This window comes from Ectothiorhodospiraceae bacterium BW-2 (genome assembly GCA_008375315.1).
In the GTDB taxonomy this organism is placed as follows: domain Bacteria; phylum Pseudomonadota; class Gammaproteobacteria; order Thiohalomonadales; family Thiohalomonadaceae; genus BW-2.
In genome coordinates, this window is record CP032507.1 from 807,402 (window position 1) to 1,038,087 (window position 230,686).

The 230,686-nt window shown below is 52.9% G+C and carries 226 protein-coding genes, 2 tRNA genes and 10 pseudogenes (2 of these 238 only partly in view); 65 read left to right on the forward strand and 173 right to left on the reverse strand.

The window, feature by feature from the left end; translation table 11 throughout:
* The 4 genes in view from D5085_03710 to gatC are tightly spaced (at most 23 nt apart) and all read right to left on the reverse strand, a layout consistent with a single transcriptional unit that may run on beyond the window.
* Nucleotides 1–291: the 5' portion of a hypothetical protein gene (locus D5085_03710; protein ID QEP42319.1), read on the reverse strand. Its footprint begins 9 nt before the window's first position; 291 of the gene's 300 nt are visible here — the first part of the coding sequence; it begins with the start codon at nucleotides 289–291; its stop codon lies beyond the left edge, outside the window.
* A 4-nt stretch (nucleotides 292–295) separates the two neighbouring features.
* Nucleotides 296–1,750: an Asp-tRNA(Asn)/Glu-tRNA(Gln) amidotransferase subunit GatB gene (gatB, locus tag D5085_03715; protein ID QEP42320.1), complete on the reverse strand. Its 1,455-nt coding sequence runs from the start codon at nucleotides 1,748–1,750 to the stop codon at nucleotides 296–298.
* Nucleotides 1,750–3,201: an Asp-tRNA(Asn)/Glu-tRNA(Gln) amidotransferase subunit GatA gene (gatA, locus tag D5085_03720; protein ID QEP45042.1), complete on the reverse strand. Its 1,452-nt coding sequence runs from the start codon at nucleotides 3,199–3,201 to the stop codon at nucleotides 1,750–1,752. Before gatA ends, gatB begins: the two co-directional genes overlap by 1 nt.
* A 23-nt stretch (nucleotides 3,202–3,224) precedes the next feature.
* Complete coding sequence (gene gatC / locus D5085_03725) at nucleotides 3,225–3,512, reverse strand: Asp-tRNA(Asn)/Glu-tRNA(Gln) amidotransferase subunit GatC (protein ID QEP42321.1); 288 nt, start codon at nucleotides 3,510–3,512, stop codon at nucleotides 3,225–3,227.
* Nucleotides 3,513–3,751: 239 nt separating this feature from the next.
* Here gatC and D5085_03730 point away from each other — a divergent pair, with 239 nt between their 5' ends.
* From D5085_03730 to D5085_03755, 6 genes are read left to right on the forward strand one after another with little or no spacing between them, the layout of a single operon-like run.
* Nucleotides 3,752–4,630, forward strand: coding sequence for a 4-hydroxy-tetrahydrodipicolinate synthase (locus D5085_03730; GenBank protein QEP42322.1), 879 nt, complete (start codon nucleotides 3,752–3,754; stop codon nucleotides 4,628–4,630).
* Nucleotides 4,627–5,580 (forward strand): outer membrane protein assembly factor BamC, encoded by a 954-nt coding sequence (gene bamC / locus D5085_03735; GenBank protein QEP42323.1) that lies wholly within the window; start codon nucleotides 4,627–4,629, stop codon nucleotides 5,578–5,580. The genes D5085_03730 and bamC overlap by 4 nt, the downstream gene beginning before the upstream one ends.
* Nucleotides 5,570–6,346: an MBL fold metallo-hydrolase gene (locus D5085_03740; protein ID QEP42324.1), complete on the forward strand. Its 777-nt coding sequence runs from the start codon at nucleotides 5,570–5,572 to the stop codon at nucleotides 6,344–6,346. Before bamC ends, D5085_03740 begins: the two co-directional genes overlap by 11 nt.
* Nucleotides 6,347–6,372: 26 nt before the next feature.
* Entirely contained in the window at nucleotides 6,373–7,086 is a 714-nt protein-coding gene (locus tag D5085_03745) for a phosphoribosylaminoimidazolesuccinocarboxamide synthase (GenBank protein ID QEP42325.1), read from the forward strand.
* 18 nt (nucleotides 7,087–7,104) lie between these two features.
* Nucleotides 7,105–8,532 (forward strand): membrane-bound lytic murein transglycosylase MltF, encoded by a 1,428-nt coding sequence (gene mltF / locus D5085_03750; protein ID QEP42326.1) that lies wholly within the window; start codon nucleotides 7,105–7,107, stop codon nucleotides 8,530–8,532.
* A gap of 13 nt (nucleotides 8,533–8,545) precedes the next feature.
* A complete protein-coding gene (locus D5085_03755; GenBank protein ID QEP45043.1) occupies nucleotides 8,546–9,439 on the forward strand; it encodes a tRNA glutamyl-Q(34) synthetase GluQRS in 894 nt (297 codons plus the stop codon).
* A gap of 5 nt (nucleotides 9,440–9,444) precedes the next feature.
* On the opposite strand, the gene D5085_03760 is transcribed toward D5085_03755, so the two are convergent.
* From D5085_03760 to D5085_03775, 4 genes are read right to left on the reverse strand one after another with little or no spacing between them, the layout of a single operon-like run.
* Nucleotides 9,445–10,230: a succinate dehydrogenase/fumarate reductase iron-sulfur subunit gene (locus D5085_03760; GenBank protein QEP42327.1), complete on the reverse strand. Its 786-nt coding sequence runs from the start codon at nucleotides 10,228–10,230 to the stop codon at nucleotides 9,445–9,447.
* 42 nt (nucleotides 10,231–10,272) lie between these two features.
* On the reverse strand, nucleotides 10,273–11,865 hold the full coding sequence (locus D5085_03765; GenBank protein QEP42328.1) for a glutamate--cysteine ligase: 1,593 nt from the start codon (nucleotides 11,863–11,865) through the stop codon (nucleotides 10,273–10,275).
* Nucleotides 11,866–12,639, reverse strand: coding sequence for a hypothetical protein (locus tag D5085_03770; GenBank protein QEP42329.1), 774 nt, complete (start codon nucleotides 12,637–12,639; stop codon nucleotides 11,866–11,868). It abuts the gene before it with no gap.
* A 50-nt stretch (nucleotides 12,640–12,689) separates the two neighbouring features.
* Complete coding sequence (locus D5085_03775) at nucleotides 12,690–13,256, reverse strand: nucleoside deaminase (GenBank protein QEP42330.1); 567 nt, start codon at nucleotides 13,254–13,256, stop codon at nucleotides 12,690–12,692.
* A gap of 393 nt (nucleotides 13,257–13,649) precedes the next feature.
* Here D5085_03775 and D5085_03780 point away from each other — a divergent pair, with 393 nt between their 5' ends.
* The 9 genes from D5085_03780 to D5085_03820 all read left to right on the forward strand — a co-directional run bounded on the left by D5085_03780 (nucleotide 13,650) and on the right by D5085_03820 (nucleotide 23,419).
* Nucleotides 13,650–15,074, forward strand: a complete 1,425-nt coding sequence (locus tag D5085_03780) for a mannose-1-phosphate guanylyltransferase/mannose-6-phosphate isomerase (protein ID QEP42331.1) — start codon at nucleotides 13,650–13,652, stop codon at nucleotides 15,072–15,074.
* Nucleotides 15,071–16,522 (forward strand): phosphomannomutase, encoded by a 1,452-nt coding sequence (locus D5085_03785; protein ID QEP42332.1) that lies wholly within the window; start codon nucleotides 15,071–15,073, stop codon nucleotides 16,520–16,522. The genes D5085_03780 and D5085_03785 overlap by 4 nt, the downstream gene beginning before the upstream one ends.
* 1 nt (nucleotide 16,523) lies before the next feature.
* The gene (locus tag D5085_03790; protein ID QEP42333.1) at nucleotides 16,524–17,015 is read left to right on the forward strand and encodes a Uma2 family endonuclease; all 492 of its coding nucleotides are present in this window, start codon (nucleotides 16,524–16,526) and stop codon (nucleotides 17,013–17,015) included.
* A 165-nt stretch (nucleotides 17,016–17,180) separates the two neighbouring features.
* Nucleotides 17,181–17,402, forward strand: a complete 222-nt coding sequence (locus tag D5085_03795) for a hypothetical protein (protein ID QEP42334.1) — start codon at nucleotides 17,181–17,183, stop codon at nucleotides 17,400–17,402.
* The gene (locus tag D5085_03800; GenBank protein QEP42335.1) at nucleotides 17,399–18,460 is read left to right on the forward strand and encodes a DUF354 domain-containing protein; all 1,062 of its coding nucleotides are present in this window, start codon (nucleotides 17,399–17,401) and stop codon (nucleotides 18,458–18,460) included. Before D5085_03795 ends, D5085_03800 begins: the two co-directional genes overlap by 4 nt.
* 2 nt (nucleotides 18,461–18,462) lie before the next feature.
* The gene (asnB, locus tag D5085_03805; GenBank protein ID QEP42336.1) at nucleotides 18,463–20,346 is read left to right on the forward strand and encodes an asparagine synthase (glutamine-hydrolyzing); all 1,884 of its coding nucleotides are present in this window, start codon (nucleotides 18,463–18,465) and stop codon (nucleotides 20,344–20,346) included.
* The gene (locus D5085_03810; GenBank protein QEP42337.1) at nucleotides 20,330–21,511 is read left to right on the forward strand and encodes a hypothetical protein; all 1,182 of its coding nucleotides are present in this window, start codon (nucleotides 20,330–20,332) and stop codon (nucleotides 21,509–21,511) included. Before asnB ends, D5085_03810 begins: the two co-directional genes overlap by 17 nt.
* On the forward strand, nucleotides 21,457–22,314 hold the full coding sequence (locus D5085_03815) for a class I SAM-dependent methyltransferase (protein ID QEP42338.1): 858 nt from the start codon (nucleotides 21,457–21,459) through the stop codon (nucleotides 22,312–22,314). Before D5085_03810 ends, D5085_03815 begins: the two co-directional genes overlap by 55 nt.
* Nucleotides 22,315–22,324: 10 nt before the next feature.
* Nucleotides 22,325–23,419 (forward strand): radical SAM protein, encoded by a 1,095-nt coding sequence (locus tag D5085_03820; GenBank protein QEP42339.1) that lies wholly within the window; start codon nucleotides 22,325–22,327, stop codon nucleotides 23,417–23,419.
* An 18-nt stretch (nucleotides 23,420–23,437) separates the two neighbouring features.
* Here the strand turns inward: D5085_03820 and D5085_03825 are convergent, their stop codons facing one another.
* From D5085_03825 to D5085_03915, 19 genes are all read right to left on the reverse strand, one after another.
* Nucleotides 23,438–23,971, reverse strand: a complete 534-nt coding sequence (locus D5085_03825) for a hypothetical protein (GenBank protein ID QEP42340.1) — start codon at nucleotides 23,969–23,971, stop codon at nucleotides 23,438–23,440.
* 12 nt (nucleotides 23,972–23,983) lie between these two features.
* Entirely contained in the window at nucleotides 23,984–24,676 is a 693-nt protein-coding gene (locus D5085_03830; protein QEP42341.1) for a class I SAM-dependent methyltransferase, read from the reverse strand.
* A gap of 1 nt (nucleotide 24,677) precedes the next feature.
* Nucleotides 24,678–25,670 carry a UPF0104 family protein gene (locus D5085_03835; protein ID QEP42342.1) on the reverse strand — a complete coding sequence of 331 codons (993 nt, stop codon included), beginning with the start codon at nucleotides 25,668–25,670 and terminating at the stop codon, nucleotides 24,678–24,680.
* Nucleotides 25,667–26,494 (reverse strand): class I SAM-dependent methyltransferase, encoded by an 828-nt coding sequence (locus D5085_03840; protein ID QEP42343.1) that lies wholly within the window; start codon nucleotides 26,492–26,494, stop codon nucleotides 25,667–25,669. The genes D5085_03835 and D5085_03840 overlap by 4 nt, the downstream gene beginning before the upstream one ends.
* Before the next feature lie 847 nt (nucleotides 26,495–27,341).
* Entirely contained in the window at nucleotides 27,342–27,779 is a 438-nt protein-coding gene (locus D5085_03845; protein ID QEP45044.1) for a DUF29 domain-containing protein, read from the reverse strand.
* A 28-nt stretch (nucleotides 27,780–27,807) separates the two neighbouring features.
* Nucleotides 27,808–28,284: a DUF29 domain-containing protein gene (locus D5085_03850; protein QEP42344.1), complete on the reverse strand. Its 477-nt coding sequence runs from the start codon at nucleotides 28,282–28,284 to the stop codon at nucleotides 27,808–27,810.
* Between the two features lie 56 nt (nucleotides 28,285–28,340).
* Complete coding sequence (locus D5085_03855) at nucleotides 28,341–28,628, reverse strand: hypothetical protein (protein QEP42345.1); 288 nt, start codon at nucleotides 28,626–28,628, stop codon at nucleotides 28,341–28,343.
* Nucleotides 28,629–28,743: 115 nt separating this feature from the next.
* Nucleotides 28,744–29,286, reverse strand: a complete 543-nt coding sequence (locus D5085_03860; GenBank protein QEP42346.1) for a hypothetical protein — start codon at nucleotides 29,284–29,286, stop codon at nucleotides 28,744–28,746.
* A gap of 131 nt (nucleotides 29,287–29,417) precedes the next feature.
* A complete protein-coding gene (locus tag D5085_03865; GenBank protein QEP42347.1) occupies nucleotides 29,418–29,726 on the reverse strand; it encodes a nucleotidyltransferase domain-containing protein in 309 nt (102 codons plus the stop codon).
* Nucleotides 29,719–30,147 carry a nucleotidyltransferase gene (locus tag D5085_03870; protein QEP45045.1) on the reverse strand — a complete coding sequence of 143 codons (429 nt, stop codon included), beginning with the start codon at nucleotides 30,145–30,147 and terminating at the stop codon, nucleotides 29,719–29,721. The genes D5085_03865 and D5085_03870 overlap by 8 nt, the downstream gene beginning before the upstream one ends.
* Nucleotide 30,148: 1 nt before the next feature.
* Nucleotides 30,149–30,907, reverse strand: a complete 759-nt coding sequence (locus tag D5085_03875; GenBank protein QEP42348.1) for a glycosyltransferase family 2 protein — start codon at nucleotides 30,905–30,907, stop codon at nucleotides 30,149–30,151.
* A 183-nt stretch (nucleotides 30,908–31,090) separates the two neighbouring features.
* Complete coding sequence (locus D5085_03880; protein ID QEP42349.1) at nucleotides 31,091–31,345, reverse strand: hypothetical protein; 255 nt, start codon at nucleotides 31,343–31,345, stop codon at nucleotides 31,091–31,093.
* A gap of 517 nt (nucleotides 31,346–31,862) precedes the next feature.
* Nucleotides 31,863–32,045: a hypothetical protein gene (locus D5085_03885; GenBank protein ID QEP42350.1), complete on the reverse strand. Its 183-nt coding sequence runs from the start codon at nucleotides 32,043–32,045 to the stop codon at nucleotides 31,863–31,865.
* A gap of 29 nt (nucleotides 32,046–32,074) precedes the next feature.
* A complete protein-coding gene (locus D5085_03890; protein QEP45046.1) occupies nucleotides 32,075–32,962 on the reverse strand; it encodes a glycosyltransferase family 2 protein in 888 nt (295 codons plus the stop codon).
* A gap of 18 nt (nucleotides 32,963–32,980) precedes the next feature.
* Entirely contained in the window at nucleotides 32,981–33,385 is a 405-nt protein-coding gene (locus tag D5085_03895) for a YjbQ family protein (GenBank protein QEP42351.1), read from the reverse strand.
* A gap of 29 nt (nucleotides 33,386–33,414) precedes the next feature.
* Nucleotides 33,415–36,372: a response regulator gene (locus D5085_03900; GenBank protein QEP42352.1), complete on the reverse strand. Its 2,958-nt coding sequence runs from the start codon at nucleotides 36,370–36,372 to the stop codon at nucleotides 33,415–33,417.
* A 43-nt stretch (nucleotides 36,373–36,415) separates the two neighbouring features.
* Entirely contained in the window at nucleotides 36,416–37,498 is a 1,083-nt protein-coding gene (locus D5085_03905; protein ID QEP45047.1) for a response regulator, read from the reverse strand.
* Nucleotides 37,499–37,503: 5 nt separating this feature from the next.
* Nucleotides 37,504–37,935, reverse strand: coding sequence for a hypothetical protein (locus D5085_03910; protein QEP42353.1), 432 nt, complete (start codon nucleotides 37,933–37,935; stop codon nucleotides 37,504–37,506).
* Nucleotides 37,936–37,955: 20 nt separating this feature from the next.
* Nucleotides 37,956–39,260: a hypothetical protein gene (locus tag D5085_03915; GenBank protein QEP42354.1), complete on the reverse strand. Its 1,305-nt coding sequence runs from the start codon at nucleotides 39,258–39,260 to the stop codon at nucleotides 37,956–37,958.
* 160 nt (nucleotides 39,261–39,420) lie between these two features.
* On the opposite strand from D5085_03915, the gene D5085_03920 reads away from it, so the two are divergent.
* Nucleotides 39,421–41,337 carry a hypothetical protein gene (locus D5085_03920; GenBank protein ID QEP42355.1) on the forward strand — a complete coding sequence of 639 codons (1,917 nt, stop codon included), beginning with the start codon at nucleotides 39,421–39,423 and terminating at the stop codon, nucleotides 41,335–41,337.
* On the opposite strand, the gene D5085_03925 is transcribed toward D5085_03920, so the two are convergent.
* From D5085_03925 to D5085_03990, 14 genes are all read right to left on the reverse strand, one after another.
* Nucleotides 41,334–42,866, reverse strand: a complete 1,533-nt coding sequence (locus D5085_03925) for an ATP-dependent protease (protein QEP42356.1) — start codon at nucleotides 42,864–42,866, stop codon at nucleotides 41,334–41,336. The two genes, D5085_03920 and D5085_03925, sit on opposite strands and share 4 nt — an antisense overlap.
* A 2-nt stretch (nucleotides 42,867–42,868) precedes the next feature.
* Nucleotides 42,869–43,105: an accessory factor UbiK family protein gene (locus D5085_03930; protein ID QEP42357.1), complete on the reverse strand. Its 237-nt coding sequence runs from the start codon at nucleotides 43,103–43,105 to the stop codon at nucleotides 42,869–42,871.
* A gap of 44 nt (nucleotides 43,106–43,149) precedes the next feature.
* On the reverse strand, nucleotides 43,150–43,680 hold the full coding sequence (gene ruvC / locus D5085_03935) for a crossover junction endodeoxyribonuclease RuvC (GenBank protein ID QEP42358.1): 531 nt from the start codon (nucleotides 43,678–43,680) through the stop codon (nucleotides 43,150–43,152).
* On the reverse strand, nucleotides 43,677–44,018 hold the full coding sequence (locus D5085_03940) for an Hpt domain-containing protein (protein ID QEP42359.1): 342 nt from the start codon (nucleotides 44,016–44,018) through the stop codon (nucleotides 43,677–43,679). Before D5085_03940 ends, ruvC begins: the two co-directional genes overlap by 4 nt.
* A gap of 82 nt (nucleotides 44,019–44,100) precedes the next feature.
* Nucleotides 44,101–44,451, reverse strand: a complete 351-nt coding sequence (folB, locus tag D5085_03945) for a dihydroneopterin aldolase (GenBank protein ID QEP42360.1) — start codon at nucleotides 44,449–44,451, stop codon at nucleotides 44,101–44,103.
* Nucleotides 44,452–44,496: 45 nt separating this feature from the next.
* Entirely contained in the window at nucleotides 44,497–45,762 is a 1,266-nt protein-coding gene (locus D5085_03950) for a hypothetical protein (protein QEP42361.1), read from the reverse strand.
* Entirely contained in the window at nucleotides 45,734–46,600 is an 867-nt protein-coding gene (locus tag D5085_03955) for a lipid A biosynthesis acyltransferase (GenBank protein ID QEP42362.1), read from the reverse strand. Before D5085_03955 ends, D5085_03950 begins: the two co-directional genes overlap by 29 nt.
* Nucleotides 46,597–46,896 carry a DNA cytosine methyltransferase gene (locus D5085_03960; GenBank protein ID QEP42363.1) on the reverse strand — a complete coding sequence of 100 codons (300 nt, stop codon included), beginning with the start codon at nucleotides 46,894–46,896 and terminating at the stop codon, nucleotides 46,597–46,599. The genes D5085_03955 and D5085_03960 overlap by 4 nt, the downstream gene beginning before the upstream one ends.
* Nucleotides 46,893–47,165 (reverse strand): hypothetical protein, encoded by a 273-nt coding sequence (locus tag D5085_03965; GenBank protein QEP42364.1) that lies wholly within the window; start codon nucleotides 47,163–47,165, stop codon nucleotides 46,893–46,895. The genes D5085_03960 and D5085_03965 overlap by 4 nt, the downstream gene beginning before the upstream one ends.
* 9 nt (nucleotides 47,166–47,174) lie before the next feature.
* A complete protein-coding gene (locus D5085_03970) occupies nucleotides 47,175–47,330 on the reverse strand; it encodes a type II toxin-antitoxin system HicA family toxin (protein ID QEP42365.1) in 156 nt (51 codons plus the stop codon).
* Nucleotides 47,331–47,430: 100 nt separating this feature from the next.
* A complete protein-coding gene (locus tag D5085_03975) occupies nucleotides 47,431–48,039 on the reverse strand; it encodes a Uma2 family endonuclease (GenBank protein ID QEP42366.1) in 609 nt (202 codons plus the stop codon).
* Nucleotides 48,033–48,221, reverse strand: coding sequence for a hypothetical protein (locus D5085_03980; protein ID QEP42367.1), 189 nt, complete (start codon nucleotides 48,219–48,221; stop codon nucleotides 48,033–48,035). Before D5085_03980 ends, D5085_03975 begins: the two co-directional genes overlap by 7 nt.
* Before the next feature lie 390 nt (nucleotides 48,222–48,611).
* Nucleotides 48,612–49,361, reverse strand: a complete 750-nt coding sequence (locus D5085_03985) for a hypothetical protein (protein QEP42368.1) — start codon at nucleotides 49,359–49,361, stop codon at nucleotides 48,612–48,614.
* 1,308 nt (nucleotides 49,362–50,669) lie between these two features.
* On the reverse strand, nucleotides 50,670–51,569 hold the full coding sequence (locus tag D5085_03990; protein QEP42369.1) for a formylglycine-generating enzyme family protein: 900 nt from the start codon (nucleotides 51,567–51,569) through the stop codon (nucleotides 50,670–50,672).
* Nucleotides 51,570–51,636: 67 nt separating this feature from the next.
* On the opposite strand from D5085_03990, the gene D5085_03995 reads away from it, so the two are divergent.
* Nucleotides 51,637–53,907 (forward strand): hypothetical protein, encoded by a 2,271-nt coding sequence (locus tag D5085_03995; GenBank protein ID QEP42370.1) that lies wholly within the window; start codon nucleotides 51,637–51,639, stop codon nucleotides 53,905–53,907.
* 16 nt (nucleotides 53,908–53,923) lie between these two features.
* Nucleotides 53,924–54,985, forward strand: coding sequence for a hypothetical protein (locus D5085_04000; GenBank protein ID QEP42371.1), 1,062 nt, complete (start codon nucleotides 53,924–53,926; stop codon nucleotides 54,983–54,985).
* A 147-nt stretch (nucleotides 54,986–55,132) separates the two neighbouring features.
* On the opposite strand, the gene D5085_04005 is transcribed toward D5085_04000, so the two are convergent.
* Nucleotides 55,133–55,645 (reverse strand): tetratricopeptide repeat protein, encoded by a 513-nt coding sequence (locus D5085_04005; GenBank protein ID QEP42372.1) that lies wholly within the window; start codon nucleotides 55,643–55,645, stop codon nucleotides 55,133–55,135.
* 122 nt (nucleotides 55,646–55,767) lie between these two features.
* Entirely contained in the window at nucleotides 55,768–55,971 is a 204-nt protein-coding gene (locus D5085_04010) for a hypothetical protein (GenBank protein QEP42373.1), read from the reverse strand.
* 106 nt (nucleotides 55,972–56,077) lie between these two features.
* On the opposite strand from D5085_04010, the gene D5085_04015 reads away from it, so the two are divergent.
* The 4 genes from D5085_04015 to D5085_04030 are packed head-to-tail and all read left to right on the forward strand — an operon-like array spanning nucleotide 56,078 to nucleotide 60,049.
* On the forward strand, nucleotides 56,078–58,378 hold the full coding sequence (locus D5085_04015) for a hypothetical protein (protein QEP42374.1): 2,301 nt from the start codon (nucleotides 56,078–56,080) through the stop codon (nucleotides 58,376–58,378).
* A 15-nt stretch (nucleotides 58,379–58,393) separates the two neighbouring features.
* On the forward strand, nucleotides 58,394–59,473 hold the full coding sequence (locus tag D5085_04020; GenBank protein QEP42375.1) for a hypothetical protein: 1,080 nt from the start codon (nucleotides 58,394–58,396) through the stop codon (nucleotides 59,471–59,473).
* Nucleotides 59,221–59,799 (forward strand): formylglycine-generating enzyme family protein, encoded by a 579-nt coding sequence (locus D5085_04025; protein QEP42376.1) that lies wholly within the window; start codon nucleotides 59,221–59,223, stop codon nucleotides 59,797–59,799. Before D5085_04020 ends, D5085_04025 begins: the two co-directional genes overlap by 253 nt.
* 10 nt (nucleotides 59,800–59,809) lie before the next feature.
* The gene (locus D5085_04030) at nucleotides 59,810–60,049 is read left to right on the forward strand and encodes a hypothetical protein (protein ID QEP42377.1); all 240 of its coding nucleotides are present in this window, start codon (nucleotides 59,810–59,812) and stop codon (nucleotides 60,047–60,049) included.
* Nucleotides 60,050–60,068: 19 nt separating this feature from the next.
* Here D5085_04030 and D5085_04035 read toward each other — a convergent pair whose 3' ends face one another.
* From D5085_04035 to D5085_04075, 9 genes are all read right to left on the reverse strand, one after another.
* Nucleotides 60,069–60,419: a hypothetical protein gene (locus D5085_04035; GenBank protein ID QEP42378.1), complete on the reverse strand. Its 351-nt coding sequence runs from the start codon at nucleotides 60,417–60,419 to the stop codon at nucleotides 60,069–60,071.
* Nucleotides 60,214–61,227 carry an RNA-dependent DNA polymerase gene (locus tag D5085_04040; protein ID QEP42379.1) on the reverse strand — a complete coding sequence of 338 codons (1,014 nt, stop codon included), beginning with the start codon at nucleotides 61,225–61,227 and terminating at the stop codon, nucleotides 60,214–60,216. The genes D5085_04035 and D5085_04040 overlap by 206 nt, the downstream gene beginning before the upstream one ends.
* Nucleotides 61,228–61,240: 13 nt before the next feature.
* A complete protein-coding gene (avd, locus tag D5085_04045; GenBank protein QEP42380.1) occupies nucleotides 61,241–61,603 on the reverse strand; it encodes a diversity-generating retroelement protein Avd in 363 nt (120 codons plus the stop codon).
* Nucleotides 61,604–61,722: 119 nt separating this feature from the next.
* Nucleotides 61,723–62,973 carry a hypothetical protein gene (locus tag D5085_04050; GenBank protein ID QEP42381.1) on the reverse strand — a complete coding sequence of 417 codons (1,251 nt, stop codon included), beginning with the start codon at nucleotides 62,971–62,973 and terminating at the stop codon, nucleotides 61,723–61,725.
* Nucleotides 62,974–62,984: 11 nt separating this feature from the next.
* The gene (locus tag D5085_04055; protein ID QEP42382.1) at nucleotides 62,985–63,884 is read right to left on the reverse strand and encodes a caspase family protein; all 900 of its coding nucleotides are present in this window, start codon (nucleotides 63,882–63,884) and stop codon (nucleotides 62,985–62,987) included.
* Between the two features lie 46 nt (nucleotides 63,885–63,930).
* Nucleotides 63,931–64,371 carry a hypothetical protein gene (locus tag D5085_04060; GenBank protein ID QEP42383.1) on the reverse strand — a complete coding sequence of 147 codons (441 nt, stop codon included), beginning with the start codon at nucleotides 64,369–64,371 and terminating at the stop codon, nucleotides 63,931–63,933.
* A gap of 32 nt (nucleotides 64,372–64,403) precedes the next feature.
* On the reverse strand, nucleotides 64,404–65,375 hold the full coding sequence (locus tag D5085_04065; protein ID QEP42384.1) for a hypothetical protein: 972 nt from the start codon (nucleotides 65,373–65,375) through the stop codon (nucleotides 64,404–64,406).
* A gap of 69 nt (nucleotides 65,376–65,444) precedes the next feature.
* Complete coding sequence (locus D5085_04070; protein QEP42385.1) at nucleotides 65,445–67,232, reverse strand: hypothetical protein; 1,788 nt, start codon at nucleotides 67,230–67,232, stop codon at nucleotides 65,445–65,447.
* Between the two features lie 42 nt (nucleotides 67,233–67,274).
* Nucleotides 67,275–68,060, reverse strand: a complete 786-nt coding sequence (locus tag D5085_04075; protein ID QEP42386.1) for a DUF1566 domain-containing protein — start codon at nucleotides 68,058–68,060, stop codon at nucleotides 67,275–67,277.
* 234 nt (nucleotides 68,061–68,294) lie between these two features.
* Between D5085_04075 and D5085_04080 the strand changes: the two genes are divergently transcribed.
* Nucleotides 68,295–69,539 carry a hypothetical protein gene (locus D5085_04080; GenBank protein ID QEP42387.1) on the forward strand — a complete coding sequence of 415 codons (1,245 nt, stop codon included), beginning with the start codon at nucleotides 68,295–68,297 and terminating at the stop codon, nucleotides 69,537–69,539.
* A gap of 153 nt (nucleotides 69,540–69,692) precedes the next feature.
* On the opposite strand, the gene D5085_04085 is transcribed toward D5085_04080, so the two are convergent.
* The 6 genes from D5085_04085 to D5085_04110 all read right to left on the reverse strand — a co-directional run bounded on the left by D5085_04085 (nucleotide 69,693) and on the right by D5085_04110 (nucleotide 75,790).
* A complete protein-coding gene (locus D5085_04085; GenBank protein ID QEP42388.1) occupies nucleotides 69,693–70,874 on the reverse strand; it encodes a PEGA domain-containing protein in 1,182 nt (393 codons plus the stop codon).
* Nucleotides 70,875–70,898: 24 nt separating this feature from the next.
* Entirely contained in the window at nucleotides 70,899–71,237 is a 339-nt protein-coding gene (locus D5085_04090; protein ID QEP42389.1) for a type II toxin-antitoxin system RelE/ParE family toxin, read from the reverse strand.
* Nucleotides 71,224–71,487 (reverse strand): type II toxin-antitoxin system Phd/YefM family antitoxin, encoded by a 264-nt coding sequence (locus D5085_04095; protein QEP42390.1) that lies wholly within the window; start codon nucleotides 71,485–71,487, stop codon nucleotides 71,224–71,226. The genes D5085_04090 and D5085_04095 overlap by 14 nt, the downstream gene beginning before the upstream one ends.
* 27 nt (nucleotides 71,488–71,514) lie before the next feature.
* Nucleotides 71,515–72,624, reverse strand: coding sequence for a DUF1566 domain-containing protein (locus tag D5085_04100; protein QEP42391.1), 1,110 nt, complete (start codon nucleotides 72,622–72,624; stop codon nucleotides 71,515–71,517).
* A 269-nt stretch (nucleotides 72,625–72,893) separates the two neighbouring features.
* On the reverse strand, nucleotides 72,894–74,645 hold the full coding sequence (locus D5085_04105; protein ID QEP42392.1) for a hypothetical protein: 1,752 nt from the start codon (nucleotides 74,643–74,645) through the stop codon (nucleotides 72,894–72,896).
* Between the two features lie 245 nt (nucleotides 74,646–74,890).
* Entirely contained in the window at nucleotides 74,891–75,790 is a 900-nt protein-coding gene (locus tag D5085_04110) for a formylglycine-generating enzyme family protein (protein ID QEP42393.1), read from the reverse strand.
* A gap of 67 nt (nucleotides 75,791–75,857) precedes the next feature.
* Here D5085_04110 and D5085_04115 point away from each other — a divergent pair, with 67 nt between their 5' ends.
* Complete coding sequence (locus D5085_04115) at nucleotides 75,858–78,077, forward strand: hypothetical protein (GenBank protein ID QEP42394.1); 2,220 nt, start codon at nucleotides 75,858–75,860, stop codon at nucleotides 78,075–78,077.
* A 20-nt stretch (nucleotides 78,078–78,097) separates the two neighbouring features.
* Nucleotides 78,098–79,216: a hypothetical protein gene (locus D5085_04120; GenBank protein QEP42395.1), complete on the forward strand. Its 1,119-nt coding sequence runs from the start codon at nucleotides 78,098–78,100 to the stop codon at nucleotides 79,214–79,216.
* A 147-nt stretch (nucleotides 79,217–79,363) separates the two neighbouring features.
* Here D5085_04120 and D5085_04125 read toward each other — a convergent pair whose 3' ends face one another.
* The 11 genes from D5085_04125 to D5085_04175 form a co-directional block, all read right to left on the reverse strand.
* The gene (locus D5085_04125) at nucleotides 79,364–79,876 is read right to left on the reverse strand and encodes a tetratricopeptide repeat protein (protein QEP42396.1); all 513 of its coding nucleotides are present in this window, start codon (nucleotides 79,874–79,876) and stop codon (nucleotides 79,364–79,366) included.
* Nucleotides 79,877–79,999: 123 nt separating this feature from the next.
* Nucleotides 80,000–80,191 (reverse strand): hypothetical protein, encoded by a 192-nt coding sequence (locus tag D5085_04130; GenBank protein ID QEP42397.1) that lies wholly within the window; start codon nucleotides 80,189–80,191, stop codon nucleotides 80,000–80,002.
* Between the two features lie 176 nt (nucleotides 80,192–80,367).
* The gene (locus D5085_04135) at nucleotides 80,368–80,871 is read right to left on the reverse strand and encodes a hypothetical protein (protein ID QEP42398.1); all 504 of its coding nucleotides are present in this window, start codon (nucleotides 80,869–80,871) and stop codon (nucleotides 80,368–80,370) included.
* 196 nt (nucleotides 80,872–81,067) lie between these two features.
* Nucleotides 81,068–81,169, reverse strand: a complete 102-nt coding sequence (locus tag D5085_04140) for a hypothetical protein (protein ID QEP45048.1) — start codon at nucleotides 81,167–81,169, stop codon at nucleotides 81,068–81,070.
* A gap of 584 nt (nucleotides 81,170–81,753) precedes the next feature.
* Nucleotides 81,754–83,355, reverse strand: coding sequence for an ATP-binding protein (locus tag D5085_04145; protein ID QEP42399.1), 1,602 nt, complete (start codon nucleotides 83,353–83,355; stop codon nucleotides 81,754–81,756).
* A 30-nt stretch (nucleotides 83,356–83,385) separates the two neighbouring features.
* Nucleotides 83,386–83,610: a hypothetical protein gene (locus tag D5085_04150; protein ID QEP42400.1), complete on the reverse strand. Its 225-nt coding sequence runs from the start codon at nucleotides 83,608–83,610 to the stop codon at nucleotides 83,386–83,388.
* Between the two features lie 73 nt (nucleotides 83,611–83,683).
* A complete protein-coding gene (locus D5085_04155; protein ID QEP42401.1) occupies nucleotides 83,684–85,279 on the reverse strand; it encodes an ATP-binding protein in 1,596 nt (531 codons plus the stop codon).
* Between the two features lie 309 nt (nucleotides 85,280–85,588).
* A complete protein-coding gene (locus D5085_04160) occupies nucleotides 85,589–86,710 on the reverse strand; it encodes a formylglycine-generating enzyme family protein (protein ID QEP42402.1) in 1,122 nt (373 codons plus the stop codon).
* The gene (locus tag D5085_04165; GenBank protein ID QEP45049.1) at nucleotides 86,695–86,928 is read right to left on the reverse strand and encodes a hypothetical protein; all 234 of its coding nucleotides are present in this window, start codon (nucleotides 86,926–86,928) and stop codon (nucleotides 86,695–86,697) included. Before D5085_04165 ends, D5085_04160 begins: the two co-directional genes overlap by 16 nt.
* Nucleotides 86,929–87,291: 363 nt before the next feature.
* Nucleotides 87,292–88,887, reverse strand: a complete 1,596-nt coding sequence (locus tag D5085_04170; protein ID QEP42403.1) for an ATP-binding protein — start codon at nucleotides 88,885–88,887, stop codon at nucleotides 87,292–87,294.
* Nucleotides 88,888–89,186: 299 nt separating this feature from the next.
* Nucleotides 89,187–89,438: a hypothetical protein gene (locus D5085_04175; GenBank protein QEP42404.1), complete on the reverse strand. Its 252-nt coding sequence runs from the start codon at nucleotides 89,436–89,438 to the stop codon at nucleotides 89,187–89,189.
* 459 nt (nucleotides 89,439–89,897) lie between these two features.
* Here D5085_04175 and D5085_04180 point away from each other — a divergent pair, with 459 nt between their 5' ends.
* The 4 genes from D5085_04180 to D5085_04195 all read left to right on the forward strand — a co-directional run bounded on the left by D5085_04180 (nucleotide 89,898) and on the right by D5085_04195 (nucleotide 92,794).
* Entirely contained in the window at nucleotides 89,898–90,224 is a 327-nt protein-coding gene (locus tag D5085_04180; protein QEP42405.1) for a peptidase, read from the forward strand.
* Nucleotides 90,225–90,896 (forward strand): DNA-binding response regulator, encoded by a 672-nt coding sequence (locus tag D5085_04185; protein QEP42406.1) that lies wholly within the window; start codon nucleotides 90,225–90,227, stop codon nucleotides 90,894–90,896.
* A 4-nt stretch (nucleotides 90,897–90,900) separates the two neighbouring features.
* The gene (locus D5085_04190; GenBank protein ID QEP42407.1) at nucleotides 90,901–92,238 is read left to right on the forward strand and encodes a sensor histidine kinase; all 1,338 of its coding nucleotides are present in this window, start codon (nucleotides 90,901–90,903) and stop codon (nucleotides 92,236–92,238) included.
* A 349-nt stretch (nucleotides 92,239–92,587) separates the two neighbouring features.
* Complete coding sequence (locus tag D5085_04195) at nucleotides 92,588–92,794, forward strand: methyltransferase domain-containing protein (GenBank protein QEP42408.1); 207 nt, start codon at nucleotides 92,588–92,590, stop codon at nucleotides 92,792–92,794.
* Between the two features lie 205 nt (nucleotides 92,795–92,999).
* Here D5085_04195 and D5085_04200 read toward each other — a convergent pair whose 3' ends face one another.
* The 14 genes from D5085_04200 to D5085_04265 form a co-directional block, all read right to left on the reverse strand.
* Complete coding sequence (locus tag D5085_04200) at nucleotides 93,000–93,878, reverse strand: transposase (protein ID QEP42409.1); 879 nt, start codon at nucleotides 93,876–93,878, stop codon at nucleotides 93,000–93,002.
* 15 nt (nucleotides 93,879–93,893) lie between these two features.
* Nucleotides 93,894–94,286, reverse strand: coding sequence for a DUF4351 domain-containing protein (locus D5085_04205; GenBank protein ID QEP42410.1), 393 nt, complete (start codon nucleotides 94,284–94,286; stop codon nucleotides 93,894–93,896).
* Nucleotides 94,287–94,469: 183 nt separating this feature from the next.
* Nucleotides 94,470–95,888, reverse strand: a complete 1,419-nt coding sequence (brxL, locus tag D5085_04210) for a BREX system Lon protease-like protein BrxL (GenBank protein ID QEP42411.1) — start codon at nucleotides 95,886–95,888, stop codon at nucleotides 94,470–94,472.
* A gap of 8 nt (nucleotides 95,889–95,896) precedes the next feature.
* Nucleotides 95,897–98,230 (reverse strand): PglZ domain-containing protein, encoded by a 2,334-nt coding sequence (locus D5085_04215; protein ID QEP42412.1) that lies wholly within the window; start codon nucleotides 98,228–98,230, stop codon nucleotides 95,897–95,899.
* Nucleotides 98,227–102,165, reverse strand: coding sequence for a hypothetical protein (locus tag D5085_04220; GenBank protein ID QEP42413.1), 3,939 nt, complete (start codon nucleotides 102,163–102,165; stop codon nucleotides 98,227–98,229). Before D5085_04220 ends, D5085_04215 begins: the two co-directional genes overlap by 4 nt.
* Before the next feature lie 64 nt (nucleotides 102,166–102,229).
* Nucleotides 102,230–102,676 carry a hypothetical protein gene (locus D5085_04225; protein QEP42414.1) on the reverse strand — a complete coding sequence of 149 codons (447 nt, stop codon included), beginning with the start codon at nucleotides 102,674–102,676 and terminating at the stop codon, nucleotides 102,230–102,232.
* A complete protein-coding gene (locus D5085_04230; protein ID QEP42415.1) occupies nucleotides 102,667–104,049 on the reverse strand; it encodes a DUF4007 family protein in 1,383 nt (460 codons plus the stop codon). Before D5085_04230 ends, D5085_04225 begins: the two co-directional genes overlap by 10 nt.
* A 264-nt stretch (nucleotides 104,050–104,313) precedes the next feature.
* The gene (locus D5085_04235) at nucleotides 104,314–105,096 is read right to left on the reverse strand and encodes a phosphoadenosine phosphosulfate reductase (GenBank protein QEP42416.1); all 783 of its coding nucleotides are present in this window, start codon (nucleotides 105,094–105,096) and stop codon (nucleotides 104,314–104,316) included.
* On the reverse strand, nucleotides 105,086–105,589 hold the full coding sequence (locus tag D5085_04240) for a hypothetical protein (protein ID QEP42417.1): 504 nt from the start codon (nucleotides 105,587–105,589) through the stop codon (nucleotides 105,086–105,088). Before D5085_04240 ends, D5085_04235 begins: the two co-directional genes overlap by 11 nt.
* Nucleotides 105,586–105,876 (reverse strand): nucleotidyltransferase domain-containing protein, encoded by a 291-nt coding sequence (locus D5085_04245; GenBank protein ID QEP42418.1) that lies wholly within the window; start codon nucleotides 105,874–105,876, stop codon nucleotides 105,586–105,588. The genes D5085_04240 and D5085_04245 overlap by 4 nt, the downstream gene beginning before the upstream one ends.
* A 26-nt stretch (nucleotides 105,877–105,902) precedes the next feature.
* Complete coding sequence (locus D5085_04250) at nucleotides 105,903–109,256, reverse strand: hypothetical protein (GenBank protein ID QEP42419.1); 3,354 nt, start codon at nucleotides 109,254–109,256, stop codon at nucleotides 105,903–105,905.
* The gene (locus D5085_04255; GenBank protein QEP42420.1) at nucleotides 109,256–110,167 is read right to left on the reverse strand and encodes a DUF4007 family protein; all 912 of its coding nucleotides are present in this window, start codon (nucleotides 110,165–110,167) and stop codon (nucleotides 109,256–109,258) included. The genes D5085_04250 and D5085_04255 overlap by 1 nt, the downstream gene beginning before the upstream one ends.
* Nucleotides 110,157–111,332 (reverse strand): cysteine desulfurase, encoded by a 1,176-nt coding sequence (locus tag D5085_04260; protein QEP42421.1) that lies wholly within the window; start codon nucleotides 111,330–111,332, stop codon nucleotides 110,157–110,159. The genes D5085_04255 and D5085_04260 overlap by 11 nt, the downstream gene beginning before the upstream one ends.
* A gap of 101 nt (nucleotides 111,333–111,433) precedes the next feature.
* A complete protein-coding gene (locus D5085_04265) occupies nucleotides 111,434–113,998 on the reverse strand; it encodes a DNA phosphorothioation-associated putative methyltransferase (GenBank protein ID QEP42422.1) in 2,565 nt (854 codons plus the stop codon).
* A gap of 152 nt (nucleotides 113,999–114,150) precedes the next feature.
* Between D5085_04265 and D5085_04270 the strand changes: the two genes are divergently transcribed.
* The gene (locus D5085_04270; GenBank protein QEP42423.1) at nucleotides 114,151–114,417 is read left to right on the forward strand and encodes a hypothetical protein; all 267 of its coding nucleotides are present in this window, start codon (nucleotides 114,151–114,153) and stop codon (nucleotides 114,415–114,417) included.
* Nucleotides 114,418–114,437: 20 nt separating this feature from the next.
* A complete protein-coding gene (locus D5085_04275) occupies nucleotides 114,438–114,866 on the forward strand; it encodes a hypothetical protein (protein QEP42424.1) in 429 nt (142 codons plus the stop codon).
* On the opposite strand, the gene D5085_04280 is transcribed toward D5085_04275, so the two are convergent.
* From D5085_04280 to D5085_04360, 17 genes and pseudogenes are all read right to left on the reverse strand, one after another.
* Nucleotides 114,846–115,637: an alpha/beta fold hydrolase gene (locus tag D5085_04280; protein QEP42425.1), complete on the reverse strand. Its 792-nt coding sequence runs from the start codon at nucleotides 115,635–115,637 to the stop codon at nucleotides 114,846–114,848. The genes D5085_04275 and D5085_04280 overlap by 21 nt on opposite strands.
* 11 nt (nucleotides 115,638–115,648) lie before the next feature.
* Nucleotides 115,649–115,882, reverse strand: a complete 234-nt coding sequence (locus D5085_04285) for a hypothetical protein (protein QEP45050.1) — start codon at nucleotides 115,880–115,882, stop codon at nucleotides 115,649–115,651.
* A 167-nt stretch (nucleotides 115,883–116,049) separates the two neighbouring features.
* Nucleotides 116,050–116,484, reverse strand: coding sequence for a sulfur globule protein CV1 (locus D5085_04290; protein QEP42426.1), 435 nt, complete (start codon nucleotides 116,482–116,484; stop codon nucleotides 116,050–116,052).
* Between the two features lie 175 nt (nucleotides 116,485–116,659).
* Complete coding sequence (lipA, locus tag D5085_04295; GenBank protein QEP42427.1) at nucleotides 116,660–117,613, reverse strand: lipoyl synthase; 954 nt, start codon at nucleotides 117,611–117,613, stop codon at nucleotides 116,660–116,662.
* Nucleotides 117,586–118,572: pseudogene (gene lipB, locus D5085_04300) on the reverse strand (lipoyl(octanoyl) transferase LipB). The gene lipA and the pseudogene lipB overlap by 28 nt, the downstream one beginning before the upstream one ends.
* Nucleotides 118,569–119,417 carry a D-amino acid aminotransferase gene (locus D5085_04305; protein ID QEP42428.1) on the reverse strand — a complete coding sequence of 283 codons (849 nt, stop codon included), beginning with the start codon at nucleotides 119,415–119,417 and terminating at the stop codon, nucleotides 118,569–118,571. The pseudogene lipB and the gene D5085_04305 overlap by 4 nt, the downstream one beginning before the upstream one ends.
* Nucleotides 119,418–119,421: 4 nt before the next feature.
* Nucleotides 119,422–120,555 (reverse strand): D-alanyl-D-alanine carboxypeptidase, encoded by a 1,134-nt coding sequence (locus D5085_04310; GenBank protein QEP42429.1) that lies wholly within the window; start codon nucleotides 120,553–120,555, stop codon nucleotides 119,422–119,424.
* 60 nt (nucleotides 120,556–120,615) lie between these two features.
* Nucleotides 120,616–121,521, reverse strand: coding sequence for a septal ring lytic transglycosylase RlpA family protein (locus tag D5085_04315; GenBank protein QEP42430.1), 906 nt, complete (start codon nucleotides 121,519–121,521; stop codon nucleotides 120,616–120,618).
* A gap of 23 nt (nucleotides 121,522–121,544) precedes the next feature.
* Nucleotides 121,545–122,516: a lytic murein transglycosylase B gene (gene mltB / locus D5085_04320; protein ID QEP42431.1), complete on the reverse strand. Its 972-nt coding sequence runs from the start codon at nucleotides 122,514–122,516 to the stop codon at nucleotides 121,545–121,547.
* On the reverse strand, nucleotides 122,513–123,610 hold the full coding sequence (gene rodA, locus D5085_04325; GenBank protein ID QEP42432.1) for a rod shape-determining protein RodA: 1,098 nt from the start codon (nucleotides 123,608–123,610) through the stop codon (nucleotides 122,513–122,515). The genes mltB and rodA overlap by 4 nt, the downstream gene beginning before the upstream one ends.
* A 6-nt stretch (nucleotides 123,611–123,616) precedes the next feature.
* The gene (mrdA, locus tag D5085_04330) at nucleotides 123,617–125,377 is read right to left on the reverse strand and encodes a penicillin-binding protein 2 (GenBank protein QEP45051.1); all 1,761 of its coding nucleotides are present in this window, start codon (nucleotides 125,375–125,377) and stop codon (nucleotides 123,617–123,619) included.
* A 90-nt stretch (nucleotides 125,378–125,467) separates the two neighbouring features.
* Nucleotides 125,468–125,962, reverse strand: coding sequence for a rod shape-determining protein MreD (mreD, locus tag D5085_04335; GenBank protein ID QEP42433.1), 495 nt, complete (start codon nucleotides 125,960–125,962; stop codon nucleotides 125,468–125,470).
* Nucleotides 125,949–126,800, reverse strand: a complete 852-nt coding sequence (mreC, locus tag D5085_04340; GenBank protein QEP42434.1) for a rod shape-determining protein MreC — start codon at nucleotides 126,798–126,800, stop codon at nucleotides 125,949–125,951. Before mreC ends, mreD begins: the two co-directional genes overlap by 14 nt.
* A gap of 39 nt (nucleotides 126,801–126,839) precedes the next feature.
* Nucleotides 126,840–127,889, reverse strand: coding sequence for a rod shape-determining protein (locus D5085_04345; protein QEP42435.1), 1,050 nt, complete (start codon nucleotides 127,887–127,889; stop codon nucleotides 126,840–126,842).
* Between the two features lie 73 nt (nucleotides 127,890–127,962).
* Nucleotides 127,963–130,491, reverse strand: a complete 2,529-nt coding sequence (locus D5085_04350; protein ID QEP42436.1) for a transporter — start codon at nucleotides 130,489–130,491, stop codon at nucleotides 127,963–127,965.
* Nucleotides 130,492–130,495: 4 nt separating this feature from the next.
* Entirely contained in the window at nucleotides 130,496–131,368 is an 873-nt protein-coding gene (locus D5085_04355; GenBank protein QEP42437.1) for an NAD(+) kinase, read from the reverse strand.
* Between the two features lie 60 nt (nucleotides 131,369–131,428).
* Nucleotides 131,429–131,502: transfer RNA gene (locus D5085_04360), tRNA-Gly, on the reverse strand.
* Between the two features lie 226 nt (nucleotides 131,503–131,728).
* On the opposite strand from D5085_04360, the gene D5085_04365 reads away from it, so the two are divergent.
* Nucleotides 131,729–132,088 carry a hypothetical protein gene (locus tag D5085_04365; protein ID QEP42438.1) on the forward strand — a complete coding sequence of 120 codons (360 nt, stop codon included), beginning with the start codon at nucleotides 131,729–131,731 and terminating at the stop codon, nucleotides 132,086–132,088.
* Nucleotides 132,089–132,131: 43 nt separating this feature from the next.
* Here the strand turns inward: D5085_04365 and D5085_04370 are convergent, their stop codons facing one another.
* Nucleotides 132,132–132,524, reverse strand: coding sequence for a 30S ribosomal protein S9 (locus D5085_04370; protein ID QEP42439.1), 393 nt, complete (start codon nucleotides 132,522–132,524; stop codon nucleotides 132,132–132,134).
* Nucleotides 132,525–132,549: 25 nt separating this feature from the next.
* Nucleotides 132,550–132,987 carry a 50S ribosomal protein L13 gene (locus tag D5085_04375; protein ID QEP42440.1) on the reverse strand — a complete coding sequence of 146 codons (438 nt, stop codon included), beginning with the start codon at nucleotides 132,985–132,987 and terminating at the stop codon, nucleotides 132,550–132,552.
* Between the two features lie 27 nt (nucleotides 132,988–133,014).
* Here D5085_04375 and D5085_04380 point away from each other — a divergent pair, with 27 nt between their 5' ends.
* Nucleotides 133,015–133,935 carry a sulfite exporter TauE/SafE family protein gene (locus D5085_04380; protein QEP42441.1) on the forward strand — a complete coding sequence of 307 codons (921 nt, stop codon included), beginning with the start codon at nucleotides 133,015–133,017 and terminating at the stop codon, nucleotides 133,933–133,935.
* Between the two features lie 93 nt (nucleotides 133,936–134,028).
* A complete protein-coding gene (locus D5085_04385; GenBank protein QEP42442.1) occupies nucleotides 134,029–135,966 on the forward strand; it encodes a hypothetical protein in 1,938 nt (645 codons plus the stop codon).
* Here the strand turns inward: D5085_04385 and D5085_04390 are convergent.
* The 3 genes from D5085_04390 to D5085_04400 all read right to left on the reverse strand — a co-directional run bounded on the left by D5085_04390 (nucleotide 135,951) and on the right by D5085_04400 (nucleotide 139,006).
* Nucleotides 135,951–136,613: a sulfite exporter TauE/SafE family protein gene (locus tag D5085_04390; GenBank protein QEP45052.1), complete on the reverse strand. Its 663-nt coding sequence runs from the start codon at nucleotides 136,611–136,613 to the stop codon at nucleotides 135,951–135,953. The genes D5085_04385 and D5085_04390 overlap by 16 nt on opposite strands.
* A 22-nt stretch (nucleotides 136,614–136,635) precedes the next feature.
* Nucleotides 136,636–137,844, reverse strand: coding sequence for an MFS transporter (locus D5085_04395; protein ID QEP42443.1), 1,209 nt, complete (start codon nucleotides 137,842–137,844; stop codon nucleotides 136,636–136,638).
* 166 nt (nucleotides 137,845–138,010) lie between these two features.
* Nucleotides 138,011–139,006 (reverse strand): cytochrome-c peroxidase, encoded by a 996-nt coding sequence (locus D5085_04400; GenBank protein ID QEP42444.1) that lies wholly within the window; start codon nucleotides 139,004–139,006, stop codon nucleotides 138,011–138,013.
* Nucleotides 139,007–139,222: 216 nt separating this feature from the next.
* Here D5085_04400 and trxB point away from each other — a divergent pair, with 216 nt between their 5' ends.
* Entirely contained in the window at nucleotides 139,223–140,179 is a 957-nt protein-coding gene (trxB, locus tag D5085_04405; protein ID QEP42445.1) for a thioredoxin-disulfide reductase, read from the forward strand.
* A 31-nt stretch (nucleotides 140,180–140,210) separates the two neighbouring features.
* Here the strand turns inward: trxB and D5085_04410 are convergent, their stop codons facing one another.
* On the reverse strand, nucleotides 140,211–141,413 hold the full coding sequence (locus D5085_04410; GenBank protein ID QEP42446.1) for an EAL domain-containing protein: 1,203 nt from the start codon (nucleotides 141,411–141,413) through the stop codon (nucleotides 140,211–140,213).
* A 186-nt stretch (nucleotides 141,414–141,599) separates the two neighbouring features.
* On the opposite strand from D5085_04410, the gene D5085_04415 reads away from it, so the two are divergent.
* The gene (locus D5085_04415; GenBank protein ID QEP42447.1) at nucleotides 141,600–143,474 is read left to right on the forward strand and encodes a diguanylate cyclase; all 1,875 of its coding nucleotides are present in this window, start codon (nucleotides 141,600–141,602) and stop codon (nucleotides 143,472–143,474) included.
* On the opposite strand, the gene tilS is transcribed toward D5085_04415, so the two are convergent.
* The 8 genes from tilS to D5085_04455 all read right to left on the reverse strand — a co-directional run bounded on the left by tilS (nucleotide 143,440) and on the right by D5085_04455 (nucleotide 151,766).
* Complete coding sequence (gene tilS, locus D5085_04420) at nucleotides 143,440–144,798, reverse strand: tRNA lysidine(34) synthetase TilS (GenBank protein QEP42448.1); 1,359 nt, start codon at nucleotides 144,796–144,798, stop codon at nucleotides 143,440–143,442. The two genes, D5085_04415 and tilS, sit on opposite strands and share 35 nt — an antisense overlap.
* A 43-nt stretch (nucleotides 144,799–144,841) precedes the next feature.
* Nucleotides 144,842–145,801 carry an acetyl-CoA carboxylase carboxyltransferase subunit alpha gene (locus D5085_04425; GenBank protein ID QEP42449.1) on the reverse strand — a complete coding sequence of 320 codons (960 nt, stop codon included), beginning with the start codon at nucleotides 145,799–145,801 and terminating at the stop codon, nucleotides 144,842–144,844.
* Between the two features lie 66 nt (nucleotides 145,802–145,867).
* Nucleotides 145,868–146,905, reverse strand: a complete 1,038-nt coding sequence (locus D5085_04430; GenBank protein QEP42450.1) for an ABC transporter permease — start codon at nucleotides 146,903–146,905, stop codon at nucleotides 145,868–145,870.
* 2 nt (nucleotides 146,906–146,907) lie between these two features.
* On the reverse strand, nucleotides 146,908–148,593 hold the full coding sequence (locus D5085_04435; protein ID QEP42451.1) for a glutamate synthase: 1,686 nt from the start codon (nucleotides 148,591–148,593) through the stop codon (nucleotides 146,908–146,910).
* An 11-nt stretch (nucleotides 148,594–148,604) separates the two neighbouring features.
* Entirely contained in the window at nucleotides 148,605–149,609 is a 1,005-nt protein-coding gene (locus tag D5085_04440) for a pyruvate ferredoxin oxidoreductase (GenBank protein ID QEP42452.1), read from the reverse strand.
* Between the two features lie 9 nt (nucleotides 149,610–149,618).
* A complete protein-coding gene (gene porA, locus D5085_04445) occupies nucleotides 149,619–150,791 on the reverse strand; it encodes a pyruvate ferredoxin oxidoreductase (GenBank protein ID QEP42453.1) in 1,173 nt (390 codons plus the stop codon).
* Nucleotides 150,788–151,363, reverse strand: coding sequence for a pyruvate oxidoreductase subunit gamma (locus tag D5085_04450; protein QEP42454.1), 576 nt, complete (start codon nucleotides 151,361–151,363; stop codon nucleotides 150,788–150,790). The genes porA and D5085_04450 overlap by 4 nt, the downstream gene beginning before the upstream one ends.
* A 169-nt stretch (nucleotides 151,364–151,532) precedes the next feature.
* The gene (locus D5085_04455) at nucleotides 151,533–151,766 is read right to left on the reverse strand and encodes a DUF2835 family protein (protein QEP42455.1); all 234 of its coding nucleotides are present in this window, start codon (nucleotides 151,764–151,766) and stop codon (nucleotides 151,533–151,535) included.
* Here D5085_04455 and D5085_04460 point away from each other — a divergent pair.
* The 7 genes from D5085_04460 to D5085_04490 all read left to right on the forward strand — a co-directional run bounded on the left by D5085_04460 (nucleotide 151,765) and on the right by D5085_04490 (nucleotide 158,447).
* Nucleotides 151,765–152,313: a hypothetical protein gene (locus D5085_04460; protein QEP42456.1), complete on the forward strand. Its 549-nt coding sequence runs from the start codon at nucleotides 151,765–151,767 to the stop codon at nucleotides 152,311–152,313. The two genes, D5085_04455 and D5085_04460, sit on opposite strands and share 2 nt — an antisense overlap.
* Nucleotides 152,314–152,402: 89 nt before the next feature.
* Nucleotides 152,403–152,494 (forward strand) — tRNA-Ser (locus tag D5085_04465).
* 474 nt (nucleotides 152,495–152,968) lie between these two features.
* On the forward strand, nucleotides 152,969–155,761 hold the full coding sequence (locus D5085_04470) for a hypothetical protein (protein QEP42457.1): 2,793 nt from the start codon (nucleotides 152,969–152,971) through the stop codon (nucleotides 155,759–155,761).
* A gap of 116 nt (nucleotides 155,762–155,877) precedes the next feature.
* On the forward strand, nucleotides 155,878–156,075 hold the full coding sequence (locus tag D5085_04475; protein ID QEP42458.1) for a hypothetical protein: 198 nt from the start codon (nucleotides 155,878–155,880) through the stop codon (nucleotides 156,073–156,075).
* Between the two features lie 36 nt (nucleotides 156,076–156,111).
* On the forward strand, nucleotides 156,112–156,894 hold the full coding sequence (locus D5085_04480; GenBank protein QEP42459.1) for an SDR family oxidoreductase: 783 nt from the start codon (nucleotides 156,112–156,114) through the stop codon (nucleotides 156,892–156,894).
* Between the two features lie 235 nt (nucleotides 156,895–157,129).
* Entirely contained in the window at nucleotides 157,130–157,483 is a 354-nt protein-coding gene (locus tag D5085_04485; protein ID QEP42460.1) for a hypothetical protein, read from the forward strand.
* Entirely contained in the window at nucleotides 157,314–158,447 is a 1,134-nt protein-coding gene (locus D5085_04490; GenBank protein QEP42461.1) for a hypothetical protein, read from the forward strand. The genes D5085_04485 and D5085_04490 overlap by 170 nt, the downstream gene beginning before the upstream one ends.
* 180 nt (nucleotides 158,448–158,627) lie before the next feature.
* Here the strand turns inward: D5085_04490 and D5085_04495 are convergent, their stop codons facing one another.
* The 3 genes and pseudogenes from D5085_04495 to D5085_04505 all read right to left on the reverse strand — a co-directional run bounded on the left by D5085_04495 (nucleotide 158,628) and on the right by D5085_04505 (nucleotide 160,888).
* Nucleotides 158,628–158,882: a hypothetical protein gene (locus D5085_04495; GenBank protein ID QEP42462.1), complete on the reverse strand. Its 255-nt coding sequence runs from the start codon at nucleotides 158,880–158,882 to the stop codon at nucleotides 158,628–158,630.
* 68 nt (nucleotides 158,883–158,950) lie between these two features.
* Complete coding sequence (locus D5085_04500; GenBank protein QEP42463.1) at nucleotides 158,951–160,366, reverse strand: hypothetical protein; 1,416 nt, start codon at nucleotides 160,364–160,366, stop codon at nucleotides 158,951–158,953.
* A gap of 98 nt (nucleotides 160,367–160,464) precedes the next feature.
* Nucleotides 160,465–160,888: pseudogene (locus D5085_04505) on the reverse strand (PIN domain-containing protein).
* A 106-nt stretch (nucleotides 160,889–160,994) separates the two neighbouring features.
* Between D5085_04505 and D5085_04510 the strand changes: the two are divergent.
* Nucleotides 160,995–161,548, forward strand: a pseudogene (locus D5085_04510) (transposase).
* Nucleotides 161,549–161,644: 96 nt separating this feature from the next.
* Here D5085_04510 and D5085_04515 read toward each other — a convergent pair.
* The 5 genes and pseudogenes from D5085_04515 to D5085_04535 form a co-directional block, all read right to left on the reverse strand.
* Nucleotides 161,645–162,847, reverse strand: coding sequence for a hypothetical protein (locus D5085_04515; GenBank protein ID QEP42464.1), 1,203 nt, complete (start codon nucleotides 162,845–162,847; stop codon nucleotides 161,645–161,647).
* Nucleotides 162,848–163,002: 155 nt separating this feature from the next.
* Nucleotides 163,003–163,203, reverse strand: coding sequence for a hypothetical protein (locus tag D5085_04520; protein ID QEP42465.1), 201 nt, complete (start codon nucleotides 163,201–163,203; stop codon nucleotides 163,003–163,005).
* Complete coding sequence (locus D5085_04525) at nucleotides 163,190–163,681, reverse strand: PIN domain-containing protein (GenBank protein QEP42466.1); 492 nt, start codon at nucleotides 163,679–163,681, stop codon at nucleotides 163,190–163,192. The genes D5085_04520 and D5085_04525 overlap by 14 nt, the downstream gene beginning before the upstream one ends.
* A gap of 5 nt (nucleotides 163,682–163,686) precedes the next feature.
* Nucleotides 163,687–166,998, reverse strand: a complete 3,312-nt coding sequence (locus D5085_04530; protein ID QEP42467.1) for a site-specific DNA-methyltransferase — start codon at nucleotides 166,996–166,998, stop codon at nucleotides 163,687–163,689.
* 103 nt (nucleotides 166,999–167,101) lie between these two features.
* Nucleotides 167,102–167,395, reverse strand: a pseudogene (locus D5085_04535) (IS982 family transposase).
* 492 nt (nucleotides 167,396–167,887) lie between these two features.
* Between D5085_04535 and D5085_04540 the strand changes: the two are divergent.
* Together D5085_04540 and D5085_04545 are read left to right on the forward strand one after the other, a co-directional pair.
* The gene (locus D5085_04540; protein ID QEP42468.1) at nucleotides 167,888–169,477 is read left to right on the forward strand and encodes an AAA family ATPase; all 1,590 of its coding nucleotides are present in this window, start codon (nucleotides 167,888–167,890) and stop codon (nucleotides 169,475–169,477) included.
* Between the two features lie 64 nt (nucleotides 169,478–169,541).
* Nucleotides 169,542–169,700 (forward strand): annotated as a pseudogene (locus D5085_04545) (transposase).
* 27 nt (nucleotides 169,701–169,727) lie between these two features.
* Here D5085_04545 and D5085_04550 read toward each other — a convergent pair.
* The 4 genes and pseudogenes from D5085_04550 to D5085_04565 form a co-directional block, all read right to left on the reverse strand.
* The gene (locus D5085_04550) at nucleotides 169,728–170,141 is read right to left on the reverse strand and encodes a Uma2 family endonuclease (GenBank protein ID QEP45053.1); all 414 of its coding nucleotides are present in this window, start codon (nucleotides 170,139–170,141) and stop codon (nucleotides 169,728–169,730) included.
* A 140-nt stretch (nucleotides 170,142–170,281) separates the two neighbouring features.
* Nucleotides 170,282–170,485: a hypothetical protein gene (locus D5085_04555; GenBank protein ID QEP42469.1), complete on the reverse strand. Its 204-nt coding sequence runs from the start codon at nucleotides 170,483–170,485 to the stop codon at nucleotides 170,282–170,284.
* Nucleotides 170,475–170,941, reverse strand: a pseudogene (locus D5085_04560) (PIN domain protein). The gene D5085_04555 and the pseudogene D5085_04560 overlap by 11 nt, the downstream one beginning before the upstream one ends.
* Before the next feature lie 44 nt (nucleotides 170,942–170,985).
* Nucleotides 170,986–171,183, reverse strand: a complete 198-nt coding sequence (locus D5085_04565) for a hypothetical protein (protein QEP42470.1) — start codon at nucleotides 171,181–171,183, stop codon at nucleotides 170,986–170,988.
* A 202-nt stretch (nucleotides 171,184–171,385) separates the two neighbouring features.
* Here D5085_04565 and D5085_04570 point away from each other — a divergent pair.
* From D5085_04570 to D5085_04585, 4 genes and pseudogenes are all read left to right on the forward strand, one after another.
* Nucleotides 171,386–171,541: pseudogene (locus tag D5085_04570) on the forward strand (transposase).
* A gap of 44 nt (nucleotides 171,542–171,585) precedes the next feature.
* Nucleotides 171,586–172,029 (forward strand): hypothetical protein, encoded by a 444-nt coding sequence (locus D5085_04575; protein QEP42471.1) that lies wholly within the window; start codon nucleotides 171,586–171,588, stop codon nucleotides 172,027–172,029.
* A gap of 181 nt (nucleotides 172,030–172,210) precedes the next feature.
* Nucleotides 172,211–173,074, forward strand: a complete 864-nt coding sequence (locus D5085_04580; GenBank protein ID QEP42472.1) for an IS3 family transposase — start codon at nucleotides 172,211–172,213, stop codon at nucleotides 173,072–173,074.
* Nucleotides 173,075–173,436: 362 nt separating this feature from the next.
* Nucleotides 173,437–173,838, forward strand: a pseudogene (locus D5085_04585) (transposase).
* Between the two features lie 41 nt (nucleotides 173,839–173,879).
* Here D5085_04585 and dcm read toward each other — a convergent pair.
* The 5 genes from dcm to D5085_04610 form a co-directional block, all read right to left on the reverse strand.
* A complete protein-coding gene (gene dcm, locus D5085_04590) occupies nucleotides 173,880–175,085 on the reverse strand; it encodes a DNA (cytosine-5-)-methyltransferase (GenBank protein ID QEP42473.1) in 1,206 nt (401 codons plus the stop codon).
* Complete coding sequence (locus D5085_04595; GenBank protein QEP42474.1) at nucleotides 175,066–175,746, reverse strand: hypothetical protein; 681 nt, start codon at nucleotides 175,744–175,746, stop codon at nucleotides 175,066–175,068. Before D5085_04595 ends, dcm begins: the two co-directional genes overlap by 20 nt.
* 111 nt (nucleotides 175,747–175,857) lie before the next feature.
* Nucleotides 175,858–176,265 (reverse strand): hypothetical protein, encoded by a 408-nt coding sequence (locus D5085_04600; protein QEP42475.1) that lies wholly within the window; start codon nucleotides 176,263–176,265, stop codon nucleotides 175,858–175,860.
* Between the two features lie 29 nt (nucleotides 176,266–176,294).
* Nucleotides 176,295–176,465, reverse strand: coding sequence for a hypothetical protein (locus D5085_04605; protein QEP42476.1), 171 nt, complete (start codon nucleotides 176,463–176,465; stop codon nucleotides 176,295–176,297).
* A complete protein-coding gene (locus D5085_04610) occupies nucleotides 176,462–176,716 on the reverse strand; it encodes a hypothetical protein (GenBank protein QEP42477.1) in 255 nt (84 codons plus the stop codon). Before D5085_04610 ends, D5085_04605 begins: the two co-directional genes overlap by 4 nt.
* A 597-nt stretch (nucleotides 176,717–177,313) precedes the next feature.
* On the opposite strand from D5085_04610, the gene D5085_04615 reads away from it, so the two are divergent.
* Entirely contained in the window at nucleotides 177,314–177,991 is a 678-nt protein-coding gene (locus tag D5085_04615; GenBank protein ID QEP42478.1) for a transposase, read from the forward strand.
* 62 nt (nucleotides 177,992–178,053) lie between these two features.
* Here D5085_04615 and D5085_04620 read toward each other — a convergent pair whose 3' ends face one another.
* The 15 genes from D5085_04620 to D5085_04690 all read right to left on the reverse strand — a co-directional run bounded on the left by D5085_04620 (nucleotide 178,054) and on the right by D5085_04690 (nucleotide 193,180).
* Nucleotides 178,054–179,859, reverse strand: a complete 1,806-nt coding sequence (locus D5085_04620; GenBank protein QEP42479.1) for an AAA family ATPase — start codon at nucleotides 179,857–179,859, stop codon at nucleotides 178,054–178,056.
* 626 nt (nucleotides 179,860–180,485) lie between these two features.
* Nucleotides 180,486–182,498 (reverse strand): PEGA domain-containing protein, encoded by a 2,013-nt coding sequence (locus D5085_04625; protein ID QEP42480.1) that lies wholly within the window; start codon nucleotides 182,496–182,498, stop codon nucleotides 180,486–180,488.
* Nucleotides 182,499–182,530: 32 nt separating this feature from the next.
* Entirely contained in the window at nucleotides 182,531–182,731 is a 201-nt protein-coding gene (locus tag D5085_04630) for a DUF2283 domain-containing protein (GenBank protein ID QEP42481.1), read from the reverse strand.
* Nucleotides 182,732–182,733: 2 nt separating this feature from the next.
* Nucleotides 182,734–183,000, reverse strand: coding sequence for a DUF4258 domain-containing protein (locus D5085_04635; protein ID QEP42482.1), 267 nt, complete (start codon nucleotides 182,998–183,000; stop codon nucleotides 182,734–182,736).
* Nucleotides 182,997–183,572 carry an OmpA family protein gene (locus D5085_04640; GenBank protein QEP42483.1) on the reverse strand — a complete coding sequence of 192 codons (576 nt, stop codon included), beginning with the start codon at nucleotides 183,570–183,572 and terminating at the stop codon, nucleotides 182,997–182,999. Before D5085_04640 ends, D5085_04635 begins: the two co-directional genes overlap by 4 nt.
* Nucleotides 183,562–183,768, reverse strand: coding sequence for a hypothetical protein (locus tag D5085_04645; protein ID QEP42484.1), 207 nt, complete (start codon nucleotides 183,766–183,768; stop codon nucleotides 183,562–183,564). Before D5085_04645 ends, D5085_04640 begins: the two co-directional genes overlap by 11 nt.
* An 88-nt stretch (nucleotides 183,769–183,856) precedes the next feature.
* Entirely contained in the window at nucleotides 183,857–185,641 is a 1,785-nt protein-coding gene (locus tag D5085_04650) for an AAA family ATPase (protein ID QEP45054.1), read from the reverse strand.
* Nucleotides 185,637–186,023 carry a hypothetical protein gene (locus tag D5085_04655; protein ID QEP42485.1) on the reverse strand — a complete coding sequence of 129 codons (387 nt, stop codon included), beginning with the start codon at nucleotides 186,021–186,023 and terminating at the stop codon, nucleotides 185,637–185,639. The genes D5085_04650 and D5085_04655 overlap by 5 nt, the downstream gene beginning before the upstream one ends.
* 33 nt (nucleotides 186,024–186,056) lie before the next feature.
* Complete coding sequence (locus tag D5085_04660) at nucleotides 186,057–186,758, reverse strand: caspase family protein (protein QEP42486.1); 702 nt, start codon at nucleotides 186,756–186,758, stop codon at nucleotides 186,057–186,059.
* Nucleotides 186,759–186,848: 90 nt separating this feature from the next.
* Nucleotides 186,849–188,633: an AAA family ATPase gene (locus D5085_04665; GenBank protein ID QEP45055.1), complete on the reverse strand. Its 1,785-nt coding sequence runs from the start codon at nucleotides 188,631–188,633 to the stop codon at nucleotides 186,849–186,851.
* Complete coding sequence (locus D5085_04670; protein ID QEP42487.1) at nucleotides 188,629–189,027, reverse strand: hypothetical protein; 399 nt, start codon at nucleotides 189,025–189,027, stop codon at nucleotides 188,629–188,631. Before D5085_04670 ends, D5085_04665 begins: the two co-directional genes overlap by 5 nt.
* The gene (locus tag D5085_04675) at nucleotides 189,005–190,024 is read right to left on the reverse strand and encodes an RNA-dependent DNA polymerase (GenBank protein ID QEP42488.1); all 1,020 of its coding nucleotides are present in this window, start codon (nucleotides 190,022–190,024) and stop codon (nucleotides 189,005–189,007) included. The genes D5085_04670 and D5085_04675 overlap by 23 nt, the downstream gene beginning before the upstream one ends.
* Nucleotides 190,021–190,365, reverse strand: coding sequence for a diversity-generating retroelement protein Avd (gene avd, locus D5085_04680; protein QEP42489.1), 345 nt, complete (start codon nucleotides 190,363–190,365; stop codon nucleotides 190,021–190,023). Before avd (D5085_04680) ends, D5085_04675 begins: the two co-directional genes overlap by 4 nt.
* Before the next feature lie 145 nt (nucleotides 190,366–190,510).
* Entirely contained in the window at nucleotides 190,511–192,610 is a 2,100-nt protein-coding gene (locus D5085_04685; GenBank protein QEP42490.1) for a PEGA domain-containing protein, read from the reverse strand.
* Between the two features lie 87 nt (nucleotides 192,611–192,697).
* Nucleotides 192,698–193,180 carry a hypothetical protein gene (locus D5085_04690; GenBank protein QEP42491.1) on the reverse strand — a complete coding sequence of 161 codons (483 nt, stop codon included), beginning with the start codon at nucleotides 193,178–193,180 and terminating at the stop codon, nucleotides 192,698–192,700.
* Between the two features lie 206 nt (nucleotides 193,181–193,386).
* Here D5085_04690 and D5085_04695 point away from each other — a divergent pair, with 206 nt between their 5' ends.
* Nucleotides 193,387–193,941 (forward strand): hypothetical protein, encoded by a 555-nt coding sequence (locus tag D5085_04695; protein ID QEP42492.1) that lies wholly within the window; start codon nucleotides 193,387–193,389, stop codon nucleotides 193,939–193,941.
* Nucleotides 193,931–194,131, forward strand: a complete 201-nt coding sequence (locus D5085_04700; GenBank protein QEP42493.1) for a hypothetical protein — start codon at nucleotides 193,931–193,933, stop codon at nucleotides 194,129–194,131. The genes D5085_04695 and D5085_04700 overlap by 11 nt, the downstream gene beginning before the upstream one ends.
* 68 nt (nucleotides 194,132–194,199) lie before the next feature.
* Here the strand turns inward: D5085_04700 and D5085_04705 are convergent, their stop codons facing one another.
* The 19 genes and pseudogenes from D5085_04705 to D5085_04795 all read right to left on the reverse strand — a co-directional run bounded on the left by D5085_04705 (nucleotide 194,200) and on the right by D5085_04795 (nucleotide 206,988).
* On the reverse strand, nucleotides 194,200–194,433 hold the full coding sequence (locus D5085_04705) for a hypothetical protein (GenBank protein ID QEP42494.1): 234 nt from the start codon (nucleotides 194,431–194,433) through the stop codon (nucleotides 194,200–194,202).
* 4 nt (nucleotides 194,434–194,437) lie between these two features.
* Nucleotides 194,438–194,911: a DUF1016 family protein gene (locus tag D5085_04710; protein ID QEP42495.1), complete on the reverse strand. Its 474-nt coding sequence runs from the start codon at nucleotides 194,909–194,911 to the stop codon at nucleotides 194,438–194,440.
* A pseudogene (locus D5085_04715) lies at nucleotides 194,911–195,021 on the reverse strand (class I SAM-dependent DNA methyltransferase). Before D5085_04715 ends, D5085_04710 begins: the two are co-directional and overlap by 1 nt.
* Before the next feature lie 23 nt (nucleotides 195,022–195,044).
* Nucleotides 195,045–195,431 (reverse strand): type II toxin-antitoxin system VapC family toxin, encoded by a 387-nt coding sequence (locus D5085_04720; protein ID QEP42496.1) that lies wholly within the window; start codon nucleotides 195,429–195,431, stop codon nucleotides 195,045–195,047.
* Nucleotides 195,428–195,661 carry a DUF2281 domain-containing protein gene (locus tag D5085_04725; GenBank protein ID QEP42497.1) on the reverse strand — a complete coding sequence of 78 codons (234 nt, stop codon included), beginning with the start codon at nucleotides 195,659–195,661 and terminating at the stop codon, nucleotides 195,428–195,430. Before D5085_04725 ends, D5085_04720 begins: the two co-directional genes overlap by 4 nt.
* Before the next feature lie 299 nt (nucleotides 195,662–195,960).
* Complete coding sequence (locus tag D5085_04730; protein ID QEP42498.1) at nucleotides 195,961–196,209, reverse strand: hypothetical protein; 249 nt, start codon at nucleotides 196,207–196,209, stop codon at nucleotides 195,961–195,963.
* Nucleotides 196,210–196,213: 4 nt separating this feature from the next.
* Nucleotides 196,214–196,732, reverse strand: coding sequence for a hypothetical protein (locus D5085_04735; GenBank protein ID QEP42499.1), 519 nt, complete (start codon nucleotides 196,730–196,732; stop codon nucleotides 196,214–196,216).
* A 101-nt stretch (nucleotides 196,733–196,833) separates the two neighbouring features.
* Nucleotides 196,834–197,679, reverse strand: coding sequence for a Fic family protein (locus D5085_04740; GenBank protein ID QEP42500.1), 846 nt, complete (start codon nucleotides 197,677–197,679; stop codon nucleotides 196,834–196,836).
* 56 nt (nucleotides 197,680–197,735) lie between these two features.
* Nucleotides 197,736–199,136 carry a transposase gene (locus D5085_04745; GenBank protein ID QEP42501.1) on the reverse strand — a complete coding sequence of 467 codons (1,401 nt, stop codon included), beginning with the start codon at nucleotides 199,134–199,136 and terminating at the stop codon, nucleotides 197,736–197,738.
* A complete protein-coding gene (locus D5085_04750) occupies nucleotides 199,133–199,762 on the reverse strand; it encodes an IS607 family transposase (GenBank protein ID QEP42502.1) in 630 nt (209 codons plus the stop codon). The genes D5085_04745 and D5085_04750 overlap by 4 nt, the downstream gene beginning before the upstream one ends.
* A gap of 191 nt (nucleotides 199,763–199,953) precedes the next feature.
* Nucleotides 199,954–200,781, reverse strand: a complete 828-nt coding sequence (locus tag D5085_04755; protein QEP42503.1) for a DUF4435 domain-containing protein — start codon at nucleotides 200,779–200,781, stop codon at nucleotides 199,954–199,956.
* Nucleotides 200,778–201,842: an ABC transporter gene (locus D5085_04760; GenBank protein ID QEP42504.1), complete on the reverse strand. Its 1,065-nt coding sequence runs from the start codon at nucleotides 201,840–201,842 to the stop codon at nucleotides 200,778–200,780. Before D5085_04760 ends, D5085_04755 begins: the two co-directional genes overlap by 4 nt.
* Nucleotide 201,843: 1 nt before the next feature.
* Nucleotides 201,844–202,293 carry a hypothetical protein gene (locus D5085_04765; GenBank protein ID QEP42505.1) on the reverse strand — a complete coding sequence of 150 codons (450 nt, stop codon included), beginning with the start codon at nucleotides 202,291–202,293 and terminating at the stop codon, nucleotides 201,844–201,846.
* Nucleotides 202,294–202,296: 3 nt separating this feature from the next.
* A complete protein-coding gene (locus D5085_04770) occupies nucleotides 202,297–202,848 on the reverse strand; it encodes a hypothetical protein (protein ID QEP42506.1) in 552 nt (183 codons plus the stop codon).
* A complete protein-coding gene (locus D5085_04775; protein ID QEP42507.1) occupies nucleotides 202,848–204,242 on the reverse strand; it encodes a hypothetical protein in 1,395 nt (464 codons plus the stop codon). Before D5085_04775 ends, D5085_04770 begins: the two co-directional genes overlap by 1 nt.
* Before the next feature lie 11 nt (nucleotides 204,243–204,253).
* Nucleotides 204,254–205,105 (reverse strand): annotated as a pseudogene (locus tag D5085_04780) (BREX system P-loop protein BrxC).
* An 11-nt stretch (nucleotides 205,106–205,116) separates the two neighbouring features.
* On the reverse strand, nucleotides 205,117–205,707 hold the full coding sequence (locus D5085_04785) for a DUF1788 domain-containing protein (protein ID QEP45056.1): 591 nt from the start codon (nucleotides 205,705–205,707) through the stop codon (nucleotides 205,117–205,119).
* Between the two features lie 20 nt (nucleotides 205,708–205,727).
* Nucleotides 205,728–206,339, reverse strand: coding sequence for a DUF1819 family protein (locus tag D5085_04790; protein ID QEP42508.1), 612 nt, complete (start codon nucleotides 206,337–206,339; stop codon nucleotides 205,728–205,730).
* Between the two features lie 385 nt (nucleotides 206,340–206,724).
* Entirely contained in the window at nucleotides 206,725–206,988 is a 264-nt protein-coding gene (locus D5085_04795) for a CRISPR-associated endonuclease Cas3'' (GenBank protein QEP42509.1), read from the reverse strand.
* A 509-nt stretch (nucleotides 206,989–207,497) separates the two neighbouring features.
* Between D5085_04795 and D5085_04800 the strand changes: the two genes are divergently transcribed.
* Nucleotides 207,498–208,646: a hypothetical protein gene (locus tag D5085_04800; protein QEP42510.1), complete on the forward strand. Its 1,149-nt coding sequence runs from the start codon at nucleotides 207,498–207,500 to the stop codon at nucleotides 208,644–208,646.
* Nucleotides 208,647–208,660: 14 nt separating this feature from the next.
* Here the strand turns inward: D5085_04800 and D5085_04805 are convergent, their stop codons facing one another.
* Genes D5085_04805 through D5085_04820 form a run of 4 tightly spaced genes read right to left on the reverse strand, consistent with a single transcriptional unit; the run spans nucleotide 208,661 to nucleotide 211,610 of the window.
* Complete coding sequence (locus tag D5085_04805; GenBank protein QEP42511.1) at nucleotides 208,661–209,140, reverse strand: transcriptional repressor; 480 nt, start codon at nucleotides 209,138–209,140, stop codon at nucleotides 208,661–208,663.
* Entirely contained in the window at nucleotides 209,122–209,952 is an 831-nt protein-coding gene (locus D5085_04810) for a metal ABC transporter permease (protein QEP42512.1), read from the reverse strand. Before D5085_04810 ends, D5085_04805 begins: the two co-directional genes overlap by 19 nt.
* A 21-nt stretch (nucleotides 209,953–209,973) precedes the next feature.
* Complete coding sequence (locus D5085_04815) at nucleotides 209,974–210,723, reverse strand: metal ABC transporter ATP-binding protein (GenBank protein QEP42513.1); 750 nt, start codon at nucleotides 210,721–210,723, stop codon at nucleotides 209,974–209,976.
* 2 nt (nucleotides 210,724–210,725) lie between these two features.
* Entirely contained in the window at nucleotides 210,726–211,610 is an 885-nt protein-coding gene (locus D5085_04820; protein ID QEP42514.1) for an ABC transporter substrate-binding protein, read from the reverse strand.
* Nucleotides 211,611–211,710: 100 nt separating this feature from the next.
* Between D5085_04820 and D5085_04825 the strand changes: the two genes are divergently transcribed.
* The 11 genes from D5085_04825 to D5085_04875 all read left to right on the forward strand — a co-directional run bounded on the left by D5085_04825 (nucleotide 211,711) and on the right by D5085_04875 (nucleotide 227,835).
* A complete protein-coding gene (locus tag D5085_04825; protein QEP42515.1) occupies nucleotides 211,711–212,085 on the forward strand; it encodes a DUF3301 domain-containing protein in 375 nt (124 codons plus the stop codon).
* Nucleotides 212,078–212,431, forward strand: a complete 354-nt coding sequence (locus D5085_04830) for an NGG1p interacting factor NIF3 (protein ID QEP42516.1) — start codon at nucleotides 212,078–212,080, stop codon at nucleotides 212,429–212,431. The genes D5085_04825 and D5085_04830 overlap by 8 nt, the downstream gene beginning before the upstream one ends.
* A gap of 12 nt (nucleotides 212,432–212,443) precedes the next feature.
* Nucleotides 212,444–213,307, forward strand: coding sequence for a deoxyribonuclease IV (locus D5085_04835; protein QEP42517.1), 864 nt, complete (start codon nucleotides 212,444–212,446; stop codon nucleotides 213,305–213,307).
* Complete coding sequence (locus D5085_04840; protein ID QEP42518.1) at nucleotides 213,304–214,083, forward strand: DUF3050 domain-containing protein; 780 nt, start codon at nucleotides 213,304–213,306, stop codon at nucleotides 214,081–214,083. Before D5085_04835 ends, D5085_04840 begins: the two co-directional genes overlap by 4 nt.
* An 18-nt stretch (nucleotides 214,084–214,101) precedes the next feature.
* Nucleotides 214,102–218,616 carry an EAL domain-containing protein gene (locus tag D5085_04845; GenBank protein ID QEP42519.1) on the forward strand — a complete coding sequence of 1,505 codons (4,515 nt, stop codon included), beginning with the start codon at nucleotides 214,102–214,104 and terminating at the stop codon, nucleotides 218,614–218,616.
* Nucleotides 218,617–218,631: 15 nt separating this feature from the next.
* A complete protein-coding gene (locus D5085_04850) occupies nucleotides 218,632–222,846 on the forward strand; it encodes a response regulator (protein QEP42520.1) in 4,215 nt (1,404 codons plus the stop codon).
* Nucleotides 222,843–223,376: a hypothetical protein gene (locus tag D5085_04855; GenBank protein QEP42521.1), complete on the forward strand. Its 534-nt coding sequence runs from the start codon at nucleotides 222,843–222,845 to the stop codon at nucleotides 223,374–223,376. Before D5085_04850 ends, D5085_04855 begins: the two co-directional genes overlap by 4 nt.
* A gap of 76 nt (nucleotides 223,377–223,452) precedes the next feature.
* Complete coding sequence (locus tag D5085_04860) at nucleotides 223,453–224,043, forward strand: hypothetical protein (protein QEP42522.1); 591 nt, start codon at nucleotides 223,453–223,455, stop codon at nucleotides 224,041–224,043.
* A gap of 125 nt (nucleotides 224,044–224,168) precedes the next feature.
* Nucleotides 224,169–225,335 carry an ADP-forming succinate--CoA ligase subunit beta gene (locus tag D5085_04865; protein ID QEP42523.1) on the forward strand — a complete coding sequence of 389 codons (1,167 nt, stop codon included), beginning with the start codon at nucleotides 224,169–224,171 and terminating at the stop codon, nucleotides 225,333–225,335.
* 2 nt (nucleotides 225,336–225,337) lie between these two features.
* Nucleotides 225,338–226,207, forward strand: a complete 870-nt coding sequence (gene sucD / locus D5085_04870) for a succinate--CoA ligase subunit alpha (GenBank protein ID QEP42524.1) — start codon at nucleotides 225,338–225,340, stop codon at nucleotides 226,205–226,207.
* Nucleotides 226,204–227,835 carry an NAD+ synthase gene (locus D5085_04875; protein ID QEP42525.1) on the forward strand — a complete coding sequence of 544 codons (1,632 nt, stop codon included), beginning with the start codon at nucleotides 226,204–226,206 and terminating at the stop codon, nucleotides 227,833–227,835. The genes sucD and D5085_04875 overlap by 4 nt, the downstream gene beginning before the upstream one ends.
* Nucleotides 227,836–227,891: 56 nt before the next feature.
* Here D5085_04875 and D5085_04880 read toward each other — a convergent pair whose 3' ends face one another.
* The 4 genes from D5085_04880 to sat all read right to left on the reverse strand — a co-directional run.
* Nucleotides 227,892–228,476, reverse strand: a complete 585-nt coding sequence (locus tag D5085_04880) for a hypothetical protein (GenBank protein QEP42526.1) — start codon at nucleotides 228,474–228,476, stop codon at nucleotides 227,892–227,894.
* Nucleotides 228,477–228,534: 58 nt separating this feature from the next.
* Nucleotides 228,535–229,770, reverse strand: a complete 1,236-nt coding sequence (locus tag D5085_04885) for a DUF3393 domain-containing protein (GenBank protein QEP42527.1) — start codon at nucleotides 229,768–229,770, stop codon at nucleotides 228,535–228,537.
* On the reverse strand, nucleotides 229,771–230,199 hold the full coding sequence (locus tag D5085_04890) for a hypothetical protein (protein ID QEP42528.1): 429 nt from the start codon (nucleotides 230,197–230,199) through the stop codon (nucleotides 229,771–229,773).
* Between the two features lie 123 nt (nucleotides 230,200–230,322).
* Nucleotides 230,323–230,686, reverse strand: the 3' portion of a protein-coding gene (gene sat, locus D5085_04895; GenBank protein QEP42529.1) for a sulfate adenylyltransferase. It continues 824 nt past the right edge of the window; only the last 364 of its 1,188 coding nucleotides appear in the window; its start codon lies off the right edge, out of view — the gene reads right to left on this strand; it ends in the stop codon at nucleotides 230,323–230,325.

Here is a 230,686-nt window from a genome sequence, read left to right on the forward strand (position 1 = left end):
TAACTCTTCGATATAGGTTCGCCCTATCGGGGTCTGGACATAGACCTTTTTACCTCCGTTATCACGCGACCAGAAGTAGTAGTAGCCCTTCTCCGGCTCACTGGTTACTTTGCCCGATCTCACTATCCAACTTTTACTATGTTCGCCATCGGCGTAGGTGACCCGATAGTCCCCCTCTAGCCAAGTGACTGCGGCTCGACCGATACGATTTTGCTGCTCTTCGGAGCAGCCCGAAAGCCACAGCGCTAACAGAGCGGTTACGATTAACAGCCGTTTCGATAACAGATACATAACGCTATCCCTCCAATTTCTGTTTTAACAACTGGTTGACCTGAGCGGGATTGGCTTTCCCCTGAGTCGCCTTCATCACTTGGCCGACAAAGTAGCCGATCATTTTACTCCGTTTGGCCTCTTCGGCCTGACGATAGTTTTCAACCTGCTGCGGGCTATTGGCGATAAGGGTGTCGATAACTCCCGCTAAGGCTCCGCTGTCGGTAATCTGTTTTAACCCCTTGGCCTCAATTATCGCATCGGCCTCTCCTCCCGCTTGCCACATCGCCTCAAACACCTGTTTGGCAAGGTTGCCAGAGATCGTATGATCGGCAACGCGTCGCACTATCCCTGCTAGCTGCGTCGCACTCACCGGGCTTTGATCGATCGTTAACCCCTCTCGGTTGAGCGCCGCCGAGAGCTCACCCATCACCCAGTTACCACACAGTTTCGCCTCAGCTGCCGCCGTGGCCACTAGCTGCTCAAAGTAGTCGGCCATCTCGCGCGATTGGGTTAGAAATTCGGCATCATACTGAGGCAGTTGATAGTGCGCAATAAAGCGTTGCCGTTTAGCGCTTGGTAACTCAGGCAGTTCGCTACGAATCGCCTCAATCGTCGCCTCATCAATCATTACCGGTAGTAGATCGGGGTCGGGGAAGTAGCGGTAATCATTCGCCTCCTCTTTCGAGCGCATTGGGCGAGTCTCGTGCTTATCGGGATCGTAGAGTCGAGTCTCCTGTACCACCCGCCCCCCCGACTCGATGAGGGTAATTTGGCGTTCGACCTCATACTCAATCGCCCGCTCGACAAAGCGAAAGGAGTTGATATTTTTTATCTCCGTCCGCGTTCCAAACTCACGCTGCCCCATCGGGCGTACTGAGACATTCGCATCACAACGAAACGATCCCTCCTGCATATTGCCATCACTAATCTGTAGATAGCGCACCAGCGAGTGAATTTGACGCATATAGGCGGCGGCCTCTTGCGGCGAACGCAGATCAGGTTCAGAGACGATCTCTAGCAGCGGCGTCCCGGCACGATTGAGATCGATACCGGTCATGCCGTGAAAGTCTTCGTGCAACGACTTCCCCGCATCCTCCTCCAGATGGGCACGAGTGATACCAATCCGCTTAGACTCGCCCCCCTCTAGCTCGATATCGATATACCCCGGCCCCACAATCGGCAGCTCAAATTGGCTAATTTGGTACCCTTTAGGTAGATCGGGGTAGAAGTAGTTTTTGCGGGCAAAGACATTACGACGGCCAATCTCGGCCTCAATGGCTAGCCCAAACTTAACGGCCATCTCTACCGCTCTTTTGTTTAAAACGGGCAGTACCCCCGGCAGTCCTAAATCGACCGCGCACGCCTGAGTATTAGGCTCCGCCCCATAGGCGGTGGAGGCCCCAGAGAAGATTTTGGAGGCGGTTGCTAGCTGAACATGAATTTCGCAACCAATGACTATCTCCCATACCGGACTCATCACTCACTCTCCTTCGGCAGCTTACGGTGCCAGTCGGTCAACTGTTGATAGCGATAGGCCGCATTGAGCACTCTGCCCTCTTCAAAATAGTTGCCCATTAGCTGCAATCCGACCGGGAGATGGCCACTAAAACCGGCCGGAATCGAAATCGCCGGAATTCCGGCTAGATTGACCGCGATGGTGTAGATGTCGGCTAGGTACATCGAGACCGGATCGCTCTTTTCGCCCAATTTAAAGGCTACGCTCGGGGTCGTTGGCCCTAAAATCAGATCCACCTGCTCAAAGGCCGCCCTAAAATCGCGACTAATAAGCTGCCGAACCTGCTGCGCTTTGAGATAGTAGGCGTCGTAGTAGCCGGCCGAGAGGGCATAGGTACCGATCATAATCCGCCGCTTCACTTCGGTTCCAAACCCCTCCTCGCGAGAGCGTTTGTAGAGATCGTCTAGATCGTTAGGATTCTCACAACGGTGGCCAAACCGCACCCCATCCATGCGCGATAGATTAGACGAACACTCCGCCGGTGCCACCACATAGTAGGCTGGAATCGCAAGGGCCGTGTTAGGTAGCGAGATATCGACAATCTCCGCCCCTAAGGCCCGAAACTGCTGAATGGCGCTAGTGATCACCCGCGCCACATCGGCTGAGAGGCCGCTATCGAAATACTCCTGCGGCAGACCTATTCGCAGCCCTGACAGATCACCCTCTAGGGCGGCGAGATAGTCAGGCACCTCGCGCTTAACGCTAGTCGAATCACGCTCATCAAACCCCGCCATCGTCTGTAGCAGCAGGGCACAATCTTCGGCCGTCTGCGCCATCGGCCCCCCTTGATCGAGCGAGGAGGCAAAAGCGATCATGCCATAACGGGAGACTCGGCCATAGGTCGGCTTCAGTCCGGTAATACCGCACAGAGCGGCCGGTTGACGAATCGACCCCCCCGTATCGGTGCCGGTAGCCGCCGCACTCAATCTCGCCGCTACCGCAGCGGCAGAGCCACCGGAGGAGCCGCCAGGAACTCGCGCCCTATCCCACGGATTTTTAACCGGGCCATAGAAGCTGGTCTCATTGGAGGAGCCCATCGCAAACTCATCCATATTAGTTTTCCCTAACATGACTGCGCCAGCGCGGTTGAATCGCTCTATCACGGTCGCGTTATAGGGGGCGATAAAGGGATCGAGCATCTTTGAGGCGCAGGAGGTTCGCACCCCCTCGGTACAGAAGATATCTTTGTGCGCTAACGGAATGCCGGTCAGCGCCTCCCCCTCTCCGGCCGCTAGTCGTCTATCGGCCGCCTCAGCCGCCGCGAGCGCAGCCTCAGGAGTGACGGTAATGAAGGCGTTATAGCGGCTATTGAACTGCTCGATACGATCAAGATAGTGGCGAGTCAACTCTCGACTGGAGAACTCGCCACGGTGCAGCGCCTGCGACTGCTCCCGTAGGGTCAGATTGTGCATATCCATCGTCTAAACGCCTCCTCCTACTCGATGACTCTCGGCACTAAAAAGCAGCCCTCTTCAACCCATGGGGCGTGGGCTTGTAACTTATCGCGCTGATTCGACTCGGTGATCTCATCGTCACGCAGTCGTTGGGTCATCTCTAGGGGGTGAGCCATCGGCTCAATTCCGCGAGTATCGACCTCAGCGAGCTGCTCCACCAGAGTCAAGATGGTTGAGAGATCATCGGCGTACCCCTCTACCGCATCGGGTTCAATCGCTAGTCGCGCCAAATGGGCAATGCGTTCAACATCGGCCTGTGCTAGTGCCATACCGCCACTCCCTTGTCCAATTAACTCATGACATTAAATTGCAAAACGGGGCACAAGTTACCATAAACCGACCCTAAAACCCAGTGCCTCGTCACTCTCTTTCTCAAGCATAACCCGAATCCCTGCTCGCAACCGTAGTTAAGCGACCAAATCTGATCCGGCCTATGGATTTTCCCCGCCTAGCGGTATAACATCTCCCCCCTATTTTAGGTATCGACAAGCTGTAGAGAGAGTATTGTATGTTTCAAGGTAGTATGGTTGCACTGGTAACCCCAATGGATGAGCATGGTGAGATCGATTACGGTAGTCTAGCCCAGCTAGTTGAGTTCCATATCGACAACCGCTCTGACGCGATAGTCGCTGTCGGTACCACCGGAGAGTCGGCAACGCTAGATCACAATGAGCACTGTCAGGTCATTCAGGCCATTATTAACCAAGCGGCCGGACGGGTGAAGATTATCGCCGGTACCGGTGCCAACTGCACCGCCGAGGCACTACAACTCACCCGCTGCGCCGCTGACATGGGGGCCGATGCCGCTCTGCTCGTGACACCTTACTATAACAAGCCGACCCAAGAGGGGCTCTTTCGCCACTTTAGGTTACTCGCCGATGCGGTGCCCATCCCGCAAATTCTCTACAATGTCCCTAGCCGTACCGGTTGTGATATGCAGAACAGCACCGTAGAGCAGCTAGCCGATATTGACAATATCGTCGCCATTAAAGATGCCACCGGTGATATGGCACGAGGTGCCGATCTGATTCAGCGCCTCGGTGATCGGATGGCGGTCTTTAGTGGCGATGATGCCACTACCCTAGAGCTGATGCGACTCGGCGCAAAAGGGTGCATCTCAGTCACCGCCAATGTCGCCCCACGACAGATGCACAACCTCTGCCAGGCGGCACTTAAGGGCGACTTTGAGCAGGCCGAACAGATCAATCAACAGCTATTAGCGTGTCATAAAGAGCTCTTTGCCGAATCTAATCCGATCCCTGTCAAGTGGGCACTGCACCGCATGGGGCTGATTTCTACCGGTATCCGGCTACCACTGACTCAACTCAGTCACCGTTTTCATGCCCAGCTAACCGACGCACTACAGCAAGCCGGAGTGCTAACATGAGAGTCGTGCTGTGGCGGCTACTCCCGCTCCTATGGGTATCGGCACTGTCCAGCGGCTGCGCCACCGATCGAGAGTCCATTCAGTTTGAACAGCCGCAAGATTTGGCAATTCCCCCCGATCTGACCCGCCCTGCCCGTAGCGGCTTTTTAGCCCTGCCGAGTGAACAGCCGCCCAGTACTCGGCGTCAAACACTCCTACCGCCCTTAGAACGGGTCAGCCGCCTCGCCCATAATCAGCAGCAGTGGTTACAGATCGACAATAGCCAAGAGCGACTCTGGCCACTGTTAGAGCAGTTCTGGCAGCAGAACAATATCGCACTACAGTTTAACCAGATCGAATTAGGGGTCATGGAGACCCTCTGGTTTAATGGCCGTGAACAGCGTTTTGCCGAAGAGACCCGCGATAAATTTCGGCTAAGAGTTATCGAAACCGCCCCGGCACAGTACGATCTCTACCTAACCCACTACGGAGTCCGCAAGGTCGATAGTAAGTGGCAGTTTCGCCCCCGCGACTACGATTTAGAGCACGAAATATTGGGACGCCTCGCCCTCTCCATCGCCGAACAGCAGCAGCAGCAGCAGCGACAGTTAGCGCGTGAGGCCGATTTCACTCTAGCAGCGGGGGAGTTGAGCCTACAGCTCGACTACGCCCGCGCTTGGCGTGAAACTGGACTGGCGCTCGATCGATTAGCGCTCACTATTAGCGATAAGGATCGCAGTAACGGCCTCTACTTTATCAACCTCTATCGCGATAACTTCAGTGACGACGGTTTCCGGCTGATCCCCCCCGATGAGCAGAGCGATAAGAGCGATCTGAAGGCGCGGGTTCGTCTTGAAGGCAATCGCCAGCAGAGCCGACTCACCATTGAGAATCTCAACGCCTCCGAGCAGCAGCAGCTACTACAGGCGATACGGCAGGAGTTAATCCGTCAGGAGATGAATGCGCTTTAATCTGTTAGGCAGTGGCAGTCGCGGCAACGCTACCTTAGTTGAGTTCAACCAGACCCGAATTCTAATCGACTGCGGCTTTACTCTAAAAGAGATTGAGTCGCGACTAGCCACAGCCGCCACCGAACCGGCCTCTTTAAGTGCCATCCTAGTCACCCACGAACATGGCGATCACCTCAACGGAGTCGGCCCGCTAGCACGCAAATATCGGCTGCCGGTCTATCTCACCGCCGGTAGCTACCTGCCGCACCGACTAGGGACGCTACCTCAAGTGACCACCATTCATAGCCATAACGCCCCCTTTGCCATCGGCGAGCTAGAGATTACCCCCTACACTATCCCCCACGATGCGAAAGAGGCGTGCCACTACACCCTCAGCAACGGTAACCGTCGTTTAGGGCTACTCACCGATGCGGGCCATATTACCCCCCACATTGTGGCCCATCTTAATGGCTGCGACGGACTGATATTAGAGTGCAACCACGACCCGCAGCTACTGCGCCAAGGCCCCTACCCCCCCTCACTGCAAGCTCGGGTAGGGGGAGAGCTAGGCCACCTGAGCAATCAGCAGGCAGCATCGCTACTACAGCGGCTAGATCAGCGGCCATTACAGCAGCTAGTACTGGCCCATTTGAGCGCGAAAAATAACCACCCCGATCGCGTTAGAGAGGCTATACTACCGGTAGTGGCGTGCAGTGCCGAGGCGCTCACCATCGCCAGCCAAGATCACCCCTCGGGCTGGCGCGAACTGCGGCAGAACTCGATTTAGAGAGCAATTAACAGGAACCGAACCCCATGCAACCAGACATAGAGCTCTACGCCGGTAAGGCAAAGACGATCTACACCACCGCCGATCCCGAACGGCTGATTATGCGCTTTCGTGACGATACCTCCGCCTTTGATGGCGAGAGGGTTGAACAGTTAGCTCGTAAGGGCAGAGTTAACAACCTCTTTAACGCCTTTATAATGCAAAAATTGCAACAGGCGGGCATTAAGACCCACTTTATTGAGCGCCTCTCCGATACCGATTCGTTGGTGCTTAACCTAAAGATGGTGCCGGTAGAGTGCGTGGTACGCAATATCGCTACCGGTTCACTGGTCAGACGACTTAGAGTTGAGGAGGGACTCGAACTCGACCCACCTATCTTTGAGTTCTTTCTTAAAAACGACGCCCTGCACGATCCGATGGTTAACGACTCCCATATCGTCACCTTCGGCTGGGCGAGCGAGAGCGATATCGCCACCATGAGGCAGCAGACCCTAGCCGTTAATCGAGTACTCAAACGACTATTTGACGATGCCGGCATGATTTTGGTCGATTACAAACTAGAGTTTGGCCACTTTAACGACCAGCTCTACCTAGGCGATGAGTTCTCTCCCGACGGCTGCCGTCTATGGGATAGCCAGACCCGTAACAAACTCGACAAAGATCGATTCCGTCAAGGGCTCGGTGGAGTTGTCGAAGCGTATGAGGAGGTAGCCCAACGCCTCGGCATTGCCTTTGACTAACCGAAGAGCGCCTCTCAAATGAGCCTCCGCTTTAAGCTCCCACTGCTGCTAACCACAGCGCTGCTGCTCTTTGGCTGTAGCCAATCCCCGCCCCAACTAGCACAAATTATTGCCCGGGGCGAATTGAACGCCCTCACACTGAATAACCCCACTAGCTACTATCTAACCCACGACAACCTTGCCGCTGGATTTGAGGTCGATCTGCTGCGGCAGTTTAGTCAACAGCTTGGGGTTAAGTTACACCTCACAGTGGTAGAGAGCCCCGCTGAACTCTATGAAGCGCTACGAGAGTCATCGTTTGATATCGCCGCCGCTGGACTGACGATTGATCGCGGAGCGCTCTGGCTACGCTACTCCCCCCCTTATACCAAAGTTAAACAGCTACTTATCGGTCACCAAAAAGATAAGCTACCTAAATCGCTTGCCGAACTACCCGACTATCCGCACCCATTGACAATTATCAGCGGCACTCGCGCCGATACCCTGCTACAGACGCTACTATTTCAATATCGTGATCTCACCTGGCAGACCCTCTCCCTCACACCCGAAGCGCTATTAGAGGAGATTTGGCAGCAGCGCCAAGGGGTTACCATTGTTGATGATCATACCTTTAACCTCTATCGCCGCTTCTACCCCGAGTTAAAGAGCGCCTTTGAACTCACCGAGAGCGAATCGGTCGCGTGGGCGATGCGCGCCATTGAGGGGGATGAGACACTCTACCAGGCCACAGCCGACTTTATCGAGACCATTAGCCACAACGGCCAGCTCGCTATTTTGGCAGATCGCCACTTCGGCCACTTCGATGAGTATAGTTTTGTCGGTAGTCGTACCTTTCGTAACCATGTAGAGAGCCGTCTATCCCGTTTTAGGGTACTGTTTGAGTATGCCGGCAAGGAGGTCGATCTCGACTGGCGTATTCTGGCCGCCATGGCCTATCAGGAGTCGCATTGGGATCCCGATGCCGTCTCCCCTACCGGCGTGAAGGGGATAATGATGCTCACTTTAGCGGCCTCTAAAGATATCGGTGTCGAAGATAGAACCGATCCGGTACAGAGTATTCGCGGCGGTGCCCTCTATCTGCGCCGCCTAATCGATAGAATTCCGGCAGATATCACCATGCCAGATCGAATCTGGTTTGCGATGGCGGCCTATAATATCGGTTTAGGCCATCTGGAAGATGCCCGAATCTTAACTCAACGACAAGGGGATAACCCCGATCTGTGGCAACATGTCCGCAACCACCTACCCAAATTGCGCCAGAAAAAGTGGCACTCTACCGTTAAACACGGCTACGCTCGGGGGGATGAGGCGGCGAACTATGTCGAACGGATTCGCGGCTACTACGATATCCTCCGCTGGCAGACCGAAAAGGAGGCCAAAGAGCAGCAGCAGCTAGAGTCGCAACCACAACCACTCCATCTGATGAGTGATAACCCCGTACTCTAACACTAGGGGATCGATCCCCTACTGCGGCCGCTTTGCCCCCTCCCCGACCGGCCCGCTCCATTTAGGCTCACTCACCACTGCGGTGGCTAGCTACCTCCAAGCCCATCGCTGTCAGGGTCGATGGCAGCTACGGCTTGAAGATATCGATCCGCCGCGTGAGGCAGCCGGGGCGGCAAAGAGAATTCTTATTACGCTAGAGCAGTTCGGTTTTGAGTGGGACGCCCTAAGCTACCAGAGTCGCCACACTGAGCGCTATCAGGCCGCACTCGCCGAACTCAAGGCTCAAGGGCTGCTCTACTACTGCGACTGCTCACGACAGCGAGTTAAGGCACAAGCGGCGGCGCAGCAGATCCCCCCCCACCCCTACCCGGGCTTCTGCCGCGAGCGCCACCTCGCCGCAGCCGACCCTGTTGCGATCCGCTTGCGAATGCCGAATCAAGCGGTCACCTTTGATGACCGCCACTGCGGCCCCCAATACCAACGACCGGCAGAGACGAGCGGCGATCTCATCTTACGCCGCCGCGATGGACTGTTTGCCTATGCGCTCGCCGTGGTCGTCGATGATGGTGCCGAGGGGGTCACCGAGATAGTTCGCGGTCGCGATCTGTTAGCCCAAACCGGTGCCCATATTGTGCTACAGCAGGCGTTAGGGCTGCCGCAACCCGACTATTGCCACCTGCCGTTAGTCACCGCACAAGGAGAGAAGTTAAGTAAACAGAACCACGCCCCCGCCCTCAATCCAAGCAGAGCGGCGGCTGAGTTGGTTCAGGCACTAACGCTACTCGGACAGAGGCCGCCACCGCCGCTCCACTCTGCCCCCTTGCAGGAGGTGTGGCAGTGGGCGCACCACCACTGGTGCCCAGCACAGATCCCCACCTCCCCTGCGCTAGCGCTTGTTAATCGTTAAACGCGCTACTCTTGATGCTCCCAGTGGCGCGGCTGATAGCCAAATTCGCGCCCGAAGATGGCCGCCTGCAGAAACTCCCGATTGAGCCGCGCAATGAGCGACACCGGAATCGACTTAGGGCACGCTTTCGCACACTCATAGTGGTTAGAGCAGTTCCCAAACCCCTCGCTATCCATCGCCTCAACCATGCTCACCACCCGGCGACTCCGCTCCGGCTGCCCCTGCGGCAGTAGCGCTAAGTGGGTAACTTTGGCGGCGACAAACAGCATCGCCGAGGCATTGGGGCAGGCGGCAACGCACGCCCCACAGCCGATACAGGTCGCGGCGGCAAAGGCGTGATCGGCGACATCTTTGGGGATGGGGAGGGTATTCGCATCGGCCGCCTCACCGGTATTGACCGAAATGTAGCCTCCTGCCTGCATCACTCTATCTAACGCAGAGCGATCAACGACCAAATCTTTAATCACCTGAAACGGCCCCGCCCGCCACGGCTCAACGGTAATGGTCGCACCATCCTCAAAGTGGCGCATATAGAGCTGGCAGGTCGTGGTAGCGCCCATTAGACCATGCGGCTTACCATCGATCACCATCGAACAGGCACCGCAAATCCCCTCGCGACAATCCATATCGAAAGCCACCGGCTCTATGTCCTGCAGCAGTAACTGCTCATTGAGGTGATCTAGCATCTCCAGAAATGACATATCGGGGCTAATCGATTCAACCCGATAGCTGGCCATCTCACCCGCCACCGTGGCACTTTTCTGGCGCCAGATTTTAAGCGTATAGTTCACAATAGAGGTACGGGGGTTGCGGTTATCAAACTGCCCAAAAGATTACTCCATCTCCGCCACAAAGCCATCGAGCGGCTGGGCGAAGTAGTCGCTCAAATAGTCATCAAACGATCGATTATCCTGCGCCTCTATCTCCGCTCTAGCTCGATCAGAGCGGACAATCTCTGCTGCCATCTGCTGCTGCCATGCTGGAGAGAGTGCCCCTTGACGCAGCTGCTGCTGATGTTGCTGCGACAAGCGCCGCATTAACTGCCAGTAGCCCTCGTTACTACAGTGCATCTGCCGTAACAGCTTCGCCGATAGGGTTTTATCGCTATCATCCACCAAAGTCACCGCCTGTTGCAGCGCGTCGCTATAGGGAGTACTCGCATCAGTCTCATCGAGTAGTTGACAGACCGGCACCATCGCCGCGCAAATTTGGTGGCTCCAGTCGCGCAGAGTAATCTCACTACCATTACGAATGAGCTTTAAGCCCGGTTTACGACCATATTGAGCCACAGTCATCTCGTTCTTATCGATCTCTGCCCGCTCCCACGGCAAGATATTAGGACTCGGTTCTAACAGGCAGTAGAGGTAGAGCGCCTCCAGAAAGTGCAACTGCCACAGTTCGATACCAACGGGCGAAAAGGGGTTAACATCGACCGAGCGCAATTCGACATAACTAACCCCGCGACGAATGAGCCCCAACGCTGGGCTCTCATTGCCGTTAAGTAGCGGTTTAGGGCGTACCGTGCTGTAGTATTCGTTCTCAATTTGGAGAATATTGGCATTAAGCTGACGATACTCCCCATCAACTTTAACGCCGATGCGGGCGTAACCGGGGTACTCGGTATCGATGGCATAGACCAGCGTCTCTAGGTACTCCTCTAAATTGTCATAACACGCTTTTACCCCGATTTCGTTCTCTTTATTGTTCTGGTACCCAATATCACCCATGCGTAGCGAAGTCGCCCAAGGGCCAAACCAAGTAGCGTGATCAAAGCGCTCCAATTTAGTCGGTGTCTGCTCAATAAACGACGCATCGACCGCCGGAGAGGCACCAAATAGATAGGGGATCAGCCAGCCGAGGCGCTGCAGGTTACGCAGCAGCTCAAAGTAGGCCTCCGAGATAAAAGTCTTTAACGACTGCTCATCCTGCTCCAACTTTTGATAACTACGCCAAAACGGTAACGAAAAGGAGTAGTTAAAGTGGATACCGGCGATTACCTGCATAATACGGCCATAACGATAGCCTAGGCCACGCCGATAGATAGTCTTCATCATCGCCGCATTAGAGCTACCATACTCTGCTAGACGAATACTCATCTCTCCCTGTAGTCGGCACGGCATACTGCCACTCCAGAGCAGCTCCTCTCCTAACTGCTGCTGCACAAAGGTGTGTAGCTGAAACAGGAAGTCGTGGACTTCCGTTAACCGATGCCGAGGCGGAGTGATTAGCTCCAAAAGCGCCTCAGAGTAGTCGGTGGTCAACCAGGAGTGGGTCAGGGGAGAGCCGAACGCAGCAGGGTGATCAGTACGGGCGATATGTCCGGCGCGATCGGCCCGTAGCGCCTCCCGCTCAAGGCCGATCAACCCCTGCTGTAGTAGCTCCACGCCGTTCTGTTGATGCAGCTTTGCTAAGCGCTGAAGTAACATCTACGGAGTACTCTCTAACTCAATATGGCTAGTATCGATCTGTAACGGCACAAACTCCTCCGGCTCGACCAGCGGTGCGCCGCTGCTATCAAACTGTAGATGGGAGATATCCAGCTCTAGCGCTACAAACGGCTCCGGCTCGACCAAGAGCACGCCAACCTCATCCACATCCAGATGCTCGGTGGCAATCTCTGGCAGCGCCACCTCCTCTCGCCTCTCTAGCGTGTCGTTCCAATGCGACTCCACACCGAGACTCTCCAGCTCGCCTAAGGTCGCAGGGGGCTCAATCATCACCTGTCCTCGTTCGGCTCTAGGGGGCAGATTCCCCCCCGCTTTACTCTCGGGTTCAGGCGCAGCTTTCGGTTTCGAAGGGGGCTCAGTGGCAGTCGCTACCATCGGCCCCTGTGGATGAGTCGCCTCGCCGCGAGTGCCCCGCCCCTCCTCCGGCTCAGGTTCGGGGGCTGACGGTTCGGGTTCGGGTTCGGGTGGGGAGTTTGGTGCCGTTTGAAGCAGCTGTTGACTAATAAAGTCAGCCACTTCGCTCTCATCCACCACATGAACCACCGCACCGACGCGGCTTAGGGCGGCGTTATAACGCGCCGCAGTATCCTGATCGAGCCCCTTTTTAATGGTCACCCACTCGCCACTAAATAGATGTTCAAGCTTCTGCTGCGGTACTTTAAACATGACGGCAAGCTGCTGTTTCACCGCCTCCGGATCTTTACCGGCTACAAACGCTCCTGCATAGAGCACCGCAAGTGTGCCTCTGGCCATGCTATTCCCCTCTGTCGATATCGTAAACTAAAAGGGCTCCCCCCTCGCCGCTAACCGCCATTATAGATCACACCGCCGCTTCGCTGATACTGTTGCAGCAATAACACCGCCCGCTGTTGGGCAACGCCGGTTATGACTTCAACACCTCGCTGCTGTAACTTCTGCTGCCATGTTGTCGGCTTATCCCCCTCATCGAAGCCGATCGCCTCCACATCAGCACCGCTAGCGGCCGTCACTAGCGAAGTAATACCAGCCCAACTCATCGCCCCCAGACACATCGCACAAGGTTCGCTACTACAAACAATTTGTAGCGAAGGTCGAGGGGAGACGCCCCATAACTGCCGCTCAGCTAGCATAATCGCGACCACTTCGGCGTGCAGTGGTGAGAGGCGCTCGGTCGGCACCCGATTCACTCCTAAAGAGAGCAGCTCGCCACTGTGCTGATCAAATAGCGCGGCAGCAAAGGGGCCACCGCTCTGATGAGCAATATTCTCCGCACACGCCTCAAGGACTAGCGCCATCCGCTCCTCTAGCGTGGTTAAATAGGACGGCTGCTGCGCTAAAAAGGGGCTCAGCCATGGGGGTAGCGAAAATTGAATCTGTTCGGGTTGTTGCATCAGCAGAAGCTAAAAATTTATCAAATAGCTCAGGCCCAAAAGATTTAGGGTTGATACTTCCAATACTGTCATGACAATACGCTAAAATACCCAAAATATAAAAAACAACCCAAGCTGTCACAAGGCCAATGGGGGTAGCATGACTGAAAATAGGGCTAAAATCAATTCACCAAGAGCTCTCTTCACCACGTTTACCCTCACCCTCTCGGCTCCACTCGCTCTCTCACCTGAAGTTGCCGGCGATGTAGCCACCGCCCCCCACGCTGAAAATGGCCCCCCACAACGACAAACGAACTAGCCACCCCTCGCCCCACTTGCTACAATCCCAACCTTAGCAGCTCCAACCTATCGAGAACCCCTCAGTTTTAAACGCTTAACGATACAGACAGCAAGATGAACCAACCCCTTATTCCCGTCATTATCGCCGGCGGCTCCGGCACTCGCCTCTGGCCGCTCTCCCGCACCCACTTTCCTAAGCAGTTTTTGACCCTGCAGGGGGAGCAGACCATGCTACAACAGACCCTTACCCGACTAGAGGGGCTAAAATTGGGCGAACCGATTCTGCTCTGCAACTACGAACACCGCTTTATTGTCGCTGAGCAGCTACGGCAGCTCGGCATAGAGCGGGCGAAGATTATTCTTGAACCGGTAGGTCGTAACACCGCACCGGCCATCGCCATTGCCGCGATGGCGGCGTTAAAACAGCACGATAACCCCCAACTACTGGTGCTAGCAGCCGACCATCTGATTCAAAATGTCGCCGCGTTTCATCGAGCGATAGGTATCGGAGAGCGGCTCGCCGCTAGCGGTGAGCTAGTCACCTTCGGCATTGTTCCGACCGGCCCCGAAACCGGTTATGGCTATATTCAACAGGGTCAACCCCTTGGTGAGGGGTATCGCGTAGCCCGCTTTGTCGAAAAACCGGATCATAAGACGGCCAAAAACTATCTACAAGAGGGGAACTATCTCTGGAATAGCGGTATGTTTTTAATGCAGGCCGACACTTACCTACAGCAGCTACAGCAATACCGGCCCGATATCCACACCATCTGCCAACAGGCCGCTGACCATCTTCACCCTCAGTACGAATTTCTCTACCTCGATAGCGACATCTTCAGCCACTGCCCCGCCGAATCGGTCGATTATGCGGTCATGGAGAGGGCCGAGAGTGTCGCCGTAGTGCCACTCAATGCCGGTTGGAACGATATCGGTAGCTGGTCGGCACTATGGGAGGTCGATCACAAAGATAGCGCCGGAAACTCGACCAAGGGCGATGTGGTTGCCCACGATACCCACAACTGCCTGCTCCATGCTGAAGAGCGGCTCATTGCCACCGTCGGGGTCGATAATTTAGTGGTCATTGAGACTAAAGATGCGGTACTTATCGCCCAAAAGGATCGAGCACAAGATGTGAAGGCCATTGTCGATACCTTAAAACAGCAACAGCGCAGCCAAGCGCACCACCACCGTGTCGTCTATCGTCCCTGGGGCTGTTATGACTCGATTGAGGAGGGAACTCGTTTTAAAGTTAAACGGATATCTGTCAAGCCGGGGGAGAAATTATCGCTACAGATGCACCACCACCGAGCCGAACACTGGATTGTGGTCTCCGGAACGGCGCGGGTAACCCACAATGATCGCAGTGAAATTATCACTGAAAATGAGTCGATCTATATTCATGTCGGCGAGACCCACTCGCTAGAAAATCCGGGAAAAATTGCCCTAGAGTTAATCGAAGTTCAAACTGGCAGCTATTTAGGCGAAGATGATATCGTTCGCTTTGAAGATCGCTACGGTCGTCAGGAGCAGCAACCATGAGTCCCCCTACCCCCACCACCCTTTCTGATCTGAGTCAACGGGCTAAGCTCCATTTTGGCACCAGTGGTGCTCGCGGATTAGTGAGCGATATGACGCCGGAGATCTGCTACGCCTTTACCCAAGCCTTTCTACATACAGTGGCCAGTGAGGCCGACAGCCTCATTATCGGCCACGATCTACGCCCTAGCAGCCCGGCCATTACTGCCGCCTGTATCGCGGCTATCGAGGCTAGCGGCAAAAAGAGCTGCTACTGTGGTGCCCTCCCCACGCCGGCGCTGGCCTATTACGGCCTAAGACAACAGCAGCCGGTCATCGTTATCACCGGCAGCCATATTCCGTTTGATCGCAACGGCATTAAGTTCTACCGCCAACAGGGGGAGATTACCAAAGCCGATGAGAGAGCGATGCTCGCAGCTAAGATCACCCTCCCCGAACAGCTCACTCCCCCGCCACTGCCACCGCTTCAGCCTGATGCGACGACACACTACCTTAACCGCTATCTCGACTGTTTTAGTGACCGACCGCTGCTAGGAAAGCGCATTGCCCTCTATGAACACTCCTCGGTCGCACGGGAGCTCTTTACCCAGCTACTACAACAGTTAGGCGCTGAAGTTATCTCACTCGGTCGAACCGATACTTTTGTCCCTATCGATACCGAAGCGGTTAGCACAGAAGATAGGCAACGAGCAAAAGCATGGGCGGCAGAACACCACTTTGACGCGATTATCTCTACCGATGGCGATGGTGATCGCCCACTCATTGGCGATGAACAGGGAGAGTGGTTGCGAGGGGATATTGTCGGTATCCTCTGCGCCATAGAGCTCGGCGCTACCGCCGTAGCAACCCCAATCAGTAGTAATACCGCGCTAGAGCTGTGCGGTCAATTTACCCAAATTCGCCGTACCCGTATCGGCTCGCCCTATGTCATTGAGGCGATGGAGGCGCTGCAACAGCAGAGCACGGCAGAGGATGTTATCGTCGGCTACGAGGCCAATGGCGGCTTTTTATTAGCCACAGACGCGAGGCTACAGGGACGACTCCTCTCACCGCTACCGACCCGCGATGCGATCCTACCGGCAATCGCCCTGCTCATCACAGCTAGCCGGCAGAAGCTATCCCTCTCGGCGCTACCAACACAGCTACCGCCACGCTACACCGCTAGCGACAGGCTGACCAATATCCCCACTAGCGCTAGTCAGCGGCTACTACAACAGCTTCAAACGGCTCCCAATCCGTTGCAACAGCTTCTGCCCGACCATTTAGCCACGCTCATTGAGCAAGATAGCACCGATGGCCTGCGTCTAACCGATAGCCACCAAGAGATCATCCATCTTCGTCCTTCAGGCAACGCCCCCGAACTTCGCTGCTATGTAGAGAGCTCGACCCCTGAGCGGGCTGAGGCGCTCTGTCAGCGAGTATTACAGCAGGTAGCAGTATCTATACCCTAACATGAGTCTATCAACGACATTAATGCAAGCAAGTGAGCTAGGGATTCGACTCGAAATAGTCAATGGCCTGCCATTATGGGAAGCACAACCGCTCTATCGTCATCAAAAGCATATTGAGCGTATTATTCACGGGATTAGCAAAAGTAGTGATGGAGCTGCGTGTGGCTGTGTCCATGCGATGGATGTCTATGTACAATTCCCCAGTGGATTGAAGCGACCGGATATCTCTATATTTTGTCAGGAGCCGAGTGATGAGGAGCAAGATAGCGCACTGACTCAAATTCCTGAGGCAGTCATTGAAGTCGTCAGCAAAGGGTATGAGGCGAAGGATTTAGAGATCGGGCCGCCATTCTACCTCTCCCAAGGGGTGAAAGATGTCGTTGTCTTTGATCCATATACTCTACTGGTTTTACATGTGCGTAGAGAAAAAGTTCAACGCATGATGTCACCTGTTACCCTTCAACTTGAGTGTGGTTGTGTTGTTGAGGTTTAATCATAATGCATATTATCCTTCTTGCGGCGGCTTCAGGCAGAAGCGACTCTCCAGTAGGCTAAGGCGTTCTGCCAATGTTAATTGATACATTAACTGATTGAATATCCGCTTGACCATCTAGTGCAATCGACTCATCAAATTATGGTGACCACTCACAGCCAGATGATGTTGAACTACCTTAATAATGACATTGTTAAAAGCAGTGTGATTTATCTCTATAAAACACCCAAGGGGGCTGCTAAACCGATACAGCTATTTGCGATTCCATCACTGGCAGACAAACTTAACTTTATGGGACAGTGTAAGGTGTTTATTGATGCTAACCTACACCAACTTTACCAAGAGATTATTACCATTAAAGCAGTAGCCATGAGTCAAACAATATGAGAATTCTTATTGATATCTGTCATCCGGCCCATGTCCATTTCTTTCGCCATTCAATTACCCTATTACAACAGCAAAATCATCAAATTCTTATTACCAGCCGTAATAAAGATATTGCGCTTGAACTGCTAGACAAATATTCTCTTCCCCATAGACCTCTATCGTCACAAAACGGTAGTGGTATGATTGCTTTAACCAAAGAGTTACTCAGTCGCAACTTTAGGTTATATCAACAGGTACGCACCTTTAAACCCGACATTATGGCTGCCATAGGGGGAATCTTTATTGCTCAGGTCGGTTTTCTGACCAAAGTACCCTCGCTAGTCTTTTATGATACCGAAAACGCTTCGTTACAAAATGCACTCACCTACCCGTTTGCCTCTATGGTCATTGTTCCCCACTGTTATAATGCTTGGCTACCTAAACGACGCCATCTGCGTTACGATGGCTATCATGAACTTGCCTATCTACACCCCAACTATTTTACCCCCGATAGAACCATCGCTGAGGCCAATGGTCTGGCAACAGAGGGTGACACCTTTTTTATTCGAGTCGTCTCTTGGCAAGCAAATCATGATCTGACTGAAACAGGTTGGAGTCATCACCTGCTAAAAAAGTTAGTCGCTAAACTAGCGTCACATGGCAAAGTGTTAATTTCAGCGGAGGGAGAGTTAGCCCCAGAACTGGCTGATTATCGCTATTTAGGTCACTCGAATCAGGTGCACCATCTGCTGGCTTTTTGTCGTGGTGTCATTGGTGAAAGTGCCACCATGGCATCCGAAGCCGCTGTATTGGGTACCCCAGCTATCTATATTGCCAACACCGGCCGAGGTTATACTAACGAACAGGAGAGTCGCTACGGTTTGGTACACAATATTTTTCAACTAGATTGGCAACCAATTAATAACGCTATTGAACGACTGCTCGCCAGATCTAAAGCAGATTACGCGGCGGCCAGACAACAGCTATTAAGTGATACAGTTGATGTCACACAACTCATTGTTCGCAGCATTACAACATTTCCTAAGATATTGCACGATTATGATGGAGAGCATAACTGATTATGTGTGGTATCGCTGGCTGGTTTAGCTCAAAATATAATATAACTGTTAACACAACGCATCAATTACGAGCCATGTTACAAACCATTAAACATCGTGGACCGGATGGTGAAGGCCTTTGGTTTGATAATCATGCCGCTTTGGCACATGCTCGCCTGTCGGTTATTGATATCGAATCTGGGCAACAACCGCTAGCTACTCTGGATAAGAAAATCCAGCTAATCTACAACGGTGAAATCTATAATTTTAGGCAGTTACGCCAGCGACTAATCCATGCAGGCTACCCATTTCAAACCCAATCTGACACAGAGATCATCTTGGCTGTTTATCGCCACTATGGTTGGCAAGGATTTGCTAAATTTCGCGGAATGTATGCCTTTGCATTATGGGATAGCGAAATAGAAACAGGTTATTTAGTGCGCGATCCACTGGGTATTAAACCGCTTTTCTATCACTACGAAACAGAAGATAACTCTATAATATTTGCTTCAGAGGCCAAAGCTATTTTAGCCAGCGGTTATCACGCTGCCCTTGATAGTAACTCGCTACACCTATTGATGAACTATCGCTACCTTCCGGGAGAACGAACCCTATTTAGCGGCATTCATCAACTGGCTCCCGGGGCGGTATTAATCTGGAACAGAGAGTCCGCCATCACACAAAGAGAGATTCCGCCGCCAAACTCTCCGAGCAGCGCTAACCTGTTAGATTCCCTATCCGAAACAGTGGCACTGCATACGGCTGCAGATGTCGAGGTGGGCGCTTATCTCTCTGGCGGGATCGATTCGGCCACAATCGTAGCTCTAGCAGCTAGGCATCAGGCCACCCCTATGAAGACCTTTACCCTAGCCATTGGTGATGATCCGGACGAGGCCGATAATGCAACCCGAACCGCACAACTGTTAGGCGTCAAAAACTATCGCGGAACCATTCACACTCGCGTTGCACAGAGCCTACCGCAGTTAATCTATCACTTAGAACAGCCTAAGGTAAACGCATGGCAAGTGTTACAACTGGCACAAGTGGCAGTAAAACAGGTAAAGGTTGCACTCTCCGGTGTGGGTGGAGATGAGCTATTTTACGGCTATAATCTCCATCGACTACTGGCACAAGGGGAGCAAATTCATCAATGGCTACCACAACGATTGACCCAAGGAGTTGGTTTGGGGTTAGCGCCGCTGGCTGCAAAAATGGAACGGTTACCTTGGAGTGAGCCTGAACGGGCGCTACGTATGCTATCGCAATTAGGAAATTGGCCACATGTTTATGGTCTATTGCGTAATGTTTGGGATAGTCCCACGCTTCGGCGACAGATCTATGGCCCCAGAGTACTGGATCAATCGCTAACCAACGCCTTTGAACTCATTGAACAAAATTGGCCTAATCGGGCTGATCCTGTGATTGCTGCTAACCAATATGAGTGGCAAAACAAAATGGTAAATGATCTTTTATGGCAGGAAGATCGCTGCAGCATGGCTCATGGTCTGGAAGTGCGAACACCCTTTGTTGATCAGTTACTGGCTTCCAATGTTGCCCAACATGGCCGCGATCAACTGATGCCTCAACGAAAAAACAAGGGATTTATGCGCGAAATGGTTTCACCGCTGCTACCTACGGAGATCCTCCATCGTCCTAAAAGCGGATTTCAGGTCGATGCGGCGACATTTTTTCACCAAGAGCTAAATAATCTTGCCGACATTTGGTTATCTGAAGAGCAGATAGCGAAATATGGGCTATTTAATCCCCAATTTGTGAACTCGATTCGCACCGCTAAACCGAAAAAACGGTTACGATGGCACTACTTTATGCTCTATTTGATGTTAGGAACCCATTTATGGCTGGCAATATTTGAGGAAGGAGTGAGTCCGAGTGAGATACACAACTGAGCAGTTAGCTACTATTCTTGAACAGGTGTACCACTGGAGCCGAAATCAGGGATATCGCGGCTACAATAAACACGATGGATTAAACAGCCCCCTCTTGAGGCTGCTGTTAGGGTGGGGTAAATGGCCACGAATGGTTGCTATTCAGGGGGTGATGCGCTTTCCGGTGAATATACGGCCACTACTCTTAACTCCCAAAGTCTATAACCCTAAAGGGCTATCGCTGTTTATCAGAGGCTTGCTGGATCAATATCGCGTTTTCCAACAACAGCGATTTTTAGACGAAGCGTTCGAGCTATTCACGACTCTTGACTCTATTCGATCACCAGGGAGCTGGTCAGGTGACTGTTGGGGCTACCACTACCCTTGGCGTGATCCCGGTTTTTTTGCGCCAACCAACACACCTAATGCCGTTGTTACCGCCTTTGTCTGCGAAGCTTATCTGGATGGCTATCGACTCACACAAAAACCGGAACTACTAGCCCGAGTCCGATCGGCACTTGATTTTTTCAGTCACGATCTGACCCGATTGAAAGAGACAGAGCAGGAGTTATGTCTCGCCTATATGCCATTACCGATGACGATGCGAGTCATGGATGTCAGTATTTTAATCGGCTCGGTGATGGCGCAGTATGGCCAACTGGCCAATGATAATAACTTCTCTGAAACGGCTGAGCGACTGGTGTGTTATGTGGTTAACCAACAAACCGACTACGGTGCTTGGTTTTACACTGATCCAGCTTCAGATTCCCATATTCGTCATGATAACTATCATACTGGATTTATTTTAGATGCACTCTGGAACTATATGGAAGCAACCAGAGATACACAGTGGCATAAACACTATCATCGTGGATTACAGTTTTATGCGGATAAGTTATTTAATCCAAATGGTAGTCCGCGATGGATGAGTGACAAAGACTACCCCCATGATATTCATGGTGCAGCGCAGGGGATTATTACTTTCTCCAGACATCGAGGAGAGTACGGACAGCTAGTGAACGATATTTTGACATGGACTCTGTCTAACATGTATCATAATTCTGGTCATTTTTTTTATCAAAAAACCAGATATTTCACTAAAAAATTTACCTTATTGCGTTGGTGTAACGGATGGATGGTCAGGGCTTTGGGTTCCTATCTGGCAACATCAATACTGCAAAAATGAAACAAAGGTTAAATTGGATGAAAAAGATAGAAAACATTGACACTACAATTAAACCAGAATTGACCGCTGAAATAAAAAAATTCTGGGAACGCAATATCAATGCAGAACGCATTTATGGACGCACAATATCTGATTCTAAACGAGGGGAAGATAAATACTTTACCGATTTAGAAGAACAGCGCTACCGAACTCACTACCACTTGTTACCATGGATTCGAGATATGAAGCCAGGAAAGAGGGTTCTGGAGATCGGCTGCGGCATCGGTCTCGATAGTTTTAAAATTGCCAGCCACGGTATGGATCTTTACGCTATTGACCTAACCCAAGTGGGTATAAAGACCGTAAAGGAACGCTTTCTACGCAAAGAAGTTCCTGCTCACTTTAATGTCGGAGACGCATGTAATTTACCTTTTCCGAATGCTGTCTTTGATTATGTCTATTCATTCGGGGTACTACACCATGTGGCGGACACTAAAAAAAGTGTTAGTGAAGTATTTCGCGTGCTTAAACCTAGCGGAGAAGCCCGGATTATGCTCTACCACCGGCGTTCCCTAAATGAGACAATTCATCATTTAACCCGCGTACCCTTTGAAGAAAAAGATGAGCTATGTCCTGTTGTTAGACGCTACACTAAGACAGAAGTCCGTAAGCTATTTGCCGATTTTTCCAAAGTAGATATTGATGTTCAATATGTTTTTGGTGAGGGATATGGCGCTATTTATCGCGCCATGCCAAAATGGCTCTATCGTATGCTATCCAAAACTGTAGGTTGGCACCTGATGATACGCGCAACGAAGGATTAAACTGCAAATAATGACATCTATTCGATTACTCATCAAAGAATCTACACGCGCGATCATCTCCCCTCTAACTGGTGGTCGCGCCGTTATTAACTTGAAACCGACCATCGCTAATGTTTACCTCACTGAATACTGCAACTCCAAATGTACGATGTGTGACTTTTGGAAACGAGATCGAAATCCTAACGAACCCTCTAGTGAAGAGTGGGGAGTTATCTTCTCACGACTTAAAGCCTTCGGGGTAGAGTATGTGGGAGTGAACGCCTCAGGAGAGATATTCACCCGTCCCGATATCTTTAAAATACTAGGTCACCTAAAAAACATGGGCTTAGGTTTTGGTATCAATACAAACGGAACACTAATCACGCGGCAAAAAGCGGAGCAGTTAGCGCTGCTTAATCCAAGAGTAGTAACGATTGGGTTAGATGGTGTAGGTAACGACAACTATTTACTAACTCGTGGTTTAGTAAACGGTTTTACCAAAGTAACTCGCAGCATTGGATATCTTAAAAATTCCGGCGTCAAAAATATTCGCATTGGTTCGGTTTTAATGCAGGACAATATGGATCAATGGCTAGAGCTCTGTCACTTTGTCAGGGAACAAAAACTGGACGGTATTCGATTTACTGCCTATCATGAGGGCTATTTTCATGATGAGATTCAAGTTAGAGAGTCACCCTATCAAGAGCCTGATTTTTTAGAAAAGTTAAAAATTGAGATTGATAGATTATTGGCATTTAAAAAAGAGACTGGATTGTTAAATAATAGCGCGGCATATTTGAAAAGCATTCCAGAATACTATCGAAAGGGGCATAGCTATTTTCCTCATCCGTGCCTACAAGGCTCCAACCGTATTGAGCTAGATGTGTATGGTAATGTGACTCTCTGTTCTTTCATGACCGAGTCTCTTGGCAATCTCAAAGAACAGGAGATGGAGGAGATATGGAGATCAGCACAACATCGACAGACAAGAATAGATGCTTTTAAAGGAGATTGTACCCGCTGTTATCTCTCTTGCTATGCAGAGGAAAATTTGAGAATGTCCGCAAAAGGTTTTTTTCCAACAATGGGTGAATCCATTGCAAAAACGAAACGAATGCTTAAATAAAAATAATCAATCTATATATCATCTTTTTTTGATAAATTTTGCGGGGACTCCTCCAAAAATTGTGTTTGCTGGAACATCTTTTGTCACAACTGCACCCGCAGCAATTACCGCTCCTTTCCCAATAGTCACACCGGGTAGAATAGTACATCTAGCAGCAAGCCAAGCATCTGCTTCTATGGTGACCAATCCATAAATAGGTGCAGAAGTACGCATAACACACCCTAGTTCTGTATCATGGTTAGCGCTAAGAATAGTTACCCCCGGACCTAGAAGAACATTATTACCCAGATAGACACCTCCACCAGAAAGAATCATGCAGCCATAGTTAAAGAAAACATAGTCTCCAATAATGAGTTTTGAATAATCATCTATCCATAGGTTACGACCAAATTTAACTCCTCTACCAACTGTCGAACCGCTAGCCGAAAGTAGTTTTCCCTTCCACCAATTGGAAATTGGCTCAGAGGGTAGAACAGAAAAATTTATTTCTATAAGGTAATTAATAATATATCTTGGAAACTTCCTAATGCTATAGAGTTTTGGCTCGACCATTGTTTTTGTTTTTTATCCTATTTGTTTTTTACAAACTTCCCAGAAAAACCATCTTTCAAAGATTTTTTCTAATGGGCCTATAGCAATAGGTGATAAAATATATCTTTGAATGAATTCAAATATAGTTAGTCGTGAATTTCTGAACGAAAAAAGTTTACATGAAAAAGATGAAAACCCACACTGAGTCGCATATCGCTCAATATGTTTTGGATATAGCGGGAGCTCATCAGGACTAAACATATTTAGCCTAAAAAAACCATCGGACATAAAAAATCTGTTCTGTAAGCAATCAGCACTTGGATCATAAGCAATCACTCGTCCCCCAGGACGCAGCACACGATGCATTTCACAAAGTAGTTGAAACTCCCTTCCTGGCAAATGGTGAAAAAAAGCTGCTGCTATAATCATATCAAAACTATCGTTTTTAAATGGTAATCGCAAGGCATCAGCCTGAATACTGGTAACAACAGAATGTTGCAGCATAGAAAGTGAAATATCAACACAAAATGCCTCAGTATTGGGCATGTCAGAAATGATTCGACTAATCATACCAGACCCACCACCAATATCTAAAACCTTACCATTACCACTCCAACCTATCCACTGATAAATCCTCTTTTGATCAAATTCAGAGAGGGAACAATAGTCAGTAGTCCCTTTATTATCCCAAAACTTTTTTTCTTTAATATAGTATTTATTTTCCATATCAATTACCACTATTAAGGATCGGGGTTAATGATTCAAAAAAAATTAATAATAACGAAGGTAACCAAGCTAAAATCAGAATCATTATACGAAGACAAAGATAAACGGAAAGCACTACATCCGCCGAAACACCTAGCTGGTCGAATAAAATAATTGCAGCCGCTTCCACTGTACCCAATCCGTTAAAACTAATCGGAAGGTACGCTATCAAACCAGATAGTGTCGCATATGGAATGGTTTGAAGAATAGTCAATTCACTCTCCCCTAGCGCTCTGAACATTGCCCAATATGCTAACCCAATTAAACCCACCTTATTCACAGTAAAAAACAGATTTAATTGGATAAGTTTGAATTCATGACGAAATATATGAATAAACTCTTTTCTAGCTCTACCAACATCCCCGCGCCAATCGTCTCTACAGACATCAAAAAATTGCAGAATTCTGGGATTTAGAAACCAAAAAATAGCCGCTACAAGCAATATTGACGATAACCAGAACCAACTTGGCGTCATATCAATCATCCCATTGCTCTGATTAATCAACAGAAAAATGCCAATCAGGCCAACCAATGTAATCACCAGCAGAGAAATCACTTTGTCCATAGCTGCTCTACCAATCGTAGTTGAAGCTGAGATGCCATGCTTCCTGAGAGTTATTCCTAAGGTAGCAATATCACCTACCTGTCCTGGAACAACTTGCCCAACTCCCCATGACAACCAATAAAAGCGTAAAAACTTAGCGTAATTTAGAGATAGAGAATTTATTCTTGCTAAAAAAAGATATACATTTACTGAACCAATTAATGTTGAAATGAGAATGCATAAAGCAGATATTATTGCCCAGTTTAGCTCAAATTCACTAAATATAGTATTGATTATATTCGTAAAACCATAATACCAAATGAGCAGGCCTAACAATAACAAACCCACAATAGGCAATACTAATGACCTTCCCCCTCTAAATAGAGTTACAAATATGTTTTTTTTTATCATAAATGATGTTCGACAGAGGATTCCACGGTCATAGACATCTGATTTATTTGATTACTTTTTTTTGCAATAACCCAAACACCCGCCCCCATATTTAGTTGTTCATTTCGGCCTAGAAATGCCATTGCATTTAGCATCGGAAAAATAAGTGCATACAATGTTTTATTTTGTTCTCTAGCCCCCGTAATCCAGTAAGATATATTATTAATAAAATTCTCTAAAAAACCATATGAGTAGCCACTATCTTCAAGACTGAAACCAGCCCTTTCCAACCGTTCAGTTAATTGCGGCAAGTGATAACCCGGACGAAAATGCCCCGGCACATCAAAATTTTCCTGCCATTTAAACAGTGGCCAACGGCGATAAAAGTGGGGAACATGAACAACCAATTTACCATTAGGTAGCAGAGCGTTATATAGCTGAGTAATAACAGCCCGATCATCGTCAACATGTTCCAAATTATCCACAGAGACAATCAGATCATATTTTTCATGATCTGCTAATACAGTAAGATCAGCTATTTTAAATTGGATGTTATTCAGCCCTGTCCGATTAGCAATGATTTGGTTATCTTTTTGAGTATCACTATCAAAATCGATAGCTGTTATCTGTCCATTAGGATAGCGCTTTGCAAGATAACGAGAGATAACACCACGCCCACAACCCGCATCCAAAATATGAGTCGCGCCCTCTGGCAATAACCGTTTTACCGTTCTTAAACGAATCCGTAAACCAACAATAGGCACGCCAAAAATACGGCAGTACCACCGCTCCATTTTACCTAATCTTTCACTATAAAAAAGATCACCACCATCTAAATCAAGCACTCACTTAATCCTCATTAAATTGACTCATATTTCTCCAGTCTCACCTGACAGAGGCATTGCCCACCTGCGTGCCTCCAGAGCTCAGACTGATCATCAATCTCAGGAAAAAGTTCAATATCACCACCTCGCTGACTATCATTCAACTAGCCTTGTTCATCGTTTCGTCAGGGACAGCCACAAACCGGCAGCTTGCCCGATTTCACAAGAGACATGACACCCACACTTCTGAGGCGTAAAATCTGTTGACGAAAACCATTTATCGCCACAAAAGAGGAAGTGTCAGGTCAGAAGCTAGTGTAACTGAATCGGTCGCTAATCCCAAGCAGAAACCTCGCCGTAGCCGTATAGACATTGCCCAACTGCTAGAACAATACGAGCAAATGACTCAGGAGCTGAGTGAAGCCGACATTGCACAGCACTTGGACATTCCTCGCACCACACTGCATCACTGGCGTCAGCGCAAAGAGTCGCTGCCTTGCTCACCGGTGGCGTATTTGACTTCAAGCTCAGTGATTGAAGGGGCCTTGTTCATCGTTTCGTCAGACTTGCGGTTTCTATTATGCCCCTCCAACCAAGTGTGATTCAAACCGTGCTTTTTAAATGACCATCTCTTCCGGTGTAACCGTTCACTCTCCCTCCTTAATCTCCCTCTCCCGGCGGGAGAGGGTTGGGGTGAGGGGTAAAAATTTAGCGGGGAGAGTGAACGGTTACCTTCCGGAAATCCACGGCGTGTAGGGGCGGGTTTCAAACCCGCCCCTACGAAACCCAGGTCTTGTTCATCGTCTCGTCACCCTAATAATGACTACCGCCCCGCTATCACTACACGAAAATTTTGCGTCTCTCATCTCTACGACTGCACAGGATAAAAATCTTGATCCAGCAACTGCTCAACAGAGTATGGACATTGTTGCGGAAGTCGGTCTGCACCAACGCCGGTCTCCTTCTCAACCAAAGTGAGAGCATTCGGATACGCTTTCATCACACTCTCTTCCAGATATCGGCTAAGACTGGGACTATCCTCTAACTGCTGCCCGATTTTAATTCTCTGCTCAACAATGGACCCCCGCCAACCACTACTTTGATGGTTGGGCTGATATTGCCACTTCAATAAATGGGCAATAAGCACCATAAGACGGCTGATTAACTCTCTTTTATCCCTTTTAGCCATACTCTCCAACTCATCAATAAGATTATCGATATCGAGTTCAGCAAAATTACGCAGTTTTAATAGCTCAATATTTTTATTAATCCAGTAATAGAAATCTTTTTCATACTCCAACTGCATCGCACTCATTAGAGATACCTCTTCCATATCACAACTGCGGAAAAAAATCTTCATCCAATAGCTGATCTAAGGTATAGGGACAGCGCAGAGGAAAAGTAGCTACCGCTATCCCACTCTCTTTACTGGCTAAAGCGACAGCTTCGGGATAGGCTTCTTCAACCGCATCAGCTATCTTTGCCTTCAGACTCGGGACTTTTTTTAGTAAAAACAGAATCTGTGCCCGCTGTTCAATAATCGTATTGCGCCAGCTTTTACCCTCAAACGCCTGCCACTGTTCAGCTAATTTGTTAAACTGAAACTGCCATTTAAGCAGATGTGCTAGTAGTATCATTAAGCGGCTCTCTAACTCACGCAGGGTGCTTTTACCCATATCCTCTAGCTCTTCTATTAGATTTTTAATATCCAGAGACTCAAACTCTCTTGTTTGTAAATATGCAATTTGGGCTTTAGTCCAGTTATAGATATCTTCATCATACCTATTTTGTGAAGCGGAATCAGGATACATCTATCAGACCTTGTTTCTCATCTGTTTGGTGTCTATAAACTGCTGCCGATAACTCTCTAAAGCGCTATGCCCCACTTACGCGCCTCCTGTTCAATAGGCCAGGATGGATCGAGATTAAAAACCACATCAATCTTTTGATCACCAATTTGCCGTTTGAGTTTAGCTAAAAATTTGATCTTTTTTTCAAACAGACGCTCATGCTCCTCTAGCTCCAAAAATAGATCAATATCACCACCACGCTGCTGATCATCGACCCGGCTACCAAAAAGATAGATAGATCCATGCTCAAATACCTGCTCAAAGCAGTGGCGAATCTGATACTGCTGCTCTGCGGTTAAACGCATAGTCTGCTCACTCTGACCAAAAACTCAGAGCCATAACCGTCTGAAATGGCCATGGCAAGTCAGATGGAAGCGGATGGAGCGATAGTGACGACATTTTTCCCCTGTAAACTAAAGCTTATTGGTTAGCATTATAGAGTGTAACCCGAAAGAAAGCGATATCCGCCTCAAACAGCGGTGGTGGCAGTTGGTGTTCGCGGTGAAAATTGACCACCTTTTGCAATCCCCGACCGATCCGATCCGCCAGACCATAATCTTTCAACATTTGTGAAATAATCGGATTACGATAGTAAGATATACCAGATAGAGCCCGGGTTAAATTAAGTGTATTAGGTAACTTTCCCGGTGAAAATAGCTCCAGCCGATCGTGAAACAGATTAAGACGGATGCGTTGACCAAAGATAGACCAGTCTCGATGCATAAAGGCGTTAACAATTAGCTCACGAATAATCATCGGCTCGTAGCTCGGTTGCTCAATCCGCTGTGGTGAATTTGAGTCAAATTTAACTGTTGTGCGGTTAGCTTGGCTAACAAAATCGATCGCCTTTTCGATAGCCGGTACCACAGTGCAGTTTTCGCTGCGGTAATCGAGTAGCCCACTACTGGTATCGGTGCCATCAAAATAGTTGAGCTCGATCCCACTTTGGGGCAACAGCTGCATCCCATTTTGGGCAAAAAGAGCGCACCTAATACGCTGATTCGGTTCTGCTCATCAATTCGGTCTTTGAATCCTCCCCTGCCTGAATGAGTTGTTGTAGTGAAAATCTCATCATGTACATCTAATCTCAGCCACTACTGGCGGTAGAGTAGCTCCTCGGCTTGGTTAATCGCAACACGAAACTGCGGCGGGATATGGTTCCAGTCAAACACCTGTACCAAAATCGGGATAGTTGAGTCGTGCAGCTGCTGTTTAAAGGTCACTAATTCATCAAGGGTTAGCGGAGAGTCAGCCGGCGATTTAATCACTAAATCGAGATCACTGCTATCGTGCCCCGTCCCCTTAACCCGGCTACCATAGGCCCATATCTCCCTCTGCTCAGACAGGGTCTGTTGTGCTAAGGCGATAATTGCGGCTCTATCTTTAGGGCGCAGATCAATCATAGTCACATCGGCGCAGTGTCTGTTCTAACGCTGAAGCATCTGCGATAAATTGCGGTAGTAATTTAAGTGTTGCCTCAGCGAAATTAACGCCATAGTCATGGGCGGTATTATTACGGTTATCACGATAGATAAGCCAGCGCTCGGAGCTCTCTAAATCAATTAAGTCGTGCTTAGCCGCATAGCGAAACACCTCTTTAAAGGTAAGCCGATCAACCGCTTTAGCCGAGGCAAACCAGGGCTTTAAGCAGTGGCGCAGCAGCTTGCCAGACTGTTCTAAGATAATTTCAAACTCTTTAATCGCTGCAGAACGAAACATCTCATACTCTATTGTATCCGGGGTGTGGATCTCAAGCTGCTGAATGGCGCGCTGCAGTGCCTGAATGCAACGCTGTAAAAAGGTGGTGTCGATTTTCATGTTCAGGTTAGTCCTTGCGGTCATGCCCACTATCTTTATAGAGCAGGGTGGTAATCGGCTCAGAGACCAAACCTAGCATAAAGATAATCACGGATGTCATATAGAGGAGCGCACTCATATTGGTAAAGCGGTTAATTGTCATAAAAGTATAGCCGTAGTAGCTGCTGGCAGTGAGAAATAGCACTAAGCTCACCGGCAGAAACAGCCTCATCGGCGCAAACAGAGTGCCAATTTTAAAGATAATGAGTAGAAAACGGGCACCATCACGCCATAATCGGATATGGCTCTTGCCAATGCGTGGATTGGTCGTAATCGGCACATAGCCAATGCTATAACCGGCCCGAAAAAAGGCCATCGTAATGGTTGTGGGGTAGGAGAAGCCGTTAGCGACCAGGCGGACGGTACTGGCCTGCGACTTTTTATCGCCCCGCGCCCCAACGACCATATCGTATCCCCGGGTTATCGGCTCTAATAACGCAGCGATATCTTCAACCCGGTGCTGGTTATCGGCATCCATACAGAGAATATAGTCGGTATCGGCGGCACGAATTCCCGATTTAATCGCGGCTCCATTACCTTTGCTGTAGGGGTGGGTAATAGTTTGAACCCCATTTTGCTGACAGCACGCCTCGGTCTCATCATCAGAGCCATCATTCACCACTATAACCGGATAGTCAGGATAGCTTTGGCGCAGTCGTGGCAGTAGCTGCTGTAGCGATTGGGCTTCGTTTTTAGCCGGAATAATAAAGGTGAGCGATAAGGGCATCGGGTTTAAGCCTCTTAAGGTGGCGGCGGTGACAGGGGCGACATAATAAACCAAGCGGCGGCTGTTGGGCAAAACCGTTTGCCGCTAACAGGGCTGCGGCGGCTTTTTAGTGGCTCGTGATGGACAAACCACGCTCTCGACTATAGCCGAACGCCATGCTGTTGGATCTCGCGCTTTAGCAATTCACCAGCATCTTGCTTGTAGCTGTAACAGATCGAGCGGTAGTTCAATATCCTGCTGCAGTAGTGCCGCTAACAGAGCCGCTTTGCGCTGCCGAAACTGACTGCGGTCGTAGTGGCTACTCAGTGCGATATCGATATCCCCGCCACGGCTGTCAGGATTGACGCTACTGCCAAACAGGATAATCTCTTTAGGAGCGTCAAAGTGGTGTTGAATCGCGTCACGCAGCTGATTTCTTAGCTTATCAGAGAGATACATGGAGCACCTCACACCCAAATCGATTAAAACCGGCAACAGTTATGGCATTTTCGCCCATTTGGTCAATTAATGCTCTATACTCCGATAACGCCTGATAGTGCTTAGTTAGTTTGGCAACTCGCTGTTGCAGGATAGATACCTTATCTAAATGGCTGGTCATCATTTTGCTCGCTATTTTTTAACCTAACGACTTTGCTCACCCTTGTGTCACTATTTAAAGCTTAGACAAGGCTGCATAGATTAACTGAATATGATTTTAGATAACAGACTCAATATTACCGATCAAATTGAACTCGTTACAAGGGGTATAGTGAATTTAAAACGGTGGAGCTGTAGCTTAGTTTATTGACTCAGGTAACCATGCTTGATCTAGCACCTGTTGAAAACTCCACGGCATATTATCCGGAAAATCGACTAAGCCGGTCTCCTCAATCACTTTCCGCTGGAAATGAGTTAAACGCATAACTCATGACTCAAAGTTGCACACAGTTTTAACTCTTCGAGTCCAACCACTCCATTACTTCCCCCTTGTTGCGCTAAATTTAGTCCGCCCATAGCGCCGATAGCTCGACGCCAGTGCATGGCGCGGAGCAGGCCGAGGGTGGCTAATCAGACTATCGTCGATAATTTCACCGACCCAATGCTCCGGTAACTCAACTAGCTGTTGATAAGTTGCTGACTGACTCTGCGGGGATAACACGGCGCTCTCCTTCGATTCGATAGTAGTGGTTACGACTGTTGGCGCTGGCTATTATCTTTATAGAGCAGCGCTGTAATCTGCTCTGAGACCAGACCTAACATAAAGATAATGACTGAGGTCATATAGAGTAGCGCACTCATATTGGTAAAGCGACTTATGGTTAGATAGGTATGGAGGTAGTAGCCGCTAGCGGTCAGAAACAGTGCCAGACTGACCGGCAGAAACAGCTTCATCGGCGAGAAAAGGGTACCGATTTTAAAGATAATGAGCAGAAATCTAGCGCCATCGCGCCAGAGACGAATATGGCTCTTGCCGATACGGGGATTGGTGGTAATCGGCACATAACCGACGCTGTAACCGGCACGAAAGAAGGCCATGGTTATCGTGGTCGGGTAGGAGAAGCCGTTCGGTAACAGATGGATAAACTCCAGCGCCTTGCGCCGCTCCATTAAACGAAAACCTGAAGTTAAATCGACAATGGTATGGCCACTCACCCAGCTAGCAAAGCGGTTATAGAAGCCGTTAGCGACCAGCCTTGCGGTGCTAGCCTGCGACTTTTTATCGACTCTAGCCCCAACCACCATCTCATACCCCTGCGCCCTCTTCGCGATGAGGGCGGCAATATCTTCGACACGGTGCTGATTATCGGCATCCATACAGAGGATATAGTCACTAGTCGCCGCCCGAAGGCCACTCTTTATCGCCGCCCCGTTGCCTTTGCTATAGGGGTGGCTCACCACCTCAATAGCATTGGCGCGACAGAGAGCCTCGGTCTGATCGGTAGAGCCATCGTTAACCACAATGATAGTGCAGTCGGGATAGTGTTGCCTAAGGCTAGGCAGCAGCGTCGTTAGTGCCGCCGCCTCATTTTTCGCCGGAATCACAATCGTTAACTGCTCGGCTAGCGTCTGCGCCATCGCTTTAGCACCCATTTGCTAATCACCAATCACCGTACAGACCACCCGCCGCTGACTGCGCGGGCCATCAAACTCACAGAGGTAAATTTTCTGCCAACTTAGCAGATCTAGCGCCCCACTCATAATCGGAATCGTCTCAGAGGAGCCGACTAGACCCGCTTTTAGGTGGGCCGCGCCATTTGCCTCTTGGGTATCGTGCTGCCACACCCCTTGCGGCACTAACTGCCGCAGTAGCGTAATGACATCGTGCTGCACGCTCTGCTCCCAGCTCTCTTGCACCATAATCGCTGCGGTTGAGCCTTGGGCATAGACCGAAACGATGCCGTGCTCGACTTCGCTTCGCTCGACTAACGCCTTAACTTCAGCGGTAATATCGATTAATACCTCGCTCTCTTGGGTATCAAACATCATGGTCTGTTGCATAAAAACCTCTCTACGCTCTAGTTATCTCTCTAATTCGGCTGTAACCGCTGCAATAGTGGCTGCAGTCGCTGCTGCGCCTGTTCAAACTCATAAGTGGCGATCATCTCTCGTAGCTCTTTGGCTAGTTCCGCCTCACCGAGCCGCGCTAACTGCTCCAACAGCGGCTGCTGCTCTTTCACAGCTCGGGCATCGCCTATCAATAGCGCCTGCTGTAGCTGCTCTAGCGCCGCTACCACTGTCTCCATCTCCTTAGCTGAGAGTGTCGATGTTACCGCCGGCTCGTGCACCTCCTCCTGTCGAACTCCATACTGGCTCTCTATCGCACCACAGAGAGTCGTTAGCGCCTGCTGTAATTGCGGTAACTCGGCGGCATCGTGCTTTAATTTGCCAGCGGCAATCGCCGCTTCGATCTCTGCTACCTGTTGCGACAGTGCATTTGCCCCTATCGTTGCACTCACCCCCTTTAGCGTGTGCGCTAATCGCCTAGCCCGCTCACTATCCTGCTGCTGTAGCGCCTGCGTTATCTCCTTTGCACTCGCGCCGTAGCGAAGCGGAAAGTTGGTGATGTGCTTTTGTAGTAGCGCCGTTGAGCCGGCTAGGCGCTTTAGCGCCTGTTGCAGCTCTAGCCCCTCAACCGCCGGTAGCAAAAGAGTGCTCTCTGTCTCGCTCACAGCCTCTAAGCCAATATCGGCGGAGACTATCGGTTTAATCCATCGCGCCATCACCGAGAAGAGCTGTTCGACATCAATCGGTTTGGCAATATAGTCGCTCATACCGCTATCGACACAGCGCTGCCGCTCCTCACTCATCACCCCAGCGGTGAGGGCTAATACCGGTAGATCGGCCAGTTCGGGATTAGCGCGAATCTGCCGTGTGGCTTCAAAACCGTCCATCACCGGCATCTGGCAATCCATTAACACCCCATCGTAGCGCTGCTGCTGCAATTTTTGCAGCGCTTCGGCACCATGATGCGCCAAATCGCAACCAATATTGGCCATTTTAAGAAGATCGATAATTAGCTCTTGATTGGTGGGGTTATCCTCTACCACTAACAGATAGGCCCCCTGTAGCCGTTTGCGATCACTTAAAGGGTTGCTCTGCTGACGGCGCTGGCTTCGCACCACTCGCTCATGGCCTAAAGCGGTTAAGATTGCATTTAATAGCAGCGAGGGGCAGATCGGTTTGGTCACGACACCTGCTAACTGTTCCGCATCGGCCTGCTCTAGCAGCGCATCCCGATCATGAGCCGTCACCATCACCACTGCGGGGGGACGGCTGTCGGCAAACTGTTCTAGCAGTGCAACTAGCGCTAGCCCATCGAGCTGCGGCATCTGCCAATCGATGAGCGCCAGCTCAAACGCTCTCCCCTCTGCCTCTGCTAGCGTTAGCTGCTGCAGCGCGGCTGCGCCACTATCGACCACAACCGGTTGAAAGCGCATCTTTTGCAATAGGTCGGCCAGAATCTCTCGCGCCATAGCGTTATCATCGACCACCAAAATCGGCATCCCCTCTAGCGCCAGCTCGGGTTCGAGAAGGGGGTTCGGTGGAGCCATCGCCTCAAAAGAGATATCGAAGTAGAAGTTGCTCCCCTGCCCTAGCTGACTCTCCACCCCGACACTCCCGCCCATCATCTCAATCAGACGGCGGTTAATAGTTAAGCCAAGGCCGGTACCGCCATATTTGCGGGTAATTGAGCTATCGGCTTGGCTAAAGGCCTGAAACAGCCGCGATAGCTGTTCAGGAGTCATCCCGACACCGGTATCGATAATCTCAAACCTAAGCTGACTCTGTTGCTCGGCTAGCGTACCGCCATCGGGCTGTCGCCGTATTCGCAGCAGAATCTCCCCCTGTTCGGTAAATTTAATCGCATTACCGACAAAGTTGAGCAGCACCTGCCCTAAGCGGTAGGGATCTCCTTTAAACTGCGCCGGTAGATCGAGCTCAAGATCGAACAGCAGCTCTAATCGCTTCTCCTGTACCCGCTGAATGGTCAGATCGACTAGCTGTCGCAGCACATCGTCAAGGGAGAACGGAATCTGTTCAAAGTGGAGTTCACCCGCTTCAATTTTAGAAAAGTCGAGAATATCGTTAATAATTCGCAGCAGATGGTTGGCCGAGTTGTCGATTTTGGTGACATAGTTCCGCTGTTTCGGCGATAGCTCCCCCTGTAGTGCTAGATAGGCCATACCGGTAATCGCGTTAATCGGTGTGCGAATTTCGTGGCTCATATTGGCCAAAAACTCCGATTTAGTGCGAGCCGCCTGCTCTGCCGCCTCCCTCGCTTCCACTAGCTGCTGGCGTTGTGCCCGCTCCTGCGCCATGGTCGTCTCGGTGGTTGTCAAAATCGCATTGATACTCTCAATCAGTACCCCAAGCTCATCGTGTTGGTGCTCTTTAGGACAGAAGAGTCGTCCAGCGCTGCCGGGCTGAAGCGCCACAATCTGCTGCGCTAGCGCCAAAATCGGTTTGAGTAGCATATAGCGGATCGTCAGCGCCAAAATAGTCGTCGCCACCACTAGCTGCAGCAGCAGGATCAAGCTCTGATTGAGACCGGCACGAAACGCTTGGGCATCAATCTCAATACGGTTGATCACCACCCGTAGCTCCCCTACCGACTCATCACGGTTAAACGGGGCGGTGAGTTGGTAGCGGTAACTGTCGCTGAAATCGGGCTGCGACTGACGACTCTTCTCACTCAAAATGCCCTCACTATCGACTAGACGCACCGCCAAAATCATCGGATTGGCCATTAACCCCTCGACCACATCGTTCGCTATTATCTCGTTACGAGCAAAGAGCGCCACTTCGGCTTGTGCCTTAACGGTGCGAACTAGGTGGTGCTGTAGCTGCTCCGCCTGCTGCTGCTGCTCATTATAGGCGCGAAGGTAGGTGAAGTTGGCCATCCCTAGCGCAAATAGCAGCATAGTAGCGACGGCAACAACCACCAACCGAAACTCCAGTCCTCCTCTTAGCCACGGCTGCACCATGCTTAAGTCACCTGATCATTACTCTGTGACGCAAGATCACAAGCTATATCGCTGTCCGACCATCAGCGGTTAAATCGGTATCACTCAAGTGCTCCCGCCCCTCCGCGTAGCGCTCTTTTACCTGTAATATCTGTGGTAACACTTGGTGGAAGGGGGCGATAAGCGCCGGATCAAAGTGCTCTCCTGCCTCCGCGTTAATCAACTCAACCGCCCGCTCGACCGGCCACGCCGCTTTATAGGGCCGCGCTGAGGTTAGCGCATCGAACACATCGGCTAGGGCAACAATGCGGCCAAAGAGGGGGATCTCCTCCCCCCTTAACCCCTGCGGATAGCCGCTGCCATTCCACTTTTCGTGGTGGGTTAACGCTACCAGTCGCGCCGCACTTAACAGCTCATCTTGATGGTTACCGATAATCTCTGCCCCTATGTCACAGTGGCGCTGCATCTCACGCCACTCCTCAGGGCTCAACTTGCTCGGTTTGAGCAGAATGTGGTCAGAGACGCCAATTTTACCGACATCGTGCATTGGCGCGACCTGAAATAGCCGTTCGATCTGCCTCTCATCGAGGCCATAAGCGCTAGCAATCAGGCGGGAGTAGTGGCTCATGCGCACCACATGGTTACCGGTCTCGTTATCACGAAACTCGGCCGCCCGCCCAAGACGACGAATCACCTGTAGCCGTGTCCGCCTAAGTGCGGCTGTCCGTCGGCATACCGTCTCCTCCAGCACCTTTTGGTGCTGATAGAGCTGTAGATGGGTCGCGATGCGTGATTTGACGATGGCAGGACGAATCGGCTTGGTAATATAGTCCACCGCACCAAGATCGAGTCCGTGCTGCTCATCCTCCGTCTCACTCATTGCCGTAATAAAGATCACCGGCACAGCGGCTAGACGCGGTAGCTGCTTTAGCTGCTCGCACACCTCATAGCCGCTCATACCCGGCATCATCACATCGAGCAAAATGAGATCGGGATAGGGCTCCCTCTGGGCCAGTTGCAGTGCTCGCTCGCCATTGAGCGCCACCCGAGTGCGATAGTTCGGCGCTAGCAGCTCAACCAAAATATCGATATTCTCCGGCGTATCATCCACAATCAGGATGGTTGCCTGTAGCGGCTCAGTTGACAACAGCACTATTGATTTAACCTCAAGACCGGTTTAATCGTTGCTAGCAGCGACTGCGGTAGCGATGTGGCAATATAGCCAACGGCCGCCGGATTATTCGCCACCACCTCGACCACCTCCAGACTATCTTCTAATGCCTGAGGCGGTCTAACGCGACCACTAAACTGCAACCTAGCCCAGTAGGCGTTCACATAGGCAAGCGGCATATCGTCTAGCGCTAAAAAAAAGGCCTCCCGTACTCGGCTATCGCGCCGCTGTTCGATCACCTCCGCCCGCTGACCATTGGGAAAGAGCTGTGAGCGGCCCAAAAAGAGATCGGCCACCTGCTGCGCTTCGAGCTGGGTGAGCGGATTTTGGGGGTGAACCACGACCCAAATCTCCTCAGCCTGGAGGGTTACCACCGAACAGCTCCCCCACCAAAAGCCTAACCGCAACAGCATTAGTAATTTACTCATACACATCAAAAGATAAAGTCGAGTCCGACACTAAACATATTCACTCGCTGCGTAGGGAGGTCAAGAGCGTCCCGAAACCAGAGGAGATACCCAAGTGTCTCTACCCGAATATGATCCCACTGCAACTTTAACGCCATCTGCGGCTGAAAATCCCAGCGAGTGCCGATTGAGAGCGTCTGCTGTTCGATACGCAAGGCATTAATGGTGGTGACCGCTACCTGCTGCAACGATACCAGATCGGGGTCAACCACGGCCCAGTCGTATTGAGCCTCATAGATCGGTTCAGAACGGGCATAACCGAAAATAGCGTATGGCAGCCACAATCCGAAACGGTGACCTGCGGCCACATACCCCATATTGGCGTTAATACCACCACGCGCTGAGGCATCAACCACACCAAGCTCCCCCTGGGCAAACCAACGGCCACTATCGTATAGCACCCCCAATGAGCCATATCGCTGCTTAATAGCATCGTAGTTAAGTCCGTCGTAGAGCCACTGGCTCTCACCACTTACCCCCGCCACTCCCAGACGAGCCACCTCCTGCAACCCGGCCAGTACCGGCTGCATAATGCGCGGTTCGTTATCAACACCATACCGAGAGAGCCCCAGTTTCAGCGTCCAATGACGGTCAATGCGAGAGAGTGTTAGCGTCTGCAGATCGCGATAGGCGATATCCCAACTCTCATCGCCCCACGGCACCACCATATCCTCACCTCCCCCCTGTAGCCGCAACTCCCAGTGGGTCGTCCCCTGATAGAGTGACCAAGAGGCATCCACACCCAAGACCGAATAGATAGGTGCCCAACCGTAGTACTCCGGCGGCGGTCGCAACCAGCTATAGCCGTAGCCCAAATTGCGGTGATCAGACATAAGATAGGCCGCATAACCGACCTTGCCCAGACGAAGTTGAAACCGCGGCGTCATCTGCCAACGCAGGTAGGCCAGTTCAGTGCTGCTTTTAAGCGTGATTTGGTGCTGCGGCCGCAGCGATAGCTGCCCGACCGCCTCAAAACGGGAGTCAATCCGATAACTTAACTGTACCCCCAAACGAGAGTCGAGCTGCCAATAACCATCCCGTGAAGAGGGCATATCACGCTGATTAATATCTCGTAGTGGTGCCAAAGAGGAGTTATCATCGACAGAGTAGGCCAATGTGCCGTAGCCGTTAAGCTGTAGCGCCGACCCCCAGCCATCGCTAACGGCCAGCAGCAGCAGCCCCGCTAGCGGGAAAGATAGCAGTTTTAAGAAGATAGACGATCTATTTGTCACGCAGATAGGGGTGTCATTGTTGTGGTCAATAAACTTCATCTAGGCAGCAGCGCTCTCAGAGGAGTGTTAGGGCGCACTATACCACATCTTGGTTGACAATAAATCGTTTATAGCGCTCAAAATTCCCCCGCTCCCCATTTCGTGCTACGCTAAAATCTAATTGTTAACCCAACCGAAGAGATAACCAAGCTATTTCACTATGCAACAGATTCTCGAAATTCGTGACGGCTGCGTCACCCCCGAACAGTTACTAAAAAGTTACGCCTTTAGTCGCTATTTGAAGATCTATAAAGGTGAATTTATCGCCGATCTCGCCGCCCGCTCCGGCCGACAGCAGCAGGAGGCAAAACAGCGCATTACCTTTATTGAGGGTATCTCTGCCCGCGACTTTCTCCATATTTTGGCTAAAGGGGAGCGCCCTAGCCACGAAGTACAGGAGCACGATCGCGCCTTAGTTCGTTTTCTCGATGGTGCCTTTCACCACTTTCGAGGCAGCGGCTACACCCGCCTGATTCGATTACAAAATGAGGTAGTCTCCGGCGAGGAGGAGACCCCTGAGACGGTCAAGGATAAGGTAACCCACAAAGCGCAGCTCCTCTCCGATCTCATTTTAGAGACGCGGCGCAAGCTACTACAGCTAGTCCACATGGATCACCAAGGGGTGCGCCGCACCCATGGCCTTGACGCCTCCCCCAATGTCACCGCCGGCGAAATCTCCGGCCACTATATCAACCTACCGGGCGACTACTACGCCCTCGCCTCAGTGCCACTGACCATTGCCGCCGACATTCAGACCGGTGTGGACTACTCCACCCCCTCGAATAAACGCGCCTACCCCTTCTATGAGCTAACTAACAACCCCTTTCATAATGAGTCGTTCGAGCCGGAGCAGTGGGTATCAGTACCGCTCCAGGTCGGGGCGTGGCTAATTATCGCCTATCTACACAAATCGCGCGGCTGCATTGAGATGGAGCCGGGGCTGCTGAACCTCTTCCCCTTCGCCCGTATCGACGAAATTAAAGCAGGACGCAGACCGGACGGTATCTTTATCTTTGGCGATCCTAACGCTAAATTTGACGATCTTGGCTACTATATCGACGAAGAGAATCAGCTACTTATCGGTTTAGTCCCCAATTTTGACGAACTAAAATATTTCGGCTACTCCAAAAAACCGATCTTAACCCTGCACAATGTCCTAGCGATTCGTAACGGCGAGATACCGCTCCACTGCGGCTGTACCCGCTACGTGATGCGATTTGATGAGCATGGTGAACCCTACATCGCCGATATGTTTGTCAAAGCGGATGACATGGGGCGGGTGGTACTCAAACAGAGTCTTGATGGGATCACCCAACCGATCTTTTTTGGTACTGAAACCGGAGCTTTCGCCTGCCTCGATGGCTTTAGCGAACAGGCGAAGATGCAGATGGCCGGGCGCGAGGTCGGCTATAACAAGGAGACCGGCTCTAACGCCCGCCAGATCGTACCGGTATCGTCCGATGAGGAGGTACTCAGCGGCGATGCGCTCGATATACTGCTCTACATGAACAACTTTAACCTAGTTGAACCGACAGAGTCGGCAATCAACTTTCAGATGTCGGTTAAAGAGGCGCTAGAGCACTTTCGTCTCGGCGAACGGGTAGCGGCCGGCAGTACCCATACCCACCGAGGCGATAAAGAGAGCAGCTACTGGGCCAACCCGTTTCCGCTCTTAAAAGGTAACGACGGCACCCTGTTGCACCCCAAACTCTACCACCAGTTTAGCGATAACGAGAGCCGCTTTATTAACGATATTGAGCAGCTATTTGAGCACGGCGATTTTCTCATCGGCGTCGCCCATAGCCAATTAATGGCAGGGGTCTATAAAGAGAATAGCGATGATGATATCCACCGCTGCGGCTTTAGCAGTCGCGAAGCGGTAGAGCAGGAGGGGCCGGTGCGATTAGCTCAAGATCTAATCGATACGATTAAAAAGATCGCCAAAGAGAAGCGCGATACCCAAACCGAGCCGCTAACTGAGATCAGTATTACCGTCGCTCTCGTCGGTGATAGCCGCACCGGCAAATCGGAGACGGCTGAGAAGATGGAGGGGATTTTAGGGCTACAGCTGATTTAAGTGGTAACCGGTCGATCAAAATGGCGATAGGAGATCGCTTCGGCTAGGTGGGTGGTGGTAATCGTCTCCACCTGCTGCAGATCGGCAATCGTGCGGGCCACCTTCTGAATGCGGTGGTGCGCCCGAGCCGAGAGGCCGAAGCGCTCACTCACCCGCTGCAGCAGGGTACGACACCCCTCATCAAGAGCTGCCACCTGTTTTAACTCCCGCACCATCAACTGGCTATTACACCTCCCCTGTCGCGCTAGCTGCCACTCTCGACACGCCACCACCCGCTGCCGAATCGTCTCGCTCGACTCCATCGGCTCTGGCTGCTCCGCCTCTAGTGCCTCATACTTCACCGGTGGCACCTCAATCTGCATATCGATTCTATCGAGCAGTGGCCCTGAAATACGGCTGCGGTAGCGATCAATCTGTATCGCGGTGCAGTGACACTTACCACTCGGATGGCCCAAATAGCCACAGGGGCAGGGGTTCATCGCCGCCACTAACTGCAATCGGGCCGGAAAATCGGCCTGATGGCTCGCTCTAGCGATGGTAATCACCCCCGCCTCTAGCGGCTCGCGTAGCACCTCTAGCACCTTTCGATCAAACTCTGGTAACTCATCCAGAAATAGCACCCCATTGTGGGCTAGCGAGACCTCGCCCGGACGGGGAGGATTGCCGCCACCGACCAGCGCGACGCTGGAGGCGGTATGGTGGGGGGAGCGAAACGGTCGCCGCCGCCACTGGGTTAACTGAAAGCCACTTTGACTGATAGAGCTAACGGCGGCACTTTGCAGCGCCTCGGCCTCACTCATCGGCGGCATAATGGTCGCTAACCGGCTAGCTAACATCGTTTTACCGGTGCCGGGGGGGCCATAGAGCAGTAGATTGTGGCTTCCAGCGGCCGCAATCTCCAGCGCCCGCCTAGCGTGGTGCTGCCCTAATACATCGGCCATATCGACCTCATCATTCGCAACCGGTGACGAGCCAGCACGGGCGATAGCGCCCCTAGCCGGAAACGACAGCCACGGCTCCTCCCCCCGCAACACCCTAACCACCTGCGCTAAATGGGTGGCTAGCCCCCCCTCAATCCCGCTCACTAGCGCCGCTTCGGTGCCGTTATCCTGCGGCACCACCACCTTGCGCCCAGCCGCTTTGGCCGCCATCACCAGCGGTAAAACCCCCTTCACCGGCCGTAACTCACCACTTAACGATAACTCGCCGGCAAACTCATAGCCATTTAGCGAGGCTGTCGGTATCAGATTAGCCGCCGCTAAAATCCCCAACGCAATGGGTAGATCAAATCGTCCCCCCTCTTTCGGCAGATCGGCCGGGGCCAAATTGATGGTAATTCGCCGTTCGGGAAATTTAAGATGACAGTTTTGGATCGCCGCCTTAACCCGCTCTCGGCTCTCTTTAACCGTCGTCTCCGGCAGACCGACAATCGATAGCCCCGGCAGACCGTTAGCGAGATGAACCTCTATCGTCACCAAGATCGCATCGACCGTCAATCCGGCACGGCTGTAGAGTGTCGCTAGCGCCATCTTTAGCGCCCCTGTTCCAGCTCCGCTAGCCGCCGCTCTAACTGCTCTAGCTTCTGTCGGCTGCGGGCTAACACCTTCTGCTGAATCTCAAACTCCTCTCGGGTGACTAGCTCCATCTCGATAAAGGCCTGCTGTAGTACCCCCTCAATCTGCTGTTTCAGATCGCGTTTAAGTAGCGCCACATCGGCCGGTAGCAGCTTTAGTAGCTGCGAAGTTAACGCTTCGACTCTCTGTTCCACTCAACTGACTCCTTACTTAACTACTGTTTGCCATTCTCAATTCATTAACGCCAGCGCCGCTGCCGCCGCCCCGCCACACCATGCAGGGCAGCCATTTTAGTCGCCACCTGCTGCGTGTGGGCATGACAGATCGCCACCGCCAACGCATCGGCCGCATCGCTTTGGGGAGAGCCGTTAAGCTGCAGTAGCTGCGTGACCATCTGTTGGACTTGGGCCTTCTCAGCGTGTCCATGCCCTACAACCGACTGTTTGATAGCGTTAGGACTATACTCCACCACCGCGACTTCGTTCACTACCGCCGCACAGATAGCGCTACCCCGCGCCTGCCCTAGTTTGAGCGCCGAGTCGGGGTTACGGTACATAAACACCTGCTCAACTGCCACCACGGTCGGACGGTAGAGCTGAATCAGCCGCTGCACTTCGGTAAAGATCACCTTAAGCCGCGCCGGCAGCTCCCCTCCACCGGTACGAATACAGCCGCTATCGATATAGCCTAGTTGCCGGTTATGGTAGCGCAGCAGGCCGAAGCCTGTGGTACGCGAACCGGGGTCTATGCCCAAAATCAATAGGGCTATACGACCGCCCTCATCGCGACAACCAGATCATCAAACGCCTGCTGCAGTTGAGGCTGGAGCGCCTTAACCTGCTCAAGGTCGTCCTGTTTGGCTAGCCGCTCCATCTCCAACACCAGCGGGGTCATCACCATGGCACCAACGCTGCTAGTGCTCCCTTTCAGACGGTGACAGGCACGATGGATCTGTTCCCCATCGGCGGCGGCAATGGCCTCATCGACAGCTCTCATCTGATTCACGCCATCATCAAGAAAGGTGCCGATAATCATCTTCATTAACTCTTCATTACCAAGCACCTGCTGTTTAAGTATCTCTTGATCAAATATTGGGGTCTCACTCATCTCGCTCTCTTGTCCCTCCAGCTTCCATCATCGGTTAAGTCACGGCAGTTTAGCGCAAACGGGGGGCTAGTTACCATGTTAATCAACGGCTGCGCTCTATCTCCACCCCTACCCCTGCGGCAAAAGGGACGGCGCTAGGTTTGGTGAGGGTCACTTTTAACCACTGTAGTGGCAATGTTTCTAACAGTGTTGTGGCGACGATTTCGGCTAAAGTTTCAACCAGTTGGCAGCGACTCTCAGCGGCCAATTGGCGCACCTGCGCCGCCACTGTAGCGTAGTCGAGCGTTGCGGCTAAACTGTCGCTCTGTGCCGCGCTCAGGGTCTCAAACCCCATTTCGATATCGAATAGTAGCGGCTGTGGCCCCTGCCGCTCCCACTCGTGTACCCCAATCACTGCCTCAGCCTGTAGCTGACGGATAAAAATTTTGTCCATATAACCGTTACCTCGCTCCGATACCAACTCAATACTCTGTGGAGACTACTCTATTGCTAGGGAGGCGAGATAGCGTTCAACGATATCGGCCTGCTGTGCGATATATCGCCGCGCCTGCTCGCCCATCTGTGTTAAGCGATTCGTCTCAGCAAGGAGCTGTGCTAAGAGCGGGGGGAGCGCTGCCACACTCTCTAGTTGGAGTGCGGCACCGTAGGCGACCATGGCGGCCGTTTCGGTCGCAAAATTGGCCATATCCGGCCCGACCACCACCGCTCGGCCAAGTGCGGCCGGCTCTAATAGATTATGCCCCCCCTTATCACTGAAGGAGCCCCCCATGACCACTAGCGTCGCTCTCGCCATCGCCGCCGTTAGCTCGCCGAGTGTATCGAGTAGATAGATGGCGGTAGTCGCGCTAATCGGCTCAGCTGCGGTACGCACCGCGAGCTCAAAGGGGTGGAGCTGGCGCTTAATCGCCTCTCGGCGCTCTGGATGGCGTGGTGCCACCACCCACAGATAGTCGCGCCACTGTGGTAGCTGCGATAGCGCCTCTATCAGTAACCGCTCCTCCCCCTCGCGGGTCGATGCGAGCAGGATATAGGGTCGGTCGGTTGGCACCACGCTCTCTATCTCCCCCTCGGCAACTGTCAAGGGGGCGCTATACTTTAAGTTACCGACAACCCGACACCGCTGCGGTGGCGCACCGAGTGCTATAAACTGTTGCCAATCTGATTCAGCACGACACAAAATCATCGTACACTGCTGTAGGCTCTGGCCATAGAGCCGCCGCAACCACGACGGCGCTCGCTGACTGGTTTTAGCCGAGAGGCGGCCATTAATCACCCACAGAGGTAGCTGCGACTCTCGGGCACAAGCTATCAAATTGGGCCATAGTTCGGTCTCCATTAACAGTAGCCGTTGGGGGCGATGGTGGGCGATAAAGCGCCGCAGCAGTCGTCCATAGTCGAGCGGCAGATAGTAGCAGGCGATATTCGGTAGCCGTTGAGCCGCCCTCTCACGCCCTTGCGGTGTCGTTGTGGTTAACACGATAGGCTGTTGTGGTTTGCGTTGTTGTAGCCGTTGTAGCAGCGGAATCAGGCCGTTCACCTCTCCTACCGATGCGGCGTGAAACCACCAGCTACCGATACTCGCCGGCTCTGAGGGCAGCAGAGCTAAGCGTTGTCGAATAAAGCGCCAGCCGCCCCGTCGGCGGTAGGCGTGCCAGAGTGTCACTAGCAGCAATAGCGGTAGTAACAGCGCCAGCACGCCGTTGTAGTACCTCAGTTCACGACTCATAGGGGGAGTCAGCTCCATTCGGTCGGCTGCGGAAACGGCGATGTAACCACAGATAGTGCGCCGGCTGTCGGCTCACATAACGGCTCAAAAAGTGGTTAATCTGTGCGGCATTGACCACCTCATCTGCGGTAGGAAAATTGTCCAGTGGTGCATCAATGTAGATATCGTACCCGGTCGCACTACGAAGCGGTACATAGGGGAGCACCACCGCGCCACTGAGTCGGGCTAGGCGCGAGAGTGCGGTAACGGTCGCTGTCGGCACCCCCATAAAGTCGGCAAAGACGCTGTGACGATGGCCAAAATCTTGATCCGGCGCATACCAGCAGTGCTCGCCCCGTTTGAGCACCTTTACCATGGTGCGCATGTCGTGGTGTTTAATCGCGCCTAAGTAGTGGCGATGCCGATAGCGCAGCGTCATCTGCTCTAAGTAGGGATTGTTGCGCTGCTCTTTATAGAGAAAGTGGAACGGTAGGCGGGAGGAGAGTGCGCGGGAGCCTATCTCGTAGCTAGTAAAGTGGCCTGTCAGCAGAATAATGGGCCTGCCGCTCTGCTGCGCCTGCTGTAGGTGGGTCAGACCGTGCCAGTGTAGCAGCGGTTGTAGGCGCTCATCGGGCCACCACCAGCTAATCGCGCTCTCAATGAGGGCTCTGCCTGCATTACGAAAACTCTCCCGTAGTAGCGCCGCTCGTTCAGTCGGGGTGAGCTCTGGCAGTGCCAGTTGCAAATTGACTGCCACAATATGGCGCCGACGCGGGAGCACTATCCACATAAGATCGCCCAGCAGACCGCCAACGCCAAGCTGCCAGCGCCAAGGCAGATAGCTCAACAGGCGCAACAGTTGTAGCAGTAATCTCATGCTCTTTCCCCGACTTCATTCTTTTTCAACCGTGATTTGCTTCTAAAGCCAACAAAGAACACTCTTTCTCTAATCTGTGGTACCCCATAATCGGCAGCATGCATCTTGAATGTCGTTATTGAATAATCTGCCAGCTCATTCAATATATATTCTTTTATAAAATCATTAAACTTTGGATTAAGTATTCCTGGCACATTTTCTGCTATAAACACACGAGGCTTTATCGCATTAACTGCTCTGCTAAACTCTCCCCACATGTTTCTTTCATCATCGGCACCTTTTTGTGCTCCTGCTATTGAGAATGGTTGGCATGGTGGCCCACCATTTCTGACGCCGGTTGCCCCGCTGAGTCACATGATGCGAAACACCGGGCACGATGATTCTGGGAAGTCTTGCCATGTCGTGATCTTACCGGACGAGATAATGAGTGTAAATGGTAAAGTGTCACCGTAACTTCCAGAGCCGCATCGAAGGTGTCGCCAGACGAGAAGCAGCCAGGCAAATCGGGCACCGTCACGCCAAAGCGCACACCATCGTCAGAATGCAAAACAACCGGAAAACGCATAGCAACCTCCTATTTCCAACCTGCCTGTTTCCGAATGCTGTTCAGCGTACCGGCAGGAATGTCGCTGTCAGGATGCTTCACCGTCACCAAGCCTAGCTTGCTCGGGTGCTTGAACTGGTGATGCGAGCCTTTTACCCGCGCCAGAAACCAGCCGTCTCCTTCCACTCACCCACCACACCATCACACTGACTACCATGACTCGGATCATTCGACTCATTGTCCTCTGCTCACCCACGGCTTACCCGATACCACTGCTCTGCCCAACCTACACGGATTCACTCGGCGCCTGCGCTGCCTGTTTTGCCAGCCACTCGGCAACATCCCCATTCTCAACGCGGTCATAAATCTCCGTGACCGGAATCGCCGTCCCGACCGACTCCAGCGGCACCTCGTCTCCCAAATAGTAGTGGCGCGACACCCAACCCTCGGAGCGGCGCTGCACCTCAACATCAACCCGATCCTGTTCGATTAACACATACTCCTGTAGCGAGGGAATAGTGCGGTAGATCTCGGCTTTGTGGGTGCGATCATACTGCTGCGTTGATTTCGACAGCACTTCAACAAGGAGTATCGGGCGCTGGCGATAGTAAGGGTCATCTTTGTCACTCTCATCGCAACTGACCATCACATCGGGGTAGTAGAAGTTATCCCCGACTCGAAGTTTCAATGACTCGGTAAACGGTTCGCAGGGGGTTCTTTTTAACTGCTGGCGCAGTTCTGCTGCAAAATTACCGGTAATTCGCGCATGGTTAGCACTGGTACCACTCATCGCATAGACCTCGCCATCAATCAGCTCGTGGCGGGTTTCTGTCAGTTTTTCGTCTTCTAAGTAGTCGGCAACGCTCAGTTTTTGGTGTGATTTGGGTTTTAACATACGATGACTCCTCGTCTATTTCCACTCTGGTTCCCACGGTCATCCGTGGAAATCGACACTTTAACACCGCTCTGCATTCCCACGCCGGAGCGCGGGAACGAGAAAAACGGCTTTAACCTCTCTCGTTCCTGCTCCCGCTCCAGCTCCGCCAAAAACGCCTTGAGTAAGAATCGTCCGTCCATTCGTTGCGCTTGAGGGTAGTGAACAGGCGTTTTTGCTCGGCTTCGTCCCGGGTGTGACGAAAGACAGATTGGCGAACCTATAACCGTTCACGCTCCCTGCTAATTTTACCCCTCACCCCAACCCTCTCCCGCTGGGAGAGGGAGATTAAGGAGGGAGAGTGAACGGTTACGATTCTGGGAAGTCTTGCCATGTCGTGATCTTACCGGACGAGATAATTAGTGTAAATGGTAAAGTGTCACCGTAATTCCCCAGTGATGCGGTTCAAATGCGGCTTCAATTTTAAGGCGATTTTCGGCGTCATCGGCTTTCAGTGCTTTAAGTTTTTGCGCTTTTCGTTGTTCGAGAAACTCAGTAATGGGATCGGGCATAGAGGGGCCGGGGAGCATCGGTTAGTGGTGCTGTTTTTTCTGTTGCAGCCGTAATAGTAGCTGTTGTAGCGCTTCGGGGCTGAGGTGTTCGGCTATTTCATCCGGCGACAGATCTTTTAACCGTTCATCCGGCGAGTAGCGCTGTAATACTTCATCCGGCGAGTAGCGCTGTAATACTTCGTCCGCTGATAGCAGGTTAAGGTGGTCAGCGACAAACTCTTTGGTAAATTGCTCTAAGGTATAGGCCATGTCGGGTTCCTCTTCACTGTATATCTCTAGTAGTTGCTGTACTACGCCATAGATGATCTCATTTGAGTATTGCCGGTAGCGTTGGCTCGCCTGGCGTACCCGTTCGATTTGGTGGCTAAACAGGTGCCACAGGTCATTGCGGGGGGCAGTGTCAATTTGGCTTAAAACGATAAGTTGTATCGTATCACTGCCCCACCGGAGTTGGTAGAGACCGGTTGTGTTATCTGTGGTCAGGTAGTTGGCCAGTTTTTGCGGGTAGTGGTGGCTAACAGCATAGAGTCCGAAGTCGGTTTGTGGTGGCCGTTTGCCCGCTTCGCTCAGCTGTTTACGATAGCTGACATAGTAACCTATCAGCTCTTTAATTGACCAGTCGGTGAGTGATTCGTGGTGCGATTTAAAGGTCATCAGGTTGTAACGCTGTAGCTGTGTCAGGCCATCGGGCAGGATGGTTGCTCCCGGCCAGTCGCTCGCTTCAGTCTGTTCGATCACGACTACATCGAGAAATTGCGGCACTTTAGCCACATCAACTTCTACTTCTACCCGGTACGGGCTGTCGTGAAATTGTTGTTGTACCATCAGGCCAAATAGCCGGTGCCATTGGCGGCGGCGTTGTGGGGTGAGTGGGGACGGGGGACGCTTCATGGGGAAATTGTAGCGTTAAGTTTGTGGGGGTGGCAAGGGGGCCGGTTAAGTCAGGGGGATGGTGAGATGGTCACAAAATTTAATTCAGTTACGACCCCTTTTATTCGACCCCTTTTATTACCGGGTGTGACGAAAGACAGATTGGCGAACCTGTAACCGTTCACGCTCCCTGCTAATTTTACCCCTCACCCCAACCCTCTCCCGCTGGGAGAGGGAGATTAAGGAGGGAGAGTGAACGGTTACGATTCTGGGAAGTCTTGCCATGTCGTGATCTTACCGGACGAGATAATTAGTGTAAATGGTAAAGTGTCACCGTAATTGACTCTCCCGCTGGGAGAGGGAGATTAAGGAGGGAGAGTGAACGGTTACGATTCTGGGAAGTCTTGCCATGTCGTGATCTTACCGGACGAGATAATTAGTGTAAATGGTAAAGTGTCACCGTAATTGTCATTGGCGGCGGCGTTGTGGGGTGAGTGGGGACGGGGGACGCTTCATGGGGAAATTGTAGCGTTAAGTTTGTGGGGGTGGCAAGGGGGCCGGTTAAGTCAGGGGGATGGTGAGATGGTCACAAAATTTAATTCAGTTACGACCCCTTTTATTACCGACCCCTTTTATTACCGGGTGTGACGAAAGACAGATTGGCGAACCTGTAACCGTTCACGCTCCCTGCTAATTTTACCCCTCACCCCAACCCTCTCCCGCTGGGAGAGGGAGATTAAGGAGGGAGAGTGAACGGTTACGATTCTGGGAAGTCTTGCCATGTCGTGATCTTACCGGACGAGATAATTAGTGTAAATGGTAAAGTGTCACCGTAATTGGAGAGGGAGATTAAGGAGGGAGAGTGAACGGTTACGATTCTGGGAAGTCTTGCCATGTCGTGATCTTACCGGACGAGATAATTAGTGTAAATGGTAAAGTGTCACCGTAATTGCGTAATTGTAAAGTGTCACCGTAATTGACCGTAATTGGCGAGATAATTAGTGTAAATGGTAAAGTGTCACCGTAATTGCGGGACGAGATAATTAGTGTAAATGATAAAGTGTCACCGTAATTGGAACCTGTGGATAACTCTGTCAAAAAAATCGCGCGAGCCCCGCACGCGGGGCACTCTGTAACGGCTCCATCGGCACTCATCACCTAATCCGTCCCACTGAGTTTAAAGGGTAAAAGGGTAAGGGGGACATAGGGTTAGTCCTGGAGAATCAGACGGAAGCCGTAGCCGTACCCGCGGTAGCCGGTGCTGTCCCTGCCGCGGTCGGCCGAACGGAGGTAGGTCGGTCTGCTGAACCAGGAACCACCGCGCAGAACGCGCCGGCCACACTCACCGCTCTCCCAAGCACTGCCATCAGCCGGAGCGCCATGGTAGCTGTTGTTCCAACAATCCTGCACCCACTCCCAGACATTGCCGCTCATGTCATATAACCCAAAGGCGTTGGGTTGAAACGAGCCAACAGGTAGTGTTATCTTGCGATAGGTGCCGGTCTTAGCGCCGCAATCTTTATAGTCATAATTACCATCATAGTTTGCTTGCTTTGTAGTGATACAATTTCCTGTCCAGAACGGAGTGGTGGTGCCGCCTCGAGCCGCATACTCCCACTCAGCCTCACTCGGTAAACGGTAACGCTTGCTCGTCTTTTGGTTCAGTTTTTTGATGTATTGCTGAATATCATCCCAACTGACATTTTCAACCGGACAGTTGCTGCCGCAGTTACTAAAATGGCTCGGATTGCTCCCCATCACAGCCTGCCACTGCCCTTGGGTCACTTCGTATTTACCTATTTTGAAGCTGTCAAGACAGACGCGATGCACCGGTTTTTCGTCACTATCACCACTGTTGCTGCCCATCTGATAGCAGCCGCCTTTAACCAATACCATCTCGCCAACCAACTCCCGCTCCCGCTCCCGCTCCTTTCTCTCCCGCTCCTGCTCCGCCAAAAACGCCTTGAGCTGGCTGACATTGCGTTGCAACAGCGCATCTGCTGCACCCTCATCTGCCCACGCCACCGCACTAAATAGCCACGCAATTCCCACACTCATCCCTATCCATCGTCTCTCTCTCACCACACCGCTCCTCGACTTGCTGATCATCCGTTGATTATACCTACTTTTGCCTGCTTATGGCATAATTGAACTTCAATGAACCATCGAAACAGAGATGAGGAGCACTATCATGGGTCAATTCAGAACGCTAGCAGTTGTTGCAGCCGCTATATTGCTTAGTAGCTGCGGCGGAGGGGGGGTTAAGTCGGTTAAACCGGTCATTCAAAACGACCCCTCGCCAATGGCCGCTAAACAGCCTTCCACCCCACCCGAAGCAAAAACCCCAACATCGCTGAGTGATGCCCTGCTCAACGGCAGCGACGAGGCGACTCTTGCCCGTCTGCTGCCGCAGTTTCGTGCCGATCTCAACCGCCCCGATGCCAGCGGCTTTACCCCGTTGATGCAGCTTGCCGCTACCGCCTCCCCTGCGCTGCTCAAGCAGGCGCTGCAGTTAGGGGGCGATCCGTCACAGAAGGTAACCGTAAACGACCGCAGCTTCGATACAGTCGATATGGTGCAGGCGGTATTTGCCCTACAGCGACCAGCCTCAATACAGCAACAGCAGCAGGGGGCGCTCACCCTTAGCGGTACGGCAAACGCCGCCCCCTCGACCACGCCGCTCAGCCCCGAACAGGCGCAGCAGCTTGTGGTCAAACTAGCACTGCTGCAGAGCTATCAGGCCGAGCAGCAGCTACGCGCTGCCGATCCACAGCACACTAAGCTGCAACGCGAGTTTCAGCAGTGGAGCGATACAACCCGCCAGCAACTAGCGGCACTCAGCCAGCCGATTGCTACCATTGCCGAACCGACACTGCCGCCGGTTGAGACCTTTGCTAAGAGCCCATTTGAGAGTGTCGCGATGTTTCAGCAGCGCATGGAGCAGGCGCGGCAGCGACGCGAGCAGCAGACCGCCAAACTACTCGCCGACTACCGCCAGCGCGTCGAGCAGCGTAACCGTCAGGTCGAGAAAACGAGCCGCGAACTCGCGCAACTGCAGCAGCAGATTACCCAACGCAATGACGATTATCAGCAGCGCCTCGCCGCCATTAGCGCCGACATTGAGCAGCGCATCGCCAAACAGCAGCCGCACTTTATCGCCAAGGCGGTCGCCACCGTCTATGGCGCACCGTGGCTGCAGGCGTTAGAGGTCGATGGCCAACCCAAATATGATGCCGAAAAGGGGCTAATGTTCGCCTCGCTCGGTTTTAGCCACCTTGAAGAGCGTCAGGAGGTGATCTTTCCGATCGCCGCCGGTAGGGGTGCCGAGCAGTTCTATCGCCAACTCCAAGCCGGCAGCCTGATACCACAAGTGGCGTTTGAGCGCGATGCGGCACAGCGCCTAACCCTCGCCGCCGTCACCGTTGCCCAAGCGCAGCACACCCTGAGCGCCCGCCTCGGCAGCAGCGAGCTATTTACCACCGCCAAACCGCTAGAGGTGGTGTTGCAAAACCGCTCCACCCCCGAACAGTTAGCACAGGCAGAGCAGCCGCTAGTGCGCTTCGATGAGCAGGCGTTAGCGCAGCTACAACTGCAAAACCCCAATATCAAAGATGTACAGTTTGAGGCCTATCTACAGCAGGAGCAGCAGGCCTTTAACGACGATATTCCACAGCGGTTAGCGCAGATTAGCGCCGCGCCGATCGATAAGCGGCAGTGGCTATTTGTCATCGGCATTGAGCGGTATCAAAATACCGATAACATCCTCTACTCGCGCCGCTCGGCGGAGCTGTTTGCGCAGGTAGCCGCGAAGAGCCTCGGCATCCACCCATCGCGGCAGGTGGTGCTGCTCGATGATCGGGCGAGCAGCGGTCAGATTCAAGATCAACTCAAGCTGATGTTAAGCAAAGTCGAAGCGGGCGATCGCATCCTCTTCTACTACTCCGGCCACGGCCTGCCGGTCGCTGAGGAGGGCAATACCCCCTATCTGCTCCCCGCCGATAAGATCCCCGACTTTGTCGCCGATGATCCCTTCTATCGTGCCGATAACCTCTATCAGCGGCTACAAAGCTCCGCCGCCGCACAGGTGGTGGTCTTTATGGACTCCTGTTTTACCGGCACCACCGATGGTAAAAGCATCTTTGGCGGCACCAGAGCCGCCACCCGTCTGCAACCGCGCCGCCTCACGCTCGGTGAGGGCGCTAAGATGGCGGTGTTAACCGCCGGCACCGATAAACAGTTCTCCAACGCGCTACCGGAGAGCGGCCACCGCCTCTTTAGCTACTATCTGATGAAGGAGTTGATGAATCGACCCGCCTCGGTCGGCGATCTGGCGCTTCAGGTCACCGCCGCCGTTGATCGCAAAAGCCGCGATTTAGGCGGCCTAAACCGACAGACCCCGGTGCTAGCCGGTAACCGGCAGCTATCGCTGCAATCATCGAATCGCTAAGCGCTAAACCGCCACCATGAGAGGCTACCCGCGCCCGATTATCGCTCTGCTGCTGCTCGCTGCCTTGATAAGCGGTTGTCAAACCCTGCCCGAAGCGGTGCGCGATACCGCTCCGCTCTGGTATAGCCGCCAGCAGCTAGTGCAGGCGGGGGCGTGGATCGGTTATGGCGAGGGCGCCACATTGGCCGAGGCGAAACAGGCGGCGCGAGCCGATCTTAGCCGCACCCTGCAGAGTCAGGTGACCAGCCAGATCACCATCGAGCGCCAGCAGCACCAAGGCGAAGTGGTTGTTACTGCCCGCTCAGCGGTTGAAGAGCTCAGTCGCGCCCAATTTAGCGAACTCCAGACGCTGCGTAGCGAGGCGATTAACCCGCGCTTCTATGTCGCTCTTGCCTACGACAATCGCCCGCTATGGCAGCGATTAGCGCCGCTGCTAACCGCCGCCGCCAACGCCGCCGCCCCACCCGAGCAGAGCGTTCAAGAGCTATTCAGCGCCTCCCCGCTACAGCAGCAGCTACAGCGCCACTATGGTTATGGTTCATATCGCCCAAACGCCCCCCTCACACTGAGCCACGACGGCAACGGCTACCGCCTCCACGCAGCCGATCAGCATGTCGGGGTGCGGCAGCGGGAGGTCGCCCTGCTGCTGCCGCCAACACAGCTCTCGCCGCAGCTAGGGTTACGCTTAGAGCCGCAGTTAACCAACTACCCGCCAGAGCAGCTATTTCAGGTAGTGCTTCAGCCGGCTATTAGCGGCTATCTGAGCCTGATCCAGATCTTCGGCAGCGGTGCGACGGTGCTTAATCTCGCCAATCAGCCGGTGACCACCGCCGCCCTCTCGCTGCGCTACCCCGATCCAAAACGGTATGAGGGGTTGATGACCGAACTCCCCGCAGGTCAGAGCGAAACCCGCGTCGTTCACCTAGCGCTGATCTGCCACCAACCGCGTGATTTGAGCCGTTTTAGTGCGCTCTCTAGTGAGGTCGGGCAGCAGCCGCAGAGCTTTCTGCTCGGCGAACTACCGGCGCTGCTACAGGGGTGCCACTGGAGCGCCCTATCGCAGCGGATCGGCCGTTAACCCTAAATGAGTCGATGGGGTTAATCGATTTTAAGCGCCTGCCGACGGCGCTACAGTTAGCCCTGGTGCAGCAGACCCCAGATGTTCGTCTGGATATTCACGCACCGGCAGATGTGGCGTAGCCATTTCCCTATTGAGATAACTGACCTATTTGTTCATTACCGCCTTTAGCTGCGGGTTATTTTCAATATCCTGCTTTGATGAGGGGTCGATGTCGATGGCTTTCGATAGGTATTTTTTAACCAAATGGATGCGCTTTTCTGCCAGATGGAGGCTGGCCAGATCGAAATAGCCCTCTTTGTCTTGTGGTTGATGGGTGATTGCCTCATGGAACGCATCTTCCGCTGCGGCCATGTCGCCCTTTTCGAGATAGGCATAACCCAATGCGTTATAGCCATTAAATGAGGCCGGGGCGATTTCGACTGCGCTTAATAGCAAGGCTATTTTGGCATCGATGTCGGTTAACTGATAGCTGGCTATGATGCGCTGCTGTGCCTTTTGCGACAGATGGTTGTCGCGTCTGATTTGTGCTTTTATCTGCTCAAACTCGGCACGGGTTGAGCGAAGCGACCACCACTCCCAGACCGCCAGCGCAGCAAAGCCGACGCCGATGAACGCGATAAGGATATTCAAAACGGTCAGGTAGTCGCTGTTGCTCATGTTTCAATCCGCGCCCCCCGTTTTTCCCCTCAACCGCCGCATCAATTGAGTTCTCTTCATTCGGGTAAAAATTTTCGATAGTGTGACAATAACCGGTCACTTTCTGCTCTAATGTTGTCATCTCATTCCACCTCACTTACCGTCCACTTTAACCGCAAATATCGCTTTGTAACATACTCAATTCCATCCTCTTTCTGGTAAGAAATCACCAACTTTTCACTGTAAGTATAGACCAATACCCACCCTCCTGCATCGAGCGCGATCATGGGCTCATGCCCGCCCTTAGCCACCCGATAGAGTTTAGGGAAGCTGAGATGAACAAGCACTGATTTTTACGCTGCGGTTTACCTCCAGCTACGGTACAATTCTCGCATCTCACCGCGATTCATCACCGCAGCACTATCACCAACGCCATATTCAATAGAGGACTCCATGCGCCGACTACAACACGCTCTGCTACCCCTACTACCCGCCCTCTGGGTGGGCATAACACTCGCCTGTGACCTGCCGCAAGGGGTCGCCTTTACACCCGATCAACTCAATCGCACGGCCATCACTGCGCAACTGGAAAAGCTAGAAGAGCTACATCTTCCCCAGCAGCTACAACAGGCCGAGCAGCAGGTCGCCACCTGTCGCCAACAGAGCCAACAGCAGCTCAGCACCACCATTACCCAATATGACACCCTGTTTACAGAGTGGCGCGAGTTTAACCGCCTGCATGAAGGGCTTGCCACGACCCGCCGCCAACAGGAGGAGTATCGGCAAGCGACCCTCAAACAGCAGCAAGACCTGCCCGAACAGCTAGAGCAGATTGAGCTGCGCGGCCTCTACCTGACGCTGCTGCAACACAACCTGTCCCCGCTGAAAGTTAAAGTAGATGCGATGAAGCGGCTCGCCGAGAGCCTGCTGGCGGCCACGGCTATCCCTGAACTGAACGGCATCTTTATTCACTCCATCACCGAAATCACCACTACCCAGATGGGTAACAAGAGCCAGCAGAGCTTCAAAGATAGCCTCACCCAGCGCATGAGTGGCCAGCTGGCTATCGGCCAACGCCCGGTTCCGGGCGAAAAACTCCCCAATAAACAGTTCTACACCCTTACCGAAGTGGTGGTAACGCCACTGAAAGCGCCGCTACCCGCCCAAAGCGGCATTCAGCGCCCCGGCAGCGCCGCCGAGTTGGTGCGTTCGGTGGTGATTAACCTCGATAGCGCCGACTGGGCGACCCACTTAGCGGACTTTAGCTTAGATGCCGCCACCACGGCGACTATCGACGCGGCGCGTAGCCGCTATATCGGCAACATTCGCCAACAGAACCAGAACCAGCAACAGCGCCAACAGGCACTGATTAACACCGCCACCGAGGCACTTGCCACCTACCAAACCCGCCTCAGTGAACTCACCACCTTAGAGCAGCAGCAGCGCCAAGCGCTGCAACAGCTCTATGCGACCTGGCAACGCCCCTGCCGCGAGAAAGACCCACTCGCCTGCCGCCCCCAGGGCAACGCCTATCTGCAACAGCAGTTGGTGCTGAACCTACAGCAGCGGCGCACCACCCTCAGTGGCGAACTCTTTGCCAGCGAGTCGTTTCCGGTCTATAGCCAGGGCAGCTTTGCCGACGCGATTGCCAACAACGCCATCGGCTCGATTAGCGACTTCATCCGCAGCCACCAACAGAGCACCGCCTGGCAGCAGCAGCTCACCATCGACAACGGTCTGCTGACCCAATTTAACCTGCAACAGCTCACCACCCCCTATCGCCGTCTCGATCACTTCTGGCTGATGGTCACCGAAGCGCCTGGCAACGGTTACAGTGTGCGCGCCTTTAGCCGCTTCCGCTTTGACGACAACCCCGACATCGGTTGGCAACTACGCCAGCAGCTCCTCGGTAATCCGGCCATTTTAGTGCTGCCGGCGAGCAGCGAGCAGGGCGATATCACCCCCTTTGGCGAACAGCTTCGCCAGCAACTGCAGCAGCAGCTTCGCAACAGCGGTTTAGCCAACCTGCGCCCGCTGCCTACCCCCCTCAAAGAGCTGCTGATGCCAGCAACGGCCGAGGCCTTCAGCGACCCGACTATGCAAACCGCCCTGCAGCGCAGCGGTGCCGAAGTATTGATAAACGGCAGCTACCAGACCACCCCCGAGGGGAGTCGGGTCGTCTGGCTGGCATGGCATATCGCTCAACAGCGCCTTTTGACCCAACTAAGCGCAGCGATCCCCACGCCGGTCGAGTCGGGCAGTGCCACCCTTAACAGCTACCGCACCGCCCTAATTCGCCGCGCCGAGAGTCGCCGCACGCCTACCCAAATCACGCTCAACAAGCTCAGTGGCCACTACTGTCGGGGCGAAGAGGCGTGGGTCGATATTCGCCTCACCGAACCGCGCTACCTCACCCTGCTCACGCTCGGTGCCGACAACAGTGTCACCCGCTACACCCCCAACCGTCTGCAACCATCCCGTCGTGAGCCGGCGGGAGCCCTGCAGTTTCCTCCGGCGGCGTGGCGCAGTCAGCAGAAGATGAATCTGACCCTCTATCCGCTGCCCGGCCAGCTCACCCATGAACAGTTTCTGCTCATCAGCAGCCGCGAACTCCTCGATTTAAGCGATATTCCGGTGCCCGAAGCGCAAGTCGGCGCAAGCGGCACCACGCTACGGCAGCTCTATCAACGCCTGCAACCACAGCCCGATGCCGAACTCTCGCTCATCGCCTATCAGGTTGACCCACACTGCTAACTCTGGAGCTGACCGATGAACCGAACTTCAAGACTCACACTCTTGCCTCTGCTGCTACTCTCATCCTCGCTGCATGCCGGTGCGCGGGTGGACCCGGCCAGCTTGCGCATCGAACCGCAGGGCGACACCATTGTAATTCACTACCGCCTTGAGGGGGATGCGGGCGAGCGCCACAACCTGCGTCTGAGTGCCAGCCTTAACGGCACACGCCTGACGCCACGCACCCTGAGCGGCTCCCTGCAGCAGGTTCGGGTGGGTGAAGCGCAACCACTGCGCTGGCAGGCGCTCGCCGACTATCCCAAGGGGCTACAGGGCGACCTGAGCATCACCCTAGAGACCGAGTGGGAGCAGTCGCCCACCTGGCCCTTCACCATCACGCCGCTACCGGCGCACGCCACGGTCAAAATCATGAACATTGTTCCCAAATACCAGCCCGGCATGGCGCTGGCCACTGGGGAGTATGATGTGCTGGTACAGGCTGATGGCTACCCAAGCTGGCGAGAGACCATCCACCACAGTGGCGCAGCAACCCGCCAGAGCGTGAATTTAAGCGACCTACGCGAAGCGGAGCGGCGGCGCACCGAAGAGGAGAAACAGCGCCAAGCAGCCCTAGAGCGCGACCGCCAGGCGGAGCGGGAGCAGCAGCGCCAGGCTGAACTGAAACGGCAGCAACAGGCAGAAGCAGAGCGCCAGGCAGCGCTGCAAAAACAGCAGCGAGAGTCGGCCAACCAAGCCTTCACCGACCTGACCACTGGCATGACATTTGTTTATATCAAAGGTGGCCGCTATCGGATGGGCAGTCCGAGCGATGAATCGGGTCGCGACGGTGACGAGAGCCAACACTGGGTCACGGTTGGGGACTACTGGATAGGCCAATACGAAGTAACCCAAGGCGAGTGGCAGAAAACAACCCCTCTAGCTTTAAAAAAGGCGACAACTACCCGGTTGAAGGGGTTAGCTGGCATGATGCGCTTGACTTTATTGACAAACTCAATCGCCAAAGCGGTAAAAATTACCGTCTGCCGACCGAAGCGGAGTGGGAGTATGCGGCACGAGGGGGGACAACGACCGCCTACTGGTGGGGAGATGGCGTAGGTCGCAACAATGCCAATTGCGATGGCTGTGGCAGCCAATGGGACAACAAATCAACCGCACCCGTAGGTAGTTTCAAACCCAACCCCTACGGCCTCTACGACACGGCTGGTAATGTCTGGGAGTGGACCTGTTCAGGTAAAGATGGCGATTACAAAGACAATATGGAAATATCATGCAAGAATCGTGCCGATTCCGGCGACCGCGCTTTCCGTGGCGGTTCGTGGGGCAACGGGCCTGCCGGGGTGCGCGCCGCCGGTCGTGTCGGGGACGGTCCCGACTTCCGTAACTTCTACCTCGGCTTTCGGCTTGTCCTCCCCCCCAGGTAGCATTTCCTTTATGCTCTATGCTCTTACCTTTATGGGGGGCCCGCTTGCGGGGGCGCTAGCCCGGGGTTCAGGGGCGGCAGCCCCTGATCGCGATTTTTTTATTACCCACCTCTTCTGCAACGGTATGATAAGTCAAAAACACCACAGGGTCTTCGCGCGCGCTACCAACCCTGCGGTTATCATCCCTGATGACGGTCTATTTGGCTATAATATCCCTATCGAACCGGGAGGCCGGCTCATGGTAGCCTGAAGTGACGCTCATGCGGTCGTTAAACCACACAACTCTGCATCTCAGGCCGACTGGGGGGGAGGACAAGCCGAAAGCCGAGGTTGTTGTTACGGTTGTCGGGATTGTTCCTGTTACGATTGGCGGCGCGCACCCTGGCAGGTTTGTTGTTCCACGAACCGCCACGGTTAGCGCGGTTGCCGGTCAGGCCGACCCCCACGGCGCAGTACCATACCGGCAAAGAGCTCGGTGAGCAACCCCTGCGTGCTGGCGTGCCGGGCGTGACCGCACCAACTCTGCACGCTTGGGTTGATATCGGCAAAGTCGAGACGGTGGTCGGCATACGCTTGTGCCATACGGCGCAGTTTGCGGGCAAAGCGGTGGCCATTATCATTACGCAACAGCCGATAATTGGGCAGTACGCGATAACCCAGATAGTCGATGCCGCATCTTACCGGCACAATATGGCACTTGTTTGGATGCAATGTCAGCCCCTCTTGCTGTAACTGACCGGCACACCAGCGTTGTGCATCGTGCAGCCATGCCTTGTCGTTGTTAAGTATCACCATGTCATCAACATAACGCCCATAAGCGGGAGCTTTAAGTTGCTGTTTAACAGCATGATCAAACTCGTTCAGGTAGAGGTTGGCAAAAAACTGACTGGTTAGATTGCCGATAGGAATACCACATCCGACAGGCGAGCGTGCATCCTCCGGGCTGTTGTCGATGATTAAATCCAGCAGCCATAACAGTTTGGAGTCTTTAATATAGCGGCGCAGCTTCTCTTTTAGGCACTCACGGGGGATTGAGGGGAAATAGCGTTGAATATCCATCTGTAACACAAACGGGTAGATTTGTGCCCAGCGCTGATACTGCGCCACACCGACATGAGTGCCTTTACCCTTGCGGCAGGCGTAGCTGTGGTCAATAAAGGTACCATCAATCGCTGGTTCAATCAGACTCATCACAGCATGATGAACAACCCGATCACGAAAGGGGGCGGCGGCAATTTGGCGCGGCTTGCGCTCGTAGAGGGTAAAGAGATGGTAGCGACCGGGCTGGTAGCGCTGCTCCCGCAGTTCGTGGTGTAGTTGCGACAGCTCCCGTTCCAGATTAAGGGTAAAGCGTAACACTGCCGGTTTGCGACGCTTGCCTTTTCGTGCCAGCAGATAGGCGCGATAGAGGTGCGCCGGGCTCGTCATCTCCTCCCAGAGATTACTTAGCCGTTTTCGCACTGCTTTGGTACCATCCGCCAATTTGTCGCCCCAACTGCTCCATCAGTTCGGCAGCATAGGCATATTGCTGTTGGCCGGTGATGTTTAACTCAACACTTAAACGCCACAGGTGCTTTACCCGTTGCAAACGCAAGTTGGCTTTGCCCAACGGCGTTGCCGGGCGGTTGCTGTAGGCAGCCTCAACCAGATGCTCCAGCACATCGAGCAGACCCGATTCGATGCGCTCAGCCAAGGTAAAACGCTGGTTGCGGGGGAATTTGCCCAAATGTGGAATAATCCACTTTAACAGGTCGTGGCACAGTTCAACCGCTGCAGGGGTGCTGACGGCCATTTTCTGTCTCATGCATTCAACCTGAAAAAATCGCGATCAGGGGCTGCCGCCCCTGAACCCCGGGCTAGCGCCCCCGCAAGCGGGCCCCCCCATAAAGGTAAGAGCATAGAGCATAGAGCATAAAGGAAACACTACCTGGGGGGGAGGACAAGCCGAAAGCCGTGGCTGTCGCCACGGAGGCCGGGATCGCTCCAGCCACGACTGGCGGCGCGCACCCCGGCAGGAACGTAGCCCCACGAACCGCCACGGAAAGCGCGGTTGCCGGAATCGGCACGATTCTTGCATGATGTTTCCGTGTTGTTTTTGTAGTTGCTATCATAACCTGAACAGGTCCACTCCCAGACATTACCAGCCGTGTCGTAGAGGCCGTAGGGGTTGGGTTTGAAACTAACTACGGGTGCGGTTGATTTGTTGTCCCATTGGCTGCCACAGCCATCGCAATTGGCATTGTTGCGACCTACGCCATCTCCCCACCAGTAGGCGGTCGTTGTCCCCCCTCGTGCCGCATACTCCCACTCCGCTTCGGTCGGTAGGCGGTAGCTCTTGCCGCTCTTTTGGCTTAACCATGCCGCATAATCAGTCGCCTCTTCCCAGCTAACATAGACCACCGGCTGCTTGTCACCATTGAGGCTATGGCCTTCATACTCTTGGCTATCGTGGTCGCGTTTGAAGAGGCGGTACTGCTGATTGGTCACTTCGGTTGTCGCTATCCAGAAATCCCCAACCGTGACCCAGTGTTGGCTCTCGTCACCGTCGCGACCCGTTTCATCGGTCGGACTGCCCATCCGATAGCGGCCACCTTTGATATAAACAAATGTCATGCCAGTGGTCGGGTCGGTGAAGGGCTCATTCCCCCCGCTAAGCGCAACCTCCTTTACCGTTGTCTGCCCGCCATGCTTGACCCACTCCAGCCACTTGTCGCGGCCTTCGGCACTCACCTCAACATAGTAGTCGCCATCGGGTAGCTCCATGCCCGGGCGATAGGGTTCGGTGATATTCATAATGCGTACCCGAGCATTGGCCGGTTCGGTTTGAATGGTGAAGGGGTAGTGGTGGCTCTGCTCCCAGTCGCTCTGTAGCGTAAAGGTAAAACGCCCCGATAGCCCCTGCGGGTAGTCCTGGGTGACGCTCCAGACCAGAATTTGCGGTTCGCCCACTAATATGTTTTGGGTGTTGCCAATCAGGCTGCGCGGGTTAAGTGGTTGGCCATTCAGAGCCGCGCCAAAGCGCAGGGTGTGGCGCTCGCCGGCGTCGCCGCTTAGGGTGTAGTGGAAGACAATCTGCCCGCCCCGTTGGTCGTAGCTGAGGCTCTTTTGGTCAACGCGGGCGCCGGCGTGGAGGGTGAACGGCAGCAGCAGTAGCAGAAGGGTTAGGTGGTTCATACTGGCTCCGCTTAGTTGTTGAGTTTGGCGAGTACCGTATCGGCGCGCCCTTCGTGTTTGGGCTGTTGCGTGCCACCGAGGCGTTTCGACCAGTAGCCGACCTCTTCGCTCAGATAGCTCTGCATCTCGCCTGCCGTGATGGTGCGGTCGCGGTTTTGATCGGCTTCACCCTGTAGCCCCTTGAGGAAGTAGTAGGTGTAGAGGCTGTGCTGCTTTTCAGGGTACCAGTTGCTTAACTGGTCGCCGCTGGCGCTGGTCATGACGCTGGCATTTTTGAGCGGGCTGGGGGTTTCGTTGATTGTAAGCTGTCCCGGACTTTTGTTTTGCAGTATCAGGCCATCCTTCACCCGCCCCGAAAAGCAGGAGTCGAGCACCACGATCATCTCTTTCACCGGCAGGCGTTTAAGGTTGGCGTAGAAGCGGTTGAGCGAGTAGCCGGCTTGGTCGATGTAGTCGGGGTCGGCATCAACCGGCACAAAGTAGCCATCACCGGTCTTCGGGTCGGGTGAGCCGTGACCAACATAGTAGATAAACAGGCGGCTCTGATTGTTGCGAATATAGCCGCTCACTTTGCCATCAGGGTTAAACAGGGTGCTAAATACGCCCGAGGTGGCATCTTTTTCGATGATGAGGTTCTCTTCACGAAACCCCATGGTTTGGGTGAGGTAGGCGCGCATCGCTGCTAAATCGCGATGGGCATAGTCAACATTGGGGACGCCGGGGCGGGTGTAGTGCTGGTTGGCGACCAGTACGGCGATGTCGTAGCGCCCGGCCTGTTCACCACGCGGAATCTGGCTGAGTAGGTCATCGGCAGAGGGGGTGGGTGGCGATGCGGTAGTGCCCTTTTGGGCAGGGGTTAAGTTGAGGTCGGCTTGGAGGGTGGCGGCTTCGGTGAGACCGGCAAGCAGCAGCTATGCGGTGAGTAGTGCGAATCGTAATGGCATGGGATACCCCTTATTACAGATTGAGGTTGGTTGGCAGGGTGTTGAGCGCCTGATAGCGGTTTTGCTCTATCACCACCCAGACACACACCTGCTGATTGCGGCTGTCGTACCACTTTTCGGCAATGCGACTGCCGCGCAGTACCCCCTGAGTCTGGATGTGGATATGGTCTTTTACTGCCCGCTTAACTTCGGCGCTGGCCACTTTGCCGGTGGCGGTGACCATCTGTTCAAAGGAGGCGTTCAGGGTTGTCTCTAGCGATTGCATCAGTTCGCGGCGGGCGTAGGTGGCGGCCATCTGTTCGGCCAGCGCCGGTGTGGGCGCCTGTGTTTGGCTGATGCAGCTTGAGGCGCCATTAAGTGCGCTGTTGTAGTTGGGTTCGCTGACCCAGAGGGGTTCGGCGAGTAGTGGTGCGGTAAGGAGCAAGCAGAGCAGGGCAAGGGGGTATCGTGGCATGGCGGTATTCTCCGGTGGTGTGAATAGGTTCATTACTTCAGGCGGGCCAACACGGTGTTGCGGTTGCCCTCCTGTTTGGGTTGTTGACTGCGGCCACTAAGTCGTCCGGCCCAGTAGCTCACTTCGGTGGCGAGATAGCTCTGCATCTCGCCGGCGGTGATGGTGCGGTCGTGGTTTTGATCGGCCTCGCCCTGTAGCCCTTTGAGAAAGTAGTAGGTATAGAGGCTGTGCTGCTTTTCGGGATACCAGCTACTGAGCTGATTGCCTGTGGCGCTGGTGAGTACCACCCCCTGTTGCAAGGTGCTGGCAGTTTCGCGAATGTTGAGCATGCCCGGACTGACATTTTTCACCAGCAGACCCGATGCTGTGGTGCCGGAGAAGCAGGTGTCGAGAACCACGATCATCTCTTTGGCGGGCATCTGGCGCAGATTGGCGTAGAACTGTTGCAGCGAGTAGCCCGATTTGTCAATAAAGTCGGGGTCGGCATCGCTGGGAACAAAGTAGCCATCGCCCTGTTCCGGATGGGGTGCGCCGTGACCCACATAGTAGATGAAGACCCGACTCTCGCCGGGGCGGATGAAGCGCTTCAGTTTACCGTTACTGTCAAACAGGGTTTTGAAAACGCCGAGCGTGGCATCCTTTTCGATAAGGATATTCTCAGCGGCATAGCCCATGGTGGTGGTGAGGTAGGCGCGCATCGCTGCTAAATCGCGATGGGCATAGGCGACAGACGGAACGCCGTCACGGTAGTGCTGATTGGCGATCAGCACGGCGATGTCGTAGCGCCCCGCTGGCTGACCTTTGGGGATTTGGCCAAGTAGCTCATCGCTACCGGGAGGAGGGGGCGGCGCTGCGGGTTGCAGATTAATGGCCGTGGTGGTGGTGGCGGCCTGTAGCGAGCTAATGGTGCCGCTTAGAGCCATTAGCAGCAGTAAGATAACGCGGGTTCGTGGGTGTGGCATAGCTACCTCGTTAGAGCGGAAGTGAATCGATAGGTGAATCATATCACCATAATAAATGGTGCTGTCATTTTTGTGTGCGCAAGCCTCAGTAGCAGGTTCGCTCTTATCTGCTCATACGCTGCGCTCTTCCGGGGTGTCTATCTCTTCGGTCTGTACCAGCTCCCAACCGCTCCAGATGAGTACCAGTGCGTGAATTTGGGCGTGGCCGGCGCGTTCTAAGACGCGGGTGTCGTTGCGATAGCGATTGAGTTGGGTCGTTGCTTCGCTAATCAGTTTAGCTCGGGCGGCGGGGTTGTCGTTGTCGCGCTTGAGATATTTGAGTTCAATAAGCCAAGCGTGCGCCATCTCGGGGTATTTGGCATAAAAGGGCGAAAGGTATAAATCGACAAAGCCGCCACCTAGCTCTTGCTCGCTGAGGGCATAGAACCACGGATTGAGGTTGAGCCAAGCGAGCAGAAAGCCCTGAATCATCTTTTCGCCATGCAGATAGTCGCGCATACCGCTATATTTCTGTAGCTGTTCGGTCAGATGGCTAAAGAAGGGCTGCCACTCGCCATCCCAGGCAAAGGCTTTGAGCTTTTCGCCGATGGTGAAGATATCGGGACGAAATAGGCCAACATCATCGACCGCCTCACGAATATAGCTGTAGATGAGCTGTTTGACGGTCTGGTTGGGGATAACCAGCTTTGGTTCACCGCGCTCGGTTTCGGTCGAGAAGGTGAGCAGGCCAAAGTAGTAGAGCAGTGAGATGAAGTTGTCGGTATTGGCCAGCAGTTCAGCCGGAAAGCTGCTCTTGACGCTGCTGGCGATGCCGCCCTGGTTGATAATTTGGTGTAATCGCTCAAAGCTGCCGTTGAGTTTGCGGTCGAGCTGGATTAAATGGCGCAGTTTGCCGTAGTCGGTGCGAATGTTTTGATCGATAAGTTCGTCCGGCGGCTGATTCAGTCGATGCAGCGATTTAAGGTAGTAGAGCGCCATGTCGCTATTGGTAATCGTCTCTTCAACCTGACGGCTAAAACGGTAGTGGTTGTACCACAGATTCATCACCTCACGGTGAGCCGAATAGCTTTGTCCAAACACGCTAAAAAGCTGTTCGAGTTCGCGCTCATTAAAGCCAAGCATAGCGTTAAAATCATGGTCGAGCGAGATGTTGGCACCGATATTAAAACCACTGGTGACATCATCGAGGGTAACCGGTGAGACACCGGTAATAAAGAGCCGCGACAGCGCCCCGCCGGTCGCCCCGCTCGCCCCTTTCAGTTCGGCAAAGAAGTCGCGCAGAAAGCCGCGACCGTGGGTGAGCTGCTGATAGGCCTCGCGCCCTTCGCTGGCGAGCAGGGTATTGGCGAAGTTGTCGTACTCGTCGATGAAAATATAGATGGAGGGGAGTTGCTGCTGTTTGGCTTCAATGATGAGCTGCCGTATTGCTGCCGACATGGAGCTATGGCGCAAAATCTGCTCACGGCTGTGAGCAGGGATAATCTCTTGATACCACTGCAAAAAGCCATCTAACTCAGTGCGGCAGTAGTTTTCAAACGACTCTTGCAGTGCCTGCACCGTTCTACCGTGTACTAACGAAAAGTCGAGCCGCAGCACCATATAGCGGTGCTTCTCGTCAGTGGGATTGGCATAAATCCAGGTATCACTAAACAGCGCCTCCCACTGCTCGGCGCGGTTGAGGTCGTAGTAGCACTCCATCATCGACTGCAGCAGGCTTTTACCCATGCGGCGCGGGCGGATGAGAAAGAGAAATCGCCCCGCCTCTTCGAGTTTGGGTAGATAGTGAGTTTTATCGAGGTAAAATTCGCCCCCTTGGCGCAGCTTGATGTAGTCGGCCACGCCATAGGGGATGCGGTAGTGGGATTTAGTGGTCATCAATGCGCTCCGTGTAACGCCCATCTGCCGCAGTGGGCTTGAGGGAAGGAATCAAAAAAATCAAAATCACTGTCCGGCGCGAACCAACCGCACACTGTTCGCAAAGTCACGACTGCCAACACCGGCGTAACCATAGTTGAAGACCACGATCCACGAATTGTAACTATCGTTGGCGCTCGGCGAAGAAGACCAAAAATGGGTGGCAAGCGTATCAGGAAAGGCCTGCGGATGGATGGTCTGGCGCTGGTAATCTTTGCCCGATTCACCATCACAGCCATCTTGTTCATCTTTCACCCCCACAAAGGGATAGTAACCGGGTTGACCGTTGGAGCAGTAAACCAGGCTGTTTAACTCCTGAATAGTCGGGGTACGCCAGTCATTGTGGCCGGCAAAACGGTCGGTGAGGGCTTTCGCCTTCTCCCACTTAAACTTTTTCGCCTTACCGCTACAACCGCTGCCGCTCCAGGTTTGGCCGACACTACAGCGCTGCCACATCAGCTTGGTCTTCACATCGGTGACGGTGCCATCGCCGTTGTCGCGGTAGCGGTTGTCGATGAGTGCAGAGGGCACCGGTTGGGTTGGCGGTTGTGGTGTGAGTTGCGCTAATCGTTCCTGCTCCGCTCTCTGGCGGGCAAGTCGAGCCGCCTCTGCACGGTTATCCTGTTGCAGTTCAACACGCTGGTAGGTGGCTCTGCCCCGGTGGGTAATCGTCTGCCGCCAGTTGTTGTAGCCATCGGCCTGTATCAGCACATCGTAGTCGCCATCGGGGAGCTCCATGCCGGTCTGATAGCGCGGGGTGATGTTCAGGATTTTGACGGTGGCGTTGGCACAGCAATTCAGGGGCAGCTCCATAACCGACTAACTTCATAAACTTACATTGGCAAAAAAATTATTTTTTCCAGCAAAAATAGCCCATATATCTCCAATTTTGAGAGGTAACCGCATGTCAACTGCACGAAAATCAGCTTCGAACCAATCCGTCCGGTCTAAAAAAAGAATCGGAATAAACGTAAATTACAGCGCAAAGATGTCGTCTATCAACTCCACCTGACCATCACACACTTCTTTCCTGCTCTCTTTGAGCAGATGAGAGAGCTGGATGAGTGCCGGACATCTACTAATTATGATTTGGCGGCTCTTATTACGGCCTGCATTGCCATGTTTCTCTTTAAAGCCGGTTCTCGTAATGAAATGAATAATCTGCGCGAAGAGAAACGCTTTCGCAAAAACTACCAGCGGTTGTTCAAAATGCCGCTACCTCATATGGATACCGTCGATAATGTCATGCGACAACTCACGGAGGATCAACTGCAAAAACTGACTCAATCCATGGTTAGGGCGCTGTTGAAAAAGAAGATATTCCACAATCAACGGCTGTTTGGTGAATGGTTTGTCATTGCGGTGGATGCGAGCGGGATTCATAGTTTTACAGAGTGTCCCCATGAACAGGCGCTGCACAAAGACTACAGCAGCGGTAAAAGTAGCTGGCATAACATGGTTTTAGAGGCCAAACTGATTACCGCTAACGGCTTCGCCATCTCCATTGCCACAGAGTGGCTGGAAAACCCCGAAGAGGGCAACTATGACAAACAGGATTGTGAGCGTAAGGCATTCAAACGCCTAGCAAAAAAGTTGAAATCGGCGTTTCCGCGTCTACCCATCTGTCTGGTTGCCGATGGACTCTATCCTTATCAGGGATTCTTCGAAATTTGCTCAGAGTATGGTTGGGGCTGGATAGTCACCTTCAAGGATGGCAATCTGCCATCTGTTTGGGAAGAGGTTAAATCCTTGTGCCAGTTAACATCCGGCAATCAACGAAAAATCATTCTACGGCAACAGGATAATGTCATTGAGCAAAACTATACATGGATTAACGATATTGACTATCATGGCGTGAAACTACACTGGCTGGAATGCATAGAGACAACCACCGACAAAGAGGGGCAGATAATTGAAAATCGGTTCGTTCACATTAGCTCCTATCCCATCAACTGGAATACGGCACCGGAATTGAGCCGTACCGGACGCTTACGCTGGAAAATAGAGAACGAAGGCTTTAATACCCAAAAAAATCATGGATATGCATTAGAGCACAAATTTTCACGGGTGAGTTATCTGGCGACCAAGAATTACTACCAGTGCTTGCAAATAGCTCACATCATCAATCAGTTACTGGTATTTAGCAAGACATTTCAAAGTGTTATGCAGGGGAAGATGACCTTAAAGCGCATCTGGGGAAAGATGATTGCCGTTATGACTGAACGAAAACTGTCGGTAACGAAATTAGCCCAACTCACCGGGCGCCCCTGCCAGATTCGACTCATCAATTAAAAGACGATGGAGATCCCCGCTCCGAAATTCGGGATAACCCTCATTACACACTGGAGACAAGCTCACTCAACACCGCTGTACAATTTGAAATAGTTGACTTTTCAACAAGGAAATGTTGAGAAGAGGGGGGGTATTGTCGCCAAGAAAGCAAGGCTATGTAGTGATGCTGGTTTGGCGGTGACTCTGAATTGCTGCGTTGGCAGGGGTCGGTTGAATGGTGAAGGGGTGGGTGGCAGGGGGCTGGTTGAGTGCATCTAGGGCGAAGTTGACCACTCTGGGCTGGTTGCTGGCGGTGAGGAAGATGCGCTCCTCTTCGGTTTTGTAACCTGATTTTTCAGCACTGAGCTGGTAGGCTTTGTTGGCTGGCAGGTTAGGCAGGGTGACGGGGGTCGCGCCGACTGAGGCACCATCAAGACGGATGGTGGCGCCATTAGGGGAGCTGGTGATGACCAGCGTGCCGGTCAGGGCAGTCGGTTGTGGCGGCGGAATGATTTGGCTGGTGCCGCCAGCGACCTGTATGGGTGCATCAGTAAAATAGAATGTGCCGGTAATTAACCCCTCCTCCCACGGCACCTGCTGCTCTTTGGTCTCGGCCATCACTGCGGTTGCGGTCTGTTGAAACACCTCATTCTGGTTCAGTCCCGGCGTGGTGAGTGCCTTCATCAGATGGCTGGTGAAGATGCCATTCGCCCCTTTGCCATCATGGGCGACCTCGCCCGGTTTGGTGGCGTAGTAGATTTTGGTGCCGGTCGGTGCCGAGACTCGCGCCAAGCCCCGACTGCTGGAGCGAAAGGAGCGCGCAAAGGGGTTGTCGCGGCAGGCGTCCAGATAGACCATGTTGAGCTTGTTGCCGGCACTGTTGAGTTTGTTCAGCACCGATTGCAGCGGTAGCGCCTGTATCTCGATTTCGTCTTCGGCATTGATGTTGGCATTGACCGGTATCAGGTAGTTCTCGCCATTCACCTGCATACCGTGTCCGGCATAGAAGACCACGCCCACCCCTTTGCGCTGCCTTAATTCGTTACCGAAATCGCGGATTTTGTTAAACATCTCGGTGCGGCTGCCATTCTCCTGGTAGATCACCTTAAAGCCGCTCTGTTGTAGCGCCTTCTTAATCGCCCGCGCATCATTGACCGGATTCTTCAGCGGCGAGGATTGATAGGCGCTGTTGCCCATTACCAGTGCGGTGCGGTTCTCGGTCTGCGCCGAAACCAGACGATTAAAAGTTGTTGTTTCGGAATGGTTAGCAGAAACTGGCAGCTCAATCCGCGATCCAAGGCAGCCATTTAGCAAAACCAAAATAATCAATCCCGGCAGGGCAAATAGTCGTTTCATATTGGCAACATTATTCAAAATCGGTTAAGTCAACTTGGCCAGCAATCGATCTACCGCCGCTCGATAGACGATCATTCCTTCGCGTTTATCGACAGCCAGCACCAACACAACCAAAATACCATCATCCACGGTATAGACCAGCCGATAACCCTGCTTTTTCAATTTGATTTTGTAGCAACCGCGTAAATCGCCGTGTAGTTCGGCACCGGGCAGTTTAGGTTGCTGCAAGCGCTTTTTCAGAAGTTTTCGCAGAGGCTCTTTCACACTGCCATCCAGTTTTTGCCACTCAACCAAAGCTTCTGGTACAAACAGCAATCGGTACGGTACTTTGGCAGAACTATCTGCCGTATCAGACGGTATCAATATCGACCTCCACCGCCTGATCACGGCTTTGCAGGCGTTGCAAAAGCGTATCCCGCAGCTCTGCTTCCACCACCGTTTCCACCAACTCCTCTACTAACGCCTCGTAAAATCGTGGCGAGATGAGATAAAAAGCCGGATGATCGTGATCGAAAACCACCACAGGGCGCTCTCCCGCCTCTTGCAGAATCGATACCGGACTTTGCTGAAATTCACTCAGGCTAATCGCCTGTTCACTATAGAGTTGATTCACAAATTTGCTCCTGTTGAAAAATCAAAATCACTGTCCGGCGCGAACCAACCGCACACTGCCTGCATGGTCACGATAGTAAACATTGGCGCCACCATCGTCGAAGCCCACGACCCACGAAAAGTCACTATAGTAGGCGTTCGGCGAAGAAGACCAAAACCAATCGTCAGGCGTATCAGGAAAGGCCTGCGGATGGATGGTCGGGCGCTGGTAATCTTTGCCCGATTCACCCTTGTTGGCTGGCAGGTTAGGCAGGGTGACGGGGGTCGCACCGACTGAAGCCCCATCAAGACGGATGGTGGCGCCGCCATTAGGGGAGCTGGTAACGGCCAGCGTGCCGGTCAGGGCAGCCGGTTGTGGCGGCGGAATGATTTGGCTGGTGCCGCCAGCGACCTGTATGGGTGCATCAATAAAATAGAATGTGCCGGTAATTAACCCCTCCTCCCACGGCACCTGCTGCTCTTTGGTCTCGGCCATCACTGCGGCTGCGGTCTGCTGAAACACCTCATTCTGGTTTAGTCCCGGCGTGGTGAGTGCCTTCATCAGATGGCTGGTGAAGATGCCATTCGCCCCTTTGCCATCATGGGCGACCTCGCCCGGTTTGGTGGCGTAGTAGATTTTGGTGCCGGTCGGTGCCGAGACTCGCGCCAAGCCCCGACTGCTGGAGCGAAAGGAGCGCGCAAAGGGGTTGTCGCGGCAGGCGTCCAGATAGACCATGTTGAGCTTGTTGCCGGCACTGTTGAGTTTGTTCAGCACCGATTGCAGCGGTAGCGCCTGTATCTCGATTTCGTCTTCGGCATTGATGTTGGCATTGACCGGTATCAGGTAGTTCTCGCCATTCACCTGCATACCGTGTCCGGCATAGAAGACCACGCCCACCCCTTTGCGCTGCCTTAATTCGTTACCGAAATCGCGGATTTTGTTAAACATCTCGGTGCGGCTGCCATTCTCCTGGTAGATCACCTTAAAGCCGCTCTGCTGTAGCGCCTTCTTAATCGCCCGCGCATCATTGACCGGATTCTTCAGCGGCGAGGATTGATAGGCGCTGTTGCCCAGCACCAGTGCGGTGCGGTTCTCGGTCTGCGCCGACAGCGAGAGGGTGGTCAACAAGAGGCAGAGAAGGGTTAGCAAGGTTTTCATGGGCTGGGCTCTCAGGTTCGGGTAGGGGTTATCCGCCAACTTTACCCGATTGATTCAGCAACCGCAAAATCTATTCGCTTGTTAATGCGAGGCTGTTGTATTTTGTAAGTCAGGATTCTATAGATTCAGACTACGCCACTTCGCGCAGTAGCGCTCTGGCGGCGTGGGTCAGTTGCGCCAGCTCATGGCGAAACCGGAGGGCGTTCTGGGTATAGTCGCCATGTTTGAGTGGTCGACGGGGATTCTTTGCTGTTAATTGCTCCATCGGGTTACACGCCAATCTCTTCGGTCTGTACCAGCTCCCAACCGCTCCAGATGAGTACCAGTGCGTGTATCCGGGCGTGGCCGGCGCGTTCTAAGACGCGGCTGTCGTTGCGATAGCGGTTGAGTTGGGTGGTGGCTTCGGTAATCAGTTTGGCTCTCGCGTCTGCTGTGTCGTTGTCTCGTTTAAGGTATTTCAGCTCGATAAGCCAGGCGTGCGCCATCTCGGGGTATTTGGCGTAGAAGGGCGAAAGGTAGAGGTCAACAAAGCCGCCACCTAGCTCTTGCTCGCTGAGGGCATAGAACCACGGATTGAGGTTGAGCCAAGCGAGCAGAAAGCCCTGAATCATCTTTTCGCCATGCAGATAGTCGCGCATACCGCTATATTTCTGTAGCTGTTCGGTCAGATGGCTAAAGAAGGGCTGCCACTCGCCATCCCAGGCAAAGGCTTTGAGCTTTTCGCCGATGGTGAAGATATCGGGACGAAATAGGCCAACATCATCGACCGCCTCACGAATATAGCTGTAGATGAGCTGTTTGACGGTCTGGTTGGGGATAACCAGCTTTGGTTCACCGCGCTCGGTTTCGGTCGAGAAGGTGAGCAGGCCAAAGTAGTAGAGCAGTGAGATGAAGTTGTCGGTATTGGCCAGCAGTTCAGCCGGAAAGCTGCTCTTGACGCTGCTGGCGATGCCGCCCTGGTTGATAATTTGGTGTAATCGCTCAAAGCTGCCGTTGAGTTTGCGGTCGAGCTGGATTAAATGGCGCAGTTTGCCGTAGTCGGTGCGAATGTTTTGATCGATAAGTTCGTCCGGCGGCTGATTCAGTCGATGCAGCGATTTAAGGTAGTAGAGCGCCATGTCGCTATTGGTAATCGTCTCTTCAACCTGACGGCTAAAACGGTAGTGGTTGTACCACAGATTCATCACCTCACGGTGAGCCGAATAGCTTTGTCCAAACACGCTAAAAAGCTGTTCGAGTTCGCGCTCATTAAAGCCAAGCATAGCGTTAAAATCATGGTCGAGCGAGATGTTGGCACCGATATTAAAACCACTGGTGACATCATCGAGGGTAACCGGTGAGACACCGGTAATAAAGAGCCGCGACAGCGCCCCGCCGGTCGCCCCGCTCGCCCCTTTCAGTTCGGCAAAGAAGTCGCGCAGAAAGCCGCGACCGTGGGTGAGCTGCTGATAGGCCTCGCGCCCTTCGCTGGCGAGCAGGGTGTTGGCGAAGTTGTCGTATTCGTCGATAAAGAGGTAGAGTGGTGGTAGTCCCTGCTCAGCAATCACATCCATCAGACGACCTATCACCGCCTGAATGGAGGGCTGATTTAGCAGATCGTCGCTAATCGAGTCGGGAAGCTGCGCTTGGTAGTGTGCTATAAATACCTGAATCTGACGGCGACAGTAGTTATCAAAAGCCGCCTCTAATGCCGCTACCGAACGGCCTGAAACTCGGGAGAAGTCAAAGCGCAGCACCATATAGCGGTGCTTCTCATCGGTTGGATTGGCATAAATCCAGGTGTCGCTAAATAGCGCCTCCCACTGCTCGGCACGCTTTAGGTCGTAGTAGCACTCCATCATCGACTGCAGCAGGCTTTTACCCATGCGCCGGGGGCGGATGAGAAAGAGAAACCGCCCCGCCTCTTCGAGTTTGGGTAGATAGTGGGTTTTATCGAGGTAAAATTCGCCCCCTTGGCGTAGTTTGATATAGTCGGCTACGCCGTAGGGGATGCGATAGTGGGGTTTAGCTTGGGTGGTCATGGCGACTCCTTGGTTGTTAACGCTGGGGTTGTGGTGGGCTGCCGTGGTTCATGGAAGTTATTTGCACCGGTTGACGCCGGCCTGCAGCGCCGGAGCGTGGTAACGAGAACTCCCCCCTTTGAAAAAGGGGGACTGGGGGGATTTCTGAAAATCGCGATCAGGGGCTGCCGCCCCTGAACCCCGGGCTAGCGCCCCCGCAAGCGGGCCCCCCCATAAAGGTAAGAGCATAGAGCATAAAGGAAATGCTACCTGGGGGGGAGGACAAGCCGAAAGCCGAGGCTGCCGCTACGGTAGTCGCGATTGTTCCCGAAACGATTGGCGGCGCGCACCCAGGCAGGTTCGTTGCCCCACGAACCGCCACGGTCAGCGCGGAGGCCGGTATCGGCACGATTTTTGCATGATGTTTCTGTGTTGTTTTTGTAGTGGCTATCATAACCTGAACAGGTCCACTCCCAGACATTGCCAGCCGTATCGTAAAGGCCATAGGGGTTTGGCTTGAAACTGCCGACCGGTGCCGTGTTAACCCATTGGTCTCTTCCCTCTGCCTTACCTGAGCAGCACTCGTCACTACCGTAATTCGCGTTCTCGTGACTAATGGTGTTTCCCCACCAATAGGCGGTTTTCCTCCCCCCCCGTGCCGCATACTCCCACTCCGCTTCGGTCGGCAGGCGATAGTTTTTGCCGCTTTGGCGATTGAGCTTGTCGATAAAATCGAGCGCCTCATTCCAGCTCACACTCTCAACCGGATAGTTGTCGCCCTTTTGAAAGCGGGATGGGTTGCTGCCCATCACCCTCTGCCACTGCCCCTGCGTCACTTCGTACTGCCCCATCCAGAAATCCTCCACACAGACGCGATGCTGGGTTTCATTACTTTGACGACCCGATTCGTTGCTAGGGCTGCCCATGTCATAGCAACCGCCTTTAATCAATACCATCTCGCCAACTAGCTCCCGCTCCCGCTCCAGCTCCCGCTCCCGCTCCTGCTCCGCCAAAAACGCCTTGAGCTGGCTGACATTGCGTTGCAACAGCGCATCTGCCGCACCCTCATCTGCCCACGCCACCACACTAAATAGCCACGCAATTCCCACACTCATCCCTATCCATCGTCTCTCTCTCACCACACCGCTCCTCGACTTACTGATCATCCGCCGATTATACCTACTCTGACCTGCTTATGGCATAATTGAACCTCAATGAACCATCGCAACCGAGATGAGGAGCGCTATCATGCGTCAAATCAGAACGCTAGCAGTTGTTGCCGCCGCTATATTGCTTAGTAGCTGCGGCGGAGAGGGGGTTAAGTCGGTTAAACCGGTCATTCAAAACGCCCCAACATCACTGAGTGATGCCCTGCTCAACGGCAGCGACGAGGCGACTCTTGCCCGTCTGCTGCCGCAGTTTCGTGCCGATCTCAACCGCCCCGATGCCAGCGGCTTTACCCCGTTGATGCAGCTTGCCGCTACCGCCTCCCCTGCGCTGCTCAAGCAGGCGCTGCAGTTAGGGGGCGATCCGTCACAGAAGGTAACCGTAAACGACCGCAGCTTCGATACAGTCGATATGGTGCAGGCGGTATTTGCCCTACAGCGACCAGCCTCAATACAGCAACAGCAGCAGGGGGCGCTCACCCTTAGCGGTACGGCAAACGCCGCCCCCTCGACCACGCCGCTCAGCCCCGAACAGGCGCAGCAGCTTGTGGTCAAACTAGCACTGCTGCAGAGCTATCAGGCCGAGCAGCAGCTACGCGCTGCCGATCCACAGCACACTAAGCTGCAACGCGAGTTTCAGCAGTGGAGCGATACAACCCGCCAGCAACTAGCGGCACTCAGCCAGCCGATTGCTACCATTGCCGAACCGACACTGCCGCCGGTTGAGACCTTTGCTAAGAGCCCATTTGAGAGTGTCGCGATGTTTCAGCAGCGCATGGAGCAGGCGCGGCAGCGACGCGAGCAGCAGACCGCCAAACTACTCGCCGACTACCGCCAGCGCGTCGAGCAGCGTAACCGTCAGGTCGAGAAAACGAGCCGCGAACTCGCGCAACTGCAGCAGCAGATTACCCAACGCAATGACGATTATCAGCAGCGCCTCGCCGCCATTAGCGCCGACATTGAGCAGCGCATCGCCAAACAGCAGCCGCACTTTATCGCCAAGGCGGTCGCCACCGTCTATGGCGCACCGTGGCTGCAGGCGTTAGAGGTCGATGGCCAACCCAAATATGATGCCGAAAAGGGGCTAATGTTCGCCTCGCTCGGTTTTAGCCACCTTGAAGAGCGTCAGGAGGTGATCTTTCCGATCGCCGCCGGTAGGGGTGCCGAGCAGTTCTATCGCCAACTCCAAGCCGGCAGCCTGATACCACAAGTGGCGTTTGAGCGCGATGCGGCACAGCGCCTAACCCTCGCCGCCGTCACCGTTGCCCAAGCGCAGCACACCCTGAGCGCCCGCCTCGGCAGCAGCGAGCTATTTACCACCGCCAAACCGCTAGAGGTGGTGTTGCAAAACCGCTCCACCCCCGAACAGTTAGCACAGGCAGAGCAGCCGCTAGTGCGCTTCGATGAGCAGGCGTTAGCGCAGCTACAACTGCAAAACCCCAATATCAAAGATGTACAGTTTGAGGCCTATCTACAGCAGGAGCAGCAGGCCTTTAACGACGATATTCCACAGCGGTTAGCGCAGATTAGCGCCGCGCCGATCGATAAGCGGCAGTGGCTATTTGTCATCGGCATTGAGCGGTATCAAAATACCGATAACATCCTCTACTCGCGCCGCTCGGCGGAGCTGTTTGCGCAGGTAGCCGCGAAGAGCCTCGGCATCCACCCATCGCGGCAGGTGGTGCTGCTCGATGATCGGGCGAGCAGCGGTCAGATTCAAGATCAACTCAAGCTGATGTTAAGCAAAGTCGAAGCGGGCGATCGCATCCTCTTCTACTACTCCGGCCACGGCCTGCCGGTCGCTGAGGAGGGCAATACCCCCTATCTGCTCCCCGCCGATAAGATCCCCGACTTTGTCGCCGATGATCCCTTCTATCGTGCCGATAACCTCTATCAGCGGCTACAAAGCTCCGCCGCCGCACAGGTGGTGGTCTTTATGGACTCCTGTTTTACCGGCACCACCGATGGTAAAAGCATCTTTGGCGGCACCAGAGCCGCCACCCGTCTGCAACCGCGCCGCCTCACGCTCGGTGAGGGCGCTAAGATGGCGGTGTTAACCGCCGGCACCGATAAACAGTTCTCCAACGCGCTACCGGAGAGCGGCCACCGCCTCTTTAGCTACTATCTGATGAAGGAGTTGATGAATCGACCCGCCTCGGTCGGCGATCTGGCGCTTCAGGTCACCGCCGCCGTTGATCGCAAAAGCCGCGATTTAGGCGGCCTAAACCGACAGACCCCGGTGCTAACCGGTAACCGGCAGCTATCGCTGCAATCATCGAATCGCTAATCGCTAAACAGGCCACCCCCATGAAACGACGCTATAGCCGAGTGACCGCGCACGCGCTTTTTCACGCAGCGCTGATCACACTGCTACTAGGCGGCTGTCAAACAGTCTCTGAGCGCCCTGTCACAGCGGCCACATCGACCAGCCCCCTCACACCACCGCCCTCAGCCCCCCGCCTCCCCGCTCCGCTCTGGTATAGCGGCCAGCAGCTTGTGCAGGTGGGGGCGTGGATCGGTTATGGCGAGGGCGACACATTGGCCGAGGCGAAACAGGCGGCGCGAGCCGATCTTAGCCGCACCATTCAGAGTCAAGTGACCAGCCAGATCACCATCGAGCGCCAGCAGCACCAAGGCGAAGTGGTTGTTACTGCCCGCTCAGCGGTTGAAGAGCTCAGTCGCGCCCAATTTAGCGAACTACAGACGCTGCGCAGCGAGGCGATTAACCAGCGCTTCTATGTCGCTCTTGCCTACGACAATCGCCCGCTATGGCAGCGATTAGAGCCGCTGCTAACCGCCGCCGCCGCCCCACCCGAGCACAGCGTTCAAGAGCTATTCAGCGCCTCCCCGCTACAACAGCAACTACAGCGCCACTATGGTTATGGTTCATATCGCCCAAACGCCCCCCTCACACTGAGCCACGACGGCAACGGCTACCGCCTCCACGCAGCCGATCAGCATGTCGGGGTGCGGCAGCGGGAGGTCGCCCTGCTGCTGCCGCCAACACAGCTCTCGCCGCAGCTAGGGTTACGCTTAGAGCCGCAGTTAACCAACTACCCGCCAGAGCAGCTATTTCAGGTAGTGCTTCAGCCGGCTATTAGCGGCTATCTGAGCCTGATCCAGATCTTCGGCAGCGGTGCGACGGTGCTTAATCTCGCCAATCAGCCGGTGACCACCGCCGCCCTCTCGCTGCGCTACCCCGATCCAAAACGGTATGAGGGGTTGATAACCGAACTCCCCGCAGGTCAGAGCGAAACCCGCGTCGTTCACCTAGCGCTGATCTGCCACCAACCGCGTGATTTGAGCCGTTTTAGTGCGCTCTCTAGTGAGGTCGGGCAGCAGCCGCAGAGCTTTCTGCTCGGCGAACTACCGGCGCTGCTACAGGGGTGCCACTGGAGCGCCCTATCGCAGCGGATCGGCCGTTAACCCTAAATGAGTCGATGGGGTTAATCGATTTTAAGCGCCTGCCGACGGCGCTACAGTTAGCCCTGGTGCAGCAGACCCCAGATGTTCGTCTGGATATTCACGCACCGGCAGATGTGGCGTAGCCATTTCCCTATTGAGATAACTGACCTATTTGTTCATTACCGCCTTTAGCTGCGGGTTATTTTCAATATCCTGCTTTGATGAGGGGTCGATGTCGATGGCTTTCGATAGGTATTTTTTAACCAAATGGATGCGCTTTTCTGCCAGATGGAGGCTGGCCAGATCGAAATAGCCCTCTTTGTCTTGTGGTTGATGGGTGATTGCCTCATGGAACGCATCTTCCGCTGCGGCCATGTCGCCCTTTTCGAGATAGGCATAACCCAATGCGTTATAGCCATTAAATGAGGCCGGGGCGATTTCGACTGCGCTTAATAGCAAAGCTATTTTGGCATCGATGTCGGTTAACTGATAGCTGGCTATGATGCGCTGCTGTGCCTTTTGCGACAGATGGTTGTCGCGTCTGATTTGTGCTTTTATCTGCTCAAATTCGGCACGGGTTGAGCGAAGCGACCACCACTCCCAGACCGCCAGCGCAGCAAAGCCGACGCCGATAAACGCGATAAGGATATTCAAAACGGTCAGGTAGTCGCTGTTGCTCATGTTTCAATCCGCGCCCCCCCGTTTTTCCCCTCAACCGCCGCATCAATTGAGTTCTCTTCATTCGGGTAAAAATTTTCGATAGTGTGACAATAACCGGTCACTTTCTGCTCTAATGTTGTCATCTCATTCCACCTCACTTACCGTCCACTTTAACCGCAAATATCGCTTTGTAACATACTCAATTCCATCCTCTTTCTGGTAAAAAGTCACCAACTTTCCACTGTAAGTATAGACCAATACCCACCCTCCTGCATCGAGCGCGATCATGGGCTCATGCCCGCCCTTAGCCACCCGATAGAGTTTAACGCTCTCCATCGCAACCCAGTGCTCACCGTTTATACACAACTCATCCAGAGACTATACTTTAGGATAACGAACAACTTTGGAGAATAGCGATGAACAGTTGGGCGTATGACGAAGTCGCAACAGCAGACTTAGGTGAGCGCTCCGGCGTGGGAATCCATATCAACCCGACCTACGCCGCCAACCGCCTACAGAGTCAGGCGATAGACCACAAACATTGCCGCCATCATCAGCCCTAGCGACCAAAACATAAAGCGATCAATGCGTCGTGTCAGCTCTAAAAAGCGCTTATCAACCGTATCAAAGCGTTTATCCATACTCTTTTGCACCTCTTCAAAGCGTTTATCCATCTCGGTAAAACGGCGGTTACTCTCCTCTGCCATCAGCTCCAGTCGCTTATCGACCTGCTCAAAGCGCTTCTCCATCTCGGTAAAACGGCGATTACTCTCCTCTGCCATCAGCTCCAGTCGCTTATCGACCTGTTCAAAGCGCTTCTCCACCTCAGCAGAGCGGCGATGACTCTCTTCGACCATCTGCCCAAAGCGCTTATCCATCTGCTTTTGGTTTTCGTCAAAACGCCGCTCCATCATCGCAAAGCCGTGTTGCATCAGCTCGCGTTGATGGCGTAGCTCCTCCTCAACGCGCACCACCCGCTCGCGAATCTCTAACTCATAGCGAACATTGCTCAACACCGGCTCACCAAGCCGCTGTTGCAGCGCCTGTTCAATCAGTTGACTAATCTGGCTAAATCACCAGCCTCCAGTGCCATAGCGTCTCACTCCTCTGGTTAACCATGTTCCACCTGTTTTTGTCGGGTTTCGTTGCGCTAATCCGACCTACACAACGCTGGTGCGTATTCGGCTATCGTATTCGATTAGAGGCGTGATGTCATGCGCCGTGCGCAACATCATACGGGTTTGACCATTTTGACCCGATCCACTCCGACACATTACCCAGCATATCGTAAAGGCCAGTCAGTGCGGCATCAATACACTGCTCCGGTTCGCGCTCTTGTGCTTCACATTTTAGGCCAAGCCTTGCCCATTATCGCGCGCAAGTCTTTGCGTCGCTGTTCTAATTGGCGCTGTAGAAGCGTGATTTCAGACTACAGTAGAGCCAGTTGGTTCTGATGGTTAATGGAGGTCTGCTGACGACGACGCTCTTCGCTAGCGTTACTCTGGGTGATAGCCCTCAAATCCGGTACGAGACTCTTTTGCAGTGAAGTTAGCGTCTGCTCATCTATACCGCGTTGTTTCAGGCGTTTGGCCCCAATCGGGGCGGCTTAAATCGACCACCAACTCCTGCTGTGTTGCGACCGGCGCAGAGGAGGTTTGTGTTGGACTCTGCTGCAAAGGCCGAACGGTGACCGCCATAGCGTACAGAAAACGCCCTTGGTCAAATTCACTCTTCTCCAGGCTACAGCTCTTGCAGAAGCGAGGCAGTATGGCATGGAAGGGTTACTGCCCTACGCGCCGAGTGTCGGTTAACGAAGTAGCCCAGCGTAATATGGGGTTCAAACGCTAGCCAACCACTAAGGCCGATTAGGTTAAGTATCGACAGCCGGCGTAGCGGCATTAACACCCCCACACATGGGGCTGGCTCTCCCGTGCGGGGCAGTACCAGAGCTTCTCCTCCCAGCTCACTTTCGGGTCGCGGTTGAAGATAAGCAGATGCGACTCCTCGGCACCACAGCCGTCGGCATAGTCGAGGGTCTGGGTGATACCTTTGGCAATGAGCTCTTCTAAATCGCCCCGTTGCAGTTTTAGCTCGACCACTATCCGCTGCACCGGCCCAAAGAAGCCCTGCGCCTCATCCAGCGACCACTCGATAGTGAGGTCGGTGCGCTTACGGCCTAAGGCATATTCGCGCTGAATCCGCCCGCCGCCGTTAATAATCCGCTGCAAAAAGGCCTGCATTAGCAGTTGCGGCCCCGCCTCTTTGTAGTCAAAGCGCTCTATCCAGCTTTCGGCGTTCTCGCGGAAGAAGTGTTGGAAGGCTTTGAGGAGTTTGACCATGTCGAGCCGCCGCTCGGCGGTGAGGTACCACTGCTGCTGTTGGTGGGTGATGTTCTGCTGCATCACAATCGACAGCTCGCGTGGAATCACCTCTTGGTAGATGCGGTTGCTGATATGGACCATCGGGTGGCGCCGAATCAGCCCTAAATCTTCGCAATATTGCAGGTCATCGGCGGCTTGCTGGATGCTATCCCCTTCGCCCGCCACAATCGGTGCTATCACCCCATGCACGCGCGGTTCACACAGTTTGTCTGACAACTGGTCGAGGTGGGTGGCGCGGGATTGAATCAGCCGCTCACGGGCGGCCTGATAGTGTTGCAAGGTAATGGTTTGGCTGCGGTCGCGGAGTGCGCTCTCCTTCCAAGTCAGTTCGTGGCCGAGCGCATTGACAAGCCACGGCTGTCCGGCGGTATCGAGCCACAACTCGGCAAAAATGCCCTCTTCAAAGGGCTGGCCGGTCGCCTCAGTGTGCTGCTGATAGAGCTGACGGCATTCGACTTCGTTAAAGTTGCCCATCGTTAGGGATTCGGCTTTGATATTAAAGACGCTGCCGCCGGTGATGATGTCGCCACTGCTCTGGTGGATGCGGTAATCTTTTAAGTCGCGCACGCCGCAGAGCAACACCGAGTGGGGAAAGGCGTGCGGGCGTTGGGTATAACCGGTGCGCAGTTGGCGCAGCAGGGAGACTAGCGTATCGCCAATGAGGGCATCGACCTCATCGAGCAGTAGCACTATCGGTTTATCACTATGCCGGCTCCAGTGGTTCAGGAGTGCCTGCAGTTGTCCATGCGGCGAGTGAGTGCGATTTTCCGCTTTGTGCCATGCCGCTAGCCAGTCGTGGTGCAGAGTGTCACTCGCTTGCTGAATCATCAGCTCACAGAGCGTTGCCATGCCCACATCCACCTCGTTGCGTGCCGTCTGCACCGCTTCGATGTTGACATAGAGCGAGGTGTATTTCCCTTCCGCATTGAGCGCCTCGACCATCGCCAGCAGGGTGGTGGTCTTGCCGGTTTGGCGGGGCGCATGGAGCAGAAAGTAGCGTTTGTGGTCAATCAGCGTCTGCAACTCGCCCCAATCAATGCGCTGCATCGGGTCAAGCGTGTAGTGGTCGGCCAAAATCTGCGGCCCGGCGGTGTTAAAAAATTTTTCAGTTAAGCTCATAGAAATTCTCTGTCGGGTTAAGCGGGGAAATCATGAAATCCCCCTCAATCCCCCTTTTCCAAAGGGGGAAGATGGAATCACCTTTAACGCCGAACTCACTGCCTTCACCCCCTCAAGCTGTTTCTCTATCCGAAACACGCAGCCCGATGCCCCACTGCCCAGATACTCTTTCAGATACCAGCCACCCAGTATTCCCTCGCGGCGTTGTTGCAAACGATGCCAGACTATCTGACTGCACTCATTTTTGCTCGGCATGGATTAGGCTCATTTTAGGGTCAGTAGTTTGTGGTTAATTCTGGGAAATATAGCAGAATGGTCTCCGGTCGTCTCAACACCCCCACAGATGGGGCAATCCCTCCGCCGCCTGACGATACCAGAGTTTCTTCTCCCAGCTCGTATTGGGGTCACGGTTAAAGATGACCAGATGCGACTCCTCGGCGCCACAGCCGTCAGCATAGTCGAGGGTCTGGGTGATACCGTTGGTAATGAGCTCTTCTAACTCGCCCCGTTGCAGTTTTAGCTCGACCACTATTCGCTGCACCGGCCCAAAGAAGCCCTGTGCCTCATCCAGCGGCCACTCGATAGTGAGGTCGGTGCGCTTACGGCCTAAGGCATATTCGCGCTGAATCCGCCCGCCGCCGTTAATAATTCGCTGCAAAAAGGCCTGCATCAGCAGTTGCGGCCCCGCCTCTTTGTAGTCAAAGCGCTCAATCCAGCCCTCGGCGTTCTCACGGAAGAAGTGTTGGAAGGCTTTGAGGAGTTTGACCATATTCAGTCGCCGGTCGGGGTGGAGGTACCACACCTGCTCCTGATTGGCGATGGTGGTCTGGGTGATCCAGGTCAGCTCACGCGGAATCACTTCGCGATAGATGCGATTGCTAATGCGCAGCGAGGGGCGCGACACCACTAAACCCAAATCTTCGCAATATTGGCGGTCATCCAGTGGAACCGGCTGCTCTAACTCATCCACCCCTGCCAGTAAGGGGGCAATCACTCGCCGCACCCGCTCCTCTTGCAGCTTGTGGGCTAACTGGTCGAGGTGGGTGGCGCGAGATTGAATCAGCCGTTCACGGGCGGCCTGATAGTGCGCCAGCGTAATCGGCTGCGTGCGGTCGCGCAGGCATTTCTCCTCCCAAGTCAGTTCATGACCCAGCGCATTCACCAGCCACGGCTGCCCCGCCGTATCAAGCCACAGTTCGGGGTAGATGGCTTCATCAAAGGGCTGATCGGTGGCATCAGTATGCTGCTGATAGAGTTGGCGGCACTCGGCTTCGGTAAAGTTGCCCATCGTCAGCGATTTGGCTTTGATATTAAAGGCGCTGCCGCCGGTGATGATGTCGCCGCTACTCTGGTGGATGCGGTAATCTTTGAGGTCGCGCACGCCGCAGAGCAGCAGCGAGTGGGGAAAGGCGTGCGGGCGCTGAGTATAACCGGTGCGCAGTTGCCGCAGCAGGGAGACCAGCGTATCGCCAATGAGGGCATCGACCTCATCGAGTAGCAGCACAATCGGCTTCGGGTGGTGCAGACTCCACTGCTCCAGTAGATTCAGAATCAGCCCATGGTTCTCCTCGTGATGGGTTTGCGCCTCCAGCCAGTGCAGCAGTGAATCGTCGCGCAGTGTGAGGCGTACCGTTCGGGCAATGGCATGAGCGATGGTGTAATGGCCAATCGCCACCTGGTTTCGTGCCGTCTGCGCCGCTTCGATGTTGACATAGAGCGCGGTATAACGCCCCTCGGCGTTCAACTGTTCGACGATGGCCAGCAGGGTGGTGGTCTTCCCCGTCTGGCGCGGGGCGTGGAGCAGAAAGTAGCGTTGGCTGTCGATGAGATAGCACAACTCCGGCCAATTGATCCGAGCTAACGGCGACAGGGTGTAGTTCATCTCCGCCTTCTGTGGCCCTGCGGTGTTAAAAAACTTCTCCATTCCTCTCATCCTCTCGGTTTTGCGCCTAAAATCGGCGGTTCGGAACCCATTATGCGTTCGCTTAGGAGCCCCCGTTAGGCGATGAGGTCGGGCGGTGGTGCTTTGCCTCAATCAAAACAGCCCTCTCCCCCATCCCCTCTCCCGCAAACGGGCGAGGGGCGATGGAAGCCTCTGCGTCACATCCGTTCAGTTCTCCAAAAAAGCTCAAAAAATATCGCGATCAGGGGCTGCCGCCCCTGAACCCCGGGCTAGCGCCCCCGCAAGCGGGCCCCCCCCATAAAGGTAAAAGCATAAAGGGTAAAGGAAACACTACCTGGGGGGGAGGACAAGCCGAAAGCCGAGGCTGTCGCCACGGGTGTCGGGATTGGACCCGTCACGAGAGGCGGCGCGCACCCTGGCAGGAATGTTGTCCCACGAACCGCCACGGCCAGCGCGGAGGCCGGAATCGGCACGGTTCTTGCATGATATTTCCAGGTTGTTTTGGTATTTGTCATCATAGCCAGAGCAGGTCCACTCCCACACATTACCCAGCATATCGTAAAGGCCAAACGGATTGGGGGCAAAGTGACCGACCGGAGAGGTGCCAAGGTTAAACCCTGTGTCACAGTTGTGGTATGTCTGCCACCTAACGCCATCTTGGCGATTTTGGCACGCCACATTGGCGTAATCACACGCCTCATCGGGGTTATCGCCCCAAAATCGCGCCGTGGTGGTATTGCCCCGACAAGCATACTCCCACTCCGCCTCAGTCGGTAACCGATACGACTTGCCTTCTGCTTGTTGATTTAGCCACTCCAGATAGGCCATCACATCTAAGTAACTTACACAGGTCACCGGATGGTTCTCTTGCTGCCGGTAACCCGGGTTCTGCCAGCAGCGACCTTCCACATACGCCCACGCACCTCCGCCCTCAGAACGGCTAAAACACCCCTTCTTCCCGCCCGCATTCTCCTCAGCACTGCTGCCATAGCCGGTCGATTCTACAAATCGACGAAATTGGCCCACCGTTACCGCTGTCGTGGCTATCCAGAAGGGGGTAATCGCCACCCGATGCGGTCCCTCTTTGCCCTCATTTTCATTCCGACCCGCCTCGTTTAGCGGGCTGCCCATCTTAAAATCGCTATTACCCGGTAACTGGATGAAGGTGCTGCCCGTCAAGGCGTCCACTTGGCGCGGAAAGTGACCGCTCACCTCTTGCGCCTTCTGCTCTGCTGCCAACCTTACACGGGCTTTACGCTCGGGTTCGCTCTCGGTCGCTTTCTCTGCGGCCTCCTTGCGCTGCTGCGCTTTGTCAGGTCTCCACCCCCACCAGAGCCCTAAACCAATAAGAGTGCCCACGCCCCATAGCCAATAGGGTTGAGCCCATGCCCACCCCCGCTGCCACCACGCCTCCGGTTCGGGCAGTATTGCTGTTCCTAAAAACCTAAGCAAAGTTGCTCATGGCGGTTTTTGGTAATTCGCTCTCCGTTGATAACACCCTTGCGGGCGAGCAACTGGAGTCCTGGTTGAGCAGTCCCAACCGGATGGCCGGTCAACACCGGCAACATGGGCAGTTTCAGCCATCGAAACCCAGCTTGCGCCATAAAAATTGCCTCGATGTTCATCCTGAACAGAGAACAACCTTGCGATTCGACTTCGACTCTAACCATGGCACGCAAAACTTTCGCGCTTGTAGATAACCTATCTACGGTGGAAAATTCTAATGACAAATAAATAAAAAATCAAGAACTGTTTTTTGCTCCTTGAGTGCAACGCAGTTAATGTCACTTTAGGAGGGCGATTGTATCAGAATCAGATAGAGAGTCGCTCTTTCTATTAGTAGAGTGGAGGCCAGCATGGTTAAACAACACTATTTCTGCCGCCGGCTCCAGCTCTTGCAGAAGCGAGGCAGTATGGCATGGAAGGGTTACTGCCCTACGCGCCGAGTGTCGGTTAACGAAGTAGCCCAGCGTAATATGGGGTTCAAACGCTAAGGCCGATTGGTTTAAGTAGCGACAGCCGGCGCAGCGGCATTAACACCCCCATAAATGGGGCTGGTTCTCCCGTGCGGGGCAGTACCAGAGCTTCTCCTCCCAGCTCACTTTCGGGTCGCGGTTGAAGATAAGCAGATGCGACTCCTCAGCACCACAGCCGTCGGCATAGTCGAGGGTCTGGGTGATACCTTTGGCAATGAGCTCTTCTAAATCACCCCGTTGCAGTTTTAGCTCGACCACTATCCGCTGCACCGGCCCAAAGAAGCCCTGCGCCTCATCCAGCGACCACTCGATAGTGAGGTCGGTGCGCTTACGGCCTAAGGCATATTCGCGCTGAATCCGCCCGCCGCCGTTAATAATCCGCTGCAAAAAGGCCTGCATTAGCAGTTGCGGCCCCGCCTCTTTGTAGTCAAAGCGCTCAATCCAGCCCTCGGCGTTCTCACGGAAGAAGTGTTGGAAGGCTTTGAGGAGTTTGACCATATTCAGTCGCCGGTCGGGGTGGAGGTACCACACCTGCTCCTGATTGGCGATGGTGGTCTGGGTGATCCATGTCAGCTCACGCGGAATCACTTCGCGATAGATGCGATTGCTAATGCGCAGCGAGGGGCGCGACACCACTAAACCCAAATCTTCGCAATATTGGCGGTCATCCAGTGGAACCGGCTGCTCTAACTCATCCACCCCTGCCAGTAAGGGGGCAATCACTCGCCGCACCCGCTCCTCTTGCAGCTTGTGGGCTAACTGGTCGAGGTGGGTGGCGCGAGATTGAATCAGCCGTTCACGGGCGGCCTGATAGTGCGCCAGCGTAATCGGCTGCGTGCGGTCGCGCAGGCATTTCTCCTCCCAAGTCAGTTCATGACCCAGCGCATTCACCAGCCACGGCTGCCCCGCCGTATCAAGCCACAGTTCGGGGTAGATGGCTTCATCAAAGGGCTGATCGGTGGCATCAGTATGCTGCTGATAGAGTTGGCGGCACTCGGCTTCGGTAAAGTTGCCCATCGTCAGCGATTTGGCTTTGATATTAAAGGCGCTGCCGCCGGTGATGATGTCGCCGCTACTCTGGTGGATGCGGTAATCTTTGAGGTCGCGCACGCCGCAGAGCAGCAGCGAGTGGGGAAAGGCGTGCGGGCGCTGAGTATAACCGGTGCGCAGTTGCCGCAGCAGGGAGACCAGCGTATCGCCAATGAGGGCATCGACCTCATCGAGCAGCAGGACTATCGGCTTGGGATGGTGCAGGCTCCACTCGTTGAGGAGTGACTGTAAACGCTTGTGCGGATTTTTTGCCGCACGATTCTGCTCTAACCACGCCAGCAGCCCTCCATCGCCGTGGCTCATCGCCCACTCTTCGGCAATCGCTTCACACACCACATCAATACCTACCGCAACCTCATTGTGCGCCGTCTGCGCCGCTTCGATGTTGACATAGAGCGCGGTATAACGCCCCTCGGCGTTCAACTGTTCGACGATGGCCAGCAGGGTGGTGGTCTTCCCCGTCTGGCGGGGGGCGTGGAGCAGAAAGTAGCGTTGGCTGTCGATGAGATAGCGCAACTCCGGCCAACTGATCCGGGCTAACGGCGACAGGGTGTAGTTCATCTCCGCCTTCTGTGGCCCTGCGGTGTTAAAAAACTTCTCCATTCCTCTCATCCTCTCGGTTTTGCGCCTAAAATCGGCGGTTCGGAACCTGTACCTACGCCCTTCGCCTACTTGGTGGGCGAGTGGTGATGGAAGCCGCTACGCCATATCCGTGATTCATGCGCGTGTTATGGAGAAGGTATTTATTAAGTTGGCCACAGGCGCTTCGCTCTCGCTACCACGCCTGTGACCGGCCATCGTGACGCTGCTATTCGATCGGCCCATCCTTGCCCGATGCAGGAGGATAACTCATGGACACCCCGAGTCACGCGAACTGAAGCCATAGCCGCAGCTCTACTGTACTAGGGGGCGGACTGGAGCAGAAGCCGAAAACCGATGTTGTTGTTTCGGTTATCGGTGTTGTTCCTGTTGCGATTCGCCGAACGGAGGTTGTTCGGGTTGTTGTTCCAGGAGCCGCCGCAAACCACGCGACGACCGCAGTGATGGTCATCCCCCTCGACAAAACACAATACTCCAGAGCAGGTGGCGGCGCAACCCTTCGGTTTCACCGTGGCGGGCGTGGCCAATCCAGCTCTGCACCGAGGCACGCATATTAGCTAACTCCATGCGCCGCGCCCGCTGGCGATGTTTGCGGGCAAAACGGTGGCCGTTATCGTTTCGGAGCTGAAGTTTTTGTGGCCAGATGCGGTAGCCAAAGAGATCAATCCCTTCGGTCACTTTGGAGAGAATGGGGTTAGGGTGGAGCTGGAGCTGTTCGTGGTGGTGCAGCGAGTCGGCAATCGCATCACGCCACTGCCATAGGGTCGTTTTGCTGTCTCCCAGCGGGAGAGGGTTGGGGTGAGGGGTAAAATTAGCAGGGAGCGTGAACGGTTACCATGTGAGTAGCCCGATGGGGATGGTGGAGATGCAGTCACGCCCAAACTCGCCTATACTGAGACTACCTATTCATTAACAGGAGAGCGATTCATGGCGTGGCAAGACTATGAGTCTTAACCCAAAAGCGCAGACACGGTGCAGCGATAACGACTCAATGAGTTGTCACCCGGTTAGCGATGCTATCTGTTAACGCTGCACTGTCAGCAATAGCACTTAGCTTCCTGTTGCTGTTTAGTGTCATCACTAGCGCCAGCGAACAGGAGTACTACCCCGATCACGAAGAGGCGATACGGCTGCGCCAGGCCGGTACGATTCTGCCACTGCAACAGATTCTGCAGCAGATCCCGCCCCGCTTCGGTGATAATCTGCTGGAGGTCGAGCTGGAGCGTAAACAGGGGCGCTATCTCTATGAGATCGAAATTCTGACACCCCACGGCGAAGTTTACGAACTCTATTTTGATGCCAGCAACGGCCAACTACTACAACAACAGCGGGAGGATTAGATGCGTCTGCTATTAGTAGAGGATGATCAAGCGCTCGCCGCCAGCCTGATAAAACAGCTACAGCAGCGCAGCTATGCAGTAGATCATAGCGATAACGGCATTGATGGCCAGTTTATGGGGGAGGAGATCGACTACGATGCGGTGATTCTCGACTTAGGACTACCACAACGCCCAGGGCTAGAGGTGTTACAGCAGTGGCGCAGTCACGATCGCAACATGCCGGTACTGATCCTAACCGCCCGTGATAGCTGGCAGGAGCGGGTTGAGGGGCTACGCCAGGGTGCCGACGACTATCTCGGCAAACCGTTCCACCCAGAAGAGCTGCTCGCCCGACTCGAAGCGCTCTGCCGCCGCTTCTACGGTCAAACAACACAACAGATCCAAATCGATGATTTAACCCTCGATCTACAGCAACAGCAGCTAATTCGCCATGGTGAAAAACCGATCACACTGACAGCAATTGAGTTTCGTCTGCTGCGATTTTTAATCCTCAACCCCGATAAAATTTTGGCTAAATCGACCATTAACAGCCACCTCTATGATGAGACACAGGAGCACGACAGCAATGTGATTGAGGTCTATATCCGCCGACTAAGACAGAAGCTAGGCAGAGAGCGAATTTCTACCCTGCGCGGACAGGGGTACCGCTTTAATAGCCAAACCGACTCTTAAGCCGTTGCGCCAATACCCCTACCGCTCACTAAAACGACGACTGCAAGCGGGCCTATTTGGTTCACTACTGCTAGTACTGCTACTGCTCTATCTAGGTTTAAATCAGCTACTACTGCACCTCTATCAGCAGGAGATTATCACCCGTCTGCACCACGATACCGAGATGATTCTGCAAGCGGTTGATCCGGTTAACGCCACCGTAACCCCTAACCGAATCGCGCCGATCTATCAGCGGCCGCTATCGGGTCACTACTACCAAATTGATATCGCCGAGCACCCTCCCCTACGCTCCCGCTCACTGTGGGATGAGCAGCTACCACAAGTTGATCTAGCGACAGGCAGCGAGCAGCAGAGCTCACCCCATCTAGCGACACAGCAGCTATTAGCGCTCAGTCAGGGATTTACTAAACAGGGCATCGCTTTAACCATTACCGTAGCCGAGGATATCTACCGCAGCCGCGAACTACGCCAGCAGCTACTGTGGCTTCTCGCAGCCGCCGCTTTAGTGTCACTGCTGCTGCTAACTGCGGTACAGCTATGGGTAGTGCAGGGAGCGCTAGCAACGCTAAAGCAGATCAAGCAGCAGTTACAGGCACTGCAACAGGGGAAGCAGCAGCAGCTCCGGCTTGAACAGATACCGGCTGAAATCGCACCATTAGCGCAGGAGCTCAATCAGCTACTGCAACAGCAGGCAGAGCGTCTGCAGCGCTCGCGCCATGCCGTCGGTAATCTAGCTCATGCGCTAAAAACGCCGCTTAACCGCCTGCTACTATTCGGACACGAACCGCTATGGCAGCACTATCCTGAGCAACGACAGCACTATCATCAGGCACTACAGCAGATCCACCACCATATTGATCGTGAGCTGAAACGGGCCCGACTGGCCGGCCGCGCTCTGCCAGGGCACTACTTTAAACCGGCACAAGAGCTGCCACTGCTACGCCAGCTACTGCTGCAGATCTACGCCGACCGACAACTCACGCTGGAGCTCAACTTCCCCCCCGAGCCAGAGCTGGCGCTAGATCGTGACGACATGGTCGAGCTACTGGGTAATCTGCTCGATAACGGCTGCAAATGGGCTCGTTCGCGCATCGTCTGTACACTGTCTCAACAGGGTGATAAGGCTATTATTTTCCGGATTGCTGATGATGGCTCTGGCTGTACGACTGAAATGCTAACACAGATCGCACAACGCGGTCTGCGACTCGATGAACAGCAGCAGGGCTCAGGACTGGGGTTAGCCATTGTTAGCGATATTGTCAAACTCTATCACGGTGAATTAACCTTTACCCAAGCAGCAGAGGGGGGGTTGGAGGTTACAGTAAAACTGCCGTTAGACTAGCTGCGCCTAACGACAAGCTCACCTTCCGCAACTTTTGACCGATTTGTGGTTACATAGGGGCTCCTCCCCCTGTCGGTGCTCTCTGATTTTCAGGGAGGCGCGGGAGGCGGATTGCACTCGTCGTGATGAAGAAGTGATGGCTTTGGCGCACTGGGAGCGAAGAGTTATTGTCACTTTATGATCGGAATGATGGTGAACGGGTATTTCGGGCCTTGTTCACCGTTTCGTCAGGCTTGCGATGTCTATTCTTCCCCCCTCCAACCTCCCCGCGCTGGGGGAAGGGTTGGGGTGGGGGCAAAAAATGGCGAAACGATGAACAAGGCCTGCCGACTCGACCCGTGCGCTCGATATGGCACCGCTCTACGACCGATTTTTACCCTATCTACCCGCTACGGGGCATATTCTCGATGTCGGGTGTGGCTCCGGGCGCGATAGCCGTGCCTTTATGCAGCGGGGCTACAGCATGACCGCCACCGAGCCAGTCGAAACCCTAGCCACCATAGCCGAAGCGTGGCTAGGAGGCAACCGGTACACCGCCAAACGGTGCAAAATCTGACCGATTGCGCCCTGTACGATGGCATTTGGCCGTGTGCCTCGCTGCTTGCTGCACCTGCTGCCACAGACGCTGCCGGACGCATTTTTGCGGCTAGGCAGGGCGCTAAAGCCTGACGGGATGCTTTATGCCTCGTTTAAGCTCGGTAGCGGGGTGAGGCAAGCCCATGGCCGCACCTTTACCGATCTAGATAGCGCCATCCTGACACTCAGGGTCGCGATTCAGGTTGAAACACCTCTTCCAGTGTTTGGGCATCAACAAAATTATCCCCCCACTGCTCCAGCTCTTCGATTGTGGCGCTTGCCAGCTTCTGCCGTAGTTCGTTATTGAGCGCATTAAAACCAAAACGGCGGATGATTTGCCGCTCTAATATTTTGCTTTCACCCTGTTGCACTCCCTCCTGCTTCCACTCTTGGGTCAACTGGGTCATTCGTTCCGCCAACATCGATTGTACCTCGCTTAACTCATTGATTTCTGGTAGTTTATCCGCCGGTGCTAGGCGTTTAAGTACCATACGGTTGATCCAGATAGTAAAAGCGCGACGCAGTTCACGATTGTGCTCCCCTTTAAGCTGTTTGGTCAGCCGGGCGACCACGGTCTCTATCTGCTTTAGATCCGGATTATTCTCCAGCTCCAGAATATCACTAAAGTGGTTATTGGCGATATCGTATGAGGTACGCCCCTCGTCGAGCAGGTGGTAGCGCTGGCTTGGCATATAGATCTGTAATCCACCGGGAACGGCTTCAATTAACTGATTCACATTGCGTGCCGCACTCCAGGGTGTGTCACCATTATAGATCACGATGGGAAAAACCGGCGGCAACTTTTTGCCCGGTTTAATCAGCTTCTGTTTAATTAACGATTGGTAGAGCAGCCCTGTATAGACCATCACCCGCAGCGCCATCCAGCGGTCGATAATGTCATCTTCCCGATCGCGTAGATCATCACTCACATGTTCGCCGCTACAGCGTTCGAGTGTGGTGTAGTCGAGCTGCTCTACCCACGGCTCGTTAATGTAGCCTCGTAGCAGATCTTCGACCATCTGCCGATGGCTAAACAGATTTTTGTAGGCGTTGTCGTGTTGCATGGGTGCCCGGTTTAATCACGGTTCAGGTTGAAATACCTCTTCCAGTGTTTGGGCATCTAAAATATTATCCCCCCACTGCTCCAGCTCTTCGATTGTGGCGCTTGCCAGCTTCTGCCGTAGTTCGTTATTGAGCGCATTAAAACCAAAACGGCGGATAATTTGCCGCTCTAATAATTTGCGCTCACCTTTTTTTACGCCTCGTTGTTCCCCTTCCTGCTGCCACTCTTGGGTCAACTGGGTCATTCGTTCTGCTAACATCGATTGTACCTCGCTTAACTCATTGATTTCTGGTAGTTTATCCGCCGGTGCCAGGCGTTTAAGTACCATACGGTTGATCCAGATAGTAAAAGCGCGACGCAGTTCACGATTGTGCTCCCCCTTAAGCTGTTTGGTCAGCCGGGCGACCACGGCCTCTATCTGCTTATTTGCACACCTGCTTCACCGGGTTGATCTACCTCGGTGCCCCGCACAAAAACAAGTAAAGCCGGACTCTAAGCCTGTGCTAGCGATGGCGGCACACACGAAACGATGAACAAGGCCAAAGTGGTGATGTATCTTGCCATGGGTACCGTGGTCAGACCGATATTTACCTTACTCATTTTCCCGTTCGACCTTAAGCTGCGGCACAAATTCATTTGGATTAACTGCCGCTAATTGGGTTTTAACCCGCTCTCTTAAAGAGCAGGCGGGCTGATAGACATAGCTATCGTAGTCGGCATGATCCGGATTAAGCATTAGCAGTTTAGAGAGGGCAACACAGAGCCGCTCTACCGCCTTTTTATCCCGAATATCGCCACTCATATCGGGTATTTCGCCATAGGGGAACTCATAACTACTCACGGTTCGTAGCTGATGCAGATACTCCCCGAACAGATCGGCCTTTAAGCCGACTCCCTGCGCTATATGACGGGTGGTAAAGCGGGGGATCTCCCAGCCGGGGATAATGGCGTGAAACCGATCTAACAGCGCATCATCATGAAACATCTCCGGCAGATGGCGAATATAGTCGCGTCTTGCCGGCTTGCCACCGACCAGATCGATATTGGCCAGTACCATTAAACCGCACTCACTGGTGATCGTATCGCTGCCGATAGAGTAGTGTCCCGACTCCAGAAAGAACTTAAATTTAGCATGAATATCGTCACTGCCCTTAAAGTTAATCGACTGCCCCTCATCGAGAACTAACAGATCGTGCCGCGCTAACAGCCCTAACTCGCGGGTACGCAGGTTTTTAAATAGCTGCGCCTGACTTAATGACCCACCACTATTGACCCAAACATAACGACTTAAGTTAGAGAAGATAAACGACTTACCGGTCCCCTTTGGCGCTAACTCCATCATATTGATATTTTTATGCACCAGCGGCAGCAGACGCATAATCAGGTTATAGCGCTCTTCAGGGTGGTAACTGTCGGGCTCATACCCCATGGTTCGAATCAGCAGATAGATCCACTCTTCGGTGGTAAACTGCTCGCGGGCATGGATCATCTCCTCTAACCGCACCCTGCCCGACTGCATCGGCTGAAACTCAATCAGCTCAATTAACCTTTTACGGTTTCTTTGACTACTGTTTTCATCGTTTTTAACCGTAATTTTACCCGCACCCCATAACCCACCGGAGAGCAGTTTATCGTGATTATCCAGTACCTCCCCCGCGACCCTAGCATCGGCAATATCGAGTGACGGAATCTTAACTAGTGAGTAGCCATTGGCAATATCGATACGCGCCTCATACTTATCGAGCAGTACAATCTGCTCCCCATCATGCAGCCGCTTTTTAATTAGCTCTTTTTCCGATTTCGCCGGCAGATGGCGACTCATAAAGTTAGTAATATCGCTATAGATCTGCTGCTCTGCCACACCGGGCTGCGCAAAGCGCGAGATCAGCCACTCCTCGACAAAACTGGGAATGGTACGCGCTTCGCGAATTTTAAGTGCCCGCACCGTATCTTTATTTATCACCATTTCACCAAATATATGGAGAATCTTTTGATCCAATGCACTATTCATAACTGTTTTTAAAACATACCTTCGAATAACTGATTTGACTCATCTCGTTCTACCATGGAGGCAAAAAACTCGACCTCTACCGACTCCTCCAGCACCATCACCTCATGGTTAGGGCGCTCTGTCTCTAGCGTCAGCGGTAACGAAATAACCCCCCGCTGCGCCTGATTTGCTACCACTAACAGATCCAGATTCAGCGCCTCATCTATCTGGTTAAAGCGATAGGGACCTGCCTGAACCTGACCGCTAAACGGCGGATGAGCCCTAATCTTAACCCGTTCAACCGTTTCGTGTAGCTGAATGACTAGCTGGACAAGCCACTGCTGCTCGGCGACAGATCGCGCCCGATATCGCTTTGGCTGTAGCTGTAGCGGTGGTAACGGCTGCGGTGCGACCCACTCAGCCGAGAGTTCAAACAGCGGAATTAACAGCTCCTCCGGCGAGAGCCCACCATGAACTAACGGCCCTTTTCCGGCAAAACGAACCCGTTTCAGCGGCAACAGATAGTGTTTTTTGCCTAGCTGTAGCTGTTTAAAGCCCTCCTCTAGCAGCAGCAGCGGCTTAGTCAGAGTAGCCGTTCGCTCACGCAGCGCCCCCATCTGCTCCTTCACCTTACCAGAGAGAGGCTCTAACTGCGAGATAGCCGTATGACCATGATCGGCACTCAATAAAATAACCGGCTGTTTACCGGCGCGATCACTTATCTCACACCAGCGGTTAACATCGTGGAGCAGATTAGCCAGTACCGGCTCAAGCTCCGACAGAAAGTGGCTGTAGCGCACCGCATCGTGCAACCGCTCATCGATACGGTTCTCCAGACAGATAACTAAGCGACAGGCGAGGGGAAAGGTGATCTGCTGCGCCGCCTGCCAATTTTTGATAACCACAATCTCGTCACAACTATCGAGAGTAGCGCCATAGATCCGCCACAGCCACTGCTCCATCTCCGACTCTAATCGATCTGCCTCTTCGCCACTGAGTAGTGCATTTTTACCTACTTCGGTGAGTGTCGGATAGGGGGCGATTAAGAGCTGCTGCTGTAGCGTCAGCTCCTCACGCTGAATATGGCGCTTAAACTGCTGCTCTACCTGTTCGCTCTGTAACGCACTTAAGGCATCGACCATTAACACTATGACACGGTTATCGCGGTTTTGCAGATGGTGTTTTATCCGCTCTGATAGGCGTTGCCAATGAAGCTGCGAGCGACTAATGCGTGGTTGCTGGTTTAAGACCCAGCGGGCAAAGCTCTCCCCCACGGCAGCATCGGGCTCAATATCGTAAGCGAGCCGCTTTGCAGCATAGCTAAGATACCCAGCAGCCCAGTCGGTTGCTATTCGAGTGTCGGCCTGCGGCGGTAGTGGCGGGTAGTCGGCCAGACTGAGCTCGATCTCCTCTGCTAGGGCCATCGTTTCTGCGCTCTGTAGCTGCTGTAGCGCGGCGGCTAACGCCCGGGTGGCAAAACGGGCAATCGTGAGCGGCTCCAGCAGTGAACGCAGCAGCTTTAGCAGCTCAGGCCAGTCAAAACAGACCAGTTCGGCCAGAACCTCTGCCGCTAACTGCTGCTGCTCAATCTGATTAAGGGTCTGCTGCATCACCGCTAACCACGGTTTAACTAAATCGCCCGCCTCCGCCTGTGAGAGTGGTAGTGCGGGTAGCTGCTGTAGCAGAGTTAAATCTTCACGGCTTCCGGGGAGTGGATAGCTCATACCGTGGTGCAGTAAAAAGCTACGCAGCTTCTCCAGATAGCTCTGCTGGCTTAAGTAGTTAAGCTGCGCGATCACGCTCTTTGCTCGTACCAGATGCTGTAGCAGTGTGGTTGCAGCCGCTTCGTCGAGCCAGCGCTGCAGCTGTTTTATAAGACATTGTCGTAGCGGCGGCAGCTGCCATATTAGCAGCCGCTGTGGCTCTGTCAGCGCCAGAGCGGTTATCCACTCTGACCACGACAGTGAGTCATCTGACAGCTGCGGTACCAGCAGTGAGAGTAGTGCTTTGGCAGCGCTCGCCTCATCGTTTAGTTCTGGCAGCGGCTGCGGTTCTAACTGAAACAATCCCAATTCGACCAGCTGCGACTCACTCATCCAGCACGGCGCCGGCTGGCCAAAGCGTAACTTAAACTCGCTGTAGGGGCGCACTTCACGCCACTCGACCCCATCAAAGCCGATAAAGTCGGCAAAGCGCTGCCGATAGGCCGGTTTCACCGGAATAGTTAACTCCTCTGCCACATCGGGCTGCAGCAGATAGTGGCGAATTTTAGACCTAGCACCACTAATCTGGTCCACACTCAGCGCTGAGGCCGCATTCGCACTGATCCCCCAAGAATCAGCCTCTAAAATGACCCGTTTCACGATGGCTCCTGCTGCTCTAACTGCTCTAACTGCTGCAATAGCTGACGCAATAGCTTAATGAGTGGCTGTCGCTCCCCCTGATAGCTGTAAACTAGCTGTTGAATCTGCTGTACCGCCTCCGACTCTGCGACTTTGAGCGGTAGCTGAGGCGTCGGCTGAGTGGGAGTGAGTTGTCGTGGCATACACCACTGTTCATACCAAAATTCAATTTTATGCACCAATTTATATAGATCAGCACGACTACACTGCGAAAAGGGTTTCTCACTCACCTTCTCTAGTAGCTGAATCAGCACATCTTGCTGACTGCTGTTTTTTAACCAAGCAATAAGTAGCTGCTGAGGTGAAGTTTGTTCAAATGAGATAAGCCACTTGTAAAATTTATCTCTATTCTCAAGCCGACGCAGCGCATCCTCTATACTCACTCTCGCCATCTCCAGCATCTGCTCTGGTTGCGTCATTAACGGACTTAACTTAGAGCTCAGTTGGCCAATTTGAATATCGCTGAACAGAAACTCCTCCCCTAAAGCGATCTGTATCAGTTGCTGCCGTTTGTCATTACGCTCCTCATCCTCAGCATCTAAATAGTCGGCAAACGCCTTTGCTAGTCTATACCCATTTGTTCTGAGCCGTGTTATGAGTGCAGCACGATCAACCTCCTCTAGGCGACCCTCTATCATCTGATCCACCTCCTGATACTTTAGCTCTTTCGCCTCTTGGTACTCCGCTAACACGGCAGCAACTGCCCGCTGAGTCTGACGACACTCCTCTGCCGTCTCACAAGCCGCAAACTCAGCCGTTTCAGGAAACCGACGGCTCAACTCATCAGTAAACTGGTGGGCGCTCACCCCTTTTTGGCGACAGAGCCGCAGTAACGCCCGCGCCCGTTCGGTTAAATAGCTCGACTGACGAATCGCCTCCGGCTGCTGCCGTAGCTGCTCTTTTAAACGGTTAACCGTCCGTTTCAGCGCACTGATATCGCCCGATTTAGCCGGCTCCCCCAGCACAAGTGCCACCACTGCCAACATCTTCTGCTGCTCGGCGCTAAACTCATCGAGCCTGATTTTGTACTTTGAATCCCGCCCAAACGCTTTAGCAAGCCTGACCTCATCCGACTCGTTAACTTTGCCACCGATCCAGACAAGGCGACTAATATCATCGCGTAGCGCCACTGCCGCCAAAATACCGTGTACCACCGGCGGAATACCGTAGGGCTCGGCCACTAATGTATCCCTCAGTTTACTTAGAGGATAGGGATCGGTACGCGAGCAAGTCACCTCTTTTTTAATCAGCTCTAATATCGCTTTAACCGGCCCGTTACACTCGCTATCTTTTAACAGATCCCACCCTCCGGAGCGTTGACAAAACAGACCATTAGCCCCGAGTACGCCATCAATTAGCGCTGCCGGCTCGTTGGTCTCAGTTTCGCCTAACAGATCATTTTGGTAGATTGGATTGTCATCAAAGTCGAGAATACGACGAATAATATTGGGAATAGTCTGTTTTGAACCCTCAATATAGCTCTCATCCCGTACCGCATTAAGGTTCATTGCTCTGATCTGAATCTCATTCGGATAGCGCTGTTTGGTCTGCTCGTTTAAGTAGCGCCGAAACGCCTGCCAGCTCTGTAGCGGTAGCGGTTCGGGCTCTCCTGCCTGCCAAATTTGACACGCATCGCTGTGTAACGCCTCACGGCCAAAGCTTCGCCCTAACTGCTCAATCATTTGGCGGCGGTTACTATCCCACCTCGCCTGTAGTTGTGAGCGCACCCCATCATTCAGGCCGCTCTCCTCTAATAGCTGTTGCAGTGCCAGATAGCGCTGTGCCGCAGCACTGAGCTGTGCAATATCGATCCCCTCTTTCGGTAACCAGAAGTAGATCGGCGCCGTCGCCGCCGCTTTAATCACCTCTTGTGCCGCGATGCTCTGCTCTGACGACTCACTAAAGAGCCAAAACAGCCGGGCGCTCTCTCCGGTCGCCGGTTTCATGCCCGCTAATCTCTCCGGCAGCGGCAGTTCATGCCCGCTCACCCGGTAAGAGCGGATAATGCCGCACTCTGAGGGTTCTAAATCGTGCTGTCCGAACAGCGGCAGCAGATCGCTCTGTAGGGATTCATACCGTTTAAGCAGTGTAAACAGCGACAGCTCCTTAAACAGCTCTAACTTCTCTTCCAGCAGTGCGTCGATATCGACCCCGGCACCATCAATAAATGCCCAGCTACCGCTGACATCGTTTTTCCATAAAAAGCCGCCACTCTTAAGCCAAGCTAACCGGGTAAAGAGCTGTGGCACTTGTGCCTCATTGGCGGTTTGATCATAGAGCGCGGCCGCCATCACGGTTGCGGTTGCCTGAAACTGCTCTCCGAGTAGTCGTGCCCCTAAGACCAGCGTTACCACATCGAGCGCCTCCTGCCCCGCTTCGGTCGCCTTTAGCTCACTCGCTAAACGATCGTACAGCGCCATATCACGCCTATAGTCATCATGTTTGCGGAACAGTTCAAGATAGAACTCAATCAGCTGCGGCAGACGAATCAGCTCCGCTCCGAACAGCGTGCCATCGGCATCGAGCGGCCGCTGTAGTAGCTGCGGTTTAATTTCACGGTAAAAGGTAAAAGCGGTACGGTTCGCCTGTGAGAATTGGGCAGAGAGGGTAAACAGCGCCGCAGCGGTGAGCGGATGGAGCGGGTAGGACTCTAAAATAATATGTTCCATATCGCCAGCGACACTCTGAAACAGCGGTAGCCCGCTACAGAGACTGCTTAACTGCTGCAACCGCTGCTGCGACTGTGGCTGCTGTTGTAGTGCTAATCCCGTGTCACGCCAGTGGCGCTGTGATCCGAGCAGATGGTACCCCTCCGATTCTGAAGCCTTTAAACTAATCGGCAGACGGTGGCCAAAGCGCCCCTCAATGGTGCTGAGGCGATCTTTAACGCTCTGATCGGCTCCGTTACGGGCGGCATACTCTGCAATTGAGACATGGGTCATCGGAATAAACAGCGTGTGCCCCTGTTTCGGGGCGCAGCACTGCTCAATAAAGTCTTGTAGTGCGATCACTTCGTTAATCGCATTGCGCTCGGGCGAGTTGAGCATATCCTCTAAGGCGTGGCCAAACTCATCCCAAATCACGGCAATACCGCCATAGCCCTGTTCGGCTAACGCTTTGCCGGCCTCAAGAAAGGCGGGAATGGTGCTTTTACCACCGCTCCGTTCTGGGGAAAATACGGTACCCAGTGTGACTTTTTTATGCCATTTCAGAAAGGTCTCCAGCGCTGCTGGATCGTGCTGCTTGAGCTTTTGTGCCATTTCGGTAGTGGTCAACAGGTTACCGGCTAAATTCCACTGTGCTAAATCGGCATTTTGATAGTCGGGTTGATGTTGTAGTATCTCTTCGAGGCGATGCGAGGCGGCATCAAATTCGGTGTCGCCTAAAATCGTGCTGACATCAAGCTGAGAATGCTCGTTTAGTGTATGGTAGAGCGCTTCTAGCAGTCGGTGTAGCAGAGGCTGACCATTCGATTTATAGAGTGATACTAACAGGTAGGGTCTGGCATCGGCATCGTTGTGACTGTCGAGAAAGGTCTGTCGTAGCTTTTGTGCCGTCTCTCCATGGCTACTGCTCTCTAAGCGGCGCAGAAAATCACTAAATTCGCTACCATAGACGCCGTCACGCAGCATCAGGCCAATCACGACTCCAAGGTGGCTCTTACCGCTACCATAGGCGCCATAGAGGTTAATCGCCCGCATATCGGCAGTTGCAGCCGGGGTGACTGCCTCACACAATTTGTCAAATACTGCGATTGACGATTTTATCGGTACATAACCATTAATATACCTGTTATCTTTACGGTTAAGTCCCTGTTGCAATACAATCGCAACCCCTAATGAGGTGTTTTGTTCAATATCTATGACATCGCCAACAGTTTTAATGTCCGGTTGCATTGTACGCCCCCTGTTTGTCTATAAATTCATATCGGTTATGTATCGGTTTTAGTTTCGTTTTGCGCTATAACTGGTCAAATTCGAAACGGGAGAGCCATAGCCGGACGCCGTCATTAAAGTTATGTTCCATTATAAAATAGCGTGGCATATTCATGTTTTCGATACTCTGTTTGGTGATAATAATCACCGGGTAGCTGTTATAACTTTCAGCCAAACCGCTCCATAGTTGATTAATGCGCGGAGGTGTCCAGTGGTAGAACCACTGTTCGGGTTCACTAATAATCAGTCCGGTGCGTGAGTCTGACTCTAATGCGAGTCTGCAGTAGTGATCCGGTGAGATATCTTCTGCCGGTGCCGGTTCAGTTTCCGGATTGTTCCAGTGTTCAAAATTATCGAAGTGAGCTGTCATTTCGTTAGAGAGGGAGACAACTCGTTGCATTGTAGGGGCGGTTAGGATAGCGGATTGGTATCGCATACCCTGAATTCGACTATTCAGTTCTGTCAAATCCATAGCACATCAACATCCTTCAGCAGATTATACAACGCATCTTCCGCAGATATATTTATTGAAGAAAAATCAACTGTTTGCAAATTAGCTACCTCATTAAATCTAATGCCAGAACCCAGATCATTATGCCCTATTTTTCTTAACTTTTTTCTGAATTCATCTGAAGACATACACAAACAAGAGTTTAACCCTATATTTATTAATTCGGAAAAGTCCAAACTGCTTCTTGTGGGAAAAAATCTGCTCTTAAATAGCTGAATAGCATAAATAAAAACACTATCAGAACAATTAACATCACCTATACGATAATTTTGAGTTCCAGATATCTGTGATTTTTCTAAAATCCCCATCTCAGCTAATGGTTTATCACCCTCAAACATTTTCAATACACCACCAGATACAGATTCTAGCGTACTCTGCTTATAATTTTTCTTTTTATAAACAGAATCATCATAAAATAAAGCGTTAATAATATTTTTTCTATCCAACCAAGAACCATAATTATTCACTAAAACTTTAATTACATCAAAATATGGTAAGCTATTACTTGACAAACATAAATGAATGTGTATAGCCCACCATGTTGATGCATTTTCCATTTCAGGATCAATATTTCTTATACATCTACCCAAATAACTTAATTCAAATTTATTTGCATTACTCTTTTTCTTCTGTATAATTTCAGCAGCCAAAAGCCAGCTTTTTATAGTTTTAAGCCGATTAGTACCAGCAATAAATTCAATTCGAGATTTTCTCAAATTATCCTTAACAAACGCATCCGGAAAGCCATCTATAATATCTAGCCCTTTACGCATCCACCATTTTGAAGTGGGCTCACCTTCATTTGACATTAATACTGCATCGTCGCTCACGTCAATCACCTTTGTATCATCAAATATGAAATTATCATTATCAAAGAAAAGAGAATAGAAAGAATCATATACACTCTTATTAGCAGGTAAAATGTAATTTTTCAAAAACCATAAAGACAAACGGTATGTTTTTTTCCTATCGGCAATTAGCGCAGAATATACATCCAGACTAAATCCAGCTTTAACCCCTTTTAAAAGAATCTTTCTGCTTACATCACCAGAGCTGTTTTTAAGCAAAGTAAAATCTGAAATAATATCCCAAAAGCCATCTGATTCAAGACGCACAAAAGGATAACTTAATATCAAACCATTATTTCCTAATAAATCACTCAAAAATTGCTCATAAACAACATACTCATTTAATCTTTCTTTGCCTTTCATAACAAAATACAGCGCCATCAAAATAAGCACAGGCTTATTTATCGATTTCAGTCCTTTACCCTGATAAACCTTAGTCTGCTTTATTATTTCAAAAACATTATTATTAATATCGGCCTTGTTCATCGTTCCGTCAGGCTTGCGGTTTCTATGATGCCCCTCCAACCAAGTGTGATTCAAACCGTGCTTTTTAAACGACCATCTCTTCCGGTAATCCACGGCGTGTAGGGGCGGGTTTCAAACCCGCCCCTACGAAACCCGGGTCTTGTTCATCGTCTCGTCACCCTCATGAGGCATGATTCCCTCGCCTTCCCTCTCCGCCTCTCCCAGTGGGAAGGGGGTGGAGGGGAGCTGACGAAGAGATGAACAAGGCCTTAATATCCATAAAGCCTAAAGCGTACAAATCAAACAACCTTCGTTATCATCATCAAGATTATTAATTAACTTTTTCTTTTTAACCAACAACTCCTTCTCTCTGTTTTTTTTCGCTTTTGCTTCAATTTCATCTCGCCGCTTAATCAAATCCTCTAAATATTCTCCCTGCGACCAAGTGTAACTTCTTCCTTTATCTTTATGAAACTGCTCATACTCCATTGCTTTTTCAAATAATTTGGGATGATTATCATAAAGCCCCACCCACTCCTCTTTTCTTTGAAAAAAGCAAAAATAGCATCCTGATCGGCTTCTCCAGTCATAATATTTCGGCAGACCTATACCCGATTTTTTAAGAATATCGACAATATCCTCTTTTTTTAGCCCATCCTCTATAAATGGATATCTGGCTGATATATTCGATTTAGTTGAAATATAGCCCTTTCTGTGTGGTTCATCGGCTCTTATGCCAACATAAGTTATTGCGGTATCATCACCCACATACTCTTCAAACGGCTCTATTTTTAGTTTCTGGGTACACCAGCGACTTTTATTAGTAGGCAAAAAGTTTTCGTTTAAATCAAAGTAGTAGTTAAAGTCTCTTTCAGCATTAATTTTGACTATCGGCTTCCCCAAAAAATCCTCTAACATATCAATAAACTCAAGCGTCTCAGGTAACTCCGCCCCGGTGTCGGCAAAAAAGTACTCCATCTCCGGCACCCGATCCCGCATATAGATCGCTAACGCCGAACTATCTTTCCCTCCGGAAAGGCCTAACAGATGCCGAACTTTATCGCTCATGACCACTCTCCCACACTTGATTAATAAACCCTTTCCGCTGTAGATAGTTAGATATCATTTTCAAATAACTTAATATAGTTTTAGACTCATGCAGCACCATATTGAGTCTTTCAACCTGCCGTGTCACCTGATCAGGATAGTGATGAGAAAATTTATTCCTTAACTGAACCGCAATACTAAAGTCATCAGCAGAATGAATAACCCCTAACTTCTCCATTAATAGCGCTTTATCCCGATTTGACTTTTGACTTACATCCTCCTGCTCAACAATAGCAATTAAACGAAAAAGATGATCCTGAACCATAGCTGTCAACTGCGAATAGCGCAAAATTAGTGCATCAAACGCCTCCTCCTGCTCCGTTGTTAAATCGAGTAATGTAGTCTCATTAAGCGGAAATAGCGGATAACATTTATCTAGTGACTCTTTTAATTTTGTTCCCCTTTTAACACAAGCACTATAATATTCGATTAACAATGGTTCTGCTTGACTCATATTAATCTCACTCCCGTCTCTAACGCTATCTTCTGTATAGTAGTCATCGGCTCATCAGGATTTTTCACCAACAGATCTACCTTCTCACCACAACTATTATTCAGCCGCGACTCCAACCGAATCATATCGGGATAAGAGAGCCGCTGCTTCGGCTCTAAATAGAGATCAATATCACCGCCGCGCTTATTATCATCAACCCGCGAGCCAAAGAGCCATAGAGACTCTACATCTACTGCATCTGACAGTACCTGTTTTATAGTGACTAGCAGCGGTTCAGGCAGGCGCATTATCTTTCCCTTTTTTATAGGTTTGATTACCCCTCACCCGTCACCCCCTGCAATAGCGACGCCATCAGCGCCAGCCGTGACGACTCATCGAGATCGGCTAATACCCCCTCTACCTGCTGCTGCTTCTGCTGTAACGCCTGCTGCTGTGACGGCGTGAGTGTCACCACCCGGCTGCGCTCGCCATGGCGGCTATCGACCCACTTTAGCAGCACCACCTCATCCTCTGCCTGAGGGTTCTCATCAATCGCCAAGCTCAGTTGATGCAGATTTTTCAACTTTTCGGCCACCGCTTTCAGCGCCACCTCCGCCTCCAGCAGTCGGGCATCATTCCACTTTGCCGGCGGCGCTCTGCCGAGCAGCGTGGCAATCGACTCCAGCCACTTTTGATCCTCATGGCCGCGATCAGTTAAACGGCGAATAAAGGCACCTAACCCCTGTTTATCGGGAGTTAACCGCTCTAACCCCTGATAGCGCTGCTGTAGCTGCTGGCGCAGCGTGACGGTCGGGAGCGGCTCCGGCCCCTCATGCTCCGGCAGCAGTAGTGTCAGCAGATGGCTCTGCCAGCGCCGCAGTAGCAGATCGTAAGCCCCTTTTAGCTCCCGCAGTGCCTGAATCAGCCGCTCTATAAACTGCTCCTCAACCGCTCTGTCGTTTAGCGAGGAGAACCCGCACGCCTGCGGTAGCGCTTCAAATAGTAGCTTGCCGGGGCTCTGCGCCTGCTCAAAAGCGTCACGCACCGCTTCCGCTTGTGGCGAGAGGGAGCGGGTTTGACGACTATACTCCGGTAGCCCGTTAATAAAGCTCACCAGCGGTTTCACGATATCGATCAGCCGCGCATCCTCTCTCACCCGTCCGACCACCGAATCAAGGTAGCGGTTAAACAGATCAGCCCGCAGCCCTTCGAGCTGAAACCGCTCTAAGGCAAAAAATTTAGGCCGGCGGCAGAGCATCTCCATCTGCGCTAAGCTGAGCCGCTCACTAAAGCGACCCTCATAGTAGAGCGCCACATCGCGGTTATTAATCAGCAGGTAGAGCAGAATAATTAGCGGCAGCACCCCCTCTTTAATCCCGAAGGGGGGCTGTTTCAGTTCGGTATAGAGTGCTTCGAGCTCTACCCCACTGCCCTCGTTACGCGCTAGTTTGGCATCAATCGCGGCAAATACGGGTAGAAAACCGCACTTATCATCCTGTTTAGTCGGCAGCGCAAACTGATAGCGGCCATCAAGGCACTGATGCAGACCACTCTCTAACAGCAGTGAGCGGTAGAGACTCTTCTCCGCTGGGTATTTTTGAATCCCTAAATCGGGCTGATCGGCCGCCTCCAGCATCGCTTTGATTAGCTTTTTTCGCCCAGTATTGGCACTGGTAGAGAGCTTATCCCGATTAATAAGCTCATTATCGATTTTAGGGCTCTGTGGGTAACATGCTGCCATCCATTGACTTAGGTAGTGCTGCAACTGGCGCCGATCGGTGATATCGAGCTGCGCCCGCCCTCGGTAGAACCACTGCTGCACTTTACGATTATGTGTGCTCTGTAAAAGCTCATTTAGCTGCTGCCTGAGTCGCATCGCACTGTTTTGCAGCCAACTCTGATACTCTTTTTGCGCCACCGCATCACTACTCAGTTCGGCATGGCGCTGCGGTAGCTGCAGCAGGGCGTATCTCTCTTTCGCCGCTTCCAGCAGTCGCTCCGCTAACTCACAGACAACTAAAATATCGTGCCTACTCTTAGGGGTAGGTGGGGGCTCATCGTTAACCCGTCGCAGATAGTACCAAAGGGTCGGCACCTCTGCCGGCTGCTGCAAGGCGGTAACCGTCGTGCTATCAATAAACTGGCGTAGATAGTAGCGCAGCGTACCGCGCTCTATGGTTAAACGGCGGGTCACTAACGGGGAGAGCGGCAGCTCCTGATTCAGAACCGCCGCTATCGATAGCTCCCCCTGCTGCTTCAGCTCACTCTCTAACGCCTGTTGCAGATTAAAATCACTTCCGGCCCAGAGACGATACTCCTGATTAAAGCGGCGATAGGTGATCACCGACTGCCGTTCCAGAGCCGTCAGCATCTTATTGAATCCCTTGCCAAACAGCGCTTTAAGTAGCGGTTGACTCGCCTTAAAGCCCTGCTGCGCCTGAATCAGATTGAGCAGGCCGATGGTTTTAATCAGCTCCCGTCCCCTCGGCAGTGACGGCTGATGGCCAAAGCGCTCCAGTGCGGTCTCTATCTCTAACCAGCGGTGGCGGGTGAGCGGGTCACTCCTCACTCCCGGCTGATTGAGGGTAAAGTAGTCGTAGAGCTGCCACGGCTTAATCCACTCTCCGGCCTGCCCGCTATCGAGCTGCTGCTGTAGCCCCGCCGGCTCACGACTGCCAAGATAGGTAAACAGGGTACGCTCATTTTGTGCCACCTTCTGACACAACAGCGGTAGCAGTAACAGCGTCAGCGGATGGAGTGGCTGGCAGCGATGAAACAGCTCAAGCGCGTCACCACGACTTAAATGCCCCGGCAGTGCCTGCTGCGCCATCAGCAGCTCAACCCACCGCTCAGTCTCGCCCCTCACAGCGCTATCGGGCTCGCTAAAGGCGCTCGCCACCACCTGCAGCACCTGTTCGGCCGGTTCGATAAAGGCGATACTCTCATAGCGCCCCTGCACTTTGGTCCACTCATCACGCTGTCGCTTAGCCATGCCGTGGCTATAGTACTCAAACGCCTGATGCAGCATGACCACGATATAGATCGGCTTGGTCAGCGTCGCTTCAGCCAGAAGCTGTAGCAGATGAATGCCATTCGCGCCACTATGGTGCGCCTGATACTCTAAAAATTTACCCAGCTCGTCGATCACTAGCAGCACCCCCTCGCCCTGCTGCTCACACCAGCGCTGCTGTAGCGCCTCTAGCTGTGCCATCAGTTGACTCAGGGTTAGTTGTTCAGCTAACTGCTGCGCCATATCAGCCTGTAGTTGACTATCGAAAACAGCCGCCTGCTGTAGCGCCTGCTGTAGCCGATACTCCAGCGCTTCGGGAGTACCGTTAATCATCACCGGCAACAACCCTCTAGCGTTAAACTGCTGTTTAAAACGCTGTAGTAGTCTAGCATCGAGCATCTGTAGCGCCGGAGCGGCAAGTTCGAAGGTGTCACTACCACCGCCACTGCTTAATGCGGCTAGATAGAGGGCAAAGGCCGATTTACCCGAACCATAAGGGCCAATAAGTGCCCAAGCACGGGGCGACTCGGTGTGCTCAAAACCGGCTGCAATCTGTTTTAGGGTCTGTAGCGCCCGCGAAGTCGGCAGGTAGGCGGTCACGGTTTCGGGGCGAAACTGATCCCGCTGTATATTAATCGCGCGGGTATAGAGGCTATTAACCCGAGAACATGATGCCATTAGTGATAGTGATCCTGCAGTAGTGTAAGACTCTGTTGAGTCTGCTGTCGGCGGTAGAGCTGATGCAGACCGGCGGTATCGCGCTGCTCAAAATCGGGTAGATAGTGCTGCAACGCCTGTTCGAGGTGGTAGCTAAACCCCTCCTCATTTAGGCGAAACACGGCCCCCGGTGCGACAGCACTGCCACCCCCACCTCCCCCTCCACCACCGCCGTAGAGTAGCTCCTGCACTGGAACTGCCGGCTGTTGTGGCTGCTGCTCAAACCGATCTAAAATCGCAAACGCCAGCGCGATCGTCGGTAACTCCTCACGCCAACCACGCTGACTCTGAAAGCGTCTGCCGGGGAGCGGCTGAATCAGCTCCAGCAGCGACAGAGGCGAGTCGAGTCCATCCTCAGCCTGCGCTGCGTTTAGCTTAGCGCTACGGCTATACATTCGTAGCAGACAGGAGAGATCTGATTTAAGGGAACTATCCGATTTAACCTGCGGCTCTAAAAAGCGCTGTAACGACGCCAGCAGCTCCGTTTCGCTAAAATCGGGCACAGCATAGTGGTTAAAAAACCAATAGAAACCAGTGGCTAAGGTCGCGTTAGAGCCGATTAACCAGTGGAGAATCCATAAAGTTGCCTCATCCTCTAAATAGGGATCGCCGTACTTACCTAAAATCGCCTCTCCTAAAGCGGTCGGGATAAAAACACCACTGCCCTGCTCACGAACCAGACGAGTCACCCGCAGCCAGTAACGAATAGCGTTAACCATATTTTTACCGACACCGAGCTTCACCACAGCACTCTCCTGTTTAAATAGCTGAGCATCGTTCTGAAGCTGCAAAAACCCTTTTGGCAACCAGCCGAAACGGAGCGGAAAGCTCTCGTGGCGACCAAATGTAGTCTGAGGCAAATTATCTTGCATCGTTAACCTTTTCGATTAATTGCTCTAAATGGTGAATAAAGTAGTCGATCTCCGCCAGCGTATTGTAGTAACCGAAACTGATCCGTACTGCGCCATAGAGCTCGCGTGCAGTGATACCCATGCCGCGCAGCACATGCGACGGCTCAATCGTACCACTGCTGCAAGCCGAACCGCTGGAAAAAGCGGCCACCGCTTCGCACTGGTTTAGCAGCGCATCGCTATCGTACCCTGCTACCGAAAAGTTAATGATATAGGGCGAACCGCCACTGAGTGGACTATGGATCTGCACGCTCCGCTGAGAGCTAGCCCACGCCATAAAGCGCTGTTGCAGAGTACGAATGTGGGCTAACTCCGACTCACGCTGCCTCTGGCAGCGCTGTAGCGCCGCGACTAAGGCACTAATTTGGTGGGTCGGTACCGTGCCGGGGCGCAGCCCAAACTCCTGGCCGCCGCCATAACAGAGCGGTTGTAACCGTAAATGGCGGCGCTGGCGTACAATCAGTGCGCCAACTCCCTTCGGGCCATAAAATTTATGCGCTGAGATCGAGAGTAGATCAACCGCTATATCCGCTAGGTTTAGCGCAAATTTACCGACAGACTGCGCCGCATCGACATGGAACAGAACTCCCGCTCTAGCGGCGATAGCGGCGATTTCGGTTAACGGCTGCATCACCCCGGTTTCGTTATTAACCGCCATCACCGAGATGAGTAGCGTCTCGGGTCGTAGCGCAGATTTTAGCTCAGCGATATCGATTAACCCACTGCCGTCCACCTGCAGATAGGTAAGACTAAACCCCTCTGCCTCCAGCGCATCGCAACACGCCAAGACCGCTTTATGCTCTGTCGTAACGGTGATAAGATGGGTGCCGTGGTGACGATTAGCCCGCATTATCCCAGTTAGCGCCAGATTATTGGCCTCAGTCGCACCCGAAGTGAAGATAACTTCATCGGCATCACACCCTAACAGCTCAGCAGTTGCCATACGATTCTGCCTAAGCTGCTGTTTTGCTAAATGGCCATAGCGATGCGCAGAAGCGGGATTGGCAAACTGATTTGAAGCGAGGGTTAAGTGACGACAGAGTGCCTCAGCCACCTCAGGGTGAAGCGGTGTCGTTGCGGCGCTATCAAAATAGATCGGAAGTTGTATTGATGTCGTGGTTGCCATGCAAAAAAAATAGCATAGGCAGAACAGATAAGCAATAAAAACATTATGTCTTACGACATTAAATGTAGCAAAAACAGATAAAAATTAAGCTAAATGATATTTTATAGCGATACCGACTCCACAGTTAGCGCCAAAAACTTCTCACGGCTCATCACCACCGGTACTAAACGGCCCTTTCCCGGCCGCATAACCACTATCTGTCGCTTCTGCGCCGGCCCCGCCGAAAGATGGATCGCTCTATCTGCCCCATAGAAATAGAGTCGGTCAAAGGCGAGCTGCCCGACAATCCACTGCGCAACGGCTAGCATATCCTCATCGGCAACGATAAAGTCACACGCCGCGCCTAGGCGGGGACAGATCGGCCTGTTGAGCCGGTTAAGTTCGCAGGCAGCGTGCTGATCTAGCTTAGGCGCAATTCGCCCCGGTATCTTTTTGGCTAACTCAGCCGAGCAGAAGCCGTAGGTCAGTTCAATCATGCCAAAGTAGTCGATGATCGGATCGAGCAGCGTCTGTGCTAAGATGAGTAGTGCTGTGTAACTCTCAGGCTGTTGCGGCCGGTTGTCGATCTGATACCGCTGCCAGCTCTCGCCGCACTCAATCAGATCGCGATAGCTGAGAAATTGGCCACACGCCTGATCTAGATCGGGCAGGGTGCGGCTGCGAATCAGCTCAAACCCTTCAATCTCCCAGCGTTGTCGCCTCAGCGTGCGGCGAAAAGTCTCCGGCTTCGGGCCATAGCGGCTCAAATCGAACAGTTCCAGCGCCTGTAGCTGCTCATCAAAAGCGAGCTGTAGAGCGTAGTTAGGTGACTCCTCGTTCATATAGCGCGATTTAAGGTAGAGATAGGCCGGTTCATACTCGTCGTCATACTGGTACCACGCTAACTGCTGCCGCCGTAGATCGATTTTAACCCGCTCTAGCAGGCGGGGTAACGGGCAGTTATCAAAATCGTCGTAGCGCATGAGACTTAGTTTAGAGCTAGCGGTATGAATTTTAACCATATCAATCCCATTTAAATCGCCATAGAGCAGCGCACCACAGTGGATATAGAGCTGTAACAGCGCGGCTAGTCGTCCTATTTCACCCACCGGCACATGGAACGAGCCGTCACTATCTAGGTAGCCTAACCTCTCCTCTGCCGCCTTTTGTGCCGCCGCGCTGATGCGGTCGCTGTTGCCGAGCTCAAATAGGAGTTGATTAGCTGCCTCTTTCGCCATGGTATAGTGAGCAAAGTGGTACTTAATATCGCGCCGTAGCTGCGGCTCTAACTGATGATACGCTTTGCGCTGGCTAAAAATCTGTAGCGCTAGATAGAGCCGAATCTCGTCGCGCCGCGCCCTTTCCGCCTCCAACAGTAGCGGCTCTACCCCCTCCTGCTGGCGTAAAAAGTTGAGTGCTTTATTGTAACTGCCAAACTGTTCGGTCAGCTCAATCAGGTTATCTAGTTCACTTTTGTCAGGGGGGCGCCCTAAATCAAGCCACTCTGTCTGAAGCCTCTGCACTAGCTGTTGCCGCTGCTGTCGTTGTGCGGGCTGCCTCTGCTGCCGCTCTCGATAGGCCAGACGCAGCCGGTTAGCTCGGGGGCGGTAGCGCTGCTGTAAAAAACGCTGTTCGGTCAGCTCATCCCGAAAGACAAACAGTAGCCCCGGGCCAACCGCTACCGAATCGACCCCTAAAGTGGTATCGACCCACTGCTTAAACTCACCCTGAGTAAAATATTTTTGAAAAGTATTGCGACTAGTTAAGACACCATCGCTATACTCCACCCCACGAAAGCTATTCTGGTTATAGAGCATGACAGCGATAACTAAGAGTTTCTCCGTCAACTGCCAAGCGTTTTGCAGCGCCGCCGACCGCTCTTGCGGTGATTCGATCACATTCACCACAAAGCCGAGATTAACCAAGTCGGCCGCTTTAAGCGCCTTTTCAGCAGCGTAATAGGGATCCCATCCCGCGGCCTCAATTTGGTTCGCCTGCAGATGGCGCAGATCGTCCCCTTTGCCGCAACCGTAATCGAACAAGGTATAGTCGCCACTTAAAAAACCGTATCTTGCCAGTGCCTGCATCGGTGCCGAGAGGTTAGAGCGGCTCAAGGCGGTCCGATGGCGCTCGACACTAAAACTTTGAGTTAAATCTATGCCAACTGTTTTGGCAGCATCAGCATCCGCCCCCGCATTACCGATAGGTAGAAGTTGATGCCCCTCCAATCGGTAGCCACTTTGCTGTAATCGCGCCGCCCAGGCGAGACGAAAACCGATGGTCGTCGCCTGTTCAAATAACCCTAATGCTTCGCAGCTTTCGGTTAGCTGTTGGTAGGCGGCGCGGTGTGGATGATCAGCGGCTAATAAGAGCTCTTTGCGGTGCAAAATCGGTGGATTCAACGAATGTTGATAACTTCTGCACACTACTGTTTCACGCTCTAAATCGATTTTCCAGCTATGGTTTAATTCGGGAAAGGGGGCGGAAAAAAAATCGGGGTAGTTCAGCAGCGAGAGCGAATCACCGCGATGGCTATACTTCACGACACTATAGTGTTCGCCCGCACTCACTTTAGCTAAAGCTTCCGCAATCGCAATGTGCTGCTGCACCCGTTCTGGTTGAGCGGGAGTCAGACTAATGTGCCAGTAAGTATGCTGCTGTAGTTTTTTGCCGTAGAGTTGACTCATTTCGCCGGGTTCTTGTTCATCAATTCGTCAGGCTTGCGCTCCATCCTTACCCACTCAAATCTTACCCCGCCAAGTATATCAATCCTGCCTCCCCTGTCTAGCCTAAATCCACTTCAACTGTTAATTGCTCCGGAGTCAGGAGAGCCATTGACATGACTCATCTTACCGTCAGTCGTCACGAAATTATGTACGCACTGAATAAGTCAATTATTCGTTCATCGACGCAACTAGGTCATCAATCCCTTACGCCACTTAGGTTTGATTCAGTCAACCGAGAGGTGCTAACGCTGTTTGAAGTGGTGATCTATGCCGAACAGGTACGCTATCAATACGGTTTTCGGTTAACAGCCGATCGTATTTACGATGAGTGGCTGTTACCGCAATCGTTCGACTTCGCTCTATCCGCTAAGCGATTTTAGTCCGCGTGCAGCTATTTCAGATGATTCGGGAGCTGGTACTGTGGGAGAACACCAATAATGAGGCGGTACTGAACAGGGCGAAGGTGATTGAGGATTATCGACGAAAAACCTCACCCCTAAATCCCCTCTCCATGAATGGAGAGGGGACTTTTTTTTCCTCCCCCTCGCTATTTATGGAGAGGGGACTTTTTCCACTTCTTCCTCCCCCTCTCCATTTATGGAGAGGGGGTCGGGGGGTGAGGTTAATATCACCGGCCACGCCAATGTATCCGCCGAAAAACCGAATTTTGCCAAGCAGATTCGGAAGTTTTCCACTGATATGGAAGCGCAGGTTTGGGAATGGGTACGCGGTCGCCTTACTCGATCAACTGCACACCGTTATTCAAGAGACTATGGGGTGGATGGACTACCACCTACATCCGATAGCGCTATTGCGACAAAAAGCGTAACAAAATATCACCATCATGGGGGGTTAAGTTGTGATCCCCTGCGGTAAAGATAACGTCAGAGCGCTGCGCTAGCGCCGGCACAAAGTTCATGTTTTGGCTCACTTTAGAGACCACCCAGTCGCTCTTCGCACGAACGATTGAGAGGTAGCGACTCTCAGGGTGGGGCTGGCGATTGAGCCAGAAGAGGATATTGCCACGACTCTCACGCGATAGATCGCGCATGAGCCCCTCGGAGCGATTGAGCGACTGTGCGCCTAAAAAGGGGAGAATGGGTGACAAAGGGGAGTCGGCGGCAGCTCGCCCCGCTTCGGCTAGCGCGGTTCCTAAATGGGGAGAGGAGATAGTCGTCAAGCTAGCCACGCTCTGGTTTGGATAGCGCACCATAAACAACCGCGCCACCACTCCGCCTGCCGAGTGGCCGGCGAGATGGAGCTTCTCTCCCGGATAGCGCTGTTTAATCCAGCCGATTTGAGCCGCCAATACCTGCATCTGTAGCTCTAGTGGTGCCTCAGTCGGCAGTTCAGCGACAAATAGTAGCGGCTGTTGAGCCGCTGGAGGCTGGGGCGCTGCTAGCTGTTTTACCCCGTCAGCGGTGGCTAGCAGGATGCCGCCATCACTCCAGCCATTGGCTAGTAGCGCAGCACTCGCGCCGCGATAGTGCCACTCCAACGCCCGCTCATGGTAGCCCGGTAGCAGCAGTAGCACTTCAGCCCGCAGCGGCAGGATGGTAAAGCAGAGGCTTAAAAAGAGCCCTAAACCCAATTGAGTCATCGTATCTGTTCCTAAAAGCCTAAGCAAAGTTGCTCATGGCGGTTTTTGGTAATTCGCTCTCCGTTGATAACACCCTTGCGGGCGAGCAACTGGAGTCCTGGTTGAGCAGTCCCAACCGGATGGCCGGTCAACACCGGCAACATGGGCAGTTTCAGCCATCGAAACCCAGCTTGCGCCATAAAAATTGCCTCGATGTTCATCCTGAACAGAGAACAACCTTGCGATTCGACTTCGACTCTAACCATGGCACGCAAAACTTTCGCGCTTGTAGATAACCTATCTACGGTGGAAAATTCTAATGACAAATAAATAAAAAATCAAGAACTGTTTTTTGCTCTCCTCATTGACGAAATTGACAGACGAAAAAAAAGCGGTGCCCGATGGCACCGCTTCTACCATTAAAAAATGGTACTTACTGACCGGCAGCCGGAGCCTGCGGAGCAGGAGGTGCGGGTGGAGCATAAGGAGCTGGAGCGCCATAGCCATAAGGAGCGCCGTAGCCACCACCATAAGGGGCACCACCATAAGGAGCACCATAGTAACCGTTGTAACCACGGTAGCCGTTATAACCTTGATAACCGTTATAACCACGACCTGAACCGTAGCCACGACCGGTACCACGACCATTACCGCGACCACTAAAGCTCATGTTGAAGTCGGTATCGCCCATCATGTCGCCCATACCGTCGCCCCAACCATCGCCCCAGCCGTTGCCGTAGCCATTACCGTTGTTCCAACCATTACCGTCCCAAGGACCCCATCCATCGTTCCAAGGACCCCAAGCACTAGCGGTGGCAGAAGCAGCCATAACAGCAGCAGCGGCAGCAAGCGTAAAAATTTTCTTCATAAATGACCTCCCAAGGTACTGATTAGAGTGACAGCCGAATCGTTGTTTCGGCGCCTTCATTAGTAGTTAAACACTTTCTAATATAGTCTGTCAACTCATTAATTGAGTTCACCCCGTGACTCTACACTTAAATGGTGAACGCCACAACAGTAAATTTTGCCATCTTTGGCACTTTTCAACCTAACCCCTCTCCTCGCGCCTGCGCCTCGGCATGGTAGGAGGAGCGAACTAGCGGCGCACTGGCGACTCGGGTAAAACCGATCTCTCGCGCCAGCGCCGCATAGGCGGCAAACTGCTCTGGCCGAATAAACGCCTTCACCGGCAGGTGATCTCTGCTCGGAGCTAGATATTGGCCAAGCGTTAGGTGGCGGCAGCCGTGCTGATAGAGATCATGCAACACCTGTTCAATCTCTGATGGCAGCTCTCCTAAGCCGACCATTAAGCCCGATTTGGTTGGCACTGTCGGCAGACGCTGACTAAATTGCTTCAGTAGATTGAGCGATCCCTGATAGCTAGCCCCCGGTCGAGCCTCTTGATAGAGCCGCGGTACTGTCTCTAAATTGTGGTTAAAGATATCGGGGGGGTGTGGTGCCAAATGGTCGAGCGCAACCGCCTCACGACCACGAAAATCGGGCGTTAAAATCTCAATGGAGGTCGCCGGTGCGTGGTGACGAATCGCGCCAATAACCTTAGCAAAGTGGCCCGCCCCACCATCACGCAGATCGTCGCGATCAACCGAAGTAAGAACGACAAAGTTAAGCCCCAGCGTCGCAATACTGGCGGCCAAGCGCTCCGGCTCCCCCTCATCGGGCGGCGCGGGACGACCGTGAGCCACATCGCAAAAGGGGCAGCGTCGTGTACAGATATCCCCTAAAATCATAAAGGTGGCGGTGCCGTGATTAAAACATTCGCCTAAATTAGGACAGCTCGCCTCTTCGCAGACAGTATGGAGCCGCTGCTGCCGTAACAGCGCCTTCACTCTAGCCACCTCAGGCCCGGTCGGTGCCCGGGCCCGAATCCACTCTGGTAGCCGATAGCGCTCTTGGCGCGGGGCAATTTTGACCGGAATCCGAGCCACTTTATCAGCACCTCGCTGGCGCTTTAATTTGTCAGCCGACTCTGTTGCCATCGCTCTCCCTCGTAGTTCACTGTTAATTGCTCTATTTGGCCCCTCTCCCTCTCTAGCGCCGTTAACAGCCGCTGTAGCCACTGCTGCTGTAGCTGCGGCAGCGGGGTATCGATGCCGAGCTGTTTTAACGAAGTGACCGCCATACCGGCATAGCCGCAGGGGTTGATGCGCTCAAACGGGGAGAGATCCATATCGATGTTAAGACTGAGACCGTGGTAGCTAAAGTGGCGCCGAATTCGTAATCCTAGCGCCGCCACCTTCGCGCCTTCGACATAGACTCCCGGTGCCTGTCGATCCGCTACGGCTGTCACACCATACGCCTGCAATAGCTCGATCACCGTCTGTTCCATGAGTGTCACTAGTTGTCGGACACCTAACCGAAGTCTGGCGGTATCGAGCAGCAGATAGGCGATGAGCTGCCCCGGCCCGTGATAGGTCACCTCGCCACCCCGATCACTCTGCTCTACGGGAATCTCTCCTGGATTAAGTAGGTGGTGCGGTTTCGCGTTGCGTCCAAGGGTAAAGATCGGTTGGTGCTGTAGTAACCATATCTCATCCTCCAGTGGCGTCCCCCCCTCTATTCTCAGGGCGGTAAAGTGCTGCATCGCCCGATAGATCGGCGCATAGGGCTCAATCCCAAAGTAGCGTAGCTGCATCGCTCGCTAGAGCAACCACTTCACTTCAGGGCGGGAGCTTAGCGCTAGATAGAGGGTGTCGAGCTGCGCTTTACTGGTCGCTCTAATCACCGCTGTCACGGCGATATAGGTTCCTTGGCGACTCTCACGCACCGTCAGCGTTGAGGGGTCAAAATCGGGCAGATGCTGCTGCAGAATCGAGCCTATTAGCGGCACCAAATCGGCATCGGTGCGACCCATAATTTTGAGCGGAAAATCGCACGGAAACTGGAATAGCTCGTTAATGTAGGCTCGATATTCGGGGGTATCGGGAGGTTGACTCATAACATACATAGCCCGCACTGTTGCTGTTTATAGGTTTGAAACTGTTGCTTGAGCTGGTGCCACATTGGGCCGGGCTCGCCCCTCCCTACCGCTGCGCCATCAACTCTCACGACGGGAACAATCTCCTTGGTAGAGCTGGTCATCCAGATCTCATCGGCAGTGAGTAGCTGCGCGCGGCTTATCTGCCGCTCCTCAACACTAATTCCGGCCTGATGAGCCAAATCGAGCACCACCTGACGGGTAATACCGGGCAGAATGTGGCAGCTCTTCGGCGGGGTGGCCACTGTCTGATCGGTAACGATAAAGATATTACTCGCCGCCCCCTCAGTTAGATAGCCCTCACGCAGTAAAATCGCCTCACTCGCGCCGCTCTCAATCGCCTGCTGTCGTAGCAGCACATTGGCCAAGAGGTTAATGGTTTTAATGTGGCAGTTGTGCCAGCGGCTATCGTCTGCTGTTACCGCTGTGGCTATCGGTGGCGGCTGCGGTAGGGGTGAGCTCATTAGCAGCAGTGTCGCGGCACCCTCTGGCACTGGAAAGCGGTGATCGCGTGGTGCCACCCCTCGCGTTAGTTGCAGATAGATCGCCTGATTACCACCGCCGTTGCGTTCGATCAGCTCTGCCATTAACGCCCGAAAGCCCTCTCGATTCAGGGGCGCGGTGATACGAACAGAAGCTAAACTGCTCTCCAAGCGTTGCAGGTGGGCGTCGAGCTCAAACGCTACGCCAGCATAGACGGCGATCATCTCATAGATACCATCGCCAAAGATAAAGCCTCGGTCGAGTATCGAGACCGTCGCGGTGGCCCCCTCCTGCCACTGGCCATTGAGATAGATTTGCGCCATATCGCTACTCAAACATGAGTAAGAGTCGATCTTTTAACTGTTGCCACAGGTTCCCCTCAGCAACACTATGGAGCGTGACTACCGCCGGTGAGGCGATCCTCTCGCCACCGAGGGTTAACTCTAGCTGGCCGACCCTCTCCCCTTGGGCTACCGGTGCCATTAATGGCTCGGTAATCGCTAAATTGGCCTGTAGATTTTTATACTCACCGCGGGGAATGGTGATAAATAGCTCCTCGTTTAAGCCCAGTGCGACTGTTTCACTGCTCCCTTGCCAGATACGGCTCTGTTTGAGTGTCTCTGCTGCCCCGTAGAGACGATGCGTCTCATAAAAGCGGAAGCCGAAGTTTAGCAGTTTCATCGTCTCCTCTGCTCGCTCTTGATTACTCGACGCCCCCATCATCACTGTTATGAGTCGCATTGAGTCGCGGTTCGCTGAAGCGACCAGGCAGTAACCGGCGGCATTGGTATGGCCCGTTTTAAGGCCATCGACCGAGTCGTCGCGGTGCAGCAATGGGTTGCGGCTGCGCTGGGTGATCTCGTTGTAGGTGAAGCTCTTTTCGGAGAACCAGCGATAGTAGTCGGGAAATTGGCGAATAATCGCCGCCGACAACAGCGCCATATCGTAGGCGGTGGTGTAGTGGTTGGCTACCGGTAGGCCGTTGCTGTTATTAAAGTTGGAGTTCTCCATGCCTAGTCGTTGGGCGTAGTCGTTCATTAGTGATGCGAATGACTCCTCGCTACCGGCGATATACTCTGCTAGCGCGACGCTAGCATCATTGCCCGATTGGATCACCATTCCCTTAATTAGATCTTCGACTCGAACCCTCTTCCCGACTTCGATAAACATGCGTGAACCGGGGGTCTTCCACGCCTTTTCGCTCACCAGTACCTCGTCATTCAGACCGATGTGGCCCTCTTTGAGTTCGTGAAACACCACATAGGCGGTCATCAGTTTGGTCAAACTCGCCGGCTCTAACGGCTCATGAATATTTTTGCCTGCAATGACCTCGCTACTATGGTAGTCAAACAGGATATAGCCCGACCCCTTTAGCTGAGGCGGTTCTGGGATCGGAATCGCCGCTACCGGTAGCGCAACAGATAGAAAAAACCAGACCCATAATCGTTTAACTACTCGCATTTGAACTCTCTCTACACTTTTAACATTAACAGTCACTCATCACTCTCCGTGACCACGCGCTCATGGCCCCGAAATAACTTTAGCGCCACCAAATCCCTGCTGCTGTAGCTGCGGCAATAGTGCAGCGGCTGCGGCTCTATCGCTATAGGGGCCTAACCGCACCCGATAGAGCAGGCCGCTCTGCCCCGCTATCGGGATGATCTGCGCTGTCTGATTGACCTTCTGTGCTAGCTGTTGTTGTAGCACAGTCGCTCCGGCATTACTGCTAAAGGCACCTAATTGAATGTAGTATGCCGACGGCAACGGTGCTGCTGGTGCTGCTGGTTCTGGTTCTGGTTCTGGTGCTGGTGCTGGTTCTGGTGCTGGTGCCGGTGCCGGTATCGCTACCACCACAGCGGCCACTGGCTCTTGAGGGGGGGGCTCTGTCACAGCGGGCGGCGTCGGCGTCGGCGTTGTTGGAGGAGGAACTAAGATCACCTCCACCCGCACAGGGGCGGTTCCACTCTCCACTATCCCCAATTTTAGGGCAGCAGCGTAGGAGAGATCGATCACCCTCCCCTCATGAAACGGGCCGCGATCATTAATCCGAACCACTAGCTGCCGCTGGTTATTGAGGTTAGTGACGCGGGCGTAGCTGGGGATAGGTAGCGTCGGATGGGCGGCGCTAATACGGGTCATGTCGAAAATCTCGCCGTTAGCGGTCGGGTTACCATGAAATTTACGGCCATACCATGAGGCGATCCCCTCCTCTTGATAGGGGCGCCGCTGCTGCTCTACGAGGTAGGTCTTGCCAAAACGGACATAACTGGCCCGATTCCCCCCAGCGGATATCGGCTCGTAACGGGGGGTAAGCTCCTCAATGGAGTCCAGATCGAGCGCAATCTCCGGTGGGCCATCTTTAATCACAATCTCTTGGGTACAGCCCCCTAACATCAACCCAACTCCTAATAACAGCAGCCATCTCATCGATTCTATCTCCAATGATACGGCTACTGTTGGTAGCTGCTGCGAATCGCTTCAGCGAGCTGAAAGACCGCCATCGCATAGAGTTCGCTATGGTTATAGCGGGTAATGGCATAAAAGTTATCGTACACCAGCCAATACTCCGGCCCGCTCTGTTGCTTCAATTCAATGAGTGCGGCCCTCTCGGGGGCAACGGTTGGTGCCTGCTGCGGCTTAACGCCACGATGAGCTGCCTCTGCTAGACTGATATGGGGCTTATACCCCGTTAGTAGCCCCTTATAGTCGCTACCGCTCACTTCGGCGCGACTGGCAATCGGCTTGCCTCGCTGCCAGCGGTGTCTGGCTAGGTAGTTGGCTACGCTGCCGACAATATCCTCCATTGAGTTCCAGAGATCACGCTTACCATCGCCATCAAAATCGATAGCGTAGGCGCGATAGCTGCTAGGAATAAACTGCGGCTGCCCCATCGCACCGGCATAGGAGCCGTAGAGCTTAGGCAGCTCAAACCCCTCCTCTCGGCCAATTAAAAACAGCTCTTTGAGCTGCTGGCGAAAAAATTTAGCTCGTGGCGGATAGGCAAATGCGAGCGTTGCGAGCGACTCGGCCACCCGGTGTCTGCCCTGATATTGACCGAAGCGAGTTTCGACCCCAATGATGGCGACAATAATCTCAGCCGGCGTACCAAACTGCTCTTCGGCCCGTTGTAACAGCGTCTCATGGGTACGCCAAAACTGTGCGCCATCCCGAATCCGCTCCGGCTTTAGAAAGATAGGGCGATATTGGTGCCACTCTAGTGTCCGCTCTGCGGGGCGGCTAATCGCGTCTAGCACGCTCTGTTGCAGCTCTAGGGATTCAAAGAGGGTACCTAGCTCAGTGGCATCAAATGAGTGCTCTTCGACCATCTCCTGAATGAAACGGTTAACCTCCGCTTGCGGCAGCGATGCGGCGTGGAGCGGAGCATGACAAAGTAGAAACAGAAAGAAAGTAGTGTATCTCATGTGCGTGATAATAGATTCCGGTGAGTGTGAACAGACATTAGGATACCGAAACCGGCGAGTAAGGTCACCATCGAACTGCCTCCATAGCTCATTAAAGGTAGCGGTAACCCGACAACCGGCAGCAATCCCATCACCATTCCCATATTGACAAACAGATAGACAAAGAAGGTCATCACCACGCCGGAGGCGAGCAGCCGACCATAGCTGGTCTGCGCCATCATGGCAATATAGAGCCCGCGTACAATAATTAACAGATAGAGCAGTAGTAGTAGCGCTATCCCCATAAAACCAAACTCCTCGCTAAAGACCGCAAAGATAAAGTCGGTGTGGCGCTCGGGCAGAAACTCCAGGTGGGACTGGGTGCCATTGAGCCACCCCTTGCCAAACAGACCGCCCGAACCGATGGCGATAGTCGATTGAATAATATGGTAACCACTCCCTAACGGATCGCTCTCTGGATTGATTAGCGTCAACACCCGCTGGCGCTGGTAGTCGAGCATCGCATAGTGCCAGAAGATAATTGCTGTCGGGATCAGCATCACCACGGTGGAGACGATGTAGCGCCAGCCAAGACCGGCAAAAAAGAGGACGCTAAGCCCTGAGGCCGCTACCAGCAGTGCGGTACCGAGATCGGGCTGTTTGAGAATAAGCGCCGCCGGTAGCGCAATAATCGCCATCGCTATCGCTACCTGTTTGGGCCACGGGGGTAGCGGCTTATCGTGCAGCCAGGCGGCCACCATCATCGGTAGCGCCAATTTTAGCAGCTCTGAGGGCTGAAATCTAAACACCCCCAAATCGAGCCAGCGCTGCGCCCCTTTGCCCATCTCACCCATGATTAACACCCCTAGCAGCAGCACTATCCCTAGATAGTAAATGGGCATACTCCAGCGCAGTAGCTTCTCAGGTGAGATTTGCGCCACAGCAACCATCACCCCAAAGGCCACCACCAGTCGCACGACTTGGCGCACTACCATATCGGGCTGCTGATTTGCGGCGCTATAGAGGGTTATCAACCCCACTGCCGTCACTAACAGTAACCCGAACAGGAGCGGTAAGTCCAGATGAAACTGTAGCGACAATGAGCGCTGCTGCATCGTCGCTTAGCCTCGGTTACCGAGGAAGTAGTCGAATATCTGCCGTGCAATCGGTGCCGCCACTTTGCTACCACTGCCGCCATTTTCGACAATCAGCGCCACCACCAATTGCGGATTATCGACCGGCGCAAAGGCGATAAACAGCGCGTGATCGTGTAGCCGTTTACTGAGCTCACTCGCATCATACTCCTCCCCCTGCGGAATACCGAATACCTGCGCGGTACCGGTTTTACCGGCCATGCGGTAGTTCAAGCCGGTACCGATGGTTCGTGCAGTCCCATGAACCCCGTGCACTACTTCGGCCATGCTCTCGAAAATAGCCTCCCAGCTCGACTCGGCAATATCGTTCAAACGGCTCTCGATCACACTGTCAGTCACATGGAGTTCGCCATCTTCGGGGCTGCTCATCGCTCTGACCACCCGAGGTTGGTAGAGTGTCCCCCGATTCGCTAGCGCTGCGGTCGCTCGTGCGAGCTGTAGTGGTGTCGTCAACATCGCCCCTTGACCAATACCGGTAATCAGAGTCTCACCGCTATACCAGGCCTCGTTGCGTTTACGCCACTTCCACTCCCGTGTCGGCATCAGTCCTGCTAATTCACCCCCGATATCGATAGTGGTCAGTTGGCCAAAACCGAATCGCTGCATAAACAGCGCTAAACGGTCGATACCTAGCTCTAGTGAGAGATCGTAAAAATAGACATCACACGACTCGGCAATGGCGCTTTTTAGAGTCACATGGCCATGGCCCCACTTTTTCCAGTCGCGATATTTGCGCTCATTGTCGCCAATTTGGTAGAAGCCCGGGCAGAAGAGCGAGCTGTCACTATCGATTAGATGGTGCTCCAGACCAGCCAAGCCCACAAACGGCTTAGTGGTTGAGCCGGGCGGGTACTGCCCTCTAAGCGCTCGGTTAAAGAGCGGTTTATCGGCCGAGTCGGTCAAACGCCGGTAGTCACTGCCGGAGATACCATTGACAAACAGATTGTTATCAAACCCCGGCGCACTCACCAACGCCATGACCGCCCCATTTTGTGGATTAATAGCGACCAGCGCCCCCCGCTCTTCGCCAAAGGCGGCCATCGCCACCTGCTGTAGTTCCGCATGGATATAGAGCTGTAGATTGTTGCCAGGACGCGGTAGCTGCTCCTCTAGGGTGCGTAATATCCGGCCACGGGCGTTAACCTCCACCTGCCGATAACCCACCTCACCATGCAGTTCGCTCTCGTGGCTACGCTCGACCCCAATTTTGCCAATGTGCTGTGTCGCCGCATAGTTACTGTTATCGATCTGCTGCAACTCCTGCTCGTTAATCCGCCCCACATAGCCTATGACATGCGAGGTGAGCTCTCGATAGGGGTAGTAGCGGGTTAAGCGGGAGTTCACCTCTACCCCTGCCATTCGGTGGCGATTGACCGCCAGTCGAGCTACCTCCTCTTCGGTCAGTCGTAGTCGTAGTGAGACTGTCTCAAAGCGGCGTTTGCGTTTTAGTTCTCGTCGAAAGCGGCTTAAATCCTCCTCCCCTACTGCCACTAGCTGCTGTAGCTGTTGCAGCGTTCCCTCCATATCTTCGACCCGCTCCGGTATCAGCTCTAGCGAGTAGGAGGGGATATTTTCCGCCAAAATTCGCCCAGTCACATCGACGATTAAGCCACGAGTCGGCGCGATCGGCTGCACCATCACCCGATTATTGCTCGATAGCGTCGAGTAGTGCTCATGACGGACGATCTGTAGCTGCCACGCTCGCCACAGTAGCAGTAGCAGCGCCATCACCACTATCCCTAAGATAATCCAACTACGCCAAGCAAAGAGTCGCCGCTCCCGCTGCGGATCTTTAATCAGCCAGACTCGGGATAGCACCTAACGAACCCCGTAGTAGCGCCGCACTAAGCGTAACAGTAGATACAGTGGTGCCCATGCCAGCATGGTGGTCAACGCCGGCAACCAGTAGTACCAGACCAAAATCGCCTCCCCCATCAGGCCATCGATCCAGAAGCGAGCCAACAGGACTAACAGCGATAGGAGTAAAATCACTACCGACTGCTGCCAGCGACGGTAGATACGCATACGCTGATAACCATAGAGGACAAAGTAGCTACAGAGGGCATAGCCAACCGCTAGCTGTCCTAGCAGAGTCCCTTGTACGGTATCCATTAAGAGACCGATAGACCAACCTGTCAAGATACCCACTCGCTCCGGCAGCGCTAAAGTCCAGTAGATGAGCACCAGCAGACTCCACTGCGGCCGCAACACTTCGCCCCAAAACGGTAGCGGCATTAAGGTCAATAGCAGCGCCACGATAAAGGTGGCGACGATCACCGAACTCCCCTGTCGCCGATGCTCATCCACCCGCATCGTCCTCTGCCGCCAAGACCGGTTCGCTCCAGATGAGCAGTAGCTCTTGGGCCTGCTGTAGTTTCGCTGTCGGTTCAGCCTCCACTTGGGCAAAAGTTCGCGCCGGATCGCGCCGAATCGTGACCACCCGTGCCACCGGATAGTCGGCGGGAAAGCGCTGCCCGAGACCGGAGGTTACTAGGAGATCCCCCTCACGAATATCGGCATTATTGGGCAGGTGGGGAATATCGAGCAGATGTTTACCGCTACCGACGGCCACTGCCCGCAGGCCGTTGCGTAGCACCCGTACCGGTAGCGAGTGGCTCGGATCGGTGATGAGCAGCAGATCGCTATGAAAAGTGTCTGTGGCGACCACCTGCCCCACCACCCCAAGGGCATCGATCACCGGATGGCCGATAAAGACCCCATTGACGATGCCACGGTTAATTTTCATTCGGTGGCGATAGGGATCGCTATCCACCGCCACCATCTCCGCCACTAGCACCCGCTCCCAATCCTCTTTAGAGGATTTGAGCATCGCCCGCAGACGCCGGTTCTCCTGCTCAATCGCCGCCATCTTCTGCATTCGCACCTCCAGCAGTAGCTGCTTATGGCGTAGTTCACGGTTCTGTTGTAACAGCAGCTCACGACTAGCAAAGGTCTCTGAGAAGCTAGAGGTCGCGCTCACCGGCAGGTTGACCAGATAGCGCAGCGGGTAGAGTAGCGTGGAGAGTCCGGTACGCACCGAATCAAGGTAGGTAGAGTGGTGATCGGATACCATGAACACAATTGAGAGCCCTACCACCAGTAACAGCCGTGACACCAGCGATGGCCCCTGAATAAAGAGGGTGTAGTTCATCGCTGTCATAGGATCATCGACCGCAGCGCGGTCAAGCTATTAATCGAGAGAGAAGAGATCACCACCGTGGAGATCCATCATCTCCAGCGCCTTGCCGCCGCCGCGGGCCACGCAGGTCAGTGGGTCTTCAGCAATAATCACCGGCAGGCTGGTCTCCTCCATCAGTAGCCTGTCGATATCGCGCAGCAGTGCCCCCCCGCCGGTCAGCACCATGCCTCGCTCGGCAATATCGGAGCCTAGCTCCGGCGGTGTCCGCTCTAAGGCGGTCCGCACCGCGCCGACGATGCCGGCTAACGGCTCCTGCAACGCCTCCAGAATCTCATTGCTATTGAGGGTAAAGCTGCGCGGAATCCCTTCGGCTAGATTGCGCCCCCTGACCTCAATCTCCTGCACTTCGGTACTCGGGTAGGCCGAGCCGATGGCGTGTTTAATTCTCTCAGCGGTCGCAAAGCCTATCATGGTGCCGTAGTTACGGCGCACATAGCTGATAATCGCCTCATCGAAACGGTCACCGCCGATTCTGACCGAGTTAGAATAGACGATGCCGTTGAGCGATAAGATCGCAATTTCGGTGGTACCGCCGCCAATATCAAGCACCATCGAGCCACTCGCTTCACTAATCGGCATTCCAGCACCAATCGCCGCTGCCATCGGCTCCTCAATTAAGAAGACTTCGCGTGCTCCAGCGCCATTAGCCGACTCTTTAATGGCTCGCCGCTCCACCTGGGTTGCGCCGCAGGGGACACAGATCAAGACTCGGGGGCTAGGGGAGAGAAATTTAAACTTATTTTCGTGCACCTTGCGAATAAAGTGCTGCAACATCTTCTCGGTAATGGTGAAATCGGCGATCACGCCATCTTTCATTGGCCGAATCGCTTCGATATTACCGGGGGTACGCCCTAGCATCAATTTGGCATCGCGACCGACGGCGGCAATACGGCGGTTCTCCCCCGATTGATCTTTACGAATAGCCACCACCGATGGTTCGTCGAGAACAATCCCCTCGCCGCGCACATAGATCAAAGTGTTGGCGGTGCCTAAATCAATCGAAATATCGTAAGAGAAAATTCCGCGAAAGCGTCCTAACATAGTGATTAACCGTTATTATCCAGCAAAAACAGCCGCGTAATGTAACAATTTTGCCCCTTTTAAGCTAGCAAAATCACACCGAACGCCAACGCAACCGGCGTAACAGCAGCGGTAGTAGCGTTAAGTTCCCTAAAAGAGCCAGCACCATTGCTAGTGCGGTAAAGAGTCCGAAATAGAGGGTCGGCATAAAGTTGGAGAGCGCCAGCACCGAGAAACCGAGGCTAATCGTCATTGAGGTGTACCAGATTGCCCGTCCAACACTCGCGTGGCAGCGTGCTATCACCTGCTCAATCGAGTCGCCCTGCCGCCGTTCACTCTCAAAGCGGTGGATATAGTGAATCGCGTTATCGACCCCAATGCCCACCGTAATCGCGGCAATCGTGATCGTCATGATATCTAGCGGAATCGATAGCCACCCCATTAGGCCCAAAATCAGTCCAGCCGCCATGAGTGTCGGAATGACCCCGACCGTTGCCACTACCATAGAGCGAAACAGTAGCCATAGCATTAGCCAGATCGCGGCAAAAACGGCGCTTAAGGTGACAATTTGCGACTGAAATAGGCTCTGTAACACATTGTTATAGAGCACTAGCATCCCTGAGAGTTGTAGCTGCTGCGGCTCTAGTTCAAATTGGCTCACCATCTCGCGCTCAATCTTCTTTAGTAGTGCATCGCGCTGTAGATTGTGATCTGAATCCACGACCCGAATCGAGAAGCGAATTTGGTTGCCATCGGCCGACATATAGGGGTCGAGCAGTGTCTGTCGAATCTCCTCCGGCAGCTTTTTATGCAGCAGCGACAGGGTGAAGTTATCGGGCGCTTCGCCCCCATTGAGCGATTTGACCAGCTCCATCGCTGTCGCTAACGATAATACCTTACCGGTTTCGGGGAGTGATGCCAGATAGCGATGCATCGACGCTACCCGCTCTAGCTGATAGCGGTTAAACCAGTAGCTGCTAGCGCTAATACCAGCATCGGCTTCGCTATCGCCGAACAGATCGTCTAACAGTCCCCTCATAAAGCCACTCTGTTCAGACGCCGGCGCAGGCTCCGTTGTCCCCTCCTCTGCCTGCTGCGCTAAAAAGCGTGCTGGCGCTGAGATAACGACATCTAGCGGCGTGGTACCCCCTAGCTGTTGATCAATGACCACCATCCCTTGGTAGATTTCGGTATCGGCTTTAAAGTAGTCGATAAAGCGGTTCTCAACGCTCAAGCGGCTTAATCCGATGGTCGCTAGCAGCAGCAGCAGCAGATAGAGAGCGATAATCACCCTGCCCCGCGTAATGACCGACTGCGCTAACCACCCCGTCACGCTATCGAGCCAAGGGTGGTTAATCTCCGCCGCCGGCTGTGGCTGTCGCCGTGCTAGCAGTAGCGGAAACAGGACGAAGGCTAACCCAAACGCCACCGCCACCCCCACTACCATCATCCAACCAAAGTCGATCACAGGGCGAATCCCGCTCACTAACAGTGAGGCAAAGGCGACCATGGTGGTCAAGGTGGTATAGAGCGAGGGGGCCAATTTAGAGCTCAGTGTCTGCTGTAGCAGTCGCCGTTGCGACTCCACCCCCGCCTGCTGCAGCTCCTGATAGCGCACGACTAGATGGATGGTCAGCGATAGGGTAATAATCAGCAGCAGTGAAATAAAATTAGAGGAGACGATGGTGACTCGCCAGTCAATCCAGCCTAAAAAACCGACCATCACCACCACGACCGCAGCACAGATAGCGATCGGTACCGCGATCCACAATAGGCGCCGAAACGCTAGCGCTAACAGCAGCAGAATGAGTAGCGTCACCCCGAGGCCGAACCGTTCAATATCGTTACCAATAAAATCGACGATATCGGCTGAGATCATCGGCACGCCCCCTAGATAGATTGTCGCCTGATCGCGATACTTATCGGCAATCTGTCTCACCGCCGCAATATCGGCCTGCTGCTGCTGTTGCAGGGTGCTATTGTACTGTTTAATCGCCGCTGAGAGGCTCTCTAACTGCTGCTGCTGCTCGGCTGTCAATGGGGAGGAGAGCTGCCATAGTTGATCCCGTTGCTGTAGTAACTGTCGATAGTCGCTATCGATCTTAAGCTGTACCATTAGCGCCGTTAGCTGACCATTGTCACTCACCAAAAGCTGCCGATAGAGGGGGCTGTGGAGAAACTCTTGCCGCGCTAGCACGCTATCTGTGCCGTTATCGCTTAAGGTTCGTATCCCCTGCTGTAGCTCGGTCAGCGATACCGGTGGGCTCTGAATCAGCGGCACATCCAGAATCGAGGTGACTGAGGCGACTCGCTCTAACGCCTCTAGCTCGCCTTTAAGTTGCGCTAATCGCTGTAACACGGGGGCAGAAAAGAGATCGGCCCGTTGAGGGTTGTAGGTCAAGATAAGGTAGTCATCGGAGCCATAACGGGCACGAACTTCACGATAAAAACGGAGATCGGCATCGCTCTCCAGCACCAACGCATCGGCCGAGGCGTCGAGTTTAAACTCACGCGCCGAGTAGCCCGAAAAGAGCAGGAGTAGGATCAGCCCTAGCCACAGCCAGCGCTGCTCCAGCACCGCACGATAGTAGTACTGTGATAAGTGTTGTGATAACGCGCTCATCGACCTACCCCCACCCCAATTTGGCCTTAAGTAACGAAAAATGGCTATGCTCCGCCGGATGGATGAGCCGAATCGAGGGGCTCTTTTTACGGATAATGAGCTGATCCCCCCGCTGTAGCTTCTCGTTCGCTTGGCCATCAATACTGACTTGGGTCTCGTTGCCGCACGCCCCCTTGATCACCATCTCGACAACCGAGTCGGCATCAATGACCACTGGCCGGTTCGAGAGGGTATGGGGGCAGATAGGTACCAGCACCATCGCATTAAGCTCCGGTTCGATGATTGGCCCCCCACCCGAGAGGGCATAGGCGGTCGAGCCGGTCGGGGTAGCGACAATCAGTCCATCAGCCCGCATGGTGGTGATATGGCTCGCGTCGATATAGATGTCGATTTCGATCATTCGCGCCACCTCCCGTTTATGAATCACCACATCATTAAAGCCGTTATAGGTGTAGCAGATCTTCCCCTCTCTGACGACCGAGCAGTGGAGCAAAAAGCGCTCCTCCTCTAGGTAGCGCCCCTCAAAAATCGCCTTAAGTTGTAGCTCCATCGTCGCCGGTGAGATATCGGTCAAAAAGCCGAGTCGCCCTAAATTGAGCCCTAGCAGGGCGATATTACGATACTCACACAGCGAGCGAGCCGCGCCTAGAAAGGTGCCATCTCCCCCCACCACAATCACTAAATCGCACTGCTCTCCCATCTGCACTCGACTCACGACCGTCAAGCCGTGATCACTCCAGACCTCGGCAGTGTCGCTATCTAGGACGACAGAGAGTTCACACCGTTGCAGGTAATCAACCAGTCGCTGTAGGGTAGTGCTAACTGTGGGGGCGGCAAATTTACCGATAATTCCGATACGGGAGAAGGGGTAGTTCATAACAACATTGGCTTTGGGAGTGGGCTGGTGGTCAGATATTGAGATCGGCAGAGAGTAAGATGGAGCGGGTGATGGGAATCGAACCCACGCTGGAAGCTTGGGAAGCTTCAGTTCTACCATTGAACTACACCCGCTAATCATGGAGCGGCGATTATACCCCAACTTTGACCAAAGCGTTATACCCTAGCGGATAATTTTATCGCCCTTGAGCCCCCTGCCGCGCTATCGCATAATGGATGCCTCTGTAACTTAACCACCATAAGGAACATCACTATCGTGACAACCCCCTCGACATTGCGACTACTCAGCCTTAGCCTCGTGACTCTGCTGCTCTCTCCTGCGGTAACGATCGCTAAGGATATGAACGGCTTTCACGCCACCTACGGCCCCGGCGTTAAAACCTGTAGCGACTACCGAGAGGCGAGAGCTCTCGGTGGCATCAGGCTCGATCTTTACCAAAATTTCGCCTTTGGCTACCTCGCCGCCTTTAACCTCATTAGTCCCCGAACCTATGATATTCTCGGCGTCCACAGCATGGGGGATGCGCTACTATGGGTGAGCGACTACTGTCGGGACAACCCAACAGAAAACTTTACCAATGCGCTAGCGATGTTAACGGTAGCCTACTACGATGAGCGCACCAACTTTAAGCGCTCTGACGGCTGGTTTGGTGAGTCGAGCAGTGCGAGAGAGAGCGCCCCTAGCACTTTAAACGATTAAACGCAAAAAGCCCGCACTGAGCGGGCTTTTCGGACGGCATCGCTTAACGCTTGGAGTACTGCGGCCGTTTACGAGCTTTATGCAGGCCGATCTTCTTGCGCTCCACTTGACGCGCATCTCGGGTCAGAAAACCGCTAGTCCGCAGTGCGGAGCGTAACTCCTCATTATCGGCCACTAAGGCGCGGGAGATAGCGTGACGAATCGCACCGGCCTGACCGGTAGTCCCGCCGCCGCTGACGGTAGCAACAATGTCGAGTTTATCGAGCATTTCGGTCTGCTCAAGGGGCTGCCTAACCACCATTCTGGAGGTTTCGCGGCCAAAGTAGGTATCAAGATCACGCCCATTGACGGTAATGGTACCGCTACCGGGAGTCAGATAGACACGAGCCGAGGAGCTTTTGCGCCTGCCAGTGCTGAGTTGACGAATATCTGCCATAGTTCTCTCTAAGATTGTCGGTTAATTAAATGTCGAGGGCGACAGGCTGTTGAGCCGCATGGTTATGCTCGGCACCTGAATAGACCTTAAGCTTGCGAAACATTGCCCGACCTAACGGGTTTTTAGGCAACATCCCCTTCACTGCGTGCTGAATGATCCGCTCCGGTGCCTTCTGTAGCTGCTTATCGAAGCTAATCTCCTTAATCCCGCCCGGAAAACCGGTGTGGTGGTAGTACATTTTATCGGTCGTTTTTTTGCCACTGACGCGAATTTTGGCGGCATTAACCACAATAATGTAGTCGCCGGTGTCAACATGCGGGGTGTACTCAGGCTTATGCTTGCCTCTGAGCCGTCGGGCGATTTCGGTAGCCAGACGCCCTAGTGTCTTCCCGTCGGCGTTGACCACATACCAGTCACGCTGTACTTGTTCTGCTTTCGCACTAAATGTTTTGGTTCCAATCATCTCTGGTTAAGTCTCTGGTTTCAGTTAATGGGGCTGGGCGTGGAAAAGAGCGCGGATTCTACAGAAACAGCGTGGCGCAGGCAACCCTTTTTCGGCATAATGGCCCGTTTTTACTGCCGGATAGACGCCAAAGTTATGGTCGAAATAGTCCTCTACGCTGCCCTCGGCGGCGCTGTCGCTGGTCTTTTAGCCGGTCTAATGGGTATCGGGGGGGGGCTCATTCTAGTGCCTCTGCTCATCTGGCTGTTTGAGCAGCAGTGGCCCGGCTATAGCGCCAATACCCACTTGGCCATCGGTACGACGCTGGCGACGATTATTCCAACCGCGCTCTCCTCGTCACTAGCCCACCATCGTCGCCGTAATATCGATTGGCAACAGGTACGCAGTCTGACCCCGTCGGTCATTGTCGGCACCCTGCTCGGCGCTCTGCTCGCCCACCACCTCTCCGGCAAGCTGCTACTCACGCTCTTTATCGGTTACCTAGTGACTATGGCGCTAAAGATGCTGTTTGAGGGTGACACTCATCCCCCCCCCCTCCCCAGCCCTCCCGCTAGCGCAGTCAGCAAGCTCGCCCATCGAGGCTGTGGCCTCCTGATCGGCTCAATCTCGGCGATGGTCGGCATCGGCGGTGGGACGCTTTCGGTCCCCTGTCTGCTCCATCGCGGCGTCACTATGCGTCGCGCTATCGGCACTTCGTCGTTTATCGGCCTGCCGCTGGCGCTCGCTGCGGCAACCGCTTACGCCGTCACCGGCCAGCAGCTAGCAGACCCTCCCCCCTATAGCACCGGCTACCTCTACTGGCCGCTATTTATCGCCATCAGCCCCCTCTCAGTCGCGACGGCGCCGCTAGGGAGCCGCCTTGCCCATCTGCTGCCGCTTCGGTGGTTAAAAAAAATTTTTGCGCTACTACTCATTTTCACCGCATTAAAAATGGTAACGGTGCCCTAATTTGCATACAATGGTTGCCATTGGTGGGAATTAGCCTATATTAGTCGCCTTCTGGCGGATATTGAAGTTCACTAGCAAGTTAAGAAGTTTACAATGGAGCAGCCCCGTTTTACCGAAAAGTTAAAGGCCTTTGGCCACTGGAAAGAGTCCCTGGTTGAGAGCATTAACCGCTACTCAGGTTGGCTTGACGAAAACGATATGGGCTCTCCGGAGGATGAGATTCGTATCGTTGAACTTATTGAGTCGCTACGAAGTGACAAGCTAACAGTCGCCTTTGTCGCTGAATTTGCCCGCGGCAAGACCGAACTGATTAATGCGATCTTCTTCTCTGAGTATGATCGCCGACTGTTACCGTCCGAAGCGGGGCGCACAACTATGTGCCCGACCGAACTCTTTTTCGATAACCAGTCGAATGAGGCCTATATTCGGCTCCTGCCGATTGAGACGCGCCTCAAAGATACCTCGTTCTCCGAGCTGCGCAAAGATGGTCTGCAGTGGACTAATATTCCGCTGCTCCTCGATAATGCCGATGATATGGCTGAGGCGTTTAAGGAGATTGTCAAAACCAAAAAGGTCTCTATTGACGAGGCCCGAAACCTTGGCCTCTATAGCGATGATGAGGCGGAGCTCCATCGGCGGCAGGGCGGAGGGACGCTCAGCGAGATCGATGTGCCGCAGTGGCGTCATGCGCTGATAAGTTTCCCCCACCCGCTCCTGAAACAGGGGCTGGTGATTCTCGATACCCCCGGACTGAACGCCCTCGGTAGCGAACCGGAGCTGACCCTCAGTATGCTGCCTAGCGCCCAAGCGGTGCTGTTTATTCTGGCTGCCGATACTGGCGTGACCAAATCGGATCTCGATATGTGGAATCTCAATGTCAAACCGGTGCGCAAGGATAACCCCGACGGCCTGATTGTCGTGCTCAATAAAATCGACACCCTGTGGGATGAGCTAAAGAGCGAAGAGGCGATTAGCACCACCATCGATAGGCAGCGGCAGGAGGCTGCCCGAACGCTAGGCATCGACATTAATACCGTCTTCCCCGCCTCAGCACAGAAGGCGCTGCTAGCCAAAATTCGCCACGACGATACGCTGCTAAAGCGAAGCAATATTCTGACACTAGAGGATATTCTAGCCAACACTATCGTACCGGCACAGCAGGAGCTGGTGCGAACCCATATTCAGGCTGAAATCGGCTCCATGGTCAAAGAGTCCCACGCCATGCTGGTCGAACGGCTTAACGACACCAAGCGCCAGCTCAACGAACTGGTCGGTCTCAGTGGTAAGAATACCCAAGTGATTGAGCATTTAATGCAGAAGACCCGTGAAGAGCAGGTCGCCTACCATAAAAACCTAGAGGAGTTTAACAGCAACAAAAAGCTGCTCTCAGAGCAGAATCAGGAGCTGTTAAAGCGGCTTAGCCTCACCAAACTCGATGAGCTAGTCTCGAAGAGCCGCAGCAATATGACCGAAACTTGGACAACCATCGGCCTCAAAAAGAGTATGCACACCTTCTTTGACGGCGTAAACACCATGTTCGATGAGGTCGCCGAGTACTCCGAGCAGCTTAACCGGCTAGTGACAACGCTCTACCATAAGTTCCACACCGAACACAATATTCCCGAGATGGAGCCGACACTCTTCGATCCGGCCAAATATCGCACTGAATTAGATAAACTCAACGAAGAGGCGGAGAACTTTATCGACAGTCCGGTCACCGTCATGACCGAACAGTCGTTTGTGATTAAAAAGTTCTTTATCTCGCTAGTTAGCCATGCCCGTAACATCTTCTTTAAAGCCCACCGCGACGCCGAGGGGTGGCATAAAGAGGCGCTCGCGCCGTTAGTTAAACAGATCAAAGAGCGCAAAGGGCAGATGGAGTCGCGGCTAGAGAATCTGCGTAAGGTGAGCCAATCCCACGAAACGCTACAAGAGCAGATGGAGCGCCTAAAGCGCGAGGGGATGGAGCAGAAGAGGCGCTACGAGGAGATTCACGCTATCTACAAAGCGATCTATCAGCCGCCAAAGTAGCCCTCTGCCCACAAACCCCACTGCCATACGCCGATAGCGATAACGCTCAGGCCGGCAAAACGGACGACTCTCGGGCGGCGAAGCCACTGCTGCAACCCCCCAGCTACCGCCCCCATCGCCACCAAATTAGGCACGGTTCCTAAACCGAAACTGGCCATCAGTAGCGCCCCGTTCATGGCGCTACCGCTTGAGAGCGCCCAAATGAGTACCGTATAGACTAACCCGCACGGGATCCAGCCCCAAACGGCTCCGGCAATTAGCCCCTGCCCGACCGATCTGACCGGCAAAAGTCGCTGCGCCGCCGGCTGTAGCCGCCGCCACACCCCCCACTCCCCCGCCTGTTCCAGTCGTAACAGGAACCAACGCCACCAACCGGCCAGATAGAGCCCTAGCAGAATCATAAAGCTACCGGCCACCGCATGGAGCCACAACTGCCACTGATGTAGCTGATCCAGCGGTAGCAGCCAACCGCCAATCCCCCCCATCATCGCCCCAGCGACACTATAGCTCCCCACTCTGCCGCTATTGTAGGCAAGTAGAATCAGCCCGTAGGTCGAGGTCGATTTCGACTCAATCCCCAGCCCCAGTGTCGCCACAATCGCGCCACACATCCCGATGCAGTGTACCCCACCGAGTAACCCCGCCATAAAGGCCGCCAGATAGCTCCACTCAACCACGACTCAGCGCCCCTCTTCCAAACAGACTCTGCCAAGGCTGCAAACGCTGTAACAGCAGCAGCCCCGGGAGGGCAATCAGGGCACAAAAGATAAAGAACTCAGCCCAGCCGACCCACTCCACCAGATAACCGGTCGGTGCTGCCACAACCACTCGCGGAATCCCCATTAGGCTACTTAACAGCGCATATTGAGTCGCGGTAAAGCGGCGATTAGTCAAGCTAGCCATATAGGCGATATAGGCGGCGGTTCCCATACCCGCAGAGAGGTTCTCAAACGCAATGACCGCCGCGAGCCAGAGGGTATCGGCACCGGTGACCACTAAGATGGCAAAACAGGCGGTGGAGAGGGCCTGCAAAATCCCAAATCCCCACAGCGAACGCCCGATCCCCCAGCGAAGCAAGATAAGCCCCCCTAACAGCCCTCCGGCAATCGTGGCCCAAAAACCGAAGAGTTTAACTACCGTGCCAATATCGGTCTTAGTGAAGCCGATATCGAGATAGAACGGGGTCGTCATCGCCGCAGCCATGGTATCACCGACCTTATAGAGCAGAATAAATAGCAGTATTAGCCACGCCCCCTCGCGACCAAAATAGTCCCGAAAGGGCTCTATCACCGCTTCAGAGAGCGTCTGCGGCTGACCTGCGACCATCTGCGGCTCCCGACAGAGCAGCGTCGTTACCAACCCCACCGCCATGGAGGCGGCCATCAACAGATAGACGATTGCGAAGGGGAAGCTATCGGCCAGAATTAGGCCGCCACTGCCGGCTAACAACATCCCAACCCGATAGCCGTTAACATAGAGCGCTGAGCCGAGCCCCAACTCCTCATCACGCAGATCCTCCCGTCGATAGGCATCGACCACAATATCTTGACTCGCCGAGAAGAGGGTCACCCAAAAGGCGACGACAGCCACCAGCCATGGGCTAGCCACCGGATTAGTCAGCCCCAACAAGGCGATGGCCAGCGTTAAGATGAGCTGAATGAGCAGCAACCAGCCGCGGCGGCGCCCGAGCAGCGGCAGCGTAAAGCGATCTAGCAGCGGTGCCCAGAGAAATTTGAGGGTATAGGGGAGTCCGACTAGCGCAAACAGCCCGATGACCGATAGATCGACCCCCTCCTCATGCATCCACGCCTGTAGTACCGAACCGGTTAACAGCAGCGGCAAGCCACACGCAAACCCCATGAAAAAGGCGACCGCCATTCTCCAACTCAGAACTCCCCGCCACCACGCCCCCACGACACCACTCTGCTGCTCTGTCACCCTATCCACTCAACACGATCCCGTTAGACAAAAACCCCGCTTGCCCATGATAGCGGGCAAGCGGGGAGTCACCACCTTCCAAAGGTATCAGTATTGCGCTAACAGACTACTCAAACGGCGTCGGCGCGGGTGTTGCATCGGTTGACGGGGGCAGGATCGGCAGCGCAAACGAGGGCTGCTCACCAGTGAGGCTCTTTAGAAAAGCGACAATCTGGCCATTCTCTTCACTCGTAAAGGTTCTACCGAGCTGTAGTCGTCCCATCACATCGACCGCTTCGGTCAGCGTCTCCGCTTCACCGTCATGGAAATAGGGGTAGGTTAGCTCAACATTACGCAGTGTCGGCACCTTAAATTTAAACCGATCGGCATCTTTACCAGTCACCGCACTCAACCCTTCGGCAGAGTTGTTGGTCTGATAGGGCTGAATTAACCCCATCTTCTGAAACGAGTTACCGCCGGCAGCCGGGCCATTGTGGCAAGCGACACAGCCACTATTTTTGAACAGTTGATACCCCGCTAGCTCCTCTGCTGTGAGCTGGTCACTCTCCCCGAGTAGCCAGAGATCAAAGGGGGAGTTAGGGGTGACCAGCGTCTTTTCAAACTCGGCAATCGCCTGCGTGACGCGATCGATGCTAATTCGATCATCGCCGAAGACCTGTTTAAATTCAGTTACATAACCTGGAATGGAGGCGATAACCTCAACAGCTAGCGTATGATTAGAGGCCATCTCACCTGGGTTGGCGATAGGGCCACCGGCCTGCTCTTTCAGATCAGCTGCACGGCCATCCCAAAATTGGGCCACATTCATACTAGAGTTAAGGACAGTCGGTGAGTTAATCGGCCCCTGCTGCCAGCCATGACCGATGGAGGTCTTCAAGTTATCGGTTCCACCCATGGAGAGATTGTGGCAGGAGTTGCAGGAGATAAAACCCGATTTGGAGAGACGGGGATCAAAATAGAGCTTTTTGCCCAGCTCAACCTGAGCTAAGTTGATCTCCTGTACCGGACGGATAGGATCAATCGGCTCGGCGGCAGAGGCGGCCATTGAGGTCGCTAAAGTAGCCCCAAGTAGAGACAATTTAAATATATTTTTCAGCAACATAGATATAACTTCCTATAACAAAATAGCAGATTGAATGAAGCACTACTTTAGCATAACTTTGTGACTCTGATAACCCGATTATCAGTTATTTCTTATTTACTAATTATGGCAATGGCCGCTTGTCACCAAGAAAAGAGCCCGCCCCATTGAAACCCTCACGTTATGCTATAGACTATAGGGCGACAGATAACCTACTGACAATGGAGCAATAACTCAATGAGTGACACCAAAACTTGTAAACTACTCATTTTAGGCTCCGGCCCTGCCGGATACACTGCGGCGCTCTATGCTGCCCGTGCCAATCTTAACCCGGTACTCATCACCGGACTGCAACAGGGGGGGCAGTTAACCACCACGACCGAAGTCGATAACTGGCCCGGTGGTAGCGAGGGGTTGCAGGGGCCGGCGCTAATGCAGGAGATGGAGGCGCACGCCCGCCGCTTCCATACCGACATTATCTTTGACCACATCCACAGCGCCGATCTCTCCTCCCGCCCCTTTAAGCTGATCGGTGACAGCGGCAGTTACCTGTGTGAGGCGTTAATTATTGCCACCGGTGCCTCGGCCCTCTATTTAGGGTTGGAGTCAGAAGAGAAGTTCAAGGGGCGCGGCGTCTCTGGCTGCGCAACCTGTGACGGCTTCTTCTATCGTGGTCAAAAGGTCGCCGTCGTTGGCGGCGGCAATACAGCCGTTGAAGAGGCGCTCTACCTCTCCAATATCGCCGAACATGTCACCGTTATCCATCGCCGCGACAAATTTCGCTGCGAAAAGATTCTCGCCGACCAGCTACTAGAGAAGGCAAAAAATGGCAATGTCACCATTGAGTGGAACCATGAGGTCGATGAGATCCTCGGGGATAGTAGCGGGGTTACCGGGGTGCGGATTAAAGATAGTCAGGCAGGCTCGACGAAGGAGTTAGCGCTGACCGGACTATTTATCGCCATCGGCCATCGACCTAACACCGAGCTATTTGCCGGCCAGTTAGAGCTCGAAGGGGGCTATATTAGGGTTAAATCGGGCACCGCCGGTCGTGCGACCGCCACCTCGGTGGCCGGTGTCTTTGCCGCCGGCGATGTCGCCGACCCTATCTACCGTCAGGCGATTACCTCCTCCGGCTCTGGCTGTATGGCAGCACTCGATGCCGAACGCTTTTTGGAGAACAATCCGCTCTAAACCGGCTCCCCTCCACAAGCGCCAGGGGGGACTACCCCCCTGTATTATTGGCGGCTAGTGCCATAAAATCGGCAAACGGACACGGCTTAGCTTTATAGTAGCCCTGCTGAATATCGATACCTAGATCGGTTACCAGCCGTAGCTGCTCGGCCGTCTCCACCCCCTCCACGACCGTCTTTAACCCCAATGAGGTTGAGATATTGACAAACGCCCTCACCAGCTCAGTCGATGAGTGCTCCTCTAACAGGTGATCAATAAAGAGCTTATCGAGCTTAATCTCTGCAATCGGTAGCTGCCCTAAGCGCTCAAAATTGGAAAATCCAGTACCAAAATCGTCTAGCGAGAAGGTGTAACCGGCGATAATCAGCCGCCCCATATTCGCAAGAATCGTGATGTCGTGATCGTAGATCTCATCCTCAGTGATCTCAAAACAGATACGGCTAGGCGGGATGGCATACTTCTCAAAAATCGCCATCGCGTTACGATAAAACTGCGGATTTTTCAGATCGTTAACGCCAATGTTAATCGAAAAGGTTAGAGAGAGGTTGAGATCAATAATAGTGGCAATATATTGGGCGCTCCTCTCAAAAATCTGATAGGTAAAGCGGGTACCCGCCTGACTCGATTTGATGGTAGGAATAAAGAAAAAGGGCGAGACAACCTGCCCGTTATCGGGATCGATCACCCGTGCTAGCGCCTCGGCACCGACCACATAGTCGCCACGGCACGACCACTTCGCCTGAAAAAAGACATCGACATTATCGAGAATCTGCTCCACCGAATATTGCTTGATGGTGCTATCGATCGACTTAGGTCTAGGTTGCTCGGTAAAACGGGATTTAGCGACCGCCTTGGCTAACTCTAGCAGGTTGACCGGCTTCATAATCGCCTCGACTACATTGAGACGGGAGTGAAACTTAAGCAGCTTGCGCAGCACCCGAATGAGCTGCTCATTGCAGCCGCTACAGACAATAATCGGGAATTTGCCGTGAATTTCGTTCACAAAGGAGAGAAAATCGAACCCATCCTCCTCCGGCATATCGAGATCACAGATAACTAGATCACACTCCCCCGATTGCAATATCGCTCTAGCGGTACTCAATGAGTGGTGGGTATCGATGTCGTGAAAACCCATTTTCGGCAACTGTCCCTTAAAGTAGCCCAAAATCAGTGGATCATCATCAATAACCACTACTCTGGAGTGGTGCTTGTCTGCCCCCAGCCTGTTATCCATGCTTAACACCTAAAAAATTGCGAACCGAGTATGTTAAAGCGGCAAGTATAACCCATTCGAACCGAAAAAAATAAAAATTTGCCCCCACTGCCCCCCCCCAGCATTAAAGAGTACTGATTCAAGTGTAACAATGGTGTAAAATTATCACTTCCTGTTTCTAACCACTGTACAAAGGGCATACAGACCATGCGTTTAACCAATAAGGCTAGCCTTTCGGCCATCGTGCTGATTACCCTGTTAATGGTTGTGCTGCTAGTGGTGAGCCTCATCGCTTTTCGTCAATTTTCGATTCACACCGCCGAGTCGCACGCCCAGAGTGTCGCCGAAGTGGTTCGAGTTAGCATGACTGAGGCGATGATTAATGGCGTCATTCAGCACCGCTCCAGCTTCTTAGAGCGAATGCAGGAGGTCAAAGGGTTAAACGATGTCTATCTGGTGCGCGGTCAACATGTTGTTGCCCAATATGGCGCGGGGCTAGCGAGTGAGCGAGCGGTCGATGATATCGATCGCCAAGTCCTGCTCACCGGTCAAGCGGTCTCGACCATTATCGATGAGCAGGGCATGTCGCCCACATTCCGCACCACCATCCCCTATATCGCCTCTAGCGAGGGCGAGCCGAACTGCCTTAACTGCCACCAGGTTAAAAATGGTGATGTTCTCGGCGCGGTCACCATTACCCTGTCGGTCGGGCAACAGAAGGAGCGCGCACTGCTGACCATTACCATTATCACCCTCTGTATCGGCCTGTTTGCGGCGATTATTCTGTTTATCATTGGCCGCCTCATTCGCCCCATCACCCGCACCACCAGTGATATTCAGGCCGGCGTCAAGGCCGCTATTAGCGGTGACTTTCAGTATCGAGTTGAGGTTCGCAGTAACGATGAGATTGGAGAGATCGCCAACCAGTTTAACCAACTGACCAGCCACTTAGAGCAGGGGTTAAATACGATTCGTAACAATGTCGCCCAGCTAATTCAGTGTAACTTAGTGGATAGAAATAACCACAATAACCTACTCAATAGTACCATTAGCATGGTCGATGGTCTCATCGATGCCTCCCACTTCAAACAGGCGATTGAGGAGGATGAGTCGAAACTAGAGGTTTACTACCGCCTAGCGCGAGTGATTGAGGAGGAGCATAAGTTCTCTAACTACTCCATCTACGAAGTCACTCACAACGGCAGCCGCCTAGAACCGATTGTGGTCAATGGCGATCAAGATGCTAACGGCTGCCACTGGTGTAACCCCAATGTGCTGGTTCGCTCCGAAATCTGCCGAGCCCGTCGTACCGGCCATACCATCGACTCCAGCGAATACCCCGGTATCTGTAACGCCTTCGCCCCCCCAGAAGATGGCCAAGAGTATGTCCACACCTGTATTCCAGTGATTCAGTCGGGCACCGTCGGTAGCGTAGTGCAGCTAATTGAAGTGGCGGCACAGCTCCCTAGACTGCGCGAAAATACCACCATGCTCTATGTCTATCTACGCGAGGCGGCACCGGTGATTGAAGCGAAACGGCTCATGGATACTCTACGCGAATCGACCCTCATCGATCCGATGACCGGTCTAAATAACCGCCGTTTTCTGGAGGAGTATAGTGATACCATTATCGCCACGGCGAATCGTCGTCAAAGCAGAGTCTCAGTCCTCATGCTCGATTTAGACTACTTTAAAAAGGTCAACGATACCTATGGCCACGACGCCGGTGATAAGGTGCTTAAAGCATTAGCACAGATCTTCCGTAACTCGGTTCGCGCCTCCGATCTGGTCATTCGTTATGGGGGCGAGGAGTTTATTATTCTGCTCCAAGACTCCAATAGCGATATGGGCGAGCAGGTGGCCGAAAAGGTTCGTGCTAATGTCGAAGCGCATCTCTTTACCATCCCCGGTGCGGAGCTAAAAAAGACCATCTCAGTCGGTGTCGCCGACTTTCCTGACGATTCGGATACCTTCTGGCAGACGATTAAGTTTGCCGATGTCGCCCTCTATCAGGCGAAAGATCAGGGTCGAAACCGAGTGGTTCGATTTACCAAAGAGATGTGGCAGAACCAAGATTACTAATTGTAGCTGTTGACATATCAGGTTCCCACCGCAACACAACGCCCCTCTCGGCGGCTGTTGCCCCATAGCCTGCCGCCGTCACAATCCCACATAGCTGCACCAGTTCGCCATCTAGGTAGAGCAGCGGAATCGACCAGCGCTGCCATGGCGGCACTCCATGACGCGCATAGATCTTCTTGAGCGCCACTCGCCCCATCCCCTCTCCTAGCGAGATCGCCTCCCCGCCGCGGCGCCAGCGTAACTCCACCGTCTGCGCCTGCTTTAGTTTTGTCAGTGCTACCCCAACCCCTAGCTGTTGCCAACAGATGAGCCCCCCCCTTTGAGACGGTAGCACTATCCTATCTGGCAGGGTAAGAGTCAGCGCCAGCCGTAGCGGTGGGTAGTTTAGCGGACAGCAGCTCTCCTCCTGCGCGGCAACCCACCAGAGCAAATGCCGATAGCGGCGCACACTCCCATGCGTAAGCGTCAGCTTTGGCATCGCATCACCCCGCGCCATAATGACCTGCTGCTCAAGCAGCTCAAGCTGCTGCCGCGATAGCCTCTCCGCGGCTAGCTGCTGTAGCCAGTGGCGTAATAGCTGCCACCGTCGTGGCCGCGATAGCGCCATTAACCGCTCTATCTGTAGCTGCTGCCGCGCCCGACACTCGGCCCAATCACGCTCGGCTACCTGCTGCAAAATCGACTCACTATCAGCCATATTGGCGGCGGTGCGGCTTAAGAGCGACTCAATCGCCCCATAGCGCTGAGTTAACTCCGGCAGTAGTTGATGGCGAATATAGTTGCGCTCAAAGTCGCACTGAGCGTTGCTCGGATCCTCACTCCAGTGTAGCTGCTGCTCTGCGGCATAGCGATCAATGGTCGGCTTCTCCAACAGCAGCCACGGCCTTAACAGCCGTAACCCCTGCCACTGAGAGTCGGGACGCATGGCAACGAGCCCTGTCACACCCGCCCCCCGAAACAGCCGTAGTAGCACCGTCTCGGCCTGATCCCGACGGTGGTGAGCGGTCAATAGCGCTGTCTCTGGCGGCGTATGCTCAGCAAATGCCCGATAACGCGCCTCCCTTGCCGCCGCCTCCACCCCTCTACCGGCTAGCTGCGGCTTGACAGTGACCACCGTCAGCGGAATGTGCCACGACTCACACTGCTGTCGGCACGCCGCCGCCCACTGGTCGGCCTGCGGTTGGAGTTGGTGGTTAACATGAATCGCCTGTAGCGATACTAGCTCACCACGCCGATAGAGCTGTTTTAGGGCATACAGCAGTGCAGTAGAGTCCACCCCGCCACTGTAAGCGACCATGACGGCCGAGACCCCAAACTGCTGCAAGGTAGCACTAAGCTGCCGCTCCGGTAAGGGGAGAGAGCAGGCGTCACTCCTCTTCAAACTGGCCAAAAGCCATTAAGCGTTGGTAGCGCTGTTCAACTAGCTCATCGACAGAGAGCGATCTCAAGTCGGCCAGACTCTGTAGCAGCGCCTGCTTCACCCGACTCACCGTTAACTCGACATCGCGGTGGGCACCGCCTAATGGCTCGTCAATCACCCTATCGATCAGCCCTAACTCCAACAATCGACCCGAGGTGATCCCCAGCGCCTCAGCCGCATCGGAGGCCTTATCGGCACTCTTCCACAAAATCGACGCGCACCCCTCTGGAGAGATCACCGAGTAGGTACTGTACTGTAGCATCATTACCCGATCCCCCACGCCGACCGCTAACGCCCCCCCCGAGCCCCCCTCACCGGTCACAGTACAGATCACGGGCGTTCTCAGCTTCGCCATCTCATAGAGATTACGGGCAATCGCCTCAGACTGCCCCCGCTCCTCGGCACCGACGCCGGGATAGGCGCCGGGGGTATCGATCAAGGTAACGACCGGCAGCGAGAACTTCTCTGCCAGTTTCATGAGTCGCAGCGCCTTACGATACCCCTCGGGACGAGGCATACCGAAATTACGATAGACATTGTCGCGAGTATCACGCCCCTTCTGATGGCCGATAACCATCACCGGCTCCCCCTCTAGCCGCCCCATACCACCAATAATGGAGGGATCATCGGCGTAGGCTCTATCGCCATGCAGTTCGGTAAAGTCGGTCAGCATCGCGGTCATATAGTCGAGACTGTAGGGGCGTAGCGGATGGCGTGCGAGCTGCGATACCTGCCACGGCGACAGGTTTTTGAAAATTGATTCGGTCAAAGAGCGACTCTTCTCCTGTAGCCGCGATAGCTCCTCGGCGAGATTGACCTCAGCATCGTCACCCACATAGCGTAGCTCTTCAATTTTGGCCTCCAGCTCCGCAATCGGCTGTTCAAAATCAAGAAATTTCAAATCCATAGAACCATTAGCACCCGTTATTGACCCCAAAACGGGGCGATTCTACCAGTTTCGGAGCCAAAGCGGCTACCCCCGCCGCGAATCGAACGCCTCTCGTAGCGCCTCGCCGATAAAGATGAGTAGCAAAAGGGTGCCGACCAACACGGCAAAAGTGGTGATTGATAGCCACCAAGCGGCGATATTCTCCTTCCCTTGGGCCAGTAGCTCCCCTAGGCTGGGGGTCGAAGGCGGCACGCCAATTCCCAGAAAATCGAGACTGGTGAGCGCCAAAATCGCCCCGCTAATGCGAAACGGTAGAAAAGTAACCACCGGTGTCATCGCATTAGGCAGCAGGTGACGCCACATAATGGTATGGTTGGCCACCCCTAGCGCTCTAGCGGCAGTCACATAGTCGAGATTGCGACTGCGCAAAAACTCCGCCCGCACATAGTCGGCTAGCCCCATCCAGCCAAATAGGCTCAGTAGCACAATGAGCAGCGTCACACTCGGGTTGAAGATAGAGGCGAAGATAATAAGTAGATAGAGTTCTGGCATGGAGCTCCAGATCTCGATCAGCCGCTGGCTGATCAGATCGATCTTACCGCCAAAGTAGCCCTGCACCGCCCCAGCGATAATGCCGATCACCACCCCAATGGCGGTCAGAACCAGCGCAAACATAACCGAGAGTCGAAAGCCATAAATAAGCCGCGCTAACACATCCCGCCCCCGATCATCGGTTCCTAACCAGTTATCGGCTGACGGGGGAGCGGGGTTGGCCAGCTCACTTTGGTAGTTAATCGTATCGTAGCTGTAGCGATTGAGTGGGTAGAGAATCCAGTTATCGGGATTGGTTTGAATCAGCTCGATCACATAGGGGTCGAGATAGTCCGCTTCAGTGGCAAACTCGCCCCCAAAGGTCGTCTCAGGGTAGCTCACCCAGAGCGGAAAGTAGAGCTGCTGCTGATAGTGAATCAGCAGCGGCTTATCGTTAGAGAGCAGTTCTGCAAACAGACTCAGACCGAACAGCAGCGCAAATAGCCACAGACTGATATAGCCACGGCGGTTGCGTTTAAAGCGCAACCACGCCCGCTGACCGGCCGAAAGGGAGCCTGTCCGCTGCGACACCGCTACAGATCGCTCTCCATGACAATATAACCACAAGGGCACTCGTTCGCGCACAAGCCACACCCTTTGCAGTAGTCGTAGTCGAATAGATAGGGGGCGTGTCCTGGCGTTGGATCTTTGAGCACCGCCATATCGGGACAGAGAGTCCAGCAGTTATCGCAGTGGATACAGCTACCGCACGAGAGGCAGCGCTCCGCCTCTGTTTTCGCCTGATGTTCGGTTAAACCCTGCTCGATCTCAATACACCCTTTCAGCCGCTCGGCAACCGCTAAAGTCTCAACCTCGACCCGAGCTGCCGACTCAAAGTAGTGAAAGTTAAGCCTAGGTGCCGCAATCACCGCCGGTTCAGCTCCCACCGTCGCCTCCGATAGCTGCCGCAGGTATCGATCCATCGCTAGTGCGGTACGACGGCCATAACCGACCGCTTCGGTCACCGTTCCGCAGTCAGGGGCCATATCTCCCCCGGCGAAGAGGTTATCAAATCCCTTAACTCGCCCATCGCTCTGCAGCGCTATACGGCCATTGGTCAACGGCAGCAGTTCAATACCCGCCATATCGATCTGCTGCCCTATCGCCGGAATCACCATATCGACATGGAGTACCGTCTCCGTCCCCTCAAAGGCGACCCGACGGTAACCACTAGCGGCGGAGTGGAGCTTGCGCATGTGCACCATCTCAATTCCTACCACCCGCTCACCACGCAAAATCAGCCGCCGAATACCGCGATTAGGGTGAATCTGCACCCCCTCCTCCAGCGCTTGGCTCACCTCTCGTGCAATTGCCGACATCACCTGCGCCTCGCCACTATCGGGCAGCGATTGATCGGTAATAATGTGGACATCTTGACCGCCGGAGCGGCGCATAATTCGCGCCATATCGATAGCGGTATTGCCGCCACCGATAATCGCCACACTGGCGGCATCGGGGGTGTTACCGACATCCATCCACGCTTTGAGCATATCGATACCGCTATGCAGATCGCGCGGGGTGACCCCATCGACACTCCACTCGGTCGGCTGCTGTAACCCTAAGGCTAGATAGACGGCGGCAAAGTCGTCACATAACTTATCGAGCTGTAGCGTCTCGCCCAACCGCTCATGGGGGTGAAACAGAATGCCATCGCAGCGTAAAATGCGCTCCACCTCCTGATTGAGAACCGACCGCGGCAGTCGATAGTGGGGCAGTGCCGATAGCAGCGTCCCCCCCGCCTCGGGGGCGGCATCGAAGATATCGACCCGATACCCCAAACGGCGCAGATGGTAGGCGGCACTGAGGCCGGAGGGGCCGGCACCGACTACCGCCACGGCACCACTGCCGTTAAGCGGTGGCATCGCTTCCAGCTCCCACCCCTGCTCTAGCGCCAAATCGCCTAAATAGCGCTCCATGTGGTGAATGGCCAGCGGCTGATCAAACTCACCCCGATTACAGGCCGACTCGCACGGATGGTGACAGACCCGCCCCGTGACCGCCGGTAGCGGATTGACCGCGACAATCGCCTGCCAAGCCGCCTCAAAGCGCCCCTCATCCACCAATCCGAGCCATAACCTAGCATTTTCACCGGCCGGACAGGCGTGGTGACACGGCGCACTCGATTCACGATAGTGCGGCTTCTCAATCCGCCAAGTACCGGTATGGTAGTTTAACGAAGTTGCCGGATTAGCATATCCGCCACGAATAAATCTCTGCATACTGTTGCTCCTTATGCCCAGCGTTGTCCGCCACGGTGAATCGTATCTGCCCCCTCACTATCGAGCGCATCACGCCCCTCACCGCGCAGGCCATAGACCTCAATGTTGTGATCAGCAAGCGCCTGTAGGTGCTCTAACTCCTCATCAGCCCACTCGCTCTTGGCAAATAGGTGGCGAAAACGGTTCTGCGCCTTTAGATACTCCGCCACCGGTCGCACCTGCCGTAACGGCATCGCTCCAGTCAGCGCCCCCCGCTCCAGCTCAATCAGAGGAAACAGACCACTTTGCACCGCCAATCGCCCGACTTCAATACTCTTGTCCCCCTCATGGCCCCAGCCTAGTGGACAGGGGGAGTGGATCTGCAAGAAGGTCGGCCCCTCAATCGCTAACGCCCGCCGCACCTTTTTGCGTACATCGGAGGGGTAGGCGACCGAAGCGGTTGCTGCGTAGGGGATATGGTGCGCCGCAACAATCGAAATAATATCCTTTTTCAGGTGTCGTTTACCCATTCTCGCCTTTCCGGGCGGTGAGGTGGTCGTCATCGCCGCGTGGGGAGTCGAGCTCGACCGCTGAATGCCGGTGTTCATGTAGGCCTCGTTATCGAAGCAGACATAGAGCACATTGTGACCCCGCTCTAGCAGTCCCGACAGCGCCTGAAAGCCAATATCAAAAGTGCCACCATCCCCCGCAAAGGCGACAACCTTAGTGTTGCGCCCCTGCGCCTTAAGCGCCGCCTCCATCCCTGAGGCAATCGCACCGGTATTCTCAAATAGAGAGTGGAACCACGGTACCCGCCAAGCCGACTCTGGCCACGGGGTGGTAAATATCTCCAGACAGCCGGTCGCATTCGCGACCATAATATCGGGGCCGGTCGATTCGCTCACTAATCTAACCGCCAGCGCTTGACCACACCCTAAACAGGCGCGATGGCCCGACTCTAGCGCCGAAAATCGCCCCTGACGCCTACGAAGCGCCTGCACATCCACACTCACTGCGGTCGAACTTATCTCACTCATGCTCAACTCCTATTGATCTTCGGGGCTTAATTTGTCGCTATCGATAGCAAAAATTTCAAACGCGACCGGTTCGGTCGCCCCCTCCACCCGCGCTAGCAGATCGGCTACGGTAGAGATTGGAATATCACGCCCGCCAAGACCGATAGCAAAGCTATGAATTAACGGCATCGCCGCGCTACCGGCTAGCGCCGCTCGTAACTCAGCGGTGACAATCCCCCCACTCCCTAACGAGAGCGCCCGCTCCACCACAATCAGCCGCTTCAGACCGGCACAGGCCTCTTTTAGCGCCGCAATCGGAAAGGGGCGGAAGCTGCGCAACCGAATTAGGCGTACCTCATCGAGCGCCTGCTCTACGATCGCATCATAAAAAGTACCGGTCGCTGAACCGAGCACTAACAGCCCCGTCTCGCCGTCGGGATTGAGCTCCACCTTTACTAAGCCGCCATAGCCTCGTCCGGTGGCTGTCTGCCACTCGTTATCGACCCTCTCGATCACCTCGGCCGCTTTCAGCAGCGCCTGATGGTGCGAGTAACGCGCTTCGGAGTAGATATCGGGAGCCACCAACGCCCCAGCACTCATCGGCTGCTGCGAAGTGAGCGTGCGGCTAAACTGAAACGGGGGCAAAAAGAGATCGACCTGCTCCACTGAGGGGATATCGATCGCCTCCAGCGTATGGGTCAGCGTAAAGCCATCAACACAGACCATCACCGGTAGTTCGCACTCCTCGGCAATTTTATAGGCCTGAATGGTGGTATCGACCGCCTCTTGGTTATCGCCACAGTAGAGCTGAATCCAACCGGCATCACGCACCGCCATCGAATCTTGCTGATCGTTCCATATCGATAGCGGTGCCGAAACGGCCCGATTCGCACAGGTCATCACCAGCGGAATACGCATGCCGGCGATATTAAACAGCACCTCGCTCATTAACAAAATCCCCTGCGAGGCGCTAGCGGTATAAGCACGAGAGCCGGCAGCAACCGCCCCTAAGGCCACCGAAGCGGCACTAAACTCACTCTCAACGCTCACATATTCGCACTGCAACTTATCGTTAGCCACCAGCTTGGCCAAATTTTCCACGATATGGGTCTGCGGAGTAATCGGGTAGGCGGCAATCACCTGTGGACGGCAGAGCGCCACCGCTTCCGCGAGCGCCTGAGACCCCTCTAATGCCTTAATCATGCTGCCTCTCCCTGCTGTTTAGTAGCCCAAAGACCGGCCGGCACTAACTGCCGCGCCTCGCTAATCAGTATCTGGTTCTTCTCTAACACCGGCCCCTTAAAACGACTCTCCAGTACCTTGAGTAGTGAGTCGGGCGGTAATATCTCTGTTAGCGCATTAAATGCCGCTAGCAGCGCCGTATTCGGCACCGGACGCCCAAGATGGGTCTTCGCCAGTTCGGTAGCTGCAATCGCGATCACCTGTCGCTGTAGCTGTGCCGATAACTGCTCGCTCGACTCGGTCGAGTTGATTAAAATCGCCCCCTCCGGCTTGAGTCCATCTAAGACCCCCGGTACATGTAGCAGCGCCTGGTCTTGAATAATCAGATAGTCGGGGGTGACCACCTGATTGCGCCGTTTGAGCGGTTCGGCGGTTATTCTGACAAAGGCGACTACCGGCGCCCCTCTGCGTTCGGCACCAAAGGCGGGAAATGCCTGGCCATAACGCCCCTCGTGAATAGCGGCAGTGGCTAGCAGATAGGCCGCCACCACATTCCCCTGCCCACCGCGACCATGAATGCGTACTTCAATCATCAAAACTCCTCTGGAAAACAGCCCTGTGGAAAGCCTGATAACGCTATCGTTGGGTAACCACTCCCGCCGCCCTGCCTCCCCTAGCACTGTAGGGAATGGGAGGGTCGGTAGGCAGATGACTACTAAATTGAAAGCGACAGTATAGCGCTAAAGTGTGACATTATCGTGATCATTGCTGCCGAAGATCAACCCGTTCTAGGGCAACAAACTTGTGATTTTGATCAAACACCAACCGAAACAGCCCGTGCACCCCATCGTGACCGATAAATGGCTGCAACCGGTTCGCTGGAAACTCAACCTTTCGCCCATCTAACGAGTGAGCTAGCACGGTGCGAACACCGGTATAGTACTTCACCATCTCGTCTTTATCTATAGAGAGATTAAAATAGATAGCACTGTTCATGACTCAAAATGTCGCTTACACTAAACCCTTTAAGTTACCTGACAGATACCGTTTTAACATGAAAAAACTGGCATTAACACTCCTTTTTCTGCTGCTACTAGCAGCCATTATCCCCTTTACCCTACCACTAAAGGAGGGCAAGCCCCTGCTGCAGTGGGATCAGCTCCAAACCCCACAACTCAAGCTCCCCCCCCTGCCCGACCTCTCCCTCACCGAGAGCGACAGCCCCGAGCACACCGTCACTAGCTATAAGTGGCAAGACGCCGCAGGCAACTGGCACCTAAGCGATGCCCCACCGGTAAGTGGCGATTATACCGCCGTCACGGTCAATCCGAACACCAATATTATCGCCGCCCCCGAACCGGCCGCCCCCACCCCTCGCCAGCCCCCCGCCCCAAATCGCGCCCCAGAGCCGCACAACGACTCCCCCACGCCGACTCTCAACCCCGCCGCCACCCTAACTCGCGGCCAAGAGGTCATGGAGCAGGCTCGCCAACTAGAGCAGACGCTACAGCAGCGACAACAGCAGCTCGATCAGCCGTTTTAACCCCCCCTTTTTTTGGGCCGCGCCACAAACAGCGGTTGACTTAACGCCAACTGACGATTACCATTAGCGCCACTTTTGTGAAGTGACTAGGAGAGATGGCCGAGAGGCTGAAGGCGCTCCCCTGCTAAGGGAGTGTGGGCTTTATCTCCCACCGAGGGTTCGAATCCCTCTCTCTCCGCCATTTTAAGAAAAATACAACAACAAAAACAATCACTTAGACTAAAGACCGTGTTTTTAGTCCCCCCTCTAGTCCCCATATCCTCTTATTCTAACAGCTTCGGCTCGAACTGTACTTCAGAAACTATTTAGCCAGTCGCATGAGCTGAAGGCGGATATTAAACAGCAGTTGGCGGTGTTGATGTTTAAAAAGTAAATGAGAGTCTATCTTGATAACTGCGTCTTTAACAATCAATACCTTCGCCAAAATGATTCTTTAGGCGACCTTTCTTCCCCCAAATCCCCCAACCAAACTCTGTCCCGTAAGTTCAATTAACCCACTACTCGGCAAAAAATAGTCAGTAATTTGATGCGTTTAAAAAATATCCAATAAACATATTACGACATATTTTTTGTTTCTTAAACTTGCTGTGGCATATAGCGCTATGGTACTCTTTATCAAGTTAATTTAATGTCCCTCTAAAAAAGGATTACAACTTTGATAGGTAAATTTCTTAAAAACATATTAAACAGCCCCCCTAAAGAGATTCGGATCAAAGATAATCGCACTATTGAGAATTTTATTCACCTAAATCAGCAGCGACTGCAACGCGCTATGTCGATGTTAAAGCCTAAGCAGGCGATTGTGATCGATCTAATTCCGCTACTGTTTGAAAATAATCAACCGACTTGGCCCGGATATATAGGCAACGATGTCCCGTGTGGAATAAGCTATTTTCAGCGTGATGAGCGCCTGTTGGATAAAGCGAAAAACCTCTTTGGCCCCTGCCGCTTTGTTGAAGCGAAAGAGCGGCCCCTTTGGGCGCTCTATGCGATGGGGAGTATCGGTACAATTGCTCATACCCCTGGTAGTGATTTCGATTTTTTACTGCTACACGATCCGGCTCTCTCAGAGGTAGAGTTAAAACTGTTACAGAAGAAGGCGACAGCCATTGAGACCTATGCGGTACAGAGTGATATTGAAGTACACTTTTTCTTAATTAATCCGGCCAAAATGCGTCGTGGTGAGATGAATGCACTTAGCAGCGAAAGCAGCGGTTCGGCTCAGTTTAGACTGTTACTAGATGAAATCTATCGCACACTGGTGGTTTTTAGTGGTCGTTGGCCGGCATGGTGGCTAATCGCGCCTGAGCTAGAAGAGCGCTACGATGAGGAGTTGGCCTACTATCAGCAGGCCCGTTATTACCGTGATCGGTTTGTCGATTTGGGGGCATTACCCTCTGTGGGGAGAGAGGAGTATTTTGGTGGGGTGATTTGGCAGTTTGTTAAGGCGATTAGCTCTCCTTACAAATCGATTATCAAACTGACCCTAATTGAGTCCTATGTGGCAAATCAGACCGAACTACCGGTACTTAGCCGACAGTTTAAACAGCGAGTTTACAGCGGTGTAACCGATGTTGATGAGGTCGATCCATACCGAATGTTATCGCAACATCTGGAGAGTTACCTTCAGTACGACAGTGAACCTCATCGTCTGCTGACCCTGAGGCGTGCCTTCTATCTAAAAAATGGCCTAAGTCGTATGCCGGGAAAAATCCAACCGCAGTGGAAGATCGATCTACACCAAAAACTGATGGCTGATTGGGGCTGGAATAGTGACGCGATTAAGCAGATAGAGCAGAGACAGATCTGGAGCCTGCAACTATTGATTGAGGAGCGGTGCTTGATTAATCGTACGTTAAGCGACTGTTACACTCAGCTAGCACAATTTTTACACCATAGGACGCAGGATATCTTTATCACTGAAGCGGATATGACCCAAATTGGGCGCAAACTATTCGCCTTTTATGAGCGTAAAGCGCATAAAATTGAGTTAATTCGCTTTACTGTTGGCCACCCGTTAGCACACGATAAGCTGTCACTGCATGAAGAGATTGACGATGCAGGTATCATCTCCTGGGGATTTTACAGCGGTTATGTAGGAGAACCGGAACCAGAACATCCACAGCTAATACGCCGTTTCGCTTTTTTAGTAGAGGGGTTAGTCTGGTGCTACAGTAACGCAATTTGGACTGAATCGACCCAAATTAACCTTTTCTATACTCGGGCGGTGATATCGCAACAGGAGATTCAGCAGTTCGGGAAGCTATTACGGCAGCACTTTACTATCGAAAAGTTTAATATTCCGCCGATAGAGCGTTTTGCTGACCCTAACCGTATTGCCTCACAGCGCTGGTTTATCCACTTAGCGCAAAAGAGGAGCATTGGCTTCGATCCCTCTCTCTGTCAGGGAGAGGGATTAGGGAGAGAGCCGCTCTGCTTTAGCATCAGACGCCAGCTACTTTTAGTTCGGTTTGATTGGGTTTATACCACCGAATATGGTGAGCTGTTTCACTACCCCTATCAGGGCGGAGAGGGATTAGCGCAGGCGATAGAGAACTACTTTAACTGGTTTACTATGGTAAAAAGTGGTTGTCAGCTACCGATTCTAGTCCATTTTTCATCCTTTGACGGCGATTTAGGGAAGCTGCTAGCGCAGCGACTTGAGCAGCTCTTTACTACGACTACGGAAACCTTTTTTGGAGCGACTCGTCTTAACGATGGTACGCTTCAGCTCTGGATTGCGATCGGGCCACAGTGGTTACTATTACGGCATTGTCTCGGCTCTCTGATGGAGGTTGAAACTTATGCAAATGACAGAGAGGTAGTGCAGACGATGTCACGCCAAAGTCCGAGTACCACCCGTTTCGATGCTCCGGCCCGTTATCTGCACCCGTTGGCTGTTATCTATAGCGAACAGAGATTAGGTGAAGTGGTACTAGTGGTACAGCCACTAAGCGGTGATGGTGGAGCGATTTGGATTGTGGATGAGGAGGGGCAACTCTACCATCAGTTAGTTAAACATCAGCTACAGCAAGAGTCTCTGGCTATCTATTACTTTTTACAACTAGCAGCACGACGGCTCAATGCGCTAACTCAACAAGAGCAGCCGAGAGTGATCAAATTGCTCAAATATAAATTAAAGCGTGACAAAAGTTACTGCTACCATCTACTTCCATTGAAACTAAAAGAGGAGAGCACGCAGCCACCTCTGTCGCTACTAGTCGAGGTGGGAGAGAGTCAACCGATTTTAGCCGTTGCGGTTAATCAACAGCTCTACTCGGAGCAGAAACAGGGGGCGGCTTGGCCAAAATTGGCGCGGCAACGGTGGCAGCAAGCCGGTGGCTGCGGTACTATCCATATCAATGGCCTCCGTTTGAGGCAATCGGTTACCATAGCGCGACTGTTACGCTATCGACAGAAGATAACCCGTCTGCTGCTCTCATCCTGAACTTACCGGAGCAATTGACCGTTGCTTGATTTATGTTCAACAATCTCTATAATCATGTGTTATCAGAAGCGGATACAGCATAGCGCATTGGGCGGATTAGTGCAGATCGTGCGGCGTTGGGAGAGAGAGGCGAGAACGCTGCCAAAAACAGGCTGGCACGGTTGTTCGACCCTGATATCGATCGGCTCACGCCGTACCGACAGATGAAGGCGACTTGCAAGCGCGGACTAACCGCCACGGCTCAACTAGGACTCCAGTTGCTCGCCCGCAAGGGTGTTATCAACGGAGAGCGAATGACCGAAAAACGGCTATGAGCAACTTTGTTTAGGTTTTTAGGAACAGATAAAATGATGCCAACCGATCCAATTCCACCCTCTGAGCGCCCTGCCGCACTGGTAACGGGGGGGGCGATTCGCCTAGGACGAGCGCTTGCGCTCGATCTAGCCGCCGCCGGTTACGATATTGCGCTCCACTACGGCAGATCAGCTAAAGCAGCGGCGACGACTTGTGACGAGATTCGACAGCTAGGGGTCGCGTGTGAACCTTTTGAGCTCGACTTGGCAAGCTGCCGCGACTTTAAGCCGTGGATGGCGCAAATTAAGACGCGCTTTCCCCGCTTAGAGGTCTTAGTGAATAGCGCCTCGGGTTATGTTCAGCAGTCGCTTATGGCGAGTGAGATCGAAGCTTTTGATCAACTCCATGCGGTCAATCTACGCGCACCGCTCTTTTTAATCCAAGCCTTTGCTACACTTATTGGGCGGGGATGCGTGGTAAATATCATCGATAATAAGGTCGGTTTTAACCAGTTTAAGTACGCCTCCTATCTGCTCACTAAAAAATCACTAGCCGAATTGACCAAAATGGCGGCGCTAGAGCTAGCCCCTAACATACGGGTTAATGGCGTCTCTCCCGGCGTGACTCTGCCGGCAGGTAGCCGTAGTGAGGCGTATATCCGCTGGCGAATTGAGGCAATTCCGCTAAAACGCAAGGGCGAGACTGACCACATTGCAGCGGCGATTCGGTTTATTTTGAGCAACGATTTTATTAATGGCCAGATTTTAACCATTGATGGGGGAGAAAATATCGCCCATGTGGGCCTCAATGCCGGCGATTATGATCAGAGTAAAATTTAAACCAAGCCGCGCACAATTAGCTATAGATTTTGCTCATAACGCACAACTTTGCTACCTATTGTAACGACAATTACCTAGGCTACTATCGCACGCAAGATATCGTCAATGATAGGAGTGGCAAGAGATGTCATTCCATCTAGGTGCTCAAAAGGATAAATCACAATACACTTAATTTGAAAAACGGTATAATCGACCCGTTTCAGTTACAAAGTTAAACAAGTTTCCCACATAGTCGATGACTACGCTCTATATTGCCGAAAAACCCTCATTAGGACGCACTATATCCCAAGCTTTAGGGGGGGGACGCTCGGGAAAGGGGATGATTTCGGGACACGGCTGGGTAGTTACCTGGTGCATCGGTCACCTCTACGAGCAGGCGATGCCAGAAGATTATGATGCGTCATTAAAACGCTGGAGTCGTGAAAGTTTACCCATCGTTCCTGAAAGCTGGAAACTCAAACCGAAACGGGAGCCACAAACTGATTACCTATCCCCGCACAGATTGTCGCTATCTGGCCGCAGCGCAACATCCCGAGGCACCGACAGTGATGCAAGCCTTATCTCAAAACGGTTTTGCCAAATGGGTTAGTTCAGCTAACACTCAACTAAAAAGCCGTGCATTTAACGACAAAAAGATCACGGCTCATACCGCAATTATTCCGACAGCTAATAGCGCCGGTCGCCTCAATCGTGACGAAGCGGCGTTGTATGCCATGATTGTGCACACCTATCTGGCGCAGTTCTATCCCGATCACCACTATCAAATGACTCGAATAGAGACTGTATGCCAGTCGGAGCTGTTTATCAGTAACGGCAAACAGGTTCAACAAATCGGCTGGAAAGCACTGTTTCCGGCTCCGGTTAAAGAGGCTAAAGCGGACAATCACAGTGATGAGCCCCCACTTCCGGCTCTGAAAAAAGGAGATGTTATCTGTATCGATGCTAAAACCGAGGCTAAACAGACCCGGCCACCGCCACCCTATACAGAGGGTTCATTGATTAAGGCAATGGCCAATGTTGCCCGCTTTGTTGATGATGAGAAATTACGCAAAGTGCTGCGGGAGCATCAGGGAATCGGTACCGAAGCGACTCGCGCCGGTATTATCGAAACATTAAAAAAGCGCCATTTTTTGACCACCAGTGGTAAGAGCCTTATCTCTACGCCATTAGGTCAGCAGCTCATTGCACAAATTCCGGAACAACTCGGCAATCCGGCGATTACCGCCTGGTGGGAGCAGCAGTTAACCGAAGTCGAACAGGGGCGAGTCGAGCCAGAAGCCTTTGAGGCGCGAGCGGTTAACTGGCTCAACCGATTACTTGTCGCAGTCGATGCGGTGCAAATGACTCAACCGATGCAGAGTGATAAAGCGGCTAATGGGCAGTATCGCAAGCGAGGCAAAAAGGGAGGGCACCGGGGCGGTAATCCTCCTACCGCAAAAATGATCGCTTTTGCTGAAAAACTGGCAAATGAGAAAGGTCTATCATTGCCAAAAAAATATAACCATGACTTTGCAGTCTGTAAACGATTTCTTGATCAATATGTAAAGCAATAGTTCATAAAAATTTTGTAGCTAACATCAGTATTGGTGTGGCCTGGAGTAGCAATGACTTCAATAGTCTGGATTGAAAAGCGTCTGATAACGAGCCGTCAGCAACCGGTTAAGCTTATCGCGACCGATCTGTTGGCACTACCGGCTGACTCAGAAGGCGCATTTAGCGCCACTTCGAACTGGTCACAACTGATGTTGCCGCCGTTTCAGGCCTGATATCCGCAGGCGCTGGCGGACAACCTCGGTATCGAAGCCGGTAACCAACTTAAGCTGCTCTCCGCTACCCGTCTGCCTCCGGCTAAAATTCAGACTCAACCGCAACAAGGTCAACGCATCTTTATGGATATTGGTGCGGCCATGGCTCTGTTTGATGAGTTCTGTTTCAGCTATCTGGCCGTAGCAGAACTTAATCCACAACAGAAAAATGCCCTGTGACAAGCACTGCCTGAACAACTACACAGCAGGTATCGAAAGGGGTTCAGGGGCATCAGTTTTATCATCTCATCCTACGGCTTATGGGTCACAAAGGTGAGAGTGTCTTCATCGGTCGGTGCGGCTACCGGCTGCTTTTTTTGTTGTTGTTGCAGTATGAATTCGGGCACTGAGCCGCGTGTCTTTTGTACCGCCTGTTTGGCATCTTTAGCCTTGAGGTGGAAGTAGTAGTCGGGCTGTCGTTCGGGGTTATAGGGCGGTAGCTGTGGCCTTTCGGTCGAGGCTATCAGTTGTAAATCTTCGGTGCCGAGCGGTGGGGTAATACGATACCCTCTCGGGGCGATGTCTATCCAGCGATTCACTTGGCTGGCATCGACACTGACGATAAAGCGGTTCTCATTCGGCTCGTTCGGCCCTATCGGGTTTATCTCTAACAGGTAGGAGAGTTGATTGCGAATATGGCCGACGATGTAGAAGTAGCCGGGGCGGTTCAGTTTAACCAGAATATGGTAAATCTCCCCTTCGCGAAACGCTAACGCCTCTTTGCCGTAGTTGGTGCTAATCGCGGCCTGAAAGGTGTTGGCCTCTATCATGCCGTCCTGTAGCAGTTGGTCATAGGCGATATCGTCGGGCTGATAGGGGATGTCTTTGTAGGCGCTTGCAGCTAACAGGCTTTGGCGGGTCGCCCGGTTAACCCCCTTTTGGTCAACCGCCCGATAGGTGACGCTAATGGTCTGCTTTAGCGGTTCATACTGTCCTTGTAAGATGTAGTCGGCCTGTTGCCGCTTGCGGGTGGTGGTGAGTTCTGCCTCTAGCCGGCTCTGTAGTAGCCGCCCGAGCGGGGTCGCCTGACGCGAGCCGTAGGCCAGTGCCGGTTCAATAAAGTAGCGCCCTGCAGGTAAGTCGCGGGTGAGGTGGCCAGCAGCAATCGCTACCGTCGGGGCGTGGCTTTCGAGTGTTCTCAGCGCATTCGCGGTCTGTTGCAGGGTTGTCGGTAGTTTGGGTAGTCTCGGCTCGCCCAGTAGTAGCGCTACGGTGATGTAGTCGTCAATTTGGTCCAGCTTTTCGTAGAGTTGTTGCAGGGTGTGGTAGCGTGCATCATTTTGCTGCTGCCGCTGCTGTTGTTCCAGTGCGGTTATCTCTTGTGCCCGTTTGTCGATTTGGCGCTGGTATTGGGTCAGCGCCTCGGCTTTGTCCATGGTGACGGTGCAGTGCTGCTCTTTACCTAAGTCGATGTAGCTAAATTGGGTCGCTAACAGCGGTAGCTCGCTCGATGACTCTTTCACCTGTTTGGCATAAATTAGCCCCTGGTCATTTTTGGCGCTGGCGGTGTAGCTTTTGACTTCGACTTTGAGCGATTCGGAGAGCGCCCCTAAGGCGTTACGCCGCGCATCGCTGTTGGTCGGGCCGTAGCCTTCAGCGGTCAGGGTCGCTGACCATGCCGGTGGGAATATGAGTAGTAGTAGCAGGGGCAGTAGTCGATAGTTCATGCTCGTAAGCCTATGGTGGTTAAAAGGGGGGTAAGGCATACTACCGGAACGGGTCGCCAGGCTCAAGCCAAACAGCAGGGCGATAAAGCGCAGCCAGATTAGTGGGTTAAAAATGGATTACAAATGGTTAATACCCCCTCTACCTGCTGATTGTGCTGCATATCTTCGGAGTAGAGGGTCTGACAACCGTTTTGTAACGCTGTTGCGACAATCAAACTATCCCAATAGCTCAGGGCGTAGCGGCCTCTGAGTTGGGAAGCAAGCAGAAAGGTATCGCGGCAAATCGTGAACAGTATGGATACGGTAGAGGCTGCGAACTAGCTTCTGAAGCCGGATTTCGCTATAGGATGCCTTTTTTAGCAGATTCACGCTTAATTCGTTGATCACCTGTACGCTGAGCTCAGGTCGGTTACCGATTAAGTTAGCGGCGATTTCCGATTTACGCCGTTCTGCCTCCTGCTCTGATTGAACAAAGGCGTAGAACCAGATATTGGTATCGGCGAAACAGCGCTCATCGGGCATAAATCTGTTCCTAAAAACCTAAGCAAAGTTGCTCATGGCAGTTTTTCGCGAATTACGGTGACACTTTACCATTTACACTCATTATCTCGTCCGGTAAGATCGCGACATGGCAAGACTTCCCAGAATCATCGTGCCCGGTGTTCCGCATCATGTGACTCAGCGGGGTAACCGGCGTCAGAAAGTGTTCTTTGAAGAGGAGGACTACGCGCTCTATAAAGATTGGCTGGCAGCAGCTTGTCAGGCAAATGGCGTGATGGTTTGGTGCTATTGTTTGATGCCGAATCATACACACCTGATTCTGGTACCGTCAGACGAAACCGGATTGTCTCGGGCTGTGGGGGAAACGCATCGTCGTTACAGCGCCTATATCAATGCAAGACTTCGCGTTACAGGTCATCTGTTTCAGGGTGCTTCGGCTCAGTTGCCATGGATGAAGCTCACTTGATGGCAGCCTTTCGCTATGTCGCCATGAACCCGGTTAAAGCAAAGCTTTCGGCCACTGCCGTAGATTGGAAGTGATCCAGTATTTTAGCCCACTTTAGGGGAAAGGATGATGGCTTAGTCGTCGTCAAGCCGCTTTTAGATCGCCTCGAACGACTTGATGAATTTCTCGACATGCCGGCGAACGCAGAACTTGAAGCAGCCTTGGCAAAGGGGTAAAGTACTGGGCGCCCGTTGATGGGAGATCAAGCGTTGGCGGAACTGGAAAAGACATTGGGTCGCTCATTGAGACCGAGCAAGCGTGGTCGCCCGCCATCACAGAGTAAGGGGATGGACAGTTAAAATTAGTGTAATTGGTAAGGTGTCACCGTAATTTACCCGGTAGATGTGGTAGAGTTTGGGTTTGAAATCCTTGGTATTGGGTAACGCATTATCGCGAATAACCACTCGTGGCGTTTTCACCAATCCCGCTTCAATCGCATCATTCAACCCAAAATCGGAAACGATCCACTCGTACAGCCCCGACTCGGTACTCTTTTTTCCTGTCGGGGCAAACGGGGTGGCTGACAGATCAAAACAGCGCTGTATTCTGCGGGTCTTATGAATCCGATCCAAACCCTCAATCCAGCGGGTCGCCTCATCCAGATCAATCCCTTGATCCGCCGCCTCCTTTTTACTCACTTTCATCTCGGCTTTAATGCGATAGGCGTGATGCGCCTCATCGTTAATGATCACCAAATCTTTATAGTTAGCGAGTTTGCCCAGAACTCGTCGGGTAAAAGCTTCATCACTCTCTCTGCCTTTTTTGACCACAGATCGACTCTGCTCCTGTAACGGCATCAGCGTATGCCAGTTCTCTATCAGCAGTTCAGCCTGATTAAGTCGTTGTCGCAACGCATCAGATGGGCAAAAATGAAACAGATCATAGTAGTTGTCAGTATGGCCGGGTAACAGCACCTGCAGCCGCCCCTTAACGGTTAGCCCGGGTGCCACAATAAACAGGGCACGGGAAAAATCCCTATTCCGTTTCGGGTAAGTGAGTGCATTCAACACCTGCCAGGTAATAATCATCGCCATGACCGTGGTTTTACCGCTGCCGGTGGCCATCTTGTTGCAGATGCGTTGCCATGCTCCCCCATCACCGGGCAGAGTAATGCCCTGTTTGAAGTGCGGCTGTGCCTCCACCCACCAAATCAATGTTTCGATCGCTTCGAGTTGGCAGAAGTAGAACGGATATTGCCTTGGGGTGTCGCTATCGCGCCAGTGTTCCAGCAGTTTGCGGGTAATTGAAGTGACACCGGGGTAACCGGCAGCACGCCACTCATCAACCCGCTGACGGATCTCATTAACCAAATCGAGCGATTTAATCTGTTTGGTATTGTGGCGGCTATCAAAAATCTCATAGCCAGCCGCTCGGCGTTGGGCAACCAGTGACAGTTTGCCAGATTGATCCTGATGCCAATGCTGCTGTGGCTCCTGAAATGGGGAGTTAATAATCAGTGAGGTGGGCTGTGTCATCGGCCACCCGCACCGGCATCATCCATCGCCACAAAGTAGATAGCGTTGTGACGAAATTCGAGTTGAATCGCATCGTTCAGTTGCCGCATGAGTTATCTCCTAATCCAATGGCGCTATTTTGTTAAGTTGCCGGCTCTGCCGGACGACTGTTGGTTTCAATTCAGTGTTGTAGGGGCGTTGTTGGTATCCGCAACAGCCTGTTTCTTGCCGGGCTGACGCCGATCCACTAACTGAGCGCCTCGCTGCTCAGCGCTCTGTTGTAGCGCGGCCACTAACTCATTCAGATTGTGGTGGTAATGCGCGGTGAGCTTATCGCGGTTCGTCCACACTTCCGTCATGATTTCATCCTCTCTCATCAACATTCTCCGGTTGTAATTCAATGGGGGTACAGATTTCGGGGTAGTGATAACCTGCCTGAAGGCAAATGGCCCGGATGATCGGTTTTTTAGCGGCATTGTCAATATGGCGACAGTTCCATGTCAGCAGATAATCGATACGATGCAGTGCCGCAATCGCAACATGCAGTGCATCAGCCTGAGCTTTGGCCGGTATGCCGCCTTGAGTAATCATCAGCTCGGCGAGTTGTTGCGTTTCGCTATCAATTTTCAGTTCAGGGATGGTTTCCAGTGCTTCGAGACGACGCTTTGCCGCCTCCTCATGACCGGCTGAGGCTTCAAGCAGGGTTAACTCTGAGGTAAATAGTTCGTAGTGGTGGCGCGCTTCGTCCCACCACTCTTGGGTGATCTGTTGCCAGGCTGCGGCGCGTATATCACGACTGGTACGGGCGGTCAGATAGCTGGGTATTGATGTTTCGATATAGACGGTAGGTTTCATAACCATCACCCTACCAGATCGATAATTTTCAGTGATTCAATACCGCGATCATCGACAATTTTAACCGCTGCCTTACGATTCTCACCCGCCTCGAATGGGAGCGATTTTGTACCATGAAACCGATCCAGCTGCGCTTCATCGAGTTCGGCACGAATATCCTTTTTCAGCCGGTTCCAGCCATCCTTTGCGCCAGCCATCGGGAAAAAGATCTGGCTGGGGAAGAGTGATCGATCATCGTAATCGACATCCAGCGACCACATCGCGATATTGCCCTTGCCGCCCGATTTCAGTTCGCCCGATTTCGGATCGAAGTAGTCAAACCCGTGTACCTCAATCTGAAAGCGACCCTCTTTGAGACGGTGCAGCTCGACATCGGGTTGACCCATTAGCCAGAATGACTGATTACTCTGCTTATTGCTTTTGAGATCATCGGTAAAGAGATCGGGATTCATTTGTGCTTTGAGCGCAGTAATTCCCTTTAAGTGATCAATATCTTTGGCGGCTTCGGGGTCGAAGGCAAAGGTACAAAAGATAATCATCTTCGGCTGTGGAAACAGCTCACCCGCCTCATTGAGTGCATTGGCAACCTGACGCTGTTCCAGTGCGGTATGTTCGGGGCCAAAACTGATCACAACGCGGTCGTGGCTATCGATTAGTGTGCCGCTGGCGTGCAGATGGCGGGTGCCCGCTAGCGTCTCTAGCTCGGCAAATTTGAGCTGTTCGCCCCCTTTGCCGCGAATACCACTTTTCAGCAGCTCATCGCGCCACTGCTGCTGGCGAGAGGTTTCACCACTGCGGGCGATGGTGCTGTCGGCTTCGGTGGTGGGCAGGGCCTCATCGAGCGATTTAACCGAGGGCGACGGCACCGCCTCCACCGAAAATGGGCCGGTGATGCGTAGTTTGCTTTTGTCGATGGCGGGCTGGTCGTAGAGGATCTCTTGATCGGCGTGGTCGCTAATGGAGGCGTCCATCTGTTTCTGCATTGCCTGACGGGCGGCGTGAAAGGCGGCAAACGGGGCTTGAGTGGTTTCAGGCCAGTCGTCCGGCCGATCAAACGGCACCTCCCACTCCAGCAGTTGATTGACTTGGGCGGTTTCGCCCGAAGGCAGTGTCATGGTTTTGCTGTCGGCGGCGGTGAAGTCGATAGTTTTGCCTTTGCGCCCGCCCTCGGTCACTTTGAAGGGGGTGGTGTGACCTTTGATGCTGCGATTTAGCGCTGCCAGTGCGGTGTCGATGGCGGGGTGCATTCGGGCATAGATTTCATCAATCTCAGGGTTGTTGGCAATCGACTTGAGGGTGATATGGGGCACGGTTTTATAGATAAAGCCGCTCTTTAGCCCCTCTTGCGGGTAGCGCAGCGGGTAGTAGTCGAAGCTGGCAGTCATCAACCGCTGTTTGGCGAGGGTGAGGGCAACGCGGGATGTGTCGCAGGTGATCCAGCGCCGCCCCCACTTCTCGGCGACAAAGGCGGTGGTGCCGGAGCCGCAGGTGGGGTCGAGAACGAGATCGCCGGGGTCGGTGGTCATTAGGAGGCAGCGTTCGATTACTTTTTCATTAGTTTGAACAACATAAACTTTGTCAGCACCATAGCCTCCACTAGCGGTATCAATCCATGAATTGCTAAATGGAAAATAGGGAAAATCTGATGTGTACCTTCTATAAGAGAGAGTTGTACCGTAGGATTCAAGGCGATTGGTTTTTTCTAATTTAGAAAATCCGTATTGATTTGTTTTCCAGCCACCTTTTCCTGGAGAAAATATATTATATTGAAAGTTTATATTTACCGATGTGGACTCGCTTTTTGAAGTAGAAGTTACAGGTGATCTTCTGTAAATGGTTGACTGGTCAGAAAGGTTTACCTTTGGATCAGTCAATTCTTTTTTTGTCAGTTTTCTATGTTGACCATCTTTAGTCAAAACATAGTTGTAGTTAACCCATCCGAACCCCGTTCGTTCTTGAAAAAGGTTATTAAATTTCGTTGTATCTCTGTTTTTACCATACCAAATGATGTAATCGTTTGTGTCTGGCAAAAAATCACCAGTTTGTCCTGTCGTTTTGCGAAATGAAATAATCCCGATAAAGTTATTTACACCATAGAGTTCATCCATCAACTCCCGCACATGATGCACATTCTCATCCGATATCTGCACAAACACACTGCCCGACTCATGCAATAACTCTTTTGCCAACAGCAGCCGATCGCGCAGATAGGTGAGATAGGAGTGAATCCCCAGCTCCCAGGTATCGCGAAACGCCTTAATCGTCTCCGGCTCGCGGGTTAAGTCCTCATCTTTGCGATCTTTAACATCGCGCTTATTCACAAACGGCTGAAAGTTAGAGCCGTATTTAATGCCGTAGGGCGGGTCGATATAGATCATCTGCACCTTGCCCGCCATGCTCTCCTTTTGCAGCAGCGAGTTCATTACCAGCAGCGAATCGCCGGCAATGAGTCGGTTTGACCAACCCTTGTCGTGTTTATAGAAGTCAATCGCATCGCGCAGCGGCAGATTCTCAAACGGTGCGGCAAAGAGATCGCCCTGGCGCCAGTCGTTTTGAGGTTTTTTACCCCTCTTTGCCGCCTTAATCTGCTTGCTCACTACCGCCAAAATCGAGGCGGGGTCGATGCGTTCATGCACATGCAGCGAGACGGTATCGACCTCAAAGCTGGTGCGTTCGGCCTTGCCACTCCAATTCAGATAGGGCTGGCTGGCGCGTTTTAGCTCCTCCAGCGCTGCGCGCATGGTATCGGCATCACCACTTTCCAGTGCCTCATCAATCAGCTGTTCGATATCGGCACGCCCGACATCAAATTGCAGGGAGGGATCAATGTGTGGATCGTAGTGCCATTCGGTTTGGTGGTCATCGGCATCATTTCCCGGTGTCACCATCCCCACTTCGGGGTTATTTTTGCGTTTATCGCTGTGGCGATAGGCGATAACTGCCTTTTCATCGCTCGCTTTTTGCTTGTTGGCCGCCTTTTTCAGTGTGGCGCGTGGCTTTTGGGGTTTCGGCGCAGGAGGAACAGGGGCGGTCAGTTCGAGTATCGCTTGCGCAGGTGGAGCCGATTCTGTTTCCAAAGTGAGTGACTCTTTTGCGGGTTCAGATTGAATACGGTAGATAGCCCCCCCTTTACCGCGCCCCCTGCCGACTAACCCTGCGGTTATAAGTTCCTCTTTAACTGCGAAATAGGCATCATCGGAGATGGCTGTTCCGCCATCACGTAACGCTCTAACAATGGCCTGATTACCCACCTGACTGCCATCGGCTGGCAGCAGTGCCAGAATCTGCTCTTTTAATGACTCCAAATGATTCTCCAGTAGTGTTACACACCCTAATACAGCAATCGCATACCGATATACGAACCTTTAGCTGATTACTCCAATGTTTTCCATAATAATCCAAATCAGGATAATACCATCACTATAAATTAAGAGATGGCTTGTTCTCTTTTATGCAGTATGCAATAAGCCCCCCCATTAGGTTGAGCATAAACCCATGCATGCTGCGATGCCTGGAATGTTCAATCTGGGATATGTTTTTAAGCTGGTCATTAATGGTCTCGATAATGAAGCGTTTGGAAAGCATGGCACGATCCCAAAGAGAAAGCAGCTTAGCCTTCATGTTTTTACGAGCTGATGTGATCAGTTCAACGCCTTTATCAAATAGCTTATCGGCCAATGCCTTACCGATATATCCTTTATCGCCATATAGCTTACCTGTAAGAGATTTTGACGGATAGGAAATCCAACCGCCTACGCCAAAGTATCCCCCAGATCCGGAGCGCCGTCAAGATTCGGGGAATTACGGTGACACTTTACCATTTACACTCATTATCTCGTCCGGTAAGATCGCGACCCCTGTTAAAGCAAAGCTTTCGGCCACTGCCGTAGATTGGAAGTGATCCAGTACTTTAGCCCACTTTAGGGGAAAGGATGATGGCTTAGTCGTCGTCAAGCCGCTTTTAGATCGCATCGAACGACTTGATGAATTTCTCGACATGCCGGCGAACGCAGAACTTGAAGCCGCCCTAGCAAAGGGGTAAAGTACTGGGCGCCCGTTGATGGGAGATCAAGCGTTGGCGGAACTGGAAAAGACATTGGGTCGCTCATTGAGACCGGGCAAGCGTGGTCGCCCGCCATCACAGAGTAAGGGGATGGACAGTTAAAATTAGTGTAATTGGTAAAGTGTCACCGTAATTTCCCGTTTATGGAAAAATTCTTCAATACCGCCGGCCCACAAAAAGCTGATATCAACTACACCATTGACCCACTGAGTCGAGTAGATTGGCAGGAGATCCGTATGCTCATAGCCAATCAACGCTACTTTCTGCTCCACGCACCACGCCAGACCGGCAAAACCACGGCACTGCTAGCAATGGTCGAGGTGCTGAATCGGGAAGGTCGATATACGGCGCTCTATGTTAATGTTGAATCTGCACAGACAGCGCGCAACAGAGTCGATGAGGGGATCGATACTATCTGCCGCTGGACAGCAAATCAGGTGGAGCTCTTTCTAGGGGATGACTCACTTATCCGCTGGCTGGACGAGCAAGGAGTCAATCAGAGTCCGCACGAAAAATTACAGACGATGTTACAACAGTGGAGTCGTTACCACCCCAAACCGATCATCCTGTTTCTGGACGAAGTCGATGCCTTGGTGGGTGATACCCTGATATCACTGCTACGCCAACTGCGATCTGGCTACAACCAACGCCCGGCGGCCTTTCCGCACAGTGTTGTGCTGTGTGGTGTGCGGGATATCAAGGATTATCGAATTCATCAGGGTAACGGGGAGATTATTACTGGCGGAAGTGCCTTTAATATCAAAGCGGAGTCACTCACTTTGGGTAATTTTAGTGAAGATGAAGTGCGCCAACTCTACCAACAACATACCGATGCCACCGGCCAAACCTTTGATGAAGCGATCTATCCCGAACTCTGGCTCGATACCACCGGCCAACCGTGGCTGGTGAATGCACTGGGGCACGAGATTATCTGGCATGATCGGACACTGCGGAACCGTAGCCAGCCGATCACTCTCAAACACTATCTGGAAGCACGCGAGCGCTTGATTCGATCCCGTGCCACCCACCTCGATCAACTGGCTGACAAACTCCGGGAGCCACGGGTTCACCGGGTTATTGCACCGATCCTCGCAGGAGAGAGTGTGGAACAGCACGATCACGACTTGCAGTATTGTCAGGATTTAGGATTGATCCGCACCCGTCCCGAGCTGACCATTAGTAACCGCATCTATCGCGAAGTGCTGCCCCGTGAATTGACCTACGGCCTGCAAGCCTCCATCACCCACCAAAATCAGCTCTGGTACCTGTTGCCCGACCGCCGCCTCAATATGGTGAAACTGCTCGAAGCATTTCAGCAATTTTTCCGCGAACACAGCGAGAGCTGGCTGGAGCGGTTTGACTACAAAGAGGCGGGGCCACAGCTGCTGATGCAGGCCTTTTTACAGCGCATACTCAATGGGGGTGGACGCCTGATGCGGGAATATGCCCTCGGTCGCCGCCGTACCGACCTGACTATTGAGTGGCCACTGGATGAAGAACAGGGACTGTTCGGGCCGATGCAGCGCATTGTGATTGAATTAAAAATTCAGCGTGGCGAACTGGAGAAACTGCTCGAAGAGGGCAAACAGCAGACCCTCGACTATGCCGATGGTTGCGGGGCTGAAGAGAGTCACCTGGTCATCTTTAACCGCGATAGTGCAGTGAACTGGGGGGAGAAAATCTGGTATCAGCCACCAGAAACAGAAGGTGAGCCGCATCTGTGGGGGTGTTGAATTACGGGAATTACGGTGACACTTTACCATTTACACTCATTATCTCGTCCGGTAAGATCGCGACATGGCAAGACTTCCCAGAATCATCGTGCCCGGTGTTCCGCATCATGTGACTCAGCGGGGCAACCGGCGTCAGAAAGTGTTCTTTGAAGAGGAGGACTACGCGCTCTACAAAGATTGGCTGGCAGCAGCTTGTCAGGCAAACAGAGTAAGGGGATGGACAGTTAAAATTAGTGTAATTGGTAAGGTGTCACCGTAATTCGAATACTTTGGTAAAATCAACTTTTATTCCGTCGCTTTCCACCATATTTTCGTGAAACAGATTTTTGCCTTCTTTATTAACCACAAAAATACTTCTTCCATACGGTTCCACTGTCCAAACGGTTTTTATGCCGGATTTCACAAGGGTATTGGATTTTTCCAATATAGCCTGGATACTTTGACTTGATGAAATCACTTCAATCGCCAATATCGGTAATTCTTTTACTTTTAAGACATCTTCAAAAAAATTCGGATGTATTTTTTCTTTTTTAAATACTGAAATATCGGGTGTAAGCCCATTTTCAATATCCAGTGTCAATTCAGGAAGAGGTTGTATTGAATCATCCTGTAATAACTGCCGCATTACCTGTGCGCAGATATAACTGTGATTTAGTGATGGCATTTTATCCGTCTGTGTATTTGTGGCCTGAGTATTTTCAAGCATAATGTCACCTGTTTGCATTTCGTCTGTGAGACGCTGACTAAATTTAAAGTTCTTACAATCTAAAATGATAGCTTGGCATTGGAATTTACAAGCTAACGTTAGCCATCACCCGACGCGGAAGGAGCGCTAGCGACTGTAGCGGTCGGGTGGATAGCCTTGTTGGGCATCTTTTCAAGCAAGACTTCTAAGCTGCCGCTATGCGCCTTGAGATATTCTTTTTCTTGTACCCATGACATACCTTGGGTTTCTTGTGACATCCTATCTCTGATATTTCTCATTAACTCAACGGACTTAATCTTCATAATCTATCACCTCTATTGGCGTGCGAATCTCTAATATCGGATATCCGAGCCTTAAATTCACAGAATTATAGCCATGTATTCTTTCAAGGTTCACGATATGCTTGAAATTCCAACTTACAAGAACATCACATCTACACGACTGATTGTAGTCGTTGCAATGTGCTGCGCATCCACTCGGCTTTTCTTAGACACAACGCCTTCTTGCAAATATGTATCTGCTAGATCGTCGGCTTCTTCAGTAAATTCTATAAATTCGATATGATCTATTGGCACAGAAAGCAAGATATCACGAACAGCTTGGGGTGCCGATTCCAGTTCGGCAATTGTAAGATTTGAAATAACGAGTATTGTTGAGCCTGACTTGAAAGTATCGAATAACGACAAAGACCCCTCCTCGAACTCAACATCGAGGCATCCACCAATTACTGATGTGTCTGTATATATTCTACGTTTCATTGTTGCGATTAATTTTCGAACCTACCTTTTGCCCAACGCAGAGTTCAGCCGTCGTTTTGCCGTAGCGGTAGCGAAGGCAAAACGGTCGGCTGAAACGACTGGTTAGTATTTGCTGTCAGTGGAAATCCCTGTTTTTCCCATTCTTTCAGATCTTTAACAATTTCATGAATATCATAATGATGCACCGCAGCATACTCATTTCGTAAACTGCGAGTCTCTTCAACAACGGGATCATTCCACATTGGTGCTTCCTTCAAGTAGTTCTTCAGGGGTACAAAGAATCGGTGGCTTAAATCCTAACTCTTTGCATACACTCTCAAGATGAGTGACGGATAGGAAATCCAACCGCCTACGCCAAAGTATCCCCCAGATCCGGAGTGCCGTCAAGAATTACGGTGACACTTTACCATTTACACTCATTATCTCGTCCGGTAAGATCGCGACATGGCAAGACTTCCCAGAATCATCGTGCCCGGTGTTCCGCATCATGTGACTCAGCGGGGCAACCGGCGTCAGAAAGTGTTCTTTGAAGAGGAGGACTACGCGCTCTACAAAGATTGGCTGGCAGCAGCTTGTCAGGCAAATGGCGTGATGGTTTGGTGCCCCTGAGTGTCAAGATACCCTGAGACCACCCCTGATGAGAAATGAATGTAGAATCAGGGGGGCAACAGAGGAGATACACGATGCCCAAAGATACTACCGTTTTACCCTCCAACGAGGTTACCGACCCCGATGAAGAGAAGCGCTCCTACCGCAAATTTAGTGAGGAAGAGAAGCTTCGGATCCTAGCAGAAGCAGAGCAGTGCAAGGAGCCGGGTCAGCTAGGCGAGCTGCTGCGCAAAGAGCAGATCTACAGCTCCCATCTGACCAAATGGCGCCGACAACTGCAAGCACAGGGGCAGGCTGGCCTGAAAGGGAAACAGAGTGGTCGCAAACCGAGCCTAGACAAGCGAGATAAGGAGATAGAGCGTTTAAAGAAGGAAATTCAGCGTCTTAGCCAACGGTTACAGCAGACCGAAGGGGTGATTGCGCTCCAAAAAAAAGCCTTCAGCTTATTGGAGCAGATGAACACAGAGATAAGCTTATGAGATTAGTTGAAAAAGAGTGCCCCAGTTCGGTGAGCATAAGAGCCGCTTGCGATAGCCTAGCGCTCTCGCGTGCAGGCTACTACCGCCGACAGGCTCCGGTTGTCTCCCCCGAGCGAGCCTTCCAAGACCCGTCGCAGCCAATGCGCTGAGTGAGGCAGAGAGGCAAGCCGTTCTGGGGCTTTTGAACAGCGAACGATTCTATGACCAACCTCCGGCAGAGATCTATGCTAGCCTGCTGGATGAAGGGAAATATTACTGTTCAATCAGTACGATGTATCGGATCCTTCGTGCTAATCAACAGACGGGAGAGCGGCGAGCTCAAAAACCGGCCAAATCACACGCTATCCCCCGATTACGGGCGACCCGCCCGAATGAGGTTTGGACATGGGATATCACTAAGCTTCCCACCACAGAGCAGGGTAACTTCTTGAATCTCTATGTGGTGATGGATCTCTACAGCCGTTTTATTGTGGCTTGGATGGTCTCAAGGAAGGAGAATAGTGAGCTCTCCAAGCTGTTAATCAGTGACGCAGCGGCTCGCTATCGGGTCGCGCTCAGTGGCTTAACACTGCATCAGGATAGAGGTGTGCCGATGACCGCCAGAGGCTATCTCGACTTGATGGCCGAACTGGGGATCACCTGCTCCCACAGCCGTCCACGAGTCAGTAACGACAATCCGTTTAGCGAGAGTCAATTTAAAACACTCAAGCAACAACCCGATTATCCTCAACGATTTACAGGAGTTGACCATGCCAGAATATGGTTTAGTGACTATGTTGACTGGTACTGTTTCCACCACCACCATCGAGGGATTGCGTGGTTCACTCCAGAGCAGGTATTTACCGGTCGTTACAAGGAGGTTAGCGAGCAGCGTGAACAGGCGCTGAAGCAGGCCTATCAGCAGCATCCGAAACGCTTTATTCATGGTGAGCCCAAGGTTAAGCAACCCCCTACTGAGGTATGGATTAACCCCGCTCTACCGGAGGAGGGGGTGGGGTCGCTGGAGGTCAACTATCCAACCCTGAATAGAGCGAAGGAGAGATGAGTGACGGTGCCGCTAGTGGGTCTATCGTCGATGGCTTTAGCCGGTTGTGGTGGCTGAATGACAGAGCGTTATCCATAGCCCGCCCCCCGGAGACCCCCTTATTATCGTAGGGGGGCGGGCTGTGGGTAACGCGGTGCAGGAGGGAGGTTCCTAGATTAGGGGTTGCAGTTCGCCTTGCAGCTCCCCCTTGCTGAAGGGCTTGGCTCTTGCGGCAAAGGGCCATGAGGGTCATGTTCGCTCCTTGTTGCGTCATGACTCAACATAGGCGAAATTTGCCGGTGAGGGCAGTGGCAATCACCGGCTAGATTTAGAGCTTTATTTTTTTAACAACTGGTCTCAAATTGCTTGACAGCTTCCGGTGCTATTGTTTGATGCCGAACCATACACACCTAATTCTGGTACCGTCAGACGAAACCGGATTGTCTCGGGCTGTGGGGGAAACGCATCGTCGTTACAGCGCCTATATCAATGCAAGACTTCGCGTTACAGGTCATCTGTTTCAGGGGCGCTTCGGCTCAGTTGCCATGGATGAAGCTCACTTGATGGCAGCCTTTCGCTATGTCGCAATGAACCCGGTTAAAGCAAAGCTTTCGGCCACTGCCGTAGATTGGAAGTGGTCTAGTACTTTAGCCCACTTTAGGGGAAAGGATGATGGCTTAGTCGTCGTCAAGCCGCTTTTAGATCGCGTCGAACGACTTGATGAATTTCTCGACATGCCGGCGAACGCAGAACTTGAAGCCGCCTTGGCAAAGGGGCAAAGTATTGAATGGAGCGCAGCGGAATTGCCGTCCGGTGCAGCGCCTGGTTATGTGTTTTTCAATGCATTTAAGGCACTTACCGCGACATGATAAGCGACAGGAGGTGAAACTGAATTGCCAATTTGACCGAGAACCTGATACACCGCTCCTGCAAATTTCCATGACTCTGGGAACCCTTGAATTAAACCAACATCTTGAACCGACAGTCTAAAGTGTTTATTTTTAGCGGGAAAGGCTGATGCCTTTTCCCTACTCGCCTGAACTCCGTTAGGCCATATTTGCATGTCTCCCCAAGCTTTTTGACCTGCTGTGCTATTTAAGATAGAAGTTGTATTTCTCTTCCCCGTAAAGGCACTTCTAATAGTTGGAGCTAAATTATCAAATCCAATGTTTTGTAACCCCAAACAGTCCCTAACTCCATTTGTTTTTTTAAGGCCCATGTCAAATAAAGAACAAGTATGGTAAGAATTATTTTTTCCTAAATGATCCCAAGTATGCGTGGGGCAAGGAGGGGTAAATTTTTTCAATCGGGATTTGCTTCTAAAGCCAACAAAGAAAACTCTTTCTCTAATCTGTGGCACCCCATAATCAGCAGTATGCATTTTGAATGTAGTTATTGAATAATCTGCCAGTTCGTCCAATATATATTTTTTTACAAAATCATTAAACTTTGGATTAAGTATTCCTGGTACATTTTCTGCTATAAACACACGAGGTTTTATCGCATTAACTGCTCTGCTAAACTCTCCCCACATGTTTCTTTCATCATCTGCACCTTTTTGTGCTCCTGCTATTGAGAATGGTTGGCATGGTGGCCCACCATGAACAATATCTATTTGATCTTTATAAATATTCCAATTTATTTTCTTTACATCGCCCTCGTCTGGACCACAATATATATTTGTGGATTTAATATTCGCAGTTAGGGTATCTTTACATATAGGTATAAGCTCATAAGACGCTATGTGTTTATAGCCAGCCCTAAGAAAACCCAAATCTAAACCACCACCTCCACTAAACAGACTAATTGCGGTTAAACCATTGCATTCTAATTGAGGCATTAATAAATCAGGGGTAAATCTTGGTGTATTTACTTCATGGATACTATCTATAAGTCCTTCTTCTGCGGAAAGTTTAGAGAGGCGTGATTCGTGAGATATCTTTCTATACCATTCTCTTTTTTCATCAGTAATATCATACACTTTTTGAGCGCCATTTTTATAAACAGATATATTATTTTGAGGTTGTGTCATTGGCGTTTTTCTCCAGATATTCTCGAACCATAATACGCAATTGCTCGGCATGATTAGCCGTTATTTCTGTCCATCCTTCAAAATAACCAAAAGGAATATGTGGATTATTTAAGGTGCTTCCCCTTTCTATTAAATACTGCGCCCGATCTTTGATTATTTCAAGCATTCTCTCGGGGCTATATCCTTGATCCAAATCTTGTAACTGTAAATATTGTTCTTTCTTGTACTGCATTTTTTGAATAGCCTTGGCATCATCATATGTGTAAATATCTTTTTTACCTATAATTTGATACATATCTTGGAGTTTTATTTTTGCTGGCACAAGCTCTGCCAATTTGAAATCTGGAGCAATATATTTTTCTTTGTTATTAATCCAGTCTGACATCATGGAGGGGGAACCATACTTGTAATATTCCTTACCCTTGACAAAAAAGCCTATGAGCCAATGTTTGTTTTTCCACTTTCGGACATGATCTGGCCCAAAGTCTCTTACTGTGGCAACAGAACCTTGCGATGTCGTTTTCAGTTCAAAGGGAATAGTTTTTCCATCTATTTTTAGAAAAGCATCTACTCCTGAACGTCCCTCTGTCTCATCTTTATACAGATCAAATAGAGCAATCATAGCTTCTTCTCTGTCATCATCTTGAAAATTCTTTGCCATCGTATTCCTTATATTGTTCTTCTACACATAACATGTAATAGACGGCGCAACCGTCTTTCGCAAATATTTCTAAATGTAGATATATCAATACCTTCGCCAAAATTATTCATGCTAGGCAGCCTTAGGTATCTGATTAATACGGCCTCTATTAGCCGCCTGCTGAATAATTTGGTCAATAATAACCGCATCCGGCATTTCTGGAAACAATTTTAAAGCTTCCAAAACATATTGGCGCCCTCTGAACTCCGCTTTGAGATCGTTCACACTGAAGTCTGGACACTCTTCACGCATGGACTGGCGTAATATATAAGAGAGGTTAACCATCAGCATCGCAAGATTAGCACTGTTGTAAACTGGTATTTGTTTGACGGCCATAAAATCTTCCAGTCCCCAGTACTGCTTGGCATCCCTAAAATTGAACTCAATTTGGAATCTGAGTCGGTAGTAGTCAACCAACTTCTCATAGCCTAATTCCACATCACTACTGAAGAGAATGACATGAGAGTGTGCACCACTCATTTGATTCGTTTTGACAATGATTACAACCTTCAGTAAATCGGCAAATTTTTGGAGCGGTTAATAAAGGCAAACACGGTGCCCGAGCGCGGCTGTTGGCCGAGTTGGTGTTGGCACAGCGCGACAAAGCCGTCGATGCCACGGCGAAAATCAGCCGGTGCTGTCGCTATCATCACCGGAGTCTGTTCTGTGAGGTAGATCATGAGTTAGCTCCCATCTGACTGAGCAGGGGCAGTAGTTGCCGCCATTGTTCCGGTGATAACTCGCCCTCCACACTCAATGGTCGACCGGTAGTGGTTTCGGTCGTCCATTTGAGAGCTAGAAGAGGTTCGCTAGTCGGCTCTGACGGCTCAAGCGCGATGAATCCCGGGATGGTGTCGTTCTCCTCCCGGCTCTTCTTCCAGCTGCTGAGTTGACGGTAATTGATGCGCAGCGCTTTGAGTATGTGGCTCACCGGGTAGTGGCCTATTAACGCTACGGCTTATTGTTGCAGCGCCTCGGGAATTCGGCTTCGCGCGCTCTTTTCTGGGTTCTCCCGCCAATCTTTAAAGGCCTGCGATACGGCCGCTAGGGTGGGGTTCGGCATCTCTGTTCTCCTCTGTGGTTCATCAGGGGAGTAGTGAAACAAATTTTTCGGAGCTTTTTATGCTATGGTGGCGTAAGGTTACCAGATATGACCGACTCCTGCCTGTAGTTCAAGTTTGGTGTGTTTGGGAGAAATCTGGAATCGATAGCTCACAAGCCTCATGCACGCTGTAAACCACGAAACCAAAGACAGAATTTCTTTCCAAAACGCATAACTTCAGCTAAAATATACCCATTAAATGTTTGATTATGAATGAATAGTGCAAATAAACAGTGACTAATGGTAAATACTAAGACAGTTAATCAAAGCAGACTCTTCGAGAGATACTGCCGCCTTTCGCCACGCTTTAAAGTCCATTCTTCAAGAAAAACGACAACCCACACAAGGTCGGCCACCTAAAGACATGTAGAATTACGGTGACACTTTACCATTTACACTCATTATCTCGTCCGGTAAGATCGCGACATGGCAAGACTTCCCAGAATCATCGTGCCCGGTGTTCCGCATCATGTGACTCAGCGGGGTAACCGGCGTCAGAAAGTGTTCTTTGAAGAGGAGGACTACGCGCTCTATAAAGATTGGCTGGCAGCAGCTTGTCAGGCAAATGGCGTGATGGTTTGGTGCTATTGTTTGATGCCGAACCATACACACCTAATTCTGGTACCGTCAGACGAAACCGGATTGTCTCGGGCTGTGGGGGAAACGCATCGTCGTTACAGCGCCTATATCAATGCAAGACTTCGCGTTACAGGTCATCTGTTTCAGGGGCGCTTCGGCTCAGTTGCCATGGATGAAGCTCACTTGATGGCAGCCTTTCGCTATGTCGCAATGAACCCGGTTAAAGCAAAGCTTTCGGCCACTGCCGTAGATTGGAAGTGGTCTAGTACTTTAGCCCACTTTAGGGGAAAGGATGATGGCTTAGTCGTCGTCAAGCCGCTTTTAGATCGCGTCGAACGACTTGATGAATTTCTCGACATGCCGGCGAACGCAGAACTTGAAGCCGCCTTGGCAAAGGGGCAAAGTATTGGGCGCCCGTTGATGGGAGATCAAGCGTTGGCGGAACTGGAAAAGACATTGGGTCGCTCATTGAGACCGGGCAAGCGTGGTCGCCCGCCATCACAGAGTAAGGGGATGGACAGTTAAAATTAGTGTAATTGGTAAGGTGTCACCGTAATTCTAATTGGTAAGGTGTCACCGTAATTCCGTCACCGTAATTCCCACACCAGCCGACTAAAGCCGAGTAGCACCACTGCATGGCGTTGTAGTTGCCACGCTTTTTGGGGTTGGTCGTGCTGGAGTTGTTGCCAGTAAACTTCTCCCTGCTGCTTCGCGCCTTCGAGCGCGGCTTTGACCAGCGGTAACTCGGCTAACTCCTCCCGGCTCATCGTTTGCAGCTCGCGGTCGCTCAGTTTGAGCTGTTTGAGCGGGATGAATTTAAGCTCAAACAGGTGGTCGAGGAGCGGGCTCTGGCGGCGGTCGGGGCGGACTTCGAACAGAATGTCGATATATTGCTTGCCGGTTGCCGCTTCCGATTGGGTGTTGTAGAAGAAGGTGTTGTGTAGCAGGGTCATAAAAATCAGTTTCGGACTTAACTCATTGGCCCAGCGCAGGTCGCGATTGGCGAGGCTTTGGAGCATATTCTGTTCGATAAAGGCTGCTAGCGGTGCCATTTCGCCACTTAGGTAGAACTGTTTTGCGACCGCTTCGCGGGTGTTGGCTAACTCATAGCTGGGGAGTAGCTCCTGCTGCAGCCGCTCTAAGTAGAGTTGGCGTATCACTTGGTTGGGGATTTTTAGGCAGGTCTCACCCAAAGCGTCGTTTCCGTCAACGGTTAGCACCCCAAACCAGTAGAGCAGCGACAGCAGGTAGCCCTTATCCGGTACTTCGCGCGCTAACAGCTTTTCGATGCCAAAGCCGGTCTGGAGCCACATTGTCACTGCGCGGTCGCTGGCGGTGAGTTGTTCAATCACTTCGCTGCCGTGCGGCAGGCTGGCGATGTAGGCGATGCGGTTTTTGTCCATCGCTAGGTTATCATCCAGCATCTGTTTGGGGTATTCGCAGCTGTGTTGCCACTGTTTCCAGAAGTAGAGGCAGAGGGTCGGGTTGTAGAGTCGGGCGTCACTCGCTTCGCTAAAGCAGTAGCCGTTGTAGTAGTGGCGCATCACTTCCATCGCTTCCATCGCCGCCCCCGGCGGTAGCTGGCATAACTGCGCAATCCGCCGGTTCATCGCCACCACCTCATCGCGTTCAAAGCCGCACAGTCGATTAAATTCGGCAAAATGGCTGATGTTCTCCACCACATTGTAGCCGCTGGTGATGTCGCTCATCACTAAGGGCGAGACGCCGGTGAGAAAGACCCGTTCTAGTCCGCGCCCGCCCGCTAGGGATTTCACCATCTTAAAGACGGTTTTGATAATGCCTTCGCCGGTGGTGAGTGCATCGTAGCGTGCTTTGCCTTGGGCGCGGCTGGTGAGGACTTCGTTGGCGAAGTTGTCGTACTCATCAACCAATAGGTAGAGCGGGTGGCCGGCCCCAGCGGCGACATTAATCAGATTTTCCAGCGACCGCAACGCATCATCTCCATTTAACCTAACCGGTTGCTGCAACTGTTTGTGGTAACGCAGCGAAAAACGCTCAATCGCGCTGTTAATATGGCCGTGCACACCGCGTGCAATTGTCATCACATCACCACTAGCATCAATGGTGGAGAAGTCCCAGTTGAGAATCAGGTAACGGTTGCGGTTCGGGGTTGGATTCTGGCCGATAGTCAAAGCGCCGAATAGGGTCTCAAACTGCTCTGCCCGCCCTAGGTCGTAGTAGTTCTCCAGCATCGATAGCAGGCAGCTCTTACCAAAACGGCGCGGGCGCAGGAACAGTAGCTGTCGCCCTGCCTCTTCGATAGCCGGAATCAGGTCGGTGCGGTCGGCGTAGTAGTACCCTTCACTAATCAGGGCGTTAAAGTCGCTTAAGCCATAGGGGAGTTTAATCGGTATAGGTTGCATCTGTTTCATTGGTTGTTATCCGGGTTTTAGCTGGAAGAGAAAAAGGGGACGCAGGGCGTTTGCCGAAGCTACCGACCCTGCGACCTGTCATCCTGACGCTGCTATTGGCTGTCCCTTCCTTGCAACAGGCAGGAAGTTGATTCATGGACACCTTGATACCACGCTGACTGAAGCCGTAACCGCAGCCATTTTGGGTAAGCAGGTAATATTCCCACGAGGCGGACTGGAGAATCAGACGGAAGCCGTTGTTGTTCCTGCGGTTGTCGTTTTGCAGGCCAGATACGGTAACCAAACAGGTCAATGCCGTCGGTGACTTTGGGGAGCGCGGGATGGGAGTGGAGTTGTAGTCGCTCCTGTTGCGCAGCAGATTCTCAATGCGCTGTGCCAGTGTATGGCGACGGGTGCGGGGAAAGTTATCCAACAGCGGTATCATCCACTCCATCAGCTGATGCCACCCATCAACGGCTTTAGGGGTTGAGCTTTGGGCCATGTAATCAACCTAAACCTGTGGATAACTCTGTCAAAAAAATCGCGCGAGCCCCGCACGCGGGGCACTCTGTAACGGCTCCATCGGCACTCATCACCTAATCCGTCCCACTGAGTTTAAAGGGTAAAAGGGTAAGGGGGACATAGGGTTAGTCCTGGAGAATCAGACGGAAGCCGTAGTCGTACACGCGGTTGCCGGTGTAGTTCCAGTTGCGGTCGGCCGAACGGAGGCTGTTCGGTTTGAAGTTCCAGGAACCACCGCGCAGAACGCGCAGGCCACACTCACCGCTCTCCCAAGCACTGCCATCAGCCGGAGCGCCATGGTAGCTGTTGTTCCAACAATCCTGCACCCACTCCCAGACATTGCCGCTCATGTCATATAACCCAAAGGCGTTGGGTTTGAAACTGCCTACCGGTGCCGTGCTTTTGTCATCCCATTGGCTGCCACAGCCGTCACAGTTGGCGTTGTTGCGGCCGATGTTATCTCCCCACCAGTATTTTGTCGTCGTTCCCCCTCGCGCCGCATACTCCCATTGCGCTTCAGAGGGTAATGCGTAGCGTTTGCCTGTCTGACGATTCAGCCAAGGAATGTATTTTTGGGTAATATCGTCCCAGCTTACTTCGATAACCGGACGGTTGCCTTTACCCCAACCATTATCGCCTCCGTCTCCATCATTGTTAGGGCAGACTCCTGCGTCTATGCAGGGTTGGTACTGTGCCCAGGTGATTTCATACTTACCCATTTGAAAATTGTCAACACAGACGCGGTGCACCGGTTTTTCATCACTGTCACCACTGTTGCTGCCCATCTGATAGCAGCCACCGGGCACTGGTTCCATCTCCGGTTCGTAGCTGCGCCGCTGCTGGCTGCTGGTTGTCGTCGGGCGTGAGCTGCTTTGTGAGGGGGCGCTCGTTTGTTGTACCGACTGGGCTATCTCACTGAGCGTGACAGGGTGCACTGTCGCTCTGCCACCGTGCTCGACCCACTCAAGATGCTTTTCATAGCCGTCCGCCGTGACTTCAATCCGGTAGCGGCCATCTTTTAGTTCTATGCCATCATAGTATTTCGGGACGATGTTAAGAATGCGAACACGGGCGTTGGCTGGGGTGGTGCTGACGGTGAACGGGTGGTTTAACGGTTCGCGGTTCAGTGGCGTTAAGTCAAAAGTGTAGCTGATGTTATCTCCTAACGACAGGGTAAAGGTTTCGGTTTGGCTCTCATAACCGCTCTTTTCTACCTTAACTTCCGCCTTGCCCGCTTGTCGCACAAAGCTCTTTGGCGTCGCTCCGGCATAACCGCCATTAAGCCGTATCGTCGCCCCTGCCGGCTCGCTCTCAATGGTTAAGGTCGCCGTGGTTTGGTCTTTTTGTTGCCCTATGGTGCCGGCTCCGCCACCGGCGACTTGTATCGGCTCCTGCTCGCTCGGCGGAATAAAGAAAAAGTCCCCTAATATATTGCCTTCGATGTAGGGCGTCTGGCTGTCACCGCTCTTTTGATTGACCTCTATCGCGGTCTGTTTGAACACTTCTTCTATCGCTAGCCCCGGGGTGTTGATGGAGGCAACTAAGTTTTGGGTAAATAGGCCGTTATCTTCTGCCCCATCTGAGGCTACATTACCCGGCTGGGTGGCGTAGAGAATGAGGGAGCCTTTCGGGGCCGCCATTTTGGCTAAGCCCTGGGTCTCTACGCTACGAAAGCCGCGACTAAACGGGTTGTTGCGGCAGGCATCGAGTATCAGCATGTTCAGGCCGTTATTGGCCACTTCAAAGCTTTTGAGTATTCTGCCCGCATCTATCGATTCAAATTCAACATCCGCTTCGGTTGAGATACTCGCCCCTACCGGTATCAGGTAGTTGCGCCCATTCACCTCTAGGCCGTGGCCGGCGTAGTAGAACAGGCCAATGCTCTCTTGGTCGAGTTTGCGGGTGAATTGTTGTATCGCCTCTTTCATGGTACGACGGTTGGCGTTCAGATGGGTCGATACCTTGAAACCATACTGTTTCAGGGTCTTCTCCATCAGCCTTGCATCGTTTAGCGGGTTCTTTAGTTCGGCACTGCCGTCGTAGTTGGCGTTGCCTATTACCAGGGCGTGGCGGCTCTGGGCTGTGGCTGCGGTGACCAAAAACAGTAGTAGCAAAGTGAGTAGTAAACGGATAGTCATTAGTGGTTCTCCCTAGATAGTATCAGTCGGTATTAGGCAACATCATCTAATATGCGTTCGATTTGTAGCGGATAGTGGCCTTGTTTAGCCGCTTCAAAGATGGTCATCTCCCCTATTCCTTCGGCAGTATAACCGATATGGATATGCCAGTTCAGCGATTCGTCCCGAACTATCGGCGCTTTGCTAAATTCGATATAGAGGGTGTCTTCTGCTTCATAGTAGGCAATTTTCATCATTACTCTCTCAGTTGCCAGTGAATCATGACGGTTTTGACGATAATCGCTTCTGCCGTGGCTACGGCAGCACAGATTAAATTATCGGCGCGCCGGGTAAAGTGGTGATGTATCCAGCCATGGGTACCGTGGTCAGGCCGATATTCACCTTGTTCAATGAGTTCTTTCATTTCGCTCAGTCGGATATTGCGCTTGCTCATCGCTTCTATGGCATGGTCAGTCAGCCAGACTGTTTTGTGGTAGCGGGGACTGTAAAACGAATCACTCATGGCTGTAGTCGAGTAATCTCTACCCGCCGGTTCTGTTGCCGACCGGCAGGGCTGGTGTTCGGTGCCAGCGGTTGGCTCTCCCCCCGTCCTGAGCTCTGCAGCCGGGTGGCTTCAATATGGCGTTGTTCGCTCAGGTAGCGCTCTACCGATGCGGCGCGGCGTTCGCTGAGTTGCTGGTTGTAGCTCTCTCTCCCCCTTGAGTCGGTGTGGCCAATAATCTCTATCCGGCTCTGGCGTAGTTTCGGGTGGTTCAGCGCGGCGGCGAGTTCGTCTAGTAGTTTGATTGAGCCCGGTCGCAGGGTGGCGGCGTTGGTGTCAAATTCAATCCGCAGGTTAACCCGTCCCGAGGGCTCTTCTGTAGCAGGCATCGATTGGTTTTGTACCGGCTGTAATCCCCGCTCCTCTGCTCCGGGGCGAATAAAAGAGCGAGTTAACGGGGCGGCTCCACCACTTAGCGCCCGAACCATGTCGTCACGGTTGTCAGCAAACGGGGCGGCGTGCAGGGCTTGATTCAGGATGAGCAGGATGAGGGCGGTAACGAGGGAGGGCATGGCTGCAGGGCTATCGGGCATAGCTGGTGTGGCTGAGTGTGGTTTCGGCGCTGGCGGTGTCGCTTTTAACTTCGACTTTGAGCGATTCGGAGGGTGCTCCTAAGGCGTTACGCCGGGCATCGCTGGTGGTCGGGCCATAGCCTTCAGCGGTCAGGGTCGCTGACCATGCCGGTGGGAGTATGAGTAACAGTAGCAGAGGCAGTAGTCGATAGTTCATGCTCGTAAGCCTATGGTGGTTAAAGGGGGGGTAAGGCATACTACCGAAACGGGTCGCTGGGCTCAAGTCAAATAGCTGGGCGATTCGGTCAGCACTCACTCAACCACACCAGCCGACTAAAGCCGAGTAGCACCACTGCATGGCGTTGTAGTTGCCACGCTTTTTGGGATTGGTCGTGCTGTAGTTGTTGCCAGTAAACTTCTCCCTGCTGCTTCGCGCCTTCGAGCGCGGCTTTGACCAGCGGTAACTCGGCTAACTCCTCGCGGCTCATCGTTTGCAGCTCGCGGTCGCTCAGTTTGAGCTGTTTGAGCGGGATGAATTTGAGTTCAAACAGGTGGTCGAGGAGCGGGCTCTGGCGGCGGTCGGGGCGGACTTCGAACAGAATGTCGATATATTGCTTGCCGGTTGCCGCTTCCGATTGGGTGTTGTAGAAGAAGGTGTTGTGTAGCAGGGTCATGAAAATTAGTTTCGGGCTTAACTCATTGGCCCAGCGCAGGTCGCGATTGGCGAGGCTTTGGAGCATATTCTGTTCGATAAAGGCTGCTAGCGGTGCCATTTCGCCACTTAGGTAGAACGCTTCCGCCACCGCTTCGCGGGTGTTGACTAACTCATAGCTGGGGAGTAGCTCCTGCTGCAGCCGCTCTAAGTAGAGCTGGCGTATCACTTGGTTGGGGATTTTTAGGTAGGTCTTACCCAAAGCGTCGTTTCCGTCAACGGTTAATACGCCAAACCAGTAGAGCAGCGACAGCAGGTAGCCCTCATCCGGTACTTCGCGCGCTAACAGCTTTTCGATGCCAAAGCCGGTCTGGAGCCACATTGTCACTGCGCGGTCGCTGGCGGTGAGTTGTTCAATCACTTCGCTGCCGTGCGGCAGGCTGGCGATGTAGGCGATGCGGTTTTTGTCCATCGCTAGGTTATCATCCAGCATCTGTTTGGGGTATTCGCAGCTGTGTTGCCACTGTTTCCAGAAGTAGAGGCAGAGGGTCGGGTTGTAGAGTCGGGTGTCACTCGCTTCGCTAAAGCAGTAGCCGTTGTAGTAGTGGCGCATCACTTCCATCGCTTCCATCGCCGCTCCCGGCGGTAGCTGGCACAGCTGCGCAATCTGCCGGTTCATCGCCACCACTTCATCGCGCTCAAAGCCGCACAGTCGATTAAATTCGGCAAAATGGCTGATGTTCTCCACCACATTGTAGCCGCTGGTGATGTCGCTCATCACTAAGGGGGAGACGCCGGTGAGAAAGACCCGTTCTAGTCCGCGACCGCCCGCCAGCGATTTCACCATCTTAAAGACGGTTTTGATAATGCCTTCACCCGTGGTGAGTGCATCGTAGCGTGCTTTGCCTTGGGCGCGGCTGGTGAGCACTTCGTTGGCGAAGTTGTCGTACTCATCAACCAATAGGTAGAGCGGGTGGCCGAGCGTTTTCACAGCGGCCAGCAGATTTTCGAGACTCCCTAGCGCATCGTCAAGGTTAAGCACCACCTCTTGGTTCAGGTATTCGGCGTAGCGACTATTAAAGAAGTTAATCGAGCTATTGATATGACGATGCACACTGCGTGCTATCGTCATCACATCACCACTAGCATCAATGGCGGAGAAGTCCCAGTTAAGAATCAGGTAACGGTTGCGGTTCGGGGTTGGATTCTGGCCGATAGTCAAAGCGCCGAATAGGGTCTCAAACTGCTCTGTCCGGCCGAGGTCGTAGTAGTTCTCCAGCATCGATAGCAGGCAGCTCTTACCAAAACGGCGCGGGCGCAGGAACAGTAGCTGTCGCCCTGCCTCTTCGATGGCTGGAATGAGGTCGGTGCGGTCGGCGTAGTAGTACCCTTCACTAATCAGGGCGTTAAAGTCGCTTAAGCCATAGGGGAGTTTAATCGGTATAGGTTGCTGCTGTTTCATTGGTTGTTATCCGGGTTTTAGCTGGAAGAGAAAAAGGGGACGCAGGGCGTTCGCCGAAGCTACCAATCGCCGGCTCTATCAGGCTCATCACTGCATGGTGTACCACCCGGTCTCTGAACGGCGCGGCGGCGATTTGACGCGGCTTGCGCTCATAGAGGGTAAAGAGGCGGTAGCGATCTGGGCGGTAGGTGTGGTGCTGTAGTTCTTGTTGCAGTTTAACTAGCTCCTGCTCCAAATTAAGACTAAACCACAGCATCGCCCTTTTATGGCGCTTGCCCCGCCGAGCCAGACGATAGGCGTGATAGAGGTGTTCCAAAGTCATGAGTTGTGGCCAGAGTTGGCTAAGGCGTTTACGCACGGCTATGGCGCAGCCAGCCCCCTATCTGTTGCCCTAACTGCTCTGTGCCGTAACTGTAGCGTTTGATGCCAATGTAAAGACGCTGTGCGCCGGTACTTCCTCTCCCGCACTGCCGGCGGTGATAAAGCGTCTTACCGGTTCGGCCATCAGTTTGCTAATCAGTGGCGGTGGTTCATCCGCCCCTTTGGTCGCTAAAATGGTGCCGGAAAAACAGCTATCAAACAGAAACAGTACATGGTTGGTGGTGATGTTGCGGTTCCACGCCAAGATGTCGTTAAAGTTAAGTGCTTTGCGCCGAAACCCTGCTTCATCACGGGAGGGGAGCGGTGCATCGGTCGGGACTAAAAAGCCTTGCCGCCCGTTATCAAGGCTGTAACCGTGACCAGAGTAATAGACCAGCAGACGGTTATTACGGGCGTAGCCATACTGTTCCAGAAACTGTTTTATCTCCGCTTCTAGTTCGCGGCTGTCAGGGTTATCGAGACGGTGAATTTGGTAGCTCTGCTCTTCTAAAACCGCCACAACATCATCCAGCTCTGTGGGGATGCTGTCTAAATCGTCCCACCCCGCCGTGTAGTCACTGATACCAATAATGAGCGCGTGGCTCTGTTGGTATTGCAGCAGCGGTTTGCCATCGGGTAGGGCGATGTCCACCGGCAGGCTGCCCCGGTTCTGCGCTTGTAGCCACGGCGATAGTAGTAGAGATAGTAACAGGGGCAGTAGTCGATAGTTCATGCTCGTAAGCCTATGGTGGTTAAAGGAGGGGGGTAAGGCATCCTACCGAAACGGGTCGCTGGGCTCAAGTCAAATAGCTGGGCGATTCGGTCAGCACTCACTCAACCACACCAGCCGACTAAAGCCGAGTAGCACCACTGCATGGCGTTGTAGTTGCCACGCTTTTTGGGGTTGGTCGTGCTGGAGTTGTTGCCAGTAGGCTTCTCCCTGCTGCTTCGCGCCTTCGAGCGCGGCTTTGACCAGCGGTAACTCGGCTAACTCCTCCCGGCTCATCGTTTGCAGCTCGCGGTCGCTCAGTTTGAGCTGTTTGAGCGGGATGAATTTAAGCTCAAACAGGTGGTCGAGGAGCGGGCTCTGGCGGCGGTCGGGGCGGACTTCGAACAGAATGTCGATATATTGCTTGCCGGTTGCCGCTTCCGATTGGGTGTTGTAGAAGAAGGTGTTGTGTAGCAGGGTCATGAAAATTAGTTTCGGGCTTAACTCATTGGCCCAGCGCAGGTCGCGATTGGCGAGGCTTTGGAGCATATTCTGTTCGATAAAGGCTGCTAGCGGTGCCATTTCGCCACTTAGGTAGAACGCTTCCGCCACCGCTTCGCGGGTGTTGACTAACTCATAGCTGGGGAGTAGCTCCTGCTGCAGCCGCTCTAAGTAGAGCTGGCGTATCACTTGGTTGGGGATTTTTAGGTAGGTCTTACCCAAAGCGTCGTTTCCGTCAACGGTTAATACGCCAAACCAGTAGAGCAGCGACAGCAGGTAGCCCTCATCCGGTACTTCGCGCGCTAACAGCTTTTCGATGCCAAAGCCGGTCTGGAGCCACATTGTCACTGCGCGGTCGCTGGCGGTGAGTTGTTCAATCACTTCGCTGCCGTGCGGCAGGCTGGCGATGTAGGCGATGCGGTTTTTGTCCATCGCTAGGTTATCATCCAGCATCTGTTTGGGGTATTCGCAGCTGTGTTGCCACTGTTTCCAGAAGTAGAGGCAGAGGGTCGGGTTGTAGAGTCGGGTGTCACTCGCTTCGCTAAAGCAGTAGCCGTTGTAGTAGTGGCGCATCACTTCCATCGCTTCCATCGCCGCCCCCGGCGGTAGCTGGCACAGCTGCGCAATCTGCCGGTTCATCGCCACCACTTCATCGCGCTCAAAGCCGCACAGTCGATTAAATTCGGCAAAATGGCTGATGTTCTCCACCACATTGTAGCCGCTGGTGATGTCGCTCATGACCAGTGGCGAGACGCCGGTGAGAAAGACCCGTTCTAGTCCACTCCCCTCTGCGGAGGCTTTGACCACCTTAAAGACGGTTTTAATAATCCCTTCACCCCGAGTCAGGGCATCGTAGCGTGCTTTACCCTGGGCGCGGCTGGTTAAGACTTCGTTGGCAAAATTGTCGTACTCATCAACCAGCAGATAGAGTGGATGACCAGCTTCGGCGGCGACATTGAGCAGGTTTTTCAGCGATATCAGACTGTTTTTCGGATGTAGCTTTACCTTATGCGGCAGAAGCTGGCGGTAGCGGATGGAGAAGGTATCAATCTCACTGTTAATATGGTCATGCAGCCGTTCGCTGATTTGTTCCACATCGCCACTGGCATCAACCATAGAGAAGTTCCACTTTAGAATCAGGTAGCGGTTGCGGTTCGGGGTGGGATTCTGGCCGATAGTCAAAGCGCCGAACAGGGTCTCAAACTGCTCTGTCCGGCCGAGGTCGTAGTAGTTCTCCAACATCGATAGCAGGCAGCTCTTGCCAAAACGGCGCGGGCGCAGGAACAGTAGCTGTCGCCCTGCCTCTTCGATGGCTGGAATGAGGTCGGTGCGGTCGGCGTAGTAGTACCCTTCACTAATCAGGGCGTTAAAGTCGCTTAAGCCATAGGGGAGTTTAATCGGTATAGGTTGCATCTGTTTCATTGGTTGTTATCCGGGTTTTAGCTGGAAGAGAAAAAGGGGACGCAGGGCGTTCGCCGAAGCTACCGACCCTGCGACCTGTCATCCTGACGCTGCTATTGGCTGTCCCTTCCTTGCAACAGGCAGGAAGTTGATTCATGGACACCTTGATACCACGCTGACTGAAGCCGTAACCGCAGCCACTCTGGGTAAGCAGGTAATATTCCCACGAGGCGGACTGGAGAATCAGACGGAAGCCGTTGTTGTTCCTGCGGTTGCCGGTGTTGTTCCTGTTGCGGTTGGCCGAACGGAGGTTGTTCGGTTTGTTGTTCCAGGAACCACCGCGCAGAACGCGCTGGCCATCTGTTCGATCAACTCCCTCGGCTAAAGACAATACCCCCTAATAGTTTGCGGCGCAACCCCTCAGTGTCGCCGTGGCGGGCATGACCAATCCAACTTTGCACCGCCGGACGCATTTGCGTCAGCTCAAGCTGTCCGGCTGCAAATGCGCGAGCGCGTTGACGGTGCTGGCGGGCAAAACGGTGGCCGTTGTCGTTGCGCAGTTGTCGTTTTGTGGGCCAGATACGGTAACCAAACAGGTCGATGCCGTCGGTGACTTTGGAGAGTGTGGGTTGGGAGTGGAGTTGTAGTCGCTCCTGTTGCAGGGTGTCGCTGATTACTTGATACCAGTGCCAGAGCTGGTGTTTGCTATCAGCGAGCAAAACCAGATCATCCACATACCTGAGATAGGCGCGACAGTGTAGCTGCTGTTTGATAAAGTGATCGAGTCTATTGAGATAGAGATTGGCAAAAAACTGGCTGGTCAGGTTGCCTATCGGGATACCGCAATCGGAATCTGAACGGGCATCTTCAGGACTATGGTCGATGATGGTATCGAGCAGGTGCAGAGTGTGCGGCTCTTTTAGATAACGGCGCAGTCTCTGTTTGAGTGTGGGGCGATGAATTGAGGGGAAGTAGCGTTGAATATCGAGCTGTAGTACATAGGGGTAGCGTTGTGACCAGTGCTGATAGCGATCCACTGCTGCATGCACCCCTTTACCTTTGCGACAGGCGTAGCTATCGTGAATAAAGCGTCTGTCCAGTTCCGGCTCAATGATGCGCATCAGGGCGTGGTGAACCACCCGGTCTTTAAAGGGGGCGGCGGCTATTTGGCGTGGTTTGCGTTCGTAGAGGGTAAACAGGCGGTAGTTACCCGGCTGGTAGTTAAAGCTCTGTAGCTCCCACTGCAAACGGTGTAGCTGCTGCTCTAGTTGCAGGGTAAAACGGGCTACCTCCTCCCGGTTGCTTTTACCCCTTCGTGCCAGTCGGTAAGCTGCATAGAGGTTACCAAAGTCGGTTATCGCCTCCCATGTCTGACCAAGGCGCTTCATGTTTGCTGCTGTTTAAGCCAGCCACCTATTTGGCGACCCGGTTCATTAATCAGCTTAATGCCGTGCTCGTAGCGCTTTATACCGATGTATTGTAGCCGGTAACTGAGCCGCCACAGATGGCGCAGCAGCTCCAGTTTGCGATTAGCACGGATTAACAGGTCGCGCTTTTGTGGGCTGTAGGCGGCTTCAATCAGTAGCTCAAGTACCTCCAGCAGCAGATTCTCAATGCGCTGTGCCAGTGTATGGCGACGGGTGCGGGGAAAGTTATCCAACAGCGGTATCATCCACTCCATCAGCTGATGCCACCCATCAACGGCTTTAGGGGTTGAGCTTTGGGCCATGTAATCAACCTAAACCTGTGGATAACTCTGTCAAAAAAATCGCGCGAGCCCCGCACGCGGGGCACTCTGTAACGGCTCCATCGGCACTCATCACCTAATCCGTCCCACTGAGTTTAAAGGGTAAAAGGGTAAGGGGGACATAGGGTTAGTCCTGGAGAATCAGACGGAAGCCGAGGCTGGTCCCGGGGAGGCCGGTGAAGTTCCAGTTGCGGTCGGCCGAACGGAGGTTGATCGGTCCGCTGCTCCAGGAACCACCGCGCAGAACGCGCTGGCCACACTCACCGCTCTCCCAAGCACTGCCATCAGCCGGAGCGCCATGGTAGCTGTTGTTCCAACAATCCTGCACCCACTCCCAGACATTGCCGCTCATGTCATATAACCCAAAGGCGTTGGGTTGAAACGAGCCAACAGGTAGTGTTATCTTGCGATAGGTGCCGGTCTTAGCGCCGCAATCTTTATAGTCATAATTACCATTATAGTTTGCTTGCTTTGTAGTGATACAATTTCCTGTCCAGAACGGAGTGGTGGTGCCGCCTCGAGCCGCATACTCCCACTCAGCCTCACTCGGTAAACGGTAACGCTTGCTCGTCTTTTGGTTCAGTTTTTTGATGTATTGCTGAATATCATCCCAACTGACCTGTTCTACCGGGCAGTTGCTGCCGCAGTTACTAAAACGGCTCGGATTGCCCCCCATCACTGCCTGCCATTGGCTTTGGGTGATTTCGTATTTGCCTATCTTAAAACTATTAACACAGACGCGGTGTACCGGTTTTTCGTCACTATCACCACTGTTGCTGCCCATCTGATAGCAGCCACCGGGCACTGGTTCCATCTCCGGTTCGTAGCTGCGGCGCTGCTGGCTGCTGGTTGTCGTCGGGCGTGAGCTGCTTTGTGAGGGGGCGCTCGTTTGTTGTACCGACTGGGCTATCTCACTGAGCGTGACATGATGCGTCGTCGCTCTACCACCATGCTCGACCCACTCAAGATGCTTTTCATAGCCGTCCGCCGTGACTTCAATCCGGTAGCGGCCATCTTTTAGTTCTATGCCATCATAGTATTTCGGGACGATGTTAAGAATGCGAACACGGGCATCGACCGGGGTGGTGCTGACCGTGAACGGGTGATTCGCCGGCTCGCGGGTGAGTGAGTCCAAAATAAAGTTGACCACTCTCGGCTGATTGCTCGCGCTTAAAAATATCGTCTCGCTTTCGCTTTGATAACCCGCTTTTTCTGCACTTAGCTCGTAGCTCTTATTAGCCGGCAAACCGGGAATCGTCTGTGGCGCTGCGCCGACTTTGGCACCATTAAGACGAATAATCGCACCACCGGGGGTGCTGTCTATCGCTAGTATCCCCGTTAGCGCTGTCGGTTGCGGGGCGGGAATAATTTGGCTGCTGCCACCGGCGACTAAAATAATATCCCCGCGCGAAAGGTGGTAGTCTTTAATCGTCCCCGACTGCGGCGTCTGGTCGCTGTGGTTACCAACGGTCTGTTTCAGGTGTAGCCCCAGCTCTTCGCCAGTAATGTAACCATCGCGGTTTAAGTCCCCTTTGCGGTAGCGTATCGCATCGACAAACGCTGGCGTAAAGACGCTGTGCGCCGGTACTTCCTCTCCCGCACTGCCGGCGGTGATAAAGCGTCTTACCGGTTCGGCCATCAGTTTGCTAATCAGTGGCGGTGGCTCATCCGCCCCTTTGGCCGCTAAAATGGTGCCGGAAAAACAGCTATCAAACAGAAACAGTACATGGTTGGTGGTGATGTTGCGGTTCCACGCCAAGATGTCGTTAAAGTTAAGTGCTTTGCGCCGAAACCCTGCTTCATCACGGGAGGGGAGCGGTGCATCGGTCGGGACTAAAAAGCCTTGCCGCCCGTTATCAAGGCTGTAACCGTGACCAGAGTAATAGACCAGCAGACGGTTATTACGGGCGTAGCCATACTGTTCCAGAAACTGTTTTATCTCCGCTTCTAGTTCGCGGCTGTCAGGGTTATCGAGACGGTGAATTTGGTAGCTCTGCTCTTCTAAAACCGCCACAACATCATCCAGCTCTGTGGGGATGCTGTCTAAATCGTCCCACCCCGCCGTGTAGTCACTGACACCAATAATGAGCGCGTGGCTCTGTTGGTATTGCAGCAGCGGTTTGCCATCGGGTAGGGCGATGTCCACCGGCAGGCTGCCCCGGTTCTGCGCTTGTAGCCACGGCGATAGTAGTAGAGATAGTAACAGGGGCAGTAGTCGATAGTTCATGCTCGTAAGCCTATGGTGGTTAAAGGGGGGTAAGGCATACTACCGAAACGGGTCGCTGGGCTCAAGTCAAATAGTAGGGCGATTCGGTCAGCACTCACCCAACCACACCAGCCGGCTAAAGCCGAGTAGCACCACTGCATGGCGTTGTAGTTGCCACGCTTTTTGGGGTTGGTCGTGCTGGAGTTGTTGCCAGTAGGCTTCTCCCTGCTGCTTCGCACCTTCGAGCGCGGCTTTGACCAGCGGTAACTCGGCTAACTCCTCCCGGCTCATCGCTTGCAGCTCGCGGTCGCTCAGTTTGAGCTGTTTGAGCGGGATGAATTTAAGCTCAAACAGGTGGTCGAGGAGCGGACTCTGGCGGCGGTCGGGGCGGACTTCGTAGAGCAGCGACAGCAGGTAGCCCTTATCCGGTACTTCGCGTGCTAACAGCTTTTCGATACCGAAGCCGGTCTGGAGCCACATTGTCACTGCGCGGTCGCTGGCGGTGAGTTGTTCAATCACTTCGCTGCCGTGCGGCAGGCTGGCGATGTAGGCGATGCGGTTTTTGTCCATCGCTAAGTTGTCGTCCAGCATCTGTTTGGGGTATGCGCAGCTGTGTTGCCACTGTTTCCAGAAGTAGAGGCAGAGGGTCGGGTTGTGTAGAGCTGGGTGTCACTCGCTTCGCTAAAGCGCGAGTCTCTCCCTCCCTAAAGGCATACGATTTAACTGTGCATATCCCGAGCCGAACACGCTATAATCGTGGGATGCAGTCTGAAGAGTTAGCGTTGTGCCTTGGTGATTTGTATCCGGTTAAGCTGGATAGAGTAAACGCTGAGGCTGCGGACTATGTTATTAGCAGGGGAAAGGATAGCGGCAAAGAGTACGGAGCTATCATTTTTTCATCTGGTCGAATTGTCAGAGTTGGTGGGGCGTTTGAAAACAAATTACTGATTCCCCGCTATCCCGATGAGCCTGACGCGAGTATCACCGTTCACCATAATCACCCTTTTGGTGATAGCCTTAGTCGGGACGATTTGGCCATATTACTGTCTCGTACAGAACTAGGCCAGGTTTATGCTCATGGGCATCAAGGGGGCGTATCAGTAGCCCAAAAGAGCGGAGTTACTTTAACCGATACCGCTGCTATTATTACGGTTATGGATAACTACTCCCGCGCTCATCGACTTATTATACGCGCTATTGATGATGGTATCATTGATGAGGGGACAGCAGGAGCAGGCTTTTGGCAGGTGGTTATGGGGTTGCTGCTGGACACTGAAGGGTTGATTAACTACAGTTATAATAGTGATGGTGTGATTAAACTGGCTAAAAAGGTGATTGAAAATGGTTTCTGATCCTTGCGATATGCTTTATGAAGATCCAAAAGAGATGACGGTTAAGGCCTGGAGTGACTATGTCGCCATGCTGGCATCCGACTTAACACACAACCCGCAGTGTCAGCGTTTAGCGATACTGTTAAAGGGCTCCAGAGAAATTTTAGCTGATCTAAAACAGAGAGAGCAAAAGCGTGCTAAAGCAGCCTGAAACAGAGCGCCGGGGCGAAGTTTTGTAGGGCTGAAGGGAGAAAGGGGTACGCAGGGCGTTCGCCGAAGCTACCCACCTTGGCGCAATAGCTCCAGTTTGCGATTAGCACGGATTAACAGGTCGCGCTTTTGTGGGCTGTAGGCGGCTTCAATCAGTAGTTCAAGTACCTCCAGCAGCAGATTCTCAATGCGCTGTGCCAGCGTATGGCGACGGGTGCGGGGAAAGTTATCCAACAGCGGTATCATCCACTCCATCAGCTGATGCCACCCATCAACGGCTTTAGGGGTTGAGCTTTGGGCCATGTAATCAACCTAATCCTGTGGATAACTCTGTCAAAAAAACCGCCTCGACAAGTCCGGAACACTTGCTGAATATCTGAATGTGATGCCCCCAAGGAATCTGCGCGATGCGTTGCGCAAGCTCGGCCTCCACGCCGACCCAAGGTTCGGAGTTCAATTTGGCAACAGCCTGTTGCCAAATTGCAGGGTCACAATAGAAGCGGAAGAAAGCTCGACAGTAGCGCAGATTTTTAGCTGAAAAACCGCCCACATCGGGAAACGAGGCTTTCAGGTCTCTGCTAAAAGCATCAATAAAACCTGTACCCCACCGCGCAGTTGACTCCCGCTCGCTGATCCGCGCCCCGAGCTCGTAATACAACGTAATCAGCTCGCTGTTCGCCGACAGCGCGATTTTCATTCGCGCTGCATGAATCCGGCTTTTGACGGATGCCAACCAATCGCGATAGGCCGCCCCTTGGGTCAATTTCATGTCAGCAGGCATCAATCCTCCTTCGCATCCAGCCCGACGATCTTCTTCAAGGCCGCGCCGAGTTTGGGATAGCTGACCTTCACGCCATCATCGAGGTCGATCAGCACCTGCACTGTAGCCAGCAGATTATCGGACTGTTGATCGCTCACCATATCCGTGTGACTCCATAGCTATCAAAAGCACCGTCACAGCTCACCAGCGGAATCGCTTCCGCGAGCGATTGGGCAATCAGCAGACGATCGAATGGATCACGGTGATGAAAAGGCAAGTCAATCAGTGCAGTGGTATGTTTTGGCAGGATCGGCAAGATATGGAAATCGTTGTGGGCCAGTTCTCGTTCCATGAATAACGCATAGGATTCTGGCAACGCATATTTACCCAGACTGATCTTGATGGCGATCTCCCAATAGATTGCCGGACTGATGTAAACCATCGTCCGCGCATCGCTGATGATCGACTGCGCGGTTGCAGAGAGTTTCGGATCATCCAGCAAGAACCACAGAAAGGCGTGGGTATCCAACAACACTCTCACGGCATATAGCCCTGGAAATCGTCTAGATGTGCCTCATCCTCTACCAGCACCTGCAACTTTCCCTTGGCGCTGCCTGGCGTACGCCGCCGAATGGGTGGTTGTTCGATGGTTTCGCTGTTTTGCCGCAAGGCATAGCGATTTTCAATGAAATGGACAAAATCAAGCACCTCACGCGCCAAATCGTCCGGCAGTGTTTTCACTTCAGAATAGATCTCTTCTGCTATCGCCATGGCTTACCTCTCTCAATTTGAATCACTGAATCAGTCATCGTTACCCTCAAGACCGACAATCTTCTTCAACGCAGCACCCAATTTCGGATAGTTGACCTTCACGCCGTCAGCAGGCGGTAGGCCTCGCCCTGTGGGTCGCGGTAAAGTAGGCACCACAGCTATTGCAGCGCAGCCGCTCGAAAATATGTTCGACCGCACTTAAAGGGGACTCGCCCTGAATCCGTACCCGTATCACCGGCTGATAGAGGTAGAGCCGGCCATGACCGCATTCTGGGCAGAGCTGTCCCGCCTTCAGCTCATCATGGTTGTGATGGCACTGCAACCGAATCACCCGCTCTGCTTTTTGAGTCGATGGCTTTTTCTTCCCATTTGTGTATCGTGACATCTTTCAGAGACAATGAGATCTGTCGCTCTGTGACCATTAACAAACCCCCCAACAGTAGCTGCCTATCGGCTTTAGAGAGGGCCAAATCTTCTGCAATGGCTCTCTCAACACGCTCAATCAGCTCGTCAATCTCGGTTTTACTCAATGTTTTAAACTCTGTCATGGCGCTATTTTACCAAAGTTGAGAGGAGTTGGCGTAATTGTTGTGCCTTAATCGCACTTATCGGCTCTGCCGGGCGAGGCCAACCCCGGTATTTGCCTTTGGAGAGGCGTTTGGTCATCAGCCAGTAGCCATTGTTCTCATAGACTAGCAGGCGAATCATCGTTTTGGGAAGCAGTTGCCGCCATTGTTCCGGTGATAACTCGCCCTCCACACTCAATGGCCGACCGGTAGTGGTTTCGGTCGTCCATTTGAGAGCCAGAAGAGGTTCGCTAGTCGGCTCTGACGGTTCAAGCGCGATGAATCCCGGGATGGTGTTGTTCTCCTCCCGGCTCTTCTTCCAGCTACTGAGTTGACGGTAATTGATGCGCAGCGCTTTGAGTATGTGGCTCACCGGGTAGTGGCCTATTAACGCTACGGTTTGTTGTTGTAGCGCCTCGGGAATTCGGCTTCGCGCGCTCTTTTCTGGGTTCTCCCGCCAATCTTTAAAGGCCTGCGATACGGCTGCTAGGGTGGGGTTCGGCATCTCTGTTCTCCTCTGTGGTTCATCAGGGGAGTAGTGAAACAAATGTTGCGGCGTTTTTTACGCTATGGTGGCGTAAGGTTACATTTTATTTCCAAGTCTATTCATCGCTGGAGCTCCTCCAATTCCACTAACTCCCCAGCCGCCCGAACCCCCAACTGCATCGACCAAAGTAGTGACTGTTCCAAAAACTGCGCTAACGGTTGCAGATCGCCACTATCGGCCATCGCAATCGCATCGAGATAGCTTCGTCGCCGGCTGGTCTGAATAATGAGTGGTAATAGTTCCAACCGTAGTAAAACATAGTTCAACAGCAGTCGTACCACCCGACCATTGCCATCATCAAATGGATGGATAGCAATAAAGCGGTGGTGTATCTCTGCTAATAGTTGCATTAACTCTTGTTGCGGTTGCTCAATCTGTTCTGTCAGCCAGTGGCAAAACTCCGCCATCTTTGCCGGAGTCTCCTCCGAGGTAGCAAAGTGAAACAGCTCACCCGTGGCGGTAATGACATGATTCGGAGCCGTTTTATACTCCCCCGGCTCAATCCAGCGGCGAGTCGGGTTGCCATCGACCGTTTCAGCAATGCGCCAAAAACCCTCTTTTAAGACGATGCGATTCAAATCACGAATATCTCCTTCACCGATCATGCGCTCCTCTTTAGCTAAACTACGTAGATACTCAATCGCCACATCGTGACCACGCATCTCCTCATATTCGCGTAACAGATGTTCGCCTCGGGTACGGCCATGAATCAGTAACAACAGTGTTTCACCATAGGTTAAGGTGTTGCCTTCAATGTGGTTAGAGTTGTAGTTCCACTCCAGCCGTAACCGCTGCCAAAGTCGTTGCTCAAATTCAGCTTTAAGTGGTTGTGCTGCCAACCATTGATCGCAAACATCCGCCAGTTCAGCCGTCAATAAGGGACGAAATTTGTGGTAGTCACTCATCGCTGAATCGCCTCCAACTTCTCAGCCATCTGCTGCCGTACTGTTGCCAACTGTTCCTAAAAACCTAAGCAAAGTTGCTCATGGCAGTTTTTCGGTAATTCGCTCTCCGTTGATAACACCCGTACGGGCGAGCAACTGGAGTCCTGGTTGAGCAGTCCCAACCGGAGGCGCTCAGTCCGCGCTTGCAAGATCGTCTTCACCTGTCGGTACGGCATGAACCGATCGATGTCAAGATCGGACAACCGTGCCAGCACGTTTCGCGCAGCGTTCTGATCTGCCTGCAACACAACCCCGTCGAAACAGTAAAACCGATCCCCCTGGCGTTTGCCGAGTAGGCATCCGTTGCGGGAATCAATTTGCGATGTGTAGGCAGGATTGACCAGAACGACCGCAGAACCTCTGCGGCTTGAAACACTATCAAGTGCTTCGGCAATGACGCCTTTCGTCCAGCTTGCCAGCCGACGATTGACGTTCTTGCCGAAGGACTTGCCCGACATCGGGGCGGTGAGCTCTTCCGCCGCAATCACGGCGGCTTTATCAACAACCTTATGAACCGACTGAAACACCACATCACGGATGCTTGCATGGGTTTTGTCCATCTGCCGGTTTAGCTTTTTGCGCCCAAGGTTAAAGCGACGAATGTGCTCGCGTTTATGCGGGTTACGGGTCGTGTTGGCGAGCGCTCGCAGTTTTGATCGGCGCTGATATTTGGCTTTTAGCTTATCGGATTGTTCGGTCAGTACTTGACCGAGCTCCTGGCCGTGGTGATCGCCGTCTGAATCCACAAGCACTTCGGAGTAGCCTTTATCAATGCCGAGGGTGCGCTTGCCGCAATCCTGTTTGGTTTCGACATTAACGGTGGTGTGAACCTCAATACGGTCATCGTCTTTGATAATGACGCGCAGAGTGCCAGTTGGCGTGATCGTGGTATTGAGCAAAATGGCGATACGCTGACCTTTAACAAGGCCGGGGATCTTGATCCAGACGCACCCACCCAGGAGGAAGGTAGTGTAATTATCTGAACGGACAATAATCTGGTTATGGGTATGGTTATGGCCATGATGCCAGTGCTTACGCATGAGCCGGCGCAGATAAGAATCGCCCGTCCATTCGTTGCGCTTGAGGGCAGTGAACAGGCGTTTTTGCTCGGCTTCGTCCCGGATGTGACGAAAGACAGATTGGCGAACCTTAACCTTGGCCGCTTCCATGCAGGCGGTGATGTTGCCCTTCGCATCGCGTAGGGTCTCTTTCCAAGCGTTGGCGGAAACCGGAAAGGCGCGACCTTCCTTCAGCCAGCCATCGCGAATCTTGCGATCCGAGAGACCCACGCCACCGACCGACCCAAACCTCTGCCAGACCTCGGTACGCACTTGGCCAAGCCGACGCGCCTGCTCGCGCAATGCGGCGACTTTGCCCTTGTTCGGGCGTTTTGCGTTCAAAACTCGCGTGACCTTCATTCGCACACATCCTTTGGTAACTGAATGGGACTATCGGGAAAATCCTCCTTGATCTGCTGCTTGTACTTGCGCATCCGATACAGTCGGCAACTGAAGGTATGCACAATCGCCAGTAAATCCTCAACCATCTCTTGCTCAGGGGAGAGAGACTCCTGGTTCACAACGACTATCTCACAGCCATTTTCTGCTGCGATATGCGCCAACAAATCGAAGCCAAAGCGCATCAACCGATCCTTGTGGGCAATCAGCAGTAGGCGCACTTCCCCACGATGAATCCGATCGACCAGAGCGAGAAAGCGCTTGCGCTTGAAGTTCATCCCGCCGCCGATTTCTTGCACCCACTCATCGACCGCAATCCCTGCGCCCAGACAGTAGGTTTCCATCGCTTTGACCTGGGAGGCAAGATCGTCTTTTTGTCCCGCACTGGAGACTCGGCAATACACCACCACATCTCGCCTCTTAGGCGCCCCGCCCAGCATCAGGCGAACATCGGACTCATCGAAATACCGATGCCCCGATGGCAGGCGCTTGGACTGCAACTTCCCCTCTCTTTCCCAACGCCGCACGGTTTGCACTGACCGCCCAATGCGCTTAGCAAACTCACCTATGCTGTATCTACTGCTCATAACACGTAATTATAGACATATTCGAGTATAAATCAAGCAACTGTTAATTGCTCCTCCGTCGCTTCCAGGCCGACGATCTTCTTCAGGGCCACGCCGAGTTTGGGGTAGGGATACAGCGCCACTGACCCATTCGTCCACCCCATCCTTCTTTAATTTCCAGAGGCGGATCGGTCATGCGTTGCGCTGGCATTTCATTCTATCAGTCCTGCTGATCCAAGCCTGTCCCACAAGGCCGACAGATCATCAGGAAGCGGCAGGGTGCGGATAATGCTTGACCGTCTGTCCTTTTCAGATTTTTGACCCAGCAGGGTATTTAAGGCCGGATTCACCACAGAGGAGTAGAAACTTTTCCCATGTATCCACTGCTTAAGCCGCTCGTCTTGAGGCAATGCGCGTACTCGTTCAAGGGTCGATTCATAGCGCACCATGATGCACTCAGGATCAAGAAATTGATGCCATTCCTTGAGCTTTTCCTTGATTCTGTCACTATCGAGGGCTACTTCAGGTGAAAGAAGATCTTCTTTGAAACCCCGAGAACGCAATCCCTCCCAAAGAGGGTTTATGACCGACCACAGAACACCATGTGCTACCCAACGATCAAGATCGTTCAAGAGTGCCTCACGGAGTTTATGCTCGCCTTCAAGGATTTTGCGCTGCTTTTCAGGAAACGCCGCCCAAAGTTCCTGCGGGACTATCAGATAGTTTTCTACGCAAAAACGGGGACTGATCCAAAGATTGGGGTGGGTGGTTTGCTTTTCGGTAAGGACTTCACTGCTCCATTCATCACGATCAACAATCCCGAACCAGTCAGGCTCCCTGATCAAAATATCAAGAACAATCTTCTTCCCGCCAACTTCGACAATGCAGAAACTGGATTCCCAGCCAGCATGACGCTTAGACAGAAGTTCAGCGTAGAAAGCAGCATCATCAACGCCCTCAACAATCAACACACCCTTACGTGTTGCACCGATCTGTTGTTCTTTGATCTTTTTGATTGTTGTTGAAATTCCCTTGCTCATCGCGCACCACCTTCGGGTTGGAGCGCAACACGCAGCCCATTGTTGTCATACCGATGCCAAACATCCACGGCATGGGAGGTAATAAGAAGCTGCCCGTCCTTTTTAACAATCAGCTGTTCTAATGCAGACAAAAAGGGATCGACGAGCGAAGGGTGTAAATAAAGATCCGGTTCATCGATCAGGACGACCCCCCCTTTTTGCATCCAGCGGGTAATGAGGTAGATAAGAATGAGTACCTGATGCTCTCCGGCGCTGAGGTCATCAAGGGAGTGAGAGAGTCCTCTCTGATTCTGAAGTTTGACCCGGATCCGCCCTTCACCTGGACGGATATCCGGATCAATCTCCTTGCCAGCTAAAAACCGGTTCAGGGAGCGGATTACCTCATGATAGAGGTGAAGCTGAGATGTTTTGAGGGTAATCAGGGACGCTTCCAGCTGGCCTTTCCAGTCATCCGTAACGAGATAGCGTGTCAGCCAGCGCTGAGACAACAAGTCGGGCTGAGGTTCGGAAAGATTTCGCTTCGGAGACACCCACCTCCGCTCTTCAGCATCCAGATAAACAAGATTCGGCGCATCTATAGCCTCGTAGGTGAGTATCTGTTTTTTCCGGGCGGTGCTCCAGGCATCCAGCCATCCTTCTTTGGGCAAGTGCAGTTCCCGCTTTGGCTTGCCAACATTCCCCCTCGTAAATGTTTCACCGATTCTGGCCACATTGTCATACCCAGGTAAAATTTCCTTGCTCCATTCCTGCGTACCAAACAGAACCACGACCGGTTCAGGATAAAACGGTTCCAGACTGTCCAGAACTACCGCAAAGCCATCCCATCGCTGCAGCCATGAACGGGATTCATGTTTTTGCGGCAGAACTTTTCGCTGATCCAGCCAATAGCCCAGCGCATCCCACAACATGGCAACACCCCGGAGCAGGGTAGATTTGCCACACCCGTTCGGCCCAGTAAAAAGAACCTTTGACTCTACCGAATCTGTCCAGTCATTATTCAGGGTAATTTCACCATCCGGCAGAGATCCGACACCCTGAGTGACAATTGATTTGATTTTCATATCACTCCTCCGTCGCTTCCAGGCCGACGATCTTCTTCAGGGCCGCGCCGAGTTTGGGGTAGTTGACCTTCACGCCATCATCAAGGTCGATCTTCACCTGCTCGGTGGCCAGAGGGTAGAGCACCTCGCGTTCGTACGCCTCCATCTCGGTGATCATCCTGGTGATCTTTAGGGTCTCCTTCAGGGCCTTGGTCTTCTCGCTCTGGCTGCTGCTGGCGCTGATGCTGACCGCCTCCAGATGGTTTTTGTGGGAGGTTAGCTTGGTGCGGAACTCGCGCAGGTAGTCGTTGCCATGCCCCTTGATCGCCTCTTCTAGCCTCTTTATAGCCACGGCACATTCACGCCGAGCCGCGCTGTTTTCAGCAAGCACCCGTTTCAGCTTGGCGGAGACCTGATCCAGCAGGCTGCGGCGGGCGAACTGAGCGAATTTTTTTAGTTTTGCTGTTTCCATGAACTAAGCCCCCAACCCGGCAAGCTGGTTAAACTGAAGGTAGTTAGGCCAGTCGACCTTCATCGCCCGGTCGGGGGTGTCATGACGTTCTGCATTTCGGGTGATCCGCGTTTTCCTCTTTGCGATGCTGGTATGCCCAATACTAATGAAGCGACTTTTATAGCCGTTCAAAAATTCATTCTGATTCCAGAAACCTTTGCCAACCTCCTGGCAATATTTGACAAAACACTGTGAACCCAGCAATTGTTTGACGATTTGGTTCCATCCATCTTTTGTGCGCTTCATCTCGATGTAGATAATGCATTTCTTCTCCGCGCTGATGATTACATAATCAGCGCGTTTACATTCACCATTGCCACCATTGAAAACATCATCTGGCGACCGGAATGCTTCTACCTTGATAATCATTACGTTAGCTGGCAGATTTCGAATCGTTGCCTTGGAATCTGGTGCTTGTGGTTCACTGAGTTTGACAAGCGGCTTGCCGTACTCTTCTTCCGGTTGTACCAATGCAGTGCCCTTGATCATTTGGGAAAGGATATCCATATCCGGCATCACTCATCTCCTCCCCAAACGATTTCTTCCTGGATTCGATTCATATCTTCTATGGTTTTATCGAAACTACGCGCTTCTATCCCAAGCTTGCTGTCAATGTCGGCTTGAACGAGTGTCTGGCATCGTGTTTTGCGCTGCGCTCCATCTAACTTAATGAGCGCTTCTTCCGCTATGTAGACTCTTACCTTGTCAGAATTCAGCATTTCAGAGGCCTTGTAATGCTCGCGATCGGCAAGAGTCTCTAGCCGTTCTCCTCCCTGATTAAGCATAATCAAGGTATTCAGCTCTTTGATAATGTAGTCACTGTGCGTCGTGATAAATACCTTGATGCCGATATTGACCAGTCGTGCAAAAAGGCGAGCTACACGCCGCTGATTTTCTGGATGCAAATTCAGCTCCGGCTCATCGACCATCAGAAGGTCGCCCGGAGTGGCGACATGCCGAAGGTAGAACCCGATATCCAATAGCGAGCGCACAGCACTTGAACTTTCGACTAGTGACAACTTAATGCGTTTGTTGGATGAGGGGTGGAATTGAATTTCTCCATCTTTTGATACTTTGTATTCCCCCCCGATAATATCTTTGAACGCTTCTAATAAATCAGAATGATTTTTTAGAATAAAGCTCTCTCTATGGGTAATATTTGGCAGCTCGCGAATAAAGTCGACGTTCTTCCTTACTGCGATAGGGTATTCACCACTAAACTTGCCCAGCAATTGAACAGGGTGCAGTTTAGCGCTTTTATCACCCAGCATTTCAACGAGCCTATTCCTAGTAAAGTCAAGCTCCTTTTGGAAAATTGCCGCTCCTGTCCGCTCGGCGCTTGCTAAAAACGGTTTAGGAATGACGCTTCCCATCAATACATTCCCTATCCCACTTCGGATCATGTCTTCTACAACATGCTTGGGCGGTAATTCATCATCGGATTTTTCAACAATCAGGCTTATTTCAATGCTATTAATATCAGGGATCGATTTAATATTGAGAATGCCTCTGTTGGCTGTCCCAAATGTGAGTTCAACCTTATCGGTTAGCTTGCTATCCCCGCAATCCATATCAAAAGTCAGCGCAGCATCATCAAAATGCTGTTCGCTACCTGCAAATATTCGATGCAATATTTCTGAGTAGTTTTTTGAGCTGATATTTAGATGCTTTTTTAAATCCCCGATGTACGGCTGAAGTGATATTTGAACCGCTCCTTCAGAGTACAACTTTTCAATATCGCTTTGGTTTACAGGAAATTCAGCATTCGTGCGCAGAAAGTCCAAGAATCCGTAAGTCGCATGGGTTGCATAGGTCTTTCCGGTGTTATTTCCGCCGCAGATTATCGTCAGTTCGCCAAGCGTGAACTCCGCCTGCTTTATAGCGCCGAGATTTTTTATTGAAATCTTCATATCGCTGATCTCTCGGCGATGGTCTGGAGGTTAGTCATCAGCTTGATGTTTTCAGCGATGTACTGACCGACCTCATCAACAAAGAAGTTCAGACGGAACTCTTTTTGATTTTCCTGGGTCGATTGCCGTTCGATATAGGCGTTTATCTGTTCGGCAAAATCTTCGATGGAGACACGGTACTGGCTGCGGTATTTATCGAGTATCCCCAGGGCCAATGCCTCGTCACCACCGGTTGCCTGAGCATAGGCTTTGGCAATGTTTTTCGCCTCCAGCAGCGCCTGCTCGCGGCCTTTTTGCCATGTTCTGCCCGCAGTGGATTCATAGGCCGACTTGAACAGGTCATAGAGGCCACGGCTGTCGAGGTCGCGCTCGAACTGGGCGATGTGCCCCTGCTTGCCGTAGTAGCCGCACATCTCGTCAAAGACTTTGACGAAGACCGCGAGCAGCGCATCGATCTGGGTCTTGCTGATGACATCTGCTTTCTGGTCGATATTGAATAGAATGCTCTTCGACGGAATGGCGACCGCTCGCTTGAGATCACCGCGCAGGATTTCGTTGTCGCCACACTTGGGCAGGAACAGATCAAGAGCCGAGGCCCCGTCGATCTGCCGGTTTTCGAGCAAGAGCGCCAGCATCTTCAACAGGTGGGATTTACCGGACCCGAAGAAGCCGGAAACCCAAACGCCATTGGCACCTTCATAGTTGTTGTAGGCATCCAGAAAGGACTCAAGCCGCTTCTCGACTTCGTTGGTCAGAACATACTCTTCAATCTCTCGGGATAAGCTGGCTTCATCGTCAGCTTTGATGACCCCTTCAATCGGGCGGTCAACTGGCTTGTTAAAAATGGTCTTAAGAGTCATCACGCTTCCCTCGTTTATGCTTCGCAGTGAAAGATGTTAAATGCCCGGTAGTACTTGTCGTCATGCAGCCTTCCGAAGAGATCAAGCGATGCTCCGGACTCCAGGGAGTGGGTGTAGGCTCCTGGGAAAAACATGACAGTCGGCTTCTCTTTCGCCGTGCTCTGCAAATTGTTCAAAACGTTGTGCGAGCGGATGTAGGGGAACACCTCGCCAACGCCGGACAGAAAAAGAACCTCGAAATCGGTGCTTGCCAGCTTGGCTGCAATGGCCGGAACAAGATGTGCTTCCGGGTCCAGTACGCCTTGCAACAGCTCTTTGAGCTGCTCTTTGGAGACGGAATCCTCCATCTCGACAATCTGCTCCCAGATGTCTCGTTCTTTGAGGATTTCTATCGAAAGGTCATACAGATTGATCTCCAGAATCCGAATACCGGCCTGCTCAAGGCGATTGATCAGCTTTGGCTTTTGCCGCTCCATTTCGACGGACTCTTCAGATTTGAAGGGACAGATGAAGAACGGAACCTCGTTACCGAGACCTTGCTTATTGAGAAAACGCTGGCCCGAGATCACAGCAAAAAGATGCTGAAATCTGTCTTGCATTGGCATTCTGGCTACATCTGATGTCACTACGCCATCCCCTTCAGATCGGATTCAAATACAGGGAAGCACGAAAGATCCCTGCGGCTGCCACGATGGATCACATCCAACAATCTCGGGCTGAGCATGGCAGCGTTTATCATGTTGTTGGCCGCTAAGAGATCAGCCTCTCGAAGTATCTTGAATAAGACCTGCCGCAATTTGCTTCGCGTCGCTGGGGTGATCTCATCCAGTTCCAAATGCCATTCGGACTTTCGGTTGAAGAAGGAATCAAAATCATCAGAGGTCAGATCACTTTTCAGCGTGATATAGCGCTCGCGAAGCACTTCGACGGCAAAATCAGCGATGAATCGGTACCGACGGCAAACGGCAAGCCACAGGAGATAAGCCTGCTCTTGGTGGCTGCCCTCAACAAGGAATTCAAGTTCACCTGGGCTCATCGTTCTAAGCCGAGAGATGATCTCGCGGCAGACTCGTTTGAGCGTATTCAGTATTCTGGTCTGTAGTAAGTTTTCTGCGATGACTTTGTCTCGAACAGCGTTCCAGTCGCCAAGATCAAGATACAGCGCGGCCAGCTTCACCGATTCGCGGTGAAAGAGACTGCCCGTTGTAAATGACAGGCTGTATCTATCATTACTCATTCTTGGTCAGCCATTTTGTGTATTAGAGGGCTTTTTGTAATGCTCGGCAGCGCCACCGGCCTTTACCCATTCGTCCACCTCCTCGTGGGCGATTGGGGTTAAGCCATGCGCTCGCCAGAGGCGAAGTAAGGGAAAACAGACGGAGTTCTCCCAATCAAATCACTTGAAAATATACGAATTGGCCGTCGGATGTCAAACGATCTTTACCGATTAAAGCCGATTATTTGCTAACAAGGTCGATGCCAGACGCCTGATCCGAGCCTGATCCCCCTCTCTCTAAGTCTATCAGGTCGGCTCCGAGGCCGTCACGCTATGGTGGCGTAAGGTTACAGCTTATCGTTTCAATCCACGCCCCCCGCACGGAGGGCGACACCAGCAGCACAATTTATTTTCCCTTTAATCTACCCGCATCTACCCAATCATCCTCATCGGGATCAATCCGACCAACAGCCGACTGTAGATAGGTTTGAAACGCTGCACTGTACTTTCCTAAATCGTGCAGCAAACCCAGTAACTCACCCATCGGCTCTAAGCCGATTTTTGCGCTACCTCTAGCACCTATATGGCCTACTTGCATTAGATGCTCTGCCAATGTTTGCGCCATGCCGTCATCTTGACGATAGTGAGCCATGCTATTTTTTACTTTCATCGTAACTAATTTGTTCCTGTCATCTCATGCTAACACCAATGTACAACAACACTTTAACCAAACAATCGGGCATTTCTTGCATCGACCTGTCGCTAAGCCATGGCTCCGTAGAGGGTTTGGCATGATGGCTCAATTATAGTTTTGTTTATAGACTCAAGCCAAGACCTAACACGGCATGCTCGTAGCTAGCTTACACTCACCACAGGTCATCTAGCAACTAAAAACATCTCTAGCGAGATAGCCACTATTTTTCTTCTTTCTATCCTAAGTTACTATCGAGAGAGTTAAACAAGAGGCCGTGTTGTCAGAGTGGGGCTCCATTTCACCAAGATCCCAAGATCGCCCTTAGCTGTTGTCGCTCGTTTGCTGCACCGTTTTAATGCCAAAATTTTCTGGCATTTCGACCAAAATCGAGTATATTTCGCATTAGGAGTGCAGAGGCCGACAGCTCGACCGCTGACCCCTAAAGCGGTTAAATCCCCAATGACTATTGATATGGAGAAGCAGCCATGATCGGCCTTAGCAACGACAACAGCACAACACTGGCCTACCTCAATACCTCGCGCCTAAAATCGACTGTCGAGGCGTCCAGAACTCAAATTCCGACTCCCCCGACTCCCCCCTTCAACCTGCCGGCTAATAACAGCCTTAACAACAACCTCTTTGGCAGTCTTAGCCTTAGCGATGTTGCCCAGCAGATGTTTGCCGCCTATCGGGCAACCGGTTCAGAGAGTAGCGCCGCCTCCATCAGGGGGGCTCAGAGCGATCCGGCCATGCGGCAACTCAACGCCTACTTAGGGCTAGGTCGAGACTATGCCACCAGCAGCGCCAGCGTCCAGAGCCGTTCTGGCAATGCCAGTGGCGATATCTCCCTCGCTATCGGCCCCCGTGCCTCAGGCTCTGTCTCAATTAACGGCTCACAACTCAATGCCGAAGGTAGTTTTGAGACCGGCATCGGCGTTGAAGCGAATGGCCGTTTTAACTACGGTCGAGGCGAGATTGACGCCACCGCCAGTGCCAGAGTCGGTGCTGAGGGGAGCGCGTCGCTCACGGTAGGGCCAAACGGCTTTACGGTCGAGGCGAGCGCTGAAATCGGGGCCTCCATTGAGGCCACTGTCCGTAACGAAACCGAAGTTGTCGATGGCGTTACCAGTATCACTGAAGTTTCGGGTTACGCCTATGCCGGAGCCGGAGTCGAGGGGAGAGCGAGTCAGAATATCAGCGCTAACGGCGCTAGCGCTAGCGCCTTTGGCGGAGCCCATGCCGGTGCTGAAGTCGGCGCAGGCACCAGTCAGACGGTCGGCGTTGGCAATAGTAGCGCTACCGGCGGTGCCGGAGTCAGTGTCGGCCCCTCTATTGGCGCTCAGGGAGGCGCCGAGTTTGAGCTAAGCAGCAACAGAATTATGCTAGGGGGAGAGATGGATCTCGATCTGGGCATCGGACTATCGGTTGAGGCCAATATCGATATCAGCACTCGCGATGTCAGCCGTGCCGCCAACGCGGTGAGTGATGCCGTTAGCAGTGGTAGCAGCGCAGTCTCATCCGCCGCTAGCAGTGTCGCGAGCGAGACCACGAAAGCGGCCACAAGTACCATTAGCTCTACCGCTAGCGCTGCCGTTAGCGCCTATCGCGCCATCTCAAGCGTGAAATTTTGGTAAGTAGGACGACTTTTTTACCGCTCTCGCTCTGTGCCGTTACAGCCGGCACAGAGCCCTACTAGTTCCACCACGGGGCGCTCGGTACTAAACCCCGCCGCCTCGGTCGCCTGCTGTAGCGACTGGTTGATCGCCGTACTCTCCACCTCATCTACCTCACCGCAGCGACTACAGATTAAAAACTGGCTCGCGTGCGGCTGTTCTGGGTAGCGACAACCGACATAGGTGTGCTGGCTCTCTAGCTTATGAATCAACCCCTGCTGCTGCAGAAAATCGAGCGCCCGATAGACCGTAGGCGGAGCCGGCTTTTTGAGCCGACCCCTCAACTGTTCCAACAGCTCATAGGCACTTAAAGGGCGTTCAGCACCACACAACAGCCGTAACACCATTTTTCGTTGCCCAGTCAGCTTAACCCCACGCTGCTCGCATATCTTTTCGGCACGCTCTAAAACTCGCTCTAACTGCCGCGCTTGCACAACTAGGCTCCCATACGCCATTGACGATAAAACTGCTTTGATGCGGCTGAAATAATATAGAGCAACCCAGCGAGCAGAATAATCGTCGCTCCAGCCGGAAGATCGTATTGATAGGAGAGTGCCAACCCCGAAACACTTAATCCCGCTCCAAGCAGAGTCGCCACCACCATCATTCGACCTAACGAGTGGAGATAGTGGCCCGCCACCGCCGCCGGTAGCGTCAATAACGCTAAAACCAGAATCAGCCCCACCACCTGAATCAGCAGCACCACGGTCACCGCCACCAAAATCAGTAGCAACAGATAGAAAAAGGCGACCGAAATACCGCGCAGACGGGCAAACTCCTCATCGAAGACTACCGCCAAAAATTGGCGCTGAAATAGCCCCACCACTAGCAGTAAGATCAGATCTAGCCCGGCCATAAACCAAAGGCTCTCCCTCGGCACCAGCAGAATATTGCCAAATAGATAGCTAGTTAAATCGCTCTGATAGCCAGGAGATTGGGAGAGAAACAGAATTCCGATAGCCATTCCCACCGCCCACAACGCACCGATGAGGGTATCCTCCTGCGCCCGCCACTGTAGCCGCACCCAACCAATGAGCAGCGCCGCCACCACAGCGGCAATCAGCGCCCCGTGCAGCGGCTCAAAACCGTAATAGACCGCCGCCCCCATGCCACCGAGTACCGAGTGGGCAATCCCCCCAGCGATAAAGGCGATCCGCTTCACCACCACATAGGTTCCCACCACCCCACAGCCGAGGCTAGCTAGCAGAGCAGCGAGTAACGCATGTTGCAAAAAGGGGTAACTGCCGAGTGCTATAAAAAATTCCATTAAACGATACGACCACTTAGGCTAATGTTGATGATGATGGATCATGCGGACCGACTCGCCATAGAGATCCTGGACTATCTCGCCGCTAATCGCATCGGTAGGATGGCAGACAAGGGTCTGATTAATACAGGCAACTCGGTTAACATAGCGAGAGATAAAGGCGATATCGTGCGAGACCACCACAATTGTCATGCGCTGATTGAGCTGGCGCAGTAGCTCAAAAATCTCCCCCTCCAGCCGCTGGTCGATATTAGCCGTCGGCTCATCGAGCAGCAGTAGCTGTGGGCGACTCACCAGCGCTCGGGCTAAGAGTACCCGTTGTAGCTGGCCACCAGAGAGGTTACCAATTTGGCGTTTAGCGATACTCTCCGCCTCGACCTCGGCTAACGCCGCAGCAACGCTCTGCTGTCGTAGGTGGCGTGCTCGGTAGCGCCGCCACGGCCAGCGCCCCTCGTCATCACGCCCGATGCAGCCTAGTGCCACCACCTGCTCTACACTAATCGGAAAATCGCGGGCAAAGGCAGGATATTGCGGCACATAACCCATGTGACGCCGCGCTTGCACCGGTCGCCGCCCCAACACCGTGACCCTCCCCTGCTGCGGCTTTAATAGCCCTAAAATCAGTTTTAGCAGCGTGCTCTTGCCACCGGCATTTGGGCCGACGATCGCTAGAAACTCGCCGGCGCTCACGCTTAAATCGACCCGCTGGAGTACCGGCACCCGCTCATAGGTGAAACTGACCTGCGACAGGGTAATGACCTCCATCGTCATCGCTAATTAGCCGAGCTAAAGGCGCGAACAAACTGCTCACCGACCCGATGGAGATTGACAAAGTACTCCTCGGCGAGTGGATCGACCGCAATCACCTCCCCCCCAATCGCTGCGGCAATTTGTGCCGCTTGACGCTGGTCAAACTGCGGCTGCACAAAGACCACCTTAATCCCCTCCTGCCGCGCCTGTTCAATTAGCTGAGTCACCGCCCTAGCCCCGGGCTGTTTACCCTGGTGCTCAATCGCCACCTGCTGTAGCCGATAGCGATCGGCAAAGTAACCCCATGAGGGGTGAAAGACTAAAAACTGCCGTCCGGCATAAGGTTCCAATTGGCGAGCGAGGCTCTGATCTAACTGCTGTAGCTGCGATAGAAGCCGCTGATGGTTAGCGGCAAAGTACTCCTTTTGCGTCGGCTCTAGCGCTGTGAGTCGATCTCTAATGGTGCTGATCATCATCATCACTAGCTGAGGTGAAGTCCAGAGGTGGGGATCGAGCGCCTCAGCCTCATGTTCGTGCTCATGTTCGTCTCTCTGTTCAGCGTCGTGGTGGTGCGCCTCCAGACGGCGTAGCGGCAACCCCTGGCGCAGATCGACAATCTCCATCTCTCCATTAGCAGAGCGAATTCGCTCCATCCAGCTATCTTCGAACGGTACGCCAACTCGTAGATAGAGTTTAGCCTTCGATAGCGCCGCAATCTGCTGCGGGGTCGGGTCGTAAGTTGCCGGACTGTGGCCTGGGCGAACTAGGCTCTCGACCGCCACCCGCTCGCCGCCGATGCCACTCACGAGCGCCTGTAGCGGCAACACGCTGACAAAGACCGAAATCGGTGCGGGCTGAGCGACGCCCCATAATGAGAGCAACAGAAACAAAACCCCATAACGCATCATCTTAAAATCTCCCTTGCACAAAAAAATGTTATTTTATAACATAACTGGCTACTAGTCACAAATAGTCACAAACCACCAAAAATTGAGTATACTGCCCCTCATGATCTCCACAGAATGGCTCCTCATTACCCTGATTGGCACGCTGATTTGGTTCTGGCTTAGTCAGATTCGCGCTAAAGAGCAGGCGATAGTGGCGGCTAAGCTCCACTGCGATAGCCGCGGCCTCACCATTCTCGATCAGACTGTGGCGATGGTTACCCTGCGTCCCCGTCGTAACTCTCACGGTCGAATGGCGTGGTGGCGCAAGTTTGCGTTTGAATTTACGATTGATGGTGAGCAGCGTTATGCCGGCTCTCTAGTGCTGCACGGCGACCAGCTGCTTGAGCTAACCACTCCCCTCCCTGAGGGTCTCTCTCACCTAGCGCCAACCTTTGTCCCGTACCGTCCCTTTAAAACCACATCGCCTCATGGGTAGTTCAATCCTCTATAAATTGGTCATATTTCTACCTGAAACGGCGTTAGCCTCCGTTAAGGCGGCGCTGTTTGAGGCCGGTGCCGGTGCCTTTGGCCACTACGACTGCTGCTGCTGGGAGTCGAGCGGCCAGAGTCAATATCGCCCCCTCGCCGGTAGCCACCCCCATAGCGGTGAGATGGGGCGACTCCACGTTGAAACAGAGTATCGGCTGGAGATGGTCTGCCGTGAAGAGGTGCTCGAAGAGGCGGTAACCGCGCTGTGGCACCACCACCCCTACGAGCAGCCCGCTTATGAGGTGATTCAGCTCCATCCATTCACTCTGTTTATCCCGCCTAATCTAAGCTAGGAGCTCTACCTCATGAAATATATCGGTGCCCATGTCAGTGCCTCCGGTGGCGTCTTTAATGCCCCGCTAAACGCGACCAAGATCGGTGCGAATGCCTTTGCGCTGTTTACTAAGAATCAGCGTCAGTGGCACGCGAAACCTCTTGATGCTGACACTATTATTCGCTTTAAAGAGAACCTGCAACAGAGCGCTATTCGCCCCGAACAGGTGCTGCCGCACGATAGCTATCTTATCAATTTAGGCCACCCTGAAGATGAAGCGCTCGCGAAATCGCGCCACGCTTTTATCGATGAAATGTCTCGTTGCCAACAGCTAGGGTTAGATCGACTCAATTTCCACCCCGGTGCCCATCTAAATAAGATTAGTGAAGAGGAGTCACTCGCGCGGGTCGCTGAGTCGATTAATCTCGCCCTCAGGAGTAGCGAGGGGGTCACTGCGGTCATCGAGAATACCGCCGGTCAAGGCACCACACTCGGCTACCGTTTTGAGCACCTTGCCGCGATTATCGACCAAATCGAGGATAAGAGCCGGGTTGGGGTCTGTCTCGATACCTGCCACACCTTTACCGCCGGCTATGATCTGCGCACTGTGGAGGCATGTGCGGCGACCTTTGCCGAGTTTGATGCCATTGTTGGCTTGAATACCCTGCGTGGTATGCACCTAAATGATAGCAAGCCTGATCTTGGAAGCCGAGTTGACCGCCACCATAGTCTCGGCAAGGGTAACATCGGTCTTACCTGTTTTCGCTATATTATGCAAGATAGCCGCTTTGATGAGATCCCCTTAGTGCTAGAGACGATCGATGAGTCGCTCTGGCCTGCCGAAATTGAGCTGTTACGCGGTTTCGCGGCACACCCACAGGAGTCCTCTGCATGAGCCATTTTAGTCAGGAGTTAATTCAACAGTTCCAGCAGCAGCTACAGGGCCATCCGCTCTATGAGCGTATCGACTCGGTAGCTGCGCTGCGCGTCTATATGTCGCACCAAATCTTTTCGGTGTGGGATTTTATGTCGCTTATTAAATATCTACAGTCGCTAGTTGCTCCGGCCAGAGCGCCTTGGCAGCGCGGCCACGATACCGCCATTCGGCGCTTTATCAATGAGCTGACGCTAGAGGAGGAGTCGGATGAGTACCCGCACCCTAACGGTGATATCGAGTATCTAAGCCACTTTGAGCTCTACTGCCGCGCCATGGACGAAGTGGGTGCCGATAAGCATCCGGCACTACAGTTTGTAACCACCGTTGAGACTCAGGGGATTGAGGCGGCACTACAGCTCGATACCACTCCGGTTGCCGCACGAGAGTTTACCCGCCAGACCTTCGATTTTATCGGCAGTAGCCAACCCCACGCAGTCGCCGCAGCACTAGCTTTAGGGCGAGAGCACCTTATCCCAACCATGTTTCGCGCCTTGTTAAACAACATGGGGATAGCCAGAGCCGATGCCCCCCTGTTCCACTTCTATCTGGAGCGCCATATCCATTTAGATGAAGATTTTCACGCCCCGCTGTCGTTAAAGCTGCTCGATGCTTTGTGTGGTGATGACGCTCAAAAACAGCACCAAGCACTTCAAGCTGCCCACCAAGCAGTTGCCGCCCGCTGCGCTTTTTGGGACGGCATTGTGCAAAAGATCGATACCGACGACCTAGCTTAATTTCAATAAAGGCAGCCGATGACACCCCCACTCCCAACAACAACCGAACGCACCGAGTCGATACAGAGGCCACTCATGGCGGTCGGTATTGGGGCATCGGCTGGGGGCATTGAGGCGCTGACTGAGCTGATTACCTCATTAAAACCGCAGCGATCGAGCTTCTATATCGTCGCCCAGCACCTCTCACCCGACTATCGCAGTATGCTGGTGGCGATTTTGTCCAAAAATAGCGCCTTAAAGGTTAAAGAGGGGCTATCGGGTACCCTCCCCGAGGCCGATACTATCTACATTACCCCCGAAAATCGCAATATCGTCGTCCAAGAGGGTAGGCTACAGTTACAGGAGCCGGAGATAGGCGAATACCCTAAACCGTCGGTCAACCTACTGTTAAAATCACTCGCCGAGGAGTACGGCGCCATGAGCTGCGGTATTATCCTCTCCGGTACCGGCAGTGATGGTAGCCACGGTATTCGCCAAATTAAAGAGCGCGGCGGCATCACCTTTGTCCAGCTACCGCAGAGTGCCCAATACAATGGCATGCCGCTATCGGCGATACAGAGCAGCGATATCGACTATATCCTCCCCCCATCCGCTATCGCTACCGAACTGCATCAACTCAATCAGATTAACTCGCTCATAGAGCTAGCCCCGGAGAGTGTCGCCTCTCCCCCCGCTTTTCGTCCACTGCTACAGCGGCTGCGGCTCCACTACCCGATCGATTTTTATACGCTTGATCCCCCCCAGTTATGGCAGATATTGCAACAGAGCTCAGCGGAAACCACCCCGAATAACTTAGAGCAGACTGGACGGCAACTGCTGCTACAGACCAGCCACTTCTTTACCCACCCTAGCCACTGCTCTACCCTGCAACAACAGCTACTGTCGCTATGGCAGAGCCGTACTACCGAAGAGCAGGAGTTTCGCATTTGGGTTCCGGGCTCCGCGACTGGGATAGAGGCCTACTCTATTGCTATTTTATGGCAAGAGCTTACCTTTGAGCATACCCTGCCAACGCTACAAATATTTGCCACCCACAGCAACGAAAATGCGCTCCAGTTAGCCCGCAAGGGGTGCTTTCCAACCACAGCGCTGCAACAGCTACAGCCTAAGTTACAGCAGCGCTACTTTCTCCCTAGCGGCGGTAACTACGAAATCGGCAAAGATATTCGTAAAATGGTTATCTTTGCTCGCCACGAGCTGATGCAAGATCCCCCCTTTTTACGCATCGATCTCATCGCCTGCCACCGCCTGTTACAGCCGCTCCACCCCGATCTGCGCCAGCAGCTACTCAAGCTATTCCACTACGCTCTTAAACCCGATGGGCTGCTATCTGTCGATCAGGAGAATATGGCGCTAATTCCGGTCGATCTCTTCCAACAGGCGACCCCAAAGGAGCCGATATTTCGCCGGCTGCATACCCCTCCACTAGAGACGAATCGGCCTAGATTTCAAAACAGCCCCGTCTCGCCCCCGCTACGAACCTCCCCCTCCGGACGGGCGCGTACCGAAGAGCTCTATCAACGACAGCTACAAAAACTCTATGTTCCGCCAGGGATGATCGTCAATACTATGCACGATATTCTCTATATCAGCGGTGAGATCAGCAGCTACTGTACCCTCAGTGGCGGTATGTTGCAGTACGATCTAGCTCATTTGCTCAATCCAGAGCTCAAGAAAGAGACGCAGCTACTACTCTATCAAGCTAAACGCAACCAAGCCCCTAGTAGCGGTCGCGCCCACTACACTCGCCATCCGTTTCGGATTAAGGTCACCCCCCTCCCCGGTAAACGAGATCAGGAGCTCTACTTTGTCGGCTTCGAACCGATAGAGGAGGAGAGCCCGCCAGTGCTATCGGCCGATGAGAGTGAAGGTGATGGCCAGAGTAACCAGAGTCAGAACGAGATCAACTTTGAACAGCTACAGAGTGAGTTACAGACCACCCGAGAGCAGCTCTATAGCACTATTGAGGAGTTAGAGACCTCCAATGAGGAGATGCAGGCGCTCAATGAGGAGGTGCAGGCGGCGAACGAAGAGCTACAGGCGACCAATGAGGAGCTAGAGACCGCCAATGAAGAGCTGCAATCGACCAATGAGGAGCTTCTGACCGTCAATGATGAGCTACAGAACAAAAGCGATCAGTTCGCCAGCCTCAACCACCAATTAGAGAATATTCAACAGAGTCTGACGCTGCCCCTGATTGTGTTTGATGCTCAAACACGGCTAATCCGCTTCAATCGTGCCGCTAACTACCACTTCGAGCTGCATAATGGCTACCACCTGCACCACCTGCATGAAATTCCAGCCCCCCTACCGGTCGGTGAGCTCGAAAAGTTGCTCCAACAGGCGCTAACACACGGCAATACCACCCGCACCACCTTAACCCACAATCGCCACCACTATCTGATTCAGGTCTCACTCTACTTTGACGATGAGCAGCAGCTACTCGGCTCGATCTTCACCTTTGTCGATGAGACCGAGCTTATTGAGATTCGTAACCATCTGCAGCATAGCGAGCAGCAGCTACAGGCGATGATGAATAACTCCCCGGCAATGATTGCTCTAAAAGATACGGCTGGGCGCTACCAGTTCGTCAATCGCGCCTTCTGCCGTTTCTTTAATCTTGTTCCTGAACAGATGCTACAAAAGAGCGATCAACAGCTATTTAACCCCGCACTATCCGATCTATTTCGCTCTCGTGAGCTAGAGGTACAGCAGAAAGGTCGGTTGATAGAGGTCGAAGATCAGATCTCCTGCGGCGGTAAGCACTATATTTTACAGTGCCACCGCTACCCGCTATTCGATGACGATGGCATCATCAGTGGTCTCTGCATTCAGGCTAACGATCTGACCGAAAAGCGTCACGCCGAAGAGCATCTGCGTCTAGTCGCTAAGGTATTCGAACGCAGTACCGAAAGTATTGTCGTCACTGATGCGGATAACCGTATCTTAACTGTCAATGATAACTTTACCACTGTCACCGGCTACAGCCGCGAAGAGGCGATCGGTCAAACCACGGCTCTGCTCAAATCGGGACGCCATGATCACGCCTTTTATGAGTCGATGTATCTAGCGCTCACTCACCACGAACAGTGGCAGGGCGAAATCTGGAACCGGCGCAAAAATGGCGAACTCTACCTAGAGTGGCTCACGATTAATGCGGTCAAAAATAGCGATAATGAGGTGGTCAACTACATCGGCACCTTTACCGATATTACTGCCATCAAAGAGGGGCAGAACCGGTTAGAGTACCTCGCCTCCCACGATGAACTAACCGGACTGCCGAATCGCACCCTCCTGCTCGATCGCCTGAACCACGCCCTTCAAATCGCGGCGAGAGAGGGGCGTCGCTGTGCGCTCTGCTTTATCGATTTAGATCACTTTAAGAGTGTTAATGATAACTTTGGCCACGCCGTCGGTGATCAGATGTTAATCCAAACCGCAGCTCGGCTGAGTAGCCACCTGCGCAGCAGCGACACTCTCGCCCGCGTTGGCGGTGATGAGTTTATTCTGCTCTTAGAGGATAGCGATATTAGCGATGCCCACCTAATCGCCACCAAAATGTTACGGTCGATGCAGCAGCCGCTGGTGATTGAGGGGCATGAGCTGTTTCAGTCACTCAGTATCGGTATCAGCCTCTATCCTGATGACGCCAAAGAGGCTGCAGTCCTGATGGAGTATGCCGACACCGCCATGTATCGAGTCAAAAAAGAGGGGCGCAATAACTACGCTCTCTTCTCTAGTGAGTTCAATCAAGTGCAGTTTAATCTAAAAAAGATGGAGACAGAGCTCCACCGTGCCTTAAAAGAGGATCAGTTCACTCTGCTCTATCAGCCGCAGATAGCGCTAGCGACTAACCAGACCGTCGGCCTAGAGGCACTCATTCGCTGGCAACGCCCCGATAACGAGATAGTCTCACCGGCGCTATTTATCGGCATTGCCGAAGATATCGGTCTGATTGAGGAGATCGATATCTGGGTCGTTAACCGAGTCTGTCAGCAGATCAACCAGTGGCAGCATGAGGGACATGCCGTTCCCCCTGTCTCGGTTAATATCTCTGCCCGCCACCTACGGCAGGAGAATTTGAGCGAGGAGCTAGTCCAGATTTTGCGTCGCTACCGTATCCCCCCCTCCCAACTCACGCTGGAGATTACCGAAGGCACCTTGGTTGAGCACGCCGAAAAGGCTCGTAATACCTTTAGTCAACTACGACAGCAGCAGTTTCAGTTAGCGGTCGATGACTTTGGGATGGGCTACTCGTCACTCATCTATCTGAAAAAGTTTCCGTTTAACGAGTTGAAAATTGATCGCAGTTTTATTAACGGTATTGGTCTTTTAGGTAGTGACGATGATGTCATCTGCAGTGCCATGATCGCTATGGCCCATGCGTTAGGAATGGAGGTAGTGGCCGAAGGGGTCGAAACCGAAATCCAGCTGCAACGACTACGACAGTTAGACTGTGAGCGGGTACAGGGCTATCTGTTTGCCAAACCGCTCCCACCCGCAGAGACTACCTCTTGGTTTCGTCCTAGCTAACCCACCGAGCCCCCTATGTCCAAAGTCACCGACACGCCACCTACCCTTCCTCCCGAATCTCAGAGTGAGACCGATCCTAAGAGCGAGACAGATGGCGCTTCCCCCCCTCTGTTTACCCTGCTCGTCGGCATCGGCTCCTCTGCTGGCGGACTAGAGGCGCTCACCCGACTCTTTCATCAGCTACCACTCGATTTAGGCTTTAGCTATGTCGTGGTGCAACACCTCTCGCCCCACTATCGTAGTATGTTAGTACAGCTACTCGGACGAGAGATCGAGCTACCGGTGCTAGAGGCGTCCCATGGTCAACGCCCCAAGGCCAATACGGTCTATATTACCCCCGCCAACCGTAATATTAGCTACCACCGCCATCGATTTCAGCTCACCAGCAGCGGCAATGAGATAGGCCCTAAACCCTCAATTAACACCTTCTTCACCTCTATCGCTACCGAATTAGAGGAGCGAGCCATCGGGATTATCCTCTCCGGCACCGGCAGTGATGGTGCGGCCGGCATTCACGATATTAAGGCCGCCGGCGGCTACACCTTTACCCAACTGCCAGAGAGCGCTAAATATATCGGTATGCCGCAAGCGGCCATCGATACCGGTAGTGTTGACTGGATCCTACCCCCAGAGCAGATCGGCCAAGAGCTAGCCAACCTCTTCTATCAACGCAAAGAGCGCCACCTGCTACAGCCGAAAATACCCGACCGTGCCGAAACTTTAAAAAAGCTGCTAGTTCGGGTTCGTCAGCGCACCAAAGTTGACTTTAGCGGCTATAAAGAGGCCACCCTATGGCGTCGGATTACCCGTCGCATGGACGCAACCCGTCACCATACGCTGGAGGAGTATATCGAATACTGCGAGAACCATCAGGAGGAGTTTACCGCCCTTTGCAAAGATATTTTGATCTCGGTGACCGCCTTTTTTCGCGATCCACCCGCCTTTGCGCTACTCTCAAAGCAGCTACAGCAGCTGATCGAACAGAAAAATGATGGCGACTCTATTCGTATCTGGGTTCCCGGCTGCGCCACCGGCGAGGAGTCCTATACCCTTGCTATTTTACTAGCCGAAGCGATGCGAGATCGCTTCTACGGCGAGGTGCAGATATTCTCCACCGATATCGATATGGAGGCGATGGCGCGCGCTCGGCGCGGTCTCTACAGCGGTAGCTGCCTCAATAATCTCCCCCCAGAGCTGCTCACCCGCTACTTTAACCGCCACGGTGACCACTATGAGGTCAATAAACGGATTCGGGAGATGGTGATCTTTGCTCGCCAAGATCTGGTACTCGATCCCCCCTTTCTCCATCTTGATCTGATTAGCTGCCGCAATGTGCTCATCTATTTTCAAAACGAGCTACAGGCTCGAATTTTAGCCACCTTCCACTTCGCTCTTCGCAATGGCGGGATGCTCTTTTTAGGCCGCTCCGAAAGTGTGTTACAGCAAGAGGAGCTCTTTACGGTGGCCGATAAGGAGCACCGCCTGTTTCTAAAAATAGCCGATCAGCGCCCGCCGATGCGTTTTTCACCGCTCCACTCCAACCATAAGAGCCACCCTCCGGTCACAACGCCCCATCCTCACCACGAAACTCGTTCCCCCTCCCCTCTAGCCACCGTACCTCAGACGCTGCAAAATTTTATCGCCAAAACTTTCGGCCCCCCCGGGATCGTCATCACTACACAGATGAAAATCAAGCAGATGAGCGGCCAAGTTACCCCCTTTATCCACCTGCCGGAGGGGCGTCCGGTCGCCGATCTAGCGGTGCTCATCCACCGTCAACTGCGTATTGAACTGCAAGCACTAGTGCGCAAGGCTGTCACTGAGGGGAGCGCGGTGTGGGGTAACCGACAACAGATCCCCGATGAGGAGCATGACACCACGATGACTCTACTCCTCTCAGTCCACCCCATCCCCGATAATGAGGCCGAACCGCTGCTCTTTGTCGCCTTTCACCGTATCGCTGACGCCAACGCCGCCCCCCCCTCTCTAACTCGCCCTAGCGATGAGGAGGGGGAGCGGGAGGAGGAGCTACAGGCGACTCGTCTCCACCTACAGACGCTTATCGAGGAGATGGATACCTCTAACGAGGAGATGCTCGCACTCAATGAGGAGATGCAGGCCGCCAACGAAGAGCTACAGTCAACTAACGAGGAGCTAGAGGCGGCCAATGAGGAGCTGCAATCGACCAATGAGGAGCTCTATACGGTTAATGAGGAGCTACAGGCCAAATCGGTCTCGCTCGAACAGGCCTACAGCGAAATTAACGCCCTACTCAACAGCATCAGCTATCCGCTACTGGTGCTCGATAACCGCTCGCAACTGGTACGATTCAATAGCGCCGCAGCGCAGCTATTTAACCTCACTCTCGCTAGCCGTGGCCACCGCTGGCAGAGCCTACCGCTACCGGACGATACCCCCCGCTTTGGAATCCAGCTAGAGCAGGTACAACAGAATCAGCAAGCGGTAATGGCTCAGGCTAGTAGCGGTAAGAGCCACTATCTCATCCATATCAACCCCATTTTTGATCACGATAATAGAGCTAGCGGGGCGATTATCACTCTATTCGACAATACCCGCCTCTTCGATGCCGAAAAGTTGAATCGGGAGATGCAGCAGAAGCTCTCTAAGGCGATGCAATACTCCACCCTCGCGATGGCTATCAAAGATACGAGTGGTCGCTATGAGCTAATTAACCCAAGCTTTGAGCAGCTATTTGGCTTCGAGGGCGATAGCGCTACCGGCAAGACCGATCCTCAACTCTTTAGTGCCGAACTAGCGCAAAAGTGGCATGAGGCGGAGATTGCAGTACTACGACACCGCAATGCAATTCAGAGCGAGGAGGAGATTACCCTAGTCGGCGATCGTAAACTACAGCTACTGGTCGTCCGTTATCCGCTCATGGATGAACACGATATTATTACTAGCATTGGGATACAGATTCTCGATATTAGCCAACGGATTCGAATTGAACGCGAGCTAAGACTCCATCGTGACCACCTACAGCAGCTTATCGATGAACGAACCTTAGAGCTAGTGACCGCCAGAGAGCTAGCCGAATCGGCCAACCGCGCCAAAGGTGCCTTTCTAGCCACCATTAGTCACGAAATTCGCACTCCGCTCAATATTTTAGTCGGCATGGCTTCACTGCTACAGCGCAAGTGCCAGCTACCAGAGCAGCTAAAATATATTAGCAACATCAATAGCGCCTCTAACCGCTTACTCTCAGTCATTGAGGATATTCTCGACTACACCCAATTAGAGTCAGAGCAGATTACCCTCCAGCCACAGACCTTTCTACCGCACCAATTAGTCGAAGCCCTACAGCTCCAGTTTAATGCCGAAGCCACCGCACGGGGGCTAGCGTTACAATTTGAGTTCGACACCGCCCTACCGGTTAAACTCTGCGGTGATGTTATGCGTACCGAGCAGATTTTGCATCAACTTCTCAAAAATGCGCTCAAATTTACCCCCACCGGTACCATTACTGTCCGCGCCACACGACTAGCAGAACAAGATGAGCTAAAACCGATCATCGCTTTTGAGGTCGAAGATAGCGGTATCGGTATGAATCCAGAACAGCAACAGCATATTTTTGAAGCTTTTACCCAAAGCGACCACGGTATGTCGCGCAACTATGGCGGTATCGGTCTTGGGCTAGCGATTGTACGGCGGCTGACCGAGTTGATGCAGGGCAAATTTTCGTTCCGATCTGAGCCAAAACAGGGGAGCTGCTTCCGTATTGAGCTCCCCTATCAGATCAAAACGCACCCCTCACAACAGCAGCGTAACTCGCCTAAGTTGACCACCCTCTGCCAACAGCTCCAACGCCAACTACAAGGGGAGCGGCTACTGCTAGTCGAGGATGACGCCGCGAGCTTAGAGATGATACAGCTATTAATGGATGAGTGCGGCCTCTGCTACGATAGCGCCCGCTCCGGCAACGAAGCGCTAACGCAGATAACCCAACACCCCTACCGAGCGCTCATCACCGGTGTGGCGATGACACCGCTCAATGGCCTAGAGCTGTGTCGCGCCCTGCACCAACTAGAGAACTATACCTCTTTGCCGGTTATCGGCATCACCGCCCATATCGATCGCTTCACCCCTGAGGCGGCACAAAACGCCGGCATGGCGGCGCTACTCTACAAGCCCTACCAAGCCGAAACGCTGTTCGAAGCACTAACAGAGCAGTTAACTCCCACCAACCCCCCCGGATCGGACTCCTCATGAATGTCTGCTATCGTCTCAATCCCCAAAATACCATTATCGATGTCAACGCCAATTGGGATCGCTTTGCGCTAGAGAATGCCGCCGGGCAGCTCTGTCGCCAACGCATCATCGGTCTGCCGCTAGAGCGATTTATTCAGGGCGACACCACCCAAATGTTCGTCCGCACCATGCTACAGTCGGTGCGCCTGCGCCAGCTACCACTCACACGGCAATATCGCTGCGACTCTCCCGACAGACGCCGATTAATGCAGATGACTCTAATACCGGCCACCAGTGGCGAAGTAGCGCTAGAGCATCGCCTACTACAGGAGACCCCCTTTCCGCTACCGTTCCACTTCGCCACCGTTCAGAGCCCCACCCCCCTTCCCAAAATTAACCGCTGCAGCCACTGCAACCGCCTGAACCGCCCGCCCGATCTCGATTGGCTCGATCCACAACAGCTCCTGCCTGCCCCCGATCCAACACAGCCGATAACCGTTCACTACACTATCTGTCCTAAGTGCCACCGTTTGAATCACGCCTGTGAATAAAGTGTCAATTGCCGCACGCCGCCTTTTTATGATAGTGTGAGCCCCAGTAGCTGTTGTAACTCAACCTTGAGGTCGTATGATTCAGATACCAACACCGGTTCCCGGACTCTCCTTTTATGAAAATGTGATCCCCGATGAGCATCACGATGCCTTTGTCGCCCAGCTTAATGCCGCCTTTTATGAACTTAATCAGGGGCACTACGATGGCTTCTCCTTTGCCGATGACCGCGCCTTTGATGCCGTATTCTATCCCCTGCTACAGCGACTCTTTCACCAAATGCGCCTCTGTGGCGGCGTGTTTCGCAACAAACAGGCCGATAAGCCGCTAAAACTAGGCTGCACGCTAGTCGGTTATGAGAAGAAGGGCTACATTCCGCGCCATGTCGATAGCTGGCAGTTAAGCGGAGATACCGTGGTCGTCTTCAGCTTTAACTCTCCTTGCGTGATCCACTTTTACCAAAATCAGCCCCCTCACCGCCACGAACAGGTGTTTATTCCGGCAAAATCGATGTATGTGATGCAGGATGAGGCGCGATACCACTGGAGCCATGAGATTAAAGCGAATGATAATCACTTTGCCGGCAAGCGCTTCACCCGCCGCAAACGCTACTCTCTGCTGCTGTTTGAGCCCGGAACGCTCTATCGGGAGGAGATTGTAAACTATTAAGATCGCGACAGTATTGATGACAAGATTGCACGCTATTGACAGTGGGAGCAATGAGGTTGCAGACACTTGCCGCACTCCCCCTTTTCAGCCACAATAGCACCCTTCCTGAATAGCCGGAGAGGTCGATGAATCTGCATGAGTATCAGGCCAAACAGCTTTTTAGCCGTTTTGGCATTCCCGTCCCTAAAGGCCAGGTGGTCTCCACCGTGGCCGAAGCCGAACAGTTCGCCCAGCACAGTCACTTATCACACTGGGTGGTGAAAGCACAGATACACGCCGGTGGTCGTGGTCAGGCGGGCGGAGTTAAAAAGGTCAACTCCAGCGCTGAACTCGCAGCGGCGGTTAACACCCTGCTCGGCTCTCGTCTGGTCACCCACCAGAGCGATAGCCGTGGCCAGATAGTCAATCAGCTACTGATAGAGCCGGTGAGCCCGATTGCCAGAGAGCTCTATTTGAGTATGGTGGTTGATCGTAGCTGTCAAAAAATTGTCTTTATCGTCTCAGCAGCCGGTGGCATGGCGATCGAACAGGTTGCGACAGAGACCCCAGAGCAGCTATTGACCATCGCCATCGACCCGCTCACCGGACTCCAACCCTACCAGACTCGTCAGGCAGCCTTCTTCCTGACATTAGAGGGCACTCAGATTCGGGAGCTCGGTCAGCTAATGTCGGGGCTCTATCGCCTCTTTACCGAGTGTGACGCCTCGCTAGTGGAGATTAATCCGCTCATCGTGACCGATAGCGGCCAGCTACTAGCACTCGATGCAAAGATCAATCTGGATGACAACGCCCTCTATCGCCAAAAAGAGCTAGCTAGCTGGCGTGATGCTAGTCAAGAGGACGAGCGGGAGTATAGCGCTGCCCAGCACGGTCTGAACTATGTCAGCCTAGACGGTACCATCGGCTGCATGGTCAACGGTGCCGGTCTGGCGATGGCGACGATGGATCTAATCAAGCTGCACGGTGCGACACCGGCCAACTTTCTTGATGTCGGCGGCACCACCACAGCCGAGCGGGTCGCCGCAGCGTTTAAACTTATCCTCTCCGATAGTCAGGTGAAGGCGATTTTAGTCAATATCTTCGGCGGCATCGTCCGCTGCGATCTCATTGCCGAGGGGATCATTCAAGCCTTTAAAGAGGTTAAACCTAAGGTGCCGCTAGTGGTACGACTCGAAGGGACCAATATGGCGCAAGGCCGTGAACTGCTCGCCCAAAGCGGACTCAATATTACCGCAGAGAACGATCTAGAGCAGGCGGCAGCCGCTGTGGTCGCCGCTGCACAAGGAGCCTAACGATGACCATTTTAGTTGACCGTGATACCAAAGTGATCTGTCAGGGCTTTACCGGCAAACAGGGCACCTTCCACTCCGAACAGGCACTCGCCTACGGCACCCAATTAGTCGGTGGCGTCACCCCCGGCAAGGGGGGAACGAGCCATCTTAAGCGACCGGTGTTTAATACCGTGAAAGAGGCGGTCGCTGAAACCCATGCCGATGCGACGATGATCTATGTCCCCGCCCCCTTCGCAGCCGATGCCATTTTAGAGGCCGCCGATGCCGGAATTGAGACGATTGTCTGTATTACCGAGGGCATTGCCGTACTCGATATGCTCAAAGTGAAAGAGGCTTTAAAGGGGAGTGAGTCGCGCCTAATCGGCCCCAACTGCCCCGGCATTATCAGCCCCGGTGAGTGTAAAATCGGCATTATGCCCGGTGCGATTCACCAACGGGGCAAGATCGGTATCGTCTCCCGCTCCGGCACCTTAACCTATGAGGCGGTACACCAGACCACGGCCGCCGGACTAGGGCAGAGTACCTGCATCGGCATTGGCGGTGATCCGATTCAGGGATTGAGCTTTATTGAGATCCTCTGTCTCTTTGAGCACGATCCTCAAACTGAGGGGATTATTCTAGTCGGGGAGATTGGCGGCAGTGCCGAGGAGGAGGCGGCTGAATTTATCACCCACCATATCAGTAAACCGGTGGTGGCCTATATCGCCGGTGTCACAGCACCGGTAGGCAAACGGATGGGCCACGCTGGTGCCATTATCGCCGGCGGTAAGGGGCGTGCTAGTGATAAATTTGCCGCCCTAGAGAGAGCGGGCGTGACGGTGGTCAGATCGCCAACGACGATGGGGGCAGCGATGGTGGCACAGCTAGCGTGATTGTCGCTCTTGCGCAATATAACTTCACCGTTGGCGCGATTGAGGCTAATGGAGCAAAAATCGCCACTCTTATCGCTAAGGCAGCTACGACCGATGCCGCGCTGGTTATCTTTCCCGAACTCGCGCTCTGTGGCTACCCGCCCGAAGATCTGCTCTATCGGCCCGAATTTATCGCGCGTATCGAGCAGGTATTAGCCCAGCTACAGCAGCAGCTCCCCTTAGGGGTGACCGCCATCATCGGCACCCCTAGCTATCAACAGGGTCGGCTCTATAACAGTGCCGCGATTATGGATCGCGAGCAGATCCGCTACTACCACAAACAGCAGCTCCCTAACTATGGGGTCTTTGATGAGCGACGCTACTTTACCCCCGGAGATGGCCCCTCAGTTATCGAGCTAAATGGCCTGCGCTGTGGGATAACGATTTGTGAAGATATCTGGTTTGAGCAGGTTATTGCGGCGACCTGCCAAGCGGGTGCCGAGCTCATTATTACCCTAAACGCCTCACCGTTTCACCGCCATAAGAGTCGGGAGCGGCAGCAGTGGCTCAGTGGGCAAGCGCGACAGCACCAGACGGCGTTACTCTACCTCAACCTAGTCGGCGGTCAAGATGAGCTGGTCTTCGATGGTGACAGCATGGCCTTTAGTGCCAGCGGTGAACAACGGCTCCACGCCGAACCGTTTTGCGAACAGCTATTAGAGCTACAAATTGAGCCCACTCTCCTGCCCCTGAACCACCCCGCCTGCGCTCCCCCACTCGATGAGCTCGAACTCATTCGTCGCGCCCTAACAACCGGCCTGCGCGACTATGTGGCTAAAAATGGCATTCCCGGGGTCGTACTCGGCCTCTCCGGCGGGATCGACTCAGCGCTAACGCTGCTCTTAGCCGTTGAGGCGCTTGGCCCAGAACGAGTTATCGCCCTCGCGATGCCCTCTCGCTATAGCGCCGATATCAGTACTCAGGATGCCCAAATGCAGGCAGAGCAGTTAGGGGTAGCGCTCCATACCCTCCCTATTGAGTCCCCCTTTAGCGCCTTTTTAGAGCTGCTACAGCCACTACTCTCTGAACGACAGCCCGATATTACCGAGGAGAATATTCAGGCTCGCTGTCGTGGGGTACTCGTCATGGCGGTTGCGAATAGAATGGGCTATATGGCGCTAACGACCGGCAATAAGAGCGAAATGGCGGTCGGCTACGCCACCCTCTATGGCGATATGGCTGGCGGTTTTTCGCTCCTAAAAGATCTGCTTAAAACCGATCTCTATCGCTTAAGCCGCTATCTCAATCGCCAATACCCGCAGCCGGTGATTCCGCAGCGAGTGATCGAACGCCCCCCCTCGGCAGAGCTCGCCCCGAATCAAAAAGATAGCGACTCTCTACCCGACTATGCGATCCTTGATGCCATTATTGAGCGTTATGTGGAACAGCAGCAGTCGGTTAGAGACATCGCGGCAAGTGGTATTGAGTTAGCCACGGTAGAACGGATTGTGCAGCGACTGCAAAGCAACGAACACAAACGGCGGCAGGCCGCTCCTGGCGTTAAAATCTCTGCTCGCGCTTTCGGGCGTGACCGACGCTATCCGATAACCAACCACTGGAGAGAGCACTTAACAGTCACTAAGGCGTAGTTACCTAACCGCCGCCTCCCCCCAAACTAAGAGGGGAGAGAGGCGTCATCAGTCGATTACTCTACCTGCTCCTTGGCAATTTCGGCTGCCATTTCGTCAAATGCGTTCTTCGCTTTAAACTGCTGCCACAGGGCCTGATTATTTCCCATGCTAGTACGAACAGCCTGCTGAGTTGACTGTTGAGCCGCCATCGGATCGAGCCCGACTAACACAAACAGACGCCCGTTCGGGCCGGTACGCGACTTATAGATTCGTGAACCACTTAAAGTCTCACTACTGAGGGTTTTAATCACCGACTCAGCGGCGCTATCCACCGTTTCGGCATCGCCGACACCGGTCGTCCCCAGATACTTTTTCACCATCTTCGAGACTTTAATCTTCATCTGCTCGGCTAGTCGGCCTCGAGCATCGGCCGCCGCCATATCTTTCATATAACTCATTCCGGCGGCAGACTTCTCGGCCATCCCAACCGCCTGTACATCAAGCCCCGGTACCGGTTCATCGCAGATCCAGCCCGGTGCCGCCTTTTCGGTATCGGGAAAGACGCAGTCGGGTACATCGGCCATATCGGGAGTAGAGCTACAACCAGCTACCCCCCAAACCGCGGCTGCGGCCAAAAGCGCTTTAAATGATGTTTGCATGAGTGATTCTCCTCTAGTAACAAATCAGTTGATTAAAAAAAATCGAAAATAACTATCTCTAAAGCCCCTGATATTTCCCCATGCGAGTTGAGACTTTTTCGATATAGCGCCGAGTCTCATCGTAGGGGAGATCCCGCTTCAGGCGTTGATAGACCTGCTGCGGTGTCAGGGAGTTTATCATCGGTGCCGCTTTGTTAACACTACGACTATCGCCGGTAAAGGCGCGAGCGACATTGCCAGCACCGGTATTATAGGCGGCAATGGTGCAAAAGAGGCGGCTAGTCGGGTTCTCTACCGCCTTTAGATAGCGGTAGAACAGAATATGCAGATAGGCACCGCCTATGGCGATATTTTTATCGCTATCATAGAGATAGGAGGGGGTTAGCACCTTGGCCTTGCCAAATAGATAGGCGGTGGCATCCTTGCCGGCACTATTAGGCACAATCTGCATTAAGCCATAGGCGGGAATATGGGATTTAGCTCGTGGGTTAAATGAGCTTTCAGATTCAATCACGGCAAAGATGAGCGGTAAGGGAATCTCCTCTTTCGCTGCGATCTCTTCGGCCCGAACGAGCAGTGGTCTCACCTTTGCTTCTAATCGTGGCGGCAAGTCAAACTCAACTTTGGTAATCTTCTTCTCTTTATCGGCCGGATTAGGTTTGATGCTGACCGTCGCTTCCCCTAGTAGCTGTTTCGATAGCTGCTGTCGTTGCGGCTCATTGAGCGGCTTCTCGCCCACTAGCGGAGTTAGCAGCGCCTTTTTATCTGACGGCTCTCCCTGCTCTACGACCTCTTTGTGTTGCTCAACCAGCCGCTTTTCGACCGCTTTGGCCACTCTATCCGACTCATAGGCCCCCTTTTCGGTGGTGCCTAAGAGCTCGGTTAGTCGCTTTTCAATCTCTCTTTTAATCTCCGCCGGCGAGGTTGACCCATCGCTAATGAGCTCCAAGGTCACTTTGCCGCTCTCAAAATTGACACTGTTACGGCTGCGGTTATCGGCATCATAGCTAACCCAAGTCTTACGGTCACTATCTTGGGTATCGCCCCATATCTCTTTAATTGAGGCCTCAAATCGCGCCTGCTCCTCCTTGTAGAGCTGTTTATAGGCAGCAAACCCCTCCTCTAGTGCCTTAAGATAGCGCTCATACTCTTGCTGCTGCTGCTGCTGATAGCCTAAGAGCTGCTGCTGTTGCTGCTGCCTATAGTCGCTGAAGGCATCGGCGAGTGTTACCGTCGTTCCCAATCCCAGTCCCAAAAACAGGATCAATCCTAGCAGGAAGTTTCGTACCATCATCTAATCCTCCTCAACCCAAAGATACATCTTTTCGGCCCGTTGATCGCGCCACTCATCAATAATTTTCGCCTTAATCTCAACCGCCCCCTCTGGCGTATTGACCGTGGCCAGACTCACGACCGATCCTTTGCTAAAGCTGTTATTGTTAATCACCTGCTGATACTTTTTGACAATCGACTTAGTGTTCACCTCGGCCCCATAACGGCGGCGGGAGAGCTCCACTAGCGCCTGCTCAAACAGATGGGCTCGGGTCTGCTCCCGGCGAATATAGAACGGCGACTCGACCACCAGCCCCCGTTCAGGCGGCTCCACCACCCAACACGGCTTACCACTACGGTGAAAATCGCCCGCCTGACAGCCAAAGGGGTTTAGCTGACTACAACCACCAAGCAGCAATACGCTTAATAGTACAACTGTAACTCGATACATTTTGCCCTCTCCAAAGCAGTTTTATCCTGAACTATAGCACGCTTTGAAAAGTTTGGTACAAAAAATACCCCGCTCGGGGCGGGGTAGTCTCTACTATTTTAAGCAAGAGCGCTCAAAATGCGGCTATTTAATACTCTGATAGTAGTTAATCAGGATTTGCGCGACCTCAGGACGGGAGAACTCTTTTGGCGGAGCGATGCCGTTACCGAGCATCTCGCGTACTTTGGTACCAGAGAGGAGCACAAAATCCTCTTTTTGGTGATCTTCGGCCTCGCACATCATCACGACCCGATTGAGCTTCTTCGACCAAGCGGTATGGTCGGCACGGAAGATCTCAATCTCCAGCGCCCCTGCCGGAACCTCGTCGTCAAAGATAGTCTGGGCATCAAAAGCGCCGTAGTAGTCGCCGACACCGGCGTGATCACGACCGATAATAAAGTGGCTCGCCCCCATATTTTGGCGGAAATAGGCGTGCAGTACCGCCTCT

Bases quoted from the DNA above. Each gene is read 5' to 3' on its own strand.
- gatB (QEP42320.1), bottom strand. From the start codon at position 1,750: ATGAGTCCGGTATGGGAGATAGTCATTGGTTGCGAAATTCATGTTCAG.
- gatA (QEP45042.1), bottom strand. From the start codon at position 3,201: ATGCACAATCTGACCCTACGGGAGCAGTCGCAGGCGCTGCACCGTGGC.
- gatC (QEP42321.1), bottom strand. From the start codon at position 3,512: ATGGCACTAGCACAGGCCGATGTTGAACGCATTGCCCATTTGGCGCGA.
- D5085_03730 (QEP42322.1), top strand. From the start codon at position 3,752: ATGTTTCAAGGTAGTATGGTTGCACTGGTAACCCCAATGGATGAGCAT.
- bamC (QEP42323.1), top strand. From the start codon at position 4,627: ATGAGAGTCGTGCTGTGGCGGCTACTCCCGCTCCTATGGGTATCGGCA.
- D5085_03740 (QEP42324.1), top strand. From the start codon at position 5,570: ATGCGCTTTAATCTGTTAGGCAGTGGCAGTCGCGGCAACGCTACCTTA.
- D5085_03745 (QEP42325.1), top strand. From the start codon at position 6,373: ATGCAACCAGACATAGAGCTCTACGCCGGTAAGGCAAAGACGATCTAC.
- mltF (QEP42326.1), top strand. From the start codon at position 7,105: ATGAGCCTCCGCTTTAAGCTCCCACTGCTGCTAACCACAGCGCTGCTG.
- D5085_03765 (QEP42328.1), bottom strand. From the start codon at position 11,865: ATGTTACTTCAGCGCTTAGCAAAGCTGCATCAACAGAACGGCGTGGAG.
- D5085_03770 (QEP42329.1), bottom strand. From the start codon at position 12,639: ATGGCCAGAGGCACACTTGCGGTGCTCTATGCAGGAGCGTTTGTAGCC.
- D5085_03775 (QEP42330.1), bottom strand. From the start codon at position 13,256: ATGCAACAACCCGAACAGATTCAATTTTCGCTACCCCCATGGCTGAGC.
- D5085_03780 (QEP42331.1), top strand. From the start codon at position 13,650: ATGAACCAACCCCTTATTCCCGTCATTATCGCCGGCGGCTCCGGCACT.
- D5085_03785 (QEP42332.1), top strand. From the start codon at position 15,071: ATGAGTCCCCCTACCCCCACCACCCTTTCTGATCTGAGTCAACGGGCT.
- D5085_03790 (QEP42333.1), top strand. From the start codon at position 16,524: ATGAGTCTATCAACGACATTAATGCAAGCAAGTGAGCTAGGGATTCGA.
- D5085_03795 (QEP42334.1), top strand. From the start codon at position 17,181: ATGTTGAACTACCTTAATAATGACATTGTTAAAAGCAGTGTGATTTAT.
- D5085_03800 (QEP42335.1), top strand. From the start codon at position 17,399: ATGAGAATTCTTATTGATATCTGTCATCCGGCCCATGTCCATTTCTTT.
- asnB (QEP42336.1), top strand. From the start codon at position 18,463: ATGTGTGGTATCGCTGGCTGGTTTAGCTCAAAATATAATATAACTGTT.
- D5085_03815 (QEP42338.1), top strand. From the start codon at position 21,457: ATGGATGGTCAGGGCTTTGGGTTCCTATCTGGCAACATCAATACTGCA.
- D5085_03820 (QEP42339.1), top strand. From the start codon at position 22,325: ATGACATCTATTCGATTACTCATCAAAGAATCTACACGCGCGATCATC.
- D5085_03825 (QEP42340.1), bottom strand. From the start codon at position 23,971: ATGGTCGAGCCAAAACTCTATAGCATTAGGAAGTTTCCAAGATATATT.
- D5085_03830 (QEP42341.1), bottom strand. From the start codon at position 24,676: ATGGAAAATAAATACTATATTAAAGAAAAAAAGTTTTGGGATAATAAA.
- D5085_03835 (QEP42342.1), bottom strand. From the start codon at position 25,670: ATGATAAAAAAAAACATATTTGTAACTCTATTTAGAGGGGGAAGGTCA.
- D5085_03845 (QEP45044.1), bottom strand. From the start codon at position 27,779: ATGCAGTTGGAGTATGAAAAAGATTTCTATTACTGGATTAATAAAAAT.
- D5085_03850 (QEP42344.1), bottom strand. From the start codon at position 28,284: ATGTATCCTGATTCCGCTTCACAAAATAGGTATGATGAAGATATCTAT.
- D5085_03855 (QEP42345.1), bottom strand. From the start codon at position 28,628: ATGCGTTTAACCGCAGAGCAGCAGTATCAGATTCGCCACTGCTTTGAG.
- D5085_03860 (QEP42346.1), bottom strand. From the start codon at position 29,286: ATGCAGCTGTTGCCCCAAAGTGGGATCGAGCTCAACTATTTTGATGGC.
- D5085_03865 (QEP42347.1), bottom strand. From the start codon at position 29,726: ATGATTGATCTGCGCCCTAAAGATAGAGCCGCAATTATCGCCTTAGCA.
- D5085_03875 (QEP42348.1), bottom strand. From the start codon at position 30,907: ATGCCCTTATCGCTCACCTTTATTATTCCGGCTAAAAACGAAGCCCAA.
- D5085_03880 (QEP42349.1), bottom strand. From the start codon at position 31,345: ATGTATCTCTCTGATAAGCTAAGAAATCAGCTGCGTGACGCGATTCAA.
- D5085_03890 (QEP45046.1), bottom strand. From the start codon at position 32,962: ATGGCGCAGACGCTAGCCGAGCAGTTAACGATTGTGATTCCGGCGAAA.
- D5085_03895 (QEP42351.1), bottom strand. From the start codon at position 33,385: ATGCAACAGACCATGATGTTTGATACCCAAGAGAGCGAGGTATTAATC.
- D5085_03900 (QEP42352.1), bottom strand. From the start codon at position 36,372: ATGGTGCAGCCGTGGCTAAGAGGAGGACTGGAGTTTCGGTTGGTGGTT.
- D5085_03910 (QEP42353.1), bottom strand. From the start codon at position 37,935: ATGCTGTTGCGGTTAGGCTTTTGGTGGGGGAGCTGTTCGGTGGTAACC.
- D5085_03915 (QEP42354.1), bottom strand. From the start codon at position 39,260: ATGAAGTTTATTGACCACAACAATGACACCCCTATCTGCGTGACAAAT.
- D5085_03920 (QEP42355.1), top strand. From the start codon at position 39,421: ATGCAACAGATTCTCGAAATTCGTGACGGCTGCGTCACCCCCGAACAG.
- D5085_03925 (QEP42356.1), bottom strand. From the start codon at position 42,866: ATGGCGCTAGCGACACTCTACAGCCGTGCCGGATTGACGGTCGATGCG.
- D5085_03940 (QEP42359.1), bottom strand. From the start codon at position 44,018: ATGAGTGAGACCCCAATATTTGATCAAGAGATACTTAAACAGCAGGTG.
- folB (QEP42360.1), bottom strand. From the start codon at position 44,451: ATGGACAAAATTTTTATCCGTCAGCTACAGGCTGAGGCAGTGATTGGG.
- D5085_03950 (QEP42361.1), bottom strand. From the start codon at position 45,762: ATGGAGCTGACTCCCCCTATGAGTCGTGAACTGAGGTACTACAACGGC.
- D5085_03955 (QEP42362.1), bottom strand. From the start codon at position 46,600: ATGAGATTACTGCTACAACTGTTGCGCCTGTTGAGCTATCTGCCTTGG.
- D5085_03965 (QEP42364.1), bottom strand. From the start codon at position 47,165: ATGCGTTTTCCGGTTGTTTTGCATTCTGACGATGGTGTGCGCTTTGGC.
- D5085_03975 (QEP42366.1), bottom strand. From the start codon at position 48,039: ATGTTAAAACCCAAATCACACCAAAAACTGAGCGTTGCCGACTACTTA.
- D5085_03980 (QEP42367.1), bottom strand. From the start codon at position 48,221: ATGGACGGACGATTCTTACTCAAGGCGTTTTTGGCGGAGCTGGAGCGG.
- D5085_03990 (QEP42369.1), bottom strand. From the start codon at position 51,569: ATGATCAGCAAGTCGAGGAGCGGTGTGGTGAGAGAGAGACGATGGATA.
- D5085_03995 (QEP42370.1), top strand. From the start codon at position 51,637: ATGAGGAGCACTATCATGGGTCAATTCAGAACGCTAGCAGTTGTTGCA.
- D5085_04000 (QEP42371.1), top strand. From the start codon at position 53,924: ATGAGAGGCTACCCGCGCCCGATTATCGCTCTGCTGCTGCTCGCTGCC.
- D5085_04005 (QEP42372.1), bottom strand. From the start codon at position 55,645: ATGAGCAACAGCGACTACCTGACCGTTTTGAATATCCTTATCGCGTTC.
- D5085_04015 (QEP42374.1), top strand. From the start codon at position 56,078: ATGCGCCGACTACAACACGCTCTGCTACCCCTACTACCCGCCCTCTGG.
- D5085_04020 (QEP42375.1), top strand. From the start codon at position 58,394: ATGAACCGAACTTCAAGACTCACACTCTTGCCTCTGCTGCTACTCTCA.
- D5085_04030 (QEP42377.1), top strand. From the start codon at position 59,810: ATGCTCTATGCTCTTACCTTTATGGGGGGCCCGCTTGCGGGGGCGCTA.
- D5085_04035 (QEP42378.1), bottom strand. From the start codon at position 60,419: ATGATAATGGCCACCGCTTTGCCCGCAAACTGCGCCGTATGGCACAAG.
- D5085_04040 (QEP42379.1), bottom strand. From the start codon at position 61,227: ATGACGAGCCCGGCGCACCTCTATCGCGCCTATCTGCTGGCACGAAAA.
- avd (QEP42380.1), bottom strand. From the start codon at position 61,603: ATGAGACAGAAAATGGCCGTCAGCACCCCTGCAGCGGTTGAACTGTGC.
- D5085_04050 (QEP42381.1), bottom strand. From the start codon at position 62,973: ATGAACCACCTAACCCTTCTGCTACTGCTGCTGCCGTTCACCCTCCAC.
- D5085_04060 (QEP42383.1), bottom strand. From the start codon at position 64,371: ATGCCACGATACCCCCTTGCCCTGCTCTGCTTGCTCCTTACCGCACCA.
- D5085_04065 (QEP42384.1), bottom strand. From the start codon at position 65,375: ATGATTCACCTATCGATTCACTTCCGCTCTAACGAGGTAGCTATGCCA.
- D5085_04070 (QEP42385.1), bottom strand. From the start codon at position 67,232: ATGGGCGTTACACGGAGCGCATTGATGACCACTAAATCCCACTACCGC.
- D5085_04075 (QEP42386.1), bottom strand. From the start codon at position 68,060: ATGGAGCTGCCCCTGAATTGCTGTGCCAACGCCACCGTCAAAATCCTG.
- D5085_04080 (QEP42387.1), top strand. From the start codon at position 68,295: ATGAGAGAGCTGGATGAGTGCCGGACATCTACTAATTATGATTTGGCG.
- D5085_04085 (QEP42388.1), bottom strand. From the start codon at position 70,874: ATGAAACGACTATTTGCCCTGCCGGGATTGATTATTTTGGTTTTGCTA.
- D5085_04100 (QEP42391.1), bottom strand. From the start codon at position 72,624: ATGAAAACCTTGCTAACCCTTCTCTGCCTCTTGTTGACCACCCTCTCG.
- D5085_04105 (QEP42392.1), bottom strand. From the start codon at position 74,645: ATGACCACCCAAGCTAAACCCCACTATCGCATCCCCTACGGCGTAGCC.
- D5085_04110 (QEP42393.1), bottom strand. From the start codon at position 75,790: ATGATCAGTAAGTCGAGGAGCGGTGTGGTGAGAGAGAGACGATGGATA.
- D5085_04115 (QEP42394.1), top strand. From the start codon at position 75,858: ATGAGGAGCGCTATCATGCGTCAAATCAGAACGCTAGCAGTTGTTGCC.
- D5085_04120 (QEP42395.1), top strand. From the start codon at position 78,098: ATGAAACGACGCTATAGCCGAGTGACCGCGCACGCGCTTTTTCACGCA.
- D5085_04125 (QEP42396.1), bottom strand. From the start codon at position 79,876: ATGAGCAACAGCGACTACCTGACCGTTTTGAATATCCTTATCGCGTTT.
- D5085_04130 (QEP42397.1), bottom strand. From the start codon at position 80,191: ATGGAGAGCGTTAAACTCTATCGGGTGGCTAAGGGCGGGCATGAGCCC.
- D5085_04145 (QEP42399.1), bottom strand. From the start codon at position 83,355: ATGAGCTTAACTGAAAAATTTTTTAACACCGCCGGGCCGCAGATTTTG.
- D5085_04150 (QEP42400.1), bottom strand. From the start codon at position 83,610: ATGCCGAGCAAAAATGAGTGCAGTCAGATAGTCTGGCATCGTTTGCAA.
- D5085_04155 (QEP42401.1), bottom strand. From the start codon at position 85,279: ATGGAGAAGTTTTTTAACACCGCAGGGCCACAGAAGGCGGAGATGAAC.
- D5085_04165 (QEP45049.1), bottom strand. From the start codon at position 86,928: ATGGTTAGAGTCGAAGTCGAATCGCAAGGTTGTTCTCTGTTCAGGATG.
- D5085_04170 (QEP42403.1), bottom strand. From the start codon at position 88,887: ATGGAGAAGTTTTTTAACACCGCAGGGCCACAGAAGGCGGAGATGAAC.
- D5085_04180 (QEP42405.1), top strand. From the start codon at position 89,898: ATGCTATCTGTTAACGCTGCACTGTCAGCAATAGCACTTAGCTTCCTG.
- D5085_04185 (QEP42406.1), top strand. From the start codon at position 90,225: ATGCGTCTGCTATTAGTAGAGGATGATCAAGCGCTCGCCGCCAGCCTG.
- D5085_04195 (QEP42408.1), top strand. From the start codon at position 92,588: ATGGCACCGCTCTACGACCGATTTTTACCCTATCTACCCGCTACGGGG.
- D5085_04200 (QEP42409.1), bottom strand. From the start codon at position 93,878: ATGCAACACGACAACGCCTACAAAAATCTGTTTAGCCATCGGCAGATG.
- brxL (QEP42411.1), bottom strand. From the start codon at position 95,888: ATGAATAGTGCATTGGATCAAAAGATTCTCCATATATTTGGTGAAATG.
- D5085_04220 (QEP42413.1), bottom strand. From the start codon at position 102,165: ATGCAACCGGACATTAAAACTGTTGGCGATGTCATAGATATTGAACAA.
- D5085_04225 (QEP42414.1), bottom strand. From the start codon at position 102,676: ATGGATTTGACAGAACTGAATAGTCGAATTCAGGGTATGCGATACCAA.
- D5085_04230 (QEP42415.1), bottom strand. From the start codon at position 104,049: ATGAACAAGGCCGATATTAATAATAATGTTTTTGAAATAATAAAGCAG.
- D5085_04235 (QEP42416.1), bottom strand. From the start codon at position 105,096: ATGAGCGATAAAGTTCGGCATCTGTTAGGCCTTTCCGGAGGGAAAGAT.
- D5085_04240 (QEP42417.1), bottom strand. From the start codon at position 105,589: ATGAGTCAAGCAGAACCATTGTTAATCGAATATTATAGTGCTTGTGTT.
- D5085_04245 (QEP42418.1), bottom strand. From the start codon at position 105,876: ATGCGCCTGCCTGAACCGCTGCTAGTCACTATAAAACAGGTACTGTCA.
- D5085_04250 (QEP42419.1), bottom strand. From the start codon at position 109,256: ATGGCATCATGTTCTCGGGTTAATAGCCTCTATACCCGCGCGATTAAT.
- D5085_04255 (QEP42420.1), bottom strand. From the start codon at position 110,167: ATGCAAGATAATTTGCCTCAGACTACATTTGGTCGCCACGAGAGCTTT.
- D5085_04260 (QEP42421.1), bottom strand. From the start codon at position 111,332: ATGGCAACCACGACATCAATACAACTTCCGATCTATTTTGATAGCGCC.
- D5085_04265 (QEP42422.1), bottom strand. From the start codon at position 113,998: ATGAGTCAACTCTACGGCAAAAAACTACAGCAGCATACTTACTGGCAC.
- D5085_04270 (QEP42423.1), top strand. From the start codon at position 114,151: ATGACTCATCTTACCGTCAGTCGTCACGAAATTATGTACGCACTGAAT.
- D5085_04275 (QEP42424.1), top strand. From the start codon at position 114,438: ATGATTCGGGAGCTGGTACTGTGGGAGAACACCAATAATGAGGCGGTA.
- D5085_04280 (QEP42425.1), bottom strand. From the start codon at position 115,637: ATGACTCAATTGGGTTTAGGGCTCTTTTTAAGCCTCTGCTTTACCATC.
- D5085_04285 (QEP45050.1), bottom strand. From the start codon at position 115,882: ATGGTTAGAGTCGAAGTCGAATCGCAAGGTTGTTCTCTGTTCAGGATG.
- D5085_04290 (QEP42426.1), bottom strand. From the start codon at position 116,484: ATGAAGAAAATTTTTACGCTTGCTGCCGCTGCTGCTGTTATGGCTGCT.
- lipA (QEP42427.1), bottom strand. From the start codon at position 117,613: ATGGCAACAGAGTCGGCTGACAAATTAAAGCGCCAGCGAGGTGCTGAT.
- D5085_04305 (QEP42428.1), bottom strand. From the start codon at position 119,417: ATGGCGCAAATCTATCTCAATGGCCAGTGGCAGGAGGGGGCCACCGCG.
- D5085_04310 (QEP42429.1), bottom strand. From the start codon at position 120,555: ATGCGAGTAGTTAAACGATTATGGGTCTGGTTTTTTCTATCTGTTGCG.
- D5085_04315 (QEP42430.1), bottom strand. From the start codon at position 121,521: ATGAGATGGCTGCTGTTATTAGGAGTTGGGTTGATGTTAGGGGGCTGT.
- mltB (QEP42431.1), bottom strand. From the start codon at position 122,516: ATGAGATACACTACTTTCTTTCTGTTTCTACTTTGTCATGCTCCGCTC.
- rodA (QEP42432.1), bottom strand. From the start codon at position 123,610: ATGCAGCAGCGCTCATTGTCGCTACAGTTTCATCTGGACTTACCGCTC.
- mrdA (QEP45051.1), bottom strand. From the start codon at position 125,377: ATGGCGCTGCTACTGCTACTGTGGCGAGCGTGGCAGCTACAGATCGTC.
- mreD (QEP42433.1), bottom strand. From the start codon at position 125,962: ATGCGGGTGGATGAGCATCGGCGACAGGGGAGTTCGGTGATCGTCGCC.
- mreC (QEP42434.1), bottom strand. From the start codon at position 126,800: ATGAACTACACCCTCTTTATTCAGGGGCCATCGCTGGTGTCACGGCTG.
- D5085_04345 (QEP42435.1), bottom strand. From the start codon at position 127,889: ATGTTAGGACGCTTTCGCGGAATTTTCTCTTACGATATTTCGATTGAT.
- D5085_04350 (QEP42436.1), bottom strand. From the start codon at position 130,491: ATGAGCGCGTTATCACAACACTTATCACAGTACTACTATCGTGCGGTG.
- D5085_04355 (QEP42437.1), bottom strand. From the start codon at position 131,368: ATGAACTACCCCTTCTCCCGTATCGGAATTATCGGTAAATTTGCCGCC.
- D5085_04365 (QEP42438.1), top strand. From the start codon at position 131,729: ATGAACGGCTTTCACGCCACCTACGGCCCCGGCGTTAAAACCTGTAGC.
- D5085_04370 (QEP42439.1), bottom strand. From the start codon at position 132,524: ATGGCAGATATTCGTCAACTCAGCACTGGCAGGCGCAAAAGCTCCTCG.
- D5085_04375 (QEP42440.1), bottom strand. From the start codon at position 132,987: ATGATTGGAACCAAAACATTTAGTGCGAAAGCAGAACAAGTACAGCGT.
- D5085_04380 (QEP42441.1), top strand. From the start codon at position 133,015: ATGGGGCTGGGCGTGGAAAAGAGCGCGGATTCTACAGAAACAGCGTGG.
- D5085_04385 (QEP42442.1), top strand. From the start codon at position 134,029: ATGGAGCAGCCCCGTTTTACCGAAAAGTTAAAGGCCTTTGGCCACTGG.
- D5085_04390 (QEP45052.1), bottom strand. From the start codon at position 136,613: ATGGCGGGGTTACTCGGTGGGGTACACTGCATCGGGATGTGTGGCGCG.
- D5085_04395 (QEP42443.1), bottom strand. From the start codon at position 137,844: ATGGCGGTCGCCTTTTTCATGGGGTTTGCGTGTGGCTTGCCGCTGCTG.
- D5085_04400 (QEP42444.1), bottom strand. From the start codon at position 139,006: ATGTTGCTGAAAAATATATTTAAATTGTCTCTACTTGGGGCTACTTTA.
- trxB (QEP42445.1), top strand. From the start codon at position 139,223: ATGAGTGACACCAAAACTTGTAAACTACTCATTTTAGGCTCCGGCCCT.
- D5085_04410 (QEP42446.1), bottom strand. From the start codon at position 141,413: ATGGATAACAGGCTGGGGGCAGACAAGCACCACTCCAGAGTAGTGGTT.
- D5085_04415 (QEP42447.1), top strand. From the start codon at position 141,600: ATGCGTTTAACCAATAAGGCTAGCCTTTCGGCCATCGTGCTGATTACC.
- D5085_04425 (QEP42449.1), bottom strand. From the start codon at position 145,801: ATGGATTTGAAATTTCTTGATTTTGAACAGCCGATTGCGGAGCTGGAG.
- D5085_04435 (QEP42451.1), bottom strand. From the start codon at position 148,593: ATGCAGAGATTTATTCGTGGCGGATATGCTAATCCGGCAACTTCGTTA.
- D5085_04440 (QEP42452.1), bottom strand. From the start codon at position 149,609: ATGAGTGAGATAAGTTCGACCGCAGTGAGTGTGGATGTGCAGGCGCTT.
- porA (QEP42453.1), bottom strand. From the start codon at position 150,791: ATGATTAAGGCATTAGAGGGGTCTCAGGCGCTCGCGGAAGCGGTGGCG.
- D5085_04450 (QEP42454.1), bottom strand. From the start codon at position 151,363: ATGATTGAAGTACGCATTCATGGTCGCGGTGGGCAGGGGAATGTGGTG.
- D5085_04460 (QEP42456.1), top strand. From the start codon at position 151,765: ATGACTCAAAATGTCGCTTACACTAAACCCTTTAAGTTACCTGACAGA.
- D5085_04455 (QEP42455.1), bottom strand. From the start codon at position 151,766: ATGAACAGTGCTATCTATTTTAATCTCTCTATAGATAAAGACGAGATG.
- D5085_04480 (QEP42459.1), top strand. From the start codon at position 156,112: ATGCCAACCGATCCAATTCCACCCTCTGAGCGCCCTGCCGCACTGGTA.
- D5085_04485 (QEP42460.1), top strand. From the start codon at position 157,130: ATGACTACGCTCTATATTGCCGAAAAACCCTCATTAGGACGCACTATA.
- D5085_04500 (QEP42463.1), bottom strand. From the start codon at position 160,366: ATGAACTATCGACTACTGCCCCTGCTACTACTACTCATATTCCCACCG.
- D5085_04515 (QEP42464.1), bottom strand. From the start codon at position 162,847: ATGACACAGCCCACCTCACTGATTATTAACTCCCCATTTCAGGAGCCA.
- D5085_04520 (QEP42465.1), bottom strand. From the start codon at position 163,203: ATGAGAGAGGATGAAATCATGACGGAAGTGTGGACGAACCGCGATAAG.
- D5085_04525 (QEP42466.1), bottom strand. From the start codon at position 163,681: ATGAAACCTACCGTCTATATCGAAACATCAATACCCAGCTATCTGACC.
- D5085_04540 (QEP42468.1), top strand. From the start codon at position 167,888: ATGGAAAAATTCTTCAATACCGCCGGCCCACAAAAAGCTGATATCAAC.
- D5085_04550 (QEP45053.1), bottom strand. From the start codon at position 170,141: ATGCCATCACTAAATCACAGTTATATCTGCGCACAGGTAATGCGGCAG.
- D5085_04555 (QEP42469.1), bottom strand. From the start codon at position 170,485: ATGAAGATTAAGTCCGTTGAGTTAATGAGAAATATCAGAGATAGGATG.
- D5085_04565 (QEP42470.1), bottom strand. From the start codon at position 171,183: ATGTGGAATGATCCCGTTGTTGAAGAGACTCGCAGTTTACGAAATGAG.
- D5085_04575 (QEP42471.1), top strand. From the start codon at position 171,586: ATGAATGTAGAATCAGGGGGGCAACAGAGGAGATACACGATGCCCAAA.
- dcm (QEP42473.1), bottom strand. From the start codon at position 175,085: ATGACACAACCTCAAAATAATATATCTGTTTATAAAAATGGCGCTCAA.
- D5085_04595 (QEP42474.1), bottom strand. From the start codon at position 175,746: ATGGCAAAGAATTTTCAAGATGATGACAGAGAAGAAGCTATGATTGCT.
- D5085_04600 (QEP42475.1), bottom strand. From the start codon at position 176,265: ATGAGTGGTGCACACTCTCATGTCATTCTCTTCAGTAGTGATGTGGAA.
- D5085_04605 (QEP42476.1), bottom strand. From the start codon at position 176,465: ATGATCTACCTCACAGAACAGACTCCGGTGATGATAGCGACAGCACCG.
- D5085_04615 (QEP42478.1), top strand. From the start codon at position 177,314: ATGGCAAGACTTCCCAGAATCATCGTGCCCGGTGTTCCGCATCATGTG.
- D5085_04620 (QEP42479.1), bottom strand. From the start codon at position 179,859: ATGAAACAGATGCAACCTATACCGATTAAACTCCCCTATGGCTTAAGC.
- D5085_04625 (QEP42480.1), bottom strand. From the start codon at position 182,498: ATGACTATCCGTTTACTACTCACTTTGCTACTACTGTTTTTGGTCACC.
- D5085_04630 (QEP42481.1), bottom strand. From the start codon at position 182,731: ATGAAAATTGCCTACTATGAAGCAGAAGACACCCTCTATATCGAATTT.
- D5085_04635 (QEP42482.1), bottom strand. From the start codon at position 183,000: ATGAGTGATTCGTTTTACAGTCCCCGCTACCACAAAACAGTCTGGCTG.
- D5085_04640 (QEP42483.1), bottom strand. From the start codon at position 183,572: ATGCCCGATAGCCCTGCAGCCATGCCCTCCCTCGTTACCGCCCTCATC.
- D5085_04645 (QEP42484.1), bottom strand. From the start codon at position 183,768: ATGAACTATCGACTACTGCCTCTGCTACTGTTACTCATACTCCCACCG.
- D5085_04660 (QEP42486.1), bottom strand. From the start codon at position 186,758: ATGAACTATCGACTACTGCCCCTGTTACTATCTCTACTACTATCGCCG.
- D5085_04675 (QEP42488.1), bottom strand. From the start codon at position 190,024: ATGAAGCGCCTTGGTCAGACATGGGAGGCGATAACCGACTTTGGTAAC.
- avd (QEP42489.1), bottom strand. From the start codon at position 190,365: ATGGCCCAAAGCTCAACCCCTAAAGCCGTTGATGGGTGGCATCAGCTG.
- D5085_04685 (QEP42490.1), bottom strand. From the start codon at position 192,610: ATGAACTATCGACTACTGCCCCTGTTACTATCTCTACTACTATCGCCG.
- D5085_04690 (QEP42491.1), bottom strand. From the start codon at position 193,180: ATGCTGGACGACAACTTAGCGATGGACAAAAACCGCATCGCCTACATC.
- D5085_04700 (QEP42493.1), top strand. From the start codon at position 193,931: ATGGTTTCTGATCCTTGCGATATGCTTTATGAAGATCCAAAAGAGATG.
- D5085_04705 (QEP42494.1), bottom strand. From the start codon at position 194,433: ATGGCCCAAAGCTCAACCCCTAAAGCCGTTGATGGGTGGCATCAGCTG.
- D5085_04710 (QEP42495.1), bottom strand. From the start codon at position 194,911: ATGCCTGCTGACATGAAATTGACCCAAGGGGCGGCCTATCGCGATTGG.
- D5085_04725 (QEP42497.1), bottom strand. From the start codon at position 195,661: ATGGCGATAGCAGAAGAGATCTATTCTGAAGTGAAAACACTGCCGGAC.
- D5085_04730 (QEP42498.1), bottom strand. From the start codon at position 196,209: ATGACAGAGTTTAAAACATTGAGTAAAACCGAGATTGACGAGCTGATT.
- D5085_04735 (QEP42499.1), bottom strand. From the start codon at position 196,732: ATGCCGAACCCCACCCTAGCAGCCGTATCGCAGGCCTTTAAAGATTGG.
- D5085_04740 (QEP42500.1), bottom strand. From the start codon at position 197,679: ATGAGTGACTACCACAAATTTCGTCCCTTATTGACGGCTGAACTGGCG.
- D5085_04745 (QEP42501.1), bottom strand. From the start codon at position 199,136: ATGAAGGTCACGCGAGTTTTGAACGCAAAACGCCCGAACAAGGGCAAA.
- D5085_04750 (QEP42502.1), bottom strand. From the start codon at position 199,762: ATGAGCAGTAGATACAGCATAGGTGAGTTTGCTAAGCGCATTGGGCGG.
- D5085_04755 (QEP42503.1), bottom strand. From the start codon at position 200,781: ATGAGCAAGGGAATTTCAACAACAATCAAAAAGATCAAAGAACAACAG.
- D5085_04760 (QEP42504.1), bottom strand. From the start codon at position 201,842: ATGAAAATCAAATCAATTGTCACTCAGGGTGTCGGATCTCTGCCGGAT.
- D5085_04765 (QEP42505.1), bottom strand. From the start codon at position 202,293: ATGGAAACAGCAAAACTAAAAAAATTCGCTCAGTTCGCCCGCCGCAGC.
- D5085_04770 (QEP42506.1), bottom strand. From the start codon at position 202,848: ATGCCGGATATGGATATCCTTTCCCAAATGATCAAGGGCACTGCATTG.
- D5085_04775 (QEP42507.1), bottom strand. From the start codon at position 204,242: ATGAAGATTTCAATAAAAAATCTCGGCGCTATAAAGCAGGCGGAGTTC.
- D5085_04785 (QEP45056.1), bottom strand. From the start codon at position 205,707: ATGCCAATGCAAGACAGATTTCAGCATCTTTTTGCTGTGATCTCGGGC.
- D5085_04790 (QEP42508.1), bottom strand. From the start codon at position 206,339: ATGAGTAATGATAGATACAGCCTGTCATTTACAACGGGCAGTCTCTTT.
- D5085_04795 (QEP42509.1), bottom strand. From the start codon at position 206,988: ATGAAAGTAAAAAATAGCATGGCTCACTATCGTCAAGATGACGGCATG.
- D5085_04800 (QEP42510.1), top strand. From the start codon at position 207,498: ATGATCGGCCTTAGCAACGACAACAGCACAACACTGGCCTACCTCAAT.
- D5085_04805 (QEP42511.1), bottom strand. From the start codon at position 209,140: ATGGCGTATGGGAGCCTAGTTGTGCAAGCGCGGCAGTTAGAGCGAGTT.
- D5085_04810 (QEP42512.1), bottom strand. From the start codon at position 209,952: ATGGAATTTTTTATAGCACTCGGCAGTTACCCCTTTTTGCAACATGCG.
- D5085_04815 (QEP42513.1), bottom strand. From the start codon at position 210,723: ATGACGATGGAGGTCATTACCCTGTCGCAGGTCAGTTTCACCTATGAG.
- D5085_04820 (QEP42514.1), bottom strand. From the start codon at position 211,610: ATGATGCGTTATGGGGTTTTGTTTCTGTTGCTCTCATTATGGGGCGTC.
- D5085_04825 (QEP42515.1), top strand. From the start codon at position 211,711: ATGATCTCCACAGAATGGCTCCTCATTACCCTGATTGGCACGCTGATT.
- D5085_04830 (QEP42516.1), top strand. From the start codon at position 212,078: ATGGGTAGTTCAATCCTCTATAAATTGGTCATATTTCTACCTGAAACG.
- D5085_04835 (QEP42517.1), top strand. From the start codon at position 212,444: ATGAAATATATCGGTGCCCATGTCAGTGCCTCCGGTGGCGTCTTTAAT.
- D5085_04840 (QEP42518.1), top strand. From the start codon at position 213,304: ATGAGCCATTTTAGTCAGGAGTTAATTCAACAGTTCCAGCAGCAGCTA.
- D5085_04845 (QEP42519.1), top strand. From the start codon at position 214,102: ATGACACCCCCACTCCCAACAACAACCGAACGCACCGAGTCGATACAG.
- D5085_04850 (QEP42520.1), top strand. From the start codon at position 218,632: ATGTCCAAAGTCACCGACACGCCACCTACCCTTCCTCCCGAATCTCAG.
- D5085_04855 (QEP42521.1), top strand. From the start codon at position 222,843: ATGAATGTCTGCTATCGTCTCAATCCCCAAAATACCATTATCGATGTC.
- D5085_04860 (QEP42522.1), top strand. From the start codon at position 223,453: ATGATTCAGATACCAACACCGGTTCCCGGACTCTCCTTTTATGAAAAT.
- D5085_04865 (QEP42523.1), top strand. From the start codon at position 224,169: ATGAATCTGCATGAGTATCAGGCCAAACAGCTTTTTAGCCGTTTTGGC.
- sucD (QEP42524.1), top strand. From the start codon at position 225,338: ATGACCATTTTAGTTGACCGTGATACCAAAGTGATCTGTCAGGGCTTT.
- D5085_04880 (QEP42526.1), bottom strand. From the start codon at position 228,476: ATGCAAACATCATTTAAAGCGCTTTTGGCCGCAGCCGCGGTTTGGGGG.
- D5085_04885 (QEP42527.1), bottom strand. From the start codon at position 229,770: ATGATGGTACGAAACTTCCTGCTAGGATTGATCCTGTTTTTGGGACTG.
- D5085_04890 (QEP42528.1), bottom strand. From the start codon at position 230,199: ATGTATCGAGTTACAGTTGTACTATTAAGCGTATTGCTGCTTGGTGGT.